The 225,830-nt window shown below is 72.5% G+C and carries 213 protein-coding genes, 6 tRNA genes, 4 pseudogenes and 1 riboswitch (2 of these 224 cut by a window edge); of the genes and pseudogenes, 113 read left to right on the top strand and 110 right to left on the bottom strand.

What is annotated here, in order from left to right; genetic code table 11:
- On the bottom strand, window positions 1-3,335 hold the 5' portion of the coding sequence (locus tag JQN84_RS32085) for a protein kinase (protein ID WP_204958577.1). It extends 241 nt beyond the left edge of the window; only the first 3,335 of its 3,576 coding nucleotides appear in the window; the start codon lies at window positions 3,333-3,335; the stop codon falls past the left edge of the window.
- A gap of 94 nt (window positions 3,336-3,429) precedes the next feature.
- Between JQN84_RS32085 and JQN84_RS12795 the strand changes: the two genes are divergently transcribed.
- A complete protein-coding gene (locus JQN84_RS12795; RefSeq protein WP_204958576.1) occupies window positions 3,430-4,116 on the top strand; it encodes a DUF7019 family protein in 687 nt (228 codons plus the stop codon).
- Window positions 4,117-4,130: 14 nt separating this feature from the next.
- A complete protein-coding gene (locus JQN84_RS12790) occupies window positions 4,131-5,444 on the top strand; it encodes a protein kinase domain-containing protein (RefSeq protein WP_204958575.1) in 1,314 nt (437 codons plus the stop codon).
- Window positions 5,445-5,493: 49 nt separating this feature from the next.
- On the opposite strand, the gene JQN84_RS12785 is transcribed toward JQN84_RS12790, so the two are convergent.
- Complete coding sequence (locus tag JQN84_RS12785) at window positions 5,494-6,054, bottom strand: carboxymuconolactone decarboxylase family protein (protein WP_204958574.1); 561 nt, start codon at window positions 6,052-6,054, stop codon at window positions 5,494-5,496.
- A gap of 198 nt (window positions 6,055-6,252) precedes the next feature.
- Between JQN84_RS12785 and JQN84_RS12780 the strand changes: the two genes are divergently transcribed.
- The 6 genes from JQN84_RS12780 (at window position 6,253) to JQN84_RS12755 (ending at window position 11,166) form a co-directional block, all read left to right on the top strand.
- Window positions 6,253-7,104, top strand: a complete 852-nt coding sequence (locus tag JQN84_RS12780; RefSeq protein ID WP_204958573.1) for a siderophore-interacting protein — start codon at window positions 6,253-6,255, stop codon at window positions 7,102-7,104.
- Between the two features lie 63 nt (window positions 7,105-7,167).
- Window positions 7,168-8,106, top strand: coding sequence for an ABC transporter substrate-binding protein (locus JQN84_RS12775; RefSeq protein ID WP_204958572.1), 939 nt, complete (start codon window positions 7,168-7,170; stop codon window positions 8,104-8,106).
- Complete coding sequence (locus JQN84_RS12770) at window positions 8,103-9,152, top strand: FecCD family ABC transporter permease (RefSeq protein WP_239485279.1); 1,050 nt, start codon at window positions 8,103-8,105, stop codon at window positions 9,150-9,152. Before JQN84_RS12775 ends, JQN84_RS12770 begins: the two co-directional genes overlap by 4 nt.
- Window positions 9,149-10,216, top strand: coding sequence for a FecCD family ABC transporter permease (locus tag JQN84_RS12765; protein ID WP_204958571.1), 1,068 nt, complete (start codon window positions 9,149-9,151; stop codon window positions 10,214-10,216). Before JQN84_RS12770 ends, JQN84_RS12765 begins: the two co-directional genes overlap by 4 nt.
- Entirely contained in the window at window positions 10,213-11,010 is a 798-nt protein-coding gene (locus tag JQN84_RS12760) for an ABC transporter ATP-binding protein (RefSeq protein ID WP_204958953.1), read from the top strand. Before JQN84_RS12765 ends, JQN84_RS12760 begins: the two co-directional genes overlap by 4 nt.
- 84 nt (window positions 11,011-11,094) lie before the next feature.
- Window positions 11,095-11,166 (top strand) — tRNA-Lys (locus JQN84_RS12755).
- A 65-nt stretch (window positions 11,167-11,231) separates the two neighbouring features.
- Here JQN84_RS12755 and JQN84_RS12750 read toward each other — a convergent pair.
- The 5 genes and pseudogenes from JQN84_RS12750 to JQN84_RS12735 form a co-directional block, all read right to left on the bottom strand.
- Window positions 11,232-11,747 carry a tyrosine-type recombinase/integrase gene (locus JQN84_RS12750; protein ID WP_239485278.1) on the bottom strand — a complete coding sequence of 172 codons (516 nt, stop codon included), beginning with the start codon at window positions 11,745-11,747 and terminating at the stop codon, window positions 11,232-11,234.
- A pseudogene (locus tag JQN84_RS32265) lies at window positions 11,725-12,018 on the bottom strand (hypothetical protein); the annotation flags it as partial. The gene JQN84_RS12750 and the pseudogene JQN84_RS32265, both read right to left, overlap by 23 nt.
- Window positions 12,008-12,274 (bottom strand): annotated as a pseudogene (locus JQN84_RS31360) (PIN domain-containing protein); the annotation flags it as partial. The pseudogenes JQN84_RS31360 and JQN84_RS32265, both read right to left, overlap by 11 nt.
- 35 nt (window positions 12,275-12,309) lie before the next feature.
- A complete protein-coding gene (locus tag JQN84_RS12740) occupies window positions 12,310-13,497 on the bottom strand; it encodes an NAD(P)/FAD-dependent oxidoreductase (protein WP_204958570.1) in 1,188 nt (395 codons plus the stop codon).
- A gap of 81 nt (window positions 13,498-13,578) precedes the next feature.
- Window positions 13,579-14,523 (bottom strand): RNA polymerase sigma-70 factor, encoded by a 945-nt coding sequence (locus JQN84_RS12735; RefSeq protein WP_204958569.1) that lies wholly within the window; start codon window positions 14,521-14,523, stop codon window positions 13,579-13,581.
- Between the two features lie 171 nt (window positions 14,524-14,694).
- Between JQN84_RS12735 and JQN84_RS12730 the strand changes: the two genes are divergently transcribed.
- Window positions 14,695-15,087, top strand: coding sequence for an SCO5389 family protein (locus tag JQN84_RS12730; RefSeq protein ID WP_088642005.1), 393 nt, complete (start codon window positions 14,695-14,697; stop codon window positions 15,085-15,087).
- Between the two features lie 67 nt (window positions 15,088-15,154).
- On the opposite strand, the gene JQN84_RS12725 is transcribed toward JQN84_RS12730, so the two are convergent.
- Complete coding sequence (locus JQN84_RS12725; protein WP_145917370.1) at window positions 15,155-15,547, bottom strand: Fur family transcriptional regulator; 393 nt, start codon at window positions 15,545-15,547, stop codon at window positions 15,155-15,157.
- Window positions 15,548-15,650: 103 nt separating this feature from the next.
- On the opposite strand from JQN84_RS12725, the gene JQN84_RS12720 reads away from it, so the two are divergent.
- The 3 genes from JQN84_RS12720 (at window position 15,651) to JQN84_RS12710 (ending at window position 18,021) form a co-directional block, all read left to right on the top strand.
- Window positions 15,651-16,070: a type 1 glutamine amidotransferase family protein gene (locus JQN84_RS12720; protein ID WP_204958568.1), complete on the top strand. Its 420-nt coding sequence runs from the start codon at window positions 15,651-15,653 to the stop codon at window positions 16,068-16,070.
- Window positions 16,071-16,099: 29 nt separating this feature from the next.
- Complete coding sequence (locus tag JQN84_RS12715) at window positions 16,100-16,573, top strand: RrF2 family transcriptional regulator (protein ID WP_204958567.1); 474 nt, start codon at window positions 16,100-16,102, stop codon at window positions 16,571-16,573.
- A 221-nt stretch (window positions 16,574-16,794) separates the two neighbouring features.
- Entirely contained in the window at window positions 16,795-18,021 is a 1,227-nt protein-coding gene (locus JQN84_RS12710; protein WP_204958566.1) for an MFS transporter, read from the top strand.
- Window positions 18,022-18,111: 90 nt separating this feature from the next.
- Here the strand turns inward: JQN84_RS12710 and JQN84_RS12705 are convergent, their stop codons facing one another.
- Window positions 18,112-18,894 (bottom strand): SAM-dependent methyltransferase, encoded by a 783-nt coding sequence (locus JQN84_RS12705; RefSeq protein WP_307821185.1) that lies wholly within the window; start codon window positions 18,892-18,894, stop codon window positions 18,112-18,114.
- A gap of 184 nt (window positions 18,895-19,078) precedes the next feature.
- Here JQN84_RS12705 and JQN84_RS12700 point away from each other — a divergent pair, with 184 nt between their 5' ends.
- On the top strand, window positions 19,079-19,564 hold the full coding sequence (locus JQN84_RS12700; RefSeq protein WP_204958564.1) for a DUF8243 domain-containing protein: 486 nt from the start codon (window positions 19,079-19,081) through the stop codon (window positions 19,562-19,564).
- Here the strand turns inward: JQN84_RS12700 and JQN84_RS12695 are convergent.
- Window positions 19,529-21,880 (bottom strand): glycoside hydrolase family 65 protein, encoded by a 2,352-nt coding sequence (locus JQN84_RS12695; RefSeq protein WP_204958563.1) that lies wholly within the window; start codon window positions 21,878-21,880, stop codon window positions 19,529-19,531. The two genes, JQN84_RS12700 and JQN84_RS12695, sit on opposite strands and share 36 nt — an antisense overlap.
- Window positions 21,881-22,048: 168 nt before the next feature.
- On the opposite strand from JQN84_RS12695, the gene JQN84_RS12690 reads away from it, so the two are divergent.
- Entirely contained in the window at window positions 22,049-22,672 is a 624-nt protein-coding gene (locus JQN84_RS12690) for a phosphatase PAP2 family protein (protein ID WP_204958562.1), read from the top strand.
- A 6-nt stretch (window positions 22,673-22,678) separates the two neighbouring features.
- Here the strand turns inward: JQN84_RS12690 and JQN84_RS12685 are convergent, their stop codons facing one another.
- A complete protein-coding gene (locus JQN84_RS12685; protein WP_307821183.1) occupies window positions 22,679-23,407 on the bottom strand; it encodes a prepilin peptidase in 729 nt (242 codons plus the stop codon).
- A 532-nt stretch (window positions 23,408-23,939) separates the two neighbouring features.
- On the opposite strand from JQN84_RS12685, the gene JQN84_RS12680 reads away from it, so the two are divergent.
- From JQN84_RS12680 to JQN84_RS12620, 13 genes are all read left to right on the top strand, one after another.
- Complete coding sequence (locus JQN84_RS12680) at window positions 23,940-24,500, top strand: hypothetical protein (protein WP_204958561.1); 561 nt, start codon at window positions 23,940-23,942, stop codon at window positions 24,498-24,500.
- Window positions 24,494-25,489, top strand: a complete 996-nt coding sequence (locus JQN84_RS12675; RefSeq protein WP_372445974.1) for a hypothetical protein — start codon at window positions 24,494-24,496, stop codon at window positions 25,487-25,489. The genes JQN84_RS12680 and JQN84_RS12675 overlap by 7 nt, the downstream gene beginning before the upstream one ends.
- A 55-nt stretch (window positions 25,490-25,544) precedes the next feature.
- A complete protein-coding gene (locus JQN84_RS12670) occupies window positions 25,545-26,195 on the top strand; it encodes an SAF domain-containing protein (protein WP_204958560.1) in 651 nt (216 codons plus the stop codon).
- A 2-nt stretch (window positions 26,196-26,197) separates the two neighbouring features.
- Window positions 26,198-27,001, top strand: coding sequence for a CpaE/TadZ family protein (locus JQN84_RS12665; protein WP_204958559.1), 804 nt, complete (start codon window positions 26,198-26,200; stop codon window positions 26,999-27,001).
- Entirely contained in the window at window positions 26,991-28,538 is a 1,548-nt protein-coding gene (locus tag JQN84_RS12660) for a TadA family conjugal transfer-associated ATPase (RefSeq protein WP_204958558.1), read from the top strand. Before JQN84_RS12665 ends, JQN84_RS12660 begins: the two co-directional genes overlap by 11 nt.
- Complete coding sequence (locus JQN84_RS12655; protein WP_204958557.1) at window positions 28,535-29,434, top strand: type II secretion system F family protein; 900 nt, start codon at window positions 28,535-28,537, stop codon at window positions 29,432-29,434. The genes JQN84_RS12660 and JQN84_RS12655 overlap by 4 nt, the downstream gene beginning before the upstream one ends.
- Complete coding sequence (locus JQN84_RS12650; RefSeq protein WP_204958556.1) at window positions 29,431-30,294, top strand: type II secretion system F family protein; 864 nt, start codon at window positions 29,431-29,433, stop codon at window positions 30,292-30,294. The genes JQN84_RS12655 and JQN84_RS12650 overlap by 4 nt, the downstream gene beginning before the upstream one ends.
- Window positions 30,295-30,320: 26 nt before the next feature.
- Window positions 30,321-30,512, top strand: a complete 192-nt coding sequence (locus JQN84_RS12645; RefSeq protein WP_204958555.1) for a hypothetical protein — start codon at window positions 30,321-30,323, stop codon at window positions 30,510-30,512.
- A 95-nt stretch (window positions 30,513-30,607) separates the two neighbouring features.
- The gene (locus tag JQN84_RS12640; protein WP_372445982.1) at window positions 30,608-31,030 is read left to right on the top strand and encodes a TadE family protein; all 423 of its coding nucleotides are present in this window, start codon (window positions 30,608-30,610) and stop codon (window positions 31,028-31,030) included.
- Window positions 31,031-31,185: 155 nt separating this feature from the next.
- Window positions 31,186-31,656 carry a TadE/TadG family type IV pilus assembly protein gene (locus JQN84_RS12635; protein WP_307821229.1) on the top strand — a complete coding sequence of 157 codons (471 nt, stop codon included), beginning with the start codon at window positions 31,186-31,188 and terminating at the stop codon, window positions 31,654-31,656.
- 53 nt (window positions 31,657-31,709) lie between these two features.
- The gene (locus tag JQN84_RS12630; RefSeq protein ID WP_239485392.1) at window positions 31,710-32,084 is read left to right on the top strand and encodes a hypothetical protein; all 375 of its coding nucleotides are present in this window, start codon (window positions 31,710-31,712) and stop codon (window positions 32,082-32,084) included.
- Window positions 32,085-32,160: 76 nt separating this feature from the next.
- The gene (locus JQN84_RS12625; protein ID WP_204958553.1) at window positions 32,161-33,456 is read left to right on the top strand and encodes a LysM peptidoglycan-binding domain-containing protein; all 1,296 of its coding nucleotides are present in this window, start codon (window positions 32,161-32,163) and stop codon (window positions 33,454-33,456) included.
- Window positions 33,457-34,008: 552 nt separating this feature from the next.
- On the top strand, window positions 34,009-37,044 hold the full coding sequence (locus tag JQN84_RS12620) for an NACHT domain-containing protein (RefSeq protein WP_204958552.1): 3,036 nt from the start codon (window positions 34,009-34,011) through the stop codon (window positions 37,042-37,044).
- A 234-nt stretch (window positions 37,045-37,278) separates the two neighbouring features.
- Here JQN84_RS12620 and JQN84_RS12615 read toward each other — a convergent pair whose 3' ends face one another.
- Window positions 37,279-38,118: a Rieske (2Fe-2S) protein gene (locus tag JQN84_RS12615; protein WP_239485277.1), complete on the bottom strand. Its 840-nt coding sequence runs from the start codon at window positions 38,116-38,118 to the stop codon at window positions 37,279-37,281.
- 272 nt (window positions 38,119-38,390) lie between these two features.
- On the opposite strand from JQN84_RS12615, the gene JQN84_RS12610 reads away from it, so the two are divergent.
- Window positions 38,391-39,146, top strand: coding sequence for a crotonase/enoyl-CoA hydratase family protein (locus JQN84_RS12610; protein WP_204958550.1), 756 nt, complete (start codon window positions 38,391-38,393; stop codon window positions 39,144-39,146).
- A 134-nt stretch (window positions 39,147-39,280) separates the two neighbouring features.
- On the opposite strand, the gene JQN84_RS12605 is transcribed toward JQN84_RS12610, so the two are convergent.
- The 3 genes from JQN84_RS12605 to JQN84_RS12595 all read right to left on the bottom strand — a co-directional run bounded on the left by JQN84_RS12605 (window position 39,281) and on the right by JQN84_RS12595 (window position 43,133).
- Window positions 39,281-40,765: a dihydrolipoyl dehydrogenase family protein gene (locus JQN84_RS12605; RefSeq protein ID WP_204958549.1), complete on the bottom strand. Its 1,485-nt coding sequence runs from the start codon at window positions 40,763-40,765 to the stop codon at window positions 39,281-39,283.
- A 137-nt stretch (window positions 40,766-40,902) separates the two neighbouring features.
- The gene (locus JQN84_RS12600; protein WP_204958548.1) at window positions 40,903-42,225 is read right to left on the bottom strand and encodes a cryptochrome/photolyase family protein; all 1,323 of its coding nucleotides are present in this window, start codon (window positions 42,223-42,225) and stop codon (window positions 40,903-40,905) included.
- Complete coding sequence (locus JQN84_RS12595) at window positions 42,222-43,133, bottom strand: phytoene/squalene synthase family protein (protein WP_204958547.1); 912 nt, start codon at window positions 43,131-43,133, stop codon at window positions 42,222-42,224. Before JQN84_RS12595 ends, JQN84_RS12600 begins: the two co-directional genes overlap by 4 nt.
- Window positions 43,134-43,197: 64 nt before the next feature.
- Here JQN84_RS12595 and JQN84_RS12590 point away from each other — a divergent pair, with 64 nt between their 5' ends.
- From JQN84_RS12590 to JQN84_RS12550, 9 genes are all read left to right on the top strand, one after another.
- Entirely contained in the window at window positions 43,198-44,352 is a 1,155-nt protein-coding gene (locus JQN84_RS12590) for a polyprenyl synthetase family protein (protein ID WP_204958546.1), read from the top strand.
- Between the two features lie 28 nt (window positions 44,353-44,380).
- Window positions 44,381-45,862, top strand: coding sequence for a phytoene desaturase family protein (gene crtI / locus JQN84_RS12585; protein ID WP_204958545.1), 1,482 nt, complete (start codon window positions 44,381-44,383; stop codon window positions 45,860-45,862).
- Window positions 45,863-45,866: 4 nt separating this feature from the next.
- Complete coding sequence (idi, locus tag JQN84_RS12580) at window positions 45,867-46,502, top strand: isopentenyl-diphosphate Delta-isomerase (RefSeq protein WP_204958544.1); 636 nt, start codon at window positions 45,867-45,869, stop codon at window positions 46,500-46,502.
- The gene (locus JQN84_RS12575) at window positions 46,492-47,445 is read left to right on the top strand and encodes a MerR family transcriptional regulator (protein ID WP_204958543.1); all 954 of its coding nucleotides are present in this window, start codon (window positions 46,492-46,494) and stop codon (window positions 47,443-47,445) included. Before idi ends, JQN84_RS12575 begins: the two co-directional genes overlap by 11 nt.
- Before the next feature lie 62 nt (window positions 47,446-47,507).
- Window positions 47,508-48,293 carry a polysaccharide deacetylase family protein gene (locus JQN84_RS12570; protein ID WP_204958542.1) on the top strand — a complete coding sequence of 262 codons (786 nt, stop codon included), beginning with the start codon at window positions 47,508-47,510 and terminating at the stop codon, window positions 48,291-48,293.
- 143 nt (window positions 48,294-48,436) lie between these two features.
- Window positions 48,437-48,509, top strand: a tRNA-Glu gene (locus JQN84_RS12565).
- 31 nt (window positions 48,510-48,540) lie between these two features.
- Window positions 48,541-48,617, top strand: a tRNA-Asp gene (locus JQN84_RS12560).
- A 102-nt stretch (window positions 48,618-48,719) separates the two neighbouring features.
- A tRNA-Phe gene (locus JQN84_RS12555) sits at window positions 48,720-48,793 on the top strand.
- 212 nt (window positions 48,794-49,005) lie between these two features.
- A complete protein-coding gene (locus tag JQN84_RS12550; RefSeq protein WP_204958541.1) occupies window positions 49,006-49,530 on the top strand; it encodes an SRPBCC family protein in 525 nt (174 codons plus the stop codon).
- Between the two features lie 52 nt (window positions 49,531-49,582).
- On the opposite strand, the gene JQN84_RS12545 is transcribed toward JQN84_RS12550, so the two are convergent.
- Window positions 49,583-50,299, bottom strand: coding sequence for a DUF2786 domain-containing protein (locus tag JQN84_RS12545; protein ID WP_204958540.1), 717 nt, complete (start codon window positions 50,297-50,299; stop codon window positions 49,583-49,585).
- A gap of 126 nt (window positions 50,300-50,425) precedes the next feature.
- Here JQN84_RS12545 and JQN84_RS12540 point away from each other — a divergent pair, with 126 nt between their 5' ends.
- A complete protein-coding gene (locus JQN84_RS12540) occupies window positions 50,426-50,839 on the top strand; it encodes a hypothetical protein (protein ID WP_204958539.1) in 414 nt (137 codons plus the stop codon).
- 51 nt (window positions 50,840-50,890) lie between these two features.
- Here the strand turns inward: JQN84_RS12540 and JQN84_RS12535 are convergent, their stop codons facing one another.
- Window positions 50,891-51,280: a hypothetical protein gene (locus tag JQN84_RS12535; protein WP_204958538.1), complete on the bottom strand. Its 390-nt coding sequence runs from the start codon at window positions 51,278-51,280 to the stop codon at window positions 50,891-50,893.
- Between the two features lie 183 nt (window positions 51,281-51,463).
- Between JQN84_RS12535 and JQN84_RS12530 the strand changes: the two genes are divergently transcribed.
- Window positions 51,464-52,816 (top strand): ABC transporter substrate-binding protein, encoded by a 1,353-nt coding sequence (locus tag JQN84_RS12530; RefSeq protein ID WP_204958537.1) that lies wholly within the window; start codon window positions 51,464-51,466, stop codon window positions 52,814-52,816.
- A gap of 45 nt (window positions 52,817-52,861) precedes the next feature.
- Here the strand turns inward: JQN84_RS12530 and JQN84_RS12525 are convergent, their stop codons facing one another.
- Window positions 52,862-53,605, bottom strand: coding sequence for an enoyl-CoA hydratase/isomerase family protein (locus JQN84_RS12525; RefSeq protein ID WP_204958536.1), 744 nt, complete (start codon window positions 53,603-53,605; stop codon window positions 52,862-52,864).
- Complete coding sequence (locus tag JQN84_RS12520; protein ID WP_204958947.1) at window positions 53,602-54,456, bottom strand: 3-hydroxyacyl-CoA dehydrogenase family protein; 855 nt, start codon at window positions 54,454-54,456, stop codon at window positions 53,602-53,604. The genes JQN84_RS12525 and JQN84_RS12520 overlap by 4 nt, the downstream gene beginning before the upstream one ends.
- 169 nt (window positions 54,457-54,625) lie before the next feature.
- Here JQN84_RS12520 and JQN84_RS12515 point away from each other — a divergent pair, with 169 nt between their 5' ends.
- Complete coding sequence (locus JQN84_RS12515; RefSeq protein WP_204958535.1) at window positions 54,626-54,928, top strand: hypothetical protein; 303 nt, start codon at window positions 54,626-54,628, stop codon at window positions 54,926-54,928.
- A gap of 32 nt (window positions 54,929-54,960) precedes the next feature.
- Here the strand turns inward: JQN84_RS12515 and JQN84_RS12510 are convergent, their stop codons facing one another.
- Complete coding sequence (locus JQN84_RS12510; protein ID WP_204958534.1) at window positions 54,961-55,743, bottom strand: class I SAM-dependent methyltransferase; 783 nt, start codon at window positions 55,741-55,743, stop codon at window positions 54,961-54,963.
- A gap of 43 nt (window positions 55,744-55,786) precedes the next feature.
- Here JQN84_RS12510 and JQN84_RS12505 point away from each other — a divergent pair, with 43 nt between their 5' ends.
- Window positions 55,787-56,176: a PPOX class F420-dependent oxidoreductase gene (locus JQN84_RS12505; protein ID WP_204958533.1), complete on the top strand. Its 390-nt coding sequence runs from the start codon at window positions 55,787-55,789 to the stop codon at window positions 56,174-56,176.
- 115 nt (window positions 56,177-56,291) lie between these two features.
- On the opposite strand, the gene JQN84_RS12500 is transcribed toward JQN84_RS12505, so the two are convergent.
- The gene (locus JQN84_RS12500) at window positions 56,292-56,501 is read right to left on the bottom strand and encodes a BldC family transcriptional regulator (protein ID WP_007073996.1); all 210 of its coding nucleotides are present in this window, start codon (window positions 56,499-56,501) and stop codon (window positions 56,292-56,294) included.
- A 251-nt stretch (window positions 56,502-56,752) separates the two neighbouring features.
- The gene (locus tag JQN84_RS12495; RefSeq protein ID WP_204958532.1) at window positions 56,753-57,592 is read right to left on the bottom strand and encodes a DUF8083 family protein; all 840 of its coding nucleotides are present in this window, start codon (window positions 57,590-57,592) and stop codon (window positions 56,753-56,755) included.
- 211 nt (window positions 57,593-57,803) lie between these two features.
- Between JQN84_RS12495 and JQN84_RS12490 the strand changes: the two genes are divergently transcribed.
- Window positions 57,804-58,886, top strand: a complete 1,083-nt coding sequence (locus JQN84_RS12490) for a Glu/Leu/Phe/Val family dehydrogenase (protein ID WP_204958531.1) — start codon at window positions 57,804-57,806, stop codon at window positions 58,884-58,886.
- Between the two features lie 340 nt (window positions 58,887-59,226).
- Complete coding sequence (locus tag JQN84_RS12485) at window positions 59,227-59,445, top strand: DUF3073 domain-containing protein (RefSeq protein WP_088641959.1); 219 nt, start codon at window positions 59,227-59,229, stop codon at window positions 59,443-59,445.
- Between the two features lie 180 nt (window positions 59,446-59,625).
- On the opposite strand, the gene amcA is transcribed toward JQN84_RS12485, so the two are convergent.
- The 5 genes from amcA to JQN84_RS12460 all read right to left on the bottom strand — a co-directional run bounded on the left by amcA (window position 59,626) and on the right by JQN84_RS12460 (window position 64,250).
- Window positions 59,626-59,859 carry a multiple cyclophane-containing RiPP AmcA gene (amcA, locus tag JQN84_RS12480; protein WP_204958530.1) on the bottom strand — a complete coding sequence of 78 codons (234 nt, stop codon included), beginning with the start codon at window positions 59,857-59,859 and terminating at the stop codon, window positions 59,626-59,628.
- Window positions 59,828-60,931 carry a cyclophane-forming radical SAM peptide maturase AmcB gene (gene amcB, locus JQN84_RS12475; protein ID WP_305070839.1) on the bottom strand — a complete coding sequence of 368 codons (1,104 nt, stop codon included), beginning with the start codon at window positions 60,929-60,931 and terminating at the stop codon, window positions 59,828-59,830. Before amcB ends, amcA begins: the two co-directional genes overlap by 32 nt.
- Window positions 60,932-61,060: 129 nt before the next feature.
- Entirely contained in the window at window positions 61,061-62,215 is a 1,155-nt protein-coding gene (gene purM / locus JQN84_RS12470) for a phosphoribosylformylglycinamidine cyclo-ligase (RefSeq protein WP_204958528.1), read from the bottom strand.
- 59 nt (window positions 62,216-62,274) lie between these two features.
- Window positions 62,275-63,810: an amidophosphoribosyltransferase gene (gene purF / locus JQN84_RS12465; protein ID WP_204958527.1), complete on the bottom strand. Its 1,536-nt coding sequence runs from the start codon at window positions 63,808-63,810 to the stop codon at window positions 62,275-62,277.
- 167 nt (window positions 63,811-63,977) lie between these two features.
- Window positions 63,978-64,250: a sterol carrier family protein gene (locus JQN84_RS12460; protein ID WP_239485382.1), complete on the bottom strand. Its 273-nt coding sequence runs from the start codon at window positions 64,248-64,250 to the stop codon at window positions 63,978-63,980.
- 231 nt (window positions 64,251-64,481) lie between these two features.
- Between JQN84_RS12460 and JQN84_RS12455 the strand changes: the two genes are divergently transcribed.
- Window positions 64,482-66,821 (top strand): carboxypeptidase-like regulatory domain-containing protein, encoded by a 2,340-nt coding sequence (locus tag JQN84_RS12455; protein ID WP_204958525.1) that lies wholly within the window; start codon window positions 64,482-64,484, stop codon window positions 66,819-66,821.
- 74 nt (window positions 66,822-66,895) lie between these two features.
- Here JQN84_RS12455 and JQN84_RS12450 read toward each other — a convergent pair whose 3' ends face one another.
- The 4 genes from JQN84_RS12450 to purS all read right to left on the bottom strand — a co-directional run bounded on the left by JQN84_RS12450 (window position 66,896) and on the right by purS (window position 71,480).
- Complete coding sequence (locus JQN84_RS12450) at window positions 66,896-67,651, bottom strand: 2-phosphosulfolactate phosphatase (protein ID WP_204958524.1); 756 nt, start codon at window positions 67,649-67,651, stop codon at window positions 66,896-66,898.
- 4 nt (window positions 67,652-67,655) lie between these two features.
- Window positions 67,656-70,469 carry a phosphoribosylformylglycinamidine synthase subunit PurL gene (gene purL / locus JQN84_RS12445; RefSeq protein ID WP_204958523.1) on the bottom strand — a complete coding sequence of 938 codons (2,814 nt, stop codon included), beginning with the start codon at window positions 70,467-70,469 and terminating at the stop codon, window positions 67,656-67,658.
- A gap of 70 nt (window positions 70,470-70,539) precedes the next feature.
- A complete protein-coding gene (gene purQ / locus JQN84_RS12440) occupies window positions 70,540-71,223 on the bottom strand; it encodes a phosphoribosylformylglycinamidine synthase subunit PurQ (RefSeq protein WP_088641952.1) in 684 nt (227 codons plus the stop codon).
- Window positions 71,220-71,480: a phosphoribosylformylglycinamidine synthase subunit PurS gene (gene purS, locus JQN84_RS12435; protein ID WP_088641951.1), complete on the bottom strand. Its 261-nt coding sequence runs from the start codon at window positions 71,478-71,480 to the stop codon at window positions 71,220-71,222. Before purS ends, purQ begins: the two co-directional genes overlap by 4 nt.
- Window positions 71,481-71,942: 462 nt before the next feature.
- On the opposite strand from purS, the gene JQN84_RS12430 reads away from it, so the two are divergent.
- Window positions 71,943-72,626: a S1 family peptidase gene (locus JQN84_RS12430; RefSeq protein WP_204958522.1), complete on the top strand. Its 684-nt coding sequence runs from the start codon at window positions 71,943-71,945 to the stop codon at window positions 72,624-72,626.
- A 24-nt stretch (window positions 72,627-72,650) separates the two neighbouring features.
- Window positions 72,651-73,216, top strand: a pseudogene (locus tag JQN84_RS12425) (YbjQ family protein).
- Window positions 73,217-73,686: 470 nt separating this feature from the next.
- Here the strand turns inward: JQN84_RS12425 and purB are convergent.
- The 4 genes from purB to JQN84_RS12405 all read right to left on the bottom strand — a co-directional run bounded on the left by purB (window position 73,687) and on the right by JQN84_RS12405 (window position 77,240).
- Window positions 73,687-75,111, bottom strand: a complete 1,425-nt coding sequence (gene purB / locus JQN84_RS12420) for an adenylosuccinate lyase (RefSeq protein WP_204958520.1) — start codon at window positions 75,109-75,111, stop codon at window positions 73,687-73,689.
- 111 nt (window positions 75,112-75,222) lie between these two features.
- Window positions 75,223-75,828: a hypothetical protein gene (locus JQN84_RS12415; protein ID WP_204958519.1), complete on the bottom strand. Its 606-nt coding sequence runs from the start codon at window positions 75,826-75,828 to the stop codon at window positions 75,223-75,225.
- Between the two features lie 166 nt (window positions 75,829-75,994).
- The gene (locus tag JQN84_RS12410) at window positions 75,995-76,708 is read right to left on the bottom strand and encodes a GntR family transcriptional regulator (RefSeq protein ID WP_204958518.1); all 714 of its coding nucleotides are present in this window, start codon (window positions 76,706-76,708) and stop codon (window positions 75,995-75,997) included.
- 19 nt (window positions 76,709-76,727) lie between these two features.
- Window positions 76,728-77,240 carry a GntR family transcriptional regulator gene (locus JQN84_RS12405; RefSeq protein WP_239485379.1) on the bottom strand — a complete coding sequence of 171 codons (513 nt, stop codon included), beginning with the start codon at window positions 77,238-77,240 and terminating at the stop codon, window positions 76,728-76,730.
- 178 nt (window positions 77,241-77,418) lie between these two features.
- On the opposite strand from JQN84_RS12405, the gene JQN84_RS32260 reads away from it, so the two are divergent.
- Both JQN84_RS32260 and JQN84_RS12400 read left to right on the top strand, forming a co-directional pair.
- Window positions 77,419-77,766 (top strand): hypothetical protein, encoded by a 348-nt coding sequence (locus tag JQN84_RS32260; RefSeq protein ID WP_307821179.1) that lies wholly within the window; start codon window positions 77,419-77,421, stop codon window positions 77,764-77,766.
- Window positions 77,763-78,227, top strand: coding sequence for a hypothetical protein (locus JQN84_RS12400; protein ID WP_204958516.1), 465 nt, complete (start codon window positions 77,763-77,765; stop codon window positions 78,225-78,227). The genes JQN84_RS32260 and JQN84_RS12400 overlap by 4 nt, the downstream gene beginning before the upstream one ends.
- A 27-nt stretch (window positions 78,228-78,254) precedes the next feature.
- Here the strand turns inward: JQN84_RS12400 and JQN84_RS12395 are convergent, their stop codons facing one another.
- Window positions 78,255-79,547, bottom strand: coding sequence for an acetyl-CoA C-acetyltransferase (locus JQN84_RS12395; protein WP_204958515.1), 1,293 nt, complete (start codon window positions 79,545-79,547; stop codon window positions 78,255-78,257).
- A gap of 56 nt (window positions 79,548-79,603) precedes the next feature.
- On the opposite strand from JQN84_RS12395, the gene JQN84_RS12390 reads away from it, so the two are divergent.
- From JQN84_RS12390 to JQN84_RS12360, 7 genes are all read left to right on the top strand, one after another.
- On the top strand, window positions 79,604-81,037 hold the full coding sequence (locus JQN84_RS12390; protein WP_204958514.1) for a 3-oxoacyl-ACP reductase: 1,434 nt from the start codon (window positions 79,604-79,606) through the stop codon (window positions 81,035-81,037).
- Between the two features lie 218 nt (window positions 81,038-81,255).
- The gene (locus JQN84_RS12385) at window positions 81,256-82,170 is read left to right on the top strand and encodes a MaoC/PaaZ C-terminal domain-containing protein (RefSeq protein ID WP_372445981.1); all 915 of its coding nucleotides are present in this window, start codon (window positions 81,256-81,258) and stop codon (window positions 82,168-82,170) included.
- 82 nt (window positions 82,171-82,252) lie between these two features.
- Window positions 82,253-83,005 (top strand): NUDIX hydrolase, encoded by a 753-nt coding sequence (locus JQN84_RS12380; protein WP_204958512.1) that lies wholly within the window; start codon window positions 82,253-82,255, stop codon window positions 83,003-83,005.
- Entirely contained in the window at window positions 83,002-84,045 is a 1,044-nt protein-coding gene (locus JQN84_RS12375) for a serine/threonine-protein kinase (RefSeq protein WP_204958511.1), read from the top strand. The genes JQN84_RS12380 and JQN84_RS12375 overlap by 4 nt, the downstream gene beginning before the upstream one ends.
- A 9-nt stretch (window positions 84,046-84,054) precedes the next feature.
- Window positions 84,055-85,014, top strand: coding sequence for a hypothetical protein (locus tag JQN84_RS12370; RefSeq protein WP_204958510.1), 960 nt, complete (start codon window positions 84,055-84,057; stop codon window positions 85,012-85,014).
- Window positions 85,011-86,324 (top strand): adenylosuccinate synthetase, encoded by a 1,314-nt coding sequence (locus tag JQN84_RS12365; RefSeq protein WP_307821176.1) that lies wholly within the window; start codon window positions 85,011-85,013, stop codon window positions 86,322-86,324. The genes JQN84_RS12370 and JQN84_RS12365 overlap by 4 nt, the downstream gene beginning before the upstream one ends.
- Window positions 86,325-86,372: 48 nt before the next feature.
- The gene (locus tag JQN84_RS12360; protein ID WP_204958509.1) at window positions 86,373-86,990 is read left to right on the top strand and encodes a DedA family protein; all 618 of its coding nucleotides are present in this window, start codon (window positions 86,373-86,375) and stop codon (window positions 86,988-86,990) included.
- Window positions 86,991-87,023: 33 nt separating this feature from the next.
- On the opposite strand, the gene JQN84_RS12355 is transcribed toward JQN84_RS12360, so the two are convergent.
- Window positions 87,024-87,662: a TetR/AcrR family transcriptional regulator gene (locus tag JQN84_RS12355; protein ID WP_204958508.1), complete on the bottom strand. Its 639-nt coding sequence runs from the start codon at window positions 87,660-87,662 to the stop codon at window positions 87,024-87,026.
- 78 nt (window positions 87,663-87,740) lie between these two features.
- On the opposite strand from JQN84_RS12355, the gene JQN84_RS12350 reads away from it, so the two are divergent.
- The 3 genes from JQN84_RS12350 to JQN84_RS12340 all read left to right on the top strand — a co-directional run bounded on the left by JQN84_RS12350 (window position 87,741) and on the right by JQN84_RS12340 (window position 91,126).
- On the top strand, window positions 87,741-88,193 hold the full coding sequence (locus JQN84_RS12350; RefSeq protein ID WP_204958507.1) for an SCP2 sterol-binding domain-containing protein: 453 nt from the start codon (window positions 87,741-87,743) through the stop codon (window positions 88,191-88,193).
- A 2-nt stretch (window positions 88,194-88,195) separates the two neighbouring features.
- Complete coding sequence (locus JQN84_RS12345; protein ID WP_204958506.1) at window positions 88,196-89,410, top strand: acyl-CoA dehydrogenase family protein; 1,215 nt, start codon at window positions 88,196-88,198, stop codon at window positions 89,408-89,410.
- A 150-nt stretch (window positions 89,411-89,560) separates the two neighbouring features.
- Window positions 89,561-91,126 (top strand): AMP-binding protein, encoded by a 1,566-nt coding sequence (locus JQN84_RS12340; protein WP_204958505.1) that lies wholly within the window; start codon window positions 89,561-89,563, stop codon window positions 91,124-91,126.
- Between the two features lie 109 nt (window positions 91,127-91,235).
- Here the strand turns inward: JQN84_RS12340 and purD are convergent, their stop codons facing one another.
- From purD to JQN84_RS12325, 3 genes are all read right to left on the bottom strand, one after another.
- The gene (purD, locus tag JQN84_RS12335; RefSeq protein ID WP_204958504.1) at window positions 91,236-92,486 is read right to left on the bottom strand and encodes a phosphoribosylamine--glycine ligase; all 1,251 of its coding nucleotides are present in this window, start codon (window positions 92,484-92,486) and stop codon (window positions 91,236-91,238) included.
- A gap of 395 nt (window positions 92,487-92,881) precedes the next feature.
- Window positions 92,882-93,808 (bottom strand): type IV toxin-antitoxin system AbiEi family antitoxin domain-containing protein, encoded by a 927-nt coding sequence (locus JQN84_RS12330; protein WP_204958503.1) that lies wholly within the window; start codon window positions 93,806-93,808, stop codon window positions 92,882-92,884.
- Window positions 93,809-94,021: 213 nt separating this feature from the next.
- Window positions 94,022-95,311: an adenylosuccinate synthase gene (locus tag JQN84_RS12325; RefSeq protein ID WP_204958502.1), complete on the bottom strand. Its 1,290-nt coding sequence runs from the start codon at window positions 95,309-95,311 to the stop codon at window positions 94,022-94,024.
- A gap of 123 nt (window positions 95,312-95,434) precedes the next feature.
- Here JQN84_RS12325 and JQN84_RS12320 point away from each other — a divergent pair, with 123 nt between their 5' ends.
- Both JQN84_RS12320 and JQN84_RS12315 read left to right on the top strand, forming a co-directional pair.
- The gene (locus JQN84_RS12320; protein WP_204958501.1) at window positions 95,435-96,448 is read left to right on the top strand and encodes a diacylglycerol kinase family protein; all 1,014 of its coding nucleotides are present in this window, start codon (window positions 95,435-95,437) and stop codon (window positions 96,446-96,448) included.
- A gap of 906 nt (window positions 96,449-97,354) precedes the next feature.
- Complete coding sequence (locus JQN84_RS12315) at window positions 97,355-99,076, top strand: chromosome partitioning protein (RefSeq protein WP_372445973.1); 1,722 nt, start codon at window positions 97,355-97,357, stop codon at window positions 99,074-99,076.
- An 84-nt stretch (window positions 99,077-99,160) separates the two neighbouring features.
- Here JQN84_RS12315 and JQN84_RS12310 read toward each other — a convergent pair whose 3' ends face one another.
- The gene (locus JQN84_RS12310; RefSeq protein ID WP_204958500.1) at window positions 99,161-99,589 is read right to left on the bottom strand and encodes a DUF3151 domain-containing protein; all 429 of its coding nucleotides are present in this window, start codon (window positions 99,587-99,589) and stop codon (window positions 99,161-99,163) included.
- Window positions 99,590-99,896: 307 nt separating this feature from the next.
- Between JQN84_RS12310 and JQN84_RS12305 the strand changes: the two genes are divergently transcribed.
- Window positions 99,897-101,102, top strand: a complete 1,206-nt coding sequence (locus JQN84_RS12305; protein ID WP_204958499.1) for an LOG family protein — start codon at window positions 99,897-99,899, stop codon at window positions 101,100-101,102.
- Window positions 101,103-101,183: 81 nt separating this feature from the next.
- On the opposite strand, the gene fbaA is transcribed toward JQN84_RS12305, so the two are convergent.
- Both fbaA and JQN84_RS12295 read right to left on the bottom strand, forming a co-directional pair.
- Window positions 101,184-102,206 carry a class II fructose-bisphosphate aldolase gene (fbaA, locus tag JQN84_RS12300; protein ID WP_204958498.1) on the bottom strand — a complete coding sequence of 341 codons (1,023 nt, stop codon included), beginning with the start codon at window positions 102,204-102,206 and terminating at the stop codon, window positions 101,184-101,186.
- A gap of 144 nt (window positions 102,207-102,350) precedes the next feature.
- The gene (locus tag JQN84_RS12295) at window positions 102,351-102,734 is read right to left on the bottom strand and encodes a phage holin family protein (RefSeq protein WP_204958497.1); all 384 of its coding nucleotides are present in this window, start codon (window positions 102,732-102,734) and stop codon (window positions 102,351-102,353) included.
- Between the two features lie 124 nt (window positions 102,735-102,858).
- Between JQN84_RS12295 and JQN84_RS12290 the strand changes: the two genes are divergently transcribed.
- The 7 genes from JQN84_RS12290 to JQN84_RS12260 all read left to right on the top strand — a co-directional run bounded on the left by JQN84_RS12290 (window position 102,859) and on the right by JQN84_RS12260 (window position 113,320).
- Entirely contained in the window at window positions 102,859-103,071 is a 213-nt protein-coding gene (locus JQN84_RS12290; protein ID WP_204928469.1) for a hypothetical protein, read from the top strand.
- Between the two features lie 103 nt (window positions 103,072-103,174).
- Window positions 103,175-104,725 (top strand): LPXTG cell wall anchor domain-containing protein, encoded by a 1,551-nt coding sequence (locus JQN84_RS12285; protein ID WP_204958496.1) that lies wholly within the window; start codon window positions 103,175-103,177, stop codon window positions 104,723-104,725.
- 160 nt (window positions 104,726-104,885) lie between these two features.
- Window positions 104,886-106,418 carry an LPXTG cell wall anchor domain-containing protein gene (locus JQN84_RS12280; protein ID WP_204958495.1) on the top strand — a complete coding sequence of 511 codons (1,533 nt, stop codon included), beginning with the start codon at window positions 104,886-104,888 and terminating at the stop codon, window positions 106,416-106,418.
- Window positions 106,419-106,523: 105 nt separating this feature from the next.
- The gene (locus tag JQN84_RS12275; protein ID WP_204958494.1) at window positions 106,524-108,026 is read left to right on the top strand and encodes a 3' terminal RNA ribose 2'-O-methyltransferase Hen1; all 1,503 of its coding nucleotides are present in this window, start codon (window positions 106,524-106,526) and stop codon (window positions 108,024-108,026) included.
- On the top strand, window positions 108,023-110,533 hold the full coding sequence (locus JQN84_RS12270; protein WP_204958493.1) for a polynucleotide kinase-phosphatase: 2,511 nt from the start codon (window positions 108,023-108,025) through the stop codon (window positions 110,531-110,533). Before JQN84_RS12275 ends, JQN84_RS12270 begins: the two co-directional genes overlap by 4 nt.
- Window positions 110,534-110,711: 178 nt before the next feature.
- Window positions 110,712-112,271, top strand: a complete 1,560-nt coding sequence (locus JQN84_RS12265) for an LPXTG cell wall anchor domain-containing protein (RefSeq protein ID WP_204958492.1) — start codon at window positions 110,712-110,714, stop codon at window positions 112,269-112,271.
- Window positions 112,272-112,390: 119 nt separating this feature from the next.
- On the top strand, window positions 112,391-113,320 hold the full coding sequence (locus JQN84_RS12260) for a DedA family protein (protein WP_372445972.1): 930 nt from the start codon (window positions 112,391-112,393) through the stop codon (window positions 113,318-113,320).
- A 179-nt stretch (window positions 113,321-113,499) separates the two neighbouring features.
- On the opposite strand, the gene JQN84_RS12255 is transcribed toward JQN84_RS12260, so the two are convergent.
- The 15 genes from JQN84_RS12255 to JQN84_RS12185 all read right to left on the bottom strand — a co-directional run bounded on the left by JQN84_RS12255 (window position 113,500) and on the right by JQN84_RS12185 (window position 126,598).
- Window positions 113,500-113,877 carry an ArsR/SmtB family transcription factor gene (locus tag JQN84_RS12255; RefSeq protein ID WP_007454255.1) on the bottom strand — a complete coding sequence of 126 codons (378 nt, stop codon included), beginning with the start codon at window positions 113,875-113,877 and terminating at the stop codon, window positions 113,500-113,502.
- Between the two features lie 57 nt (window positions 113,878-113,934).
- Window positions 113,935-114,474, bottom strand: coding sequence for an orotate phosphoribosyltransferase (pyrE, locus tag JQN84_RS12250; protein ID WP_088641922.1), 540 nt, complete (start codon window positions 114,472-114,474; stop codon window positions 113,935-113,937).
- 167 nt (window positions 114,475-114,641) lie between these two features.
- A complete protein-coding gene (locus JQN84_RS12245) occupies window positions 114,642-115,451 on the bottom strand; it encodes an SDR family NAD(P)-dependent oxidoreductase (RefSeq protein WP_204958491.1) in 810 nt (269 codons plus the stop codon).
- Entirely contained in the window at window positions 115,448-116,185 is a 738-nt protein-coding gene (locus tag JQN84_RS12240) for a hypothetical protein (RefSeq protein ID WP_239485271.1), read from the bottom strand. The genes JQN84_RS12245 and JQN84_RS12240 overlap by 4 nt, the downstream gene beginning before the upstream one ends.
- A gap of 73 nt (window positions 116,186-116,258) precedes the next feature.
- Window positions 116,259-117,101, bottom strand: coding sequence for a hypothetical protein (locus JQN84_RS12235; RefSeq protein ID WP_204958490.1), 843 nt, complete (start codon window positions 117,099-117,101; stop codon window positions 116,259-116,261).
- Window positions 117,102-117,207: 106 nt separating this feature from the next.
- Complete coding sequence (locus JQN84_RS12230; protein ID WP_204958943.1) at window positions 117,208-118,191, bottom strand: hypothetical protein; 984 nt, start codon at window positions 118,189-118,191, stop codon at window positions 117,208-117,210.
- Between the two features lie 35 nt (window positions 118,192-118,226).
- On the bottom strand, window positions 118,227-119,804 hold the full coding sequence (locus tag JQN84_RS12225) for a polyamine aminopropyltransferase (RefSeq protein ID WP_204958489.1): 1,578 nt from the start codon (window positions 119,802-119,804) through the stop codon (window positions 118,227-118,229).
- Window positions 119,801-120,553 (bottom strand): hypothetical protein, encoded by a 753-nt coding sequence (locus JQN84_RS12220; RefSeq protein WP_204958488.1) that lies wholly within the window; start codon window positions 120,551-120,553, stop codon window positions 119,801-119,803. Before JQN84_RS12220 ends, JQN84_RS12225 begins: the two co-directional genes overlap by 4 nt.
- Window positions 120,553-120,975 (bottom strand): DUF350 domain-containing protein, encoded by a 423-nt coding sequence (locus tag JQN84_RS12215; RefSeq protein WP_204958487.1) that lies wholly within the window; start codon window positions 120,973-120,975, stop codon window positions 120,553-120,555. Before JQN84_RS12215 ends, JQN84_RS12220 begins: the two co-directional genes overlap by 1 nt.
- Window positions 120,976-121,015: 40 nt before the next feature.
- The gene (locus JQN84_RS12210; RefSeq protein WP_204958486.1) at window positions 121,016-121,441 is read right to left on the bottom strand and encodes a DUF4247 domain-containing protein; all 426 of its coding nucleotides are present in this window, start codon (window positions 121,439-121,441) and stop codon (window positions 121,016-121,018) included.
- Window positions 121,438-122,019 carry a DUF2617 family protein gene (locus JQN84_RS12205; RefSeq protein WP_204958485.1) on the bottom strand — a complete coding sequence of 194 codons (582 nt, stop codon included), beginning with the start codon at window positions 122,017-122,019 and terminating at the stop codon, window positions 121,438-121,440. The genes JQN84_RS12210 and JQN84_RS12205 overlap by 4 nt, the downstream gene beginning before the upstream one ends.
- Window positions 122,020-122,021: 2 nt before the next feature.
- Entirely contained in the window at window positions 122,022-122,648 is a 627-nt protein-coding gene (locus JQN84_RS12200; protein ID WP_204958484.1) for a DUF4178 domain-containing protein, read from the bottom strand.
- Between the two features lie 96 nt (window positions 122,649-122,744).
- Window positions 122,745-123,149 (bottom strand): hypothetical protein, encoded by a 405-nt coding sequence (locus tag JQN84_RS12195; protein WP_204958483.1) that lies wholly within the window; start codon window positions 123,147-123,149, stop codon window positions 122,745-122,747.
- 451 nt (window positions 123,150-123,600) lie between these two features.
- Window positions 123,601-126,192 (bottom strand): ATP-dependent chaperone ClpB, encoded by a 2,592-nt coding sequence (gene clpB / locus JQN84_RS12190; protein WP_204958482.1) that lies wholly within the window; start codon window positions 126,190-126,192, stop codon window positions 123,601-123,603.
- A 124-nt stretch (window positions 126,193-126,316) separates the two neighbouring features.
- Window positions 126,317-126,598: a hypothetical protein gene (locus JQN84_RS12185; protein WP_204958481.1), complete on the bottom strand. Its 282-nt coding sequence runs from the start codon at window positions 126,596-126,598 to the stop codon at window positions 126,317-126,319.
- A 437-nt stretch (window positions 126,599-127,035) separates the two neighbouring features.
- Here JQN84_RS12185 and JQN84_RS12180 point away from each other — a divergent pair, with 437 nt between their 5' ends.
- From JQN84_RS12180 to JQN84_RS12165, 4 genes are all read left to right on the top strand, one after another.
- Complete coding sequence (locus JQN84_RS12180) at window positions 127,036-127,260, top strand: winged helix-turn-helix domain-containing protein (protein WP_204958480.1); 225 nt, start codon at window positions 127,036-127,038, stop codon at window positions 127,258-127,260.
- Window positions 127,261-127,398: 138 nt separating this feature from the next.
- Window positions 127,399-127,899 (top strand): cation:proton antiporter regulatory subunit, encoded by a 501-nt coding sequence (locus tag JQN84_RS12175; protein WP_088641912.1) that lies wholly within the window; start codon window positions 127,399-127,401, stop codon window positions 127,897-127,899.
- A 5-nt stretch (window positions 127,900-127,904) separates the two neighbouring features.
- The gene (locus JQN84_RS12170) at window positions 127,905-129,110 is read left to right on the top strand and encodes a cation:proton antiporter (protein ID WP_204958479.1); all 1,206 of its coding nucleotides are present in this window, start codon (window positions 127,905-127,907) and stop codon (window positions 129,108-129,110) included.
- A 175-nt stretch (window positions 129,111-129,285) separates the two neighbouring features.
- Window positions 129,286-129,717: a hypothetical protein gene (locus JQN84_RS12165; protein ID WP_204958476.1), complete on the top strand. Its 432-nt coding sequence runs from the start codon at window positions 129,286-129,288 to the stop codon at window positions 129,715-129,717.
- A gap of 85 nt (window positions 129,718-129,802) precedes the next feature.
- Here the strand turns inward: JQN84_RS12165 and JQN84_RS12160 are convergent, their stop codons facing one another.
- The 5 genes from JQN84_RS12160 to dnaK all read right to left on the bottom strand — a co-directional run bounded on the left by JQN84_RS12160 (window position 129,803) and on the right by dnaK (window position 134,596).
- A complete protein-coding gene (locus JQN84_RS12160) occupies window positions 129,803-130,060 on the bottom strand; it encodes a hypothetical protein (RefSeq protein ID WP_372445971.1) in 258 nt (85 codons plus the stop codon).
- A gap of 158 nt (window positions 130,061-130,218) precedes the next feature.
- Window positions 130,219-130,662: a heat shock protein transcriptional repressor HspR gene (locus tag JQN84_RS12155; protein WP_204958475.1), complete on the bottom strand. Its 444-nt coding sequence runs from the start codon at window positions 130,660-130,662 to the stop codon at window positions 130,219-130,221.
- Between the two features lie 28 nt (window positions 130,663-130,690).
- On the bottom strand, window positions 130,691-131,872 hold the full coding sequence (gene dnaJ, locus JQN84_RS12150; protein ID WP_204958474.1) for a molecular chaperone DnaJ: 1,182 nt from the start codon (window positions 131,870-131,872) through the stop codon (window positions 130,691-130,693).
- Window positions 131,873-131,953: 81 nt separating this feature from the next.
- Window positions 131,954-132,697, bottom strand: a complete 744-nt coding sequence (gene grpE / locus JQN84_RS12145; RefSeq protein WP_204958473.1) for a nucleotide exchange factor GrpE — start codon at window positions 132,695-132,697, stop codon at window positions 131,954-131,956.
- Between the two features lie 36 nt (window positions 132,698-132,733).
- Window positions 132,734-134,596, bottom strand: a complete 1,863-nt coding sequence (gene dnaK, locus JQN84_RS12140) for a molecular chaperone DnaK (RefSeq protein WP_204958472.1) — start codon at window positions 134,594-134,596, stop codon at window positions 132,734-132,736.
- 207 nt (window positions 134,597-134,803) lie between these two features.
- On the opposite strand from dnaK, the gene JQN84_RS12135 reads away from it, so the two are divergent.
- From JQN84_RS12135 to JQN84_RS12125, 3 genes are all read left to right on the top strand, one after another.
- Complete coding sequence (locus tag JQN84_RS12135) at window positions 134,804-136,657, top strand: GTPase domain-containing protein (protein WP_204958471.1); 1,854 nt, start codon at window positions 134,804-134,806, stop codon at window positions 136,655-136,657.
- Between the two features lie 17 nt (window positions 136,658-136,674).
- Window positions 136,675-138,336: a GTPase gene (locus tag JQN84_RS12130; RefSeq protein WP_204958941.1), complete on the top strand. Its 1,662-nt coding sequence runs from the start codon at window positions 136,675-136,677 to the stop codon at window positions 138,334-138,336.
- 109 nt (window positions 138,337-138,445) lie between these two features.
- Window positions 138,446-139,672 carry a hypothetical protein gene (locus tag JQN84_RS12125; protein ID WP_204958470.1) on the top strand — a complete coding sequence of 409 codons (1,227 nt, stop codon included), beginning with the start codon at window positions 138,446-138,448 and terminating at the stop codon, window positions 139,670-139,672.
- A 16-nt stretch (window positions 139,673-139,688) separates the two neighbouring features.
- On the opposite strand, the gene JQN84_RS12120 is transcribed toward JQN84_RS12125, so the two are convergent.
- Complete coding sequence (locus tag JQN84_RS12120; RefSeq protein ID WP_204958469.1) at window positions 139,689-140,600, bottom strand: diacylglycerol kinase catalytic domain-containing protein; 912 nt, start codon at window positions 140,598-140,600, stop codon at window positions 139,689-139,691.
- Window positions 140,597-141,748 (bottom strand): SPFH domain-containing protein, encoded by a 1,152-nt coding sequence (locus tag JQN84_RS12115; protein ID WP_204958468.1) that lies wholly within the window; start codon window positions 141,746-141,748, stop codon window positions 140,597-140,599. Before JQN84_RS12115 ends, JQN84_RS12120 begins: the two co-directional genes overlap by 4 nt.
- Window positions 141,749-141,823: 75 nt before the next feature.
- On the opposite strand from JQN84_RS12115, the gene JQN84_RS12110 reads away from it, so the two are divergent.
- Complete coding sequence (locus tag JQN84_RS12110) at window positions 141,824-142,510, top strand: NUDIX hydrolase (protein ID WP_204958467.1); 687 nt, start codon at window positions 141,824-141,826, stop codon at window positions 142,508-142,510.
- 33 nt (window positions 142,511-142,543) lie between these two features.
- Here the strand turns inward: JQN84_RS12110 and JQN84_RS12105 are convergent, their stop codons facing one another.
- The gene (locus tag JQN84_RS12105; RefSeq protein WP_088641900.1) at window positions 142,544-143,125 is read right to left on the bottom strand and encodes a phosphatase PAP2 family protein; all 582 of its coding nucleotides are present in this window, start codon (window positions 143,123-143,125) and stop codon (window positions 142,544-142,546) included.
- A gap of 182 nt (window positions 143,126-143,307) precedes the next feature.
- A complete protein-coding gene (locus JQN84_RS12100) occupies window positions 143,308-144,249 on the bottom strand; it encodes a hypothetical protein (protein ID WP_204958466.1) in 942 nt (313 codons plus the stop codon).
- Between the two features lie 510 nt (window positions 144,250-144,759).
- On the opposite strand from JQN84_RS12100, the gene pdhA reads away from it, so the two are divergent.
- The 6 genes from pdhA (at window position 144,760) to JQN84_RS12070 (ending at window position 152,275) form a co-directional block, all read left to right on the top strand.
- Window positions 144,760-145,935 carry a pyruvate dehydrogenase (acetyl-transferring) E1 component subunit alpha gene (gene pdhA, locus JQN84_RS12095; RefSeq protein ID WP_204958465.1) on the top strand — a complete coding sequence of 392 codons (1,176 nt, stop codon included), beginning with the start codon at window positions 144,760-144,762 and terminating at the stop codon, window positions 145,933-145,935.
- Entirely contained in the window at window positions 145,935-146,924 is a 990-nt protein-coding gene (locus JQN84_RS12090) for an alpha-ketoacid dehydrogenase subunit beta (RefSeq protein WP_204958464.1), read from the top strand. Before pdhA ends, JQN84_RS12090 begins: the two co-directional genes overlap by 1 nt.
- A 5-nt stretch (window positions 146,925-146,929) precedes the next feature.
- A complete protein-coding gene (locus JQN84_RS12085) occupies window positions 146,930-148,402 on the top strand; it encodes a dihydrolipoamide acetyltransferase family protein (RefSeq protein ID WP_204958940.1) in 1,473 nt (490 codons plus the stop codon).
- Window positions 148,403-148,620: 218 nt separating this feature from the next.
- On the top strand, window positions 148,621-148,758 hold the full coding sequence (locus JQN84_RS12080; RefSeq protein ID WP_168222356.1) for a hypothetical protein: 138 nt from the start codon (window positions 148,621-148,623) through the stop codon (window positions 148,756-148,758).
- Between the two features lie 342 nt (window positions 148,759-149,100).
- Window positions 149,101-151,950: a hypothetical protein gene (locus tag JQN84_RS12075; RefSeq protein ID WP_204958463.1), complete on the top strand. Its 2,850-nt coding sequence runs from the start codon at window positions 149,101-149,103 to the stop codon at window positions 151,948-151,950.
- 112 nt (window positions 151,951-152,062) lie between these two features.
- On the top strand, window positions 152,063-152,275 hold the full coding sequence (locus tag JQN84_RS12070) for a hypothetical protein (protein WP_204958462.1): 213 nt from the start codon (window positions 152,063-152,065) through the stop codon (window positions 152,273-152,275).
- Window positions 152,276-152,320: 45 nt separating this feature from the next.
- Here JQN84_RS12070 and JQN84_RS12065 read toward each other — a convergent pair whose 3' ends face one another.
- Complete coding sequence (locus JQN84_RS12065; RefSeq protein ID WP_204958461.1) at window positions 152,321-153,256, bottom strand: DUF2690 domain-containing protein; 936 nt, start codon at window positions 153,254-153,256, stop codon at window positions 152,321-152,323.
- A 368-nt stretch (window positions 153,257-153,624) separates the two neighbouring features.
- Here JQN84_RS12065 and JQN84_RS12060 point away from each other — a divergent pair, with 368 nt between their 5' ends.
- The 4 genes from JQN84_RS12060 (at window position 153,625) to JQN84_RS12045 (ending at window position 160,271) form a co-directional block, all read left to right on the top strand.
- Window positions 153,625-154,341, top strand: a complete 717-nt coding sequence (locus JQN84_RS12060; protein ID WP_204958460.1) for a hypothetical protein — start codon at window positions 153,625-153,627, stop codon at window positions 154,339-154,341.
- A gap of 51 nt (window positions 154,342-154,392) precedes the next feature.
- Complete coding sequence (locus JQN84_RS12055; RefSeq protein WP_204958459.1) at window positions 154,393-155,265, top strand: transglycosylase SLT domain-containing protein; 873 nt, start codon at window positions 154,393-154,395, stop codon at window positions 155,263-155,265.
- A 311-nt stretch (window positions 155,266-155,576) separates the two neighbouring features.
- A complete protein-coding gene (locus JQN84_RS12050; protein ID WP_088647753.1) occupies window positions 155,577-155,927 on the top strand; it encodes a nitroreductase/quinone reductase family protein in 351 nt (116 codons plus the stop codon).
- Window positions 155,928-155,987: 60 nt separating this feature from the next.
- On the top strand, window positions 155,988-160,271 hold the full coding sequence (locus tag JQN84_RS12045) for a HEAT repeat domain-containing protein (RefSeq protein ID WP_204958458.1): 4,284 nt from the start codon (window positions 155,988-155,990) through the stop codon (window positions 160,269-160,271).
- A 97-nt stretch (window positions 160,272-160,368) separates the two neighbouring features.
- Here JQN84_RS12045 and JQN84_RS12040 read toward each other — a convergent pair whose 3' ends face one another.
- Complete coding sequence (locus tag JQN84_RS12040; RefSeq protein ID WP_204958457.1) at window positions 160,369-161,313, bottom strand: NAD-dependent epimerase/dehydratase family protein; 945 nt, start codon at window positions 161,311-161,313, stop codon at window positions 160,369-160,371.
- A 1-nt stretch (window position 161,314) separates the two neighbouring features.
- Complete coding sequence (locus tag JQN84_RS12035) at window positions 161,315-162,811, bottom strand: helix-turn-helix domain-containing protein (protein ID WP_204958456.1); 1,497 nt, start codon at window positions 162,809-162,811, stop codon at window positions 161,315-161,317.
- Between the two features lie 511 nt (window positions 162,812-163,322).
- Here JQN84_RS12035 and JQN84_RS12030 point away from each other — a divergent pair.
- The 3 genes from JQN84_RS12030 to JQN84_RS12020 are packed head-to-tail and all read left to right on the top strand — an operon-like array spanning window position 163,323 to window position 165,757.
- A complete protein-coding gene (locus JQN84_RS12030; RefSeq protein WP_204958455.1) occupies window positions 163,323-163,628 on the top strand; it encodes a hypothetical protein in 306 nt (101 codons plus the stop codon).
- Window positions 163,625-163,879, top strand: a complete 255-nt coding sequence (locus JQN84_RS12025) for a flavin reductase (protein WP_204958454.1) — start codon at window positions 163,625-163,627, stop codon at window positions 163,877-163,879. Before JQN84_RS12030 ends, JQN84_RS12025 begins: the two co-directional genes overlap by 4 nt.
- A gap of 45 nt (window positions 163,880-163,924) precedes the next feature.
- A complete protein-coding gene (locus JQN84_RS12020; RefSeq protein ID WP_204958453.1) occupies window positions 163,925-165,757 on the top strand; it encodes an NHL domain-containing thioredoxin family protein in 1,833 nt (610 codons plus the stop codon).
- A gap of 10 nt (window positions 165,758-165,767) precedes the next feature.
- On the opposite strand, the gene JQN84_RS12015 is transcribed toward JQN84_RS12020, so the two are convergent.
- The 3 genes from JQN84_RS12015 to JQN84_RS12005 are packed head-to-tail and all read right to left on the bottom strand — an operon-like array spanning window position 165,768 to window position 167,984.
- Window positions 165,768-166,517: a LamB/YcsF family protein gene (locus JQN84_RS12015; RefSeq protein ID WP_204958452.1), complete on the bottom strand. Its 750-nt coding sequence runs from the start codon at window positions 166,515-166,517 to the stop codon at window positions 165,768-165,770.
- Window positions 166,501-167,376 (bottom strand): 5-oxoprolinase subunit C family protein, encoded by an 876-nt coding sequence (locus JQN84_RS12010; RefSeq protein WP_204958451.1) that lies wholly within the window; start codon window positions 167,374-167,376, stop codon window positions 166,501-166,503. Before JQN84_RS12010 ends, JQN84_RS12015 begins: the two co-directional genes overlap by 17 nt.
- Window positions 167,373-167,984, bottom strand: coding sequence for a 5-oxoprolinase subunit B family protein (locus tag JQN84_RS12005; protein WP_204958450.1), 612 nt, complete (start codon window positions 167,982-167,984; stop codon window positions 167,373-167,375). The genes JQN84_RS12010 and JQN84_RS12005 overlap by 4 nt, the downstream gene beginning before the upstream one ends.
- Window positions 167,985-168,091: 107 nt before the next feature.
- Between JQN84_RS12005 and trhA the strand changes: the two genes are divergently transcribed.
- Entirely contained in the window at window positions 168,092-168,769 is a 678-nt protein-coding gene (gene trhA, locus JQN84_RS12000; RefSeq protein WP_204958449.1) for a PAQR family membrane homeostasis protein TrhA, read from the top strand.
- A 76-nt stretch (window positions 168,770-168,845) separates the two neighbouring features.
- Here the strand turns inward: trhA and JQN84_RS11995 are convergent, their stop codons facing one another.
- A complete protein-coding gene (locus JQN84_RS11995; protein ID WP_204958448.1) occupies window positions 168,846-169,136 on the bottom strand; it encodes a DUF6458 family protein in 291 nt (96 codons plus the stop codon).
- Window positions 169,137-169,262: 126 nt separating this feature from the next.
- On the opposite strand from JQN84_RS11995, the gene JQN84_RS11990 reads away from it, so the two are divergent.
- Window positions 169,263-169,799, top strand: a complete 537-nt coding sequence (locus JQN84_RS11990; protein WP_204958447.1) for a SixA phosphatase family protein — start codon at window positions 169,263-169,265, stop codon at window positions 169,797-169,799.
- A 23-nt stretch (window positions 169,800-169,822) separates the two neighbouring features.
- Here the strand turns inward: JQN84_RS11990 and JQN84_RS11985 are convergent, their stop codons facing one another.
- The 4 genes from JQN84_RS11985 to JQN84_RS11970 form a co-directional block, all read right to left on the bottom strand.
- On the bottom strand, window positions 169,823-170,092 hold the full coding sequence (locus JQN84_RS11985) for a DUF6458 family protein (RefSeq protein WP_204958446.1): 270 nt from the start codon (window positions 170,090-170,092) through the stop codon (window positions 169,823-169,825).
- 197 nt (window positions 170,093-170,289) lie between these two features.
- Complete coding sequence (locus tag JQN84_RS11980; protein WP_204958445.1) at window positions 170,290-172,146, bottom strand: acyl-CoA dehydrogenase; 1,857 nt, start codon at window positions 172,144-172,146, stop codon at window positions 170,290-170,292.
- Between the two features lie 114 nt (window positions 172,147-172,260).
- Window positions 172,261-173,388 (bottom strand): PP2C family protein-serine/threonine phosphatase, encoded by a 1,128-nt coding sequence (locus tag JQN84_RS11975; RefSeq protein ID WP_204958444.1) that lies wholly within the window; start codon window positions 173,386-173,388, stop codon window positions 172,261-172,263.
- Between the two features lie 87 nt (window positions 173,389-173,475).
- Entirely contained in the window at window positions 173,476-174,126 is a 651-nt protein-coding gene (locus tag JQN84_RS11970) for a septal ring lytic transglycosylase RlpA family protein (protein ID WP_307821175.1), read from the bottom strand.
- A gap of 184 nt (window positions 174,127-174,310) precedes the next feature.
- On the opposite strand from JQN84_RS11970, the gene JQN84_RS11965 reads away from it, so the two are divergent.
- Together JQN84_RS11965 and JQN84_RS11960 are read left to right on the top strand one after the other, a co-directional pair.
- The gene (locus JQN84_RS11965; protein WP_204958939.1) at window positions 174,311-174,859 is read left to right on the top strand and encodes a phosphoribosyltransferase; all 549 of its coding nucleotides are present in this window, start codon (window positions 174,311-174,313) and stop codon (window positions 174,857-174,859) included.
- 65 nt (window positions 174,860-174,924) lie between these two features.
- Window positions 174,925-175,356 carry an ASCH domain-containing protein gene (locus JQN84_RS11960; RefSeq protein WP_204958442.1) on the top strand — a complete coding sequence of 144 codons (432 nt, stop codon included), beginning with the start codon at window positions 174,925-174,927 and terminating at the stop codon, window positions 175,354-175,356.
- Between the two features lie 23 nt (window positions 175,357-175,379).
- Here JQN84_RS11960 and JQN84_RS11955 read toward each other — a convergent pair whose 3' ends face one another.
- Window positions 175,380-176,261: an LLM class flavin-dependent oxidoreductase gene (locus JQN84_RS11955; protein WP_204958441.1), complete on the bottom strand. Its 882-nt coding sequence runs from the start codon at window positions 176,259-176,261 to the stop codon at window positions 175,380-175,382.
- A 156-nt stretch (window positions 176,262-176,417) separates the two neighbouring features.
- Here JQN84_RS11955 and JQN84_RS11950 point away from each other — a divergent pair, with 156 nt between their 5' ends.
- Window positions 176,418-176,939 (top strand): hypothetical protein, encoded by a 522-nt coding sequence (locus tag JQN84_RS11950; RefSeq protein ID WP_204958440.1) that lies wholly within the window; start codon window positions 176,418-176,420, stop codon window positions 176,937-176,939.
- Window positions 176,923-177,291 carry a hypothetical protein gene (locus JQN84_RS11945; RefSeq protein ID WP_204958439.1) on the top strand — a complete coding sequence of 123 codons (369 nt, stop codon included), beginning with the start codon at window positions 176,923-176,925 and terminating at the stop codon, window positions 177,289-177,291. Before JQN84_RS11950 ends, JQN84_RS11945 begins: the two co-directional genes overlap by 17 nt.
- A 58-nt stretch (window positions 177,292-177,349) precedes the next feature.
- Here the strand turns inward: JQN84_RS11945 and JQN84_RS11940 are convergent, their stop codons facing one another.
- Window positions 177,350-177,583, bottom strand: coding sequence for an e9imm peptide (locus JQN84_RS11940; RefSeq protein ID WP_307821174.1), 234 nt, complete (start codon window positions 177,581-177,583; stop codon window positions 177,350-177,352).
- 517 nt (window positions 177,584-178,100) lie between these two features.
- Window positions 178,101-178,174, bottom strand: a tRNA-Gly gene (locus JQN84_RS11935).
- A 233-nt stretch (window positions 178,175-178,407) separates the two neighbouring features.
- Here JQN84_RS11935 and JQN84_RS11930 point away from each other — a divergent pair.
- On the top strand, window positions 178,408-179,442 hold the full coding sequence (locus tag JQN84_RS11930) for a zinc metalloprotease (protein WP_204958438.1): 1,035 nt from the start codon (window positions 178,408-178,410) through the stop codon (window positions 179,440-179,442).
- Between the two features lie 72 nt (window positions 179,443-179,514).
- On the opposite strand, the gene JQN84_RS11925 is transcribed toward JQN84_RS11930, so the two are convergent.
- Window positions 179,515-180,069 (bottom strand): pyridoxamine 5'-phosphate oxidase family protein, encoded by a 555-nt coding sequence (locus JQN84_RS11925; protein WP_204958437.1) that lies wholly within the window; start codon window positions 180,067-180,069, stop codon window positions 179,515-179,517.
- A gap of 146 nt (window positions 180,070-180,215) precedes the next feature.
- On the opposite strand from JQN84_RS11925, the gene dcd reads away from it, so the two are divergent.
- Complete coding sequence (gene dcd / locus JQN84_RS11920; RefSeq protein ID WP_204958436.1) at window positions 180,216-180,794, top strand: dCTP deaminase; 579 nt, start codon at window positions 180,216-180,218, stop codon at window positions 180,792-180,794.
- A gap of 49 nt (window positions 180,795-180,843) precedes the next feature.
- On the opposite strand, the gene JQN84_RS32255 is transcribed toward dcd, so the two are convergent.
- The 4 genes from JQN84_RS32255 to JQN84_RS11900 all read right to left on the bottom strand — a co-directional run bounded on the left by JQN84_RS32255 (window position 180,844) and on the right by JQN84_RS11900 (window position 185,669).
- On the bottom strand, window positions 180,844-181,884 hold the full coding sequence (locus JQN84_RS32255; protein WP_204958435.1) for a C40 family peptidase: 1,041 nt from the start codon (window positions 181,882-181,884) through the stop codon (window positions 180,844-180,846).
- Between the two features lie 12 nt (window positions 181,885-181,896).
- Window positions 181,897-182,033, bottom strand: a riboswitch (cyclic di-AMP (ydaO/yuaA leader).
- Between the two features lie 155 nt (window positions 182,034-182,188).
- A complete protein-coding gene (locus tag JQN84_RS11910) occupies window positions 182,189-183,187 on the bottom strand; it encodes a C40 family peptidase (protein ID WP_204958434.1) in 999 nt (332 codons plus the stop codon).
- A 177-nt stretch (window positions 183,188-183,364) separates the two neighbouring features.
- Window positions 183,365-184,369, bottom strand: coding sequence for a hemolysin family protein (locus JQN84_RS11905; protein WP_204958433.1), 1,005 nt, complete (start codon window positions 184,367-184,369; stop codon window positions 183,365-183,367).
- Window positions 184,362-185,669 carry a hemolysin family protein gene (locus JQN84_RS11900; protein WP_239485356.1) on the bottom strand — a complete coding sequence of 436 codons (1,308 nt, stop codon included), beginning with the start codon at window positions 185,667-185,669 and terminating at the stop codon, window positions 184,362-184,364. The genes JQN84_RS11905 and JQN84_RS11900 overlap by 8 nt, the downstream gene beginning before the upstream one ends.
- 145 nt (window positions 185,670-185,814) lie before the next feature.
- Here JQN84_RS11900 and JQN84_RS11895 point away from each other — a divergent pair, with 145 nt between their 5' ends.
- On the top strand, window positions 185,815-186,495 hold the full coding sequence (locus JQN84_RS11895; protein ID WP_239485270.1) for a GOLPH3/VPS74 family protein: 681 nt from the start codon (window positions 185,815-185,817) through the stop codon (window positions 186,493-186,495).
- 71 nt (window positions 186,496-186,566) lie between these two features.
- Here JQN84_RS11895 and JQN84_RS11890 read toward each other — a convergent pair whose 3' ends face one another.
- Complete coding sequence (locus tag JQN84_RS11890; RefSeq protein ID WP_204958430.1) at window positions 186,567-188,783, bottom strand: (Fe-S)-binding protein; 2,217 nt, start codon at window positions 188,781-188,783, stop codon at window positions 186,567-186,569.
- A 288-nt stretch (window positions 188,784-189,071) separates the two neighbouring features.
- The gene (locus tag JQN84_RS11885; protein ID WP_204958429.1) at window positions 189,072-189,335 is read right to left on the bottom strand and encodes a cell division protein CrgA; all 264 of its coding nucleotides are present in this window, start codon (window positions 189,333-189,335) and stop codon (window positions 189,072-189,074) included.
- A 228-nt stretch (window positions 189,336-189,563) separates the two neighbouring features.
- Here JQN84_RS11885 and JQN84_RS11880 point away from each other — a divergent pair, with 228 nt between their 5' ends.
- The 4 genes and pseudogenes from JQN84_RS11880 (at window position 189,564) to JQN84_RS11865 (ending at window position 192,487) form a co-directional block, all read left to right on the top strand.
- Window positions 189,564-190,370 (top strand): DUF881 domain-containing protein, encoded by an 807-nt coding sequence (locus JQN84_RS11880; protein WP_204958428.1) that lies wholly within the window; start codon window positions 189,564-189,566, stop codon window positions 190,368-190,370.
- Between the two features lie 38 nt (window positions 190,371-190,408).
- Window positions 190,409-191,548, top strand: a pseudogene (locus tag JQN84_RS11875) (class E sortase); the annotation flags it as partial.
- 5 nt (window positions 191,549-191,553) lie between these two features.
- On the top strand, window positions 191,554-191,832 hold the full coding sequence (locus JQN84_RS11870) for a hypothetical protein (protein WP_204958426.1): 279 nt from the start codon (window positions 191,554-191,556) through the stop codon (window positions 191,830-191,832).
- A 4-nt stretch (window positions 191,833-191,836) separates the two neighbouring features.
- Window positions 191,837-192,487, top strand: a complete 651-nt coding sequence (locus JQN84_RS11865; RefSeq protein WP_204958425.1) for an aminodeoxychorismate/anthranilate synthase component II — start codon at window positions 191,837-191,839, stop codon at window positions 192,485-192,487.
- 161 nt (window positions 192,488-192,648) lie between these two features.
- On the opposite strand, the gene pknB is transcribed toward JQN84_RS11865, so the two are convergent.
- From pknB to JQN84_RS11830, 7 genes are read right to left on the bottom strand one after another with little or no spacing between them, the layout of a single operon-like run.
- Window positions 192,649-194,454: a Stk1 family PASTA domain-containing Ser/Thr kinase gene (pknB, locus tag JQN84_RS11860; protein WP_204958424.1), complete on the bottom strand. Its 1,806-nt coding sequence runs from the start codon at window positions 194,452-194,454 to the stop codon at window positions 192,649-192,651.
- Window positions 194,451-195,929, bottom strand: coding sequence for a serine/threonine-protein kinase (locus JQN84_RS11855; protein WP_204958937.1), 1,479 nt, complete (start codon window positions 195,927-195,929; stop codon window positions 194,451-194,453). The genes pknB and JQN84_RS11855 overlap by 4 nt, the downstream gene beginning before the upstream one ends.
- A gap of 1 nt (window position 195,930) precedes the next feature.
- Window positions 195,931-197,436 (bottom strand): peptidoglycan D,D-transpeptidase FtsI family protein, encoded by a 1,506-nt coding sequence (locus JQN84_RS11850; RefSeq protein WP_204958423.1) that lies wholly within the window; start codon window positions 197,434-197,436, stop codon window positions 195,931-195,933.
- Window positions 197,433-198,923, bottom strand: coding sequence for an FtsW/RodA/SpoVE family cell cycle protein (locus tag JQN84_RS11845; RefSeq protein WP_372445970.1), 1,491 nt, complete (start codon window positions 198,921-198,923; stop codon window positions 197,433-197,435). The genes JQN84_RS11850 and JQN84_RS11845 overlap by 4 nt, the downstream gene beginning before the upstream one ends.
- A gap of 29 nt (window positions 198,924-198,952) precedes the next feature.
- The gene (locus JQN84_RS11840; protein WP_204958422.1) at window positions 198,953-200,377 is read right to left on the bottom strand and encodes a PP2C family protein-serine/threonine phosphatase; all 1,425 of its coding nucleotides are present in this window, start codon (window positions 200,375-200,377) and stop codon (window positions 198,953-198,955) included.
- Entirely contained in the window at window positions 200,374-200,862 is a 489-nt protein-coding gene (locus JQN84_RS11835; RefSeq protein ID WP_204958421.1) for an FHA domain-containing protein FhaB/FipA, read from the bottom strand. Before JQN84_RS11835 ends, JQN84_RS11840 begins: the two co-directional genes overlap by 4 nt.
- A gap of 6 nt (window positions 200,863-200,868) precedes the next feature.
- A complete protein-coding gene (locus tag JQN84_RS11830; RefSeq protein ID WP_204958420.1) occupies window positions 200,869-201,663 on the bottom strand; it encodes an FHA domain-containing protein in 795 nt (264 codons plus the stop codon).
- Between the two features lie 228 nt (window positions 201,664-201,891).
- Between JQN84_RS11830 and JQN84_RS11825 the strand changes: the two genes are divergently transcribed.
- The 4 genes from JQN84_RS11825 (at window position 201,892) to JQN84_RS11810 (ending at window position 204,745) form a co-directional block, all read left to right on the top strand.
- Window positions 201,892-201,977, top strand: a tRNA-Leu gene (locus JQN84_RS11825).
- Window positions 201,978-202,041: 64 nt separating this feature from the next.
- Window positions 202,042-203,163 (top strand): NAD-dependent epimerase/dehydratase family protein, encoded by a 1,122-nt coding sequence (locus tag JQN84_RS11820; RefSeq protein WP_204958419.1) that lies wholly within the window; start codon window positions 202,042-202,044, stop codon window positions 203,161-203,163.
- Window positions 203,160-203,966 carry a WecB/TagA/CpsF family glycosyltransferase gene (locus JQN84_RS11815; protein WP_204958418.1) on the top strand — a complete coding sequence of 269 codons (807 nt, stop codon included), beginning with the start codon at window positions 203,160-203,162 and terminating at the stop codon, window positions 203,964-203,966. Before JQN84_RS11820 ends, JQN84_RS11815 begins: the two co-directional genes overlap by 4 nt.
- A gap of 158 nt (window positions 203,967-204,124) precedes the next feature.
- The gene (locus JQN84_RS11810; protein ID WP_204958417.1) at window positions 204,125-204,745 is read left to right on the top strand and encodes a hypothetical protein; all 621 of its coding nucleotides are present in this window, start codon (window positions 204,125-204,127) and stop codon (window positions 204,743-204,745) included.
- Here JQN84_RS11810 and JQN84_RS11805 read toward each other — a convergent pair.
- From JQN84_RS11805 to JQN84_RS11795, 3 genes are all read right to left on the bottom strand, one after another.
- Complete coding sequence (locus tag JQN84_RS11805) at window positions 204,713-205,105, bottom strand: hypothetical protein (RefSeq protein WP_204958416.1); 393 nt, start codon at window positions 205,103-205,105, stop codon at window positions 204,713-204,715. The two genes, JQN84_RS11810 and JQN84_RS11805, sit on opposite strands and share 33 nt — an antisense overlap.
- A 153-nt stretch (window positions 205,106-205,258) precedes the next feature.
- Window positions 205,259-205,480, bottom strand: coding sequence for a DUF397 domain-containing protein (locus JQN84_RS11800; protein WP_091253343.1), 222 nt, complete (start codon window positions 205,478-205,480; stop codon window positions 205,259-205,261).
- Window positions 205,450-206,331 (bottom strand): helix-turn-helix domain-containing protein, encoded by an 882-nt coding sequence (locus tag JQN84_RS11795; protein WP_204958415.1) that lies wholly within the window; start codon window positions 206,329-206,331, stop codon window positions 205,450-205,452. Before JQN84_RS11795 ends, JQN84_RS11800 begins: the two co-directional genes overlap by 31 nt.
- 638 nt (window positions 206,332-206,969) lie before the next feature.
- Between JQN84_RS11795 and JQN84_RS11790 the strand changes: the two genes are divergently transcribed.
- Together JQN84_RS11790 and JQN84_RS11785 are read left to right on the top strand one after the other, a co-directional pair.
- On the top strand, window positions 206,970-207,254 hold the full coding sequence (locus JQN84_RS11790) for a hypothetical protein (RefSeq protein WP_088645737.1): 285 nt from the start codon (window positions 206,970-206,972) through the stop codon (window positions 207,252-207,254).
- 102 nt (window positions 207,255-207,356) lie between these two features.
- On the top strand, window positions 207,357-207,872 hold the full coding sequence (locus tag JQN84_RS11785) for a hypothetical protein (protein ID WP_239485269.1): 516 nt from the start codon (window positions 207,357-207,359) through the stop codon (window positions 207,870-207,872).
- Window positions 207,873-207,900: 28 nt separating this feature from the next.
- Here JQN84_RS11785 and JQN84_RS11780 read toward each other — a convergent pair whose 3' ends face one another.
- The gene (locus JQN84_RS11780; RefSeq protein ID WP_204958414.1) at window positions 207,901-208,569 is read right to left on the bottom strand and encodes a PASTA domain-containing protein; all 669 of its coding nucleotides are present in this window, start codon (window positions 208,567-208,569) and stop codon (window positions 207,901-207,903) included.
- Window positions 208,570-208,713: 144 nt separating this feature from the next.
- Complete coding sequence (locus tag JQN84_RS11775; RefSeq protein ID WP_204958413.1) at window positions 208,714-209,397, bottom strand: PASTA domain-containing protein; 684 nt, start codon at window positions 209,395-209,397, stop codon at window positions 208,714-208,716.
- A 112-nt stretch (window positions 209,398-209,509) separates the two neighbouring features.
- On the opposite strand from JQN84_RS11775, the gene JQN84_RS11770 reads away from it, so the two are divergent.
- Window positions 209,510-210,880 carry a hypothetical protein gene (locus JQN84_RS11770; RefSeq protein ID WP_204958412.1) on the top strand — a complete coding sequence of 457 codons (1,371 nt, stop codon included), beginning with the start codon at window positions 209,510-209,512 and terminating at the stop codon, window positions 210,878-210,880.
- Window positions 210,881-210,902: 22 nt separating this feature from the next.
- Here JQN84_RS11770 and JQN84_RS11765 read toward each other — a convergent pair whose 3' ends face one another.
- Window positions 210,903-212,381, bottom strand: coding sequence for a glutamate-cysteine ligase family protein (locus tag JQN84_RS11765; protein ID WP_204958411.1), 1,479 nt, complete (start codon window positions 212,379-212,381; stop codon window positions 210,903-210,905).
- A gap of 232 nt (window positions 212,382-212,613) precedes the next feature.
- The gene (locus JQN84_RS11760) at window positions 212,614-213,192 is read right to left on the bottom strand and encodes a YceI family protein (protein WP_088645742.1); all 579 of its coding nucleotides are present in this window, start codon (window positions 213,190-213,192) and stop codon (window positions 212,614-212,616) included.
- A gap of 101 nt (window positions 213,193-213,293) precedes the next feature.
- Here JQN84_RS11760 and JQN84_RS11755 point away from each other — a divergent pair, with 101 nt between their 5' ends.
- The gene (locus tag JQN84_RS11755) at window positions 213,294-213,800 is read left to right on the top strand and encodes a MarR family winged helix-turn-helix transcriptional regulator (RefSeq protein ID WP_204958410.1); all 507 of its coding nucleotides are present in this window, start codon (window positions 213,294-213,296) and stop codon (window positions 213,798-213,800) included.
- Window positions 213,801-214,005: 205 nt separating this feature from the next.
- Here JQN84_RS11755 and JQN84_RS11750 read toward each other — a convergent pair whose 3' ends face one another.
- The 3 genes from JQN84_RS11750 to JQN84_RS11740 form a co-directional block, all read right to left on the bottom strand.
- Window positions 214,006-216,618, bottom strand: coding sequence for an ATP-binding protein (locus tag JQN84_RS11750; protein WP_204958409.1), 2,613 nt, complete (start codon window positions 216,616-216,618; stop codon window positions 214,006-214,008).
- A 124-nt stretch (window positions 216,619-216,742) separates the two neighbouring features.
- Window positions 216,743-217,891 carry an acyl-CoA dehydrogenase family protein gene (locus tag JQN84_RS11745; protein WP_204958408.1) on the bottom strand — a complete coding sequence of 383 codons (1,149 nt, stop codon included), beginning with the start codon at window positions 217,889-217,891 and terminating at the stop codon, window positions 216,743-216,745.
- 138 nt (window positions 217,892-218,029) lie between these two features.
- Window positions 218,030-219,562: an acyl-CoA carboxylase subunit beta gene (locus JQN84_RS11740; RefSeq protein WP_204958407.1), complete on the bottom strand. Its 1,533-nt coding sequence runs from the start codon at window positions 219,560-219,562 to the stop codon at window positions 218,030-218,032.
- Between the two features lie 208 nt (window positions 219,563-219,770).
- Here JQN84_RS11740 and JQN84_RS11735 point away from each other — a divergent pair, with 208 nt between their 5' ends.
- Window positions 219,771-220,340: a snapalysin family zinc-dependent metalloprotease gene (locus JQN84_RS11735; protein WP_204958406.1), complete on the top strand. Its 570-nt coding sequence runs from the start codon at window positions 219,771-219,773 to the stop codon at window positions 220,338-220,340.
- Window positions 220,341-220,428: 88 nt separating this feature from the next.
- Here the strand turns inward: JQN84_RS11735 and JQN84_RS11730 are convergent, their stop codons facing one another.
- Window positions 220,429-221,343, bottom strand: coding sequence for a hydroxymethylglutaryl-CoA lyase (locus JQN84_RS11730; protein WP_372445969.1), 915 nt, complete (start codon window positions 221,341-221,343; stop codon window positions 220,429-220,431).
- 169 nt (window positions 221,344-221,512) lie between these two features.
- Window positions 221,513-221,722 carry a hypothetical protein gene (locus JQN84_RS11725; RefSeq protein ID WP_204958405.1) on the bottom strand — a complete coding sequence of 70 codons (210 nt, stop codon included), beginning with the start codon at window positions 221,720-221,722 and terminating at the stop codon, window positions 221,513-221,515.
- Between the two features lie 397 nt (window positions 221,723-222,119).
- On the opposite strand from JQN84_RS11725, the gene JQN84_RS11720 reads away from it, so the two are divergent.
- Window positions 222,120-223,007, top strand: a complete 888-nt coding sequence (locus JQN84_RS11720) for a hypothetical protein (RefSeq protein ID WP_204958404.1) — start codon at window positions 222,120-222,122, stop codon at window positions 223,005-223,007.
- Window positions 223,008-223,098: 91 nt separating this feature from the next.
- Here the strand turns inward: JQN84_RS11720 and JQN84_RS11715 are convergent, their stop codons facing one another.
- A complete protein-coding gene (locus JQN84_RS11715; RefSeq protein ID WP_204958403.1) occupies window positions 223,099-224,436 on the bottom strand; it encodes an acetyl-CoA carboxylase biotin carboxylase subunit in 1,338 nt (445 codons plus the stop codon).
- A gap of 105 nt (window positions 224,437-224,541) precedes the next feature.
- On the bottom strand, window positions 224,542-225,156 hold the full coding sequence (locus tag JQN84_RS11710; protein WP_145917209.1) for a TetR/AcrR family transcriptional regulator: 615 nt from the start codon (window positions 225,154-225,156) through the stop codon (window positions 224,542-224,544).
- Window positions 225,157-225,331: 175 nt separating this feature from the next.
- Here JQN84_RS11710 and JQN84_RS11705 point away from each other — a divergent pair, with 175 nt between their 5' ends.
- Entirely contained in the window at window positions 225,332-225,754 is a 423-nt protein-coding gene (locus JQN84_RS11705) for a DUF7144 family membrane protein (RefSeq protein ID WP_204958402.1), read from the top strand.
- On the opposite strand, the gene JQN84_RS11700 is transcribed toward JQN84_RS11705, so the two are convergent.
- A protein-coding gene (locus JQN84_RS11700; protein ID WP_204958401.1) for an alpha/beta fold hydrolase crosses the window boundary here: on the bottom strand, window positions 225,726-225,830 show its end. The gene runs 1,527 nt beyond the window's last position; only the last 105 of its 1,632 coding nucleotides appear in the window; the start codon falls outside the window, past its right edge; its stop codon occupies window positions 225,726-225,728. The genes JQN84_RS11705 and JQN84_RS11700 overlap by 29 nt on opposite strands.

The raw sequence follows: 225,830 nt of genomic DNA, 5'->3' as shown, positions 1-225,830 counted from the left end.
TCGAGTGTGCACACCACCCGCCCGGTCGCCGCCTCCCACACCGACACCACCCGGGCGTACGACCCGTCGTACGCCCGGACGAGCCCGGTCCGTCCGTCCCGGCTGAGCGCCATGGCGTCGCCCCGGCTCGGTACGGCGTACCGCTGCCGCCCGGTGTGCACGTCCCACGCGGTCAGCTCCCCCGTCGAGTTGACCAGGAGCAGCCGGCTGTCCGGGGTGAACCGCACCGGCACCCGTCCGCCGAACCCGACGGGGACGGTGAGCACCGGCCTGCCGGTGCCCGTCCGCCACACCCGACACGTCGCGTCCTCGGCGCCGACCGAGGCGGCGTACCGGCCGTCGACGCTGAGTCGGACCGTCCACACCGGCCCCCGGTGTGCCACCATCGTGCGGATCAGATGGGACTGCTGCAGGTTCCACAGGCACAGGTTCCCCTCGGCGTCACCGACGACCGCGTACCGGCCCGCGCCGTCCATCGCGACCGCCCGCACCGCACCCTGGTCGCCGTGCAGTTCGGCCCGCCGTCGTCCGGTCGTCAGGTCCCACAGGTGGGCGGTCCCGACCCAGTCCGCGCTGACGGCGGACCGGGCATCGGTGGACAACACGATGGTGTGCGTGTTGCCCACCCGCTCCGCGAAGGTGTGCCGTTGCCTGCCGGTCCGCAGCTCCCACACCCGGAGCAGGCCGTCGGTGCCAGCTGTCACCGCCAGGTCGCCGTCGACGCTCAGCGCCGGGGGCAACCCGGCCACGAAGGTGAACTGTCCGCCGCGCAGTTCGTACCGTTGCCAGATGCCCAGGGGCGCGGTCCGCTCGCCCGCCGTCCGCCCCAACCGCTCCCACAGCTCCCGCAGCTGCGGGTGACGCTCGAACCCGACCAGCTCGCGGGCGGCCCGCACCTCCCCGGCCGCGTCGGCCGTCCGGCCCTGGCGGGCGAGCGCCTCCGCACCGGCGATCCGCTGCCGGACCTGCGCCTCGGCCGCCAGCACCGCTCCCGCCGCCAGGGGCCGCTCGTAGCTCCACGGGGCCCGCAGGTCGGGGCGGGGCAGCCGGTGGACGTGCAGCCCCCCGTACTCGTCACCGACGACGGCCAGCGCGCCGTCCCCGCTGACCGCCACGCAGGTGGGCGACACGAGACCGGCCAGTTCCGGGGGCAGCCCGTCGGTGCGCATGGCGACGGTACGCAGGCACCGGCCGGAAACCGTGTCCCAGACCCGGGCCGGTTGGTCGGGGGTGCCGAGCCCGACGGAGACCGCCCGCTCACCATCCCCGCTGAGCACGATCTCCGCGTGCCGGTTCAGGTTGTTCGGCACCGGCCCCCGCACCCGGTTGGGCCGGGTCTCCCACAGGTGCACCATCCGCGTCTGGTGCCCGATCAGCAGGGCGTACCGGCCGGACCCGCCCAACGCCACCTGGTTGACCCCGGTCATCCGCATGTCGGCGGCCTTGACCAGACGGTGCATCCAGCGCCCGGTGTCGACCTCCCAGACCACCACACTGCCGTCACCTGGCGCCGCCGACACCGCTACCGCGCCGTCCTCGCTCAGGCCCAGCACGGTGACCCTGGCGGGACTCTCCCGGATCTCCGGCAGGATCCGGCCCGCCGCGTCCAGGTTCTGGTAGGTGCTCGGCGGATGTTCCAGGGTGCGCCGCAGCCGCCCGTCAGCCGTGTCCCGGATCTCGATCCGGCCGTTGTCGTACCCGATGGCGGCCGTGCCCGCCGCGGTGAGCGCCACCGCGGTCACCGCGGCCCGCTGGTCGGCCGGCACCCGGACACACCCGGCCCGCGCCAGGTCCCAGCACTCGACCCGGTCCCCCTCGCGGACGACGAGCGCGGCCCGGCCGTCCCGGTCGACGGTCAGGGCCGTGACGGCGGCACCCGCCCCGTCCGCACCGAGTTCGCGGACCCCGGGCTGCCCGGTCGGCGACCACACCCGGAGGCTGCCGTCCGCGCCGCCGCTGACGATCACCCGACCGGCGTGGTCGACGGCGACGGCTGCCACTGTGCCGCGGTGGCCGGGCAACCGCCGCGATCCGGGTTCCGTGCCGCGCCGGGCCACGGCGGCGGCCACCTCGGCGACCTCGGGGCCGGTGGGCGCGGCGGCCAGCAACGGCCGGGCCGCCTCGTCGTCACCCCGTTCGGCGTGCACCAACCCCAGCAGGTGGTCGGCCCGCCAGTCCTCCCCCGCGATCTCCCGCGCGGCCTGCAACTCCCCGAGCACCTGTTCGTCGGTGATCCGGCCGTGCCGCCACCGGTACAGCGCCCAGTTGTAAACGGCGGCAGGATGGTGCGGGTCGACGTCGGCGGCGGACCGCCACAGGTGTTCCGACTCCGCCGGCCGGTCGAGGTCGAGCAGCGAGAGCGCCTGGTTGGAGAGGCTGCCGGCGAGCAGGCCCGCCGCCGACGGCGGCACCCGTGGATAGCGGACGCCGAGGACGTCGGCGTACGTTCCGACGAGAGCCGTGGCCAGGTCGGCGAGGCTGTGCGGGCGGGTCGACGGGTCGACGTCGAAGCACTCCCGGAGCAGGTCGACGACCCCCTGCGGCATCGGCTGCGCCGCCGGCCCGGTCTGCCCCGCGGCCAGGTAGTCGGCGAACGCCTCCCGCGCCGCCTGACCGTAGCGGCAGGGGCGGCGACCGGCGAACATCTCCCACACGCACAGCGCCCACGACCAGACGTCGGTGGCCCGGGTGAGGGTGACCCGCGCGCCGGCCGCCGCCTCGGCCTGCTCGGGCGAGCAGTAGGCGGGGGTCATGCCGCCGAAGCTCGCGCCCAGGCTGGCGTCCACCGCCGTGCCGGTGTCCCCGTCGGCGGCGGCGCGGGCGCCGGCCAGCCCGAAGTCGGTGACCTTCGCGGTCCAGTCGCGGTCGAGGCCGACCATGATGTTCGCGGGTTTGACGTCCTGGTGGATCAGGCCCTGCCGGTGGGCGTGGTCGATGCCCCACGCCGACTGCACCGCGAGGTCGAGGGCACGGGCGAGGAACCCGCCGTCGGGGGCGTCCGGTCCCTCGTGCAGCCGCCCGGCCCGGACCAGGTGGTCCAGTGACCCACCGGCGACCCACTCGGCGAACACGCAGGGCAGCCCGTCGACCCGGCGCACGTACGCGCAGCTGACCACGTGGGGGTGCAGGCCCAGCCCGACCCAGGTGCCCGCCTCGGCCTCGAACCGGGCACGGTGCGCCTCGGTGGACAGTCGCCCGGGGCGCGGCACCTTGACGGCGAGGTCGATGTCCCAGCCGGGGTGCCGGACCCGGTAGACCAGGCCCATGCCACCGGCGAGGGGCTCGTCGAGCACCTCGTAGAGATCCAGAATCCGGTCCCCGGGACGCCACGGCATGGTCTGAGCCTGGCACCCGCCGGCGTACGGGACAACTGCCGGTTGGTCGCGGAGGGTAACCTCGGGGGTCGGACCGCGTCGTCAGGGAGTGACCGTGAGTTTTCGTTACTACCTCTATGTCAGCGACGCCAAGGTGGACATGCTGCTGTCCCAGATCGACCCGGGTCACCAGCGCAGGCGGGCCGCCGAGTTCAGTGTGAACCTCACCGTCGTCGGGGTGAAACGCAGCGTCGAGAACCCCGGCACCGACCGGTTGGCCCGCCTGGAACGGGTCACCCGCTACCTGGACGAGCACGCCGACGTCGGTTCCGTTGACGAGCCGGGGCAGTTCTTCAGGGGGTTGCTGCCGATGCGGTGGGGAGTCGTCCCGACCACGGGCGAGCAGTCGCTGGTCTACTTCGGTGGCCGCACCGACGACACCGTCGTCGGGCTCGGCGGGTCGCCGTTCCACCTCGTCGGCGCGACCTCGACGGCCGAGTCCGCCGCCCGCGGGTTCGCGGGATCGTCCACGATGCCGGCGCTGCTCGCCGGGCTCGTCGACGAGGGGGCCGCACCGGTGCCTGACACCCCGCACGACACGGTGGACGGGCCGGACCCGGCCGAGGCGGCGGCGCTGGCCTCGGTGCACCAGGCCGGCAGCCGCCTGCGCGGGCCCACCCAGAACGTCGAGTTCCTCGCCAAACGGTTGCTCCACGGGCCCAGCCCGTACCCGGAACTCGACGGGCGGCCCGGCATGACCGTGCTGCTGGGCAGCCCGCTGTACGTGGCGCTGGTCGACTGACCGGGCAGCCGGGCGTGGGCACCGACGACGCAGCGGCCGGGCGACCCACCGGGTCGGAACCGGTTCCGCCGCCGGTCACGGTGACCGTCCGGGCCGGGTCAACCGTCGACACGTACGTCTTCCCCCGGCCCGTCTCGGTCGTGGTGGGGCGGGCCGCCGACTGCGGGATCCGGGTGGACGACGGGCAACGGCGGGTCTCCCGCCGGCACTGCCGGCTCGACGTCGACCCGCCGCACGTGTGGGTACGGGATCTCGGCAGTCGGCACGGCACCTGGCTCGACGGCCGACCCGTCGACGGTGCGCGGCTCCTGTCGGCCGGTGCCGAGGTGCGGATCGGGCTGGCGACGTTGACCGTCGACCCGCCCGACGACGGGTCGTGGGGGGCCGCCGGGCCGGACCAGGACCTGGCGCTGCCGGCGCTGGCGGCGGCCGCCGCGCACGGGGCCCCCGGCATGGAGGGGTTCACCGACCACCGGGTGCTGCGGGAGCTCGGACGCGGCGGTCACGGCGTCGTCTACCTGGCCCGACACGAGCCGTCCGGCCGGCTCGTCGCCCTGAAGACGCTGCTCGCCGACCGGGCGGTGGACCCCGCCGCGCGGGACGCCTTCCGCCGCGAGATCGCCTGCACCCGCGGGCTGCGGCACCCCAACATCGTCGCCCTGCACGGCTGCGGCGCGGCCGACTCCGCGTTCTTCTTCACCTGTGAGTACTGCCCGGGTGGCAGTGTCGCCGAGTTCGTGACCCGGCGTGGTGGCCGGCTCACCGTCGACGAGGCGCTGCCGATCACGCTCGACGCGCTGGACGCGCTGGCCTACGCCCACCGGGCGGAGCTCGCGGTCGTGCTGGCCGACGGCCGGACCCGGACCGCCCATGGGCTGGTGCACCGGGACGTCACCCCGCACAACCTCCTGCTCGGCACCGGGCCCGCAGGTGGGACCGTCACCAAGGTCGCCGACTTCGGGCTGGCGAAGGCGTTCGAGAAGGCGGGCCTGTCCGGGCACACCGGGACCGGTGCGACCGGCGGCAGCCTCGCCTTCCAGCCCCGCGCCCAACTGGTCGACTACCGGTACGCCCGCCCGGAGGTGGACCTCTGGGCGGTCGCCGCCTGTCTCTACTGGATGCTGACGGGGGCGACGCCCCGGGACTTCCCCGCCGGGGCCGACCCGGTCGCGGTGGTCCTGCGGACCCGGCCGGTGCCCGTCCGGCAGCGGACCGGGGCCGTTCCGGCGCGGCTGGCCGAGGTGATCGACGAGATGCTCGTCGACCAACCCCGGGTCACCGCGACGACGGCCACCGAACTCGCCGACGCGCTCCGGCAGGCCCGGTGACGGTCCCGCCGTGGCGGCACCCACCGACCTGCCGGGCCCGCCGGGCCGGTCACTCGTGGATGACCTCCTGTTGCAGCACGCCGAGGTAGCCGTGGGCGGCGATCCGCTGCGCGCGGTCGGTGTAGAAGTCCGGGTCGTCAGGCAGGACGGTGGCCAGCCCGTCGACGTAGCGGTTGAACATGCAGAACGCCGCCGCGATCAGCACGGTGTCGTGGATCTCCACGTCGGTGGCCCCTTCGGCCCGGGCGGCGGCCACCAGGTCTGCGGTGACCTCCCGGCCACCGCGCTGCACCGCGCCGGCCACGTCCAGCAACCTGCGCATCTTGGCCGACACCGGCGCGCTGTCGACGTCGTCGTGCACCTGCTCGACCAGGGGCATGCCCTCGGGGAGTTGCGCCGCCGCGTACGCCGCGTGAGCCGAGTAGCAGTACCGGCACTCGTTGAGGCCCGACACATAGGCGGCGATGAGTTCCCTTTCACCCCGGGTCAGGGTGCCCGGGCCACACAGCAGCGCCTCCACCAGGCCGTTCAGCGGCAACGCCGTCTCCGGCCGGAAGCGGAACAGACCGCGAATTCCGGGTTCATCGGTATTGAGCGTGATGTGGGGCATCTGAACTCCTTCGCCGACGCGGGGAAAGCCCGGATCTTTCGACCCGGCCGGCGTCAGATTGAGCCATCGCCATGGCCACCGTCAATGTTGTGCGGATTCTTGCCGATCGGATGGCCGAGTACCGGAAACGCCGCAGCCCCCCGGGGGGTGTGACGGGGCGGTGAGCTGCCCGGATCAGGCACGCTAGCCTCTGCCGGCATGTCAGCATTCGGCAACTCGCCCAACGTCCTGTTCGCGACGACGGTGACGGCGACCCGGCGGCTGTCGCCCGGGTTCGTCCGGGTGACGCTCGGCGACGAGCGGCTGCGGGAGATGGCCCCGCACCACCTCGACCAGCGCATCAAGATCATGCTGCCGGTCGACGGCGGCTATCCGGCCGAGCTGCGGGCGGGGCTGCCCGAGCAGACGTGGCGACGCGAGTGGCGGTCCATTCCCGGCGATGTGCGCCCGAGGCTGCGCAGCTACACCGCGTACCGGACCCGGCCGGCTGCGGGCGAGCTGGACCTGGACTTCTACCTGCACCGGCCGCACGGCCCGGCGAGCGGCTGGGCGGCGGCGGCCCGGCCGGGTGACCGGCTGCTCCTGTCGGGCCCGCACGTGGCGGCCGGCCAACCCGGGTACGGCGTGCAGTGGGAGCCGGGGCCGGCGACGCGGGTGCTGGTCGCGGCGGACGAGACGGCGTACCCGGCGGTGCGCGGCATCCTGTCCGGCCTCGGCCCGGGGGTACGGGCGACGGTCCTGCTGGAGGCCGGCGACGCGGCGGACGCCGGCACCCTCGACGACGTGACCGCCGGCCACCGGGTCGAGGTGCGGCTGCGGGGCGACGCCCGGGGCGGGACGACGCTGACCGGGCTGGTGGCCGACTGGCTGGCCGGCGACGGTCGTACGGCGGCGACGGCGGGAACGGACTTCTACGCCTGGGCAGCTACGGAGAGTAGCAATATTGCCGTGTTGCGCCGACTGTTCACCGAAGCGCACATCGATCCGGATCAGGTGCACACCCAGGGCTACTGGCACGACCGACCGGCCCGCGAAGAGATCGATGATTAGGTAATGCTAACCTAAAAATCGCCGTGATTAGTCACTGTCAGTAGCCAGACGGGAACCTGCACCATGCGTACGCCGACCCCTCGAACAATCCGCCGACGTCTCCTCGCCCTCACCGTCGCCTCAGCGGCGGTGCTCGCCGTGGCCGCCTGCGGCTCCGACGACTCCGACCCGGCGGGCAGCGTCGGCGACACCCGAACCGTCGAACACGCACGCGGCAAGACCACCGTGCCGGACAAGCCGACCCGCGTCGTCGTCCTCGAACCGGTCCAGCTCGACACCGCCGTCGCCCTGGAGCTCACCCCGGTCGGCGCGGCCGTGCTCAGCGAGGCCGCCGGCGTGCCCAAGTACCTCGGCGACAAGGCCGCCGGCATCAGCACCGTCGGCACCGTCCAGGAACCCAACGTGCAGAAGATCGCGGCCCTCAAACCCGACCTGATCATCGGCACCGAGTCCCGGCACTCCGCCCTCTACGACCAGCTCACCGACGTCGCGCCGACCGTGTTCATGGCGTCCCAGGCCGACCCGTGGCAGGACAACGTGAAGTTCACCGCCACCGCGCTCGGCGGCGCGGACTCCGCCGACAAGCTCCTCACCGGCTTCCGGCAGCGGTGCGCGGAGATCGCCGAGAAGTTCGGCACCGCCGGGAAGACCGCGCAGCTCATCCGCCCCCGCGACGGCGTCCTCACCCTCTACGGGCCCACCTCGTTCGCCGGCAGCGCCCTGGAGTGCGTCGGCTTCACCACCCCGAAGCGCGACTGGGAGAACTCCATCTCGGTCGACGTCTCCCCGGAACGGGTGCTGGAGGCCAAGGCCGACCACGTCTTCGTCACCACCGTCGACGTCAACGACCGCAGCACCATCCCCGCCTCGGTCACCGCCAACGCCGCCGCCTTCCCCCGCCTGCACCTCGTCGACCAGTCGTTCTGGATCACCGGGGTCGGCACGGTCGGTGGGCAGGCCGTCCTCGACGACCTCGAACGCATCCTCACCGCGTCGCGTTGACCGCCACCACACCCGCCCGCGCGGTACGGCCGGACACCGGCCGTACCGCGCGTCGTCGTACCACCCGGCGGTGGCTGGTGGGCGCGGTCGTCGTACTCGTGGGGTCGGTGGTGTTGTCGGTCTTCGTGGGCGCGAACCCGGTGCCGCCGGCGGACGTCTGGGCGGCGCTGCGGGGCGCGGGCAGCGACACCGCGCAGTACGTCGTCTGGGGGCAGCGCCTCCCGCGCACCCTCGCCGGGCTGCTGGTCGGTGCCGGCCTCGGCGTCGCCGGCGCGCTGATGCAGGCGTTCACCCGCAACGCGCTCGCCGAACCGGGCATCCTCGGCGTCAACGCCGGCGCCGCCGCGTTCGTCGCCGCCGGCATCGCCTTCTTCGGGATCACCTCGCCGGCCGGTTACATGTGGCTCGCCCTGCTCGGCGCGCTCCTGGTCGCCGTCGCCGTGTACGCCGTCGGCGGTGCCGCCGACCTGCGGGCCACCCCGACCCGGCTGCTGGTGACCGGGGTGGCGACCGGTGCCGTGCTGGCCGGCCTGACCACCGGGATCACCCTCACCCACCCGGACACCTTCGACCGGATGCGCGGCTGGAACGCCGGCAGCCTGCTCGAACGCGACACCGCAGTGGTGCTGCCGGTGCTCCCGCTGATCGTGGCCGGGCTGCTCGCCGCGCTCGTCGCCGCCCGCAGCCTCAACGCGCTGGCGCTCGGCCCCGACCTGGCCGCCGCCCAGGGCGTCAGCCTGGTCCGGACCCGGCTGCTCGTACTCGGCGCGGTGACCCTGCTCGCCGGCGGGGCCAGCGCCATCGCCGGCCCCATCTCGTTCGTCGGGCTCGTGGTGCCGCACCTGGTGCGCTGGGGCGTCGGCACCGACCAGCGCCGCATCCTCGCCGGGTCGCTGCTGGCCGGCGGGATGCTGGTGCTGCTGGCCGACGTGCTCGGCCGGATCGCCGTGCTGCCCAGCGAGATGCCCGTCGGCATCGTCACCGCGTTCGTCGGCGCGCCGATGCTGATCGCGCTGGCCCGACGCCGACGGGCGACCGCGCTGTGAACCGGCCGGTCCGCCGCACCGCCGGAGGTCGCCGGCTGCTGCTCGGCACCGACCACCGGCACGTGACCATCGGCGTACGCGAAGCCGCCGTCTGCGCCGCCGCCGCGCTCGTCGTCGCGGCGCTGGCGGTGGTCGGCCTCTGGCTGGGTGACTTCCCGCTGCGCCTCGACGAGGTGCTCGGCGTGCTCGGCGGCCGGATCGACGGGCTGACCCGCACCGTCGTGCTGGAGTGGCGGCTGCCCCGCATCGCCGCCGCCGTCACCTTCGGCGCGGCGCTCGGCGTCGCCGGGGCGATCTTCCAGACCATCACCCGCAACCCGCTGGCCAGCCCGGACATCATCGGCCTGGCCAACGGCTCGTTCACCGGCATGCTGATCGCCCTGCTGCTGCTCGGCGGCGGCTGGCACCTGCTGATGCTCGGTTCACTCGCCGGTGGCCTGCTCGCCGCGCTGGCGATCTACCTGCTCGCCTACCGGGACGGGCTCTCCGGGTTCCGGTTCATCGTCGTCGGGGTGGGCGTCTCCTCGATGCTCGCCGCCACCAACACCTGGCTGCTGCTCCGCGCCGACCTGGAGACGGCACTCTTCGCCGCCGCCTGGGGTGCCGGCTCGCTCAACGCGGCCACCGCCGACGTGGTCTGGCCGGCCGCCGCGATCATCCTGGTGCTGCTGGCGGTCACCCCACTGTGGGCGGCGGCCCTGGCCCAGCTCGAACTGGGCGACGACGTCGCCGCCGCCAGCGGAGTCGCGGTCGAGCGCAACCGCGCCGTCCTCGTGGTCATCGCGGTCGCCCTGGTCAGTGCGGTCACCACCGTGGCCGGCCCGATCTCCTTCGTCGCCCTGGCCGCACCGCAGATCGCCCGCCGGCTCGTCCGGGCCCCCGGCCTGCCGCTCGCCGCCACCGCCGGGGTCGGTGCGCTGCTGCTGCTCGGTGCCGACCTGATCGCCCAGCACGTGATCCCGCTGACCGTGCCGGTGGGGGTGGTCACGGTCACCCTCGGCGGCGCGTACCTGCTCTGGCTGCTCGTCCACGAGATCAGGAGGACCCGATGGTCGACCAGCTGACCGCGCGGCTGCGGGCCGAGAACGTCACCCTCCGGTACGACCAGCGCACCGTCAGCGCCGACCTGTCGTTCGCCGTGCCCGACGGCTCGTTCACCGTGCTCATCGGACCCAACGCGTGCGGCAAGTCGACGCTCCTGCGGGCGCTGTCCGGGCTGCTCCGCCCCGCCGGGGGCCGGGTCACGCTCGACGGATCGGACCTGGTCACCCTGCCGGCCAAGGAACGTGCCCGGCGGATCGCGCTGCTGCCGCAGACCATGACCGCGCCCGAGGGGATCACCGTCCGCGAACTGGTCGGCCGGGGCCGCTACGCCCACCAGCGGGTGCTACGCCGTTTCTCCCACGCCGACGAGGTGGCCGTCGAGTCGGCGCTCGACGCCACCGGCACCAACGACCTGGCCGACCGGCGGGTCGACGAACTCTCCGGCGGGCAACGCCAACGGGCGTGGATCGCCATGGTGCTCGCCCAGGAGACGCCCCTCGTCCTGCTCGACGAGCCCACCACCTACCTGGACGTGGCACACCAGATCGACGTGCTCAACGTGCTGCACCGCCTGGTCACCCGGGGACGCACCGTGGTGGCCGTGCTGCACGACCTCAACCACGCCGCCCGGTACGCCACCCACCTGGTGGCGATGCGCGACGGCCGGATCGTGGCCGAGGGACATCCGGCGTCGACGGTCGACGCCGGGCTCGTCGCCGAGGTGTTCGGGATGTCGAACCAGGTCGTCCCCGACCCGGTCACCGGAGCGCCCATGGTCGTACCGGCCGACACCCGGGAACCGGCTGCCGGGTGAGGTGGGCGACGGGAGCCCGGCCGTCAGGGCTGCCCGTAGGCGTACCCGACCCGGAGGGCGTGGTCGGGTAACCTGTGGGCGAACGGGCCGCTAGCTCAATGGCAGAGCTGAGGACTTTTAATCCTTAGGTTCAGGGTTCGAGTCCCTGGCGGCCCACTCTTCACCGCCTCCGAGCTGGGAACGCGCCAGACAAAGATCATCGGGCACAGCCAGGGCACAACTCAGCTCGAATGTTGGTCGCCGCGAGGTTCCCGCCGGGTGCTGTCTGCGTTCCGCAGGAGGCCACCGACGAGGCCGCGCGGACGGTCCTTCTTCGGCATCCAGTGGACGTAGGTTTCCAGCGTGATCCGCAGGTTGGCGTGTCGGAGCGCGTTCTGCACCTCCTGGGGCTCGACACCATTGCTCATCAGGGTGGTGGCGAAGAAGTGGCGCAGGGAGTGAAAGGTGCCCTCCTTCGGCCAGCCGGCGGCTTCGCGCCAGCCCGCCCACAGCTCCGACCAGTAGTTGTCGGTCAACAGCTTCCCCCGGGACGAGGTGAACAGGAAGGCGACCGAACGAGTCCGCCGCTCCCCCGCAGTGATGTCGGGAAGGATGAACTCGACGGGGCCGACGTCGCTGATATGGGCGGTCAGTTCCTCGGCGACGACCGCGTCCAGGTCGCCGGTGCCGGTGGAACCGCTCTTGGGTGTCGAGAGGTAGAAGCCGCCGAAGTCCCCATCGCCGCCACCGCCGGACAACGTCGCTCGCGTCGAGATCGGTCGCTTCCGCGATGTCCGTCAGGTCCGCGCCCGCCCGTAGAGCGGTGTGGATTGTCGAGGGTTGCCAGCGAGTCCACCAGGACACCATCGCAGCGGACAACGCCAGCTCCGCCAAGACGTCATCGAGTCCGTATGCCGGCGTCCGAGCGACGGCATGGGCATGAAGATCGAGAAGGCGTTGGAACGGGTTGATCTCTTCCGCATCGGCGAACCGCAACGGCGGGTCGGTCGGCCCGGGTTCATCGGGCACCGCCTGACGCCCGTGAGCTGGGCAAAGTCAGCGGTAGCGAATCACCGGCGATCGTGGCGGCGTGGTTCGCATGGTGGTACCTCCGGCCCACCGCATATTCGGTTGTCGCCTGTGCCACCAGTGTGCGGTCGAAGGGATCACGGTGATGCGATGGCAGTCGTCCGGCGGCGACGGCGTGGGCGTGGGGCACCGGTAGCTCCCGGAAGCCCATGTCTCTCACCCGCTCGGCAAGGTCGGGAGGTCCACCAAGTTTCCCGCCGGGAGCCGATTGCGGTGCGGTTGGCCCCCCGTTCAGGCGGGCCTCCGCCCGAGCGACGCTTCGCCGGGAACCACGTGGCGGCGACGGCTCGGCAACATCCAGGTCGGGTGCGACATGCTCCAGGCAGCGCCCCGACAGATCAGTTCCTTGACGCGTGCGGCCGGCCGGCCGGTGAGCGCCGACGGTTTGGGCTGGTCGTCCGGGGTCACCCATTGCACGACCGCGTCGCGGCGGCCGAGGCTGACGCACTGCGCGGCGTAGTGGACCGTGTTCGGGGGGACCCGGCGACCGGTCAGTCGCGCGGCGATGACGTCGGCCGCCAACTGGGCGGACGGAATCCCCGAAGCGCAGGACATCCGCAGTGGTGCGCCGTTGACGCCGGGTGCGGATGCGGCGTCACCCACGGCGTACACGTCGGGGTGGGAAACCGACCGCATGGTGTCGTCGACGACGATCTGCCCGGTCGCGGAGACCTCCAGGGTCGTGGCCGCGGCGATGGGGTGGACGCCGAATCCGGCGGTCCAGACGGTCACCCGGGCCGGGATCGTCCGGCCGCCGTCGGTGACGACGCCGGTCGGCTCGACGCCGACGACGTCGGTGTGCTCGTGCACGGTGATCCCGAGCCGGTCGACGACCGTACGCAGGTGGTTGCGGGCCTTGTCGCTCAGCCAGTCGCCGAGGCCGGCCCGGGTGGCGAGGGAGACCTCAAGATCCGGCCGGGCCTCGGCGATCTCGGTGACGGTTTCTATGCCGGTGAGACCACCACCGACGACCAGCACGGTGGCGCCCGCGGGGAGCTCACCGAGGCGGCCACGCAGTCGGAGCGCGGCTTGCCTGTCCGCGACGGAGTGGGCGTTCTCGGCGACCCCGGGAACTCCGTGGTCCGTGGCGGTGCTGCCGAGGGCGTACACGAGCTGGTCGTAGGCGATCTCGCCGGGACCGTCGGCCTCGACGAGGGCGACGGTCCCGCGTTCGGCGTCGACGGCCGTGACCTGTGCGATCCGCACCTGCACGCCGGTGCCGGCGAAGACGTCGGTCAGCCGGCGGGGCCTCAGGTGCTGGCCGGTCGCCAGCTGGTGCATGCGGACCCGCTCGACGAACTCGGCGTCCGCGTTGACCAGGGTTATCTGGGTGTCGGAGGGGTGCAGCCGCTTCGCCAGGCGTGCTGCGGCGTTGGCTCCGGCGTACCCGGCTCCGAGAACGACGATGCGGTGCTTCATGGTTCCGCTCCTGTCCGGTCGGTGTTGCTTCCTGAACCGGACGGCGGGGCGAAACCTGACAGCTGCCGTACGTGACCCCGGTCACCAGTCGCCGGTCAACGGCTCCCCGGGCCGGGCCAGGGCCCACTGACGGGTCGCCCGCTGGAGCTTCTCCGGGTTCACCTGGGCGTGGACCGCCGCGATGCCGTCGGTGGTCACGTCCAGCGACAGGATCCCGACGACCCGGTCGTCGACCACCATCACGAGCGCGGGCACGCCGTTGGCGAGCGCGGCGAACACGTCGGGGCGACCACCCACCAACTCCCACTTGGCATCGCCGGGCGTGAACAGCGTGCGCAGGAACCTCGCCACCCGCAGGCCACCGGTGATCGGCTGGCGCACCGCGAGGACCGTGCCGCCGCCGTCGCCGATGCTGACCGCGTCGTCGGTCAGCATCCGTACGAGCGAGTCGGTCCTGCCGCTGAGCGCGGCGGCCAGGAACTCCTCGACGACCTTGCGGGCCGCGTCCGCGTCGACCGCCACCCGGCGTCGGCCGTCGGCCACGTGCTGCTTCGCCCGCCGGTAGATCTGCTGACAGTTCGCCTCGGTGAGGTCGAGCACCTCGGCGATCTCGGCGTGCGGGTATCCGAACGCCTCGCGCAGGACGTAGACGACCCGTTCCCTGGCCGAAAGCCGCTCCAGCAGCGTGAGCATCGCGATCGACACCGACTCCCGCTGCTCGACGGTGTCGGACGGGCCGAGCATCCGGTCACCGGCGAAGACCGGCTCGGGCAGCCACTGACCCACGTAGGTCTCGCGCCGGGCCCGTGCCGAGGTGAGCCGGTTGAGGCAGATGTTGGTGAGCACCTTCGTCAGCCACGCCTGGGGCGTCTCGATCAACTGCCTGTCGGCGGACTGCCAGCGCAGGAACGTGTCCTGCACCGCGTCCTCGGCGTCGCTCGTCGACCCCAGCATGCGGTACGCGAGCGCCTCCAACCGGGCCCTGGCTTCCTCGAAAACCTCGACCTCGTGCTCCCCCACCGGCATGGCCCCCAGTCAACCATCTACACCCGAGGGCGCGGGAGGTGCGAGCCGGCAGCCGGCGGGGACCCGGCAGGTCGGCAGGGAGTGTCGCGGTTGACGCGGACGGGGTGTCGTGGTGTGCTCACCACGTTAGCGCTAACGACAATCATAATCGTTATCAGCTGAGGAGCACCCATGTCTCTCACCGTGCCATCCGCCCTGCTGGAAGCCGCCGAGGCGGGCCCCGTCGACGACCGGGACTTCGTCGCCTGCGTACGGGAATCGCTGCCGTACGCCTGGCAGACCGTGAGTCGGGTCGTCGCCGACCTGGAGTCGTCAGGCGCGGACCGGGCGGACAACGTCGTACCGCCGCCCGGTGACGCGGAGCGGGGGCAGCTGCTGCGCGCGATGGCCAGCGACGCCATCCGGGCCAGCCTGGAGCGCCACTTCGGGGTGAAGCTGGCGTTCCAGAACTGCCACCGGGTCGCCGCGTTCCGGCCGGCGGCTGTCGACTCGGAGCCCTACCGCCGGTTCGTCTCCACCCGGGGTCAGCTCCTGAACCAGTCGCCCGAGCTGCGCAACTGCTGACCCGTCGCCCGGGTGCGCCGGAGCGGGAAGAACCCTCCCGGTCCGGCGCACCCGGCGGCCCTGGTCGTCAGCGGGCGCACTCCGCGCAGGTGCCGAAGATCTCGAAGGTGTGCCCGACCTCGGTGAAACCGTGCTGGGCGGCGACCTGGTCGGCCCACCGCTCGACCGCCGGCCCGGCCACCTCGACGGTGCTGCCGCACCGGCGGCAGACCAGATGGTGGTGGTGGCGGCTCTGGCTGCACCGCCGGAACAACTGCTCGCCGCCGGGCAGCCGGGTGGAGTCGATCTCCTGGGCGTCGACGAGCAGCTGGAGGGTGCGGTAGACCGTGGTCAACCCGACCCGGGCCTTGCGGGCCAGCAGCATCTGGTGGAGCTGCTGCGCGGTGTGGAAACCGTCGACCTCGCGCAGCAACGCCAGCACCTCGCCGCGCTGACGCGTGTTCCGGGTCACGTTCGGCATCGCCTGGGTCACCGTACCGCCGTCTCCGCTCGTCGCCCCGGCCCCGCCCGGCGGCCGTCGCTGCTCCCCACCCCCACCGGTCCACGCGGAGGCCGTACCCATTATGCGCTGCGGATACGGGCACCCCACGACCCGTGCGGGCCCGGGCGGCGCGGACGGCGAGCAGTCCGCTGCGCATCTGTTCGGTGGCGGCGAAACCCATCCGGGGGTGCTACGGGCGCTGCGGCGACGCAACGAACGGGTCGGCCGGTTCTGGTTGGCCTCCGACCAGCCCGGCCCCGGGGCGTCGTACCCGGGCGGCGACGTCGATCCGGTGCTCGACGGCCGGCGGGTGCTGGTGGTGGACGCCGAGGACAGCTTCGCCGTCATGCTCGGCCAGCAACTGCGTTCGCTGGGGCTGGACGTGACGGTACGCCGGCACGACGAGCCGTTCACCGTCGACGCGTACGACCTGGTGGTGTCGGGACCCGGCCGGGGTGACCCGCGCGACGGGGCCGATCCGCGGGTACGGCTGCGAAGCTAACCAGGACGTGTAATATCCTGGTTATGCGGATGAGCGAGCAGGTCGAGTGGGGGCTGCACTGCTGCCTCACCCTCGCCTGGATCGGCGGCGAACACCCGATGCCCGCCGTCCGGCTCGCCGAGTGGTTCGAGCTGCCCCCGGCCTACCTCACCAAGTGCCTCCAGGCCCTCACCAGGGCCGGCATCCTCCAGTCGGTGCCCGGCGCGCGCGGCGGGTTCCGGCTGGCCCGCCAACCGGCGGACGTGACCGTGATGGACGTGACGGTGGCGATCGAAGGCGCCGACAACCCGTTCCGGTGCACCGAGATCCGCCAACGCGGCGCGGGGGTCGACCCCTCCGCGCCGGAGTTCCGCACCCCGTGCGCCATCAGCACCGTCATGCACCGCGCCGACCTGGCCTGGCGACGCGAGCTGGCCGGCCACACCCTGGCCGACCTGCTCGCCTCGGCACCGGCGGAGGCGGCTGAACGCACCCGCCGCCGCTACGCGCTGCTGCGCGGCTGACGCCCCGCCCACCCCCTCCGCGGCCGCCGACCGACCGTCGGCCCACGCACCCGCCGGCCACCGGTCCACCCGCGACCGGCCGGAGGCCACCCGCGCCCGCACCACCGGCCGCCGGACCGGACCGACCCCCCGCCGCCCGCACCCGGTGGTCGTCCACACCCGAATCCGTGCCCGGCGTACCCCGCCGCGCCGCCGCATGCCGTCCCGCATCTGGAGACCTCATGTCCCACCTGCACACCCGTACCGGCCCGGGGCCCGACACCGCCGCTGGGCCCGGCCGGGGCCTGCGCTTCACCCTGATCCTCGCGGCCGGCACCTTCGCCGTCGGCACCGACGCGTTCGTGGTCGCCGGGCTGCTGCCCGACATGGCCGCCGCGCTGCGGGTCTCCACCGCCGCCGCCGGGCAGTCGGTGACGGTCTTCGCCATCTCGTACGCGGTCCTCGCCCCGGTGCTGTCCACCCTGACCGCCCGGCTGCCGCGCCGGACCCTGCTCGTCGCCGCGCTGCTGGTGCTCGCCGCCGGCAACCTGGTCTCGGCCGCCGCCGACACGCTGCCGGTGCTGATCGTCGGGCGGATCGTCGCCGCCGCAGGTGCCGCCGCGTACACCCCGAACGCGGGTGCGGCAGGCGCCTCCCTGGTCCCACCGGCGCTCCGTGGGCGGGCCCTGGCCGTGGTGATCGGCGGGCTCACCGTCGCCACCGCGCTGGGCGTCCCGCTGGGCGGGCTGACCGGCCGGTGGCTCGGCTGGCGGGCCGCGCTCGTCGCGGTGGCCATGCTGGCGCTCGCCGTCGCGGTGGCCGTACGGCTGGCGATGCCCGCGCTGCCCGGTGCCGCGGCGGTGCCGCTGCGCGCCCGGTTGACCGCGCTGCGCCGGCCGGCCGTGCTCGCCGTGCTGCCGCTCACCGTGATCGGCATGGCCGCCTGCTACACGGTGTACGCCTTCGCGGTGCCCACCCTCGGCACGCTCGGCGTGAGCGCGTACCAGGTCAACCTGATGCTGCTGCTCTACGGGGCGGGCGCGGTCGTCGGCAACGTCGCTTCCGGCTACGCCACCGACCGGTGGGGCCCGGTGCCGGTGCTGGTCGTCGGGTACGCCGCGATGGTCGTCTCGTTGGGCACGCTCGGCGCGCTCAGCACCGTCGGGTCCGCGCCGATCCTCCTGGTCGGACTGCTGGTCGCTGCGTGGGGCGCGGCGAGTTGGTGCCAGACCCCGGCGCAGCAGCACCGGTTGATCGCCGCCGCGCCGCAGCAGGCCCCGCTGGTGGTGTCGCTGAACTCGTCGGCCATCTATCTCGGCATCGGCCTGGGCACCACCGCCGGCGGGGCGGCCCTCGCCTCCGGCGTGCCCACCATGTACGCCCTCGGCGCGGCCGGGGCGGTGCTGGCCCTGCTGGTGCTCCACCTCGGACGGCGGATCACCGGGCGCACCCCGGCGGTGCCGTCGTGACCTGCTGCCCACCCCACCCTGACCACCACCGGAGGGCCGGGTGGGGCGGCAGCCCGGCCCGGCCGGGCGTCGGGCGGGGCGGCCCGGCGGTCAGCGGCGCAGGCCCATCCCGGCGTAGCCGTGGGAGATCCGCTCCCGGGGTTCCCCGTCGGGCCGCCACTCGGCCACCCGGACCAGCCCCGGGTCGACGAGGTCGTAACCGTCGAAGAAGCGCAGCACGTCGGCGTGCGGACGGGGCACCAGCGGGGCGCTGCTGCGTTGGTAGACCGCCCGCCCCTGCTGGGTGGGCAGCGGCGGGGCACCGTCGGTGGTGAGATGGGAGACGACCAGCGGGCTACCGGGGACGGTCGCGTCCCGCAGCCGGGCGACCGAGGCCCACGGCTGCTCGGCGTCGGTGACGAAGTGCAGCACCGCCACCAGCAGCACGGCCACCGGGCGGTCGAAGTCGATCGCCGCCCGCACGTCGGGGTGGGCCAGCAGCTCGCCCGGCCGGCGCAGGTCGCCATGGACGACGGTGGTCCGCCCGTCGGCCGGCAGCAACCGCCGGGCGTGGGTGACCGCGACGTCGTCGTAGTCGACGTAGACCACCGTCGAGTCGGGGGCGACCTGACGGACGATCTCGTGCACGTTGCCCTGGGTGGGCAGCCCGGCACCGATGTCGAGGAACTGGCGTACGCCCAGCTCGGCGGCGTGCCGGACGGCCCGGCGCAGGAAGTGCCGGTTGGCCTGGGCGGCGATCCCGGTGTCCGGGAAGATCCGCAGGATCTGCTCGGCGGCGGCCCGGTCGGCGGCGAAGTTGTGGCACCCGCCGAGGTAGTAGTCGTACATCCGGGCCACGTTCGGCCCCTGCTCGGCGTCGGTCGGCGCGGTCACCGGCCTCTCCCTCCACTCGGTTCGTCGCTGCGGGGCGTCCCGCCGCCGGGCGACGGGCACCCGCGCCCCGATTTCTAGCACCCGGGGCGACGACATGTTGACCCCCCGTGTCGGCGAGCCGGCAGCACGCGGGGGCCACCTGCCGGTATGACGGTGACACCGACTGTCGGCGAGGAGGCACCCGATGAACCCTGCCCGGGAGACCGTGGAGGTGGACCCGGCCCTGTTCCGGGCCGTGTACGACTCACCCGCCTCGCTGCCGGGGCGGCACCGCTGGACCACCCCGGAACACGACGTACGCCGGCTGGAGAAGCTGCTCGGCATGCCGGCACAGAGCATCGGTGCACCACTGTGGGTCAGCGGCGACCAGCCGGACTGCCCCAAGTGCGGACGCCGGACCACCTGGCTGGACATCGTCGCCTCGGCCCTCAAGGGGGTGCACGACCCGCTGATGATCGCCACGGTGATCCTCGGCGAGCGCCGCTACGTCAACACCGAGATTCCCGACGCGATCGCCGGGGTGCACTGCCTCGACTGCCACACCCCGGTCACCGGCCTGCGCAGCTTCAAGTGCCACAACTGGGCGTACGCCTTCGAGGAGCTGGCGGTGGTGCGGGAGCGGATGCGTAGCGGGTCAGGCCCGGCGGGCGGGCCGCCGCCCGTGCGGTGACGGCGGTTCCGGCCCCGGGTCGGGCACCTGCGGCAGGGGCCGGGTGACCGCCGCCGCGCCGGTGACCGTGACCGGCTCCCCGGCGTGCCGCAGCGCGACGGTCGTCTCCGGGTCGGCGTCGGGCAGCTCGTAGCGGGCCCCGTCGCGGGTCAGCGTGACCCGCAGCCGCTGCCCGTGCCAGCGCAGGTGGAACGCGAGCCGGTCGATCCGGGCCGGCAGCCGGGGGTCGAACGACAGCTCGCCGGTGTCGTCGCGCAGCCCGCCGAAGCCCTCCACCACCGCCGTCCACGTCCCGGCCAGGGCCGCCAGATGCAGCCCGTCGCTCGTCTTGTCGCCGAGGTCGGCGAGGTCGTGCAGGGCCGCCTCGGCGAACAGGTCGTACGCCAGTTCCAGGTGCCCCAGTTCGGCGGCGAGCACCGCCTGGGAGCCGGCGGACAGCGACGAGTCGCGGACGGTGCGGGCCTGGTAGTAGGCGAAGTTGCGGGCCTTGTCCTCGGCGGTGAACTCCCCCGGGCAGCGTTGCATGGCCAGCACCAGGTCGGCCTGCTTGACCACCTGCCGCCGGTACAGCTCCAGGTAGGGGTAGTGCAGCAGCAGCGGGTAGTCGTCGTCGGTCATCGCCGCGAAGTCCCACTCGGGTTGCTCGGTGAAGCCGGCCGCCTGCTGGTGCACCCCGCGCTTGCGGTCGTAGGGCAGGTGCACGGCGTCGGCGGCGGCCCGCCAGCCGGCGATCTCCGCCGGGTCGACGCCGAGCACAGCGGCCCGCTCCGGGTGCCCCTCGGCGGCGTCGGCGGCGCCCCGCAGGTTACGTCGGACCATCAGGTTGGTGAAGACGTTGTCGTCGACCAGGGCGGCGTACTCGTCGGGGCCGGTGATGCCGGTGACGTGGAACGCGCCGTCGTCGGACCAGTGGCCGTAGCCGGCCCACAGCCGGGCCGTCTCGACCAGTAGTTCCAGCCCGGTGTCGGCGAGGAACTCCTGGTCGCCGGTGACCGTGACGTAGCGCAGCACCGCGTCGGCGATGTCGGCGTTGACGTGCAGGGCGGCGGTGCCGGCGGGCCAGTAGCCGGAGCACTCCCGGCCGCCGATGGTGCGCCAGGGGAAGGTGGCCCCGGTGAGCCGCAGCTCGGCGGCCCGTTCCCGGGCCTGCGGCAGGTGGGCGTGCCGCCAGCGCAGCGCGCCCCGGGCCACCCCGGGCAGCAGGTACGTCAGCACCGGCAGCACGTAGCTCTCGGTGTCCCACAGCACGTGCCCGTCGTAGCCGTTGCCGGTGAGTCCCTTCGCCGCGATGGTCCGGTCGCCGTCGACCCGGCCGGCCTGGAGCAGGTGGAACACCGAGAACCGGACGGCCTGCTGGAGTTCCGGGTCGCCGTCGATCTCCACGTCGGCGGTGCGCCACCGCTCGTCGAGGGTGGCCCGCTGGTCGGCCAGCAGCGCGTCGAACCCGTGCCGGCGGGCGGCGTCGGCCTCGGCGGTGACCAGGTCGGCCAGCTCGTCGGGGGTGCCGTCGTCGACCGGGGCGCACTCGTACGCGGCGTACTTGGTCAGTCGGAGCCGCTGCCCGGGGGCGAGCCGCCCTTCGACGGTCGTGCGCAGCCGGTCCGGGGTGTGGTCGTCGCCGTCGGTGAACCCGGCCGGCACGTCCGTGTCGTGGGTGACCGCGACGGCGACCCGTTGGGCGCTGCGGTCGGTGCGGTGCACCAGCACGCCCCGGTGGCCGTCGGGGCGGTGCAGTTCGGCGTCGAGCGGGTCGGGCACGATCGAGGCCGCCCGGGGATCGTCGGCGCGTTCGGGCACCCGCTCGTTGGCGAGCACGTCCGAGCAGACCCGGATCTCGACCGGCCGGTCGTCGAGCGGTTCGACCTCGTAGCGGACGGCGGCGACGGCGTGCCGGGTCAGGGAGACCAGCCGGGTGCTGCGGACGCGTACCCCGTGCCCGGCCGGTGAGATCCACTCGGTGCACCGGCGTACCACGCCGGCCCGCAGGTCGAGGGTGCGCTCGTGGGCGCGGACGGTGCCGGTGCGCAGGTCGAGGGGCTCGCCGGCCACCCAGAGCCGGATCAGGGCGGCGTTGGGCGCGCTGATCACGGTGTCGCTCTCCTGCGGGAAGGCGTACCCGTCCTCGGGGTAGCTCTGTCGCCGCCGTTCGTGGAACCCGTTGAGGTAGCTGCCCGGCATGCCGTAGGGCTGGCCCTCGTCGAGCGTGCCCCGCCAGCCCACCCAGCCGTTGGACAGGGCGAACACCGACTCGGTCTCGCCGAGCCGGTCCAGGTCGGTGGCGGTCCGCCGGAGCTGCCAGGTCTCGTCCGTCTGCACGGCGGGGAGGTACCCGGCGGCGGTGGGCGGCCAATCGCGGGGACCGCTGTGAACTCGCTGTGACGGGGGCGGGGACCCGCCGCGGTGTCACGCACCATGTGACCGGTCAACCCGGTTCCTACACCTCGATGCGACTAAAAGAGGTATGACACTTTGGTGAGGTGAGTGATGAGTCAGACGATTACCACAGACATTCCCGATATCAGCAAGGAGTGGTACCGCGACGTCGTCGACGTGGCCGATGCCGCCCCGGCCCCGGTGCAGTGGTTCGCGGTGCACTTCACCGAGGCGGTGATCCTGCTGCTCGGCCTGCTGCTGGTGGCCCTCGCCGTGCCCCGGCTGCGCCGTGCCGACCCGTGGAGCCGGGCACTCGCCCTGGTCGCGCCGGCCACCGTCGTCCTGGCGTACGGGTGCAGCGAACTGCTCAAGTCGCTGCTCGACGAGGAGCGCCCCTGCCGGGGGGCGGTCACCATCCTGGCCGCACCCTGCCCGCCGCCAGGCGACTGGTCCTTCCCGAGCAACCACGCGACGATCGCCGGGGCGCTGGCCACCGCAGTGCTGCTGCTGTCCCCCCGGTGGGGTCTGTTGGCCGCCCCGCTGGCGCTGCTCGCCGCGTTCTCCCGGGTCTTCGTGGGCGTGCACTACCCGCACGACGTCCTCGCCGGCCTGCTGCTCGGCCTGGCGGTGACCCTGCTGGTCACCCTCCCCGCGGCCCGGTACCTCGCCGGGATGCTGCGCCGGCACTCCGACCCGGTCAACCGGCAGGTCGACCGGGGTCAGCGGGTCGGCTGAGCCGGGTCAGCCGACCAGCAGGAGCGTAAGACAGGTGCCGGCGACCAGGAACGGCCCGAACGGCAGGTGACTCGACCACCCGACCCGGCGACTGGCCAGCAGCACCACCCCGACCAGCGCCGACAACAGGAAGGTCAGCACCAGCCCGGTGACCAGCACCCCCCACCCCTGCCAGCCGAGCAACGCCCCCATCCCGAGCGCGAGTTTGGCGTCGCCGAGGCCGAAGCCCCGCCGGCCGAGCAGCAGCGTGGTGGTGGCGAAGGCCAGGCCCAGCACCACCCCGGCGGTCACCGCCCGCAGCCACGCCCCGGCACCCGCCCCGGTCACGGCCGCCACCCCGAGCAACGCCCAGGTGCCGACGGCGGCGGGCCAGGTGAGCCGGTCCGGCAGCCGGTGCACCGCCAGATCCACCAGCACGAGCGGGACCGCCCAGCCGAGCCACCAGGCCAGCGCGACCCGTTCGGCCACCGGGCCGTCGACCAGCGCCAGCACCGCCACGGCCACCACCAGCAGCGCCTCGACCGCGAACGGCGCGGCACCGATCCGGCCCGCGCAGGCCGGGCAGCGGGCCGTCGGCCCGAGCGCCGGCAGCGGCCGGTCCAGCCCGACCGGCGCGCCGCAACCGTCGCACCCGGCCCGGTCGGCCACCCCCGGGGGTACGGCGTACCTGGCGACCGCGAGCCGCAGCACCGGGGCAACCGTCAGCACCCCGGCCAGCCTTCGGACGACAGACACGGAGCGTGACGTCCGGACGGGGGCGACGTAACGGTCCGATATCAGGTCGGTGTCCGTAGTGGAGAACTGAGCGTCCCCCACCCCGCCGGGCGTCTGCGGGGCATCGACAGTGACCTTCCCGGAACGGATCGGACCAGCCCGCTCCACCCGTCCCATATCCTCCGGCGACGCTGGCGGTTCGCCGGCCGGGCCGACCCGATCGGCGGGCACCGCCCCACGATCGGCGGGCACCTGTGACACCGGCCGGACACCCTGGACATCGCCCACCTTCGGTCACTCCTGCCCGTCACGGTGAGTGCTCGGATGAATTGCCTCTGTTGCATCGGCGCACGTCAGCCTATGCTCCCCCCTTGGGTACGACGCAACCCCGCGCAGCCGCGTCGGACGCCACACCCACCCGTTCACGCAAGATCCACACAGGTAAATGCCGCAGCACCCGGAACTGTCCGATCGACAACATCCCGGAGTACCGCCGCAGGCCCGGAAGCCGCCACGATCGTCGCCACCGGGCGCTACCGAGGAGGGCACGGCAATGCGTACAGGGCGATCCCGCCACTGGACCAGCTGCCTGGTCGTCGCCATGGTGGCCGCCCTCGCCGGCTGCGCCGACCCGCCGGAGACGACCTCCGCCCCCGCCCCCCGACCGGCCAGCGACGACCGCCGGCCCACCGAGGCGGAGCAGGCGGCCGAGCGGGCCGCGCTGGCCGCGTACGCCGGATATCTGGAAGCCTCCCGGGAGGCGAGCCGGGACAGCGACCCCCGCCATCCCAAGCTGACCCGGTTCCTGGGCGACCCGCTGCTCACCCGGGTCCGGGTGGCGATCGACGACGCCCGCCGGCACGGCGCGGTCCGCACCGGGACGTTGACGTCGGAGCCCTCCGTCACCTCGGTCAGCCTTGACAGCGACCCGCCGACCGTGGAGATCCAGGACTGCCTGGACGCCACCGGCTACCGGCTGGTCTACCGCAAGGACAAACGGGTGGTGCCCGGCTCGGCCGGCACCCGGCACCTGGCCACCGCCACCGCGACCCGCTACCCGGACGGCCGCTGGCTGATCAACTCCGGTGCCGCCCACGAGGACCAGCCATGTTGACCCGGGAAGGAACGCCCGTGCCGACCCATTCCGCCACCGTTTCCCGGACCGGCCCCGAGCCCGCCGCCCACCGTCCACTGCGACCCGTCGGTGGAGTGCCCCGCCGGGTACTCACCGGTCTGCTGCTGGCCGTGCTGGTGGCCGTGGCCGCGCCACCCGCCCCGGTGCAGGCCGCCGGCCCGGGGGTGGAGTGCCCGCCGGGCCAGAACGACTGCAGCGTCTGGGACGACGACCCGGGCACCCCCGGCGACCCGGGCGGTGGCACCGGGCCGGGCAGCCCGAACAGCCCCGGCGCGGCCCCGAAGTGCCAGTGGAACGGCAAGCCGCTGCCCTGCTACAACCCGAACCTCGGCTGGTTCGACAACTCCAGCGGCTGCTACTACAAGGTCGCCGAGCCGCAGGAGGAGGCCCCCGAGGGTCAGGTGTGGTACGTCCGGACCTGCAACGGGGGTGACCTGGGCGCGCAGTCGATGGTGCTGCTGGACGGGCCGCCGCCCGGCTTCGGCACCCCGCCCGACCCGGAGGAGTTGGCCCGTCGGGCGCTCGCCTCGATCAGCCTGCTGCCGCCCCGCGCGTCGGTCGCCCCCCGGCGCAGCCTCGGCCCCGGCCTGGTCGGCCTGCCGGTCTGGATGTGGGCCAGCAGCGGCGAGAACTACTTCGGCCCGCTGCGCGCCTCGGCCAGCGACCGGGGTCTGACCGTGGAGATCACCGCGCGGGTCCAACGGATCGTGTGGGACATGGGCAACGGCAGGAAGATCACCTGTAGGGGCCCCGGCACGCCGTACAAGGCGACCGGTCCGAACGCCGGCAAGAAGTCGCCGACCTGCGGCTACGACGGCTACCCCAAGGTCGGCAACTACCGGGTCAGCGCCACCACGTTCTGGAACGTGCACTGGGTCGGCGGCGGCCGCAGCGGCGACATCGCGCAGACCCGCACCAGCGGCGTCGTCGACATTCAGATCAAGGAACTTCAGGTGGTGACCCGATGAGCGCCCGTGCCGAGCTGATCTTGCGAGACCCTCAGTCGCGAACGGAGACGTACCAGTGAGTCTGGCCACCCGCGATGGCGCCCCGGTGGACGCGCCGATCGCCCCGCCCAAGGTGGTCCGGCAGCGCCGTACCCGGCCCGGCCTGCTCGGGCTCGCCGTGCTGCTGATCGCGTTGGGCGGCCTCGGCGCGGCCTTCGCGGTCACCTCGGTACGGGCCACCGGCAGCTACCTGGCGATCGCCCGCCCGGTCGAGGTGGGCCGCATCCTGACCGCCGACGACCTGGTCAGCGTGCAGGTCTCCGGGGGTGCCGGGCTGTCCCCGGTGCCGGCGAAGAAGCGCGACGAGGTGGTCGGCAAGCGGGCCGCCGTGTCGTTGGTCCCCGGCTCGCTGCTCACCATGGCGCAGCTCACCGACGCCCCGCTGCTCGGCCAGGGGCAGCAGCAGATCGCGCTCGGCCTGGAGCCGAGCAGGGTGCCGGCCCGCAAGCTGCACCCCGGTGACAAGGTGCTGCTGGTCAGCACCCCGGACGAGGACTCCGACAGCTCGCCGTCGTCCACCCGGTTCACCGCCACGGTGATCGACACCCTCACCCCGGAGAACGACGACGTGGTGATCTACCTGGCGCTCGCGGTCCGGGACGTCCCGGCGGTGGTGGTGCTGGCCGCGCAGGAGCGGATCGCCGTCGTGCTGACCGAGGCGGCCTGACCATGGCCATCATCGCGCTGGTCTCGGCGAAGGGGTCGCCCGGCGTCACCACCACGGCGCTGGCCTGCACCCTGAGCTGGCACCGGCGGCTGGTGCTCGCCGAGTGCGACCCGGCCGGCGGCTCGGTGCTCGCCGGGTACCTGGGCGGCCAGCTCGACGGGCCGCGCGGCATCGGCGAGCTGGCCGTGGGTGAGCTGCGCGACGGCAGCCTGGAGTCGACGTTCTGGTCGCAACTGGTCGACCTGGACGCGCCGCGGCGGGAACGGCTGCTGCTACCCGGGGTGGTGGACCCGGCGCAGGCCGGCAGCGTAGCCCCGCTGTGGCAACGGTTCGCCGACTTCTTCCGCACCCTGGAGAAGGGCCGCCCCGGCTACGACGTGATCGTCGACTGTGGACGTCTCCAGGTCTTCGGGCCGCCCTGGCCGCTGCTGCGCGCCGCCGACGTGGTGCTGCTGGTGACCCGGGCGCAGCTACCCGGGCTCTCCGGCACCCGGTCGATGATCCGGGCCATCGAACGGGACTTCACCCACCACCGGGTGCCCCCGGGCACGCTGCGGCTGGTGGTCGTCGGCGACGGGCACGGCAAGGCCGAGATCGGCAAGGCGTTGGGGGTACCGGTGATCGCCCGGTTGCCGGAGGACCCGCGTACCGCGCAGGCGCTCAGCTTCGGCGGCACCGTCCGCGCCGGACGGCCGCTGATGCGCGCGGCGGCCGGGTTGGAGGCCCCGGTACGGGAACTGCTGGAGCAACGGCGGGCCCGGTTGGCCTGGCCGACCCCGGCACAGGGGGTGCCGGATGCGGTTTGAGCCGGTCTCCCACGACCCACGAACCCCGCCGCCCGGGGTCACCTCCACGATGCCGCCGCTGGCCCCGGTGAACGGCCGGCACCACACCCCCGCGCCACCGCCGGCCGCCGCCCCGCCGACGCCCGCGCCGGTCGTGCCACCCCGGCCGAAGGTGGACTTCGCGGTGGTCCGCGAGCTGCGCCGGGAGCTGAGCGAACGGCTCACCCAGTGGCAGCGCGGCCGGGAGTTCGACGCCGACGCCGAGGAGGTCGAGCGGGCCCGGCTCGCCGTCGCCGTGGTCTCCGGCTACGCCGACGCGGTACGCCGGGCCGGCACCCCGCTCAGCGCCGACGAGGAACGCACCCTGCTCGACCAGGTGACCGCCGAACTGGTCGGGCTGGGCCGGCTACAGACCCTGCTGGTCGACGACACCATCGAGGAGGTGCACATCCTCGGCTGTGACCAGGTGCGCATCACCCGGCACGGCGGTGGGGTCGACTGGGGTGAGCCGATCGCCGACAGCGACGACGAGCTGGTGGAGATCCTCCAGGCGGCGGCCCGCCGGGCCGGGGCCACCGAGCGGTCACTGTCCACCTCGAAGCCGACGCTGGACCTGCAACTGCCCGACGGCAGCCGGTTGGCGGCGGTGTTCCTGGTCAGCCACCGCCCGTACGCGGTGATCCGTAAGCACAACACGCTCGACGTCAGCCTCGACGACCTGGCCGGCAGCCGCCCCGACCTGGACGAGATGATCGACCCGCTGCTGCGCGACTTCCTCCGGGCGTCCATGCGGGCCGGGTTGAACATCATGGTCGCCGGGCTGGCCGGGGCCGGCAAGACCACGGTCATCCGGGCGTTGATGGACGAGATCCCGCCCGACGAGCCGTACGTGCTGCTGGAGGAGAGCCGGGAGTTGCTGCCGGCCCGGCGCGGCGACAAGCACCGGGCGGTGATGAGCTTCGAGGCCCGGGAGGGGCACGGCGAACGCGGCCTGGACGGTCGGCCCGCCGGCGAGGTGAGCATCGCCGACCTGATCCCGCTGTCGCTGCGGATGGGCGTGCTGCGGATCATCGTCGGTGAGGTCCGGTCCCGGGAGATCGTGCCGATGCTCCAGGCGATGACCACCAGCCGTGGGTCGATGTGCACCATCCACGCCCGTACCCCGGCCGGGGTCAGCGAACGGATCATCGAGCTGGCCCTGGCCCACGGCCGGGAGATGACCGTCGACCAGGCCCGCCGGATGGCCGGCAACGCCCTCGACCTGATCGTCTACGTCACCGTCGAGGACGAGACCGCGATCGGCGGACGCAAGCACCGGTTCGTCTCCCACGTGGAGGAGGTGATCGGCGTCGGCGACGCCAACCGGATCACCACCACCACCGTCTTCGGGCCCGGCCCCGACGGTCGGGCCATCCCCCGCCACCTGCCGGAACGGGTCCGTGGGCAACTGCTGCGGGTCGGCTACGACGCCCGGCTGCTGTCCCGTTTCATCGAGGCCGGCGCGGGCGCGTGGCGTCGGCCCCGGCACAGCCGCCTCGCCCCGGCGGTACGCCGATGAGCACCATCGAACTACTCGCGGTGGTCTCCGGCGCGGCCTGCGTCGGCGGGATCGTGCTGGCCGTGGTGGCGCTGTTCGGCACCACCAAACCGACCCGACCGGCCCGGAGCTCGACCACCGGGCTGCGCCGGCTCTGGCTCGGCTCCGGCACCAACCGGCGGGACCAGCGGGCGCACCAGATGACCCTGGGCGCGGCGGCGGTGGCGGGGGCGCTGGCGTTCCTGCTTACCGGGCTGCCGGTGGTGGGGCTGATCGTGGCGGTGGCGGTGCCGGGCGTGCCCTGGCTGTTCGCGGTGGGTCGGGCCGAGGAGCGGGCGATCACCCGGATCGAGGCGGTAGGCGAGTGGACCCGCCGGCTCAAGGACGTCTCCAACACCGGACAGGGCCTCCAGCAGGCGATCGTCACCACCATCGCCACCGTCCCGGAGGAGATCCAGGAGGAGGTACGGCTGCTCGCCGCCCGCCTCCAGGCCGGCTGGACGGCCCGGTCCGCCCTGCTGGCGTTCGCCGACGAGATCGGCGACCCGGTCTGCGACCAGGTGGTCGCCGCGCTGATCCTGCACCTGACCGACCGGGGCGAGCGCCTCGGCGACGTGCTCGGCTCCATCGCGTCGGCCGCCTCCGCCGAGGTGGCCACCCGGCGCGAGGTGGAGGCCAAACGCACCCAGCCCCGGTTCGCGGTCCGCTTCCTCACCGGGATGACCCTGGCCGTGCTGGCGTACGGACTGGTCAACACCGAGTACGTCAGGCCGTACGGGACGTTCTTCGGTCAGGTGCTGATGGCGGTGCTCGCCGCAGCGTTCATCGCCCTGCTGGCCTGGGTACGCGCGATGAGCCAGCCCCCGCCGCCGCCCCGGTTCCTGCCCAGGCCCGACCCGGCGGAGGTGGTCGCGTGACGCTCAACTGGCAGCTCACCATCGCGGTGCTGGGCGGGGCGGCCATCGGGCTCGGCCTGTTCCTGCTGGTCCGGGAGGCGCTGCCGGCCTCCCCGGCGCTCGGCCCGGCGCTGCGCCGGCTGCACCAGCCAGCGGGCACCGCCGTCGCCGCCGGGCGGGGGCCGGACTGGTTGGGGGGCTTCTCCCGCTGGCTACGCCCGCCGCACCGCCAGCTCGCCCTGCTCGACCAGACCCCCGAGCAGTACACCATGTCGATCCTGCTCTCCGCCCTGGTCGGGTTGGCCACCCCGACGGTGGCGGGGGCGCTGCTCTTCCTGGCCGGGGTGGGCATGCCGGTGGTCGTACCGGTGCTGGGCAGTCTGGGGTTGGCGCTGTTCTGCGCGCTGCTCGCGCACCGGTCGGTGCTGGCCAAGGCGGACACCGCCCGGGAGGAGTTCCGCGCCGCGGTCTGCACCTACCTGGACCTGGTGGCGTTGCAGCTGTCGGCGGCACACGGCCCGGTGCAGTCGCTGGAACGCGCGGCGGCGGTCTGCGACGGCTGGGTCTTCGCCCGCATCCGGGAGTCGTTGCGGATCGCCCAGATGCAGATGCACTCGCCCTGGGACGAGTTGCAGGAGCTGGCCGAGAAGATCGGCATTCCGGAGCTGGGCGACGTCGGGGCGATCATGCGGTCCTCCGGCAGCGAGGGCGCCCAGGTGCACGAGACGCTGCGCAGCCGCGCCGAGTCGCTCCGGGACCAGATCCGCACCGACAACCTGGCCCGCGCCGAGGGCGTCACCAGCCGGCTGGACATTCCCGGCTCGCTGCTCGTCTTCGTACTGCTGGCCTTCGTCCTCTATCCGTTCATCGCCCGCCTCTGATCAAACCCTCCCCAAGGAGTCCCGCCATGCACCTCGTCACCTTCCTCTACGTGGCCACCGTGGCCCGCCTGGCCGAGCTACGCCGCGAGGCGGATCGGGGCGACAGCCCCGTCCCGACCGCCGTGATCATCGCCGGTCTGGTGGTGGCCGGGGCCGCCGTCACCGGCATCGTGTTGACCAAGGCCACCAACTGGATGAACAGCATCGCGAACCCGTGACCCGCATCCCCCTGGCCATCTCGCGCCGGGACCGGACGGCCCCCACCGCCCGGTCCCGGCGCGCACCCCGGCGTGCACCCGACGCCGGGCGTGCCGTGCCGGCCCGGCTGCGTGCCGCCGGCCGGGCCGCCCACCACCGGCTCACCGCCGGGGGTACGGACCGGGGGGCCAACCCCGTGGAGCTGGCCGTGGTGATGCCGGCGGTGCTGGTGCTGCTCTTCGGCTCCGTCCAGATCGCCGCCTGGTTCGTGGCCCGGTCGACGGCGATGCACGCCGCCCAGAGCGGGGTGAACGCGCAGCGGGTCCTGGAGGCGCCGGCCGGGGCGGGTGAGGCCCGCGCCAAACACTTCCTGGGTGCCGCCGGGGACTGGCTGGTCGGCGCGAAGACCACCTGCGCCACCACCGCGACCGAGGTGACCTGCACGGTCACCGGGAAGTCTCTGAGCGTCATCCCGGCCGTCCGGTTCGACGTCCGGCAGACCGCCCACGGCACCGTCGAACGGTGGACCACCCCGTGACCGCCCACCCGCCCCGGCGCACCTGGCGCGACGTGCTGACCCGACCCGCCCGACGGCGGGTCCGGGGCGACCGGGCCGTCGTCCCCGCCCCGCGACCCGGCTACCCCGACGGGATGGTCGGGCGGCCCGCCGGGCGTCACCGGGACGACGTGTCGGTGGACCGGGCGGCGGGGCGTACCCGGGGATCGGTGTCGGTGGAGGTGGCGGTGCTGGCCCCGGCCTTCCTGGCGCTGCTGATGCTGGCCGGGGTGGCCGGCCGGGTCGCGGTGGCCGACGAGGCGGTGGAGGCGGCGGCGCACGACGCCGCGCGGGCCGCCTCGATCGCCCGCGACGCCGGCACGGCGGAGAGCGCCGCCCGGTCGGCCGCCCGCCGTCAGCTCGACTGGCGGGGCCTCAACTGCGCCAGCGCACCCCAGGTCACGGTCTGGGGTTCCACCCGCAACTCCGACCACACGTCGCTGAGCACGGCGTTCCGGCAGCAACTCGGCGAACCGGTGAGCATCTGGGTCCGGGTGAGCTGCACGGTCTCCTTCGCCGGGATGCGCTTCCCCGGCCTGCCGATGGGCGACAAGCGGGTCGAGGCCACCTTCGGCTCCCCACTGGACCGTTACCGGAGCCGGCAGTGACCGCCCGCCCCACCGGTGACGAGGGCCGGATCAGCCTGTTCCTGGCCGTCACCATGATCGGCGTGCTGGCGATCATCGGTGTCGCGTACGACGGCGCGGGCCAACTGCGTACCCTGCAACGCGCCGACGACCTGGCCGCCGAGGCGGCCCGCAGCGGCGGCCAGGTGATCGACCGGGCCGCCGCCATCGAAGGCCGGCCCAAGGTGATCGACGAGCCGGGTGCCCGCGCGGCCGTCGCGCAATACCTGCGGGGCAACTCCGACGTGACCGGCCAGCAGGTCAGCTTCCCGGTGGTCGCCGGCGAGAAGCAGATCAGGGTACGCGTCACCGTCGTCTACCGCCGGCACCTGCTCGGTCTGATCGGCATGGACCGCACCGTCACCGTCGCCGGCGAGGCGACCGCCCGCACCCTCACCGACCGACCATGAACCCGCTGGCCCGGCGGACCCGTCGGCCCACGCACCCGGTGCCCCCGCACCGGCAGACCGTAGGAAGGAGGGCAGCATGACCACACCGCGTGGCTCCACCGCCCGACGTACCGGCCAGTTGCTCACCGGCTTCGGATCACTGGTGGTCCTGATGGCGTTGCTGGTCGGCGCACCGGTGGCGCTGCTCGCCTTCGCCGGCAACCCGCTGCCCGACCACCTGCCCACCCTCACCGAGGTCGGCACCGTACTGACCAGCCGGGACGACGGGCAGCTCTTCATCCGGGCGCTCGCGCTGGTCGGCTGGTTCGGCTGGGCGACGTTCACCTTCTCGGTACTGGTGGAGATCGGTGCCCAGCTGACCCGCCGGCAGACGCCCCGGCTGCCCGGTATGCGCCGGCAGCAGCGGGCGGCGGCGGCCCTGCTGGGCTCGGTCGCGCTGATCATCGCGGCCAGCCCGGCGGCGAGCGCGGCGGTGACCCTGACCCAGCCGATGCCGGCCGCCGCCGGCACCGGGGTGGCGACGACGCTGGACACCTCCCGTACCGGCCTGGGCGCCGCCCCCAGCGCCGGCATCGGTGGCGCCGTCCTCGGTGCCGTCCCCGGTACCGGTCTCGGTCCCGTCCCCGGTGCCGAGAAGCCGGCCGCGAAGCCGGTGTACCGGGTGGCCCGGGGCGACTACCTGGGTGAGGTCGCCGAACGTTACCTGGACGACTTCGACCGCTACCCCGAGGTGGCCCGGCTCAACGACCTGCGCGACGCCGACCGGATCCGGCCGGGTCAGCTCATCAAGCTCCCCACCGAGGCCGACGACACGGGTGCCCGTCGGCACGCCAGCGGCCACCTGGTCCCGAACACGCCCCGCAAGCCGTCCCCGCGCCCGCCCGCCACCACCCCCGGTGGCCAGGCCGACCCGCAGCACCAGGGTGCGCCTTCCACCCCGGGCAAGCCGACCGGGCCCGCCGCCTCGAAGCCGACCGGTCCGGCCACCCCGAAGCCGGGGAAGATCGGGCCGGCCACCCCACGGACGGCCACCCCGCAGACCGCCCAGCCCCCGGCCGAACGGCCGGTCGGCGTGCCACCGGCGATGGCCGCCGGGGCGTCCCGGGCCACCCCGGCCGACGCGATCAACAGGCCGCTGGCCGTGTCGGCGGTACTGGCCGTGGCGAGCATCGTCGGCGCGCAGATCGGTGCGGTGCTCGGCCTGCGTCGCCGCCCCGTCCGGGTGACCGCCGGCCGCACCTCGGCCGCCCGGATCGCCGCCGCCCGGATGTCCACCAGCCGCACCACCACCGGTCGTACCCCGGGCCGTTCGATGGGCAGCCGTGCCTCCGCCGCCCGAGACCTGGTAACCGGCCGCCACCGCCGCGACTGACCCGATTCCCCTCCGCACCCCCACTCGCCCCACCCCGGGCCGCCCCGACCAGCTCGCCCCGGCGAGCGCCGACCCGACCAGTTCGCCCCGGCGATCAAGAGGTTTGCGTCAAGTGATCAAGAGGTTTGCGTCAAGTTGGAGATCAACTTTGACGCAAACCTCTTGATCAACCGTCAAATTGCGGGGGCGGGCGGTTTAAGGCGGGAGCGGGTGGGTCGGGGAAGGTGGCCTGGAGGGTGCCGACGATCGCCGTTGGCAAACGGCCAGCAGCTAGCTGCGACGGGAACAACGCTGCCAGCACAGCCCGCTCAGGCGCTCGCGAGATCACCTCGCGCCTAGAGAATGCTTAACGGGCGAAATCATGATCGAAAATACAGCGCCTAGCCCTTTTCCCGACACGGCTCGGGCCGTGCGGACCGTTGCGACCATGGTCGCTCAGTAGGTAAGTTCTTTATTCCGCCTCCCGCTAAACCCAACTGGTTCGGCCAGAGCGCCGGGTCGACCGAAGAGCATCCGTAGTCTTCGCCAACTTCCCTTGGAGCGTGCAGCGGCATGCAGTCGTGCATCGAGCGGTACCGCGTCGTCGAAGCGCATTACCATCGAGAACAGCCCAGCCTCCACGAAGATCTCGCCCTGCTCGACTTTCAGCTTCGGTTCGTGACGCTATGCGCGGCCAGCCTCCTGCGTGGCGCAGACCCGGAGCAAGTCAACCTCAGCCGCGCGCCCGGATTTGGCACCTGGATTGCCTTTCTCCGTCGCACCGCGTCCTTACTTGGTACCGAGATCCGCTCAGGGGGCAGAGGAAAAGCCGAACGCAAGATCTTCGATCTAGTGTCACAAGTACTCCAGGTGCAACAGAGTTACAAGGACCCATCCACAGCCTTTCATACACTGGAAAGGCTGCGCAACCACTTGAGTCACGGCGGACCAGTGCCGGTCGGAATTCATGCTGACGAACTCCTCATGCAAACTCAAGCGGCAACCAAATCCACTTCTGCCGCAATATACAGCTTCCTTTCCGACGCAGCCGAGTCGACACAAAGCGGCGAACACTCCTACACGGAACTGAATTTCGTATGGCCCGACGTCAAACTAACCTTATGGCCATTCATATGCGTGGACGCTTCCGGAAATTGGTGCTTCTACGCGCAGTACACGGGCGGGGTTCCAGTCTTCATTCGACCGGGCCCCCACCCGGTCCGATTGGACCTAAGGGACGAGCACCTCATCTTGGCGCTATCGACCTCACTGTCTACCGTGCGCGAAGACCGGACAGTCTCGAATTTCATTTCAGAACTACGGGAAGACTTATCCGGATTCCGGGACCGCGACTTCGAGCCTCATCATCACTTCGACACCAATGGTAGCGTGACCTTCATCTGGCTCCGAGAGGTAGCCGACAGCAACGAAGAGAGAATTGACAGCTTCCGTATTGAAGTCGACGGACAACGCCAATGGCGTTCTGCGGACGGAACCTGGCAGCCCTACTCCTACTTCTTACGCGAGCTTGCGAATTGGCCAATGGTCGCCAGGCGGATTCGGCAGCAGCTCGAAGAATTTGAGGCACGGCTTTCAACGGAGGAAGCAACGACGCTGGGCTGGTCACAAGAAATCGAGACTTCCATCGAGCCTGAAATCCGCCTAGCAGATCTGCACGGAACACAACAGCCGGAGCGACTGAACTTCGAACAGCTACGGCAGCGCCTTGACGACGGAATCAAGACGGTCTCCGGGCAGACGCATATCTATTTCATGACGGGAGAGGCAGGCATTGGCAAAACACGCACCCTCGTCAAGGCAGCACTAGAACGTGCTCGCCAGGTCGAAGACGACTCTGGGCCAATCGACCATCTCCCCTTGTTCCTCTACGTCCGCTCCACGGGGCAGGTACTCGACAGCCTGCAGACGGTTGTGCAGGCTGCAGTTGCGGCGACAAAAAATCTTACAGAAGCCACCGTGCGCACACTGAGTCGCAATGGGTTGATGGTGCTTCTGATCGATGGTTTCGATGAGTTGCTTGGCGGCGTCGGCTACCAGGATGCCCTGGGTTCCCTGAGGTGGTGGATCGAGAGCCTTAGGGGACGTGGGGCAATTGTTGTATCCGCGCGGTCCTCGTACTATCTGAATCAGTATCGATCTAGCCTGAGACAAAACTCGGGGATTTCCGACCTAGCGGTGGCGCATCACGTCGCTGAACTGCAAAGGTGGAGCACCGGGCAGGTCCTGGATTACCTGCAGTCTCACGGACTCAGTCCGCGTGACCTACTCGGGCTGGGCGAAAACGACAAGAAGCTCCTGCGCCTGCCCTTCTTTGCCCGCGTGTTCGTTGAAGACCGACGAATTTCTCGGGCCGGCGCTCTATCCAGGCCACTTCCCGAGCGGCTTTTGGAGCAGTATCTGATTCGGGAGGAAGCTAAGCTTTTGGGTCCGGCGGGTGCCCGAGACGCGCTCCTTAGCCGCGACGAGCTAAGGCAAATGTTCGAGAACCTTGCCGACCTGATGGCGGAGCAACACGAGCGCGAGGTAACGATAGAAGAGCTCCGCTATGCAACCCAGATCGCCATCAATAACGATGACCTAGAGAGCCGCCGAGGCTTGACGAATCGCCTTTCCGTCTTGTGCGGATTGGCCGTATCGACCAATTCAGATATGAAGGAGCGCCGCTTCGCCTTCCAACATGAGCTGTTCTACGATGAGTTCCTCGCAGGAGCAATCCTGCGTCAGCTAACCGACGGCGGAGTTGAGACCGTCTACCAGACACTGAGCAAAGCCCAGTGGCGTGCCGCCACAGTAGCCAGTGTTGTCCGAACGGCGCAGTCTGAGATACGAGATTTGCTGCGTTCGGCGGGCGGCCGGTCAGCGCAGCTATCAACAGATCGAGTGACCGCTTTTAGGTCAAATATCGGATCTTTGTGGGCAGAACTTGCCCGCGAATCCGGCCGGCTGGACAACGAGATCATAGAAGAGGCAGTGTTCGACACACTGGACCTTCGCGGTGTCTCATGCGAATCCACAAAGCTCGTGCGGTGCCACTTCGGCATCCTGAGTCTGCCGCCCGCCGGTCCGTGGCGTCTGGCAATTCAGGACACGACCATCGATACCCTAAAAGTTCAGGGAACTGGCGAGGTGCTGGCCTCACTATCAGGTATCAACCCTGAACACGTCTCACAAATCCTAACGGCCGAGACATTTGCGGAGGCACCACGAGATGTCGTGGCAGCACTTCACCGGCTGGGTGTTGCACTACCCGTGCAGCAAGAAGAACAGCAAGACAGTCAACTCGTCGAAGCAGTCCGCTTCTTTCTGCGAAAAATGGAGGACCGCGTCGATTCGATCGTTATAACCGATGCCACCCTGCAGCACAACACCGACAAGGAGCGCTGGAGTCGCATATTTGGCACCGGCGCGTGGGCTGACTTCGTGAGGGCGATGAAGCAGGCCGAAGTCGTTGAGCTTGAATCGTTACAGGCAGGTGGGCCCTCCAAGTCTCGCTTGCGCTTCCTTCGACCGCCTGCTCTCCTGCTGGATAGTGACAACGAAGACGATCGCGTCCGCGAGTTTTGGCGGCTCGTTAGGCGTGCCGGCTAGAATGGACCACATCGTGTATTTGCCATTGTTGGTTTGAAGTATGCCGCGCTACCCAGGGCCGGCTGGCCCGGGGCGGACGTCAGCACCACATCGCCCGGCAGAGCTTCGCCGGGTCCTTCGCTCAGCCGTCCGGCGTGATCCGCTACCACCACTCGCCCCGGTCATCGACAGAGCCCGCACGAACACTTCAGGGTTTCCATCCCCCGCTACGAGCTTTCACACCTGGGCAGACGGCTAGGGGAGGCGGGTTTGGAGGGTGCCGTCGACCACGCGGGTGGGGAGGATCTGCTGGTCGGTGGCGGAGGGGCCGTGGACGACCTCGCCGCCGTTGAGCCGGAACGCCGAGCCGTGCCAGGGGCAGACCACACAGGCGTGCCCGTCGATCTCCTGCACCTCGCCCTCGCCGAGCGGGCCGCTCTGGTGCGGGCAGCGCTCCAGCATGACGGTGACCTCGTCGCCGTGCCGGTAGAGGATCACCGAGACGTCGTCCACCTCACGGGTCACGAGCTTGCGCTGCGGCAGCCCGGCCAGGTCGGCCACCGGCCGCCACCCGTCGCCCATCCGGTGCAGCTCGGAGACGCTCTGGCTGACCTGCGCCCCCTGCTTGTACGCCAGGTGCCCGCCGAGGTACGCCCCGGCGCTCGCCGCGCCCAGCCCCAGGTAGGCCAGGGCCCGCCCGACGCCGTGCCGGCCGGTCAACCGGGCCGCGAGGGAGCCGGCGTAGAGGGTCAGGCCGACGGTGTTGGCGGCGGCGTGCACCAGCCCCACCCGACGCTGGTCCCGGGAGAGTTCCGCCCAGTCGTTGAGCCCGGCCACGGCGGCGGGAACCGCGCTCACGGTGCCCAGCGCGACCAGGGTGGTGGCCGCCCGACGTTGGCCGGGGAGCAGGTCGACCACTGCGGCGCTGATCCAGGCCCCGACCGGCACCTGCACCATCGCCGGGTGCAGCGGATGGCCCAGGAAGACGCCGTGCAGCAGGTCGCGTACCCGCTGCGGGCGCAGGGTCGCCTGGACGGCACGCTGCAACCGGTCGCCGGTACGGTCCAGCGCGGTGGCCTGTTCGAGTTTCGTCATCAACGCTCGCACCCCGTCCGACTTCCCGCCTGACCGGGTCGCAAACCGGGCGACCGGCACCAATCCGGGTTCCCGCCCCGATCGACTCGACAGCGCCCAGGCGACACCATCGACCCCGCAACATCCCGCCTCCGGCGTCGCGCATCCGTCGTTTCGGCCACGAAGATCCACTCAACGGAGTCTCGACAGCGGCATCAGCGCCCCGGGACACCGCAACATCGCCCCACCAGCGCCACGACCCACGGGCGCGGCGCGTGCGGGATGCTGGAGGGATGGCGGTGCATGTTGTCCGGGACGGGGCGGTGACCACGGTGATCCTCGACCGGGCGGCGTCCCGCAACGCCGTCGACGGGCCGACCGCGCGGGCGCTCGCCGACGCGTTCCGCGCGTTCGAGGCCGACCCGGACGCCCGGGTCGCGGTGCTCTGGGGCGCGGGCGGCACGTTCTGCTCGGGCGCCGACCTCAAGGCCATCGGCACGCCGAGCGGCAACCGGGTCGAGCCCGACGGCGACGGCCCGATGGGTCCGACCCGGATGGCACTGTCCAAGCCGGTCATCGCGGCGATCTCCGGGTACGCGGTGGCCGGCGGCCTGGAACTGGCGCTCTGGTGCGATCTGCGGGTCGCCGAGTCGGACGCGGTGCTCGGGGTGTTCTGCCGACGCTGGGGGGTGCCGCTGATCGATGGCGGCACCGTACGGCTGCCCCGGCTGATCGGCCGGAGCCGGGCGATGGACCTGATCCTCACCGGCCGTCCGGTGCCCGCCGACGAGGCGTACGCGATGGGGTTGGTGAACCGGGTGGTCGCGCCGGGTGAGGCACGGACGGTGGCCGAACGGCTGGCCGCCGAGATCGCCGGGCATCCGCAGACCTGCCTGCGCAACGACCGGGCGTCGGTGCTGGCCGGGGAGGGCCGGCCCGAACCGGAGGCGCTCGCCATCGAGCTCGCCTACGGGATGGACTCGCTCGCGTCCGACGCGCCGGCCGGCGCGGCCCGCTTCGCCGCCGGTGCCGGCCGCCACGGCGAGTGAGTCGGCCCGCCCCCGGCCACCGCGCGATCAGGGGCCACGCAGCGGTCCCGGCCGGGCGTACCGCCGGGCGGGGGCACCGGATGCGGGCGGGCCGGCCGGCGCGGCGGTGAGCCGGGCCGGCCGGTGCGCCGGGTTCAGCTCAGATCGTCCAGGGCGCTCTGGATGGCCCGGTGGAACGTCGGGTACGCGTAGATCATGTGCCGGAGCTGGCTGACCGGTACGGCCGCGTGCACCGCCACCACCAGCGCCGAGAGCACCTCGCCGCCGGCGGGGCCGACCGAGGTCGCCCCGATCAGCACCCCCTGGTCGGCGTCGGCGATCACCTTGATGAAGCCGCCCGGCTCGCTCTTGTGGATCCAGCCCCGGGTGGACGACGACAGCTCGGTGAACCCGACCTGCACGTTGATGCCCCGCTCGCGGGCCTGCCGCTCGGTGAGCCCGACCGCGCCCACCTCGGGGTCGGTGAAGGTGACCCGGGGCAGTGCCCGGTAGTCGGCGCGGGGCACGGTGCCGGCTGCGCCGCTCGGGCCGGCCGCGCCCATCGAACCCCCGACGGCGCTGGCCGCGCCCATGGCGCCACCGACCACGCTGGCGGTGCCGCTGGCGTCGGGGCCGGCCTCGGCCCGCCGGACCCCGTCGAGCACGTCGGCGACCACGATCGACGCCTGGTACATGGCGATGTGGGTGAACGCGCCCTCGCCCGTCACGTCGCCGACCGCCCAGATCCCGTCGGTGACGTGCATCCGGTCGTCAACCGGCAGGTAACGCTGCCCGGCGTCGATCCCGACGGTGTCCAGCCCCAGTTCGTCCAGGTGGGCCCGGCGGCCGGTGACCACCAGCAGTTTCTCGGCGCTGAACGACCGGTCACCGGCGTGCACGGTGAACGTGTCGCCGTCGTGCTCGACCCGGTCGGCCCGGACTTCGGTGGCGATCTCCACCCCGTCGGCGCGCAGCGCGGCGGCGGCCACCTCGGACGATTCCGGTTCCTCCAGGGCGAGGATCCGACCGGACGCCTCCAACACCGTCACCGCGACCCCGAACCGGGCGAAGACCTGCGCCAGTTCCGCCCCGATCGCCCCACCGCCGAGGACCAGCAGGCTCGCCGGCAGTTCCGCCACCTCGATCGCCTGGTGGTTCGTCCAGTACGGCGTGCCGGCCAGCCCGTCGATCGGCGCGATCGACGGGCGGGTGCCGGTGCCGAGGACGATGCCGTGCCGGGCCTGGAACACCTGGTCGCCGACCCGGACCCGGCCGGGGCCGTCAAGTCGGCCACTGCCGCGCAGGAACCGGCCGCCCTTGCCGGTGAACCGGTCCACCGCGGCCCGGTCGTTCCAGGTGTCGGTGGCCTCCTCCCGGATGCGCTTCGCCACCGGGGCCCAGTCGGCGCGGACCTGCGCCGACCCGGCCAGCCCGTCAACCCGGCGGGCCTCGGCCAGGGCGTTCGCCGCCCGGATCATCATCTTGCTGGGGACGCAGCCCCAGTACGGGCACTCCCCGCCGACCAGGTCCCGTTCGACGCCGACGACGCTGAGGCCGGCCTCGGCGAGTCGCCCGGCCACCTCCTCGCCGCCCACGCCGAGCCCGACCACGACCACGTCCACCAGTTCCGGCTCTGCCATCCCGCCAGCATTCCGCACCGCCCCGCCCCCGGCCACCGGTCCACCCCGGAATTCCCGCCCCGGTGCGCCGACCGCCCCGGGCCGGCGCAGCCGACGACGGCCGGCGGGACCGGACCGGGCAGCGGGGCCGGCCCGGATCAGCGCAGCCAGACCGGGTCGGCGCCGGGCACCTCCAGCGGCGGCGGGTAGTCGATGGTGCGGCGTACCTCGGGGGGCAGCCGCCACGGCTGGTGCACGGCCTTGCCGGCGACCGTCGCCAGCTCCGGCACCCAGCGGCGCACGTACCCGCCGTCGGGGTCGTAGCGTTCGGCCTGGCGGACGGGGTTCAGGCCCCGGTAGGGGCGGCTGTCGTTGCCGGTGCCGGCCACCCACTGCCAGTTGCCTGAGTTGTCGGGCACGTCGCCGTCGAGCAGCCAGCGGGAGAAGACCGCGAGGCCGGGCCGCCAGTCGAGGCCGAGCACCTTGGTCAGGTAGCCGGCGGTGATCAGCCGGGCCCGGTTGTGCATCCAGCCCTCGGCGTGCAGTTGGCGCATCCCGGCGTCGACGATCGGCATGCCGGTGCGGCCGTCGGCCCAGGCGTCCAGCGCCGCCGCGTCGTACCGCCACTGCTCGGTGGCCCCGCGCCGGTACGCCTTGACCGCGATCTCCGGGAAGGCGGCGGTGACCTGGTGGTAGAAGTCCCGCCAGCAGAGCTGCCTGACGAACGGGTGCCCCCGGTCGTCGGCCCGGTTCGCCACCGTCAGCGGGGACAGACAGCCGAACCGCAGGTACGGGCTGAGTCGGGAGGTCTCGTCGGCGGCCAGGTCGTCGTGGATGTCGTCGTACCGGGGAAGGGTGGGTAACCACCTGGTGAGCCGGCGTCGCCCGACGGACTCGCCGCCGACCACGGCGTCCGGCGACTCGCCCTTCGGTGCCGCCGGGAGCCGACCGACGGCGATCCCGTCCGGCAGCGTGACCCGCCGGGGCGCGGCCAGCTCCTCCCGCCACCGCGCCCCCGACCAGACCCGGTGGTACGGGGTGAACACCCGGTAGTGGTCGCCGCCGCCGGGCCGCAGCTCCCCCGGTTCGACGACGGTGACGCCGGGGAACAACCGCAGGAACAGCCGGTGCCTGTCGCATTCGGCGCGCAGCCGGCGTTCCCGACGGCGGGCGTAGCGGCTGACGTCGGCGGAGAGGCCGATCCCTTCGGCGTCGACCTCGCGGGCGAGCCGGATCGTCTCGGCCACCGGGTCGCCCCGGCGGATCACCAGGTCGCCGCCGAGCCCGCGCAGGGTGTCCCGCAGTTCGGCGAGGCACTGGTGCAGGAACCGGTTGCGGTTGGGCGAGTGGCCGGCCAGGGCCGGATCGAGGACGTACAGCGGCACCACCCGGTCGAAGGCGGCGCAGGCCGTCGCCAGTGCCGGGTGGTCGTGCACCCGCAGGTCGCGGGTGAACAGCACGACCGCCGTACGGCCGCTCACGACACCGCCGGGCCGGGCACCACGACCGGGGTGCCGTTACGGGTGAGCAGCGCCTTCGCGGCCACCGCCAGCCGTCGCCGCTGGGGCACCACGGCCCGCTGGACGAATACGTCGTAGTCCTGGGCGGCGACCTCGTCGAGGATGCCGCCGTAGAGGGCGTAGGCGGTGCGCATGCACGCCTGGGAGGCGGGGGCGAGCAGGGTGATGCCCGGTGCGGCGGCGGCGTAGTGGGCCTGGGCGCGGGTGACCTCGTACTCGACGAGGTCGCGGATCCGGTCGGTGCTGCGGCCGGCGGCCCGCGCGGCGAGCAGGTCCTCGCGGGTGACGTTGAACTTGGCCAGGTCCTCGTCGGGCAGGTAGGTGCGGCCCCGGTCGAGGTCCTCGGCGACGTCCCGGATGAAGTTGGTGAGCTGGAAGGCGAACCCGAGCTGCCGGGCCGGTTCCCGGGCGGCGGCCGGGTCGGAGCTGCCGAGGATGGGCAGCATCATGGTCCCGATGACCGCGGCCGACCCTTCCATGTAGTCGAGCAGGTCGTCGTAGGTCGGGTACGACATGACGGTCAGGTCCATCGCCATGCTGCGCAGGAACGACGCGAAGTCGGCGCGGTCCAGGTCGAACACGGCGATGGTGTGCAGCACCGCCGGCAGCAGCGGGTCGTCGACCGGTTCGCCGTGCAGGCCGGCGACGAAACGGGCACCCCAGGCGTCCAGCCGGGCGGCGCGTTCGGCGGGCGGCAGGTCCTCGGTGCGGTCGACGATCTCGTCGGCGTAGCGGGTGAATCCGTACAGGGCGTGCACGTGCCGCCGTTTCCAAGCGGGCAGCAGCCGGGTGGCGAGATAGTAGGTGCGGCCGTGGTGTCGGTGCAGCTCCTGGGAGCGGGCATAGGCAGCGGTGAGATCGGTGTCCACCGGGCCTCCTCGGATTCGACGCAGCAATCGACGCAACTCGTAACCCTAGGGTACGCTCCCCCACATGGCCAACGACGCAGTTGCGGGTAATGCGCTCCGCGTCGCACCGGCACAGCCGGAAGCGACGGACGATCCGGTCCGCGGCGTACTGGCCGCTTACGCCCGCGACCTGGTCAACAGCGTCGACGACACGCTGTCGGCGTTCCTCGCCCGTGAGGTCGATGCGCTGACGGAGATCGACGCAGCGATGGGCGGTTTCGCCGCGACGGCACGTGACTGCGTGCTGGCCGGCGGCAAGCGGGTCCGCCCGACCTTCGCCTACTGGGGCTGGCGGGGGGTGGTGGGCAGTGACGAGCCGCTGCCCGCCGTGCTGCCCGCGCTCGCCGCACTGGAACTCCTGCACACCTTCGCTCTGGTGCACGACGACGTGATGGACGCCTCCGACACCCGGCGCGGCCTGCCCACCGCGCACCGGGCCGCCGCCGAGCGGCACGTCACCGCCGGCCACACCGGCGACCCGCACCGGTTCGGCGAGTCGGTCGCCGTCCTCATCGGCGATCTCTGCCTGGTCTGGGCCGACCGGCTGCTCGCCCACGCCACCGTGCCGCCGTCCCGGCTCATGGAGGTGCGGCGCTGCTACGACCAGATGCGGGTCGAGACCATCGCCGGGCAGTACCTCGACGTGCTCGGCGAGAACGACGCGGCGAACTGGTCGGTGGACCGGGCGCTGCGGGTGGCCCGCTACAAGACGGCCAGCTACACCGTGCAGCGTCCGCTGCTGTTCGGCGCCTGCCTGGCCGGCACCGACGCCGACACGCCGCTGATCGCCGCGTACACCCGCTACGGGCTGGCGGTCGGCGAGGCGTTCCAGCTCCGCGACGACCTGCTCGGCGTCTACGGCGACCCGGCGGCCACCGGCAAACCGGCCGGCGACGACCTGCGTACCGGCAAGCCGACCACGCTGCTGATGCTCGCCCGGCAACTCGCCACCGGCAGCCAGCGGCGGGCGTTGGAGCGGGCCGGCGGCGTCACCGGCGGTCGGGAGCTGGCCCGGCTGGCCGAACTCGTCGCCGACACCGGGGCGGTCGCCCGGGTGGAACTGATGATCTCCGACCGGGTCGCCGACGCGCTGGCCGCGCTGGAGACCGCGTCGATCGACGAGACCGCGCGCACCGCGCTGACCGGTCTCGCCACCGCCGCCACCACGCGGCGGGCATGATGGGCAACTTCGTGAAGGAGGTGGTCGCGTGCGGACCGTGACGGGACGTACGGACCGGGTGGTGGTCGTGGGCGCGGGCCTGGGTGGGCTGGCGTGCGCGCTGCACCTGGCCGGCAGCGGCCGGCAGGTGACCGTGCTGGAACGCGAACCGGTGCCGGGCGGCCGGGCCGGGCGGCTCAGCGTCGACGGGTACGAGTTCGACACCGGCCCCACCGTGCTCACCATGCCCGACCTGATCGCCGAGGCGCTCGGCGCGGTCGGCGAGGAACTGCACGACTGGCTCGACCTGACCCCGCTGGACCCCGCCTACCGGGCCTACTACCCGGACGGTTCCACCCTGGACGTGATCACCGACACCGCCCGGATGGCGGCCGAGATCTCCCGGGTCTGCGGACCCCGCGAGGCCGACGGCTACCTGCGGTTCGTCGACTACGCCCGCAACCTGTGGAACTGGGAGCGGGCCGACTTCATCGACCGCAACCTGGACGCCCCGACCGACCTGCTCACCGGCAACCTGCTGAAGTTGCTGGCGAACGGGGCGTTCCGCCGCCTCCAGACCAAGATCAACCAGTTCTTCTCCGATCCCCGCACCCAGCGGATCTTCTCCTTCCAGGCGATGTACGCCGGGCTCGCGCCGCACGACGCGCTGGCCATCTACAGCGTCATCGCGTACCTCGACTCGGTGGCCGGGGTCTATTTCCCGCGCGGCGGCATCCACGCCGTCGCCAGGGGGATGGCCGGCGCGGCCGAGAAGCACGGCGTCCAGATCCGCTACGACACCACTGTCGCCCGGGTGGAGACCGCCAACGGCCGCGCCACCGGCGTGGTCACCGCCGACGGCGAACTGGTCCCGGCCGACGTGGTGGTGCTCAACCCGGACCTGCCGGTCGCCTACCGCGACCTGCTGCCCGGGGGTCGGCAGCGGAAGCTGACCTACTCGCCATCCTGCGTCGTCCTGCACGTCGGATCGACCCAGGGGTATGGGAAGATCGCTCATCACAACATCCATTTCGGACGGTCGTGGAAGGGCACCTTCGACGAGGTGATCGGGCGCGGCGAGCTGATGACCGACCCCTCGCTGCTGGTCACCAACCCGAGCCGGACCGACCCGTCGGTCGCCCCGGCCGGCCGGCACACCTACTACGTGCTGGCCCCGGTGCCCAACCTCGACCGGGCCCCGTTCGACTGGCGGGGTGACCTGAGCCGGCGCTACGCCGACCAGCTCGTCACCACCCTGGAGGAACGCGGGTACGTCGGGTTCGGCGCCGGCATCGAGGTGTTGCGTACGATCACCCCCGCCGAGTGGGAGGAGCAGGGAATGGCCGCCGGTACGCCGTTCGCCGCCGCGCACAGCCTCTTCCAGACCGGGCCGTTCCGCCCGTCCAACCTGCACCGCGGCCTGCCCAACGTGGTCTTCACCGGTTCCGGCACCCAGCCGGGCGTGGGCGTGCCGATGGTGCTGATCTCCGGCAAGCTGGCCGCCAACCGCATCACCGGCGCGGGTCGGTGACCAGGTGAAATCCCGGGAGGGCCACCTCGTCGAGTTGGTCGACGACACCGGTCAGGTGCTCGGTGAGGCCACCGTCGCCGCCGCCCACCAGGCGCCCGGCCAGCTGCACCGGGCCTTCTCGGTGCTGCTGGTCGACCCGGACGGCCGGGTGCTCCTGCAACGACGGGCCGAGGTGAAGACCCGGTTCCCGCTGCGCTGGGCCAACTCCTGCTGCGGGCACCCGCTGCCGGGCGAGTCCCTGGCCGAGGCGGCCAACCGCCGGCTCGCCGAGGAACTGGGCACCGGGCCGGTGTCGCTGACCGGGGTCGGTGTCTACCTCTACTACGCCGAGGACCCGGCCACCGGTCGGGTCGAGTTCGAGTACGACCACGTGCTCCGGGCCGACGTGCCCGTCGACCTGCCTCTCGCACCCGATCCGGACGAGGTGGCCGAGCTGCGCTGGGCTGACCCGACCCGGTTGCTGGCCGAGATCGACGCCGATCCGCGCGCGTACGCCCCCTGGCTCGGCGGGGTGGTGAGCCGGCTGCTCCACCCGGCTCCGGCCGGCCCCGACGCCCCCGCAGGCGGCCCCCGTGCCGCCTCCGCCACCCCGTCCGGCCACCGGGTGGACCACGCGTCGGAGCGGTCGGGTGGCCGATGAGCCGCTGAGCGCAGGGGCCGTGGCACGCCGCCTGGGTGTGGCGGTCACCACGCTGCGCACCTGGCACCAGCGCTACGGCCTCGGCCCCAGCCAGCACGTCCCGGGCCACCACCGGCGCTACACTCCTGCCGACCTGGCCCGCCTGGAGATCATGCGCAAGCTCACCGCCGAGGGGGTAACCCCGGCGGAGGCGGCCCGCTGGGCGAAACAGGGGCCGGTCGTCCCCGGCCCCGGGGTCACCTCCCGGCTACGGGCCGGCAACGGCCGGGACGGCGGCGGGCAGACCATCCCGGTCGGCCGGGCCGGACCGGCGGCCCGGGGACTGGCCCGCGCCGCCATGCGGCTGGACGCGGAAGTGATCAGCGACACGATCTCGCACGCCCTGGCCGCCGACGGGGTCGTCGCCACCTGGGAGGGGTTGCTCCGGCCGGTGCTGGCCGGCATCGGGGAACGGCACGTCGCCACCGCCGGCCTGATCGACGTGGAGCACCTGGTGTCCCGGTGCGTCTCCGAGGCGTTCGCGGCGGTCGCCCGGTCCGGCCGGGCCACCGGACCGGCCCGCATCCTGCTCTCCTGCGCCGACGAGGAGCAGCACACCCTGCCGCTGGAGGCGCTCGCCGCAGCGCTGGCCGAGGCGGGGGTGGCCTACCGGATGCTCGGTGCCCGGGTGCCGGCGGCGGCACTCGTCGAGGCGGTCAACCGGACCGGGCCGGCGGCGGTGGTGGTCTGGTCGCACACCCGGCCGACCGCCGATCCGGCGCAGTTGTCCGCACTGCTCGCGGTGCCCCGCCGGCCGCTGCTGGTGCTCGCCGCCGGGCCGGGCTGGCGGGCCGACACGCTGCCCGCCGGGGTGGTCCGCCCGGTCGACCTGGCCGAGGCGGTTTCGCTCGCGCTGGCCGTACGGGACTCGCTGGACCAGTCGACGGGGGCCGACCGGGCCTGACATATTTCGCTTTCGTGAACTACCGTCGGGGCCGTCCGCGTACCCCATCCCCCGGAGTGACGATGCGTTCACGCCCCGTTCTGGCGGTCGCCCTCGGCCTGCTCCTGCTGGTCGCCGGCTGCGGCGACCAGCACCGGAACGTCCGGCCGGCAGCGGCGCCCGCCCCGACCACCACCGCACCGGAGCCGGCCCACACCCCGTCCCCGAAGCCGTCGCCCACCAAGCCGAAGCCCCGGCTCCGGCCGAAGCCCAAGACGCTCCCCGCCGGGCTGCGCAAGGCGACCGGGGTACGCGCGGTGGCGTTGACCTTCGACGACGGCCCCGACCCGACCTGGACGCCCCGGGTGCTCAACCAGCTGCGGGCGAACAAGGTGAAGGCGACGTTCTGCGTGGTCGGCACCCAGGTGCGCAAGCACCCGGAGCTGGTGGCCCGGATCGTCCGGGAGGGGCACCAGCTCTGCAACCACAGCTGGCACCACGACGTCGACCTGGGCCGCCGGCCGGTCGCCGACATCCGGGCCGACCTGGTGCGCACCAACCAGGCCATCACCAAGGCGGTCCCGGGCGCGAAGGTGCCGTTCTACCGCCAGCCGGGTGGCCGGTGGACGCCGGAGGTGGTGCAGGTCGCCAAGGAACTCGGCATGCGGTCGCTGCACTGGACCGTCGACCCCCAGGACTGGGCGAAGCCCACGTCCGGGGTGATCTCCGGGCGGATCAGGAGTGCCTCCCGCCCCGGTGCGGTGGTGCTGATGCACGACGGCGGGGGCGACCGGAGCCGCACCCTGGGTGCCGTGCCGCAGGTCATCGGCGACCTCAAGCGCCGTTTCGGCATCGCTCCACCTCGCTGACCTGCTGCTTTGCCGGGCCGCACCCCGGCGGGCATACCGGTTTGGTCGACCGCCGGGGCATGGCATATGCTTCTCATGCCTCCGGCGGGGCCGGATGGGAGCAAGTCCGCTTGAAGTTGCGAGTGTGCAATGATGGCGGGGCCGCCCTCATCGTCTAGCGGCCCAGGACGCCGCCCTTTCAAGGCGGTAGCACGGGTTCGAATCCCGTTGGGGGCACGGTCCGGCTCAGCCGGAGGCAACAGAGCAAGGTCCTGTGGAGCAGTTGGAGTGCTCGCCGCCCTGTCAAGGCGGAGGTCGCGGGTTCAAGTCCCGTCAGGACCGCCAGCGCCGACGCCGCGTGTACCAGTGCGCGGCGTTCTGCGTATCGGGGCGAGGCACCCTGTCGGCGGATAACCCGCCCTCCGGGTACCATGTCCCGAAGCACCAGGCCAGGTAGCTCAGTTGGTACGAGCGTCCGACTGAAAATCGGAAGGTCGGCGGTTCGACCCCGCCCCTGGCCACATAGCCTTTCGCCGGGCTACAGAAAACGGTGACCTGCGGAAACGCGGTCACCGTTTTCGTGTATCCGGCCCTGCCCCGGCATCGACCACCGCAGCAGGCGACCCACCCCGGAAGATCCAGCACCCTCGTTGGGTCGCTGGCTGCCCACTGACCGAAAAGAGCCGGTAAGGGGCGCTGCAGAGCGCACCCCCAGCCGGTATGGTCCGGGCCTATGGGGCAGGAGAACGTGAATCCGGAAGGCGTCCGTCAGGACGTCGACCGGTACTCGCTGCGCTCCACGCTCCTCGTCCCCGCCCCCGCCGAGCGGGCGTTCGCGGTCTTCACCGGCTCGTTGGCCGACTGGTGGGTCCGTGAGTACACCTGGTCGGGGCCGGCGGCCCTGGCCGAGCTGGGGATGGAACCCCGGGCCGGCGGCATGCTCTACGAGATCGGCCCGTACGGCTTCCGGGGCGACTGGGGACGGGTGCTCACCTGGGACCCGCCGCGGCGGCTCGTCTTCACCTGGCAGCTCGGCCCCGACCGGGTGCCGGTGCCCGATCCGGCGCGGGCCAGCGAGGTGGAGGTGCTGTTCCTGCCGGACGAGTCGGGGCGGACCCGCATCGAGCTGGAGCACCGCCACTTCGACAGGCACGGTGAGGCCGCCGAGGGCTACCGCGCGGCGTTGACCGCCGGCTGGCACGAGTTGCTCGGCCGCTACCTGGACACCCTCACCCGGGCCGTCCCCGACCCGCGCTGAGCGACGCCACGCGGCCGAGGTCCGCCGGCCCGACCCGGGAGAACCAGGCCGGTCAGCGGGGCGGGCCACCGAGGGGTGTCCGACCGGTCGGGCGGCCGACCGGATCGGGACCGCCGAGGTCGGCCCGGTGGCCGGCCGCCGCGCCCGCGCCGAACCCGGAGCCGGCGAGCCGGCGGGTCGGCGCGGTCCGTAGCCGGGGATAGACCTCGGCGACCCGGCGGGCCACCCGGTCCGAGCGGTCGGCCAGCACCAGCGCGACCGAGGGCGTGCCGCGTTCGGCCGCCGCACCCGCCTCGGCGGCCCGGAGCCGTTCGGCGACCACCCGGGCGAAGCCGGCCAGCCAGGAGCGGCGGAACGCGGCCGGGTGTTCGCCGGAGGGGACCACGGTGCCGGCGAGCCCGTGCGCGGCCTGCACCAGCAACGAGGTGAAGAGCAGGTCGACCCGTTCCAGGTCGCTGGCGAAGCCGAACAGGTGCAGCACGAACCCGCTGCCGTCGGGTCGGCGTACGCAGCGGCAGCGCAGCGGGTCGGCCACCGCGGCGAGCAGCCCGGCCTTGTCCCTGGCGTACGGGGCGACGACGTCGACCACCCGGTCGCCGACCGGGTCGGTGGTCGGGTCGCGGGCGGCCAGCAGGGCCCGGTCGACGCCGTACCGGGCGATCAACTCGGTGGCCTTGGCGGTGAACGCGGCCGACTCGGCGGCGGTGCAGGCCGGGTCCTCGGCCTGGGCCAGGAGCTTGCGCACCTTGCTGAGCATCGCCTCGGACATGCGTCACTGGTACCACAGAAGGTTCACCGGTCTGTCACAGCGGGATCGGAGATCGACAGATATCATCGCCACTCACCGCGCCCTGTCCACGACACAGGGTCCGTCCTCTTCCCTGGAGGCACCACCATGGCATCCCGGACCGCCCGCCTGACAGCGATCGTCGCCACCCTGCCCCTGCTCTGGTACGGCGCACCCGCGCACGCCGCGCCGGAGACGAACCTCTTCGCGTCGGCCGCCACCTGCTACGGCGGGGCGGTCCGCTCATACTTCCAGGTCGGCGGGTGGGGTGGAGACGCCGGGCCCTACAAGGCGAGCACCAGGTGCCAGGACGTCAACGTCAAGAACAGCAGCGAGTTCGGCACCGAGGCGTGCGTGGTCTTCATCGACAAGACCAGCAAGTGCAACTACCTCACCTACCTGCCGGCGAAGTCGGACTGGATCACCGTCGCCACCAACGTGCGCGACGGCGCGAACTTCAAGGTCCGCTTCTCCAACCTGCGCTACGAGTACGAGCCGCTGGTGGCGTACCACGCGTACTGAACCCTGCCGTCGGCCCTGCCGCCGTGGGGACGGGCGGTGGGGCCGGGCGGGTCAGCCGGCCCGGCTGCGCAGCGTCGCCACCGCCGAGCCGGCGAGGGTGAGCAGGCAGTCCGGCAGTTGCCCGTCGGCGACCGCCGCCCCGAACAGCGCCTCGCCGGTGTCGGCGTCGTGGTTGGCGTACGCGCTGACGAACCGGGCCACCCAGCGGGTGTCGTACCCTGCCTCGTCGATGCCGGGGAAGTCCAACGCGCAGCTGCCGGGCGGCGGCGGGTCACCGACCATCGTCGCGGCCAGGGTCCAGGCGACCGTGTACGCCCCGGCGAGCCCCGACCGGTCCACCACGGCGTCGAATGTGCCGACCACGGCTTCGCCGTCCCCGTTCAGCGCCGAATGGAGTACGGCGGTAGCGTCGGCGAGCGTCTGATCCGGTACGTCGGTCACCTGCGGCACAGTAGGACGCCAGGTCAAGCGGGCGGACCCCGGAAACGGTGACCACCTGCCGGCACAGCGTAACGGAGCGTGCGTTGCACTGTCGGGCCGGCGACGGGGGCCGCCTCCCTGCTCCCACGGCCCCTGCCGGCACGCTATGGTGCGCACCGGACCTGCGCCGGAGGAAGGACCACCATGCTCGTAACCCGCGGCCCGCGCGCGGCCATCCTGGCGGCCTGTGCGTCGTTGCTGCTCGCCGTCAGCGCGTGTGGAACGACCGACAAGCCCGAGGAGGCGGCCACTCCGCAGGTGCGTCTGTACGGCACCGACGGCAACATGCAGAACTCCTTCGCCGCCGAGTTGAAGGACCGGGCCGACCTCGTCGACGGCATGAAGGGCACCACCCCGCTCACGCCGCTCAGCGACGACTTCAAGCAGCGGCTCCGTACCGTCGACTCGAAGCTGACCGACTACCTCTATGCGGCGGAGTCGTACGACGCGGTCATGATCAGCGCGCTGGCCGCCCAGCTCGCCGGCAGCACCGATCCGGCCGACATCGCCAAGCAGATCGTCGGGGTGACCACCAACGGCCAGCGCTGCACCGACGCGGCGAGCTGCCTGGCCCTGGCCCGGGACGGTCAGGACATCGAATACCGTGGCCCGTCGCTGAACCGGGCCGGCTTCACCGATCTCGGGGAGCCGGCCACCGCCAGCTACGCCACCCTGCACTTCGACAACCAGAAGATCAACGACGCGAAGACCGAGTTCGTCGGTGCCGGGGACGAGTCCGGGGTCAGCACCAAGGCCGCACCGAAGGCGAAGAAGCAGCGGGGCGGGGGCAACGACCGCAGCGACGGCTCCCCGCTGATCATCGGCGGCCTGCTGCCCAAGACCGGCGACCTGGCCCTGGCCTATCCGCCGCTGGCCGCCGGCGTGGCGCTGGCGATCAAGGAGATCAACGCCGCGGGTGGGGTGCTCGGTGATCCGGTGACCTGGTTCGACGGTGATGACGGCACCAACCCGGCCGTGGCCAAGGCCACCGTGGCCTCGCACGTCAAGAACAAGGTGCAGGTCATCATCGGGGCCGCCGCGTCCGGGATCTCCGCCGCCGTGTTGCCTGACGTGGTGGCGGCCGGCAAGATCCTCTTCTCGCCATCCAACACCGACGCGGGGTTGAGCCAGGCCGACGACAAGGGCCTCTACTTCCGGACCGCGCCGCCGGACAGCCTCCAGGGCCGGGCGCTGGCCGACGTGATCCTCCGCGACGGCCCGCACAAGATCGTGGTGGTCGCCCGTAAGGACTCCTACGGCGAGGGCCTCCAGGAGACCGTCCGCGCCGAGCTGGAGCGGGCCGGCTTCGGCAACGACCGGGTGAAGCTGCTCACCTACGAGCCGCCGGCCGACGCCAAGGCCCCGCCCGTCGACTTCGGCAGCCTGGCCGGCGAGATCAAGAACTACCAGCCGGAGGCGGTCCTGGTCATCGGCTTCGGTGAGTCCGCCGGGCTGATCAAGGCGCTGGCCGACGCGGGCGTGCCGATCCGCCACTGACACCGGCGGGGGCGGCACCGGTCCGGTGCCGCCCCCGCTCCCGGCTCACCGGGGCCGGCGACGCTCCAGGAACTCGGTCATCCGGCGGTGCTTCTCCTCGTCCTCGAAGAGCACCGCCTGGCTGACCAGGTCGAGCTGCGGGTGGGCACCGGGCGGGGCGTCCACCGCGAGCTTGGTCAGCCGCAGCGCCAGCGCGGAACCCTTCGCCATCTCGTCGAGCAGCCCGTGTGCCGTGGGCAGCAGCTCGGCCGGCTCGGCCACCACCCGGTTGACCAGGCCGATCCGCAGCGCCTCGTCGGCGTCCACCCGGCGGCCGGTGAAGAGCAGTTCCTTGGCCCGGCCCTCACCGACCAGGGCCGGCAACCGGTGGGTCGCCCCCGCGCCGGCCAGGATGCCCAGCCGCACCTCCGGCTGGCCGAAGACCGCCCGTGCCGTGCACACCCGCAGGTCGCAGGCGTACGCCAGTTCCGCGCCGCCGCCCAGCGCGGGGCCGTCCACCGCCGCCACGCTCGGCATCGGCAGCGCCCGCAGCCGGGCGAAGGCGGCCGAGTTGATCGCGGCGAGCGCGTCCAGCCGGCCCCGCTCGCGGAGTTGACCGATGTCGGCCCCGCCGGCGAAGAGCCCGTCGGTGCCGCCGGTGAGCAGCAGCAGCCGGGGCCGGGCCTCCAGCGCGGCGCAGACGTCGTGCAGCGCGCCGATCAGGTCGGCGTCGATGGCGTTGCGTTTCTCCGGCCGGTCCAGCGTCACCACCACCCGGTCGGGCAGCTCCTGCACCCGTAGCCCGCTCACTGCCGGCGACCGTCCTTCCACACGTAGAAGCCCTGGCCGGACTTCTTGCCGAGTTTTCCGGCGGCGACCATCTCGACCAGCAGCGGGGGCGGGGCGAACCGGTCACCGTAGGCGGCCTGGAGGGTACGGGCGATGTCCAGCCGCACGTCGAGCCCGACGAGGTCGGTCAGCTCCAACGGGCCGACCGGGTGCCGGTAGCCGAGCACCATCGCCTTGTCCACGTCGGCCGGTGCGGCCACCCCGTCGGCGACCATCCGGATCGCCTCCAGGCCGAGGGTCACCCCGAGCCGGGAGGTGGCGAAGCCGGGCAGGTCGCGTACGACGACGGGGTCCTTGCCCAGCCGACCGGCGAGCGCGACCGCCGCCGCGGTGGTCTCCGGCGCGGTGGCCGCGCCGACCACCACCTCCAGCAGGGTCATCGCCCAGACCGGGTTGAAGAAGTGCAATCCGAGGAAGGACTCCGGCCGGGCCAGCCCCTGCGCCAGCTCACCGATGGGGATGCTGGAGGTGTTGCTGCCCAGCAGCGCCGGGCGCAGCCGTTCGGCCTCGGCGAGCACCGACCGCTTCAGGTCGGGCCGCTCGGGCACCGCCTCGACGATCACCTCCGGTGCCGGGGCGACCTCGGCGAGCGCGCCGCGCAGGGTGATCCGGGCCCGCTGCGCGGCAGCCTCGTCGGCAGCGAGCTTCCCGCGCTGCACCGCCCGTTCACACAGCTCGTCGAGGCGGACGGCGGCGGCCTCGGCCCGCCCCCGGTCCACCTCGACCAGTTCGACCGGGTAGCCCGCGCCGGCCGCCACGTAGGCGATGCCGAGCCCCATCGTGCCGGCCCCGACGACGACAAGACGACTCATGGACGCTCCCTCACTGCGTACGGCGGCGTGCGGGGTCTCCGGCACGCCCTGCCGCTCGCTCCGCTGGCTCATGGGTGCGACCCTATGCAGCACCGTTCCCGGCGGCATGCGTGGGGGACCGCCGCACCGGGTACTGACGGCCCAACGTCAAGGGAAGGAACCAGTCGACATGAGCCAGGCACCGGAGACCGTGGACAGCGGCACCACCGACGGCACGGCGGTCGTGGAGACGCGCGGCGACGAGCGCGTCGACCTGCTCCGCGCCGACACCAACAACGACGGCAAGACCGACGTGTGGGTGGTGGACACCGACGGCGACGGCCGGGCGGACCTGTTCCAGTTCGACACCGACGGCGACGGCAAGGTCGACATCACCATGGTCGACCTCGACGAGGACGGCACCCCGGACGAGGTGGTCGACGGCGACGGTGGCCTCCCCCCGGAGCAGCTCCCGCCGACCGTCCAGGTCTGACCGGAGGGCGGGGGGCCCGACCGGGCCCCCGCTCACCTGCCACGCAACCGAAGGGTGGCCAGGTAGTACGGGGCGTCGCGGTCGTCCACGTCGGTCAGCTGCCACGGGGTGCCCCGGACCAGCTCGGCCAGTTCCTCGGCGGAGCACACCAGGTAGTCGAACCACTCGGTGCCCAGTTCGCGGTAGCGCAGCCGCAGCCGCAGTTGCCCGCCGAGTCGACCCCGCCGCCGGTTCCGCTCGTGGTAGCCGGTGTGCACCGGATCCGTGGTGCCGTACGGGTCGGTGCCGTGTGCGATGACCTGCGCGCCGGGCCGGGCCAGGGCGGCCAGCGCGGCGAGGAACGCCGGGGCCCGCTCCCGCCCCTCGAACAGCCCCAGGTTGTTGCCGAGCAGCAGGAACGTGTCGTAGCGCCGGCCGTCGGCGACGTGCTCGTCGACGGTGCCGAGGACGAGGTCCCGGACCCCCCGGTGCCGGCTGACCCGCAGCGCCCCCGGTGAGGTGTCCAGCCCGGTCACCGGGATGCCGCGCTCCTGGAGCAGCAGCGCGATCCGCCCGCCGCCCACCCCGACGTCCAGGGTGGCACCCCGGGTCCGGTCCACGGCCCGGTGGTCGTACGGCTGCCAGTGTTCCGGCCCGTCCAGGTAGTGCGCGGCGGGGGCCCCGTTGACCAGTCCGTCGTCCCGTTCGATGATCTCGATGACCGGTCGGGGCAGCCGCCCGCCGACCAGCGGCCGGGGGCCGATCCCGGTGTGCACCGCGTACGCGTCGCGCAGCAGTTCGCCGAACACGTCGCCGAGTCGAGGTTCTCCGCTCACGACCTGCACGCTATCCGGGTCCGGCCGCCGTATCCTGGGCGGCGTGACCGACCTGGACCGCCTGGCGGCGGAGAAGTACGTCCTGCTGACGACGTTCCGCAAGGACGGCCGTGCGGTGTCCACCCCGGTCTGGGCGGTCCGCGACGACGACACGCTGGCGGTCTGGACGGTCGCCGACTCGGGCAAGGTCAAGCGGATCAGGCGGGACGGCACGGTGACGGTGGCCCCGTGCGACGTGCGCGGCCGTCCGCTGGGTGAGGCGGTGCCGGGTCACGCGGTGCTCTGCGGCCCGCAGGAGAGCGGCCGGGTACGCGACCTGCTCAAGCGCAAGTACCGGCTGCTGGGGCGGTTGACCCTGCTCGGCAGCCGGCTGCGCCGGGGCGAGGCGGGCACCGTCGGCATCCGGATCAGCCTGACCGCTCCGCCCGGGTGACCGGGTGCCGGCCGCGCCGGTGGCACTGCCCGGGGGTGGAGAACGACTCAGGGGCGGTGGTACGTCGCTGCTGCGACGTCCGCCCGCCCCTGAGGTCCGTAACGTTCTGACCGGGTCAGTCCCCCTGGCGCTGCTGGGGGATCTGGCCCTGTAGCAACGCCCGCACCTCCGACTCACGGTACCGACGGTGTCCGCCCAGGGTTCGGATCGCGCTGAGCTTCCCCGCCTTGGCCCACCGGGTCACCGTCTTCGGGTCGACACGGAACATCGACGCCACCTCGGCCGGCGTGAGTAGCGGCTCTGGTTCGTGCGTTCGCGATGCCATCGGTCACTCCTCCACATGGATAGACATCGGCCGGGGTCCCGCCGGCCGACGCGTCTCCCATGGTCCGGCTAGTCCCCGATGTCCGACATGGGCCGAACGGCCGAAGGTCCCTAGACGGACGGATGAACCATGCCCGATTTATCTGACTTTTACACGGCAGAAAGTACCTTATTCGGACTCATGATCACGGTTCGTGATGCGTCAACTACGAGTATGACTCATAATTGACAGGAGGAATGGGCGATATCTGGTTAATTGCACCGCTCCAGCAGCTGGATCGCGCGCCACCTGGCCACCAACCGGTCGTACGCCGCCGACGCCTCGTCGGTCTCGCCCCGGGAGAGCCCGGCCAGGCCGCCTGCCACCAACTCCGGCGAATCGTCAGCGGCGAGCGTCTCGTCGGAGAGCAACTGCACCAGGCCGCCGTAGTCCAACTCGACCACCGAGCGGGGATGGAACTCCTCCAGCCAGCGGGCGGCCTCCTCGACCGCCTCGGTGATCGGCGCGGCCCCGACCGACTTCTTGAGCACCGACAGCGCCCGCGAGGCCCGCCGCCGGGCCTTGGAGATCTCCGTGCGGTAGCGCAGCGTCCGCCGCTCCGGCCGGGTGACCAGCTCCCGCTCGCCCGCCTCGACGAGCACGAACCACCGCAGCGGCACGCCCCAGGTCGCGATCTGCTCGTGCAGCCGGGGCACCCCGTGCTCCAGCACCCGGGCGCCGCTGCGCCAGTCCTCCACCACCGTCTTGGCCTGCCCGGCCAGAATCGGTGGGACGAACGCGTCGGCGATCACCGACGGCACCCCCTCCCGGGCGCTCAGGGCCGCCTCGGCCACCCGGACCCGCAGGTTCCACGGGCAGACCAGCAGCGCGTCGTCGACCTCCAGCACGTACGCCTCGTCAGGCAGGTCGGGCAGCCGGGTCCAGCCCGCGCCGAGGGCCGCGATGACCGCGGTCCGTTGCCGGCCCGGCCCCTCCAACGGGGCCACCGCCCGCCCCTCCCGAACGTAGCGTCGCCAGTACGACTGACGGTCCCGGTCGAAGGCGGTCAGCGGCTCGTACACGCGCAGGTAAGAAGCGAAGAGCGACGGCACCGCGCGATCCTTTCACGAAACCCGGTACCGGTGCCGCTGCCGTCGTGCGCGACCGGAACACCCGGCGGGCGGCTCCCGGCCGGCCCGGTGGCGCACGACGTGGACGACGGCCCGGTTCCCGACCGATATTAGGCTGACCAGCGCCGGCAGCATCCCCGCCGGCGACCGGGTCCACGCCCCACAAGGGCGTACACCGACACAGGAGCGAGCCATGGGCGTATTCGTGAGCACCGACGACCCCGGACCGGCCGGCCACGAGCAGGTCGTCTTCTGTCAGGACAGGCAGAGCGGCCTCAAGGCGATCATCGGCATCTACTCGACCGCGCTGGGGCCCGCGCTCGGCGGCACCCGGTTCTACCCGTACGCCAGCGAGGAGGCGGCGCTGGCCGACGTGCTGGACCTGTCGCGCGGGATGGCGTACAAGAACGCGCTGGCGGGGCTGGACCTGGGCGGTGGCAAGGCGGTCATCTGGGGCGATCCGAACCAGGTCAAGAGCGAGGCGCTGCTGCGCGCGTACGGACGGTTCGTGCAGTCCCTGGCCGGGCGCTACTACACCGCCTGTGACGTGGGCACCTACGTGGCCGACATGGACGTGATCGCGCGGGAGACCCGGTACGTCACCGGGCGCAGCGTGGAGCACGGCGGGGCGGGGGACTCCTCGGTCCTCACCGCCTGGGGCGTCTTCCAGGGGATGCGGGCCGCCGCCGAGCACGTCTGGGGCACCCCGAGCCTGCGCGGACGCCGGGTCGGGGTGGCCGGGCTGGGCAAGGTCGGCAGGCACCTGACCGGGCACCTGGTCGACGACGGGGCCGAGGTGGTGGCGACCGACGTCGACCCGCGGGCGCTGGAGTGGGCGCGGACCAACCACCCCGGGGTCGCCCTGGTCGCCGACGCCTCCGCGCTGGTCGCCGCCGACATCGACGTGTACGCCCCGTGCGCGCTCGGCGGCGCCCTGAACGACGACACCGTGCCGGCCCTGCGGGCCCGGGTGGTCGCCGGCGCGGCCAACAACCAGCTCGCCCATCCCGGCATCGAGAAGCTCCTCGCCGACCGGGGCATCCTCTATGCCCCCGACTACGTGGTCAACGCCGGTGGGGTCATCCAGGTCGCGGACGAGATCGAGGGCTTCAACTTCGACCGGGCCAAGCTGCGGGCCACCCGGATCTTCGACACCACCCGGCAGATCCTCCGGCTGGCCGACGACGAGGGGGTGCCGCCGGCGGTGGCCGCCGACCGGCTGGCCGAGCGCCGGATGGCCGACGTGGGTCGGCTGCGCGCCATCCACCTGGGCTGAGCCCACGTCCCGGGCGCGGTGACGGTCCGCGCCCGGGACGCGACCACCCGTACCGGCCCGGTTTCCGTGCGGCTGTCGGCCCCGGCGGGTGGACCACGCGCTAGCATGGCGTTTCGCGGCTTTTGGGGCTGCTTGACCGGCGTCATGGGCGGTTCGCCACTGACCCCTTACCGGGTACACTCGGTGACGGGTGGGTGACTGCGACGCGCAGGGCCGGCAGACGGTAACCCGAGGTGCCGAACGGTGGCATCCCCATGTACCGTAAGAGCCACGAGAGATGCCTGACGTCATCGGGGCCCGCCTTCGGGCTGCCCCGCATTCTGTGCGAGGGGGTCGAGCCATGGGGCGCGGCCGTGCTAAGGCCAAGCAGACGAAGGTGGCGCGGGAGTTGAAGTACCACTCCCCGAACACCGACCTCACCGCCTTGCAGCGCGAACTGGCGGGTGCTGGTGGGAAGTCTGAGCAGCACTTCGACGACGACTACAAAGAGTATGTCGACGACGACGATGAGGATCATGCGGACGACGACCCGGACCCCTGGGCTCCTCCGACCCGCTGACCTCCGGTCACACTGAGCACGCGGCAACTTTCCGCGTGCTCACGCATGTGCCCGACCAGAGCAGCGTCACCACCGACGATCAGGGACCCGCCACCCCCGGAACACGCTCCGGCAGGTAGGCGCGGTCCCTGATCGGGGTGGCCGGGGCCCGCCGCCGTACGACGAGGCCGTCACCACCGCTCAGCGCGGCCGGTTGTTCCAGTTGTAGAAGGTCGGGATGTTCTCGAAGTGGTTCCAGGCGCAGACCGCGCCGGCACCCTCCGGGTCCGACACCTCCGCCCGGTGGCGACGCGCGGCCTCGGCCTCGTGGAGCAGGGCGGAGAGCCCCGAAGCGGCCTCCCGCACCCGGTCGGCGACCTGGTCCGGGCCGACCCCGACCCGCTCAGCCGGCTGGTGACTCGTGGTCTCGGGCATGCTCCAACACTCCCTCCAATAGGCGGATCTTGCTGTTGCGGCAGTGCTCGGTCTCCGTACCGTCGAACCGCCCCTGCTCGAAGTAGCGGTTGGCCGCGTGGCCACCGCCGCAGAAGCCGAAGTACGGGCAGGACGACCGGCACGCCTCGACGCCGGTGAGGAACTCACCCACCCAGCCCGTTCCCGCCGCCCCGGCCAGGATCTCGGCCAGCGGGGTGGCCAGCACGTTACCGCTGCTGAAGTCGCCGTACCGGGCGTCGGTGAAGCCGGCCAGCTCGGGGGAGAGCACGGTCACCGAGCCGTCGTACCCGATCGTCGGGATCGGGTCGAGCTGCCGGGGCAGCAGGTCGCCCTCCGCACCGGCCAGCACCGCCGCCGCGTACCGCAGCGACCACTCGACCTCCCGCAGGTGCACCCTCGGTGCCCGCCGCCAGGCCGCCACCAGCTCCGCCCAGAACGCGGTCACCGTCGCCGCGTCGTGCGCGTTGCTGCGGGTGTTGACCCCCTCGGTCTCCTCGATGTTCAGCCCGAGCACGTCACAACCCAGGTCGAGGAAGTAGTCGTACAGCTCGGTGGCGAGCCCCGGCGTCGGCCGGCTCACCACCGCCAGCGCCGAGAACGGCAGGCCGTACCGGCGCAGCGCCGCGACCCCCCGGACGATCCGGTCGTACGCCGGCCGGCCGGCCCGGGTCACCCGGTCGCCGTTGCGGGCGACCGGACCGTCCACGCTCACGCTCACCCGCACCCCGTGCGCGGCGAAGAACGCGCACCAGGCGTCGTCGATCAGGGTGGCGTTGGTCTGCACGTGGTGCTCCACCCCGGCGGGGAACGCGGCGATCAGCGCCGCCAGGTGCTCCCGGCCGGCGGCGAGCGGCTCACCACCGTGCCAGACCACCGAGAACCGCCCCCGCGCCAGCCACGGGGTCACCGCGGCGGCGACCGCCTCGGCCACCGCGAGCGGCATCCGCCGGTCGGCCGACCGGTGCGGCAGATAGCAGTACGCGCAGTCGAGGTTGCACAGCGTCGTCGGCTGCATCACCACGTACGACGGGATCGCCGCGATCCCCTGCATGCCCGTCGCGGACCGGCACCGAGCAGCCATCGACCCTCCTCCCCCATGCCCGAAGTGTCCTTCAGGCTAGGCGGCGACGGCCGCTCGGGTGAACCCCCGACCAGGCGTCCGGCCGAGCAGCCCCGCCGGTCAGCCCCGGGTGTGCTGGCCGATCATCTGCACGTTGCCGGTGCCCTCGATGATCTCGCCGGCCTGCCAGGCGTCCACACCCCGGCCGGCCAGGGTGGCCAGCGCGCGGTCGGCGTCCTCGGCGGAGACGATGGCGAACATGCCGACGCCCATGTTGAACGTCGACTCCATCTCCGGGTCGTCGATCCGACCCTTGGACTGGATCAGGTCGAAGATCGGCTGCGGCTTCCAGGTGGCCCGGTTGACCACCGCGTCGACGTGCTCGGGCAGCACCCGGACCAGGTTGCCGGGGATGCCGCCGCCGGTGACGTGGGCGATCGAGCGCACCTCCGCCTCGGTGATCAGCTTCAGGCAGTCCTGCGCGTAGATCTTGGTCGGGGTGAGCAGCTCCTCGCCGAGGGTGCGCTGCCGGCCGAAGTCGTCGATCACCACGTCCAGCCGCATCCGGCCGGCCCCGAGCAGCACGTGCCGGACCAGGGAGTAGCCGTTGGAGTGCAGGCCGGACGAGCGCATCGCGATCACCACGTCGCCCACCTCGACCCGGTCCGGGCTGAGGATCTCGCTCTCCTCGACCACGCCGACCCCGGTCGCGGAGACGTCGTACTCGTCGGGACGCAGCACACCCGGGTGCTCGGCGGTCTCGCCGCCGAGCAGCGCGCAGCCGGCGTACCGGCAGCCGTCGGCGATGCCGGCACCGATCTCGGCGACCCGGTCCGGCACGACCTCGCCGGTGGCGATGTAGTCGAGCAGGAACAGCGGCTCGGCCCCGCACGCCACCAGGTCGTCGACGACCATCGCGACCAGGTCGATGCCGATCGTGTCGTGGATGTCGAGCTGCTGGGCGATGACCAGCTTGGTGCCCACCCCGTCGGTGGAGGACGCCAGAATCGGGTTCTTGTACTTCTTGGTGTCCAGCCGGAACAGGCCGGCGAAGCCGCCCAGGTCACCCATGACCTCCGGCCGCCGGGTCTCCTTCACCTTCGACTTGAGCAGCTCGACCGCCCGGTCACCCGCCTCGATCGACACCCCGGCGTCGGCGTACGAGACCGAGCGTTTGCGGGTGGTGCGGCCGGTCCCCGCCGTCCAGGGCTGGCGGTCGCCACCGGCACCGCTCGGGCTGCTTCCTGCGCCGCTGCGCTCGGACACGTAGGTCACGGTTCTCCCCTTTGTGGTTCTCGGTGCCGCGCCGACGGTGGCCGGGCGACCCCGGTGTACTACGGGCGGTGGGCGGTCGCGCCGCCCGGAGTGGCGACGAGCGGTGTGTGGTGCTCCGGAGCGTCAGGGGCGTCGGCGACCCGCCGGCCCACCCCTTCGAGCACGTGCTTGCCGATCAGGTTCCCGGCCGGCAGGTCGATCGGGTACTCCCCGTCGAAGCAGGCCCGGCAGAGCCTGCTCCTGGGCTGTTCGGTCGCGGCGATGAGACCGGGGAGCGAGACGTAGCCGAGGGTGTCGGCGCCGATCGAGCGTCGGATGCCCTCGTTGTCCAGCCCGTTGGCCAGCAGTTCGGCCCGGGTGGCGAAGTCGATGCCGTAGAAGCACGGCCAGTTCACCGGCGGGGAGGAGATCCGGACGTGGACCTCCAGCGCGCCCGCCTCGCGGAGCATCCGGACGATCGCCCGCTGGGTGTTGCCGCGCACGATCGAGTCGTCGACCACGACCAGCCGCTTGCCCCGCACGTTCTCCCGAAGCGGGTTGAGCTTGAGTCGTACGCCGAGCTGGCGCAGGGTCTGCGACGGCTGGATGAAGGTCCGCCCCACGTACGGGTTCTTCATCAGGCCGGCGCCGTAGGTGATGCCGGACGCCTCGGCGTACCCGATGGCGGCCGGCGTGCCCGATTCGGGCACCGGGATCACCAGGTCGGCCTCGACCGGGTGCTCCTTGGCGAGTTGCCGGCCGATCTGCACCCGCGCGGCGTGCACGTTGCGGCCGGCGATGGTGGCGTCCGGGCGGGCGATGTAGACGTACTCGAAGAGGCAGCCCTTGGGCTCCGGCGCGGCGAACCGGCTGGACCGCAGGCCCTCCTCGTCGATCGCGATCAGCTCGCCCGGCTCGACCTCCCGGACCACGCTCGCGCCGACGATGTCCAGCGCGGCGGTCTCGCTGGCCACCACCCAGCCGCGTTCCAGCCGGCCGAGCACCAGCGGGCGGACGCCGTGCGGGTCGCGGGCGGCGTAGAGGGTCGACTCGTCCATGAAGACGAAGCTGAACGCGCCGCGTAGCTGCGGCAGCACCTCCAGCGCGGCGGCCTCCACCGACAGGTCGGGGCGGCTGGCCAGCAGCATGGTCACCAGGGAGGTGTCGTTGGTGGCCCCGTCGTCGAGCAGGCCGCGCTCGGCGACCTCCTTCTGCAACTCGGCGGTGTTGACCAGGTTGCCGTTGTGCGCCAGGGCGATCGTGGTGCCGGAGGTCGTCGACCGGATGGTCGGCTGGGCATTTTCCCAGGTCGAGCCGCCGGTGGTGGAGTAACGCGCGTGCCCGATCGCCAGGTGGCCGCGCAGGCTCTTCAGGGTCGGCTCGTCGAACACCTGGGCCACCAGGCCCAGGTCCTTGTAGACCACCACACCCGAGCCGTCGCTCACCGCGATGCCGGCGGCCTCCTGGCCCCGGTGCTGGAGTGCGTAGAGACCGAAATAAGTGAGATTGGCGACCTCTTCACCCGGGGCCCAGACGCCGAAGACGCCACACGCGTCCTGGGGGCCGGGTCGCTGGGGGTCAAGGTCGTGGCTCAGCCGGCCATCGCCTCGGGGCACTGCCGCTCCCTCATGCTGGTCTGGACTGGCCTGGCGGAGCCGGGGGCTGCTCCGCGCCTTTCGGCCCTGGACCACTGTCGTCGCCTGACAGTGTACGCGAACACGAGTCGATACAGAAAGTCACGATCCACCTCCACCCCGTCACCTCATCCGGCGGAACGGCGCAGCTAGAGCGGCAGATGGTCGGAGAGATCCGCCCGGTTTCCGCTCACCTGTATGCGACCGTCCGTGACCGCCTGCCCCCACGACAGCCGTCCGGTTGCCAGCGCCAGCCAGGTGTCCGCCGCCATCTCCACCACGTTGGGCGGGGTGCCCCGGGTGTGTCGGGGCCCAGGAACGCATTGAACTGCACCGTAAGGTGGGACACGCACCTCCACCGATCGGCCGGGGGCACGCTCCGCGAGGGCGGTCAGAAGGGTACGGACCGCCTCGCGGTACATCTGACGTTCGGGCGTACGCCCCTCATCGAGCGCCGTCAGCGCCGCCAGCACCACGGCGGACTTAATGTGCGGAGAGGACACGACGGGACGATACGACCCGAGGTCGAAGTGGGTGACGCTGGCCCCTGGGTCGCGCCGATCCGGTCAGACAAGGCATAGTTGCCGACGGCGTATTCGTACCGTGATGATCCCCGGCCCCCGCCGGGGAAGTCAGACCGGAAGGCGGTGGACGTGTCAACACACCGACGTGCCTGGACGCAGCGGGCCGGTGTGGTCGTAGCGCTGGTGGCCGGCGCCCTGCTCACCGTCCCCGCCACACCCGCCCTGGCAGCCAGCGCCTCCGTCCAGCCCGGGTCGGTGACCGTCAACGCCGGCAGTGACACCACGGTGACCGTTCAGGTCACTCCCGGTGACGGTGACCAGAACGCACAGATCAGTCTGACCGGCCTGCCCTCCGGCGTGAGCTGTTCTGGGTGCGGCCAGCTCAACTTCAACGGCGGCCAGTCAAAGTCCCAGCTGCTGACCCTGCGCGCCAACGACAACGCCGGCGACGCCAGCACCACGGTCACCGTCCAGGTCCGCCCCGACGAGTCCGACCCGGCGACCGCCACCTTCCAGCTCAGCGTCAAGGGCAAGGCCGCGCCGCAGACCACCCCGCCGCAGGACAAGCCGACTGTGAAGTCGATCTCCGGCAAGGTGGTCGTGGCGGCCACCGGCGACGCGGTGCCCAACGCGGTGGTGGGCCTGGAGGACTCGACAGGCAAGCAGTTCAACACCACCAGCGACGGCAGCGGCAACTTCCGGATCACCGGGTCGAGCGCCAACCCGATCGCGCCCGGCTCGATGGTGCTCGGGGCCAGCAAGGACGGCGTCGTCGCCACCAAGCCGATCAGCGCGGGGGCCGGGCAGAGCCTGAGCAACCAGCGGATCAGCCTGGCGTTGAAGGTCGAGGTGAGCCCGAGCGCCACCCCGTCGACCACCGTCGAGGCGACCCCCTCGGAGGAGACGACCGAGGAGACCACCGAGGAGTCCACCGAACCGACAGGTGGGCAGCAGCAGGCCGCGTCGCAGGACGACGACAGCGGATTCGGCTCCTTCCTGATCATCCTGCTCGGCGGTCTGCTGGTGGCGGCCGGCGTCGGCACCATCGTGCTGCTCTGGATCCGCCGCAAGAACGCCGACGACGACGGCAACGGACCGGTCGGTGCCGCTGCGGCGGGCGACGTCCCCGGCCCCCGGAGCCCACGCGGCACCGACGACCAGACCCGGGTGGTCAACCGGGTCGGCGGCGGCCCCGACCCGACGATGGTCGGCAGTTCCGCGCTCAGCGACGCGCCGACGATGTTGCAGCGGCCGGTCGTCGACGACGTCCCGCCGGACCCGTACGGTGCGCCACCGCAGCCCTACGGCGCACCGCAGGACAACTGGGCCGGTGCCGGCGGCTACGGCGACGAGCCCGGCGGCTACGGCGGCCAGCCGGGCGGCTACGGTGCCGCACCCGCCTCCGGTGGCGGCTACGGTGCGGCCGGCGCGGCGGGTGCCGCCGCAGGCGCGTACGGCGCGGCGAACCCCCCGGCCGGTGGCTACGGCAACGCGCCGTCCTCCGGGAGTGGCTACGGTGCCGCCCCCGCCTCGGGCGGTGGCTTCGACAACGCCCCCGCCTCCGGGGGTGGCTACGGCAACGCGCCCGCGTCGGGCGGCGGTTACGGCAACGCGCCCGCCTCCGGGGGTGGCTACGGCAACGCCCCCGCCTCCGGCGGCGGTTACGGCGGTCGGGACTACGGGGCGACGGCCGGTGCCGGCTACCCGGCGCAGGAGCAGGCCGGCGGCTACGGCGGCGACCAGCGTTACGACGAGCCCACCGGCCGGTACACCGGCGACAGCACCGCGTACGCGCCGGCTGCCGACCCGTACCCGACGAGCACCTACCAGCCGGAGCCCGACGCGTACGGCCAGCCGGGCGCGGGTGGTGGCTACGGCCAATCCGAGCAGGGCGGCTACGGGCGGGGTGCCGAACCGACAGGTGGTTACCCCGGCGGCGGCTACGGTCAGCAGGCCGGTTACGACGCCGGCCCGGCCCAGGGTTACGGCGGCGGCCAGCGCGGCGGCTACGACCAGCCGACCGGTGCCCACCAGGGCGGCCAGCACGGCGGCTACGACCAGCCGACCGGGTACGACCAGCCGACGGGCGCCCACCAGGGTGGCTACGACCAGCGCGGCGGCGGGTACGACCAGCGCGGCGGCGCCCACCAGGGCGGGTACGACCAGCAGGGCGGCTACGACCAGCGCGGCGGGGGCTACGACCAGCAGCCCGGCTACGGCTCCCCGCAGGGCGGCGGCTACGGCCAGGCCGGCGGCTACGGTGCCGAGCAGCAGCAGGGCGGCTACGGCCAGGAACCCCCGCAGCAGCGCGGCGGCGGGTACGACCAGCAGGGCTACGACCAGCAGCAGGCCGGCTACTACGGCGAGCAGGGCCAGCCGGGTCGTGACCAGCCGCCGTCAGGTCGGGCCCGGCCGGACGGCCCGCCCCCGGAGCGGGGCGGACGCCGCCTCGACTGGCTGGACGACTGACCCACAGGCGACAACGACGACGGTGGGCCGCCCCGATCCGTGTCGGGGCGGCCCACCGTCGTTTCCGGTCGGGGTCAGCCGGCCGAGAAGACACCCTGGCGGAGCACCGGCACCACGGTCGAGACGTCCCGCTGGACGGCCGCCTCGACGTCCCCGGCGAAGCCGCTCTCGATCAGCTCCCGGCCGGAGACGCAGCCACGTACCGCCGCCGGCACGTCCGGGGTGCTGGCCAGGGCGGCGAGCGTCATCGCCGCCTCCACGGACAGCCCACCGGGCACCCCGGAGACGGCGTCCAGCACACTGGCCGCGCCCAGCAGGTCCTCCACCGAGGGGCGCAGGGTGCCGTCCGGCCAGCGTTCACCGGCGGCGATCACCCCGACCGGGGCGTCCGTCGTGCCGTACCCCTGGTGGTGCAGCCACCGTCCGACGGCGCGGGCGTTGCGCAGGCAGGCCGCGACCACCGGTCGGCCGGTGGCGCTGGCGGCGGCGCTGATCGCGGAGCCGTTCGGCGACGGCAGCACCAGGTCGGCGACGGCGGGCGCGCTGCCCAGGGCCGCCGGGGACAGCGACCACGGGTGCGCGGTGGTGGTCTGCCGACGGCCCACCGCCGCCACCGCACCGACCCGCAGCGCGTAGTCGGCCGCCTGCTCGCCCCAGGGGAACGGGTGGACCCGCACCCCCCGGGCGACCGCGACCTCGACGGCGGTGGTGAACGACAGGACGTCCACCACCACCAGTACGGCACAGACCCGGCCGAGTTCCGCCGCCCCGGTCAGCCCCCAGTCGAAGCGGGCACCCGACCCGGGTTGGACGTGGACGGCCGAGGCCACCGCCTCAGCGCTGATCGGGCGTCGGGCGCTGCCCGTCGCCGGCCTCGGAGGTCGCCGCGTCGGCCTGCGGGGCGGACCCGGTCACCGGCCCGGCGGGAGCGTCCGACGTCGGCGCGGTGCCCGCCGGGGCATCCGGTGCCGACACGGAGCCCGCGACGTCGTCCGACGAGGCGGCGTCGTCCGCCGGGGCGTCCGACACCGGGTCGGTCGACGTCGGCCCGCCCGACACCGGGGCGTCGGTCGTCGGAGCGGCCACCACCTCGGCGGCCGGGTCGTCCGCGTCCGCCGGCTGCTGCCGCTGCGGCACGTCCACCGGCTGCGTGGCGGTGGCCGGCGCGATCGTGGTGGTGCCCGTGCGGACCGCCTCGACCTGCACCTGGGCCGCCTCCGGGCCACCGAAGAGCCGGGGCAGGGTCGCGGTGTGCGCCGCCCGCAGCTCGTCCAGGCCGATCCGGAACTGGCCGTGCACGTCCAGGACACCGCTCGCCGGGTCGGTCACGCCGATCTGCTCCCACGGCACGCCCCGCTCGTCGCAGAGGGCCGTGAACGCCTTCTCGTGCCCCCGGGGCACGGTCACCAGCGCCCGACCGGCCGACTCGCTGAACAGGAAGACGAACGGCAGCGAACCGTCGGCGAACCGCTCCGGCACGCCGATCCGGACCCCGACACCCCGGCGCAGGCTCGACTCGACCAGGCTCTGCGCCAGGCCGCCGTCGGACAGGTCGTGCGCGGAGCTGAGGTGACCCACCCGGGCCGCCTCGGCCATCAGCTCGGCGAGCTGGCGCTCCCGGCCCAGGTCGATCTGCGGCGGCATGCCGCCGAGGTGCTCGTGCGTCACCCAGGCCCACTCCGAGCCGGACAGCTCCACGTGCGTGTCGCCGAGCAGGTAGACCTGGTCGTGGTCGCCGTTGGCCCGGGGTACGAAGCCCATCGGCACCCGGTCGGCCACGTTGTCCAGCACACCCAGCACGCCGACCACCGGGGTCGGGTGGATCGCGGCGGCACCCGTCTGGTTGTAGAAGCTGACGTTGCCGCCGGTCACCGGGATGCCCAGCTCCAGGCAGCCGTCCGCCAGGCCACGGACGGCCTCGGCGAACTGCCACATCACGCCCGGGTCCTCAGGCGAACCGAAGTTGAGGCAGTTGGTCACGGCGATCGGCTTCGCGCCGGTCACCGCCACGTTCCGGTACGCCTCGGCGAGCGCCAGCTTGGTCCCCTGGTAGGGGTCGAGGCGGGCGTACCGGCCGTTGCCGTCGACCGAGAGGGCGACCCCGAGGCCGGTGCTCTCGTCGATCCGGATCACGCCGGAGTCCTCCGGCTGGGCCAGCACGGTGTTGCCCAGCACGTACCTGTCGTACTGCTCGGTGACCCAGGTCTTGTCGGCCAGGTTCGGCGAGGCGATCATGCGCAGCAGGGTCTCCCGCAGCGCGTCGGGGTTGCTCGGCCGGGGCAGCGTCTCGGCCCGGTCGGCCTGGAGCAGGATCAGGTCGGCCGGCTCCCGCATCGGGCGGGCGTAGACCGGGCCGTCGTCGACCAGCGAGCCCGGCGGCACGTCGACCACCACGTGGTCGTTCCAGGTGACCAGCAGCCGGCCCGGCCGGCCGTCGGGCGCGGGCGGGGTGACCTCGCCGATCGCGGTGGCGAGCACGCCCCACTTGTCGGCGGTCTTGAGCACCGCCTCCAGCTTGTCCGGGGTGACCACCAGCAGCATCCGCTCCTGGGACTCGCTGGCCAGGATCTCGTGCGGCTCCATCGACGGCTCGCGCAGCGGGACCCGCTCCAACCAGACCCGCATGCCGGTGCCGGCGGACGCGGCGGTCTCGGTGAGCGCGCAGGTCAGGCCCGCGCCGCCGAGGTCCTGGATGCCGACGACCAGCTCGGCGTCGTACAGCTCCAGGCACGCCTCGATCAGCAGCTTCTCGATGAACGGGTCACCGACCTGCACCGACGGGCGGCGCTGCTCACTGCCCTCGTCGAAGGTGGCGCTGGCCAGCACCGACACGCCGCCGATGCCGTCGCGACCGGTCTTCGCGCCGAGCAGCACCACGACGTTGCCGGGGCCGGCGGCGTCCTTCTTCTGCAACCGGTCGACCGGCAGCACGCCGAGGCAGAGCGCGTTGAGCAGCGGGTTGCCCTGGTAGCAGGGGTCGAAGACCAGCTCACCGCCGATGTTGGGCAGGCCGAGGCAGTTGCCGTAGCCGCCGACGCCGGCGACCACGCCGGGCAAAACCCGGGCGGTGTCCGGGTGGTCGGCCGCGCCGAACCGCAGCGGGTCCATCACCGCGACCGGGCGGGCACCCATCGCGAGGATGTCCCGGACGATGCCACCGACACCGGTCGCCGCGCCCTGGTAGGGCTCGACGAAGCTCGGGTGGTTGTGCGACTCGACCTTGAAGGTGACGGCCAGCGTGTCGGAGACCCGGACGACGCCCGCGTTCTCCCCGATGCCGGCGAGCAGCCGGTCGCTGGGCGGGGCCTTCTCGCCGAACTGGCGCAGGTGCACCTTGCTCGACTTGTAGGAGCAGTGCTCGCTCCACATGATCGAGTACATGGCCAACTCGGCCTGGGTGGGGCGGCGGCCGAGGATGTGCCGGATCCGGTCGTACTCGTCGTCGCGCAGGCCCAGCTCGGCGTACGGCTGGAGCTCGTCGCCGGTACCGGCGGCCCGCTGCACGGTGTCCACGCCGTCGGCCCAGTCGGTGGCCGGCGTCGGACCGCTGTGCCGGCCGGCGTCGGCCGGCGGCGCGACGGCCGCGTGCGGTTCCGCCGGGGCGACGCCCGCGGCTGCCCGAACGGCCGGGTCCTGGTGGGTGGTCATGACCTCTCCTCGCTGCGCTCGTACCCGCCGGTGGGGCGGTGGAGCCGACCGATGTTGCCGCCGCGCACCGTCACGCCGGCGTCCCCACCAGGTGCTTGAGCACCGAGGTGAAGAAGCCGAGGCCGTCCAGGGAGGGGCCGGTGAGCGCCTCGACCGCGTGCTCCGGGTGGGGCATGATGCCGACCACGTTGCCGGCGGCGTTGGTGATCGCGGCGATGTCCCGCTGCGAGCCGTTGGGGTTGCCGCCGACGTAGCGGGCGACGATCCGCCCCTCGGCCTCCAGCGCGTCGAGGGTGGCGGTATCGGCCACGTAGCAGCCCTCGCCGTTCTTGACCGGGATGAGGATCTCCTGGCCGGGCTGGAAGGTGTTCGTCCAGGCGGTGCCGACCGACTCGATGCGCAGGACCTGGTCGCGGTTACGGAAGTGCAGGTGCTGGTTGCGGGTGAGCGCGCCGGGCAGCAGGTGGGCCTCGCAGAGGATCTGGAAGCCGTTGCAGATGCCGAGCACCGGCAGGCCGCCCCGGGCGGCGTCGACCAGGGTCTCCATCACCGGGGCGAACCGGGCGATGGCCCCGCAGCGCAGGTAGTCGCCGTAGGAGAAACCACCGGGGAGGACGACGGCGTCCACCCCGTGCAGCTCGGGGTCGCCGTGCCAGAGCCGGACCGGCTCCGCGCCGGCGATCCGCACGGCGCGGGCGGCGTCCCCGTCGTCCAGCGAGCCGGGGAAGGTCACCACTCCGACGCGGGCGGTCACGAGTTCGCGTCCGCGGTCTCGTCGGCCTCGACCCGGACCGTGAAGTCCTCGATGACGGGGTTGGCGAGCAGCTTGTCGGCGATCTCCCGGGCCCGGTCCAGGTCCGGTTCGCCGGTGAACTCGATCTCGATCCGCCTGCCGATGCGGACGGAGGCGACGTCACCGACGCCGAGCCGCGGCAGCGCGTTTGCGACGGCCTGACCCTGAGGATCGAGGATCTCGGGCTTGAGCATGACGTCGACGACGACGCGAGGCACTGGGCACTCCTGACTGTGTACGCAGTTGGGTGCCGGCCCACTACGGGCGAGCGCAGCCAGCGTACCTGGCAGATTCCGGTCCGGACGCACCGGCCGGGCGCAGTTCAGGCAGTGATCGACATTACCGCCCGCGGGGACGTGTGGTCGAGATCCGTTCGTTGCCGCTCTGATACGGGATTGTTGCCGATCGTCGCCGCGTCGCTCCGACACACCCTACCTGAGCAGGCAATACGCGGCTCAACGCCAGATTTGCGACCGGTATCCGACAAACAGGGACGAGCACATCCCGGGTCATTCCTGTCACATTGGTCGATCTCGATGACAGTCTTGTGAAGCCGCTCACCGCCCCCTAGCCTCAATCGCCAGATATCGATGCCTGGTCGACGTCAACGAGGGGCCACCCCCGCCCCGACGCCCGACCCCGCCCGGCGACCCCGGGCCCGACCCGAAGGAGTCCCCCCGATGCGTCTCCGCTCCACGCTCGCGGTGCTCACCACCGCCCTCGCCGGCGTCCTCGTCGCCGCCTCCGGGGCCACCGCCGCCCCGGCCGGCCCGCAGCCGATCATCGGCGGCAGCACCGTCTCCTCCGCCCCCTGGGCCGCCGCGGTCTTCAGCAACGGGTCGTTCACCTGCTCCGGCAGCGTCATCTCCGCCCAGTGGGTGCTCACCGCCCGGCACTGCGTCAGCGGCACCATGTCCGTCCGGGTCGGCAGCGTCTACTACGCCTCCGGCGGCACCACCCGCACCGTCAGCGCCTCCTACACCCGCAACGACCTCGCCCTGCTCCGGCTGTCCAGCACCGTCACCAACACCCCGGTCAGCCTGGCCAGCAGCAACCCGCCCGTCGGCTCCACCAACACCATCTACGGCTGGGGCATGACCTGCTACAGCGGCTGCGGGGCGTCCAGCCAGCTCAAGACCGCCTCGGTGCAGGTGACCAGCACCAACGCCACCGACGCGTACGGCGGCCAGGCGATCCGCAGCACCCGGATCAACGGCAACGCCTGGCGCGGCGACTCCGGCGGCCCGCAGTTCTACAACGGCCGGCAGGTCGGCGTCGCCTCCACCGCCGACGGGTCGAGCATCCAGAACTACGGCAGCGTCGCGTACAACCGGGCCTGGATCACCTCCACGGCCGGTGTCTGACGGTTACCACCCCGGGCGGTGCGGATGGCCGGTCGCGTGCCGGCCGTCCGCGCCGACTCGTTTTGCAGCATCCGACCAGGTGCCCACGGCACGCTTCGACACCGCACGGCTACTGACAGCATCGAACCGTGCTGGTCGTGACGACGGATCAACTGCCCGGCTACGAGATCCGCCAGATCCTCGGCGAAGTGGTGTCGTCGATGGCGCGGACCCGGAACCCGTACCGCGAGGGGGTCAAGAACCTGCGCGGCGGCGCGTACGACCCGATGGCCCCGGACAACCTCACCCGCTGGCGTACCGACTCGGTGGCCCGGCTCGGCGAGGAGGCCCTGCGCATCGGTGCGAACGCCGTGGTGGGGATGCGCTTCGACAGCCGGGACTGCGGCGAGATGTGGATGGAGATCTGCGCCTACGGCACGGCGGTGATCGTGGTGCCCAAGGTCCCCGACGTCATGCCGCACGACCAGCCCCTGGTCGCCGCCGAGACCGCCCACGACCCCGGGTTCGCCGAGGCCCCCGGCGGCATCGCCGAACCGGCGAGCGCCCCCAACCTCTCCTCCGCCGCCGAAACCCCCACCCGAGACTCCTGACCCACCCGCTCCGGGTCCCCCGATCCCCCGGTCCCCCGCCCCGCCCGCCCCGGCCCGGCCCCGGTGATCAAGAGGTTTACGCCAATTCGATCTTCAATGCTGACGCAAACTTCTTGATCACCGGCCAGAGCCGACGGCCGCCCAGGCTGGAGTGACGTGATCAAGAGGTTTGGGGCAGGTTCAGCGCTGGCAGTGACGTAAACCTCTTGATCACCGGTGATAACACCCGCCCCGCCGGGCTTGGGGGCGTGATCAAGAGGTTTACGCCAATTCGATCTCCAGCGGTGACGTAAAGCTCTTGATCACCGGGGAGAGGCGACAACCGCCCGGGGCTTGGGGGCGTGATCAAGAGGTTTGGGGCTGGTTGGGCTTGGGTGGTGACGTAAAGCTCTTGATCACGGGAGAGGTCGGATGGGGGAGGGAGTGGCGGGAGGGGGGAGGGCGGGAGGGGGGAGGGCGGAAGGGAGGGGTTAGAGGATGGGGGGTGGGGAGTAGGTGGCGGCTTCGGGGTGGGCGGTGACGACCGTGGTGATGCGTCGGGTGATCGCGTCCACCTGGGCCTGGGCGGCACCGGTGAAGGTGGCGGGATCGGCGACCAGGGTGTCGATCTCGCTGCGGGTGAGGCCGAGGCGGGAGTCGGCGGCCAGCCTGTCGAACAGGTCGTTGTCGGGGGCGCCCTTCTCCCGCATCGCGAGCGCCACGGCGACCGCGTGCTCCTTGATCACCTCGTGGGCGACCTCCCGGCCGACGCCCCGGCGTACCGCAGCGACCAGGATTTTGGTGGTGGCCAGGAAGGGCAGGAAGCGCTCCAGCTCGCGGCTGATCACCGCCGGGTACGCCCCGAACTCGTCGAGCACGGTGAGGAAGGTCTGGAACAGCCCGTCGGCGGCGAAGAAGGCGTCCGGCAGGGCCACCCGGCGGACCACCGAGCAGGAGACGTCCCCCTCGTTCCACTGGTCGCCGGCCAGCTCGCCGACCATCGACAGGTAACCGCGGATGATCACCGCGAAGCCGTTCACCCGCTCCGACGACCGGGTGTTCATCTTGTGCGGCATCGCGCTGGAGCCGACCTGGCCCGGCTTGAAGCCCTCGGTCGCCAGCTCCTGACCGACCATCAGCCGGATCGTGGTGGCCAGCGACGACGGCGCGGCGGCCACCTGCGCGAGCGCGGAGAGCACGTCGAAGTCCAGCGAACGCGGGTAGACCTGCCCGACGCTGTCCAGCACCCGGGCGAAACCGAGGTGACCGGCGACCCGACGCTCCAGCTCGGCGACCTTCTCCGCGTCCCCGTCGAAGAGGTCGAGCTGGTCGGCGGCGGTGCCGACCGGGCCCTTGATGCCGCGCAGCGGGTAGCGGCCGATCAGGTCTTCCAGCCGCTCGTACGCGATGAGCAGTTCCTCGGCCGCCGAGGCGAAGCGCTTGCCCAGCGTGGTGGCCTGCGCGGCGACGTTGTGCGACCGGCCGGTCAGCACCAGGCCGGAGTGCTCGTGGGCGAGCCAGGCCAGCCGGGCCAGCGCGGCGACCACCCGGTCCCGGATCAGCTCCAGCGAGGCGCGCACCTGGAGCTGCTCGACGTTCTCGGTGAGGTCGCGTGAGGTCATCCCCTTGTGCACGTGCTCGTGCCCGGCGAGCGCGCTGAACTCCTCGATCCGGGCCTTCACGTCGTGCCGGGTGACCCGCTCCCGCTCGGCGATCGACGCCAGGTCGACCTGGTCGACCACCCGCTCGTACGCCTCGACCACGCCGTCGGGGACCGCCACGCCGAGGTCCCGCTGGGCGCGGAGCACGGCGAGCCAGAGCCGCCGTTCCATCCGGACCTTCTCCTCCGGGGACCAGAGGGCGACCAGTTCGGGTGAGGCGTACCGGTGGGCGAGCACGTTCGGGATCGTCGTCACGTACCTCATTCTCGCCTACCCGACGACCGTCGACCTGGGCGGGCCGACCAGGGGCGGAGCAGGCCCGCCCGGCGGGGGTCGGCCGGACCGCTCGGGCCACGGAGTTCGGCGTCAGACCTTCGGGATGTCGTGCACCGGGGCGGTGACCACGATCGTCTTCGTCTGCTTGCCGTGCGCGTTGCGCGCCGTCAACGTGTACGTGTGCCGCTGGACGTCACCGTCGCCACCCGAGCACGGGAAGGTGAGCTCCTCACTGCCGGTCGACGGGTAGTCGTCGCGGTAGACGCCGGGGCCGTCGACCGACAGGGCCACCGAGGTCGCGTTGCCGACCTGCCACTCCATCCGCACTCCGCTGCCGGGGATCGGGTTGACGGTGGTGCCGGCCGGACAGCTCGGCTTGCGGGTGACCCGGAAGGAGCTGATGGTGGGGCCGTTCGCCTTCGTACCGGATTTGTCCCCGCCGCTGTCCCCGCCACCGCCGGCCGTGGGGCTGCCGGTGGGGTCGGCCTCCTGGATCCCCACGCCCGGGGCCCCGCCGTCGGTGACCGTGCCGGTGTCGCCGGAGCCGGTCCTCGCGTGGCCGGACCCCGCCGGACCGCCAGCCGTCCCGACCCCCGGGGGTCCCTCGACGCGCGGCGTGGTGGCGGCGCAACCGCCGGCCGCGAGCACGCCGGCAAGGGCAACGGCAGCGGTACGCAGCAGGGCACGACCAGGCATGACACTCCTCCACGGGGCACCGCCACCGGGACGTCCGGGCCGGCTGACACCACCGTAGGAAGCCCCGGCAACACCGCCCTGAGCTGCGCGAGCGCCGAGTGTCCGACCACAGTGGTCAGCAGACGCACGGGCCCTGCGCACGTACCCCGGCGAGTATCGAGGACCGTCAGATACGGAACCCGTAACGAAGCTCGTGCAGATGACTTCCCTTGATCAGCACCGACGCCTCGACGGGCTGTGTGGTCGCGGTACGGACCACCCGCAGTTGGCGCAACACAGGTACGTACGGCGGCAGCGCCAGCCTCTCCACTTCCTCGGAGGTCGGCATGCGGGCCGACACGTGATCGACCACCTCGTACTCCGGATGGCCGAGGTCCGCCAGGACCCGGGCGGCTCCACCGCTGATCTTGCGGCGTTCGGCGAGTTCGGTGCCCCGCGCGATCGAGGCCGGATAGTACGACCAGCACAACTCCGTCGGCTCCCCGCCGTGCAGCATCAGCCGCTGTCGGAGCACCACCGTGTCGTCGCTGCCCAGCGCCAGTAGCCGCACCACCTCCGGGGAGGGCTCCACCTCCTCGACGGCGAGCAGACGGTAGTTGATCCCGCTCGGCCGCGGCACCAGGTACGCCGAAGCCTCCATGACAAGAGGCTGGCGGTCACGTACGTAGACGCCTCTGCCCATCTCACTGCGCACCGATCCCTCCGCCTTCAATGCGGCAAGCGCCCGTTGGACAGTTGCCGTGGCAGCGGCATACCGCGTCGTCAAGGTGGGGATCGACGGCAGTTGAGAGCCGGCAGGAAGATCGCCAGACATGATGCGGGCCCGAAGGTCGGCCGCGATCTGTTCATGCCGAGGACGGCCGTCGCCTTCGCTGGCCATGTGCCGCTCCCTCGATCCGCTATTCGACGATCAGTTCGTACCGTAGGCGCCGGCCCTGCGGCACCATCGTCATGACGCTCAACTCGACAGGCACGCCCTCGGCGGTGCTGAGTAGCCGGGTCAGCCCGAGCACCCACTCTCCGGCCGCCAGCCCGAGGGCGCTCCGCTGGGATTCGGTGGGCTGCCGGGTGTAGACGTCCTCTGTGACCCGCCCGGGACGATAGCCCAGCTCGGCGAGCAGGCTGACCGCTCCTCCCCGAATTTTGCGGGGCTCGCTCAAGGCAGTGCCACGAGCGATCGAGGCCGGGTAGTAAGAGTCGGTCAACTCGACGGGTTGCCCGTCGAACATCATGAGCCGCCGTCGAACGATGACCGGCGTGTCGGCATCCACCAGCAGCGCTTCCGCCACTTCAGCCGCTGGCGGCATCTCCGCCACCTCCAGCAGTTTCTGGGTGCCGAGCCCGCCCTGCTGCGCCGCCTCGGCAGCCCACGCGTCCCCACCTTCGCGCGATCGAGGCGTCACGTAGGGCATCGAGACACTGATCCACTCGGGGTGACTCACCTTCGGCTCCTCTGCACCAGCACTGGCCAAGGGTAGTTCAGCAGAAACGATCCACCCACCCATCCTTGTTGCCTTATTGGATAGGCAGTAAGGTTGTCGACGCCAGTGAAGCTGCCCTGCGTGCATCCGCGAACGACAGGAGTGGAAGTTGGGCGTCTATCGGTCGACGAACAGCCACGTGTGGCACCGAGACGAGGCGGCGGCGGTTGCCGCACACCACATCCTCGACAGCCACGTGCCCGATCCGGACGAACACCTCTGCCTGGTCTGCCTGGTACCAGGGCCGTGTCAACCGGCGAATGCGGCGGCGAACCGTCTGGTCGAGCTGGGGCGGCCGGTGCTGTCGCCCGATCAGCCTCGTCGGCGAGCCGGCTGGCGGGGCTGGTTCGGGCCACCGCGACAGGGCACGCCCCGGCAGGCACCACTACTGACCTTCGCCTGGGTGCTCCGCCTGTGCGCAGCCGCCAATGGGCCGCACTGCTCGGTGTCATCATGACCGCCCGGCCGGTGGTCCCGTTCGGGATCGGCGACGTGGTGACGGTGGCCGAGCAGCACTACTGCTACGGGCTCGGCACCCTGACCCTACGGATCGTGGAGGTGGGCCGCCGGGAAGAACACAGCGACGGCCTGTGGATCCGACTGCGTGGCGTCGAACTACGTCATCCGTCCGGGGCACGGCAGCGGCGGGTGCTCGCCCGCCTGGGGGCGATCCGGATCCTGCCGGTGCCCGCACTGGGTGCTCACGTACCGGCCCGTCCCAGCTGGCAGTGCACCGGATGCGGCGAGCCCTGGCCCTGCCGGGTCCGGCGCGACCGGCTACTCGGCGAGTACGCGGACGATCGCGCCGCCCTCGGCGTCTACCTCGGCCTGCAACTGGTCGAGGCGTTGACGGACCTGAGCCGGCAGCCGGCGGGCGACCTGCACACCCGATTCCTCGGCTGGCTGCGAACGAGGTGAGCCGGTACGGCAGCGGGCAGCGCCCACTCAGCGTTCCAGGATGGCGGTGACGCCCTGCCCGCCGGCCGCGCAGATCGAGATCAACCCCCGGCCGCTGCCCTTCTCGGCGAGCAGCTTCGCCAGGGTCGCCACGATCCGGCCACCCGTGGCGGCGAACGGGTGCCCGGCGGCCAGCGACGAGCCGGTGACGTTGAGCCGGTCCCGGTCGATCGCGCCCAGCGGGACGTCCCGCCCCAGCCGGTCCTTGCCGAACTCCGGCGACTCCCAGGCCGCCAGGGTGGCCAGCACCTGCGACGCGAACGCCTCGTGGATCTCGTAGAAGTCGAAGTCCTGGAGGGTCAACCCGGCCCGGTCCAGCATCCGGGGCACCGCGTAGGCGGGGGCCATCAGCAGCCCCTCGTCGCCGTGCACGAAGTCGACCGCCGCCGTCTCCGACCAGGAGAACCAGGCCAGTACGGGCAGCTGGTGCTCGCGCGCCCACTGCTCGGAGGCGAGCAGCACGGTGGACGCGCCGTCGGTCAGCGGGGAGGAGTTGCCGGCGGTCATGGTGGCCTGCTCGGCGTCCGGGCCCCGGGTGCCGAAGACCGGCCGCAGCGCGCCGAGCTTGTCCAGGCTGGTGTCGGGGCGGAGGTTCTGGTCCCGGGTCAGCCCCAGGTAGGGCGTCATCAGGTCGTCGAAGAACCCCCGCTCGTACGCGGCGGCGAGGCGCTGGTGCGAGCGCAGCGCCAGCTCGTCCTGGGCCTGCCTGTCGATCTGCCAGCGCAGCGCCGTACGGGCGGCGTGCTCACCCATCGACAGTCCGGTACGGGGCTCGGCGTTGCGCGGCAACTCGGGTCGGAACGGCTGGTGCGGACGGAGCTTGGCGGCGATCTTCAACCGCTCGCCGAGGGTCCGGGCGCTGTTGAGCTTCAGCAGGGTGCGGCGCATGTCCTCGTTGATCGCCAGCGGCGCGTCGGAGGTGGTGTCGACGCCACCGGCGATGCCCACGTCGAGCTGCCCGAGGGCGATCTTGTTGGCGACCAGGATCGCCGCTTCCAGGCCGGTGCCGCAGGCCTGCTGGATGTCGTACGCGGGGGTGTGCGGGTCGAGCTTCGAGCCGAGCACCACCTCCCGGGTCAGGTTGAAGTCCTTCGCGTGCTTGAGCACCGCCCCGGCCACCACCTCGCCGACCCGCTGCCCGGCCAGCCCGAACCGGGCGACCAGCCCGTCCAGCGCCGCGCCGAGCAGGTCGGCGTTGGATGCGCTGGCGTAGCGGGAGTTGGACCGGGCGAAGGGGATGCGGTTGCCGCCGATGACCGCGACCCGCCGGATGCTCTGCACGATCCCGCCTCCGTTTCAGGACTTGCCCACAACCTACTGACCAGTAGGCTACGCCCATGACCGACAGGTACGCGAGCTTCGTCCAATCGGGGGCCGGCCGCGCGCTGGTCAAGCGCCTCGGGCTGCCCGACCCGCCGCGACTGCGCCGGCACACCCCCGGCGACCCGTTGCTGCCCGGCCCGGTCCTGCTCGGTGCGGCCACCGGCGGACGGCTCACCGAGCCGGTCACCGCCATCCTCACCGCCGCCGGGGTCGACGTGCGCACCGGCACCGGCACCACGCCACCCACCGCCGGGCACGACGACGCCGCAGCCGACGGACCCGCCGGCCGGAACGAGCGGGCGGGGAACGGCGGCGCACCGGCCGGCCGGTTCGGCGCGCTGGTCTACGACGCCACCGGCATCACCGACTCCACCGGCCTGCGTCAGCTCTACGACTTCTTCCACCCGCAGGCCCGCTCGGTGCTGCCCAGCGGTCGGGTGATCGTGCTGGGCACCCCGCCGGCCGGGTGCGGCTCGCCCCGGGAGGCCACCGCCCAGCGGGCCCTGGAGGGGTTGACCCGCAGCATCGGCAAGGAGTTCGGTCGCGGCGTCACCGCCCAACTGGTGTACGTCACCCCGGAGGGGGACGCCGGCACCCCGACCAGCCTGGAGGCGACCCTGCGGTTCCTGCTGTCCGGCCGTTCCGCGTACGTCTCGGGGCAGGTGGTCCGGGTCGGCACCGGGCCGGCCGCCGTCCCGGCGGACTGGGACCGGCCGCTGGCCGGGCAGGTGGTGCTGGTCACCGGCGCGGCCCGGGGCATCGGCGCGGCGGTGGCCCGGGTGCTGGCCCGCGACGGCGCGCAGGTCGTCGCGCTGGACGTCCCGGCGGCCGGCGACGCCCTCGCGGCGGTCGCCAACGAGATCGGCGGCACCGCCGTACAGCTCGACCTGACCGGCGCGGACGCCCCCACCCGGCTCGCCGACCACCTGGCCGACCGGCACGGCCGGGTCGACGTGGTGGTGCACAACGCCGGCATCACCCGGGACCGGACGCTGGGTCGGATGGACGCCGACCGGTGGGACGCGGTGCTCGACGTCAACCTCTCCAGCCAGGAACGGATCAACGACGTGCTGCTGGAGCGGGGGCTGATCCCCGGGGGCGGACGGCTGGTCGCCGTCTCGTCGATCGCCGGGATCGCCGGTAACCGGGGGCAGACCAACTACGCGACCAGCAAGGCCGGGGTGATCGGCTTGGTCGACGCGCTCGCCCCGGCGCTGGCCGGGCGGGGAATCAGCGTCAACGCGGTCGCCCCCGGGTTCATCGAGACCCGGCTGACCGCCCGCATTCCGCTGGTGATCCGGGAGGCGGGCCGCCGGATGAACAGCCTCGCGCAGGGCGGCCTGCCGGTGGACGTCGCCGAGACGATCGGCTGGTTGGCCTGGCCGGCCTCGGCGGCGGTCAGCGGTAACGTGGTCCGGGTTTGCGGCCAGAGTCTGCTGGGGGCGTGATGGCACGGCGCAGGAACCGACCCGGGGACCCCGACGACGGCGAACTGTCGGTCAACGACCTGATCGACGGGCCGACCGAGGTCATCTCACCGGCCGCGCTGGCCGCCGCCCGCGCCGCCGGCCCGGACCGCAGCGTCGACGAGACCCATGACCTGTCGGCGTACGCCACCGGAGGGCCGGGGGCGTCCGAGGATCCGCCGTCAGCCGCCACCACCGACCTGTCGGCGTACGCCACCGGAGGGCCGGCGGGCCCGACCGGCGGGGACCCGGCGGCGCGGACCGGGCGGGCCCGGGTGGAGTTGCCCGGTCTGCCCAGGCCCGGCGTGCTCTACCGGCGGGCGTTGCGCGACGCGCTGCCCGGCATCGGCCGGTCCCGCCGGCCGGACGCCGCACCCCCGGTCGAGCTGGCCGTCGCCGGCGTCGCCGTCGATCGGGCCCACCTGGCCGAGTACGACCGGGTGTGTGGTTTCCGGTTGGCCGACACGCTGCCGGCGACCTACCCGCACGTGCTGGGGTTCCCACTGGCGCTGCGGTTGATGACCCTGCCGGAGTTCCCGTTCCCGCTGGCCGGGGTGGTGCACGTGGGCAACCGGATCACCGTGCGCCGGCCGGTTCCGGCCGACGTGCCGTGGGACTTCGTCGCGTACGCCGAGAATCTGCGGCCGCACGCCCGGGGTCGGCAGGTCGACGTCGTCCTGGTCGGCTCGGTCGGCGGTGCGGAGGTGTGGCGCGGGGTGTCGACGTACCTGGGTCGGGAGCGCGGGGCCGGAGGCGTCGGGCGGGATCCGGGTGAGCGGCCCGCACCGCCGGCCGCCACCGCGCACTGGCGGCTCACCCCCCGGGTGGGTACGGACTACGCCCGGGTCTCCGGGGACCACAACCCGATCCACACCTCCCGGTGGGGGGCGCGACTGTTCGGGTTCCCCCGGCCGATCGCGCACGGCATGTGGAGCAAGGCCCGTTGTCTGGCCGCGGTGGAGAGCCGACTGCCGGAGGCGTACACGGTGGAGGTGGCGTTCAAGCTGCCGGTGCCGTTGCCCTCGACGGTGGCGTTCAGCGCCGTCCCGGGCTGGGACTTCGCCCTGCACGATGCCCGGACCGGCCGCCCGCACCTGGTGGGCACCGTCCGCTGAACGACGCACGGCGGTTGCCCACCGCCGCTTCGTGAGCTAGGTTGTTCTCAGATCGAGTAATTCTCAACCTGAGAGGGACGCTGTGAACGAGCAGGAATTCCTCGCCGGATACGACCCCAGCGCCTACCCCGCGACCGCGATCACCGTGGACGTGGTGGCGCTGACCATCCGCGAGGGCGCGCTGCACCTGCTGCTGATCCGGCGTGGCCAGCCCCCCTTCCAGGGGCACTGGGCGCTGCCCGGCGGGTTCGTCCAGCCCGACGAGGACCTCGCCACCGGGGCCCGCCGCGAGCTCGCCGAGGAGACCGGCCTCGGCGGCGACCGGCTGCGCCGCGTCCACCTGGAACAGCTCGCCAGCTACGGCGCGCCGGAGCGGGACCCCCGGATGCGGATCGTCTCCGTCGCCCACCTCGCCTTCGCCCCCGACCTGCCCGACCCGGTCGCCGACAGCGACGCCGACGAGGCCGGCTGGCTGCCGGTCACCGCCCTGCCCAGCCGGCAGCTCGCCTTCGACCACGCCCGGATCGTCGACGACGGGCTGGAACGGGCCCGCTCCAAGCTGGAGTACACCCCGCTGGCCACCCGCTTCCTCGGCCCCGAGTTCACCATCGCCGAGCTGCGCGGCGTCTACGAGACGGTCTGGGGCCACCCGCTGCACGCCGGCAACTTCCACCGCAAGGTGCTCTCCGTCCCCGGCTTCGTCGAGAGCACCGGCGTCAACACCGAACGCGGCGGTGCCCGGGGCGGTCCGCGCGCCCGGCTCTACCGGGCCGGCGACGCCCGGCTGCTGCACCCGGCGCTGCTGCGCCCCGCCCGGGAGGAGACCATCAGGTGAGGACCGACGAGGCGATCCGACTGGTCGCCGCAGCCCGCACCGACGCCGACCTGTTCGGCGTCGACACCCCGGCCCGGCGCTACCGCGAGCTGGTCGCGGCCCTGCACCCCGACCGGCTGGGCACGCTCGACCATCGGGTACGCGCCGCCGCCACCGACGCGTTCGTCCAGGTCACCACCCGCTGGCAGGCCACCCGGACCCCCGCCCCCGGCGACCCGACGACCACCGCCGGTCGGCCGGCACCGGACGGCGGCACCGACCCCGCCACCGTCGTGCTCGGCGGGTACCGGCTCGGGGCGCTCGCCCACGCCGGTGACCTCGCCGACCTCTACGACGTCGGGGCGGACCGGCTGCTCAAGCTGCCCCGCGACCCGGCCGACAACGACCTGATGGCCCGCGAGGCGTACGCGCTGCGGCAGATCGAGGACCGGGGCGACCCGCGCCACCTGCCGTACGTGCCCCGGCTGGTGGACAGCTTCCGGCACCGCGACGCCGTCAGCGGGGCGGAACGTCGGATCAGCGTGCTCGCCGCCGTACCCGGGCTGCACGACCTCGACGCGGTACGCCGGGCGTACCCCGACGGGTTGGACGCCCGGGACGCGGCCTGGATGTGGCGGCGGCTGCTGGTCGCCCTCGGCCTGGCCCACCGGGCCGGCGTGGTGCACGGCGCGGTGCTCCCCCGGCACGTGCTGATCGAGCCGGACGCGCACGGCGTGGTGCTCGTCGACTGGTGCTTCTCCGCCGTCGACGGCGGCACCGTGCCGGCGCTGGTCCCCGGCCACGAGGACTGGTACCCGCCGGAGGTCACCGCGCGGCGACCCGCCGGCCCCGGCACCGACCTGGCGATGGCCGCGACGTGCATGAGCTGGCTGATGGGCGACCGTGCCCCCCGTGAACTGCGCGCCTTCGCCGACGGCTGCCGCCGCCCGGCGCTGGCCGCCCGACCCGACGACGCCTGGCGACTGCTCGGCGAACTCGACGAGGTGCTCGACCGGCTCTACGGGCCGCGCACCTTCCGACCGTTCACCCTCAACCCCTAGGAGGCTGCCATGGGCAGCGGAATCTGGTCCACCGACGTGTACGACGCCGCCGACCGCTACCGGAAGAAGAAGGGCAAGAGCGCGTTCTCCTACAGCGACAGCGGGGCGCGGACCGTGCACCCGGCGCTCGACCCGCGCGGCGCGGTCCGGGAGAGCCGGGACTCGGCCGAGCACCCGCAGTCGACACCCATCGCGGTGCTGTTCGACGTGACCGGCTCGATGGGACACGTGCCCCGCACCCTCCAGGCCAAGCTGCCGCAGCTGCTCGGGCTGCTGCTGCGCCAGGGCTACGCCCGCGACCCGCAGGTGCTGTTCGGCGCGATCGGCGACGCCACCTGCGACCGGGTGCCGTTGCAGGTGGGGCAGTTCGAGTCGGACAACCGGATGGACGACGACCTCGGCCGGATCGTGCTGGAGGGCGGCGGCGGCGGTCAGATGACCGAGTCGTACGAGCTGGCGATGTACTTCATGGCCCGGCACACGGTCACCGACAGCTGGGAGAAGCGCGGGCGGCGCGGCTACCTGTTCATCATCGGCGACGAGCTGGCGTACCCCAGGGTGAACCGGCGGGAGGTGAGCCGGCTGATCGGCGACGACCTCGGCGAGGACGTGCCGCTGCGGCAGATCGTCGACGAGGTGACCCGCCGCTGGGACACCTACTACCTGCTCCCCGCCGGCAGCCACTACGCCGGTAACGCCACGGTGCTCGACTTCTGGCGGGACCTGCTCGGGCAGCGCGCCGTCGTGCTCGACGACCTGGACGCGGTCTGCGAGACCATCGCGCTCACCGTCGGCCTCGGCGAGCAGGCCATCGACCTGGACGAGGGGCTGCGCGACCTGGACCGGGCCGGTTCCACCGCCGGCCGTACCGTGTCCAAGGCGCTGGCCCCGCTGGGCGGCGGCCGGCGGGCCGAGGTCTCCACGCTGCCGGCCACGTCGGGCCGCACCGGTGGGGTGACCCGGCTGTGACCGCCCTCCCCGACCCCGGACAGGCCGGCCGGCACGTGATCGTGGTCGATCTCGGTTACGGCGACGCCGGCAAGGGCACCGTCGTGGACTGGCTCTGCGCGACCCGCCACGTGCACACCGTGGTGCGGTTCAACGGGGGTGCGCAGGCCGCCCACAACGTGCTGCTGCCCGACGGCAGGCACCACACGTTCGCCCAGTTCGGGGCGGGGACGTTCCGTCCGGGGGTGCGTACCCACCTGGCCCGGCAGCAGGTGGTGGACCCGCTGGCGCTGGCCGCCGAGGCCGACCACCTGGCCGCGGTCGGGGTGCCCGACGCCCTCGACCGGCTGACCGTCGACGGGGAGGCGCTGCTGGCCACGCCGTACCACCGGGCCGCGAACCGGCTCCGGGAGATAGCCCGGGGGGCCGCCCGGCACGGCTCCTGCGGGCTGGGGGTGGGCGAGTCCGTCCGGTACGGGCTCGCCCACCCCGACGAGGCCCCCCGGGTGGCCGACTGCCGGGACCGGGAGCTGCTGCGCCGCCGGCTCACCGCGCTGCGGGACCGGTTGACCGCCGAACTCGGCCCGCTGGACGCCCCACCGGTGGCGGACTGCCTGCCGGCGTTCACCGGCTTCGCCGACCGGGTGGCGATCGTCGACCGGTCGTACCTGGCCGGGGTGTTGCGGGCGGGGACCTGCGTCTTCGAGGGGGCGCAGGGGGTGCTGCTGGACGAGTGGCACGGCTTCCACCCGTACACCACGTGGAGCACCACCACCTTCGCCAACGCCGAGACGCTGCTCGCCGAGGCGGGGGCGGCCGGGTCGGCGTACCGGCTGGGGGTGGTGCGGACGGTGACCACCCGGCACGGGCCCGGCCCGCTGGTCACCGAGGACCGGACCCTGCCGCTGACCGACCCGCGCAACCCGACCAACCCGTGGCAGGGCCGGTTCCGGTTCGGTCACTTCGACGCCGTCGCCCACCGGTACGCCCTGGACGTGGCCGGCGGGGTGGACGGCCTCGCCCTCACCCACCTCGACCTGACCCGCCCCGACCCGGCCCGCCCGGCGCTGAAGCTGTGCCGCCGCTACGAGGGCGTCGACCGGTTGCGTCCCGGCCCACCCGGTGACCTGGACCGGCAGGCGGCCCTCACCGCCCGCCTGCTGACCACCCGGCCGGTGTACGACGCCCCGCCGACCGACTGGCCGGCGGCGGTGTCCGAGGCGCTGGCCGCCCCGGTGGTGCTCACCTCGCACGGCCCCACCGCCGCCGACAAGCGGGAGCACCGCCGGTCGGCCGCCGGTCCGCTGCCGGTTCCCCGGCGGGTGGCCTGATCCGGCGACTGGGCCCCCCGCCGGGGGCCCAGCGTCGAGCATGAGGGCATGCAGTCGGTGCTCGACCTGCTCCACCACACCGTCACCTCGCCCTGGGTGTACCTGGTGATCTTCGTGGTGACCGCGGTCGACGCGTTCTTCCCGGCGGTGCCGGGCGAAACCGTCCTGATCACCGCCGGGGTGTTCGCGGCCAGCGGCCACCCGAACCTGGTGGCCGTGATCGCGGTGGCGGCCCTCGGCGCGCTCGCCGGCGACCACGTGTCGTACGGCATCGGCCGGGGCGGCGGCGCGGAGCGGCTGGCCCGGCTGCCCGACGGCAGCCGCCGCCGCAGCGGCTCGGACTGGGCCCGGCGGGCGGTGGACCGGCGGGGCGGCTCGATCCTCACCACCTCCCGCTTCGTGCCCGGCGGCCGGACCGCCGTCACCCTGACCATGGGTGCCGTCCGGTATCCGCTCCTGCGCTTCCTGGTGTTCGACGCGGTCGCCGCCACCGTCTGGAGCCTGTACTGCGGGCTGCTCGGCTACTTCGGTGGGCTGGCCTTCGAACGCGATCCGCTCCGGGGGCTGCTCGTCGGCGTCGGGCTCTCGCTGGCCGTCACCGGGGTGTTGGAGCTGGTCCGCTGGTGGCGTCTGCGGGCCCGTCGCCGCGCCGCCGCCCACCGCTGACCCCTCGGAGCCGGGACCGGCGGGCGGGGGCGGTCAGTCCGCCGGGGGTCGCCAGGTGACGCCGTCGAGGAGCTGGGCCGCGCCGAGCCAGGCGACGTTCATCATCCGGGTGGCGGTCTTCTCCGGCTCGGCCTCCGGGTGGTCGGCGAGCCAGTCGGCCAGCGACTCGCTCGCGCCGACCAGGGCGTACGCGACGACCTCCAGTTCGGTGCCGGCGACCTCCCGGCCCCGGGCGCGCAGCGCGTGGTCGAGCATCCCGGCGACGACGTCGACGAGCCGGGCGCGCATCGCGGCCAGCTCGGCGGCGAACGGTTGGGAGCCCCGGGCCTGCCGGTAGAGCACGGCCCAGCCGTCGCGGTGCGCCCCGACGAAGCCGAAGAAGGCCCGCAGGCCGCGCCAGAGCCGCTGGTCGGGTGGGAGGTCGGGGGCGGCGGCCCCGGCGATGGCCAGCATCATCCGGGCGGTCTCCCGGTGCAGGCAGGCGACGAAGAGTTCCTCCTTGGTGCCGAGGTAGGCGTAGACCATCGGCTTGGAGATGCCCGCGTCCTCGGCGATCTCGTCCATGCTGGCGGCGTGGAAGCCGCGTCGGGAGAAGACCTTGACGGCCGCGTCGAGCATCTGCTGCTCGCGTACGGCCCGGGGGAGGCGCTTGAAGCTCGGCGTGCTGGACACCCTTGCGAGCATACCTACTCGTGCGTAGGGTTACGCGGGAGTAACCAGAACCGGCCCGTCCCGAGAGGTGCAACTTCCATGACTGACTTCGACCCGGCCAACTTCGCCAACTACGGCCCGAAGGAGTTCGCCCAGCTGGTCAAGTCCACCCCGGATGACAAGATCGCCGAGGTGATGTCCGGAGACCTGCGCGGCAAGGTGCTCAGCGAGGTCTTCGGTCGGATGCCGCAGATCTTCCGCGCCGACCGCGCCGGGGCCACCAGCGCGGTCATCCACTGGAACATCACCGGCCGGCCCGACGGTGGCAGCGACACCTACGAGATCGTCATCGAGAACGGCACCTGCACCGTCTCGGAGACCCCCACCCGCGACCCGAAGCTCGCCCTCACCATGGGCCCGGTCGAGTTCCTGAGGATCGTCTCCGGCGGGGCCAACCCGGTGATGATGTTCATGACCGGCAAGCTCAAGGCCAAGGGCGACCTGGGCCTGGCCGCCAACATCGCCAACCTGTTCGACATCCCCAAGGCCTGACGATGGCCGAGTTCTCGCTCGACCTGAACGAGGAACAGCGGGACCTGCGGGACTGGGTGCACGGCTTCGCCGCCGAGGTCGTGCGCCCGGCCGCCGCCGAGTGGGACGCCCGGGAGGAGACCCCCTGGCCGGTCATCCAGGAGGCGGCGAAGATCGGCCTGTACGGCTTCGAGTTCCTCGCCACCTGCTGGGCCGACCCCACCGGGCTGTCCCTGCCGATCGCCAGTGAGGAACTCTTCTGGGGCGACGCCGGCATCGGGCTGAGCATCTTCGGCAGCTCCCTCGCCGTCGCCGCCATCTACGGCACCGGCACCCCCGACCAGATGGTCGAATGGGTGCCGCAGTGCTTCGGCACGGCCGACGAACCCGCAGTCGCCGCGTTCTGCACCACCGAACCGGAAGCCGGCTCCGACGTCGCGGCCATGCGCAGCAGAGCCGTCTACGACGAGGCCACCGACGAGTGGGTGCTGCGCGGGCAGAAGGCGTACGCCACCAACGGCGGGATCGCCGGCGTGCACGTGGTCACCGCCTCCGTCGACCCCGAACTGGGCTCCCGTGGGCAGGCCGCGTTCGTCGTACCGCCGGGGACGGCCGGGCTGCACGCGACCCGCAAGCTGAAGAAACTCGGACTGCGCGCCTCGCACACCGCCGACGTCTTCCTCGACGACGTCCGGGTGCCCGGACGCTGCCTGCTCGGCGGCAAGGACGCGCTGGACGAGCGGCTGGCCCGCGCCCGGTCCGGGCAACGGGCCAGCGGCCAGGCCGCGATGCGCACCTTCGAGCTGTCCCGGCCGACCGTCGGCGCACAGGCGCTCGGCGTCGCCCGCGCCGCCTACGAGTACGCCCTCGACTACGCCAAGGACCGGGTCCAGTTCGGCCGGCCGATCATCGAAAACCAGGCCGTCGCGTTCGCCCTGGCCGACATGAAGATGGAGATCGACGCCGCCCGGCTGCTGGTCTGGCGGGCCGCCTGGATGGGCCGCAACAACCGGCCGTTCACCGCCGGCGAGGGCTCGATGTCCAAGCTCAAGGCGGGCGAGGTGGCCGTCGCGGTGACCGACCGCGCCGTGCAGCTCCTCGGCGGGGCCGGCTTCCTGCGCGACCACCCGGTCGAACGCTGGTACCGGGACGCCAAGATCTACACCATCTTCGAGGGCACCTCCGAGATCCAACGGCTGGTCATCTCCCGCGCCATCTCCGGCGTCCAGATCCGCTGACCGTCGCCACCGGTCGACCGCCCGGTCACCGCCCGTCCATCACGGGCGACGTCGACTGGGCGGACGGTCGGCGACAGCGCATGATCGGAAAGGAATCCCTGGTGAGGGCCCCGGCTGGGCCCCACGTCGTACCCCGAAGGAGGTCGTCGGATGGACCTGCCGTTCATCGTGGCCACACTGACCAGGCGGGGACTGCTCACCCCCGGACGCCCCGTCCGGGTCGCCTCGCAACTCGCCGCGCTGCGCCGGTGGGGCTGGGGCATGGCCGGCGAACTGCGGCAGGCCGCCGCCCGGGACCCGGGTCGCATCGCCGTCGTCGACGAACACGGCCACGAACTCACCTACCGGCAACTGCTCGACCGGGCCGAGCGGCTCGCCCGTTCGATGCGCAGCGTGCTCGGCGTACAGGCCGGGGACCGGATCGGGCTGCTGTGCCGCAACCACCACGGGCTCATCGAGGGCATCGTCGCCGCCACCCTGATCGGCGCCGACGCGGTGCTGGTCAACGCCGGACTGTCCACCGCGCAGCTCGCCACCGTCGCCGAGGAGCAACGGCTGCGGGTGCTGGTGCACGACACCGAGTTCGCCGAGCGGGTCCTCGGCGTCCCCGCCGAGGTGCAGCGGGTCGACGAACCCGGCCTCGACGCCCTGATCGCCGCCGCGCTCCCCGCCGACCGGCTCACCCCGCCCGCCCACGACGGCCGGACCATCGTGCTGACCTCCGGCACCACCGGCACACCCAAGGGTGCCCGCCGGCCCGTCCCGAACGGTTTCGGCCCGCTGGTGTCCATCATCGACCGCATCCCGCTGCACACCCACGACACCGTGCTGATCGCCGCCCCGATCTTCCACACCTGGGGGTACGCGGCCCTCCAGGTCGCCTTCGCGCTGCGCGCCACGATCGTGCTGCACCGCCGGTTCGACCCGGCCGCCACGCTGGACGCGCTCGTGACCCACCGGTGTCAGGCGCTGTTCGCCGTACCGGTGATGGTGCAGCGCCTGCTCGACGTGCCGCCGCCGGAGCCCCGACCACCGCTGAAGGTGGTCGCGGTCAGCGGCTCGGCGCTGCCCGGCGGCCTCACCACCCGGTTCATGGACACCTACGGCGACATCCTCTACAACCTGTACGGCTCGACGGAGGTCTCCTGGGCCGCCATCGCCGGACCCGCCGAGCTGCGCCAGGCCCCCACCACCGCCGGTCGCCCCCCGCACGGCACCCGCCTGGAGATCGTCGACGACGACGGGAAGCCGGTGCCGGCCGGGCGGGTCGGCCGGATCCTCGTCGGCAACGAGATGCTGTTCGAGGGCTACACCTCGGGGGCCCGCCGGGAGACCCACGACGGGCTGCTCGACACCGGTGACCTCGGCCGGATCAACGCCGACGGGCTGCTCTTCGTCGACGGCCGGGCCGACGACATGATCGTCTCGGGTGGGGAGAACGTGTTCCCGTCCGAGCTGGAGGACCTGCTCGCCCGGCTGCCGCAGGTCCGCGAGGCCGCCGTGCTCGGCGTGCCCGACCCACAGTACGGGCAACGGCTCGCCGCGTTCCTCGCCCTGCACCCCGGCGAGACCCTCGACCCCGAGGCGGTACGCGAGTACGTCCGGCGCTACCTGGCCCGGTTCTCCGTACCCAGGGATGTGATCTTCGTGAAGTACCTGCCGCGCAACGCCACAGGCAAGGTGCTCACCCGCGAACTCCGCCGCTACTACGGCTGACCTGTGCCTGACCGTGTCGGGCGACGGTCCGCGGTGGGCCGACCACTGCGCCGGGAACGATCCGCCGCGCTCAGCGTCGGTGGCTCCCCGGCCATTACACCGGCGGCGGTCAGTCCGGAACGGTGATCCGGCCGTCGATCGCGGTGGCGGCGATGTCGTTGCGGTGGTGCGAACCGGCCAGCTCGATGCCGCGTACCAGGGCGTAGGCGGCGTCGCGGGCGGCGGTGAGGTCCGGGCCGGTGGCCGTACCGCAGAGGACCCGGCCGCCGGCGGAGAGCAACGCGCCGTCGGCGGCCCGGCGGGCGGTGCCGGAGTGGATGACACCCGGGTGGTCGGCGCCGGTGATCACGTCACCGGTACGCGGAGTGGCCGGGTAGCCCTCGGCGGCGACCACGACGGTCACCGCCGCGCCGTCGCGCCAGCGCAGCGGCGGGTGCGCGGCCAGCGTGCCGGTCGCGGCGGCGTGCAGCAGCCCGGCCAACGGGGTCTCCAGCAGCGCCAGCACCACCTGGGTCTCCGGGTCGCCGAAGCGGGCATTGAACTCGATCACCCGGGGGCCGGCGGCGGTGAGCGCCAGCCCGACGTAGAGCAACCCGGAGAACGGGGTGCCCCGGCGGCGCATCTCGACCAGCGTCGGGTGGACCACGTCGGCCAGCACCTCGTCGACCAGGCCCGGCGGCGCCCACGGCAGCGGCGCGTACGCCCCCATGCCGCCGGTGTTCGGGCCGCTGTCGCCGTCGCCGGCCCGCTTGAAGTCCTGCGCCGGCAGCAGCGGCAGGGCCGCCTCACCGTCGGTCACCACGAACAGGGACACCTCGGGGCCGGACAGGTACTCCTCGATCACCACCCGGCCGCACTCCTGCGCGTGCCGCAGCGCGACGTCCCGGTCGTCGGTGACCACCACACCCTTGCCGGCGGCCAGCCCGTCGTTCTTCACCACGTACGGCGTGCCGAACTCGTCCAACGCCCGCCCGACACTGTCGGCATCGGTGCAGGTGTACGCGCGGGCGGTCGGCACCCCGGCCGCCGTCATGACCTCCTTGGCGAAGGTCTTGGAGCCCTCCAGCCGGGCCGCCGCGGCCGACGGGCCGAAGACGGGGACGCCCTTGGCGCGTACCGCGTCGGCGACCCCGGCGACCAGCGGCGCCTCCGGCCCGATCACCACCAGGTCGGCACCGACCTCCACGGCCAGGCCGGCGACCCCGGCCGGATCGACCGGATCGACCTGCCGCAGCTCCGCCACACCCGCAATCCCCGGGTTACCGGGCGCCGCGAACAGGACCTCGACAGCCGGATCCTCGACCAACCCCAGCGCGAGCGCATGCTCCCGCCCGCCACCACCCAGAAGAAGTACGCGCACGGCGACGAATCCTACCCACCACCCCGCCCCCGCCCCCGCGCCGTCCCGCCCCGCCCCGTCCTGCCCCGCCCCGCCCCGCCTCGCCCTGCCCCGCCCTGCCCCGCTGATCAAGAGGTTTGCGTCACGTTGAAGATCGACTTTGACGCAAACCTCTTGATCAGCTGACGCAAACCTCTTGATCACCGTCCGAGGGGTCAGGGGTCAGGGGTCAGGGGTCAGGGGTGAGGCGAGGTGGAGGCGGGTTGAGCTGGGGCGGGGCGGCATGCCGGGGCAGGCCGGGCCGGGCTATGCCGAGACGGGGCAGAGCGGGATGGGATGGGGCAATGCCGAGACGGAGCGGTGCCGGGACGGGGCGGTGCCGAGACGGAGCGGTGCCGGGACGGGGCGGGGCGGGCCTAGGGGCGGGAGCGGCCGAAGGCCATCGCCTGACGGACGGTGTGCGGGATGTAGTCCGGGCGCAGGGCGTCGGACCAGGTGAACCGGAGCACCCGCCAACCCGCGTTGACCAGGCGATTCTGCCGGCGTCGGTCGGCGAACAACGCCTCCGGGGTGCCGTGTGGGCCGACCCCGTCGGCCTCGGCGATCAACCGTGCCGCCCGCCACCCGAGGTCACCGATGCCGAGCAGGTGACCGTCCCCGTCCCGGACCTCCTGTTGGAGCACGTCGGGCGGGACACCGCCGTCGACGCAGCGCAACCGCGACCAGGTCTCCAGCGGTGACTGGGCGCGACCGTCAACTTCGGCGAGGTGGCTGCGGGCCGCGGGGGCACCCCGGCGACCTCGGACGAGCGACGGCACGGTGGCCAGGTCTTCCGGGGTGACGAGCCCTCGGTTCAACGCCGAGTCGAGCACGGACACCGCCGGGTACCGGTCGAGCCGGAGAATCATGTCCGTCACGGTGCGCAACGGTGAGGTCGTGGGGATGCCGGCCACGTCGACGAGGTCACCCGGGGCGACGGTGAACTGGTGGACGACGAGCGTGGGGTCGGTGTGCCGTTGCGGCCGGGGCTGGTCCACCGGCACCGACACGTGGACGGCGGGTCGGCGCGGCCCGGCGATGTCGTGCAGCGCGAGGGCGCTGTCGAGGACGGCGAAGGCTCCGGTGCCGAGGCTCGTCACCGCCGCCCGGATGCGGGCCCGCCAGGCGACCGGGTCCGGTTGTTGCCCGGTGGGGGCGTAGCAGCCACGGGACAGTCGCGTCCACCGCCCGGAGCGGCAGAGTTGCCGGACATGGTCCCGGGTCAGCCCGGCCGCGAGGGCCTGCGTCATGGTGACCATGCCGTCCTGCCCGAGGGCGATCCGACGGAGAATGTCGAGCGGCATCACCCCACCACCCTCACGCCCCACCCACTCCCACTTCCACCCCTGTGGATAACCCTGTGGACAAACCTCGGGTTTCCACAGCTGATCAAGAGGTTTGCGTCACCGGAAGGCGAATCCGTGACGCAAACCTCTTGATCACCGGGGCACAGCGGGACCGGGCACAGCGGGACCGCGCGCAGCGCAGCGCGGGGCAGCGCGGGGAAGCGGGGACTGTCAGGGGAGGAGGGGGTGGCGGACGACGTTCTCCTCGCGGCCGGGGCCCACACCGACCACGCTGACCCGGGTACCGGTGATCTCCTCGATGCGGGCGATGTAGCGGCGGGCGTTCTCCGGCAGCTCGTCCTCGGTACGGGCCTTGCTGATGTCCTCCCACCAACCGTCGTGCTCTTCGTAGATCGGGGTGGCGTGGTGGAAGTCGGTCTGCGTCATCGGCATGTCGTCGAAACGCTCACCGTTGATCTCGTACCCGATGCAGAGCGGGACCTTGGGCAGGCCGGTGAGCACGTCCAGCTTGGTGATGACCAGGTCGGTGACGCCGTTGAGCCGGCAGGCGTACCGGGCCACCACGGCGTCGAACCAGCCGCAGCGGCGTTCCCGGCCGGTGGTGGTGCCGTACTCGTGGCCGACCTTGCGCAGGTGCTGGCCGTTGTCGTCGAACAGCTCGGTCGGGAACGGGCCCGACCCGACCCGGGTGGTGTACGCCTTGCTCACCGCGATCACCTTGTTGATCGCGGTGGGCGGGATACCGGCACCCACGCACGCCCCACCGGCCGTCGGGTTCGACGAGGTCACGAAGGGGTACGTGCCGTGGTCCATGTCGAGCATGGTGGCCTGGGCGCCCTCCAGCAGCACCGTCTCGCCCCGGTCCAGGGCGTCCCAGAGCATCACCCGGGTCTCGGCGATGTACGGCCGCAGCCGCTCCGCGTACCGCAGGTACTCCTCGACGGTCTCCTCGACGTCGATCGCCTTGCGGTTGTAGACCTTGAACAGCAGCTGGTTCTTCTCGCGCAGCGCGAGTTCCAGCTTCTTACGCAGGATGCCCGGGTCGAGCAGGTCCTGGAGCCGGATGCCCATCCGGGCGACCTTGTCGCCGTACGCCGGGCCGATGCCGCGCCCGGTGGTGCCGATCCGGGCCGAGCCGAGGTAGCGCTCCACCACCCGGTCCAGCGCCCGGTGGTGCGGCATGATCAGGTGCGCGTCGCCGGAGATCCGCAGCCGGGACACGTCCACCCCGCGCTCGGCGAGCCCGTCGATCTCGGCGAGCAGCACCTTCGGGTCGACCACCACCCCGTTGCCGATGACGATCATCGCGCTCGGGGAGAGCGCGCCTGACGGCATCAGGTGCAGCGCGTACTTCTGCCCGTCCGGCGTGATCACCGTGTGGCCGGCGTTGTTGCCGCCGGAGTAGCGCACGACGTAGTCGACCCGCTCACCCAGCAGGTCGGTAACCTTGCCCTTGCCCTCGTCGCCCCACTGAGCACCGATGAGCACGATCGCTGGCATCTTGTCCGCCTCCAGAAGGCTCGGGTGCCAGGTGGCGACCGGTTGGCGAGCCCGGGGTGTCAGGCTAACAAGTAGAAACGGCGTGGCCGGCAGGGGTTCACGTCGCAAGGCAGGAGGCCCGGAGTGTACGACGTGGTGCTGCTCACCCTCGGCTCCGAGCGGGACGCTCCCGGCGGGGGCTGCGGCAGCGGCGACGCCTGCTGCGGCGGTGCTCCGGAGGCCACCGGGAAACCGGCCGCGCCGCCGGACGGACAGCGCTGCGAGACGCCGCGCGTACCGGTGCTGGCCTGCGCGGACGCGCTGACCGCGCGGGGTGCCCGGGTGGAGACCGTCGTCGCCCGCTCCGACGCCGAGGTCGACGAGGTGCTGGTCCGGCTGGACGCCCCGGCCCGCCCCGACGGCCTCGCCTGGCCCGATCCGGACAGCAAGACCAGGCTGGTCGTCGCCGTCGCCAGCGACGCCCAGTTGCGCGCCGTCGTGCGTCGGCTCGTCCGCCGGTACGCCCCACCGCCGAGCCGTCGCCCCGTCGAGTTGGCCGGCAACCGTACGGTGCCCGACCTACCGCCGATCGGCGTACTCCCGCTCGATCCGGCCCGGGGTGGCCCGCACCGGGACCTGGCCGCGCAGCTCGGCCTGCCCCGGGACCCGGCGGCGGTGGCCGCGGCCGTGCTCGACGGCGGGGTACGCCGGCTCGACCTGCTGCGTAACGACGGTGGTTCGGTGACCCTGGACGGGGCGCTGCTCGGTGCCACCGACGAGGCGGGCCGGCCGCTGCACTGGCGGGGCCGGGTCGAGGTGGACGACGCGGTGCTCTCCGACGGTGCGGACCCGATCCTGGCCTGCGCGATCGGCAACGCCGGCGGTTACGCCACCCTCGACTCGCTGCCGCTGCTCACCGCCGGCGACCCGGCCGACGGTCGGGTGGAGGTCGCGGTGGCCGTTCCCGTGCCGACCCGCCCGACGTTGGGTAGGAAGAAGAAGATCCGGTACGAGGTCCGACGGGCCCGGGGCCGGGCGGTGGCGGTGATCCCCCGGGACGAGCGGGTGCCCTTCCTCGACGACGGCGTCGAGGGTGAGCTGAGCCGCAAGCGGTCCTGGTGGACCGAGCCCGGGGCCTGGGCGGTCTTCACCGGCTGACCGCTCCCCGCATCCGTCACCCGGCGTAACGGGAACGGGACGGCCTATCCTCGGCGGGAGGAGTGGGGAGGATCCGTGGTGGACGACAACACCGGCCGGGCCGGACAGCCAGGCCAACAGCCGGGGCCGGAGCGGGACGTCGAACCTCTCTGGCCGCCCGACCCCCCGGTGCCGCACTGGGCCGCCGAGCCCACACCTGTCTACCCGCCGACGGCGTACCCGTCGCTCGCGGCGGAGGTCGCGCCGCTGCCGACCGACGGCGGCTGGGCCCCGACGGGTGACGGCTGGGTGCCCGACCTGCCCGAGCCGACCCTCCCGACCGGTCTCCCTCCGAGGGACGACGGTTTCCCGGAGTACAACGGCTCCCCCGGTTACGACCCCCTGCCCGGCTATCCCGCTGCCGGGGACGCCGTCCCGGCGGATCGTGGCGGTACGCGTCGGCCGCCAGCACCGGCCGGTGGAGCAGGTCCGGGCCGGACCGGACGGGTGGATCTCGACCTGCCCTTCACGTTGGACCCGTCGCTCGCCGGTCCACCGGCCTCCGTCGAACCGCCGACCCCTGTCGCTCCACCGACCTATGTCGCACCGCCGGCCGGGACCGGTCACGGGGCCGGACCGTCCACGTCGGCTGCTGCGACGCCCCCGCCGAACAGCCCGTCCCACCCCGCCCCACCGTCCCCGCCGCGCAACGGGAGCGTCGTGGCGCACGGAGACGACCCGACCGAGTTGAATCTCGGAAAGTTCGGGCCCTCCGGGGGGCCGAAATCCTCCACGTTCCAGGAGGTCGGCCCGGCAGTCGTGGCGGCGGTGCCGGCACAGTCCACGGGGCGGGGCGATTCACCCTGGGCGTTGCCGCCCCAGCGGCTCTCGACCGTAACCGACGAGCCCGACCGGGCCACCGGTCCGATGCACGGGGTCTCCCACCCACAGGCAGCCGCACCCGGACCCGGCGGGCCGGAGCACCCGCCCAGCGGGTCAGGGCACGTGCCCGACGGGCAGCAGGTGCCTGTGGACCGCGCCACCGTCGGCCCGCAGCCGCCCCCGCAGCATCCGACCGCAGCCGACGGGGCTCCCCACCCGGCCCCTGCCGGACCGCCACCGTTCCCGCCCGCCGTCACCGACCCCGCTGTCACCGGAGAGTTCCGGCCCGCCACCGGGGACAGCGGCCCGGACCGGCCGGACCCCACTCCGAGCTGGACCGAGTCGCGGGAAGCCGGCCCGCCACCGCCCGAACAGCCGACGCCCCAGCTCTCACGGTCCGAACCGCCGGATCCGCCGGAGCCCGGGCTGTCGCTGCCCCAGCCGTGGAACCCTGACCTGCCGCTGCCCGAGCAACAGGTGCACGGGTACCGGGCACCGGGGCTGCAACCCGGGCCGGACCAGCCGTCCCCCGAACCCCAGCCGGTCGTGGGGCAGCAGGTTGGACCACACCAGACGCCCGGGCAGCAGACCGGACCACACCAGACGCCGGAACAGCACGCCGTAGCGCACCAGACGCCGGGGCAGTCGGTTCCGGGGCCGCAGCCGGCGGCGGAGCAGCCCGTACCGGGGCAGCAGGTGACCGGCGGGTGGTATCGGCCGTCCTGGCCGGAGCCGTCGACCTCCGGCGGGACGCTCCCGGCGGTTCCGTCCGCGCCGGCCTATCCCGACCCGCTCTCCCCGGCCGGCTACCCCGAGATGGGGTGGTCGCCGGAGAGCGGGATCGCGCCGACCGCCGAGGACTTCGCCCGTCGTCGGCAGATCCGGCCGGCCGAGCCGATCGCCACGATGGGCGTCCGGGCCATGGTCAACAGGATCGGCCTGGTGAAGCTCCCACCGGGACAGCACGAGCAGGAGGTGAAGCGGGACATCGAGATGGTGCGCCGCAACTTCGGCGGGCTGCGCCAGGTGACAGTGGTCAATCCCAAGGGTGGGGCCGGCAAGACGGTGGCCATCCTGCTGCTCGCGATGACCTTCGGGCAGAAGCGTGGGGGTTACGTGCTGGCCTGGGACAACAACGAGACCCAGGGCACCCTCGGGATGCGGGCGCAGCAGGACTTCCACTCCCGTACGGTGCGCGACATGCTGCGGGACCTGGGGCAGTTCCAGGGCCCGCACGGCCGGATCGGCGACCTGTCGCAGTACGTCCGCTCGCAGGGCGAGGGGATGTTCGACGTGCTCGCCTCGGACGAGTCGGCCACCGGGGGCGAGATGCTGACGGCGGCGGCGTTCGCCGAGATCCGCGAGGTGGTGAGCCGGTTCTACAAGTTAATCTTCGTGGACACCGGGAACAACGTCCGGGCGCAGAACTGGCAGGCCGCGATGGACGCCACCGACCAGTTGGTGGTCACCATGTCGGCCCGTAACGACTCGGCGGAGACGGCCGCCCGGATGCTCGACCACCTGGAGCAGAGCGGCCGGCACCGGCTGGTCCGGCAGGCCGTCACGGTGGTGTCGATGCCCCCGTCGCGCAAGGAGATCGACCTGCCCGCCATCCAGGAGCACTTCGCCGCCCGGACGAGGGCGGTGCTGCTCGCGCCGTACGAGCGGCTGATCGACACCGGCGAGCCGATCCGGTACGGCGGGCTCTCCTCGGCCACCCGGGACGCCTGGCTGAAGATCGCAGCGGCGGTCGCCGAAGGGCTCTGACCGGCGCAGGAAACGGCGACGCGGGAAACGGCGACGCCGGCCCACCCGTACGAACTGTCGGGCGGGCCGGCGTCGACCGGCCGGTCAGGCGCTGGCGAGGGCGTCCCCGGCCGCCGGGTCGCAGTCGCGCAGGAACTGGGCGCAGCGGGCGGCCTCGTCCGCCTCGCCGATCTCCCCGGCCGCCCGGGACAGCACATAGAGGCAGCGCAGGAAGCCCCGGTTCGGGGTGTGCGACCAGGGGACCGGGCCGTGCCCCTTCCAGCCGTTGCGCCGCAGCTGGTCCAGGCCACGGTGGTAGCCGGTGCGGGCGTACGCGTACGCCGCGACCACCTGGCCATCGTCCAGGGCCCGGGTGGCCAGCGCCGCCCAGGCCGCGCTGTGGGTCGGGAAGCGGGCCGCGACCTCGGCGTACGCCTCGTCGGTGCCCTGTTCTGCGGCGGCGGCCAGCGCGGCGTCCGCGTCGTCGTGCGCGGGCAGGAGGGTGGCCGGAGGCTCAGGCAACAGGTTCTGCATCGCCCCATTCAACCCGCTTCGCCCTGCGGGGCGCGAGGGGGTCGGGTGGGTACGCTGGCTGAACGGTGGAGGTCTACGTCACGTCGGGACCCTACCGGGTGAACCGTCGGCCCCGTCGGGTGAACCCTCGGCCGACCGTACCGGCCCTGCGGCCCATGCCACCCGAAGATATTTTCCACTACAACTATTGGTCCGGAGCCTCCCCAGGACCCGGTTACGCAGGAGCCCGGCGGCCTCGGTCGCCGGGCTCCTGTCGTCGGTACCCCTGCCCCGGCGCGCGGTGGCGGGGTGGGGGCAGGATGGCGGGGTGCCCACCCCACCTCCCGCGGACGTCATCGCGCCGCACGACACCAGTCATGACGAGATCGAGACCCGTGCCGAGTTCGACAGGCACCTCGCCGCCGACAGCCTCGCCGGGCTGACCGTGCAGGGGCTCCGCCTCGACCTCGACCCCGTCCCCGACCTGACCGCCACCGACGTGGCCGGCACCCTCTTCGTCGGCTGCCGGTTCGCCGGCCGGGAGGTCGGCGCGGACCTGGTCCGGCGCGGCGCGAACGTGGTGCCGCCCTTCTCCGGCCTGCCGTACCCGACCCAGCCGGCCCATCTCTACACCCCGACCGACCTGGCCGAGGGGTTCGCCGATGCCGGATTCGCCGGGATGTACGACACCCGGGTCTACGACCACTTCCGCACCCACGGTGGCGCGCTGCCGGACGTGAAGGAGGCACTCGGCCAGCGGCTGCACGACCACGGGGTGGACAACGCCCTGGCCGACGCCACCCGGACCTGGCTCGCCACCCACGGGCCACAGTCGGTGGTGGGGGTGATGGGCGGGCACGCGGTGCCGCGCGGCAGTGTGCCGTACCGGATGGCGGCGGTGCTGGGCTGGGAGCTGGCGCGGGCCGACCGGCTGGTGGTGACCGGCGGCGGTCCCGGGGTGATGGAGGCGGCCAACCTGGGCGCGTTCCTGTCCGCCTGGCCGGTGCAGGAGCTGAACACGGCGATCGACCTGCTGGCGGTGGCCCCCGACTTCACCGACCACGACCGGTACACGGCCGCCGCGCTGACCGTGCGGGACCGCTACACGGCGACCGTGCCGCAGCAGCGCGGCCCCGGGCTGGACTGGGCCCGTTCCGGTGGGCTGGCCATCCCCACCTGGCTGTACGGGCACGAACCGGCGAACCTGTTCGCCGGGCGGATCGCCAAGTACTTCTCCAACGCCATCCGGGAGGACACCATCCTGCGGCTGGCCCGGGGTGGGATCGTCTTCGCGCCCGGCCGGGCCGGCACCGTGCAGGAGGTGTTCCAGGCGGCGACGAAGACGTACTACGGCACGGACGGGGCGAGCGGGGCGTACGTCTTCCTCGACCGGGCGTACTGGACCCGGGAGTTGCCGATCGAGTCGCTGCTGCGGCCGTTGTTCGCCGGGTCGCCGGCCGGTGACCTGTCCGGCAGCATCCACCTCACCGACGACGTACGGGAGGCCGTCCGGGTGCTCACCGCGACCGCCTGACGTGCGGCCCGGCCGGCCGGGCTCCGACGGCGACGGCCGGCCCCCGGGTGGGGAGCCGGCCGTCGACGGGGTACGTCAGGGTCACTTCATCCGGGTACCGGTGGAGCGCAGGTGCTCGCACGCCTCGACGACCCGGGCGGCGAGACCGGCCTCGGCCAGCTTGCCCCAGGCACGCGGGTCGTACTGCTTCTTGTTGCCGACCTCGCCGTCGATCTTGAGGACGCCGTCGTAGTTGCGGAGCATGTGGTCCGCGACGGGCCGGGTGAAGGCGTACTGGGTGTCGGTGTCGATGTTCATCTTCACCACGCCGTAGTCGAGCGCCTCCCGGATCTCCTCCAGCAGCGAGCCGGACCCGCCGTGGAAGACCAGGCTGAGCGGCTTGTCCTTGCCGTACTTGGCACCGACCGCCTCCTGGATCTGGTTGAGGATCTCCGGCTTGAGCTTGACGTTGCCCGGCTTGTAGACGCCGTGCACGTTGCCGAAGGTCAGCGCCGCCATGTAGCGGCCCTTCTCGCCCAGGCCGAGCGCCTCGACCATGGCCAGGCCGTCCTCGACGGTGGTGTAGAGCTTGTCGTTGATGGCGTTCTCGACACCGTCCTCCTCGCCACCGACGACGCCGACCTCGATCTCCAGGACGATCTTGCCCTTGGCGGCCTCGTCGAGCAGCTGCGCGGCGATCTGCAGGTTCTCCGCCACCGGCACGGCCGAGCCGTCCCACATGTGCGACTGGAACAGCGGCTCCTGGCCGCCCTTGACCCGCTCCTGGGAGATGGCCATCAGCGGCCGGACGAAGCCGTCCAGCTTGTCCTTCGGGCAGTGGTCGGTGTGCAGCGCGATGTTGACCGGGTACTTCTTGGCCACCTCGTGCGCGTACGCGGCGAACGCCACCGCACCGGTCACCATGTCCTTGACGGACGGCCCGGACAGGTACTCGGCACCACCGGTGGAGACCTGGATGATGCCGTCGCTCTCCGCGTCGGCGAAGCCCTTCAGCGCCGCGTTCAGGGTCTGCGACGAGGTCACGTTGATCGCGGGGTACGCGTACCGGCCGGCCTTGGCCCGGTCCAGCATCTCCGCGTAAGCCTCGGGGGAAGCGATGGGCATGTGAAACGCTCCTTACTTACCGCTCTCGGCCGCGCTGGCCGCTGTCTTCCATGGGTGCGCCGGACCGCGCTGTCCACCGTCGGCAGTATCCCGTAGGAGGCGACGGCGGACACAACCGCCCCGGTGACCGTCCACCCGTCGGCCTCACCGACGCTCCCACCGGTCCGGTACGGCGACGCTGATCAACCAGGTGACCACGGCCATCACGATGGCCCCCCAGAAGGCGGCCCAGAAACCGTCCACCCGGAACGGCAGGTCGACCGCCCGCGCGAGCCGATCGGTCAGCATGAACAGCAGGGCGTTCACCACCAGCGCGAACAACCCGAGGGTGAGCAGGTAGAACACGCAGCCGACCACCTTGATCACCGGTTTGAGGACCGCGTTGACCACACCGAAGATCAACGCCACCAGCAGCAGGGTGAGAGCGGTGTTCGCGCCGTTGCGCCCGGTGACGTCGACCCCGGGCACGACCAGCGTGGTGACCCACAGCGCGATCGCCGTGATCACCAGTCGGATCAGGAAGCCCACCGATCCATCCTGACACCGGCGGTCGTCCCGGGAGGGGCGTTCCCACGTTCCCGCGCCCACCGGGCGACCCGCGCCACCAGCCCGTACGGTGGGGTGGACAGGCCGCCGCAACCAGGGAGGGACGATGGGTCAGCCCGACGAGGACTTCACCCCGAGCGACCACCTCGACCCGCAGGAACGCGACCTGGAGGCCGAGCCGGCCGACGCGGTCGAGCAGGCCGCCGTGATCGGCCCGGACGAGACCGACGCCGAGCCGCACCGGGGCCTGGAGGTCGCCGACTGGGACGCCATGGAGCAGGCCCGGGTGGTCACCGCCGACGAGGACGACTACCGCTGACGGTGCGGTCCGAGCGACCACGTCCCGGCGTGGCGGGGCAATGCGGAGCGCGGCAAGCGTGAGAGGCTGACCACTTTCCGTCACCCGCCGGGAGGTAGTCCTCATGCTTAGGCACCACCTGCGGCGCTGGTTCGGCATATTTGTCGCCGTCGGCGTGTTCGTCGGCACGGCCGCCACACCCGCCGTGGCCGCTGGCGCGGTCGTCTCCACCGCCGCCACACCGACCGCAGCCGGAGAGGTGAAGATCGAATCGCGGGACCTGCTGATCGCCCCCGGGCACAGCACCTCGGGCCAGGTCCGCATCGACATCACGTACCTCGCCGAGGGCCAGCCTTTCCACCTCGACCTGGACCTGTCCGAGCTGGACAGGATCGGCCGCCTCACCACATCGGGCGATGGCTGGAGTTGTGCCCAACCCGACGAGCACCTCAGCTGCACCGCCAAAAGAGGCAAGGCGGCCAGGTCGAACGAGTTTCCTACCCTGTTCTTCCAGATCGACGCCCGGTCCGACGCACCACTGGACACCCGGGTCGCCCTTCGCTTCGACGTGACGTCGCCCGCGGCCAACGGCACCCGGACCACCACGGTGACCGTCGTCGAGGGAGTCGACCTGCAGACCGCACCGAAGGCAGAACTGAGCGTCGAGCCCGGCGACCTGCTCGGCGTCACCAGTACCGTCCGCAACGCCGGCCCCGGACCCGAACGCGGTGTCGTGCTCACCATGAATCCGGACTGGCTGTTGACGTACCGCGACAACTTCCGAAACTGCCGGTGGACGGAGGGCGCCCCGCTCGTCTGCCACTTCGACACGGAACTCGAACCGGGCGTCACCTACCGTCTCTCGGATCCGCTGCCGTTCAGGGTGAACAGAATTGCCCGCAGCGGCCTGGTCCTGACCAACCGGCTCCAGTGGTGGACCAGCGACGACTGGGCGCTGGTCGAGAAGGACCCGACCGCACCGAAACCGCCCGACACTCCCGGCACCGGCATCGAGCTGCGCCTGGTCGCCCAACCGCCCGCAGCGCGGACCGATCCCGCTGTCCGGAACAGCTGGACCGACGTCCAGGTGACCATCACCGGCGACCGGACGGCGGACGCCGCCGCCGTGGGCGACGAGGCCCGGGTGCGGGTCGGTGACCGGGTGAAGATGACGATCGGCTTCCACAACCTGGGGCCGACGACTGTGGAGACGTGGCGGGAATCTCCTCTGGTGCAGGTCGACATCCCGGACGGCCTGACGGTGGTCGACATCGTCTGGAATTGCTACCCGGCCACCGACGGGAAGTGGAACGGTGGCGACACAGGCGAGCCCGGTGCCCGGTCCTACGGGTGCGGTGGCGCCGGAGACTTCGCCGGTCCCGGGGAAACCCTCTCGTACGAATTGACGCTGCGCGTCGAACGGCTGCCACGGCGGACCGCCGGGGCGGTGACCATCGCCCTCGACGGTGATACCAATCCTCGCAACGACCGGGCGGAGATCGTGTTCCTGCGGGCCGCCGACGGTAGCGGCGGCGGAGATCCGGACGACGGCGGCTCGCTGCCGATCACCGGAAACGTCGTCTCCTCTACCGTCGCCCTGGGTGGGCTGCTGCTCGCCGCCGGCCTCGGCGGCTACCTGCTGGCCCGCCGTCGCAGGACCCGCTTCGTCGCCTGACTTCTACCCAACGTCCGACACGGCCCGGCCGTCAGCACAGCCGGGTCACCCGGTCTGGCTGTGTCACTGGGTCACCCGACCGTCAGCGCAGCGGCCTCCGTCATCGAAATCCCACGCTCCGAAGACCGCCCCTGGACATCCTTACGGAAGGAATCGGCTCATGTTCTACCAATCCGGCCGACGCTGGCTCGCCGGCCTGGGGGTCGCGGGCGCGCTCGTGGCCGCCGCCCCGCCCTCCGCCCACGCGTCCGCTTCAGTGGACATCTACGCATCGGATGTCCTGGTTGCTCCGGGTCGTACGACGTACCACACGATCGAGGTAGGTGGTCCGCGTGAGGAAGATCCACTGAAGACGACCCTCGACATCGACTTCTCGCAGGTCGACGCCATCGCCTCCATCAAGTTCGCTGCCTCGGACTGGAAGTGCGTACCGGTCGGCAAGGGGTTGCACTGCGAGCACATGTTCGACGGGCAGAACGTGCCGGACCTGAGCCTGGACTACCGACTCACCGCCAAGGCAAACGTGAAGCCCGGCACGAAGGCGACGTTGACGCTGAGGGCCAGCAACGGCAGCCGGACCGGCAGCGCCGACGTGACGGTCACCGTGGCCAAGGGCGTGGACCTACGGTCCGAGCCGAAGGTTGAGCTGGACATCGTCCCGGGTGCCACCGCTGGCCTGCCCGCCGACGTGGTCCGCAACGCCGGTGACAACACCGCGCACGGGGCGGTGCTCCGCCTCCAGACCGATCACCTGAGCCCGGACGTCGGCAGCTTCAGCAACTGCGACTACCTCGCAAACCGCATCACCATCTGCACCTTCGACACCGACCTGGAGCCGGGCCGAAGCTACCGGCTCTCCACGAAGCTTCCGATCAAGCTGGACGAGAGCGCCCGGTCCGGCAGCAGGATCGAGAGCTATGTCGACTGGTGGACCAGGGACGACTGGGCGATCGTCACCGACGACCCCCGCTCCCCGCTCCCGCCTGGCAAGCCGGGCACCGGTGAAGAGCTGAAGCTGGTAGAGGTGCGAACGGCCCGACAGGCGTCCGTTCCGCAGACCGACGTGGACCAGCAGAACAACTCCACCGTCGTCAGCCTGATCATCGGTGGCGACAACACCGCCGACGTGACCGCCGACGGGGCCACCGTCACCGCCAAGGTGGGCGACAAGGTCGAGGTATGGGTCGGCTGGACCAACCTGGGTCCGGCAACGGTGGACGTCTCGTGGCTTCCCGAACCGTTCTTGAGGGTGGAAATCCCCAAGGGCACCAAGGCGGTCAAGGTGTCCGAGGGATGCGCACCATACGACAAGGGCGACGAGGACTCGTGGAACCCGTGGGAGAACGGCGGTAAGCCGGGAGCTGCCCGTTACGGCTGCATCGCCGCCGGTAACCCGGAGGCGGGGGTGAGTCATTCGTACCCCTTCACCCTGCGGATCGACAAGCTGAACGGGCAGACCTCGGGCAAGGTCGTCACCGATATGGAAGGTGACTCGAACGCCGCCAACAACCAGGCCAAGCTCGTCGTCAAGGCCCGTGCCGCCGGGCCGGGTGGAAGTGGCGGCGGTGACGGTGGCAGCCTGCCGATCACTGGCCAGTCCGTCACCCTGATCGCCGGTGTCGGCGGTCTGCTGGTCGCGGCGGGCTTCGCCGGCTTCGTGGTGGCCCGTCGCCGGACCCGCTTCACGGCCTGATGCCCGCTACCGGTCACCGGTGCTCCGCCGATCCCCGTGGTCGGCGGAGCACCGGTGGTGGGAAACCGGGCGACGTTGTATCGAGCCCCCTGGAAACATCACCTCGTGCTGTTGACCCTGACGACCACCCACCGGCCGGCGACCGACCTCGGATATCTGCTGGTCAAGCATCCCGACCGGATGCACGAGTTCGACCTGCCGGCAGGAACCGCCCACGTCTTCTACCCGGAGGCGACGGATCAGCGGTGCACCGCCGCCCTGCTGGTCGAGGTCGATCCGCAGCGGCTCGGGGTGGGTCGGGGACGGCGGGGCAGGCAGACGACCACCACGGAAAGCTTCACCCTTGGGCAGTACGTCAACGACCGCGGCTATGCCGCGTCCAGCCTGCTCTCCTCCGCGTTGTCCACCGCGTTCCGCTCGGCGCTGCGCGGATCGTCCAAGGACCGGCCGGAGCTGGCCGGGACGGCGATCCCGCTGACGGTTCGGGTGCCGGTGCTGCGGTGCCGGGGTGGGGCGGCGTTGGCCGTAGGAATGTTCGCCCCGCTCGGCTGGACGGTCACGGCGACTCCGCTGCCGCTGGACGAGCGGCACCCCGAATGGGGTGACAGCCGCTACGTGGACCTCATGATCACTGGCACGGTCCGCCTCGCCGACGCCCTCAACCACCTGTATGTACTGCTGCCGGTGCTCGACGACGCCAAGCACTACTGGGTCGCCCCGGACGAGATCGACAAGTTACTCCGGGCCGGGGCCGGCTGGCTCGCCGACCACCCGGAGCGGGCGTTAATCACCCGCCGCTACCTGGCGCACCACCGAGCCCTGGCCGGCGAGGCGTTGTCCCGGCTGGCGCAACTGCGGCTCTCCGACGTACCCGCGCCGGACGACAGTATCGACGAGGACAGCACGCCGGCGGAGGGCAGCGAATCGCACGCCGACCCCCGGCGGGCGTCGCTGGCGGTACGGCGGCGCGAGGCGGTGCTGACCGCGCTGGCGGCCAGCGGGGCGACCCGGGTGGTGGACCTGGGTTGCGGCGGCGGCGCGCTGCTCACCGCGCTGCTCGCCGACCGGCGCTACACCGAGGTGGTGGGCGTGGACGTCGCCACCCAGGCGTTGACTGTGGCCGCCCGTCGGCTGCGGCTGGACCGGCTGCCCCAGCGGCAGCAGGACCGGGTCCGGCTGTGGCAGTCGGCGTTGACCTACCGGGACGACCGGTTGCGTGGCTTCGACGCGGCAGTGCTGATGGAGGTCGTCGAGCACCTGGACCCGGCCCGGCTGCCCGCGTTGGAGGATGCCGTGCTGGGTCACGCCCGGCCGGGCACGGTCGTGGTGACCACCCCGAACGCGGAGTACAACGTGCGCTACGAGGGGCTGTCGGCGGGCGGGTTCCGGCACCCCGACCACCGGTTCGAGTGGACCCGCGCCGAGTTCGCCGAGTGGGTCGACCGGATCGCCACCGCCTTCGGCTACACCGCCACCATCAGCGGAGTCGGCGACGACGACCCCGAGGTGGGCTGTCCCACCCAACTGGCCGTCCTCACCGCCGTCGACAAGGCAGCCGCCGCAGCTACGCCGAGCACGGCCGTGAACGCGAAGGAGGCAGGCCGATGACCACCGTCGACATTCCCGAACTCGCCCTGGTGGCGCTGGTCGGCGTCTCCGGGTCGGGCAAGTCCACCTTCGCCGCGCGGCACTTCGCGCCGAGTCAGGTGCTCGCCTCGGACGCGTTCCGGGCGATGGTCGCCGACGACGAGAACGACCAGTCCGCCTCCGCCGACGCGTTCGGGGCGCTGCACCACGTGGCGGGGGTCCGGCTGCGGCGGGGCCGGCTCACCGTGGTCGACGCGACGAACCTCCAGCCGCACGCCCGCGCCGGGCTGGTCAGGGTGGCCCGGGAGCACGACGTGCTCCCGGTGGCGATCGTGCTGGACGTGCCGGAGGCGTTGGCCTGGGAACGGACCCTGTCCCGCGCCGACCGCACACACGGCCGGCAGGTGCTGGCCCGGATGCAGCGGGACCTGCGCCGGTCGTACGGGCAGTTGGCCCGGGAGGGGTTCCGCAAGGTGCACGTGTTGCGCGGGGTCGAGGAGATCGACGCCGCGCGGATCCGGCTGGAGAAGCTGTTCAACGACCGGCGGGAGCTGACCGGGCCGTTCGACATCGTCGGTGACGTGCACGGGTGCCGGGCGGAGCTGGAGGAGCTGCTGGGGCGGCTGGGTTTCGTGCTGCACCGCGACGACGCGGGTCGCCCGGTGGACGCGGTGCACCCGGCCGGCCGTACCGCGGTCTTCGTGGGTGACCTGGTGGACCGCGGCCCGGACTCCCCCGGCGTGCTGCGCCTGGTGATGGGCATGGTGGCGGCCGGGCACGCGATCTGCGTGCCGGGCAACCACGAGCACAAGCTGCTGCGCAAGCTGCGTGGCCAGGACGTCAAGCTCACCCACGGCCTGGCCGAGACGATGGCACAGCTCGGCGCGGAGGACCCGGCGTTCGTGGCCGGGGTGACGACCTTCATCGACGGCCTGGTCAGCCACTTCGTGCTGGACGGCGGCCGACTGGTGGTGGCGCACGCCGGTCTGAAGGAGGCCTACCACGGCCGCGCGTCGGGCCGGGTCCGTTCGTTCGCGCTCTGGGGCGAGACCACCGGCGAAACCGACGAGTACGGCCTGCCGGTGCGCTACCCGTGGGCGCGCGACTACCGGGGTGCGGCGACGGTCGTGTACGGGCACACCCCGACGCCGGTGCCGGAGTGGATCAACAACACGATCTGCGTCGACACCGGTTGCGTCTTCGGCGGGAAGCTCACCGCGCTGCGCTACCCCGAGCGGGAGCTGGTCGCGGTCGACGCCCGGCGGGAGTGGTACGCCCCGGCGCGACCGCTGTTCGCCCCGACCCGCCCGGACACGGTGCTCGACCTGGCCGATGTGACCGGGCGGCGGCACCTGGAGCACGCCTACGGGACGCTGACCGTGCCGGCGGAGAACGCCGCCGCCGCGCTGGAGGTGATGAGCCGGTTCGCGGTGGACCCGGGTCGGCTGGTCTGGTTGCCGCCGACCATGGCACCCTGCTCGACGTCGACCGTGCCGGGGTTCCTGGAGCACCCGACGCAGGCGTTCGCGGACTACCGGTCGGCCGGCGTGCAGCGGGTGGTGTGCCAGGAGAAGCACATGGGTTCCCGGGCGGTGGTGCTGGTCGAGCGGGAACCCGGCCGGTTCGGCGGTGGGGTGGTGCACACCCGGACCGGTCGGCCGTTCTTCGGCCCGCCGCTGGACGGGGAGCTGCTGGACCGGGTCCGGGCGGCGGTCGGCGCGGCCGGGCTGTGGGAGGAGTTGGGCACCGACCGGCTGCTGCTGGACTGTGAGCTGCTGCCCTGGTCGGCGAAGGCGGACGGGTTGATCCGCGAGCAGTACGCCGGGGTCGGGGCGGCCGGGCGGGCGGCGCTGCCGGCGGCTCTCGCCGCGCTGGACTCGGCGGCGGCCCGGGGGCTGCCGGTGGCCGCGCTGCGGGAGCGGATGGCGGCCCGGCAGGCGGAGGTCGACGGCTACTCGGCGGCCTACCGGGCGTACGTGGCCCCCACCGAAGGGCTGCGCGGGGTGACCCTGGCGCCGTTCGCGGTGCTGGCCGGGGCAACGGTGACCTTCACCGACCGGGACCACGGCTGGCACCTGGCGTTGGCCGACCGGCTCTGCGCCGCCGATCCGGAGTTCTTCACCCCGACCCGACGACAGGTGGTGGAGCTGTCCGACGAGGCGGCGGTGGCGGCGGCCACCGAGTGGTGGTCGGCGCTGACCGGGGCCGGCGGCGAGGGGATGGTGGTCAAGCCGTACGACGGCCCGGCGGCCCGCTCGGCCCGGGGCTCGCTGCTCCAGCCGGGGGTCAAGTGCCGGGGCCGGGAGTACCTGCGGATCATCTACGGTCCCGGCTACACCGACCCGGCCCAGCTCGCCGCGCTGCGTCGCCGCTCGCTGGGCCGCAAGCGAGGGCTGGCGCTGCGTGAACACGCGCTCGGCCTGGCCGCCCTGGACGGGTACGCCGCCGACGTCCCGCTGTGGCGGCGGCACGAGCTGGTCTTCGCGATCCTCGCCTGCGAGTCCGAGCCGGTCGACCCCCGGCTCTGACCCTCCCCGGGGTGGGGCGGTCCACGGCGGCCCGGGTGGGTGGGGTGGGCCGTCCGGGGGGATTCGTCGGCTGTTCGGCCCATTCTGTCGCCACCCGTCGGCGCGGGGCACTCGGACGGGGACGAACTCCCTAGGCTGCGACGACCGTCGTAGCACCTCCTCAGGACAGGATCCGCTGATGCGCAAGCACGCGACGCGTCGTTGGCTGGCCGGACTTGCGGTGGTGGGCGCGTGTGTCGCCGCCTCCGCCACTCCCGCCCCGGCCGCCCCCGCGAACCCCGGGGCCTCCCCCGGCCAGGTGGTGACGGCCGGGTTCACCACGTCCGCCAACAACGTCACCCTGGCTCCGGGTGGGCCCGGTAGGACGGTGGTGCTCCGGGTGCCGGGCGAGAAACTCCAGGACAGCTACACCATCACCGTCGACTACGGCGCGGTCGACGCCTTCGTCGAGGTGAGCGGTTCCGCCGCCTCGGCCTGCACCCGTACCGGCACCGTGCTGACCTGCCTGGCCTACCAGGAGGACGCACCGGACCTGCTCTCGTTGTCGGTACGCCCGCGCGCGGGTGCAACGGTGGGTCGACAGGGCCTGCTCCGGTTCACCGTCACCACCGGCAGGTCGGGTACGAGCACCACCACGTCGACGGTCCTCGTCGGCGAGGGGGTCGACCTGGTGGCGGGTCCCGCGGTGACGCTGACCGGCGGCCCCGGTGCCACGGTGCCGGTGGGCCTGTCGGTCGCCAACCGGGGGCAGGAGACCGTGCGGGGCGTGGTGCTCCTCGTCTCGGCCGCGTACGGGCTCACCCCGTCGAAGCGCTACCGGAACTGCCGATACGGCAGCAAGGGTGGGTTGGTGCACTTCACGCCGAACCTGTTCGCCTGCACCTTCGACGACGAGATCGCGCCGGGCCGGGCGTTCCGGGTCGACGGCGGCTTCGGTGTCACCGTGCCCCGGGACGTCTCGGCACCGAACGTCCAGCCCGGCACCGCCACCTGGTTCACCCCGCAGGACTGGGCGGACGCGCAGCCCAGCTACACGCTCGACCAGCAGGGCACCGGCGGTGTGCTGCGGCTGGAGCAGGTCGGCACCCGACTGCCCGGCGGCACGTCCCGGGCGGCGCAGACCGACGTCAGGCCGAACGACAACGAAACGCCCGTCGAGTTGACCGTCACCGGCAACCAGCGGGCCGACCTGGCGGCCGACGAGGTACGCATCACCGCCAAGGTGGGCGAGACCGTGCCGGTCACGATCGGTTACACCAACCGGGGGCCGGCCTCGTCGTCCAACGGCGGCCGCGACTTCTACACGATCGTCGAGATGACCGTGCCGAAGGGTGTCACCGCCGTCAAGGTGCCCAAGAACTGCCTCGACGCCGACATCCAGGACGAGGAGGGCGGCCGGCCGGGTGCCCGCGCCTACCTCTGCTACCAGTACGACGTCATCCACAAGGGCGGGAGGGTCGCCCTGCCGTTCTCGTTCCGCATCGATCGGGCAGGCCCCCTGACGGGCACGGTCCAGCTGAGAAGCGGCCCGGTGGGCACGAAGGACCTCGACCCGAGCAACGACACCGCGAAGATCCTGGTGAATCACGCCTCGGGCGGTCAGGGCGGCGACGACGGCTCGTTGCCGATCACCGGTTCCCCGTCCGGCCTGGTGGCCACCGTCGGCGGCCTGCTCCTGGCGGCCGGGATCGGCAGCTACCTGGCGGCCCGCCGCCGCCGGTCGCACTTCGTGGCCTGATCGGGCCCGCCCGGCCGGGCGCTTCATGGCCCGGCCGGGCGGGCCCGGTGGGGTGAGTTGCCGGTCGGAGGGACGCGTGCCGCGACCGTGCGTTCGTGGGCTCGGTATGGTGTGTGGCCGTGGACACAGGTGAGAAGACGCGGGTGGTCGCGGAGACGGTCGCGCTGAACCCGCTCGACCCCAAGGATCTGCTCCAGACCTTCGGGCTGGTCGGCGTGTGGGTGATCCTCTTCGCCGAGACCGGCCTGCTGGTGGGGTTCTTCTTCCCCGGCGACTCGTTGCTGTTCCTGGCCGGGGTGGCCGCGTCGCCGGTGGCCGACGCGATCTTCGGCAGCGGCACCCGGCTCTCCCTGGCCGGGCTGCTGATCGGCGGTCCGCTCTGCGCGATCGCCGGTGCCCAGCTCGGGCACTGGCTCGGCGCCCGGTACGGCCGCAAGATGTTCGAGCGCCCCAACTCCCGGCTCTTCAAGAAGGAGTACGTGGAGAAGGCGGAGTTCTACTTCCAGAAGTTCGGCCCGGCCAAGGCCGTGGTGCTGGCCCGGTTCATCCCGATCGTGCGGACGTTCCTCAACCCGGTGGCGGGCGCGCTCGGCATGCCGGCGAAGCAGTTCCTCCTCTGGAACGTCGTCGGCGCGGTCCTCTGGGTGGACGGCATCCTGCTGATCGGCTACCTGCTCGCCGACCAGATCTACAGCGCCATCGGCGACAAGATCGACAGGTACATCCTGCCGGTGGTCGCACTGATCATCCTGATCTCGGTGCTGCCGATCTTCTTCGAGTTCCTCCGCGACCGTAAGGCACGTCGGCGCGGTGAGGCCGTCGCCGTGATCGCCGCCGCGAGCGCGGTCGGGGCGGTCGAGGCCGTCCGGGACGCCGTCGAGCACCACCACCACGACCAGCCCCCGCAGCCGCACCCCGGGCAGCCCGCAGGCGGCGCGCAGCCGTACGGCGGGCAGCCCGGCCCCGACCAGCGGTTCCCCCCGCAGACGTACGGGCAGCGCCCGCCGTCGGACGGCGGGCGGTACCCGGAACACGGGCAGGGCCACTGACCGGCGGACGACCAACGGCCGGCCCTCGGGGAGAGGACCGGCCGTTGCGTACGCGTACGCCACCGCGGGCACGGTGGTGGATCAGCAAACTGACCGGTGACGGGCAGCCGTCACCACCCGATGACGCCACCCCTGGTCCGTCATCGGACGTCGCCCCTGGACGGGACGAACGGGTTCAGTCAGCGGGCCTTCTTGGTGGCCCGCTTGCGCGGCGGCGTGAGCAGGTCGGCGATCGTGGCGATCGCCGACGGCACCAGCCGGTAGTAGGCCCACACACCACGCTTCTCCCGCTCCAGCAAGCCGGCCTCGGTGAGGATGCGGAGGTGGTGGCTGACCGTCGGCTGCGAGAGGCCGAGCGGCGCGGTGAGGTCACACACGCACGCTTCGCCCTCGGGCGCCGACTGGATCAGGCTGAGCAGCCGCAGCCGGGCGGGGTCGGCGAGGGCCTTGAGGACCCCCGCCAGCCGCTCGGCGTCGGCACGTTCGATCGGCTCGCCGGCAAGCGGCGAGATCTGAGGCATGGTCATTTCAGCCAACGCAGTTCCCACGTATTCCATCCTTCCACCAGCAGCATCGATCCGCCTGCATATCAGCAGATCCGAATCGGCAAATTTTTACGCCACAAGGCCGAGGTCAGCCAACGTATAGGCCGCCCGATACGGCAGTCCGGCGGCACGTACCACGTCGCTGGCACCACGGTCGACGATCACCGCCACGCCCACGACCTCCGCCCCGGCCTCGCGTAGAGCTTCGACGGCCGTCAACACGCTGCCGCCCGTCGTCGAGGTGTCCTCCACCGCCAGTACCCGCCGGCCGGCCACCTCAGGACCCTCGATCCGCCGTTGGAGACCGTGCGCCTTGCCGGCCTTGCGGACGACGAAGGCGTCCAGGGGTCGATCGGTCTCTGCGGCGGCGTGCAACATCGAGATGCCGATCGGATCGGCACCCAGGGTCAACCCACCGACCGCGTCGTAATTCCAGTCGGCGGTCAGCTCCCGCATCACCCGACCGACCAGGGGAGCGGCCCGGTGATGGAGAGTCACGCGACGCAGATCGACGTACCACTCCGCCTCCCGCCCCGAGGAGAGCACGACCCGGCCATGGACCACAGCCAGGTCAGTGATGAATTTACGCAGGTCGTCGTGGTCCCCCATGGCGATAGAGGGTACTGCTCAAGTCTGTGGGTCGTGTGTGCGGCCCACCCGGAGCGGCCATCCGGGTGCTCGATGACTGGCGATGGACGGCTACGCTGCGCGACCACACCGGTAGGGTTTCGCTGCCACGCCAGGCCACCGGCGGGTCGACCGGCACCGCCTGTCGGTCACTGCCCGGCCGGGTCGGCCTGCCCGCGCCGGTCCCGGAAGGCACCGCGCAGCAGCCGACGCGGCACGTGCCGCAAGCTCGCCACGGCCAGCTTGTACTTCCAGTCGGGCACGCTCACGGTTTTGCCTTTTCGCAGGTCACGCAGGGCCTCGGCAACCACGTCGTCGGCTTCGAGCCAGATCCACCGCGGCATTCCTGACATGTCGATGCCGGTACGTTCGTGGTAGCCGGTACGGGTGTAGCCGGGGCAGAGCGCCATCACGTGCACCCCGGCTGAGCGGGCCGTCTGCCCGATCGATTCACTGAAGCTGGTCACCCATGCCTTGCTGGCCGGATAGGTGGAGCCGGGCATCACCGGGCCGAAGCCAGCGACCGAAGAGACATTTATCACTGTCCCATTACCGCGCCTCGTCATGGGCCCGAGGGCCGCATGGGTGAGGCGCAGCACCGCGTGCACGTTCAACCGGAGCAACCGTGTCTCGTCGGCGACGGTGGATCGCATAAACGGCTGGTTCAGGCTCAGTCCGGCATTGTTGACCAGCAAATCCACCGGGTCACCGGTGGCCAGTCGCCGTTCCACCAGCGCGCAACCGTCGTCGGTGGACAGGTCGGCGGAGACGACCTCCGTCCGGTTGCCGTACCGGCCGGTCAGCTCGGCGGCGGCGGCGTCGAGCCGGGCGGTGTCCCGGGCCACCAGGACCAGGTCCCAGCCCTCGGCGGCGAGTTGCCTGGCGAACGCCGCGCCGATCCCTGCGGTGGCACCCGTGATCAACGCGCACCGGCCGGACCGGGATCGGTCGACTGTCACGGTTGCTCCTCGGTGGGACGTCGGATCACGTCGGGCCCGGACGCGGACCCGGGCTCAGGCTGGGGCGGTACCGGTGTGGCGGCGGCGGGGCCGGGCTTCGGCGCGGACACCGGGGACTGGTAGGGCGCGGCGGTGAACGAGGAGGGCCCGTATCCGGGTCGCACCGGCCACCTGCCGGTGAACCAACTGTTCGCCGGCCGCAGGGCCAGCAGCACGGCCACCACGAGGTAGCCGAGGCCCTGGGCCACCGAGACGCCCGCGTTCACCGGCACCCACCACGAGGGATAGGCGTCGTCCAGGGTGGCGAAGAGGTCGGCCACCCCCTGGTCACCGCTGCCCAGCCGTAGGGGCCTGACCCGCTGGCCGACCAGCACGGCCAGGGCGCACCCTCCGGCGAGCAGGCCCAGCCCGCAGACCACCCAGACGCCGACCCGGGCCCCCCGACGCCTGGCGAGCAGCCCACCGGCGAGGCCGACCAGCAGCAGCGCCACCAGCACCGTCACCACCGCCGAGCCGATCGTGCTGAGCCGCAGCAGCCGGACCACCCCGTCGACGTCGCCCGGGTCGGCTGCGGTACCGGCGGCGGCGCCCCGGAACCTGTCGACCGTGCCGCCCAGGGCGAGCAGGCTGGTGACGGCGTAGACCCCGGCGGCGAGCGCCATCAGCCCGAGCAGCGCCGCCGCCACGGTGACGACCGGCGGGCGGCGGTCCGGCACCTGATCCGGGTACGACACGACGATTCCCTCCGGTAGGCGTCGGTGTGCAACCTACTCGGAGGGAATCGTCGGTGTCGCTGTTACGCGCCCGTCAGCTGCCGGCGGGACGCTGCGGGTCGTCCGGGCCGCTGCCTCCGGTGGGCCGGTCGGGCTCGCCGCCCGACGGCGGCGACCAGGACGGGCCGTCGGACGACTGCGGCTGGTCCGGCACGCCGGGGGCGGCCGGCGACGGGCCGGGCTGGCCCGGGGTCGACGACGGGCCGGGGGCACCGGGTTGCAGGTAGTCCGGGGTGGCCGGGTAGCCGGGGGTGGGCGGGTAGCCGGGCGCGGCCGGGTAGGTGGCACCCGGAATTGGCGGCTCCCAGCCTGCCTTGGGCTTGCGGAAGAACTCGTTGGACTGCGGCAGGGCGAGCAGGATCAGCGCCGCCAGCAGGGCGAGCAGGCTGACCACCCCGAGCAGGGTGCTGACCGGGTTGTACCAGGACGGCAGCACGGCGTTCATGCTGCGTTCCAGTTCCTCGGCGCTCGGCGCGTCCCCGGAGGTGGAGCCGGTGGAGCCGCTGAACCCGGCGGCACCGTTGATCAGCCCGCCGCCGACGCAGCAGACCATGATGCCGCCGACCACCCAGGTGGCGATCCGGCTGCCGTTCTTGCCCCGGTTGTTGAAGATCGCCAGGACGACGAGGGCGAGCGCGATCAGCAGCAGGACGGCGGACGCGCCGACGGCGAAGACCACGACGGCGGTGCCGAGGCCCTCGACCTCGCTCGCGGTCCCCTCGAAGGCGTCCTCGAACGCCTGACGCAGCTTCCCGCTGATCGCGAGGGTCAGGATCAGCCCGATCAGTTGGAGCACCGCGAAGAACATCAGCAGGTAGCTGGAGAGCGTCACCAGACCCGGACGGGTCCGGGCGGGCGTGCTGTGGGAATCGACCATGATTCTCCTTCCTAGATCACCGCACCACGGTAACGTCCGCAGTCCCGTCGCACCGGGTACGACGGAGCCGTACCCGCTGGTCGAACCGCCGAATCACCGGCCGCGGTCACGACTGGCGGACCAGTCGGCGGTGTTCGGCGGTCACCACGGCGAGCAGGAGCAGGTCCACCGCGAGCCCGGTCACCGCGTCGAACTGGTTGACCGTGAAGTTGAAGATCTGCCCGAACAGCAGGTCGACCAGGAGCGCCAGCTTGAACAGCCGGAACGCGGCCCGCCGGTCGTTGCGGAGCAGGAACGCGGCGCGGATGCTCAGCACCCCGGCGACCACCGCCGAGGCGGACACCCCGAGCACCGCCCCCCACTCACCGAGCTGGTCCAACTCGCCGGTCACCCCCTCGGTGGTCACCACCACCACCGTCGCCACCGGCTCGACGACCAGGTAGGCCACCACCAGCAGGACCACCCAGCGCTGAGCGGTCAGCCGGACCAACGCGTCGCGCAGCCGGGCCACCCAGGGCTGCCAGAACCGTCGCGGCGGTGGCTCCCGGCGCGGCACCACGTCCAGCAGCGCGGACACCCCCGACTCGACCTCCGGCCCGGCACCCCGGACCAGCCGCAGGGTGGCCGCCCGCTGCCGGTCGGTGAGCCCCCGGCCGACCCCGCCGACGATCACGTCCAACGCGTTGGCCACCCGTTCGCCGGGGGTCGGGCGCAGCCGTTCGCGCAACGCCTGGGTGATCACCACCAGCAGGGCGAAGACCGCGTAGATGATGCCGGCGGCGGGCCGGTAGAAGTAGTCGGTGCCGGCGGTGACGAACTTGCCCACCTCGTCGATGAAGAGCCCGAAGCCGATCCCGGCGAGTACCGCCCCGGTCATCCGGGCAGCCCCGCCGAGGAACACCAGCGCCACACCCAGCCCGACGGTCATCAGCAGCCCACCCCAGAGCACGTGCGCGATGTGCAGGCCGCCGCCGCCGAGCTGCGGGTAGCCGGTGGCGTGCAGGAACGCCCGGGTGACCAGCACCGTCGCCACCCCGGACAGCACGAACGCCTGGAGGTACGCGGCAGCGTCCACCGCGCGCGGTGGCAGCCGGCGGCGCAGCGACGGTGACATCGCCTCCGAGGCTAGTAGCCGCGCCACTCGCTGCGGGCGTAGTCGAGCACCCTGGGCCGCAACAGGGTGGAGGCGGGCACGTCGAGGCGGCCCCGGTCGGCGGGGAAGGCCGCCGCCGACCGCAGCACCGCCGGGTCGAGGAAACGCAGCCGGGGCGCGTCGGCCGGCAACTCCAGCGGCGGCGGGGTCCCGCCCGGGGCGGCGAGCACGAAGCCCCAGTCACCGAACGAGGGCACGTCGACGTGGTACGGCACGGTGGCGAAGCCGGCCTCCCGTACCGACGCCTCGATCGACCAGTACGACCGGGGCGCGAAGTACGGCGACCCGGACTGCACCACCAGCCGGGCCCCCTCGGCGAGCACCGAACGGATCAACGCGTAGAACTCGACGGTGTAGAGCTTGGCGGTGGCCGTCTCGTCCGGGTCGGGCAGGTCGGCGACGACCACGTCGAAGCGTTCGCCGGCGGTCCGCAACCAGCCGAAGGCGTCGGTGTTGAGCACCCGGACCCGGGGGTCGTCGAGGGAGCCGCCGTTGAGCGCGCGCAGCTGCGGCTCGGAGCGGGCCAGCGCCACCACCGCCGGGTCGAGGTCGACCACGGTCACCCGGCGCACGTCCGGATAACGCAGGATCTCGCGGACGGCGAGACCGTCGCCGGCACCGAGGACCAGCACCTCACCGCGCGGGCCGCGCATCGCCGGGTGCACCAGCGCCTCGTGGTAGCGGTACTCGTCGATCGAGCTGAACTGGAGGTCGCCGTTGAGGAACAGCCGCAGATCGGTGTCGGGGTGGCCGATCTCGCGTACCGACCTGGTCAGCACGATCTCCTGGTAGCGGGAGCGTTCGGCGTGCACCACCGGGTCCCGGTAGAGCTGCTGGCGGCTGGTCACCTCGAAGTCGGCGGCGGTGACCCAGGCGTACCCCAGGCAGAGGGCGACCACGACGGAGCCGACGCCCAGCACGAGCCGGGCCCGGCGGCTCAGCTCGGCGCGGAACACCGTGCAGACCAGGGCCAGGCCGGCCACCGCGTTCACCGCGCCGACCACCAGCGCGCCCTTGAGCTGGCCGAAGACGGGGATCAGCAGGAACGGGAAGGCCAGCCCGCCGAGCAGCGCCCCGACGTAGTCGGCGGCGAACAGGTCGGCGACCGCGCTGCCGGCCGCCTGCTCGCGGATACGTTGCAGCATCACCATCAGCAGCGGGATCTCCGCGCCGATCAGCAGACCCAGCACGAACGCGGTGCCGACCAGCGCCGGGCCGTACAGGTCGAGCCAGGCGAACGCGGCGTAGAGGCCGAGCACCGACAGGCCACCGAGCAGGGCCAGGGTCAACTCGATCACCGCGAACGCGGCGGCGGCCCGGGGCTGCAACGGTTTGGCGACCAGCGCGCCGACCCCCATCGCGAAGACCATCACGCCGAGCACGATCGACGCCTGCCCGACCGTGTCACCGATCAGGTAGCTGCCGAGCGCGACCAGGGCCAGTTCGTACACCAGGCCGCAGGCGGCGCAGACGAAGACCGCGAGCAGCACCGACGCGCGGGCCCACCGCCAGCGCGGCCCGACCGCCGGGGTGTCGTCGACAGTGGTCACCGTGTCCCCCGGGGACGCCCGGCCGACGCCGCCGCCCGCTGCCGGCCACGCTGGACGAACCCGACGATGATCAGCAGCACGGCGACCAGCAGCAGGCCGGCGGCGGCCAGCACCGTACCCCAGCGGTCCCGCCAGAAGTCGCTGCCGGTGTCCGGCAGCGGGGCCACCGCCGCGCCGGGGTCGGCGGTCGGGGTGGCCGCCGGTGGTGCCGCACCCGTCTCGGCGACCAGCAGCGGCAACGCCACGGCGGCGCGGCAGATCGCCCAGCCCGGGTCGTCCACGAACACGTCCTCGTGCAGGCCGAACCGGGTCAGGCCGGTATCGACGGCGTAGAGGTCGGCGCGGGAGAAGTCGCCCGAGCCGGAGACGGTGACCGTCGCCCAGTCGTTGCTCTCACTGCTCTCCGCGGTGTACATGACCCGGGCCCGGACCTCCACCCACCGGGGGCAGCGGGCGTCCTCGGTCACCGGCACCCCGTCGCCGAGGTTGGAGCCGACGCTCACCTCCGCGCCGGACGACCTCTCCAGCCGCCAGCCGTAGCAGATGCCCTGGCTGTCGGCCGCCTGCACGAGCAGCGGCACGGTGTCGGCGCGCTCGTCGGCCGCCGGGGCGGGCACGGTGGTGCCCCCGGAGTCCCGGTTGAAGATGCTGCTGCCCACGCAGACCACCACGACCAGGCCGAGGACGATCCAGACGACCCAGGCGCCCGCGTTCTGTTTCGGCTTCGCCGGCTGCTTCGCCGTGGTCATCAGCTGATGGCGGCGGCGATGATCGCGCCGGTGGCGAGGTGCACCACCGCCGACACCCAGACCGCCGGATGCGGCTGCGGGTCGACCAGCAGCGTGCCCAACTTGCCCGGGGTCAGCGCGTCGAGCAGCACGAACGCCAGGGCCATGATGACCAGACCGACGATCCCGTACGCGGCGGCACCGACCAGGCCGAGCAGGAAGTCGTCCTCGCTCGCGGCGATGGCGGCCACCACGATGGTGCCGACGCCGGCCAGGTTCGAGGCGAGCAGCAGCGCGGCGTTACGGTTGCGTTCGGTCCAGATCAGCTCGTGGAGCTTGCCCGGGGTGGCCACGTCGACCAGCACGTAGCCGACGGCCATCAGGACGACGCCGACCACCCCGTAGGCGAGGGTGACCAGCAGATCGGTGACCAGGTTCTGCACAGCGTGCTCCAGGGGTTCGTTCGGTCGGGGTCGGTACGCGTCACTTGCCGGAGCCGGGGCCGCCGCCGCGTACCGTGCTGCCCCGCCCCCAGCCCCAGTGGTTGCCCACCGTCGAGTGGTAACGCGGGTACGCTGTGCGCATCCGTTCCAGCAGGATCACCGAGCCGGCGGCGATCGGCAGGATCACCAGCGAGTCGTCGTCGTAGCGCAGGTAGACGCCGCTACCGTCGACGTACTGGTCGGCCGGCTTCCAGGCGCCGGTGACGTCGTCCGCCACCTGGCTCGGGGTCCGGTTCGAGGTGTACGCGATGGCGTCCCGCCCGATGTCCCGGCTCGCCGCCCGGGTGTAGCGGTCCTCGATGTAGCCCCGGGGCGAGAAGTTGCCGTAGAAGATCGCGAAGGCGGCGACCAACGCGCCGACGACCGCGAAGGCCACCCCCACCACGAACCAGCGCCGGTACGTCACTGTGTCTCCTTAGCTCGCGGCTGCGGGGCTCGCGGAAGGGCCACCGCCGTCTCGGTCAGGACCAGTTCGTTGGTCTGCGGGTACGCGTGCCAGGTGCGCCAGCGCACCGACCCGCCCGGCGCGTCGGGGCGGACGGCCAGCGCGGTGACCGCGTCCGGGTCCCCGGGAAAGACCCCCACCAGGGCGTACGGGTCGTCGGCCAGGTCGGCGCGGAGCGCGGCGATCCGGGTGTGCAGCTCCCCCTCGGCGGGGCGCAGCACGGTGGCGGTGAACCGGTAGCCGCCCGCCTCGTCGTGCAGGTCACCGGGTAGGTGCGGGGGCCGGCCGGGCAGGCAGGCAACCGTCTCGACCAGCCCGCCAGCCCCGCCGGACCGGTCGGGGGCGGGCGCGTCGGCACCGGCGGCCGGGACGGTGAGGACGACCTGGTGGGACGCACCGAGCAGGCGTAGCCGCAGCCGGACGCCACCGGGCAGGGTCAGGTCACGGACGTGCAGGGCGGGACGTTCCGGTCCGCCGAGCGCCAGGCTCAGGTCGGCGGCGCAGGTGTCGACGTACGGGGTGTTCAGGCTGACCAGCACGATCAGGACCCCACCGGGCCGGACTGCGGATACACCATCACGTCCGTACGGTGCAGCCGCTCGCCCCGGCCCACCTCCCAGCCGGCATCCCCGTACGCCTCGAAGGAGAGCCGCTCACCGCCCTGCCCCCGGTAGTCCTGGTAGCGGACGGTGCCGTACGGGTCGAGGCCGGTGCTGCCGGTGGCCGAGTAGCGGGCCTGGCCGGACTCCTCCCAGGAGTAGCGGCGGCCGGCGAAGTCGAGGGTGGGTGCGCCGGGGGTGACCGTCGCGGCCGGCTCGGCCGTCCAGAGCACCAGTTCCAGGTCCGGGTCCTCCTCGACGGAGAGCCAGCGCTTGTCGCCCTCGACGGTGTCCAGCAGGTGTTCGGCCCAGCTCCAGCCGCCCTCGACCAGGTGCACCGAGCCGCGGACCGCGTAAGAAACGCCACGGATCTCGACGATGTCGCCGGGCTTGAGCTTGCGGGGGTCACCGCGCAGGGCGTCGGAGTCGGTGTCACGGAACGGGTCCTTTACCGGCGTCGGCCGGGCCGGTTTGCGGCTCCGACTGAAAGCCACCGCCGCCACCACGATCCCGGCGACCCCGATCAGACATCCCAACGCCGCCACGACGTACGCGACTGAACCATTCACCCCGACCACCTCCCCAAGTGCGTCGGCGGAGACGGTAACAACCCCGCGCACCCCACGCACCTGGGGAAACTCAGCGAATTCTGAGTGAGTGGTCAGCTACCGAGCGTCGTCGTCGGTGCGGTTGCCGGCCAGCCGGTCGGCCGCGTACCCACGCAGCGTGGTGGTGCCCATCGTGCAGCCGGCGAACGTGGTGAACTCGGCGTCGTCGTCGACCAGCGCCGTCCAGGCCGCCCGGGCCGCCGCCGGGTCGACCTGCTCCAGCAGCGTCGCCGCGTACGCCCGGCCGGCCGGCGACCCGTGCCGCAGCAGCCAGTCGACCTGCTCGCGGGCCTGCCGGGGGCGCTGCGCGAACGCCTCCCCGACCCGCCGGTACGCCTCGGTCGCCGGCAGCAGCGTGCCGGCGAACCCCACCCCGCCGAAGGCGACGGTGTCCGCCCCGGCGAGTTCCCGCACGGCGGCGTCCAGCTCCGGATCGCCACTCTTCTTCCGCATCCCGAACATGCCCCTCTCCTTTCCCCGCCCCGCCCCTAACCACCCACCGCACCCCCACTCAACCCCCGCCAACCGCCCCACCGACCGCCCCGGTGACGGCCCCGCCGACTGCCCCGGTGATCAAGAGGTTTGCGTCACCGGGAGCGCTCTCCGATGACGTAAACCTCTTGATCACGGGGCGGGGAGGGCCCGCGCGGGGTCGATCAAGAAGTTTGCGTCACGGGAGTGCTATCCGGTGACGCCAACCTCTTGATCACCGGGCGCGGGAGGGCCAGCGGGGGTCGATCAAGAGGTTGGCGGACGGGGAAAGCGCTCTCGTGACGTAAACCTCTTGATCACCGGGGCGGTCGCCCCGGGACCGTCGGCGGGGCCGTCGCCCGGGGTCGTCGCCCGGGGCGGTCGGCGGGGCGGCGGGGGACGGGCCGATCCCCGCCGGGGTGGCGGGGTCGGCCCTTCGGGGTCAGGAGGCGGTTACGGTGAGGGCGTTCTTGTCGTCGGACAGGTCGACCCGGACCGTGTCGCCGTCCCGGACCGCGCCGCCCAGCAGGGCCTTGGCGAGTTGGTCGCCGATGGCCGACTGGACCAGCCGGCGCAGCGGCCGGGCACCGTAGATCGGGTCGTATCCGTGCTCGGCGAGCCAGGTCCGGGCGGTTTCGCTGACGTCCAGCGCCAACCGGCGGTCGCCGAGCCGGCGACGTAGCCGGTCGAGCTGGATGTCGACGATCGACCGCAGGTCGTCCCCGCGCAGCGCGGCGAAGACCACGATGTCGTCGAGCCGGTTGAGGAACTCCGGCTTGAAGTGCGAGCGGACCACCGCGAGCACCCCCTCGCGGCGCTGCTCGTCGGCGAGCGTCAGATCGCTGATCACCGACGACCCCAGGTTGGAGGTCAGGATCAGGATCGCGTTGCGGAAGTCGACGGTACGGCCCTGGCCGTCGGTGAGCCGGCCGTCGTCGAGCACCTGGAGCAGGATGTCGAAGACGTCCGGGTGGGCCTTCTCCACCTCGTCGAGCAGGATCACCGAGTAGGGGCGGCGGCGCACCGCCTCGGTGAGCTGACCGCCCTCCTCGTAGCCGACGTAGCCGGGCGGGGCACCGACCAGGCGGGCGACGGAGTGCTTCTCGCCGTACTCGCTCATGTCGATGCGGACCATGGCCCGCTCGTCGTCGAAGAGGAACTCGGCGAGCGCCTTGGCCAGCTCGGTCTTGCCGACGCCGGTGGGGCCGAGGAACAGGAAGCTGCCGGTGGGGCGGTCCGGGTCGGCGACGCCGGCCCGCGCCCGGCGTACCGCGTCGGAGACGGCACCGACGGCCTCGGCCTGGCCGACGACCCGGCCGCCCAGCGACTCCTCCATCCGCAGCAGCTTGGCGGTCTCGCCCTCCAGCAGCCGGCCGGCCGGGATGCCCGTCCAGGAGGCGACGACGGCGGCGATGTCGTCCGCGCCGACCTCCTCCTTGAGCATCGCGCCGTCGGCCTGGAGCCGGGCCAGTTCCTCCTCCGCCGTCGCCAGGTCGGCCTTCAGCGCCGGGATCCGGCCGTAGCGCAGCTCGGCGGCGCGTTCCAGCTCGCCGTCGCGTTCGGCCCGCTCGGCCTCGCCGCCGAGCCGTTCCAGCTCCTCCTTGGCGGTGGAGAGCTTGGCGATGTGGCTCTTCTCGGTCTGCCAGCGCTCGGACAGCGCGGTGAGCTGCTCGCGCTTGTCGGCCAACTCCTTGCGCAGCCGCTCCAGCCGCTCGGCGGAGGCGGCGTCGGGCTCCTTGGCCAGCGCCATCTCCTCGATCTCCAGCCGGCGTACCGCCCGCTCAATCTCGTCCACCTCGACCGGCCGGGAGTCGATCTCCATCCGGAGCCGGGACGCGGACTCGTCGACCAGGTCGATCGCCTTGTCCGGCAGGAACCGGTCGGTGATGTACCGGTCGGACAGCGATGCGGCGGCGACCAGGGCGGCGTCGGTGATCCGGACGCCGTGGTGCACCTCGTAGCGTTCCTTGAGGCCGCGCAGGATGCCGATGGTGTCCTCGATGGTCGGCTCGCCGACCAGCACCGGCTGGAAGCGACGCTCCAGCGCCGGGTCCTTCTCGATGTGCTCGCGGTACTCGTCGAGCGTCGTCGCGCCGACCATCCGCAGCTCACCGCGCGCCAGCATCGGCTTGAGCATGTTGCCGGCGTCCATCGAGCCTTCGCCCTTGCCCGCGCCGACCACGGTGTGCAGCTCGTCGAGGAAGGTGATGACCTGGCCGTTCGAGTTCTTGATCTCCTCCAGGACGGACTTGAGCCGCTCCTCGAACTGGCCCCGGTACTGCGCCCCGGCGACCATCGCACCGAGGTCGAGCGAGACCAGCTTCTTGTCCCGCAGCGACTCGGGCACGTCGCCGGCCACGATCCGCTGGGCCAGGCCCTCGACGATCGCGGTCTTGCCGACGCCGGGCTCGCCGATCAGCACCGGGTTGTTCTTGGTACGCCGGGAGAGCACCTGGATCACCCGACGGATCTCCGAATCCCGGCCGATCACCGGGTCGATCTTGCCGTCCCGGGCGCTGGCGGTGAGGTCGACGCCGTACTTGGCCAGCGCCTGGTAGGTCTGCTCCGGGTCGGCGGTGGTGACCCGCCGGTCGCCGCCGCGCACCGTCGGGAACGCGGCGACCAGGTTCTCCTCGGTGGCCCCGGCGGTCTTCAGCGCGTTGGACACCGCGCCGCCCACCCGGGCCAGGCCGGCGAGCAGGTGCTCGGTGGAGGTGTACTCGTCGCCGAGCGGCCGGGCGATCTGCTCGGCGGCGCCGATGGCGTTGACGAACTCGCGGGCCAGGGTGGGCTCGGCAATGCTGGAACCCCGGGCGGCGGGCAGCGCGTCGACCGAGCGCTGCGCGACCCGGCGCAGTTCGGCGGGGTCGGCACCCACGGCGCGCAGCAGGCCGGCGGCGGTGGAGCCGTCGGTGTCGAGCAGGGCCAGCAGCAGGTGCCAGGGTTCCACGGTGGCGTGACCACGCTGGTTGGCCAGCGCGACCGCACCGGTGATGGTTTCGCGGCTCTTGGTGGTGAGTCGTTCCGTGTTCATGGGCTCCCCCGGGATCGGCGTGTCCACTAGTAAGAGACACCATCAGAGTTGAGCCTATTCCACTCAACTCTGCCAACGTGGCGTGGGTCACACTCCTGACCGGTCGGGGTGGGCTGAGGTGGGATCAGCGGGGCAGGCGGGTGGCGTTCGGTGGCCGGCGGGGCAGGCGGGAGGTGCACGGGGTTTCATGGTCGGCCCGGAGCACACACCGGCGACCGGTCCCCAGCCGGTTGTCGCAGAAGATGCGGTGGCGTACCCCCTGATCGTCCTCGGCGGAGACGGTGGTCTCGCCGGGGTCGACATGAGCGAGGAAGACCAGCGAGCGGGCCGCCGTCCGGGCCAGCACCTTGGCCCGCGCCAGATCGGTGGCGACGACCGGCAGGTGTACGACGTACCGCCCGGTCACGCCTCCCCACCCGCCCGACCCGGCTCAATGTCGCTCCAATGGCGGTGTTGCGATGGCTCGGACACCGCAATATCGCCCCAACTGAGTTGACCAAGGTCGAGGTTCGGTGGTGGGTGCGGTGACTCGTACCCCATGGACGCTCCCTTGCTGGACAGTCTTGACAGTTCGGTGTCGCGGTACTGGAAAGGCAGCCCGGCCGGGCTGCCCGCCCTGCCGTCGCAGCCCACCCCGGCGGTACGACGACAGGGCCGACGACGCGGTCGGGACGGGCCACGGGGGATGCCCGCCCCGACCGTTCGAGCGCCCCGAGTGCCATCCGGGGGCGTTCACCACGAACCTACAATCGGTACCAGTTGTAGGTCAACGATCCACCCACGATTGCTTGAGGTTGGAGGTCTGGGCGTGATCAGATAGGCGTGCCATCCGGGGAGTGACGCATGCCCAAGCAGCAGTACCAGGTGCTCGCAGACGAGCTGAAGAACAAGATCGATTCGGGAGAGTGGCCGCCCGGCACCAAGTTGCCGAGCAGGTCGCAGTTGTGCAGGGAATACGGCGTGTCGGACACCGTGGTCGGCAAGGCCATGATGATCCTGCGCGCCACCGGCCTGACCGAAACCCTGGAAGGGGTCGGAGTCTTCGTCGCCGCACCCGCTGAGGCCTGACCCTGAACGGGCCGCCCGGCCCCGCAGGGTTACCGACCGGCGAGCCGGCGACCACAGCCGGTGCCGGCCGTAAAGCGCTCACCAGCAGCACAGACGTCCAGCAGGCCCAGCTTGGGCGCAGGGTATAGCCTCTCGTCCGTGCGAGTACGTGTCGAACAGACCGCCCTTCCGGGAATCGGCGTCCGTCATGACCTGATGACGGAGTCCGGCCGCCGGCTCGGTGTGGTCTCCCACCGCAATGGCCGCCGCGACCTGGTCCTCTACGACCCGGACGACCCCGACTCCTGTCAGCACGACATCCCGCTGACCGACGACGAGGCCGAGGCGCTTGCCGACATCCTCGGCGCGTCGCTGATGCTGGGTCAGCTCTCCGGTCTGCGCGAGCAGGCGGCCGGGCTGCTCACCGAGCAGATCGCCATCCCGGCGGGGTCGAAGTACGTCAACAAGCGGCTCGGTGACACCAAGGCACGCACCCGGACCAGCGCCTCGATCGTGGCGGTGCTGCGGCAGGGCGAGGTCAACGTCTCGCCCGATCCCACCTTCCGCTTCGCGGCCGGTGACGTGGTGGTCGTGGTCGGCACCCGGCAGGGTCTCGACGGGGTGACCGCCATTCTCGCCGACAGTGACCCGGACGGCTGAGGCGGATGCACGAAACCACAACTCTACTGGTCGAGGTCGGCGCTCTCCTGCTGCTGCTCGGGCTGCTCGGTCGGCTCAGCCGCCGGTTCGGTGTCTCCCCCATCCCGCTCTACCTGCTCGCCGGCCTCGCGTTCGGCCACGGCGGTCTGCTGCCGCTGGCCGCGAGCGAGGAGTTCTTCGCCGTCGGCGCCGAGATCGGCGTCATCCTGCTGCTGGTCATGCTCGGCCTGGAATACAGCGCCAACGAGCTGGTCGGCAACCTGCGCTCGGCAGCCCCGGCCGGCCTGATCGACGCGGTCCTCAACGCTCTTCCCGGGTTCGGCTTCGCGCTGCTGCTCGGTTGGGGCTGGGTGGCGGCCGTGGTGCTCGGCGGCATCACCTGGATCTCGTCCTCCGGGGTGATCGCCAAGGTGCTCGGCGACCTCGGCCGGGTCGGTAACCGGGAAACCCCGGTCATCCTCTCCGTGCTGGTCATCGAGGATCTCGCGATGGCGCTCTACCTGCCGCTGGTGACCGCGCTGCTGGCCGGCGTGGGCCTGGTCAAGGGTGGCATGGCGCTGGGCATCGCGGTGCTCACCGTGGTGGTCGTGCTGGTCGTCGCCATCCGCTTCGGTCACCTGATCTCCGCCGCCCTGTCGGCGAAGGACCCGGAGGCGCTGCTGCTCGGCGTGCTCGGCCTGACCCTGCTGGTGGCCGGGATCGCCGCCCGGCTCCAGGTCTCCGCCGCCGTCGGGGCGTTCCTGGTCGGCATCGCCCTGTCCGGGCCGGTGGCGCACCACGCCACCGAACTGCTCTCCCCGCTGCGGGACCTGTTCGCCGCCGTCTTCTTCGTCTTCTTCGGCCTGGTCACCGACCCCCGGGACATGCCGCCGGTGCTGCTGCCCGCGTTGCTGCTGGCCGTGGTCACCATGGGGACGAAGCTGGTCACCGGCTACCTGGCGGCCCGGCGGGCCGGGATCGCCGAGCCCGGCCGGTGGCGGGCCGGTTTCGCCCTGATGCCCCGTGGTGAGTTCTCCATCGTCATCGCCGGTCTGGCGGTCGCCGCCGGCACCGTCGAACCCAAGCTGGCCGCGCTCGCCACGGCGTACGTGCTGATCACCGTGGTCACCGGCCCGATGCTCGCCCGGCTGCCCGACATGCCCTGGTTCAAGCAGCGGGTCCGGCGGCGGATCGCCGCCCGCCAGGCCCGGCCGGTGCCGGCCACGGACTGAGTTTCGCCTGGCCAGGTCGACCGCGCGGGTCGGCCTGGCCAGGGCGTCCGTTGCCGAATTGCTTCCCGGCAGGTCTTCCGCCGGCCGGGGGCGGCGGCTAGCGTTGCGCCCCAGCAGGCCAGGGGCTCGTGGGCGGACGGAGGCATCCCGCGGGCGTGAGCGGGAAGGTTGCCGGGTGAGCGCGCACGGTCCGACGTTCCGCGGCTTCGCCAACCCTGTCGACCCGTCACCGGCGGAGTTGCGGGCCTGGGCGTACCAGCCCGACTCGGTGCCGTTGACCTCACTGCCCCAGGACTGGGACCTGCTGGTGGCGGGTGACCACCTGGTGCTCACCCTCTTCGAGCTGGCCCGGGACCCGGCCTGCCCGGCCCGCCGGTTCGCCCTGCACTGCCTCTACATCTACGCCGCCGACGGAATCCGGACGAAGTTCCGCGCCCACCCCCGGCGTCGGTTCCGCAAGCTGGTCGAGCAGGCCGAACGCGACGGCGACGAGTTGGTACGCAACTGGGCGCACAACAGCCGGATGCTGCTGGCCCGGGAGGAACTCTTCACCTACCACGACTGGTGCGAGGGCGGCCTGGTCCGGGACAACCGCCGCCTCGGCTGACGTCGCGGTCCGCCGGGCCCGACCCGCCCGTACGGCGAACGGGCCGGGACCCCCCGTGGGTCCCGGCCCGCACGTCGGCGGATCGTCAGTGTTGCGATCCGCCCTGGTCACGGCGTTTCGGCCCGGCCTTTTCCCGGTCCTTGCCGGGGGCGGGCCGGTCATCGAACCTGCCGTTCTTCACCGTGTCGGAGAACTTGCCCTGGGTGACCCGGTCGAACTTCTCCCGTACGTTCTCGGCCACCCGGTTGAGCCGTTCCTCCGCCTGCCGGGCCACCTTCTTCGCCGATTCCGCCACGATTCCCCCGCCGTCGGAGTCCGGATTGACCTGGTTGGGACTGATCACAGGCTAGCCGGAACGACAACCCCGCCGCCGGAAAACCCCGACCCTTGACCGGCGATCACCGCCGACCGTGAGGGAAACTCCTGCCCGGATGGCCAGGCGGGGCGGGGCGGGCCGGGCAGGCCGGGCCCGCCCCGAGCGACGGGACGGAACGGAAGGGATCAGCGGCCGGGGGCACGGCGGGGACGCCAGACCACCAGCGCCGTCGAGGTGCGGTTCGTAGGCACCAGGTCGCCCCGGGAGAACCCGCTGGCCAGCGTCTCCAGCTCGGCGATCCGCCGGTACGCGGCATCCAGTTCCGCCTCCAGCCGGGCCACCCGCTGCTGGGCCTGCTCCACCAGGCGTTCCAACCCGATGATCCGCTTCACCCCGGCCAGGTTGACGCCCTCGTCCTGGCTGAGCCGCTGCACCTCGCGCAGCAGGACGACGTCCCGCACGCTGTAGCGGCGACCGCCACCGGCCGCCCGACCGGCCTGCACCAGGCCGAGCCGGTCGTACTGGCGCAGCGTCTGCGGGTGCATCCCCGCCATCCGTGCCGCAACCGAGATCATCAGCACCTTGGCCTCGTAGGCAGGGTCACCCGAACCGACGAACCCGTCCGACATCCCACTCACCTCCGCACCCGTCCACCGGTCAACCGACCCGACGCACCCGCGCGTCGAGATGTTCCCGGGCCGCCGGCGGCGTCGCCCCGGCGAACGACTCCAGCGCCACCCGGGCCTCGTCCGACACCGTCGCCGGCACCACCACGTCCAGCGTGACCAGCAGGTCGCCGGCCCGCCCGTCCCGTCGTACGACACCCTTGCCCCGGGCCCGCAGCACCCGCCCGGACGGGGTGCCCGGCGGGACGCGCAGGGTCACCGCGCCGTCCAGCGTGGGTACCCGCAGGTCGGTGCCGAGCACCGCCTCGGCGAAGGTGATCGGCACGGCCAGCGTCAGGTCGTCACCGGTACGCCCGAACAGGTCGTCGGGGCGGACCTTCACCTGCACGAACAGGTCGCCCGCCGGCCCGCCGCGCTGCCCCGGCTCGCCCCGCCCGGCCAGTCTGATCCGCTGGCCGTCGGCCACCCCGGCGGGGAACCGGACGTTGAGCGTGCGGGCCTTGGTGACCCCGCCGGTGCCCTGGCACTCGGGGCACTTCTCCTCGACGACCGTCCCGACACCCTGGCAGTTGCGGCACGGCTCGGAGAAGCTGAACGAGCCCTGGTCCCGGGTGGTCACCCCGGCACCGTGGCAGACCGGGCAGGCGGTCGGCTGGGTGCCCGGCTTCGCGCCGTTGCCGTGGCAGGTGTCGCAGACCCCCGGCGCGCGCAACGTCAACGGCAGGGTGACACCCCGGACGGCGTCGCCGAAGTCGAGGGCAACCTCGGTCTCCACGTCCCGGCCCCGGGCCGGACCACGCGCCCGGGTCGGGCCGGCACCACCGCCACCGCCGGAGAAGATCGAACTGAACAGGTCGGTGAAGCCGCCGCCACCGAACCGGTTGTCCCCGCCACCGCCGCCGAACAGGTCGGAGACGTCGAACGGGGCCCCGCCGGGCTGACCCGGGCCGCGCGCGCCCCGCCGGAACGCGCCCGAGCCGAACAGCGAGCGCATCTCGTCGTACTCGCGGCGTTTGGCGTCGTCGCCGAGCACCGCGTACGCCTCGGAGACGCCCTTGAACCGTTCCTCGGCCCTGGGGTCACCGGGGTTGTGGTCCGGGTGCGACTCCCGGGCCAGTTTCCGGTACGACTTCTTGATCTCGTCCGAGGAGGCGGACTTCTCCACGCCCAACGTGGCGTAGAAGTCCTTCTCGATCCAGTCCTTGGAACTCACCGGTCCACCCCCTTCCGTGAGATGTGGCCCGGTCGCCCCGTCCACCGTTGCGGGCGGGCGGGGCGACCGGATGGCCGTGCACTATTCCGGGTCGGCGACCGCGACCATGGCCGGCCGCAGCAGCCGCTCACCGAGCAGGTAGCCCCGACGCATCACCTGCACGCAGGTGGGCTCGTCGACGTCCGGTGAGGTCTGGTGCGCGACCGCCTCGTGCCGGGTCGGATCGAACGGGTCGCCCTTCTCACCGAAGGGCGTCAGGCCGAACTTGCCCAGCGCCGTGGTGAGCTGCTCGGCCACCGTGCCGAACGGCCCGACCAGGTCACCGTGTTCCCGGGCCCGGTCCAGGTCGTCCAGGATGGGCAGCAGCGCGGCGAGCACCGAGCCGGTCGCCTGCTCCTGGACCACGCCCCGGTCCCGGTCCACCCGCTTGCGGTAGTTGGCGTACTCCGCCGACACCCGTTGCAGGTCCCGGGTCCGCTCGTCCAGCTCGGCCCGGAGGGCTTCCAACTCGGCGCCGAGCGGGGAGCCCGTGGCGCTGCCGTCGACCGGCTGCGCGGGGGCGTCCACCACCGGCGGACCGGTCGGTGCCGGGCCGTCGAGGGCGGTGGCCTCCGCCTCGATCTCGTCGACCACCACCTCGGACTCCTCGACCAGCCCCTCGGCCGGGACGTCGGCCCCGGCGTCGGCGGCGGCGGGCGTCTCCTCGGTCCTGCCGAGCTTGCGGTTGTCCCGGATGACGACCCGCGGCCCGTCGTCGGTGGGCGCGGAGCCACCCGGCGTCGACCCGGAGGTGCCCGGGTCGGCGGCTCGTGGCTTCTCCGTCATACGACTACCTCGTTCCCTGTGCGGTGGCGTGGACCGTCACTTCTTGTCCTCGTCCACGATCTCCGCGTCGACCACGTCGTCCGGGCCGCCCGCCTTCGGTGCACCGGCGGCACCGGCGGCACCGGCACCCGCACCGGCCGCGCCCGGCTGCTCAGCCTGCTCGGCCTGCTGCGCGTAGAGCAGCGAACCAGCCTGCTGGGAGACCTGGGCGAGCTTCTCGTGGGCCGCCTTGATCTTGTCGATGTCCTGGCCGCCGAGCGCGCCACGCAGCTCACCCAGGGCCTCGTTCAGCTGCTCCCGGTTCTCCGTGGGCAGCTTGTCGCCGCTCTCGGCGAGGAACTTCTCGGTCTGCCACTGGAGCGCCTCGGCCACGTTGCGGGCCTCGGCCTCCTCCCGGCGACGCTTGTCGTCGTCGGCGTGCTCCTCGGCGTCGCGGCGCATCCGCTCGATGTCGTCCTTCGGCAGCGAGGAGCCGCCGGTGATCGTCATCTTCTGTTCCTTGCCGGTGCCCAGGTCCTTGGCGTGCACGTTGACGATGCCGTTGGCGTCGATGTCGAAGGTGACCTCGACCTGCGGCACGCCGCGCGGCGCCGGCGGGAGGCCGGTCAGCTCGAAGGTGCCGAGCTTCTTGTTGTACGCCGCGATCTCCCGCTCGCCCTGGAACACCTGGATCAGCACCGACGGCTGGTTGTCGTCGGCCGTGGTGAAGACCTCGGAGCGCTTGGTCGGGATGGTGGTGTTGCGCTCGATGAGCTTGGTGAAGATGCCGCCCTTGGTCTCGATGCCCAGGCTCAGCGGGGTCACGTCGAGCAGCAGGACGTCCTTGACCTCGCCCTTGAGCACACCGGCCTGCAGGGCCGCGCCGACGGCGACGACCTCGTCCGGGTTGACGCCCTTGTTCGGGTCGCGGCCGGTGAGCTGCTTGACCAGGTCGGTCACGGCCGGCATCCGGGTGGAGCCGCCGACCAGGATCACGTGGTCGACGTCGGCGACCTTGATGCCGGCGTCCTTCACGGCCTGCTCGAACGGGCCCTTGCAGCGGTCCAGCAGGTCCTGCGTCATCCGCTGGAACTCGGCGCGGCTGAGCGTCACGTCCAGGTGCAGCGGGCCGGCCGAACCGGCGGTGATGTACGGCAGGTTGATGTTGGTGGTGGTGGCCGCCGACAGCTCGATCTTGGCCTTCTCGGCCGCCTCGCGGAGCCGCTGGAGCGCCATCTTGTCCTGGCCCAGGTCGATGCCGTGCTCGCCCCGGAACGTCTTCACCAGGTGGTCGATGATGCGCTGGTCCCAGTCGTCGCCGCCGAGCTGGTTGTCACCGCTGGTCGACTTGACCTCGACGACGCCCTCGGCCAGCTCCAGCAGGGATACGTCGAAGGTGCCGCCACCGAGGTCGAAGACCAGGACGGTCTGCTCCTTGGAGCCCTTGTCCAGCCCGTACGCCAGGGCCGCCGCGGTCGGCTCGTTGACGATCCGCAGCACGTTGAAGCCGGCGATCTCGCCGGCCTCCTTGGTGGCCTGGCGCTGGCCGTCGTTGAAGTAGGCGGGCACGGTGATCACCGCGTCGGTGATCTGCTCACCCAGGTAGGCCTCGGCGTCCCGCTTGAGCTTCATCAGCGTGCGCGCCGAGATCTCCTGCGGGGTGTACTTCTTGCCGTCGATGTCGACGGTCCAGTTGGTGCCGATCTCCCGCTTGACCGAGCGGATGGTCCGGTCCGGGTTGGTCACCGCCTGGCGCTTGGCGACCTCACCGACGAGCACCTCGCCGTTGCGGGCGAACGCGACGATCGACGGGGTCGTCCGCGAGCCCTCAGCGTTGGCGATGACGGTGGGCTCACCGCCCTCCAGAACGCTGACGCAGGAGTTCGTCGTGCCGAGGTCGATACCGACCGCACGTGCCATCTTCGCTTCCTCGCTTCGTAACGGGTGGGCAGGTCAGAGGGCCTGCCCGGTGGGCCGCCCGCAGCGACCGCACCACAAGTTGAGTGAACTTGACTCAATAGTGCCACGCGATCGCCAAAGCGCAAGTCGAGTTGAGCCGACCCGACGCAACCTGACCGTTACTACCCTCCGGTTGTCTCTGTTGCATCGGTCGGGCACGCTTTAGCGGTGACGACGCACGGCGATCCCGCCACCCGGTCCGGCGCGCCCACCGTCGCCGCCCGCACCGGGTCGTCGGAGACCGACGAGACGCCGCCCGGCCCCACCGGGGACGGCCTGCCCGCCGCCCTCACCGGCCTGCGGGCCGCGATCGGCGCGGCCCGGTTCCCGCTGGCGCTGCCCTCGGCCGAGCCGGCACGGCACACCGGCCGGGCGCTGACCGACCAGCTCGACGACTACCTGCTGCCCCGGCTGGCCCGGCTCGACGCCCCGCTGCTCGTGGTCGTCGGCGGCTCCACCGGCGCGGGCAAGTCCACACTGGTCAACAGCCTGGTCCAGGCCCGGGTGAGCGCCGCCGGGGTGCTGCGCCCCACCACCCGTTCCCCGGTGCTGGTCTGCAACCCCGCCGACGCCGCCTGGTTCCGTCAGGGCGACCTGCTGCCCGGCCTGACCCGCACCAACGAGCCCAGCGAGGACCCGGGCACCCTGCACCTGGTCACCGCCCCCGCGCTCGCACCGGGGCTGGCCTTCCTCGACGCCCCCGACATCGACTCGGTGGTCGACGCCAACCGCGCCCTCGCCGGCCAGTTGCTCGCCGCCGCCGACCTCTGGCTCTTCGTCACCACCGCCGCCCGGTACGCCGACGCCGTCCCGTGGGAGCTGCTGCGCTCCGCCCGCTCCCGGGGGGCCTCGATCGCCATGGTGCTCGACCGGGTGCCCCCCGAGGCCGCCGACGAGATCGCCGCCCACCTGTCCGAGATGCTCGCCGCCCAGGAACTGGGCGCGGCGCCGCTGTTCGTCCTGCCCGAGACCTGGGTCGACGGCCAGGGCCTGCTGCCCGACCGGGTGACCGCGCCGCTGGGTGGCTGGTTCGCCCGGCTCGCCGCCGACGCCGAGGCCCGCGCCGCCGTGGTCCGGCAGACCCTGGACGGCGCGCTCGCCTCGCTGCACCCCACGGTCGAGGCCCTCGCCGACGCCGCCGACGAGCAGGTGGCCGCCGCTGACGCGCTGGACGACCGGGTCCGGGCCGCCTACCAGGGCGCGCACCGCACCGTGAGCGAGGGGCTGAAGGACGGCCGGCTGCTGCGCGGCGAGGTGCTCGCCCGCTGGCAGGAGTTCGTCGGCACCGGGGAGTTCTTCCGGACGCTGGAGGCACGGATCGGCCGGCTGCGCGACCGGCTCGTCGCCGCAGTCACCGGCCGGCCCGCCACGCCCGCCACCGACCTGCGCAACGCCATCGAGTCGCAACTGGTCACCCTGCTACGCGGGGTCGCCGCCGAGGCGGCGGAGCACACGTACACCGCCTGGAAGGCGCACCCGGCCGGGGCCGCACTGCTCGAACCGCCGCTGGCGCACGCCGCGACCGACCTGCCCGAACGGGCCGAACGGCTGGTCCGGGACTGGCAGCGGGCCGTGCTGGAGCTGGTCCGCGACGAGGGCGGCGACAGGCGGTTCGTGGCCCGTACGGCCGCGTACGCGGTCAACGCCACCGGGCTGGCCGTGATGATCGCCGTCTTCGCCTCCACCGCGTTCATCCCCACCGGTCTGGAGGTGGCCACCGGGGCGGGCACCACCGTCGCCGCGCAGGCCGTGCTCCAGGCGATCTTCGGCGACCAGGCGGTGCGTACCCTCGCCGCGAAGGCCCGCGGCGACCTGCTGGAGCGGGTCCGCGCGCTGCTCGACGAGGAGGCGGCCCGCTACCTGGCCCGCACCGACGCCGCCCGGCCCGGCCCGGAGGCCGCCGCCGGCCTGCGCCGGGCCGCCGCCCGGGTCGAGGTGGCCCGGCACCGCAGCGGGCTCGCCGACCAGGCCGGCCCGGCGCTACCGACCCCGACCCCGACCCCCGAGGACGGCATCCGGTGACCAACATCGTCGGCCGGATGCGCGAGGCGCTCCGGGGTGACCAGCGTGTCGACGCCGACGCCCTGGTGGCCCGGCTCGACGCGGTGCGCCGCTTCCTCGACGCGGTCGACGGCGAGGTGCCCGACACCCGGCTGGTCGGCGCGCACACCCTGGTCGAGCGGGCCGGCACCCGGTTGTCGCTGTCCCGGGACCACACCGTGGTCGCGCTGGCCGGGGCCACCGGCAGCGGCAAGTCCAGCCTGTTCAACGCCCTGGCCCAGTTGGAGCTCTCCCCGGTCGGGGTGCGCCGGCCCACCACCGGCGTCGCGCACGCCTGCGTGTGGGGGCCACTGGACGGCGGCACCCGGCTGCTCGACTGGGTCGGCGTCCTGCCCCGGCACCGGTTCGTCCGGGAGAGCGCGCTCGACGGCGACGACGAGTCCGCCCTGCACGGGTTGATCCTGCTCGACCTGCCCGACTTCGACTCGGTGCAGCGGTCCCACCGGCTGGAGGTGGACCGCCTGCTCGGCCTGGTCGACCTGGTGGTCTGGGTGGTCGACCCGCAGAAGTACGCCGACCGGGTGATCCACACCAGCTACCTGCGCGAGTTCCACAGGCACCGGGACGTGACGGTGGTGGTGCTCAACCAGGCCGACCGGCTGCCCCCGGCCGAGCTGCCCCGGGTGCTGGCCGACCTGCGTCGGCTGCTCGACGTCGACGGGCTCGACGGGGTGCCGCTGCTGGCCACCACGGCGGTCGAGCCGAACGGGATGACCGGGCTGCGGGAGGCGTTGGAACGGGCCGTGTCGGACCGGCAGGCCGCGCTGCGCCGGCTCTGGGGTGACGCCGACACGGTGACGGCCGCGCTGGGGGAACTGGTCGCCGTCGAGGCCCCCGGGCACACCCCGGACGCGGCGACGATCCGCACCCTGGACCGGGCGCTGGCCGACGCGGCCGGGGTGCCCACCGTGACGGGCGCGGTCGAGGGGGCGTACCGGCAGCGGGCCGGTGCCGCGACGGGCTGGCCGCTGGTCCGCGGCTGGCGGCGGCTGCGCCCCGACCCGCTGCGCCGGCTGCACCTGCCCGGTCCGGCGGCCGACCCGCAGCAGCCGGTGCCGGCCCCGCTCGCGGCGACCTCGGTGCCCGAACCGACGGCCGCCCAGCAGTCCGCCCTCGGGCTGGCCATCCGCGCGGTCGGCGACCGTTCCGGCGATGGCCTGCCCGCCCCCTGGCCGGCCGCGGTGACCGCCGCCGCCCGGTCCCGCCTGGCCGACCTGCCGGACGCGCTGGACGCGGCGGTCGCCGGCACCGACCTGGGCATGGAACGCCGGCCGCTGTGGTGGCGGCTGGTGGGCGGCGTCCAGTGGCTGGTCACCCTCGCCGCCGTGGTCGGGCTGGGTTGGCTGGTGCTCGGGTACGCGCTACGCGCCCTCGGGCTGCCGGCGCTGGACTACCCCCGGGTGGGCGAGACGCCACTGCCCACCGTGCTGCTGCTCGGCGGGTTGCTCGCCGGTCTGCTGGTGGCGGCGGTGACCGGGCCGGTGATCCGGTGGGCGGCCCGGCGGGCCCGCCAACGGGCCGAGGGGCGGCTCACCGAGGAGGTCGCCCGGGTCGGCGCGGAGTACGTCCTCACCCCCGTGCGGGACCTCGTCGACAGGTACGCCCTGGCCCGCCGTGCCTGGCAGGACGCCGCCGGCTGAATCCCGGCGGGGAAGGCCCGGCGTCCATCGACGGACGCCCGGGCCCCGGCCGGTGAACGTGGACGTCGGCACGGGTGTCCGGGGCGGCGCGGCGGCGTAGGGTCGTGCCATGGCCACGCCACAGACCCCCTACGACGCGGTGCTGTCCGCCGCCCGCGACGTGACCAGGCTGGACTGCGCGCTCGACGCCGAGATGCTCGGCACGGCGCTGCTGGGCAGCGTCTACGCGATCGCCGAGACCGACCGGGAAACGGCGGTCCGGGAATTCGTCTCCGGTTTCCTCGCCGCCACCTCCCGCCGCCGCACGGCCGCCGCCACCACCATCCGGCAGGTCTTCGCCGCGCTGGTCCCGACCGCCGAGGGCGCGGCGAAGGTCCGCCCCGGCGCGCAGGCGCCGGCCTGGGCCGGCCAGCTCGGCCGGGTCCACCTCACCGGCACCTGGTCCTACGGCGACGTGTACGGCGACCAGACCTCCTACCTGGCCACCTTCGCCTACGACGACGAGTCGGGTGGCCCGGAGCACGCCCTGGTCGCGCTGGTCGACCACAACATCGGCATCACCAAGGACGTCTTCGTCGGCGGACCGGCCGAACGCATCCTCGCGCAGGTTCGGCAGATGTGCGCCGACGACGACCTGACCTGGTTCCGGGAGGAGGACCCGGCCCGGATGCGCGGTGAGGTGGGCCGTCACCTGGAGATCACCGACGACCTCGGCGACCTGCCGGCCGAGGGTTCACTCGCCACCGACCGGGCGCTGGTCGGGGCGCGGTTGGCGGTGTTGCCGCAGGCGGGCGTCGACACCACCGGCTGGCCCGCCGAACCGCTCTCCAGCGACGAACGTACCGAGCTGGTCCGGGCCTTCCTCGCCGCCCCCGAGGCGGCCCGGTACGGCCTGAACACCCTCGACGGCGACGCCGAGCTGGCCTCGCTGCACTTCTGCCTCGGCCTGCTCTTCGACCACGCGGCGAGTTTCCCGGACGCCGACCCGCTGCGCTGGAGCCCGGCGGTGGCCGGGCTGTTCCTGCTCGACTGGGTGCACCGGCGGGCGGTGCTGGACATGGACGACGCGGCGCTGCTGCCCCGGGTGCTGCGCGCCTGGACGGCGTTCGCGGCCCGGCGACGCGGGCTGCCCGAGCGGGCCGTCACCCAGACCGACGAGGCGATCGAGGAACTGGTGCCGGAGTTCGCCAGGCTCTATTCGACTGGTGAGCGGCGCAGCCCGGCGACGGCGGCGGTGGCCCAGTTGATGGCCGACGGCGTCGACCCGGACGACCCGGTCGCGTTGGACGCCTGGATCGAGGCCAACCGGCAGCGCCTCGGCGACGACACCCCCTGACCGGCCGGACCGCCGGTCAGGGCTCGACCAGGGCCAGCCGGCCCGGGGCGACGTCGAGGCGGATGCGCTGGCCCCAGCGCAACGTCAACCGGTCGGTCTCCAGGCCGTCGGCGAAGGCCACCAGGCCGTCGGACTCGGCGGTCAGCTCCAGCGTGCCGGTGCCGTCGAGGCGGCCGGCGACCAGGTCGGCCCCGGTGACCGGGGACGGCCACGCCTCCCGGACGAACCAGCACAGCGCCGGCTCCTGCGGAGCGGGGAGCACGACGGCGGCCGGTCGGCCCCGGGCGATCGAGGCGCACCAGCCGGTGGCCCCGGTGCCGGTGCCGACGACCACCCCGGAGGACGACTGCCGTTCCCGGCGGGGTCGGCCGTCGGAGGTCACGTCGAGCAGGTAGCGGGCCGACTGGTGGGAGGGGTGCCCGACGTACACCTCGTTGAGGCCGACCAGTTCCTGACCGTCGTCGAGGGTGGCCCGGACCATGGCCCGGTGCCGCAGCGGCGCGGTTCCGGCCACCACCGCCGGCAGCAGGGCGGCCACCTGGTCGCCGGTGCACCGGACCAGCACCCCGGCGTTGCGGCCCGGCTCCGGGTCGACGCCGAGGACGGGTTGCCCGTCGAGGTACTTCGCCACGTTGGCGACCAGTCCGTCCGGCCCGACGGCGACGACGATGTCCTCCGGCCCGAACAGGAACCGGGGCAGGTCGTCCCGGTTCACCGTGCCGCGTCGCCAGTCGGCGGGGACGGCGGCCCCGACGGCGGTCAGCGCCGCCTGGAGTGCCTCGTGCCGGTCCACCACCTCGGCCAGGTCCCGCCCCCGGGCGCGCAGGTACCACTGGGCCGCCGCCCGGGTGCCGTGCCGGGCGAGCAGTTCGTCCAGCTCGCTGGGGCGGCGGACGACCACCACCCGGGGGGCCAGGGTGGCGCTCACCGGTCGACCGCCCCGGTCGGGCCGGTGAGCGTCCCGGTCGGGCCGGTGAGCGTTCCGGTCGGGCCGGTGAGCCGGCCGAGCAGGTCGGCGAGCAGGTCAGGGGTGACCGTGAGCTGGCCGATCGGGGGGAGCTGACCGGCGAGTTCCCGGACGGTGAGGGCCTGCAGGACGGCCGGCGGCAGTTCGGCGTACGTGGCCAGCTTCGCCGCCTCCGCCTCCGCCTCGGCGGCGCCGACGGCGCGTACCGTCTCGGCCTTGGCCAGGGCGAGCGTCCGTTCCTTGTCGGCGGCACCGGCGGCGAGCAGGCGTTCCTTCTCCGCCTCGGCGGTGGCGAGCACCCGGGCCCGCTCGGCGGCGGCGGTGTTGGCGACCTGTTCCCGTTCCGCCTTGCCGTGGGCACCGGCCAGCTCGGCGGCGGCGTCGAGTTCGGCCCGGCGGCGGGCGTTCGCCCCGTGCTGCTCGACGAGTTGCTGCTCCCGACGGGCCAGTTCGATCTTGTTCTGGAGTTCGTTCTCGGCGATGCCGCGTTCCTGCTCGACGGCCTGGGCCCGGCGCGCGTACGTGGCCCGGTCGGCCTGCACCTGCACGGCCTCCCGGGTGGGGGTCTGCAGGGCGCGTTCCAGTTCCGGTTCGGGCCGGACGGCGACGACCCGGGCGCTGACCACGGCGACGCCGATGTCGGCGAGCCGGGGCTCGGTGCCGAGCGCGGCGGAGACCGCCTCCCGTACGGGCGCCACGGTGGTCAGCGCCTCGGCCAGCGGCACCCGGGCGAGCAGGTCGAGGGCGGGTTGCTGGGCCAGCTCGGCCAGCAGCGTGGCCACCTGGTCGAGGGGGCGGGAGCGGGCCCGGCCGGTGCGCGGGTCGACCGAGAAGTCGAGCCGGGCGGCGGCGAGCGCCGGGTCGGCCACCCGGTAGGTCACGGTGGCCTGGACGGTGATGTCGGCGAAGTCACCGGTACGGGCGTGGAAGAGCAGCGGCAGTTCCCGGTCGTCCACCGGCACCTCGCTCAGCACGGCGGTCAGCGGCCGGTACCAGAACGACTGGCCGGTCCCCTCCCGCCGGACCCGGCCGGCGACGTGCAGCCGTACCCAGTTGGTAGGTGTCCCGCGCAGGTGGCGCAGGAAGAGTCGTCGCGTCACGTCGGCCATGGCTTCACCCTCCCCTTTTTCGTCGCTACGACGATAACCGCTCTGCTAAGTTATCGTCAAGGTGGTGATAAAACGATGACCGACTACCCGCCCTTCGCCGTGACGGTGGACCTGGTGGTGCTCACCGTGCGCGCCGACGCGTTGCACCTGCTGCTCGTCCGCCGGGGCGTCCCGCCGGACCGGGACCGGTGGGCACTGCCGGGCGGCTTCGTCCACGTCGACGAGGACCTGCCCGACGCCGCCGCCCGGGAGCTGACCGAGGAGACCGGACTACCGGAGCCGGTCGGCCACCTGGAACAGCTCGGCACGTACGGCCGACCCGGCCGCGACCCGCGCGGACGGGTGGTCACCGTGGCCTGGCTGGCGCTGCTGCCCGACCTGCCCACCCCGGTGGCCGGCTCGGACGCCGCCTCGGCCGAGTGGGTGCCGGTCACCCGGATCACCCCCGGTCAGCTCGCCTTCGACCACGACCTGATCGTCGCCGACGGCCTGGAACGGGCCCGCGCGAAACTGGAGTACACCCCGCTGGCCAGCGCCTTCTGCCCGCCCGAGTTCACCGTGGCCCAACTGAGGGCGGTCTACGAGACGGTCTGGGGAACCCGGCTGGACCCGCGCAACTTCCACCGCAAGGTCACCGGCACCCCCGGCTTCGTCAGCCCCGTCGGCCGGGCCACCGAGGGCGAACGGGGGCGACCCGCCCAACTGTTCCGCCGGGGGCCGGCGACCCGGCTCCACCCGCCCATGCTCCGTCCCGAGCCCTGACGACCCCCGCACACCGGCCGGGCCGACAGCGGCTCAGGACAGCGCCGCGAAGACCAGCCCGGCCACCAGGGCACCCACCAGCCCGCCGGCCACGACCTGCGCGACGGTGTGGTCGCGCAGCCGGACCCGGGACCAGCCGACCAGGCCGAGCAGCGGAACGGCCGGCAGCAGCCGGGGGCCGAAGGTGAGCACCAGCACCACCAGCGTGCCGGCGGCCACCGCCGAGTGGATCGACATCTTCCACCAGTGGCTGACCGACACCGCCACCACCAGACCGACCACCCCGGTGGCGACCAGCGCCAGCACCGGGCGCGGCGCACCGAGCGCCGCGAGCAGGGCCAGCCCGGCGGCGGCCGACACCAGGCCGAACAGCAGCGGCACCCGGCGCTGCTCACGCCGACCGATGTGGTGGTCGGTGAACCGGCCCCGCCGCACCCCGCTGAGGACGTACGCGAACGGGATGACGGCGGCGAAGACCGTGGCCAGCAGCCCCCAGGCCAGCCCTCGTACGCCACCCGCGCCGTGCCAGCCGATCACCACGGTCAGCCCGGTGACCAGCACGGCCGGCGCGGTCACCTCGGTCACCCACCGGGCCACCCGGGTAGCCGCCCCCACCGGCCCGACGGGAACCGGATCGCCGGAGGACGGGACGTCGCGGGCCGGGGAGGGTCCGGGGTCGCCCGCCGGCCGGTCCCCGCCCTCGTCGCGCGTACTCAGCGTTCCGCCCCCGCATGTCGTGCCGACCGGTCCGTCGCGCCGGGGGGTGGCCGGCCGTCGGCGTCCGCACCGTGGGCGGTTCAGCCGGCGTCGTTCGTCACCGTACCGTCCGGGTCGGTGCCGTCGTGGCTGGTCGGCGCGGGTACCGCGGGCGTCTGCGGCGTGGGGGCCGGGGTGGCCGGCGGGCGGGCGGCCGGGGTCGACGCACCCACGGGTGGCGCTCCGACGCGCGGCACGCGGCGCACCTCGTCCGGCGGCCGGACGGGACGGGGGGCGCGGGTCGGGACGGCCGTCACGGTGGGCCGGGGGCGCGGGGTGGGGACCACGGTGACCGTGACGGTGGGGCACGGTCCGACCGTGGGCCCCGGCGTCGGGTCGGGTTCCAGGGTCGACGTCGGGCCGGGGGTCGGCTCGGGCGTGGGTACCGGCGTGGGGGTGTCGGAGGGGGCCGAGGTCGGCGACGGGTCCGGTGGCGGTTCGGAGAAGGTGGCCGTCGGCTCGACGCTCGGTTCGGCGCTCGGGCTCGGTTCGGCGCTCGGCGAGGGGGTGGGAGCGGGGTGGACCGGGGTGGCCGGCGCGTGCGTCCGGGGGACGGGACGGGGGGTCGCGGCGGGGGCCGCCGGGGGCGGCGCGGGACGGCGGGTGACGCCGGTGCCGTCGTCACCCGGGGTGGGGGCCGGCGTGGGTGGCGGGGGCGCGCTGGTCGGGACGGTCGGCGGCAGGGCCGGCTGGCCGGTGGCGGGCACCGGGACGACGACCGGCCCGACCGACGGGGTGGGCAGGAACGGGGTGCCGCCGTCCGGCAGCGCGGTGCTGCCCACGGTGGCGGAGCCGGCGCTGATCGCGGCGAGGACCGGCATGGAGGCGGCCCCGGCGAGCAGGGCGACGGTGAACAGGTAGCCCCGGTGCGGCCCGCCCAGGCCCGGGGCCCGGTGGACGCCGATCATCCGCCGGTAGCTGCCGCCGCCGGCCCGGTGCCGCCCGAGGAGGGGGACCGGAGGACCGTCACCTGGCTGGGACACCGCACACTCCCTCGTCGACCTGGACGTGTTCGCCGGTGGGCAGCACGGATCAGAACGGACATTATTCGCCAAACGCCCACCGATACCGGTCAGCTTGACCCAGTGACGCCCAGTTCACCAGGCACCACAGCGTGTCGACACACAAAAAGTCCGTCACCCGACCGGCACACCGCGACCGCTTGACCGGGCGACGACAAAAAAGTCCACGGGTCACCAAGCGGACATGTCGCCACCAGCGGGAGGGCCATACTGTGGGGCCGCTCACCTCCTCTGCAATCATTCAGGCACGACGGCAACGCAGCCGCCCTCCGCGTACCCGTGGCAGGCGTGGCTGGTGGCCGACGCTCCCGAACCGGGTTCGACCCATGGATCCGGCTCAGGTCGTGCGGCAACCCCCACCGGGGCTAGGCACGACCGCCAGGAACCAGTCCGGCAACAGCCGGGCCGGCGCACGTTGTGCGCGGACGGGTGACCCCCCGGCTCGGGCACAGACACGACAGGGAGAGACGGATGGCAAAGGGCGACCCTGCGGTCTCCAGCCGCGGCCGGCGAGCCGCACCCCGGTCCCGGCGGGCCACGACCGGCGAGCCGGAACTCGTACAGCTGCTCACCCCGGCCGGCGAGCGGATCGAGAGCGCGACCGGCCCGGACGGCACCGAGTACCGCGTCGACTTCACCGACGAGGAGTACCGCGGCCTCTACCGCGACCTGGTGCTGGTCCGCAAGCTCGACGCCGAGGCGACCGCGTTGCAGCGGCAGGGCGAGCTGGGCCTGTGGGCCTCGCTGCTCGGCCAGGAGGCGGCCCAGGTCGGCTCCGGGCGGGCGCTGCGCAGCCAGGACATGGCCTTCCCGACCTACCGGGAGCACGGCGTCCTCTACTGCCGGGGCATCGACCCGATCATGCCGCTCGGCCTGTTCCGCGGCGTCGACCAGGGCGGCTGGGACCCGAACGAGTTCAAGTTCAACATGTACACGATCGTCATCGGGGCGCAGACCCTGCACGCGACCGGGTACGCGATGGGCGTCCACATGGACGGCAGGACCGGCACCGAGGACGGCGAGGCGGTGATCGCCTACTTCGGCGACGGCGCGACCAGCCAGGGCGACGTCAACGAGGCGTTCGTCTGGGCCAGCGTCTTCAACGCCCCCCTGGTCTTCTTCTGCCAGAACAACCAGTACGCCATCTCCGAGCCGCTGGAACGCCAGACCCGGGTCCCGCTCTACCGGCGGGCCGGCGGTTTCGGCTTCCCCGGCGTCCGGGTCGACGGCAACGACGTGCTCGCCTCGTACGCGGTGACCCGGCACGCGCTGGACAACGCCCGGCTCGGCCAGGGGCCCAGCCTGATCGAGGCGTACACCTACCGGATGGGCGCGCACACCACCTCCGACGACCCGACCCGTTACCGGATCGCCAGCGAGGTCGAGGCCTGGCAGGCCAAGGACCCGATCGCCCGGATGAAGGCGTTCCTCGACAGGCAGCAGATCGCCGACGCCGACTTCTTCGCCGAGGTCGACGAGCAGGCCCGCACCGAGGCCGTGCACCTGCGCGAACGGGTGCTGAACATGCCCGACCCGCAGCCGGTCAGCATGTTCGACCACGTCTACCCGCACGGCTCGCCCGAGTTGGACGCCCAGCGGGACCAGTTCAGCAGGTACTCGGAGTCGTTCGAGGGGAGCGCGCACTGATGGCCACGGAGACGCTCACCCTCGGCAAGGCCCTCAACACCGGCCTGCGCCGGGCCCTGGAGAACGACCCGAAGGTCGTCATCATGGGCGAGGACGTCGGCAAGCTCGGCGGCGTCTTCCGGATCACCGACGGGTTGCAGAAGGACTTCGGCGACCAGCGGGTGATCGACACCCCGCTGGCCGAGTCCGGCATCATCGGCACCGCCGTCGGCCTGGCCATCCGGGGTTTCCGGCCGATCTGCGAGATCCAGTTCGACGGCTTCGTCTACCCGGCGTACGACCAGATCGTGTCGCAGGTGGCCAAGATGCACTACCGCTCGCAGGGCAAGGTCACCATCCCGATGGTGATCCGGATCCCCTACGGCGGCGGCATCGGTGCGGTGGAGCACCACTCCGAGTCGCCGGAGGCGTACTTCGCGCACACCGCCGGGCTGAAGGTGGTGACCTGCGCCAACCCGCAGGACGCGTACGTGATGATCCAGCAGGCCATCGCCTCGGACGACCCGATCGTCTTCCTGGAGCCCAAGCGCCGCTACTGGGAGAAGGGTCCGGTCGACCTGGACGCCCCGCTGTCCGGGGCGTACCCGTTGCACGCCGCCCGGGTGGTGCGGCCGGGCACCGATGCGACAGTGTTGGCGTACGGCCCGATGGTGCGCACCGCGCTGGACGCGGCGACCGCCGCCGCCGAGGACGGCCGGGAGCTGGAGGTCGTCGACCTGCGTACGCTCTCCCCGCTGGACCTGACCGCCGTCTACGAGTCGGTGCGGCGCACCGGCCGGTGCGTGGTCGTCCACGAAGCCCCGGGCAACCTGGGGCTGGGCTCGGAGATCGCAGCGCGGATCACCGAGGAGTGCTTCTACTCCCTGGAGTCCCCGGTGCTGCGGGTCACCGGCTTCGACACCCCCTACCCGGCCAGCCGGGTGGAGGAGGAGTACCTGCCCGACCTCGACCGGGTGCTCGACGCCGTCGACCGCACCTTCGGCTGGTGAGCGCGATGTCCCGGATCAAGGAGTTCAACCTGCCCGACCTGGGCGAGGGCCTGACCGAGGGCGAGATCCTCGCCTGGCTGGTCAAGGTGGGTGACGTCATCGAGCTGAACCAGCCGATCGTCGAGGTGGAGACAGCCAAGGCGGCCGTGGAGATCCCGGCGAAGTGGGCCGGTGAGGTGCGCTCGATCTTCCACCCGGAGGGCAGCACCGTCGAGGTCGGCACCCCGATCATCGCGATCGACACCGACCCCGGCGCCGGCCCGGTGCCGGAGTCGACGACCTCCGCCGCCGGCTCGGACCTGCCCACCCCCTCGCCCGCCTCCCTGGCCGCAGTCCAGATAGCCCCGCCCGAGGGCATGGTCGAACCCGGCCTGATCGGCGGCGTAACCCCGAGCGGCCGCACCGCCGTCCTCGTCGGCTACGGCCCCCGCACCACCCCCGCCAAACGCCGCCCCCGCCGCCCCCCCGCCCCCGCCCCCGCCCCCGCTCCCGCTCCCGCCGATCATGGAGTTGTGGTGGGGGGCAAAAGCGCCCCTGTAGCCACAAATCCGGCACCACGAGTCCATGATCGACCGAGCACGGGTGGTCCGGTGCTGGCGAAGCCGCCGGTACGCAAGCTCGCCAAGGATCTCGGGGTCGATCTGGGTGCGCTGGTGGGGTCGGGGCCGCTGGGGTCGATCACCCGGGAGGACGTCCAGCGGGCGGTGGTGGCGAGCACCGTGGTGGCCGAGCCGCTGACGGTGACCTCGCCGGCCACCTCGGCCGCGAGCTTCGGCGCGGACCGCGAGCAGCGCATCCCGGTCAAGGGGGTCCGCAAGCTCACCGCCGAGAACATGTCCCGTTCGGCGTTCACCGCCCCGCACGTCACGGAGTTCCTGACCGTGGACGTGACCCGGACGATGAAGGCGCTGGACCGGCTGCGCGAACGGCGGGACTGGCGCGACGTGCGGGTCTCGCCGTTGCTGCTGGTCGCCAAGGCGGTGCTGTTGGCGGTCCGGCGGCACCCGATGGTCAACTCGACCTGGGCCGGCGACGAGATCGTCGTCAAGGAGTACGTCAACCTGGGCATCGCGGCGGCCACCGAGCGGGGCCTGATCGTGCCGAACATCAAGGACGCGGGCCGGCTCACGCTGCGTGAGCTGGCGGATGCGCTGACCGGTCTGGTGCAGACGGCCAAGGCGGGGAAGACCTCCCCGGCGGACATGTCCGGCGGCACCCTGACGATCACCAACGTCGGGGTGTTCGGAGTGGACACCGGCACCCCGATCCTGCCGCCCGGCGAGTCGGCGATCCTGGCCTTCGGCGCGGTCCGTGAGCTGCCGTGGGTCCACAAGGGCAAGGTCAGGCCGCGTCAGGTGACCACCCTGGGGCTCTCCTTCGACCACCGGATCATCGACGGCGAGCTGGGGTCGAAGTTCCTGCGGGACATCGGGGACTTCCTCGCCGACCCGGAGGCGGCGTTGCTCGCCTGGACCTGACCTGTGACGTCCGGCGACGGCCGGTGTGCCCTGGGTGAACGCCCGGCACACCGGCCGTTGCCGTTGGGGGAAGAAAGAGTGGCTCAGATCGCTCTTTGACCTACGATCCTTAGGCCCGTGTTGCAGCTCACCTAATAATCGATGGCGATCGCCGCCCGATGGGTGTTGAATGGAGTCATCAAGGGGCTGACAACCGAATAGCCGGAGGAGAGACCACCATGAGCATGATCGAGCGAATCCGCACCCGTCGTGACGCCAACCGTCGGGCCCGTGCCATCGAGCACGCGCTGCGCTCCGCCAACTCGCCGGCGGTCCGCGAGGAGATCCTCGCGATCGCCCAGCGTCACATGAGCTGACCCGGCACCTACTTTCCTCTCCCTCCTCCAGATCGATGACCCGCCCGGGCCCCGGGCGGGTCATCGGCGTTCCGAACCCGTTGAGACCGGGATTCCACCTCGCCACGACGCCCGGTACGGTGGTTCCGGTCGCCACCCGCCGACCCGGACACCGATCGCGCCCAAGGGAAGCTGATCGACACCGTCCGATGACGCGGAGTGACGGCCGGTGCTGCATGGGGGCCGCGCGCGCGTACCGGATACCGTGCGGGGAGACCGCACGGCCGAACCGCCGGGCACCGGCGACACGGCCGACCGGACGGACGGCATCGGCGGCCGACATGTGATGGAGGAGGCGCACCCATGACGTCCGAGGGCCAGCACCGTCCCGGCCAGGAGCCGGGCGAGGCGCCGCCGGGCTCCGGTGGACCGGCGCCGTACGGCGACCGGCAACCGCAGCAGGATCCGGGGTACGGCGTCCCCGCCACCCCCGACCTCGGCTGGGCCCCACCACCCCCCACCGGCCGGGCCAACCCGCCCGGTCCGTCCTGGTCGGCACCCGATCAGCCGGCGGCCTGGGGCGGCGCACAGGTTCCGCAGCAGTCCGAGCCGACCGAGGCGTGGAACCCGCCGCCCGGCGCGGCACCGTCCACCGAGGCGTGGAACCCGCCGGCCGGCCCGCCGCAGCCCGCCTGGGCCGGGCAGCCCGAGCAGCCGGCCTGGGCCACCGCGCCGGCCGCCGGGAAGCCCGACGCCGCGCCGCAGCCCGGCTGGACGCCGTCGCGCGAGCCCGGCTGGCCGCAGGCCGAGCAACCCGCACCCGCCTGGGCGCAACCCGAGGCCGGTGCCCGGGGTGCCGCCCGCGTCCCGCAGCCTGACAACCCGGCCGGCGGCGGTTGGTCCCCGCCGGCCGACCCCGCGCCGACCTCCCCCGCCGGTTGGTCCGGTCAGGACCCGCCGGCCCGGGAAACCGCGCCGGGCGCCAACGGCTGGGGCACCGCCCCCACTCCACAGCAGCAGGACGAGCCGACCCGTTCCGCCGGCTGGCCGGCCGACGACCGGGCCGGGGCGGATCCGGCCCGGGGTGGCTGGCCGGCCAACCCCCAGGACGCCCCGGGCACCTCCGGCGGATGGGCGGCCGGGCAGCCCCGCGCCGACGAGGCGCCCCGCCCCGCCGGCCGCGCCTCGGTGCCCGTACCGGCCCCGGCGGAGCCCACGAACCAGACGGCGGCGTGGCCGCAGCCGGAGGCCGGCCGCCCCGGCGCACCCGTGTCGCCGGCCCCCACCCCGGGAGCCGAGGGCTGGTCCACCGAGGACGATCCGGCCCGCTCGGGTGGCTGGGCCGCCAACCGCCCCGGCCCGGACGATTCCGGCCGGTCCGCCGACCGGCCGAACGGCGCGCCGGGCGACCGGCAGCCACAGTGGGGGGCACCGGACGAGCCTGCCACCGCCCGCTGGGAGGGTCAGCGCGAGCAGGCCACCCCGGACGGCTGGCCGGGCGGCGCGCCCGCCCGGGCCGACCAGTCGCGTCAGGACGACCCGGCGTCGGGTCAGGAGTGGCCGGCACCGGCCGCGCAGCGGGGTGCGGCCTCCGTACCGGTGCCGGAGCGCCCGGAGTCCGGGGCCGGCTGGGCGGCACCGGAGCAGCCCGCGCGCTCGTCCGCACCGGACGGTCCGCCCGCCTGGGCCGGTAACGACCACCAGCAGCCGCCGTGGGCCGGTGCCGAACGCCCGGTCGTGCCGGAGGGCGAGCCGTGGGCACCCGAGCAGGCGTGGGGTCGCGCCGAACCCGCCGGTCAGCCGGCCGAGGGCGGCTGGGAGCCCCGGCGTGGCGACGACCAGCCGATCTACCAGCCGGGGCCGGCTCCCGGCATCTCCCCGGCCAACATGGTCCCGCTCCCGCCGCAGGAGCAGCGCGTTCCGGGGGCCAGCCTGGCCGCTGCGCCGCCGGCCGACTACGTCCCGCCGGCCCCGTTCGGTGGCCCCGGCGAGCAGCAGCCGCACGGCCGGGAGGCGGCCGGTTGGGGCGCGCCGGAGCAGCCGCAGTTGCCGGCCGGGCCGGCACTGCCCGCGCCTCGGCTCTCGCCCGAGTCCGAGGGTGCCGGCCGCGCACCGGTACCGACGGCCGATGCCGGGGAGCCGGGTGCGGTCGGCCGCGCCTCGGCCAGCGCGTCGGTGCCGACGGCCAGCCGGGTCGCCCCCCCGAGCGACCAGGGGGCACATCCGGGTGGCCCGGTCGTCCCGCAACCCCGGGTGTACGGCCGACCGGCCCGTCCGGAGCCGCCGGAGGAGGCCGACGAGCCCGACGCCCGCCGGCCCGAGCACCACGACGCCCGGTTCGCCGACCAGGACCGTGCCCGGTTCGACGGCCCCGAGCAGCCCCGCTTCGACGAGCCGGAGCGGCAACGCTTCGACGACCAGGACCGGACCCGGTTCGACGGTCCCCGGTTCGACGAGCCGGAGCGGCAACACGGCTTCGGCGGTGACGCACCGTCGTCCGCCCCGCCGGCCGCGCCCCCCGCGTTCGGCGGCGGCATCCCCGCCTTCGCCGACCCGGCGGGCAGCAACCGGCCGATGAACGGCACCCGTCCGCACGGGCCGACGGACCGGCCGGCCGAGCCGTTCGGTGCCGGCCCGACCAGCGGCGCGCCGGCCGGTGCGGCACCGGTGCCGGGGTACGGCCACCCGGCGCACGACCCGGCCCACGGTGGGTACGCCTCACCGTTCCCGCCCGCCGGTCAGCAGTACGGGCCGGGCGGTCAGCAGTTCGGGCCGGGTGGCCAGCCGTCCGGTTCCACCGGTTGGCCGGGTGAGCCGGAGCAGGAGCAGGGGCGGTTCGAGGCGTTCAAGCCGGAGGCTGAGCCGGAGCAGAAGGCCGAGCAGCCCACCCCGAAGGTACGCAACGGGCGGGTGTTGGCGCTGGTGCTGATCGTGGCGGTGCTGATCCTGGCCGTCCCGCTGGGCCTGCTGATGCTCCTCGGCAAGATTGGCTCGGACGATGCCGAGCCGGCCTCCTTCAACCCGGCCGTCGGTTCCTGCGTCAAGCAGTCCGGCACCGGCGCGAGCGCGGCGAGCTGCGACGAGCAGGGTGCCTTCACTGTCGTCTCCAAGGTGGACGCCAAGGAGAAGTGCACCGACCCGACCCAGCCGCATGTGGTGTTGCAGGGCGGCGGGGTGGACCGGGTGCTCTGCCTGAAGCCGGCCGGCCAGTAACGACGTACCGACGGCGGGGGCCCGGGTGGACCGGGTCCCCGCCGTCGGTGTTTCGGGCCGTACGGACTGGGCAGTCTATGGGGACATTGACGTAGCCCGAGGAGGTCACCCCATGGCAGGCAACGAGAACGAGGTCAACCGCAGCGCCCGCAGCGGCCGTTTCGTCACGGAGGGCACCACCGAGCGGGACCCCCGGCACACGACCACTGAGCAGGTGGGCGGCGGCGGGGACCAGGAGGTCCACCGCAGCGCGAGCACCGGCCGTTTCGTCACCGGGACCACCGCCGAGCTGCACCCGTCGACGACCGAGACCCAGCACGTCTGACCGACCTGCCGACCACTGCCCTCCGCACCGGCGCGGGGGGCAGTGTCATGTCCGGGCCCCGAGCTGCACGCAGGGGGTACGCGCGCTGGCCAGGACGCTGCTGTTGTCGGCCGCGGTGATGTCGACGGTGACCGACACGCAGCCCTTCGTGGTCCGCAGCACGTTGCCGAACACGCTGTACACCTGACTTTTGATCATGAACGGATAGTCGAACCGGCTGGATGCGCCGTCGGCGGGGCGGGTGGCCGCCAGCCGGATGGTCGCCCCGGTCGGCACCCGCTCGGTGGAGACGAACAGTGGCCAGGCCGCCTGGCAGCGCGGGGAGTAGCGCAGGGTCAGGTTGCCGTAGGAGGGCTGCGTCGGGTCGGGGTCGGGCACCGGGACGGTTTCCGCGCTGACCGCGTCGACCTGGCAGCGTTCCTCCTGCGGGTCCGCCCCGTCGGCGGCCGGCGTGCCGGCGGTGGGTGCGGCGGCGTCGGGTGCCGGGCCGGAGGCGTCGACCGCCCGGTCCGCCGGACGGTTCGTCCGGGTTTCCCGGTCGGCGATCATCGGTACGACCGAGCCGGCGACGAGCACGGTGAGCCCGGCTGCGGCGACCAGTGCCCAGCGGGGCACCGGTGGGCGTCGGGCCGGTGACCGCAGGACCTCCGCTGTGGACCGTTGCGGTGGTTCGGCTGCCGGTCCGCCGGGGGCCGGTCCGCTGGCCTGGTCCGGTGCGGCCTCCCGGTGCCACCGGTCCCGCCAGGCCGCCTCGTCGCCGCCGCAGGCCCGGACGAAGGCCAGGGTCAGCTCCAGCGACGGCAGGCGGGTGCCGGAGAGCACCCCCGCCAGCGCGGTGTGTGAGTAGTGGGCGGTCGCCGACATCCTGCGCAGCGACGGTTGCCCGGCATCGCGCCGGAGCCGGGCGAGATCAGCGATGAATTCGTGGTGCCGGGCATCGCCGGCAACCTGCTCGCCGACTCGTCCGCTTCGACCCGTCATGGACCCTCCCCCTGCGTGTAAACCCTGGTGTCAACGCACGTCAAGCCAGTGCTTTACAGGCGGGTGCCACGACAGGATCGACCCCGGAGCAGCCACCCGCCGGATAGGTGCCGGTGAATATGATCTCACGGCGAGTGTCGGGCCTGACACGCATCCGTTCGGCTCGAAATCGACATTCGCCCCGGGGATACCGCATCGCACGGACCACCGTCCGACGGGTACGCCGCACCACTTCCGGTGCGGCGCCGACCTCTCGACAGGAGAACCGCGTGTACCAGCCGAACGGCTCGAACCCCCCGGGCCGCACACCCCGCCGAGCACTGCCGAGGTTCGTCATACGGGTCCTCGCCGCCTGCGGCGTCACGGCGATGGTCCTGGTGGGCACGGCCGCACCGTCGTTCGCCGGCATCTCCGGCTACAGCGTCGCCGGCACGGGCGGCGCCGGCCTGATGGTGCGCACCAGCCCCTACGACGCCAACGCCGGCTCGGTGGCGCTCCTTGCCGACGGCACCGGGTTCGTCGCCGAGTGCGCCGTACGCGGGCGCAACATCTCCGGCAACTCCGTCTGGCACCGGATCAGCTCCCCGGCCAGCGGCTGGATCAGCGACTACTACACCAACACGCCGGGGTTCAACCAGTACCTGCCCAACGAGCCGGAGTGCTCCACCACCCCGCCGCCCACCGGCACCCGCGAGGACCGGGCGATGGCCTGGGCCCGGTCGGTCATCGGCCAGGCGTACACCAACGGGGACCTGGGTGACTCCAACCACCAGTGGGACGGTTGGTGCGACAACTTCGTCGGGCACGCCTACGGCCGGGCCGCCAGCGGTTACGCCTCGGCGATCGTGCACTACAACGCGCTGCTGTCGCGCGGCATGATCCGCACCACGGGCACCCCGCCGGCCGGTGCGCTGGTCTTCTACGCCGCCGCGTCGATCAACGGCTACTACGGCCACGTGATGCTCTCCGAGGGCAACGGCAACTACATCACCTCGGCGGCCACCGTCCGCCGCGTCTCGCAGACCTGGCCGGGTGCGCCGTACCTCGGCTGGTCCTACGCCGACCCGGAGTGGACCGGGCGCTGACGCCCCCACCCTGCCCGGCTCCCCTCCCGGTCGTCCGTTGAAAGGATCCTGATGCGTCTCCCCCTTCCCACCCGCGCGGCCCGGCGTGCCCTGCGCCTGGCCCTCGGCCTGACGCTGGTCGCCGCCGTCGGCGTCGGTGTCATGCCCACCCCCGCCACCGCAGCACCCGCCACCACCGGCCCGGCCGCCCACGCCGCGTCGGCCCCCCGCCCGGCCGACCAGGCCAGGCCGGCCAGTGTCGGTGGCCCCGCCATCGGCGCGAAGGCGAACCGGGTCGGCGTCAACGCGGTCGGTATCGACCTGTGCGCCCAGGTGGCGTACGCCGCCGGCTTCCGCAACAACCCGCTGGTCACCGCCGTGGCCGTGGCGATGGCCGAGTCCTCCTGCAACCCGTCGGCGGTCGGCAGCAACGGCCCCACCGCCGGTTGCTCGAACGGTTCGCTGGACCGGGGGCTGTGGCAGATCAACAACTGCTACCACCCCACCGTCACCGACAGTTGCGCCTACAACGCCCAGTGCAACGCCAACGCCGCCTACAGCATCTCCAGCGGCGGCAGCAACTGGCAGCCCTGGTCGACGTACAACAACGGGGCGTACGCCGCGTACCTGTCTGCCGCGCAGGCGGCGGTGGCCCGCCTGGGTGGCACCGGCGACCCGCCGGCGGTGACGGGCACGATCCTGGCCAACCCGTCGCTCAACATCCGCACCGGGCCGGGCACCACCTACGGCATCGCCGGCTCCGTCGCCTACGGCACCACCGTGCGGATCGCCTGCTACACCTTCGGCGAGTACGTCAGTGGCGGCTACTGGCCGTCGTCCACCTGGGACCGGATCACCAACCCGGCGACGGGCGTGACCGGCTACGTGGCCGACACCTGGGTCAACACCACCTACGACGTGAAGACGATGGTCGGTCGCTGCTGACCGTCCCGTCCGGGGCCGCGCGGGCGGGGTTCGTACCCTGCCCGCGCGGCTCACCCGTGACCGCTCTCTTGCCCTTCCCGCTGGCGCAGCCGCCGCACCCGCCGGGCGTGGCGGCGGCGACCCATGCCTCACCTGGAGACCGGTATTCCTGACAGGCATAGATATGACTGACAGGCATACCGGTGTACGCCGGTATCACTCCCCCCCGGTTCCTGCGGCGGCCGGCAATCGCGGCCCGCACTCACGTTCGGCGGGACCGGGCAGTGTTACGGTCGGCGTGAAGCTTTCATGTCGACCGATGGAGGGCCCGAATGGGTCGCGGATCGTTTCCTTCGGGACTGGCGCGGTCGTTCAACGCGCGGATCATGGCGCTGCGGTCGTCGCCACGCTGGGGGCGGTTCCTCCGGCGGCACCTGGCCGTGGTCACCTACACCGGTCGCCGTTCCGGGCGGACGTTCAGCACGCCTGTCGCCTACCGGCAGACCGGCGACGCGGTGGTCATCCAGGTCGCGATGCCCGACGCCAAGCAGTGGTGGCGGAACTTCCTGGGCGAGGGCGGCCCGATCTCGCTGAACCTCGACGGGGTCGACCGGGCCGGGCACGCGGTGGCCCGCCGCGACGACCGAGGCCGGGTCACCGTCACCGTCGACCTGACCCCCTGACCAGGAGCCGGTCGGCTATACGACTATCCCTTGTGGTCGGTCCGCCTACACTTGCCGGCCATGGACCCTGTCGCGCTGGCCACGGCGCTGGCGAAGCCGATCCTGGCGCAGGTCGGGGCCGCCGCCGCCAAGGGCGTCAAGGCCCGCGTGTGGGGGGACCCGGAACACAAGGCCCTGGAGCGCGCGTTGCGCCGCGCCCTCACCGAGCTGAACCGGTCGTACGGCGACCGGCTGGCCGAGTTCGACATCAACGACGGCTTCTGGGTGCACGAGGGCGCTCCCGAGCTGGCGAAGGCACTCGTCCCCGGTGTGCCGCCCTCGCCGGTGCGGCTGGCGGAACGGGCCGTCGACTCGCTCGGCCGGGCCGAATCCGACGACGAACGGTACGACCGGGTCGGCCTGCTGCGGCCCGCGTTCAAGGCTCTGCTCGACGGGCTGGACGCCGAGGTGCGCCGCGAGGCGACCCTCCAGGGGATGCTCGGCCGCTCCGATGCCGCGTCGACCGCCCAGGCGACCACCCGCATCGCCGAGCACCTGGGCGCGGTCGACGCCACCGACGACGACCGGGTCGCCTACCTGCGCTGGCTGATCGACCAGCACCGCTACCTGCGTACCGTGGGGGTGGTCCGGAACACCACCGTGCAGCTTCCGTTGGGCGAGGTGTTCGTCGGGTTGCAGGCGCAGCGGGACCGCAATCCCGGTGATCGGGCGCGGGCGTGGTTCGAGCGCGAGCGGGAGCGGCTGGCCGCCCTGGTGGCCGAGGGAACGCTGGACCACACCGGTTTCGAGGCAGCCCTCGACCGGTTGCAGACGGAGTACGGCCACCGGTTCGCCGCCGAGACCGACCAGCCGGCCAGGCAGCCGGTGCTCGACGCGGCCCGCGACGCCGCCCAGTTGCTGGTCCTGGGCGATCCCGGGACAGGCAAGACCACCCTGCTGCGTTACCTGGCCCTGACCCACGCCCGAGCGCTCATCAGCGGCGAGCAGGTCCAGGGCCGGGACGCGCTGTTCCCGATCTATCTCCGCATCGGCGAGTACGCCCGCCAGGGGTTCCCGGAGGTGGGCATCGGTGAATTCCTGCCCGGCCAGCTCCGCCGCGCGGAGTGCACCCTGCCGGGTCTGCCCGACCTGCTGCGCCGCCAGCTCGACGCCGGCCGCTGCCTGGTGCTGTTGGACGGCCTGGACGAGATCGCCTCGGCCGAGCTGCGCCGGGGCGTGGTCACGGCGGTGACCAACTTCGTGACCGCCCACGCGCGGCAGGGCAACCGGTTCGTGGTGACCAGCCGGATCGCCGGCTACCAGGCCGCCCCGCTGCCGGAGCCGTTCCGCGCGGTGCAGCTCCAGGACATGGACGACCCGACGATCAGCCGGTTCCTCGACGTCTACTGCCGCGAGGTCGAGCGCGCCGAAACCCCGGGCCGGTCCGCCGAGGCGACCCGGCTGGCCGGCGCACGCGAGGCCACCGCGATCGAACAGGCCCTCACCACCAACGCCGGGGTACGCCGGCTGGCCGCCAACCCCCTGCTGTTGACCGCGCTGGTGCTGGTGCACCGGGCCAGCGGCCGGCTCCCGCACCGCCGGGTCGAGGCGTATGTGGAGGTGTGCAACGCGCTCGGGCGCACCTGGCGCAGCGCCCAGGGGGTCGCCGAGGCCGACCTGCCCGACGAGCGAATCCTGACCCGGTGGCTGACCGAACTGGGCTGGTGGATGCACGAGCACCGCCCGGAGGGCGCGGCCACCCGTGCAGAGCTACTTGAAGTGCTCGGTCCGTTGTGGGCGGCGCACCAGGGTGTCGGGTGGGATCCGCGCGTGCTGGAGGCCGCCGACCCGCTGCGCACCGACGCCGGGCTGGGGGTGCTCGACTTCGTCGACAAGGCCGACACCCACACCGGCCTGCTGGTCGAGCGGGCTCCCGGCCGCTACGGCTTCGCCCACCTGACCTTCGAGGAGTACTACGCCGGCCGGGCGCTGGCGTTCCGTGGCTCGGCCACCGACCGGATCAGCGAGATCCGCCGCCGGCTGCACGACCCCCGCTACGAGGAGCCGATCCTGCTCGCGCTCGGCCTGATCGGCACCGACTACGTCGAACAGATCGACGACGTGGTGACGAAGGCGATCTACCCGGCCGAGGGCAACCCGAGCCCGTACGAGGAACTACTGGGCCGGGACTTTCTCTTCATGCTCCGAGTCCTGGCCGACGATACGCCGCTGAAGACCTCGACCATCGACGCGGTGGTGAATAGGGCGGTCGACGAGTGGCTGGACAGGAAGCACAGCCGGTGTCGTTTCGTCGCATATCGTGAGTCTTTACGTGACCGACTGGCCGCCCTGGGTGGCACCAAGGCTGGAGGGCGATTTCAAGCCGCCCTGGATAGCCGGGCTGCCATGCTGCCCCACGATATCGTCTTACCCTGGTGTGAACTGACCTCCATCACTGCCCGGTCCGGCTCACTACCGACCGCCACAATTACCGCCTTAGCCACCATCGCCACTGACAGCTTCGATCCCACGACGCAGATCGAAGCGGGTCTAGCTCTGGCAAAATGTGGACACCTGACCGGATCGGCCGTCGTTTCACTAGCAGGAATAGCCACTAACGATCACCGCCCAGACGTGCGAAAAGAGGCGATATCAGCACTGGCAGAAATCGAACCACTTACCGAAGCAATCGCTGCCACACTAATCAAGATCGCCGTCAAAGACACCGATCCAGACGTCCGAATGCAAGCGATGTCAGCACTGACAGAAAATGCGCCCATTGGAACAATTAGCAACACGTTGACTACTGTCGCCACCAACGACCCTCACCCGGACGTGCGGACAAAGGCGATATCAGCACTGGCAGAAACCGAACCACTTACCGAAGCAATCGCTGCCACACTAATCAAGATCGCCGTCAAAGACACCGACAGATTCGTGCGGACAACGACAGTCTCGGCATTACTGGAATCCAACTCGCCAACGAAACCAATCATTACCACCTTAACCACCATCGCTACCTCCGATCGCGATTCATACGTGCGGAAGCATGCAGTCGCAGCATTATCTACCAGCGGATTCGCCGAAGAAGTTACCGCACCGTTGCTCATGATGGCGAGCAGTGATCCCGATCCAGACGCCCGAGTGCAAGCAATATTAGCACTGACCGAAACTGCACTCACCGAACCAATAACGAACACGCTGATCGACATCGCCACCAACGACATTGATAGATTCGTACGGGAAGAGGCAATCTCAGCGCTGACAAAGGGTACAGCACTTAGCGAAGAGGTCGTCCGAGCGCTGATTACGATCGCCGTCAACGATCCCGAGCCAGACCTACGAATCCATGCAGGGATGGAACTAGCAGAAGCTGGCGAAATGACCAGCGAGGTCGTCACCGAACTAATCAACATCGCCACCAAAAATCCTGACCGATTCATGCGAATACAGGCAATTACCGTACTAACGGAAGGTGGCACTCTCACCGAGCGAATCATCGCCACACTGACCGTTGTAGCCAACACCGATCCCGACCCAGACGTACGGACACAGGGGATTTTGGCGTTGGCAGAAGGCGGAGGGGTAACCGATGATGTAGTCACTACCTTCTGCGCTATCGCCACAAATGATCCCGATCCGTACCTACGCGCACAGGCGATCTCAGCATTGGTCACCGGAAGGGTACTCGACGGTCCGGTGATCACCATGCTTACCGATATCGCCATCAGCGATCCTGATCGATTCGTTCTCGTCCAAGCAGGCTCCGCGCTCGCAGACTTTGGCGCAGTCACTGCAACGGTGGCCGCCACATTGGCTAAAATCGCCACCGACGATCCTGATCCTTACTTACGCGGACGTGCGGCTTCAGCGCTGGCCACAGGCGGCGATTTAAATGGAACGACAATCGCAATACTGGTTGCCATTGCCACCACGGACTCCGATCCAAATGTTCGGAGGCATGCGGTCTCGGCGCTGGAGGAAGCGGGGGCGCTGACCGAACCAGTCACAGACACCCTGATTAACATCGCCACCACCAGCAATTCCTGGACAGCACGGTCAGAAGCCGTAAGAGCGCTACGTCGCGCCCTACCCACCCAGGAACTACGGCGACATTTGATTTCGCTCTTCAAAAGTGAAGGTTACGAGGTGCGGCGAGAGGCAGGACTAATACTTTCCTTCCTCTCCCAACAGCATCCAGATCTGGTGCCGGAAATACGGATCGAGCTGGCCAAAGCCTGCAACGATCCAGCGCTGAGCAAGGCTCACGGAAATCGATCTCGAACTGGGCAGGACTACGCATACGAGGCGCTACGCGCACAGATGGATCTAGATCTCTATCAACCAACTGAACCTAAGTTATAAAAGCTATCGCAATGCGCGGAAGCCTTAAGGGTAAGGCAAGGTCGCGGCAAGGCGGAATGATGCAAGAATTCCAGCTCCGGCATTCCACCCAAATAGGTCAGCCGAGGCGCTGCCAGGCCACCCAACTGTCCGTGATCATCTGGGTCAGATCGGAGCGGATCGGCTGCCAGCCCAGCAGCGAACGCGCCCGACTGATCTCCCCCACCAGATGCGACGGCTCCGGCTTCGGGGGCAACTGCCGCACCATCACCGACCGACCGGTTACCTGTTCGGCGGCGGCGATCACCTCGGCCATGCTCGTCCCGACGCCGGAGGCAAGGTTGACCGCATGATGGGTGCCGGGTGTGCAGGCGGCGAGGGCGAGCCGGATGCCGGCAGCGACGTCCGCGACGTGCACGAAGTCGCGGACGGCCGAGCCGTCGCCGTTGAGGCTGACCTGGTCGAGTTGACCGGTCATCGCACGGAAGACGTTGGGGATGATCCGGGCCGGGTCGGTGTCGGTGACCCCGTCGACCGCCCCGGCGACGTTGAACGGACGAACGGTCACCGCGCCGAGCGCACCGGTCGCGGCGTACCCGGCCACCATCTGCTCCGCTGCGACCTTCGACGCGCCGTACGGGCTCTCCGGGTGCACGTCCAGGTCTTCCGACAGCGTGCCGCTGCGCTGTGACCCGTACACGATGTTGGTGGAGGCGAGCACGAACGACGCCGGGGCCGCCCGGTCGCGTACCGAATCCAACGCCATCAGCAGGTGGAGCGTGCCGGTGGCGTTGACGTCGAAGTAGGTCAGCGGGTCGGCCAGCGAGTCGCGTCCGCTGGTGAGCGCGGCCAAGTGCACGACACCGTCGTACGACCCGGTCCGGACGACCGCCGCGATCTGGGCGCGGTCGCGGAGGTCGCCGGTCACCAGGTCGGCACCCGGTGCCGACTTGCGGTCGGTACGCCCCCGGCTCAACACAGCCACCCGGTGGCCGGCGGCGAGCAGGTCGAGGGTGACGGCGTGCCCCAGGAAACCCAGCCCACCAGTTACCAGAACGTGCACGTCAGCCCCTGTCCAGGATCGTCCGGCGATGCTCCCAGGCGAGCTCGATACAGCCGGCGGCAGCCGGCGCGAGCTGCCCGCCGCTGGTGATCTCGTCGATGGTGTGGCGAGTAAACGGAAGCGCCGATGTCGGCTTGAGCCGGCCGGTCGTGACGATCGTGACCTCAGCGTTGAAGGTGACCATGTCGGCAAAGAGCCGGTCATACGTCGGACCGTCGAACACCGCGACGGTCAGGATCTCCCCCCACAGGGTGAGGGCGTCCAATGCCACGCCCAGGCAGAAGACCCGGACACCACCGGCCTGGTACGCCTCGACGAGTGACGCCAACGGCTCGGCGTGATAGTTGGCCGGTGCACCCTCGCCACCGTGCTCGGCGTTGCCGAGGAACTCTTCGCTGTACTCCCGGACGATGTTGCGCCACAGGTCGAAATCGTCGGCCTGCGCCGCCGGCAGGACGCTCGACGGTTGGAAGACCCCGGCGGGCATGATGTGCAGGGTTCCACCCGCCATCGCCACCTTGCCCGCCGCCCGATGGTGCAGCACGAAGGTCACCCCGTCGGGGTCGACCCGCAACGTCAGCGTGTCGACGGACGACGGCACCACCGGCCAGCGACCCGACGCGAACGGGTCACCCGCCAGCCGACGGAACGCCAGATTGCGCCATGACGCGGGCAGGATCCCGCTGCCGTCGCCGGTGATGTGGGAGGCAGCCATCTCGTGGGCCAGAGCCTCGGAGACATCGACTCCACCGAAGTAGGTCCCCTCAGTGAAGGTCAACGCGCGGTCCGCGCGGAGCCAGTCGACCCCGGTGAGATGCCAGGCCAGCCGGTTCTCGAAGAGCTGCGGCTGCTCGACGTCGCGGAGCGCGAGACTGTAACGCTGGTGTCTGCGATCAGGTGCAATCAGCGGGCGAACGGCCGCCGCCGCGTCCTCGGTGCCCGTTACCAGCGGCGGCGACGAGGCAGGCGAGAATGCGATTCCGAACTCGCTCACCTCGACCGGTGCAGACGGCAACCAGCCCGGTGCCGTGATCAGGCCCGTGTCACCAAGCCGGTACTCGCTGCCGTACAGCCGGGCAGCCTCTCGTGCCAACGGCACCCGATGGCCGTTCAACTTCCGTCGGACGGCTCGCCATTCGTCCTGGTTGGCCGCGACCTGAGGATGCACTGTCACATCCGACCCCTGATGAATGACCAAGCCTCCCGAGTCCACCCCGGCGGATATTGCCTGATCAGGAGTGATGCGCTGACGCGTCAACCCGAGCGTTTGCACCGACACGCCGAAGTGTTCGGCGAGGAGTTGCCGGTACAGCGCGGACGGGTACGTGATACCCCGCTCCCACCTGCTGACCTGGTTGGCAGTGATAGCCAATTTCTTTCCACGTAGCAAGCCCAGCCGGTTGAGTGCGTCGGCCACGTCCTGCTGGGTCTGCCCGCCCGCGTCACGAAGGTTGTAGAGGGCGAGGTTCGGTGTCGCGTCCCTGGCACGAGCCGGCATGTCCCTCCTCAGCGGTGTCGTCGACTGCAGCAACGCCTAGTCGATGCCTGGTGGCTACGAGTCACTGCCGATTGGCGACCGTTCGATCGCGTCACCAGGAATGGTCTGCTTGATCTGTGGTCGTGATCGATCGACCAGGTCACCACCAGCACACTTTCGCCGCCGAGAGTAGCGGATTACACACCGCAGTGTCACCGACCCGGCCGCCGACAGGGGTCGGGATCAGGAGACCGACTTCATGTCGCCGATATAGCGGTTTCCGGCCGCACCGATACCGCTATATCGGCGGCATGGCGAGCCAACACCGATGGGTAGGAGGTCCCGTGAAGAAGGACGACAAGCCGAAGCCCCAACCCCAACCGACCCCGCCGCCCGCACCACCACCGCCCGCGCCGCCGATCGTCCCCGGCCCGATCGGGCCGTTCATCCCGCCCTACCGGGGACCGGGCCGCATGACGAACGTCGTCTTGGCGGGTCGCTGGACGGGAAGCCGGAACCGGGGGCCGGGGCGATGAGGGAACCGAGACTGAGGGGCGGCGACCTGGTCCACCTGACCCGCGAGGTCAGCCCGCAGTTCGTCAGGCCGATCACGGTGCGGGTGATCCGCGAGCTGACCGACCGCCACACGTACGACGGCTGGACCTGGATCGAGGCGTACGAGCTGGGGCCGGACGGCCTGGCCCGACGACGGCGCGAGCTGTACGTCCGCCGCGCCGGGGTGCGTTGGCTTCCCTCCCCGCCTCCGGCAGCGGCCCGGCCGCCCGCCCCACGGGCAGCGACCAGGTCGGCAGCTCGCGGCTCGGCGGTGCCGGCGTGACGCCGCTCGACGGGCTCGCCCATCGGCCGCTGCGCCCGATCTGGCTGTGCCGCCTCGACGCGAACCCGTGGCCGTGCGGGGAGGCGAAACTCGCCCTGCTCACCGTGTTCGCCGACGACCGGCCGGCTCTGCTGGCCCTGCTGTCGACGCTGCAACGGGAGGCGGAGGATCACCTCACCCAGCTCGACAGCGGCCGGTCGAACAATCTCACCGACCGTTTCCTGTCCTGGGCACAGCCACCCGACCACTGAGCCCTTCGTGCGACTCGTCGGCAGGCGGTGCGGCACGATGGGGGCATGAGCGCACGGGTACGGGCACCAGAGTTGCGTGGTCGGGGCTGGTTGAACACCGGTGGGCGGGAGCTGAGGCTCGCCGACCTGCGGGGAAAGATCGCCCTGCTCGACTTCTGGACCTTCTGCTGCATCAACTGCCTGCACGTGCTCGACGAGTTGCGCCCGCTGGAGGAGAAGTACGCCGACGTGCTGGTCGTCGTCGGGGTGCACTCGCCGAAGTTCGAGCACGAGAAGGACCCGGCCGCGTTGGCCGCCGCCGTCGAGCGGTACGGCGTGCACCACCCGGTGCTCGACGACCCCGAGCTGGACATGTGGCAGCAGTACGCGGCGAAGGCGTGGCCCACCCTGGCGGTGGTCGACCCGGAGGGTTACGTGGTCGCCACGATGGCCGGCGAGGGTCACGCCGAGGGGCTGATCCGGCTGGTCGACGACCTGATCGCCACCCACGAGGCCAAGGGCACCCTGCACCGGGGCGACGGGCCGTACGTGCCGCCGACGCCACCCGAGACGACGCTGCGCTTCCCCGGCAAGGCCGTGCTGCTCGACGGCGGCAACCTGCTGGTCTCCGACTCGGCCCGGCACAGCCTGGTCGAGCTGGCCCCGGACGGCGAGACGCTGATCCGGCGGATCGGTTCCGGTGAGCGGGATCGGGTAGACGGGCCGGCCGCCTCGGCGGGGTTCGCCGAGCCGCAGGGGCTCTGTCTGCTGCCCCCGCACGTGGCCGAGGTCGCCGGCTACGACCTGCTGGTCGCCGACACCGTCAACCACCTGCTGCGCGGCGTACGCCTGGAGACCGGCGAGGTGACCACGGTGGCCGGCACCGGCCGGCAGTGGCGCTCCACTGTCGACGACCACGCCCACGACGCGCGCTCCGTCGACCTCTCCTCCCCCTGGGACCTGGCCTGGTACGACGACACGGTCATCGTGGCGATGGCCGGCATCCACCAGCTCTGGTGGTTCGACCCGGTCAAGCGGACCGCCGGCATGTGGGCGGGCACCACGGTCGAGGCGCTGCGCGACGGTCCACTGACCGAGGCGTGGCTGGCCCAGCCGTCCGGCCTGTCCGTCTCGGCCGACGGCGCGCGGCTGTGGGTGGCCGACAGTGAGACCAGCGCCATCCGGTACGTGCAGAACGGCGTGCTCGGCACCGCCGTCGGGCAGGGGCTGTTCGACTTCGGGCACGTGGACGGGCCGGCCGACCGGGCGTTGCTCCAGCATCCGTTGGGGGTGTGCGCGCTGCCCGACGGCTCGGTGCTGATCGCCGACACCTACAACGGCGCGGTCCGCCGCTTCGACCCGGCGACCGGCCTGGTCGCCACGGTGGCCGACGGGCTGGCCGAGCCGAGTGACCTGGTGCTCACCGCCGACGGCGGGGTGCTGGTGGTGGAGTCGGCGGCGCACCGGTTGACCCGGCTCGCCCCGGGCGCGTTGACCGCTGCCGGGGCGGACACGGTGGACGGTCCCCGGCACCGGCTGGAGCGTAAACCCACCGACGTCGCGGCCGGCGAGGTGACCCTGGAGGTGATCTTCACGCCGGCGCCGGGGCAGAAGCTGGATGAGACGTACGGGCCGTCGACCCGGCTGGTCGTCTCGGCCTCACCGCCGGAGCTGCTCATTGAGGGGGCGGGCACCGGCACCGAGCTGTCCCGCCGGCTGGTGGTCGACCCGGCCGTGCCGCAGGGGGTGCTCCAGGTGACCGCGCAGGCCGCCACCTGCGACGCCGACGTCGAGCACGCCGCCTGCCACCTGACCCGCCAGGACTGGGGCGTCCCGGTACGGGTCGTCGACGACGGCGCGACCCGCGTCCCGTTGGTGCTGCGCGGCCTGGACACCTGAACGGGGACGGTCAGGCGAACGGGGTCGGGGTGACCCCGGCGTCGATCAACGCGGCCCGCACCAGGGCGGCCGAGGCGACCGCGCCGGGGCTGTCCCCGTGCAGGCAGATCGAGGCGACCGGGCAGGGCACCACGGTCCCGTCGACCGCCACCACGGTGTGCTCGGTGGCCATCCGGACCGCCCGCAGCGCCACCTCCTCCGGGTCGGTGACCAGCGCGCCAGGCGCGGTACGCGGCACCAGCGCCCCGGTGGGCAGGTAGCCCCGGTCGGCGAAGCCCTCGGCGACCACCCGCAGTCCCGCGCCGACGGCGAGCTGGGCGAGGGTGGAGCCGGGGGCGCACAGGATCGGCAGCTCGTGGTCGTACCCGGTGACGGCGGCGACCACGGCGGCGGCCTGCACCTCGTCGGTGGCCGCCGCGTGGTAGAGCGCGCCGTGCGGCTTGAGGTAGCGCACCCGGGTCCGGTACGGCCGGCAGAACGCGTCGAGCGCCCCGATCTGGTAGGTGACGTCGTCGCGCAGCTCGTCGAAGCTGTACGCGATGTGCCGGCGGCCGAAGCCGGCCAGGTCCCGGTAGCCGACCTGCGCGCCGACGGTGACACCGCGTTCGGCGGCGGCGGCGCAGACCCGGCGCATGGTCGACGGGTCGCCGCCGTGGAAGCCGCACGCCACGTTGGCGGAGGTGACCAGGTCGAGCAGCGCCTCGTCGTCGCCGAGCCGCCAGATGCCGAATCCCTCGCCGAGGTCAGCGTTGAGGTCCATGGAACCTCACCGTAGTCCCCGGCCGGGCCTGCGCGAGCCCGGTCACGTCGTCCACCACGCCGATCACCGGGTAGCCGCCGGTGGTCGGATGGTCGGCCAGGAAGATCAACGGTTGACCGTCGGCGGGCACCTGCACCGCCCCGAGCACCACGCCCTCGCTGGGCAGTTCCCCGGCCACCGCGCGGGGCAGCGCCGCGCCGACCAGTCGCGTGCCGACCCGGTCACTGACCGGGCTCACCGCGTACGCCGTGCCGAGCAGCAGCGCCATCGCCCCGGCGGTGAACCAGTCGGCACGCGGGCCGGGACGCAGGGTCAACCACAGCTCCGCCGGCACCGGCCGGCCGACGGTGAAGTCCACCGGTGCGGGCGGCCCGGCCGGTCGGCCGAGCGGGAGCAGGTCGCCGTCGCGGACCGGGGGCGGGCCGAGGCCGGCGAGGGTGTCGGTGGACCGGCTGCCGAGCACGGGCGGGACGGCGATCCCGCCGTCGACCGCCAGCCAGTTGCGCAGCCCGTTCCGGGGCGTGCCGATCTGCAGCACCGCGCCCGCCGGCACCGCCAGCGGCCGGCCCACGTCACCGGGCCGACCGTCGACCCGGACGTCGACGTCGGCCCCGGTCACCGCCACCGTGCCGGCCCGGGTCAGCCGCAGCTCACCACCGCCGAGGGTCAGCTCCAGACCGGCGGCGTCCGCCTGGTTGCCGACCAGCCGGTTCGCCAGCGCCAGCGCCGCCGGATCCAACGCCCCCGACCGGGGTACGCCGAGATGCGCCCACCCGGGCCGCCCCAGGTCCTGCACGGTGGTACGCGGTCCCGCCCGCCGCACCTCGATCGCGCCTGCGGTTTTCTGCGGTGCGGTCATCCGGTCACCAGCCGGACCCGGGTGCCGGGGGTGAGGGTGGCCGGCGGATCGGCGGACACGTCGAACAGGGTCAGCGTGGTCCGCCCCACCAGCAGCCAGCCGCCCGGCGACGCGGTCGGGTAGATCCCCGCGTACGGCCCGGCCAGGGCCACCGAGCCGGCCGGCACCCGGGGGCGCGGGGTGGGCAGTCGGGGCACCGCGTACTGCGGGGGCAGCCCGGTCAGGTAGGCGAAGCCGGGGGCGAACCCGCAGAACGCCACCCGGAACTCGGTGTCCGCCAGGCGGCGCACCACCTGGGGCACGGTCAGCTTCCAGTGCTCGGCGACCCGGGGGAGGTCGTCCCCGTCGTACACGGTGGGCACCTCGACCAGGCGGGCGGCGGCCGTGGTGGTGGCCGGGCCGGGGGTCCAGCGGGTGATCCGGGCGGCTGTCGACTCCGGGTCGGGCACCCCGTCGAGCAGGACGGTGCCGGCGGCCGGGACGATCTCGGCGGCGCTCAGCTCGCCGGCTTCCCGGCGTCGCCACAGCTCGGCCCGCCACTGCTCCACCTGGGCGGGATCGTCGCAGTCGAGCAGGAGGGCGTGCCGGCCCACGGGTCGGATCCGCATTCCGCCATACTCTCCGATCGATGGGCCGTCCAGGGCAGGTGGACCCGATCCGGGTCGTGACGGGTCGCACTACCTAGAAGTAACCTACGGTGCCGTAACCTGTTTGCGTGACCACCTCCGCACCGCTTCGACTCAAGCCTGTCGACATCGGTAAGCCCCGGATGCGCGGCTGGCTGCACACCTACGCGTTCTTCGTCGCGCTCGTCTGCGGCATCGTGCTCAGTGCGATCGCGGCCACCCGACCCGGCTGGACACCCCTGGTCAGCTGCCTGATCTACAGCGTCACAGTCTGCGGGCTGTTCGGCACCAGCGCCCTCTACCACCGCCGGGTGTGGTCGGAGCGCGGCTACCAGATCATGCGCCGGATGGACCACTCGATGATCTTCGTGTTCATCGCCGGGACGTACACCCCGCTCTGTGTCCTGCTGCTCGACCGGCGTACGGCCGTCCTGATGCTCGCCCTGGTCTGGGGTGGGGCGTTGGCCGGCGTCGCCGTCAAGCTGATCTGGCCGCACGCCCCACGCTGGGTCTCCGCGCCGCTCTACCTGGCCCTCGGCTGGGTGTCGGTGGCGATCCTCCCGCAGATCCTGCGCCAGGGCGGGGTCACCGTGCTGGTGCTGCTCGCCGCCGGCGGCGCGGTCTACAGCATCGGCGCGGTCTTCTACGCGCTGCGCCGGCCGAACCCGTGGCCCACCGTCTTCGGCCACCACGAGTTCTTCCACGCCTGCACCCTGATCGCCGCCCTCTGTCACCACATCGCGATCTACTTCGCCCTCTTCGCCTGACAGCGGAGAGGAACCACAGACAGTTCGGGGGCCCCGCGCCGTTGCGGGGCCCCCGAGATCGTGGGGTGCGGGACGGTCAGACCGGGTAACCCGAGCCGCGCGTCTCGCGGTACTCCTCGCGTACCACCTGGCCGCCCTGCACCGGCGCGACCCGGTCGGCGACGACCTGGTCCTGCCGCACCGCGGTGGTGACGACGGCCCGGCGGCGGCCGTTCCAGAAGTAGAGGGTGGTCAGCAGCCCGACGACACCGGCGAGCATCAGCACCCAGCCGACCACGTCGAGGTTGAGCCATCCCAGATTGGCGTCGACGGCGAACGCGAAGATCGCGCCCACCGCGATGAGGAAGATGCTGGCACCGATGCCCATGACGTCGCCTCCTTGGCTGTCAGCTGGCGTTACCCACCCGGCCACGGCCATCGAGGGCATCGATGAGCGAGTGGCATCCATCGACTTACCCAGGCAGCACCCGCGCCAATCAGGCAAGCTGGTGCAATGACGGACGGCGAGGCCGCGACACGGACCCTGGTGCTGCTCCGGCACGCCAAGGCCGAACAGCCCACCACCGGCCCGGACGTGGAGCGCAGGCTGACCGCCCGGGGGCACGCGGACGCCGCCGCCGCCGGTGCGTGGCTCGCCCGGCAGGGTCTGCTCCCCGACGTGGTGATCTGTTCGGCGGCCCGCCGGACCAGGCAGACCTGGCACGACGTGGCGCTGGGCATGACCGGGTCCCCGCCGGAGGGTGGCCCGGCGGGGACGGCTCCGGTGGTGCGGTACGCCGCCGCCGCGTACGAGGCGCACCCGGACGACCTGCTCGACCTGGTGCGGACGGTCGAACCGGAGGCGGGCACGGTGCTGCTCGTCGCACACAATCCGGGCGTCTCGCTGCTGTCGGCGCTACTCGACCCGCAACGGGCCGACCGGGAGGGGCTGCGCACCACCGACCTGGTGGTGCACCGGGTGGCGACGCCGTGGGCGGAGCTGACCCCCGGCGACGCCCCGATCACCGCCCGGCACACCGCCCGCGGCTGACCGCCACCGGGACGGCCGCGCGGTCAGGACGGAGGTGCGGTGGGCGGCGGCGGGTCGGGCGGCGGCGGCATCATCGCGGTCGGGTGGGAGAGCCGGTTCTCCTCCACGATGAGCGTGCGGGCCCGCTTGCGCCGGTCCTGCCAGAACCACAGCGTGGTGAGCAGTATGGCCAGCCCGGCCAGGATGAACACCCAGCCGACTGCGCGCAGGTCGATCCACCAGACGTTGGCCCGGATCGCGAACGTCATGATCGCGCCGAGCGCGATGAGAAAGATGGCGCTACCAATACCCATGTGCGCTGCACTCCCCCGTGCGGTGGCCGTTGGGCGTGCCCTGACGACGTGGTCCGCGCGGCTTACCCGCCCAGCCCCCCGCCTACCGGGATGGGGGCGGGCAATCCGGGGGGCGGTCAGCGCAGAAAGGCCGATGTTGCGGTATCCGGACGATCGGATACCGCAACATCGGCCCATGCTGAATCAGCTCGGCGGGATCAGAACGCCTCCTCCGGGAGGTCCATGATGTCCAGGTCGGCGCCCTCGATGATCCTCCGGTCGGCGCCGATGCGGGGCAGCACCTCACGGGCGAAGAACCGGGCGGCGGCCACCTTGCCGGTGTAGAACGCCCGGTCGGTGGCGGAAACCTCACCGGCCAGCGCCTTGAGGGCCACGTCGGCCTGCTTCTGGAGCAGCCAGCCGACCACCAGGTCGCCCAGGGCGAGCAGGAAGCGGCGGCTGCTCAGACCGACCTTGTAGAGGCTGCGCGCGTCGCCGCCCTGGGCCTCGCCGAGCCAGCCGGTCAGCACGCCGATGATGTTCTGGATCTCGCCGAGCGCCCGGCCGAGCGCCAGCCGCTCCTCCTTGAGCTGCCCGTTGCCGGCCTCGCTGGTGATGAACTCCTGGATCTCACCGGCGACGGCGGTCAGCGCCCGGCCGTTGTCCCGGACGATCTTGCGGAAGATCAGGTCGAGGCTCTGGATCGCGGTGGTGCCCTCGTACAGAGTGTCGATCTTGGCGTCCCGGACGTACTGCTCCAGGGGGTAGTCCTGGAGGAAGCCCGAGCCGCCGTAGGTCTGGAGCGACTCGTGGCCGAGCAGCTCGTACGCCCGCTCCGAGCCGACGCCCTTGACCAGCGGCAGGAGCAGGTCGTTGACCCGCTTGGCCAGCTTGGTCGCCTTCTCGTCGCCGGCCGCCTCGGCGACGGCGACCCGGTCCTGCCAGCCGGCGGTGTAGCAGACCAGCGCGCGCAGGCCCTCGGCGTACGACTTCTGCATCAGCAGCGAACGGCGCACGTCCGGGTGGTGGGTGATGGTGACCCGGGGGGCGGTCTTGTCGGCCTGCTGGATCAGATCGGCCCCCTGCACCCGGTTCTTCGCGTACTCCAGGGCGTTGAGGTAGCCGGTGGACAGGGTGGCGATCGCCTTGGTGCCGACCATCATCCGGGCGTACTCGATGATCATGAACATCTGCCGGATGCCGTCGTGCCTGTCGCCCAGCAGCCAGCCCTTGGCCGGTACGCCGTGCTCGCCGAAGGTCAGCTCGCAGGTGTTGGAGACCTTGATGCCCATCTTGTGCTCGACGTTGGTGGCGTAGACGCCGTTGCGCTCGCCCAGCTCACCGGTCTCGGCGTCGAAGTGGAACTTCGGCACGACGAACAGCGACAGCCCCTTGGTGCCGGGCCCACCGACGCCCTCCACACCGACCGGGCGGGCCAGCACGTAGTGCACGATGTTCTCGCTCAGGTCGTGCTCACCGGAGGTGATGAAGCGCTTCACGCCCTCGATGTGCCAGGAGCCGTCCGGCTGCGGGATCGCGCGGGCGCGGCCGGTCCCGACGTCCGAGCCGGCGTCCGGCTCGGTCAGCACCATCGTGGAGGCCCACTGCTTGTCGATGAAGAGCTTGGCCCACTTCTGCTGCTCCTCGGTGCCCTCGACGTGCAGCACGTGGGCGAAGGACGGACCGGAGGCGTACATCCAGACCGGGGCGTTGGCGCCGAGGACGAGCTCGGCGAGCGACCACCAGAGGGCGCGCGGGGCGCTGCTGCCGCCGAGGGCCTCGGGGAGGTCCAGCCGCCAGAACTCGGAGTCCATGAACGCCTGGTACGACTTCTTGAACGACTCCGGCAGCGGCGCGGTGTGCGTGGCGGGGTCGAAGACCGGCGGGTTGCGGTCGCTGTCGGTGTAGCTGGCCGCGAGATCCTCACGGGCCATTCGGTCGACCTCGGAGAGGAAGCTGCGGGCGGTGTCGACGTCCAGGTCCGTGTACGGCGCCTGGCCGAACGTCTGGTCCGCCCCGAAGACCTCGAACAGATTGAACTCAAGGTCCCGAAGGTTGCTCTTGTAGTGGGTCATGTTCGCGGCCCCGCTTCCGGACAGGTGTTACCGATCAGTAACCCACACTGTATTACTCACGGGTAGGCAGCGACAACCCGGTCGCGGAAGTGACGGCGATTACACACCCGGCGCTCAGCTCTCGGCCGCGCCGACCTCCCACGAGGGCACCGCCACCGTGACCCCGCTGCGCGGGCCGGTGTACTCCATCAGGACCAGGGCGATGTCGTCGTCGAGCCGGCCGTGCACCCACTCGACCAGCGCGGTCTCCAGCGAGGCCAGGCCGTCGCCGACCGTGCCGTGGCCGAGCAGCCGCCAGGCCCGGTCGGCGGTCGGGAAGAACTCGCCGTCGCGCCGCGCCTCGCCGAGACCGTCGGTGAACAACAGCAGCCGGTCCCCCGGCTCCAGCCGCTCGACGCGGGGCCGGACCACCGGCATGAACCCCAACGGCGGGGCGGGGGCGGGCGGTTCCAGCGGGATCACCGCACCCCGGCGCAGCAGCAGCGGGGCCGGATGGCCGCAGTTGACGATGGTCAGCGTGCCGCCGCGTTCCTCGACCACGGCGGCGGTGACGAAGTCCTCGTCCCCCACGTTGCGGGCCACCGCCCGGTCCAGGTCGGCCACCACCGCCCGCAGGTCGGGCCGCTCGTACGCCACGTGCCGGTAGGAGCCGAGCACGATGCTGGCGAGCCGGACCGCGTCCAGCCCCTTGCCCCGCACGTCCCCGATGATCATGCGCACGCCGTACGGGGTGTCGATCGCCTCGTACAGGTCGCCGCCGATCTCGGCGGTGGCCGTGGGGGAGATGTACCGCGCCGCCACCGCCAGGGTGCCCACCTGCGGGCCGAGCGGACGCAGCACGGCCTGCTGGGCCACCGAGGCCAACCTGGACAACTCGCCGATCCGCTCCACCTGCCCCTGCCGGACCGCCGCCACGCTCGCCGCCACCACCGTGGCGACGGCGATCCCGACCAGAGACACCGCCGTGGGTAGTTCCATCGCCGGATCGGCCACCGCGAAACCGACCCCGACCAGCAGCGCGAGGAAACCCACCCCGGCCACCGCACGCCAGGAGGCGAAGCCGGCGGCCAGGATCGGTGCCACCGTCATCAGCGCGACGTAGTGCACCGCACGGCCGTCGGCCGACTCGATCGCCGAGACGAGCGCGAGCAGCCCGACAGCCGCGCCGACGCCGGCGCGGGACCCGGGACTCAGTGGGCCTCGGCCCAACTGGAAGGCATGTTTACGTACGTGGGACAGCATGCCTGATGGAACCGGGCCGGAGAATGAACCTAGCCCCACGATTGAGGGTGTTCTACCCGGCCGTCCCGCCGACGCCACCGTTCGCCGTCAGCCCAGCACCTCGTACCTGACGGTCAGTTCCCCCAGGTCGACCGAGGCGATCGCGGCGAAGGCGGCCCGGGACAGGTCGATGCAACGCCCGTCGATGAACGGGCCACGGTCGTTGATCCGTACGGTGACGGACTTGCCGTTGGCCGGGTTGGTCACCCGGACCTTCGTGTTGAACGGCAGGGTCTTGTGGGCGGCGGTCAACGCGCCCGGGTCGAAGTTCTCCCCGTTGGCGGTCAACTGACCCTCGTCGTAGAAGGACGCGCCACAGGAGCCGCTGTCGACGACGTTGCTCTTCGCGGCCGCCTTCTTGGTGGTGGCGGACGGCTTGGGCGCGGCCGTGCGCGGCTTGCTCCGGGAGGCGGCCTGGGTCCGGGTCGGCTTCGGGCTGGCCGTGACGGTGGGCGACGGGCTGGCGCTCGGGGAGGCGGTGGCGCTCGGGGTCGGGGTCGGGGTCGGGGTCGGCGCGTCGGTGGTGGCGACGGCACCGGGGGCGACCGTGTCCACGATCACGGGGGCCGGCGCGTCGTCGGCGGTCAGCTGCACCGCGCCGACGGTGCCGCCGACGGCGAGCGCGACGCCGAGCGCGGCGGTGGCGGCGATGCCGGCGGGCGAGGAGAAGATCCGGGTACGGGTATGCCTGCCAACCACCGGCTCGGTCCTTTCGTATGCCTGCATAACGGCTCGGACCGTAACGAGAGAAGCACTTCCGAAGTCAACGTGATCATGGTGGTATGCCCGGAATTACAGTGATACGTGTGACCGATCAGCCGAGGAGCGCTGGGCCGCACGGGCCAGAATGCCACCGATGGCATTCACCGCCGAGGATGTGGACATGACCGCGACACTGCGTGACCGCCTGGCCGAGCTGTTCGCCTGGGTCGATCCAGGCCCCGGCAGCAGCCACCTGGTCAGCGACGTCTCGGCCTGGTGGCGGGACCCGCAGGTGCTGGCCGGACTCGGTCCGGCCCTGGTCACGCCGTTCCGCACCGACCGGCCCACCGTCGTCGTCGCCCCCGCGGTGACCGGGCTGATGCTCGGGCCGCTCGCCGCGACCGCCCTGGGCGTCGGCTTCGTCCCGGCCCACAAGCCGGGCGACGGACGCCTCCCCGCCGGCCCGCTGACCTGGGCGCAGAGCCCACCCGACTTCCGGGGCCGGCAGGTCGACCTCGCGGTACGCGACGACCGGCTCGGCGCGCACGACCGGGTACTCATGGTCGACGACTGGGTCGCCACCGGCGCCCAGGTGCGGGCCGTCCGGGACCTGTGCGCCGCCCGGGGCGCGCACTGGGTCGGCGTCGCCGCCGTGGTCGTCGACCTGCCCGAACCGGTCGCCGCCGAACTGGGCGTACGCGGGCTGCTCACCCCCGCCGACCTGCCCTGACCACGGCCCGGTCAGTGGCCGGCACCCGGGCGACAGGAGATCGACGCGGCGGTAGCCTCGGCCGCATGTGGCCACGGATCGGCGGACTCCGCACGCTCGCCCTCGGCACCCCCGGCGAGGTGCGCACCACGCTCAACACGCTGGTGCTGGCCGGGGTGAAGACGGCCACCGCCGGCCTGCTCACCGAGTACGCCGACGAGAACGAGGAGTTGGAGCACGTCGGCGAACGGCTGGCCCTGGTCGACGACCGGGACGCCCTCGTCGGGGTGGTCGAGGTAACCGGGATCGAGATCGTCCCCTTCGCCGAGGTCTCCTGGGACTTCGCCCGCTCCGAGGGGGAGGGCGACCGGTCCATCGAGGACTGGCGGGCCGGGCACGCCGGGTACTGGGCGCGGGTCGGCACCCCGGTCACCGACGACACCGCGATCGTCTGTATCCGGTTCCGGCTGGTCTCGGCCGGCGACGGCGGGACGCCCACCGGCGACCTCGGCACCTGAACCGCCCCGGGAGGGGCCGCCCGTCAGGGCGTACGCAGCTCCGGCAGCAGCCGGGTCGCGACGTCGACCAGCACCGCCTCGTCGCCGGCGTACCAACTGTCGGCCCGGGGCCAGTGGGTGATCACGTCGGTGAAGCCGAGCGCCGCCGCCCGCGCCACCTGCTCGGCGAAAAAGTCGGCGCTGCGCAGCGAGAAGACCGGTGCCGAGTCCAGCGAGAGGTAGCGGGGCAGGCTGGCCGGGTCCCGGCCGACCTCGTCGAGGGTACGGTCCATCCAGGCGCAGAGCGTCGCCACCCCGTCCCACCAGGCCGTCAGCTCCTCCTCACCGGTGCCGGTGGTGACCCAGCCCTGACCGAACCGGGCGGCCAGCCGCATCGACCGGGGCCCGTTGGCGGCCATCACGAACGGCACCCGGGGCTGCTGCACGCAGCCCGGGTTGTTCCGGGCGTCCACCGCGCTGAACCAGTCGCCCCGCCAGGTGGTGCCGTCCTCCCGCAGGATCAGGTCCAGCAGCTCGGTGAACTCGCCGAACCGGTCCACCCTCGGCCGGGGCGGCAGCGTCTCCCCGCCGAGCACCGCCGAGTCGAAGCCGATGCCGCCGACGCCGAGGCCCAGCAGCAGCCGCCCGCCGGAGATGTCGTCGAGGGTGGTGACCTGTCGGGCGAACGCGGCCGGATGCCGGAAGTTGGGCGAGGCGACCAGGGTGCCCAGCCGGACCCGTTCGGTCACCATCGCGGCGGCGGTCAGCGTCGACATCGAATCGAACCAGGGACCGTCGACCAGATCCCGCCACCCCAGGTGGTCGTACGTCCAGGCGTGGTCGAAGCCCCACGCGTCCACCTGCTGCCAGCGCCGACGCGCCTGTGGCCAGCGCTGGTCGGGAAGGATCACGATGCCAATCCGCATGATCGCCAGCGTAGGCAACAGGCCCGCCTCCGAGAGGGCCGAGGGTGGCACCTCATTCGCGCCGCGCCGCCGATTGTCGATCATCTGCCAGTACGGAGTGCTGTGCCGCATCTGCGCCCACAGTAGGGTGGGCCACACCGAAAGGATGGTGCTGCCGTGAACGTGCTTGACCTTATAGGTCACGTTGCCGACATATCGGCAGTGCCAATCGCGATCATCGGCTTCGGGGTCACCTACAATCAGGTAAAGAAGACGCGCAAGGCTGCGGAAGCCGCCGAAAGCGCCGCCCGAAATTCGCAAAAGGCCATCGGAAGAAGCAGTCTTTTGGGCCTGATCCCTCAGTTGCAGCGAGTCGAAGAGGAACTGGACCGCGCGATCAGAAGCGGCTCGGAGCCCGTCGTCGCCTCCTCGCTTCAATCCTGGCGCTGGCAGGCGGGCCAGGTACGCGGCCTCCTACAGGTTGGCAAATTGGCAAGACGTGAGCTGCTGGTCGACATCCAGGATTCCGTGTCGGCCGCGTCCCAGGCCCAGATTGAGCTGAGTGGGTCAGGTGGTGACCTGAACTTGGCCGCGGCGACAAAGGACGTGCGGGACGCGATAGCCAAGGTAACGAACGAGCTGGGCGCAATTGCGACCGTGCAGGGCATCCAAGCTGGAGGCGTTGACGATGCAAGGTGATTTTACGATTGGCCGCCTGCTCCACTTGGTTAGACTGCTGAACACAAGAACCGACCGCGGGTCCATCGAATGGAAACCCACCCCACGCATGAACCCGTTCGGCTCCAAGGCGTTCCGAACTTCCACCCCCTCCTCCTCCCTGACCCTCTCCTTCAACGGTCGTCGACACAACATCCGGATCATGGACGAGAATGGAAGTATCGTCGCAGAGTATTCAACCGGGAGCGACTCGCCCGAATCTCATGAGCTGGATTCTGAACTCGAACGGCTCTACGATCTGGTTCACGTCGAGACGTCGCGGGTGAACGAATCGATCGAACGGGTGATTCGCGAACTCGAAGGCGGGCTCTAGCACAGGGACCGCATATGCGCAGCGGTGGGCACTGGGCGTACCTCCGCGCTCCCGTGGGTCAGCGACGTCGGAGCCGGTCGTCGGGCTCCGGCCACGGGGTGGCCGGCATCTCGACCGGCCGGCGCGCCGACGCGCGGTCGACGACCTCAGTGGCCGTCAACTCGGGGACGGTGGTGAAGATCAGATCGGAGACGTCCGGACAGGCCAGATCACGGCCGAGCCTCTCCAGCCAGTCGTGCAGTTCGACGTCGTCGGCGTAGTCGAGCCGCATGATCCGATCGACGAGGGCCACGGCCTCGTCCCGGGGTCAGCTTCGCCGGCACGGTAACCTCCTCGGCGCAGGGGGGAAGGCACCCGCATGAGCCTCGACGCAAAAGTGCCGACGTTTCCACCTCGGCCTGTCGCCCGGGTCATCCTGGGCAGGGTAGTCCTGGCGCGTCCTTTCGAGCTGATGTCGTCAACGAATCAGGCAGCAGGCGACGGACGGCGGGATAGGCAGCAGGCGACGGACGGCGCGCTGTGCTGACGTCCGACACCGCTGCGGTCATCGGTGTGAATCGTTCACGTCATCAGGTCTAAAGGGCGCGCACGGGCATATGTCCCCGCCATGCTCACCCGTGGGGCGTCAGGCCGCCGGGATCCCGGTGACCGGCGGGCAGTGGGGCGGCGAGCGGTGGTTCGGACGGGGTGGGCCCGGCGCGCCACCCTCGCCGTCGCGGGCACCAGAGGCGGGCCCGCGCGCCATCACGGTCCGGATGAGACACCGAAGGCCCTGACTCGGATTCGCATCCTGGTCAGGGCCTTCGTGGTGGAGCGGGTGACGGGAATCGAACCCGCACTGTCAGCTTGGGAAGCTGATGTTCTGCCATTGAACTACACCCGCAAGCGGGACCACTGTACCTGAGGTGACCGCGCCCGCGCACCCGGGCACCCCGCACACCACCGATCACCTTGCGTAGGCAACCAGCCACCACCTGCTGAAACAAAACGGTCAGATGTTTCACAGAAGCAGCTTGGGGACGTTCTCAAACGTGTCGATCAGTTGTAACGTCACCCCCACGTTCACGACCTCGGCGCGACATACCCCCTGCCGCGCCGCCAGAAAGAGGTGGGCCCATGGGACTGCGTCCCAACCTGCTGACCCGGCGTGCCGCCGGTGTCGCGTCGACGACCTTCGCGCTGCTGTTGAGCACCGCTGCGGTGGGCGTCGTACCTGCGGCTTCCGCGTACTCCGCAGCCCCCGACAACACGTCCTGCGCGGAGCCGGCCGACGCCCACGCGGACGTCCACTCCGACGCCCGCGTCCGTGGCGGCAGCAAGGCTGCCCACAAGCGGCACGACCCCAACGAGCTGACCGCCAAGCAGGTCCAGGAGCGGGAGGCGGAGTTCGCCGCCGCCCTGCGCAACAGCGCCCTACAGTCGAAGTCCAGCTACCGCAGCGGCTCGACCGAGGGCACGACGGTGGCGCTGGCCCCGATCAGCATCCCGGTCGTCGTGCACGTCATCCAGCGGGACAGCACCCGGGCCGGGGGCAACATCCCCGACTCGATGATCAACTCGCAGATCAGCGTGCTCAACCAGGCGTACAGCGGTGCGACCGGTGGGGCCGCCACGGGTTTCACCTTCCAGCTCCAGAAGATCAACCGGGTCACCAACGCGTCGTGGTACCCGATCGTGCAGGGTTCCTCGGCCGAGCGGGCGATGAAGACCTCGCTGCGCACCGGCGGCAAGAACACCCTCAACATGTACCTGGGTGAGCTGAGCGACGACCTGCTCGGCTGGGCCACCTTCCCCAAGCGCACCCTGGACGTCATGGACGGCGTCGTGGTGCTCGGCGAATCGCTGCCGAACGGCACCGCCACCAACTACAACCTGGGCGACACCGGCACCCACGAGGTCGGCCACTGGCTGAACCTCTACCACACCTTCCAGGGTGGCTGCTCGGGCTCGGGCGACGGCGTCTCGGACACCCCGGCCGAGCGCGAGCCGGCCTACCAGTGCCCGACCGGCCGGGACACCTGCACCGCGACCGGCAAGGACCCGATCACCAACTTCATGGACTACACCTACGACTCGTGCATGTACCAGTTCACCGCTGGGCAGGCGAGCCGCATGGTGAACGCCTGGACCGCGTACCGCGCGTCGGCCTGACCGGCGGCGCCGCACAGCGTCAGGTGCCGGCCCCGTCCCCTGGGGACGGGGCCGGCACCGTCGTTTCCGGGGTCAGGCGGCGGTGCGGCGGGTGTCGAACCCGTGCCGACCGCGCCGGGACGGGCGCTGGTCGGGCAGGCCGGCGACACCGTGCCGACCGGGCACCGGGTCGAGCCAGACCTGCACGGCGGGACGCCCGGCGTCACCGCTGAACGGGCCACCGTGCTCACGGCGGGTGAGCATGGCGACGTCGACACTGAACTCGAAGAGCCGCCAGTCGACCTGGGGCGCGGCCCGGCCGATCTCGGCCACCAGCGCCACCCGGGCCGGGTCGGTCACCGGCTCGGCGCGACCGGCGACGTACGCCTCGTCGTCGCTGTCCTCAGGCGGAAACGAGTGGAGCGCGTAGCGGCCGTCGCGTTCGAGGTCACGCCGCTTGGGCGAGTCGACGACGAAGCAGAACAGCCCGCCGTCGGTGACCAGCGGGCAGACCGGGTGCACCCGGGGACCGCCGTCGGCGCGGACGGTGGCCAGGTAGCCGAAACCCGACCCGTACTGCTGCAGGAGAAGGCGGATCCCGTCGGCGAGTCGGGGCTCGTCGGCGGCGAATGCGGACCAGGATGCCATGTCGTCATCCTATCGAACAGGCGTTCGAAAATCAGTCCGACACGCAGGTCGAACGGCCCGACGTACGCCTCGGAGCCGGCGACGACGCCGGCCGGTGGGGCGGCCCGGTGGGCGGGTCCGGCCGGGGCGCTGGATATGGTGTCCCGATGCTGCTCTCCGACCGGGACCTCGTCTCCGAGATCAAGGCGGGCGCGCTGGCGCTGGAGCCGTTCGAGCCGAGTCTGGTGCAGCCGTCCAGCATCGACGTGCGCCTCGACAAGCTGTTCCGGGTGTTCAACAACCACCTCTACACCCACATCGACCCGTCGGTGCAGCAGGACGACCTGACGTCGATGGTCGAGGTGCCGGCGGGCGAGCCGTTCGTGCTGCATCCGGGCGAGTTCGTGCTCGCCTCCACGCTTGAGGTCATCTCCCTCGGCGACCAGCTCGCCGGCCGGTTGGAGGGCAAGTCGAGCCTGGGCCGGCTGGGGCTGCTCACCCACTCGACCGCCGGTTTCATCGACCCGGGCTTCTCCGGCCACGTCACGCTGGAGCTGTCGAACGTGGCCAACCTACCGATCACCCTCTGGCCGGGCATGAAGATCGGCCAGCTCTGCATCTTCCGGCTCTCCTCGCCGGCCGAGCACCCCTACGGCTCCGCGGTGTACGGGTCGCGCTACCAGGGCCAGCGGGGGCCGACCCCCAGCCGTTCCTGGCAGAACTGGCGCACCTGGACCATCGGCTGACGCGGCGTGCCGTGTCGGGGCCCCGGGTCCGGGGCCCCGACACGGTGGCTCAGCCGGGTCGGCCGTAGCTGTTGACCGGCCCGTCGTCGACCCGCTTCATCGTGATCGGTTTGCCCGCCTGGGAGGCGTGCACGACCCAGCCGTCCCCGACGTACATTCCGACGTGGTGCAGGTCGGAGTAGTAGAAGACCAGGTCGCCGGGGCGCAGGTCGGCCCGGCTCACCCGGTCGGTGACCTGGCGCTGCTGCCGGGCGTTGTGCGGCAACGACACCCCGGCCTTCGCCCAGGCCGCCATGGTCAGCCCGGAACAGTCGTAGTTGTTCGGTCCGGCCGCGCCCCACACGTACAACTTGCCGATCTGGGCGCAGGCGAACTTGACCGCCGTACCGGCCGGACCACCTGGGTAGCCTGCGGGGCACGGCGCCGGGCGCAGCGGCCCGCCGCCGCCGTTGCCGTAGACCTTGAGCCGCAACTTCTGCAACCTGTCGATCTCGGTGTTGATCTGCTTCTTGCGGGCCGCGAGCTGCGCTTCGGTACGGGTGAGCTGGGCGACCATCTCGTCCAGCGGCGCCTTGGTCGCGGCGAGTTCGTCGCGCAGTTCGGCGACGGCCCGCACCTCGCGCTGCTGGCGGCTGGCGAACCGGTCCAGCAGCCCCAGCTGTTCGACCACCTGGCTCGGGTTGCGGCTGCCGAGCAGGGCGTTGACGGTGGACATGTTCTCGCCCTTGTACGCCTGCACGGCGAGGCCGCTGACCTGGTTCATCGCCTGGTCGACACGGCGTTGCAGGGGGGCGATGCGCTTGCCGAGCGCGTCGGCCTGCCGGCGCTTGGCGGCGAGGTCGATGCGGGTGGCGTTGTGCTGTTCGATGAGCGGTTCGAGCTTGTTCCAGTCCTGGTCGATCTGCCGTTCGATCTCGGCGACCGAGGGGTCGGCGTGCGCCGCCGTAGGGCCACCGGTCAGTACGACCGCTGCGGCGGCCAGGGTGGCGAGGGTGGTGGTGAAGCGGGACCAGCGTGGGCGCGGCACCGTCGTGTTCCGGGCGACCTGGGTCGTCCGGTGCGACGGCGGCCGCGGGGCATGGTGTGCCACCGGGCTCCGGGCTCCTTCTTCCTCGACCGCCTACCGGGTTAGCTGACGGGTTCGGGCGGGAAGGGAGCGCCCTACCGCGGCGGTCGCGGATTCACCCCGGCGTACCTGGGTCCCCGGCTCGCCCGGAGGCGACTCGGCGGTGCCGGCCGACGCCACCCCGGGTGGGGCGGACCTGGTGCCGACCGACGATTGACCAGAGTAGAGATGGTCGTTATCGATCCGCAACCCGCCGGGCCGGCACACTCGGTGACCGGAAAACACGCAACCCCCGGCCCATCGGGCCGGGGGTTGACGTCTGCGCTGGTCAGGGGCGGCGGAAGCCGGCCACCGGCATGTAGTTGATGCTGGTCACCTGGACCGGCTTACCGGTCCGGGGCGCGTGCACCATCATGTCGTTGCCCAGGTAGAGCCCGACGTGGTGCAGGTCGCTGAAGAAGAAGACCAGATCGCCGGGGCGGGCCTCGGAGCGCGGGATGGCCTTGCCCTCGTTCCACTGCGCACCGGTGAAGTGGGTCAGCGAGATACCTGCCGCCTTGTACGCGAACTGGGTGAGCCCGGAGCAGTCGAACGAGTTCGGCCCGGTGGCGCCCCAGACGTACGGGTCACCGACCTGCGCGCAGGCGGTCGCGATCGCGGTCCGGGCGGCGGAGCTGACCACACCGTTGATCGTGGGGCAGCCGTTCACCTTCACCGTGGTCTTCGGCATCGCCGCCTGCAGCCGCTTGATCTCGGCATTGATCTGCTTCTTCTTGGCCGCGAGTTCCTTCTCCTGCTTCACCTCGGCGGCGATCAGCGTGTCGAGCTTCTGCTTCTCGGCGTCGTACTTGCGGCGGACCACGAGCACGGCCTCGACCTCCCGGCGCTGCTCGGCGGCGAGCCGGTCCAGGATGGTCAGCTGCGTGGCGAGGGTGCCCGGCTTGGTGGTGGTGAGCAGCGCGCTCAGCTCCTGCGAGGGGCCAGACTTGTAGTAGCGGGAGGCGAGGTCACCGACCCGGCCCAGGGCGAGTTCGCTCTGCAGCGCCAGCGGCTCGATCTTCTTCTGGAGGTCGGCCGCCTTCTTGCGGTTGACCTTCAGCTGCTCCTGGACTTTGTGGTGGCTCTCGATGGTCGGTTCGATCTGCTCCCACTGCTTGTCGAGGGCCGCCTCGATCTCCTCGGGCGACGGCGCGGCGTGGGCCGGCACGGCGAACATCCCGGCACCGACGGCGACCGCCGCGACCAGGGTGAGCAGGCGGCGGGCGATCCGCCGGAGGGCTGCCGGCCGTACGGGCGGCTGGCCCTGGGCGTGACGGTGAGGGGGCATGGTTGCCACCGGCGTCGACTCCTTTGCAACCGACCGCCGGGCGCCTCGCTAAGGGGAAGAAGGAGGCAGACGTCCCACAGCGGCCGGTGCAACATTAGGGGCAGTCGCGGTGGGGAATCAAGGCGGGTGGGCAATCCATCACATCAGTGCAATCGCTTGCACACAAAGGGTGTCCACTCAATTTCCAACGATGGCAGTCAATACGTCGTCGAGCGTGACCACCCCCAGCGGGCGGCGACCGTCGCTCACCAGCACCATGTGCCGCCGCTCGCGCCGCATCGCCAGCAGCAGATCGGCCAACGTACGGTCCGGCGGGACCACCGCCAGCGGCCGGTAGACCTCGGCCGGCACCGGCGCGCGACGGGCCACCCCGGCGTACCCGAGGACGTCCTTGACGTGTACGAACCCCAGCACCCGGCGGGTGGAACGCTGCACCACCGGGAACCGGGACCGGCCGGTGCTCGTCGCCAACACCTCCAGCGACGCCGGTGAGACGTCCTCGGCCACCGTGGTCACCGTGGACCACGGTTGCAGCGCGTCGGCCGCCGTCCGGTCGTGCAACGCCAGCGCCCCGGTGATCCGGGCGTGTTCCCCGGCGTCGAGCAACCCCTCGGTGCGGGCCTGGGCGACCAGCCCGGCCAACTCCTCGGCGGTGAAGACCGTCTTGACCGCGTCGGCCGCCTCCACCGCCCACAGCCGCAGCACCTGCCGCGCCGCCCACTTCATCGCCAGCAGCAACGGCTTGGTGGCCAGGCAGAACGCCAGCATCGCCGGCCCCAGCCAGAGCGCCGACGGCTCCGGCCCGGCCAGGGTGATGTTCTTGGGCACCATCTCGCCGACCACGGTGTGCAGGAACACCACCACGCCCAGCGCGATCAGGAAGGAGACCGGGTGCACCGCGCCCGCCGGCAGCAGCACCGCGTGGAACACCGGCTCCAGCAGGTGGGCCAGGGCCGGCTCGGCGATCGCGCCCAACCCGAGCGAACAGACCGTGATGCCCAACTGCGCCCCGGCGATCATCAGCGGGATCTGGTTCATCGCCGACAACGCCCACCGGGCCCGCTTCGAGGTGGCGGCCAACGGCTCCACCACCGTACGACGCGACGCGATCAGGGCGAACTCGCTGCCCACGAAGAACGCGTTGCCGAGCAGCAGCACCACCGCCACCAGCAGCTCAGTCATCGGCGTGCGGCTCCTCGGGGCGGACCACCCGGACCTGTTCGATCCGGTGCCGCTCCACCTCGACGACGGTGAACGCGTAGCCGTCCGCCCGGGTCGTCTCGCCCGGCAGCGGAATGTGCCCCAACCGGGCCATCAGGAAGCCCGCCAGCGTCTCGTACGGGCCCTCGGGCAGCCGGAAGCCGGTCTGCTCGAACAACTCGTCCCCACGCAGCACCCCGTCCACCAGGACCGTCCGTTCCCCGCCCGGCACGGTCAGCCCGGTGTCGTGGACGTCGTCCACGGTGGCCGGGTCGAACTCGTCGGCGATCTCCCCGACCAGCTCCTCGACCAGGTCCTCGACGGTCACCACCCCGTCGGTGCCCCCGTACTCGTCGACGACGATGGCCAGGTCGGACCCGGCGGCCTTCAATGCCGCCAGCACCCCGTCGAGGTCCAGGCTCTCCGGGACGTACACCGGCTCGCGGGCGACCGAGGCGACGGTGGTGCGGGCCCGCGCGGCCAGCGGCACGCCGAGCGCGTCCGGCACGGCCGCGACCCCGGTGACCAGGTCGAGGGTCTCCTCGAAGACGGGGAACCGGGTGCGGCCGGTACGCCGGGACAGGTCCAGCAGCTCGGCGACGGTGGCGGTGGCCCGCAGCGCGATCACGTCCACCCGGGGGGTCATCGCCTCGGCGGCCCGTTTGTCGCCGAAGCGGATGGTCCGGCGCAGCAGCATCGCGGTGTCCGGCGGCAGCGCGCCCGCGCGGGCCGAGATGGCCGCGAGCAGCCCGAGCTCCTCCGGGGAGCGGGCGCTGGCCAGTTCCTCCTGCGGTTCCACGCCGAGCTGGCGGACCAGCCGGTTCGCCGAGTCGTTCAGCCCGCGGATCAGCCAGCCGAAGGCCCGGGAGAAGGCCCGCATCGGGCCGGCGGTGGCCAACGCCGCCGGCATCGGCCGGGCCAGCGCCAGGTTCTTCGGCACCAGCTCACCGAAGAGCATCGAGAGCAGGGTGGCCAGCGCCAGGGCGAGCAGCGGGCCGAACCGGTCCGTCCCGCCCAACGGGGCCAGCAGCGGGGCGAACAGCCGGGACAGGGCGGGTTCGGCCAGGTAGCCGGTGAGCAACGCGGTGAGGGTGATGCCGAGCTGCGCCCCGGAGAGCTGGAAGGACAGCTCGCGCAGCGCCCGGCGGACGGTGGCGGCGGTGGCGTCGCCGGCCTCGGCCCGTCTGTCGATCTCCGCCCGGTCGACGGTGACCAGGGCGAACTCGGCCGCGACGAAGAACGCGTTGCCGGCGGTCAGCAGCACGAAGCCGGCCAGGGGCAGCAGCGTGCCGAGCAGCAGTGAGTCGATGGACGTAATTGTTTCAGATCCTCCCCCGGCGGTCACCGGGGCGTGGCAGACGGTCACCGGCATCACCGCCGGGTCCGCCCACGGGCGGGGTTCGCGGCACGGAGTTAGCGTGGACGGCATGGCACCGCTGACCCTCGCTGACGAACTGGTTCTGCTCGCCTACGACGACACCGGCGTGAACCGGCTCGGCCGGCCGCACCTCGACTATGGGCTGTCCGGTGCGGTACTGCTCGAACTGGCTCTCGCCGGTCGGGTCGAGGTGGCCGACGACCGGCTGGTGGTGACCGACCCGACGCCGGTCGGCCGTCCGCTGCTCGATGACGCCCTCGCGCAGGTGGCCGCCGACGGCAGGCGTCGCCGGCCCAAGGACTGGATCAGCCGGCTGGCCAAGGGGCTGCCCGACCGGGTGCTGTCGGGCCTGGTCGACGCCGGGGTGCTGCGCCGGGAGTCCGACCGGGTGCTGCTGGTCTTCCCGCGTACCCGTTACCCGTCGCCGACCGGCGCGGAGCCGGTGGCGGAGACGGCGGCCCGGCAGCGGATGGTCGACGCGCTGCTCGCCGACGGCCCGGTGGAGGCCCGGACGGCCGCGCTGCTCGGCCTGACCCGCGCGGTGGGGCTGGACCGCAAGCTCTTCCGGGAGCTGCCGAAGGAACGGCTCAAGGCCCGCGCCACGGAAATCGCCGACGGGGACTGGGCGTCCGCGGCGACCAAGAAGGCGATCGAGGAGACCCAGGCCGCGATCATGATCGCGACCACGGTCACCACCACGGCCGCCATCATCACCACCACGTCGTCCTGAGGGCCGCTGCGGCGGCGGCACCGGGTGGGGTGCCACCGCCGTCGTGCGTCCGCCCCGGCGGCGGTACGGCCTCAGCCGGCGGTCGGCGCGGTCTGCTTCTCGCCGGGCGCGGTGTCCGGCCTGACCGAGCGCAGCAGCACGCTGGCCACGTCGACCACCTCGACCTGTTCGCCGGCGCCCTTGCCGTTGACCCCGTCGTTGAGCATCGTCGAGCAGAACGGGCAGCCGACGGCGACGGTCCGCGCCCCGGTGGACATGGCCTCCTCGACCCGGTCCACGTTGATCCGCTTGCCGATCTTCTCCTCCATCCACATCCGGGCGCCGCCGGCACCGCAGCAGAAGGAGCGCTCGCTGTTGCGCGGCATCTCGATCAGGTCGGAGCCGGCCCCGCCGCCACCGTTGAGGGCGCTGCCGAGCACCTCCCGGGGGGCGGCGAAGACCCGGTTGTGCCGGCCCAGGTAGCAGGGGTCGTGGTAGGTGACGCCGCCGTCGACCGGCTGCACCGGGGTGAGCCGGCCGGTGCTGACCAGGTGGGCCAGGAGCTGGGTGTGGTGGACCACCTCGAACTCGCCGCCGAGCTGGCCGTACTCGTTGCCGAGGGTGTTGAAGCAGTGCGGGCAGGTGGCGACGATCTTGCGCTTGGCCTGCTCCCGGCCCTCGAACGCCTCGTTGAGGGTCTCGACGTTCTGCTGGGCGAGCATCTGGAAGACGAACTCGTTGCCGATCCGCCGGGCCGGGTCACCGGAGCAGGTCTCGCCCTCGCCGAGGATGGCGAAGGAGACGCCCGCCTCGTTCAGCAGGGTGGCCACCGCCCGGGTGGTCTTCTTGGCCCGGTCCTCGAACGCGCCGGCGCAGCCGACCCAGAACAGGTACTCGAAGTCGTCGACCTCGCCGACCCGGGGCACCTCGAAGCCCAACCCCTTGGTCCAGTCCTCGCGGGTGTTCTGCGGGGCACCCCACGGGTTGCCCTTGTTCTCCAGGTTGCGCAGCATCACGCCGGCCTCGGACGGGAAGCTCGACTCGATCAGGACCTGGTAGCGCCGCATGTCGACGATGTGGTCGACGTGCTCGATGTCGACCGGGCACTGCTCGACGCAGGCCCCGCAGGTGGTGCAGGACCACAGCACGTCCGGGTCGATGACGCCACCGGCCTCGGCGTCGCCGATCAGCGGCTTCTCGGCCTCGGCGAGGGTGAGCACGTCGAGGTGGGCGAGCTGCGCCGCGGTGGCCTTCTCCTCGCCGGTGAGGTCCTTGCCGCCGCCGGCCAGCAGGTAGGGCGCCTTGGCGTACGCGTGGTCGCGGAGGCTGAGCACGAGCAGCTTGGGCGACAGCGGCTTGCCGGTGTTCCAGGCCGGGCACTGCGACTGGCACCGCCCGCACTCGGTGCAGGTGCTGAAGTCGAGCAGGCCCTTCCAGGTGAACTGCTCGACCTGGGCGACGCCGAACTGGTCCTTCTCGGGGTCGGCCTCCTCGAAGTCGAGCGGCTTGCCCTGGCTGGTCATCGGGCGCAGCGGGCCGAGCCCGGAGCCGGCGGGCCGGGCCGGCTCGCGCTTGAAGAAGATGTTGAAGAACGCCAGGAAGCGGTGCCAGGCGACGCCCATCGTCACGTTCAACGCGATGACGATCAGCCAGGTCATCGAGATGGCGATCTTGATGAGGGCGGCCACGCTGACCCCGGCCGGCCAGGCGGGCAGCAGCGCGCCGACGGCGTGGCTGACCGGGGTGGCCCAGACCGGGTACTCGAAGTGGTCGGTGGCGACCTTGAAGCCGCGGATCACGAACCCCATGATCAGCACGGCGAGGACGACCGCCTCGACGAAGTAGCCCTGCCACATGGTGGAGCCGGTGAACCGGGAACGCCCGCCCGGACGGGTCGGCCGGTTGCGGACCCGGATCGCGATCAGCACTACGATGCCGATCGTGCCGAGCACCGCGATCACCTCGGTGACCAGGCCGTAGACGGCGAGGCCGCCGATCAGCGGCAGGCCGCCGGTCGGCGAGACGACCTCGAAGTACGCCTCCAGCACGAGCAGCGACAGCACGATGAAGCCGACCATCACGAACCAGTGCGCGGCCCCCACCACACCCCACCGGAGCATCCGGGTGTGGCCGGCCGTCTCGACCAGCATCGTCTTCGCCCGGGTGCCCTTGTCGGCGAACCGTTCCGGCGCGGGTTGCCCCAGCCGGATGACGGCCACCATCCTCAGCACCGCGCGCACCGCGAGCCACACCGCCACGGCGGTGATGGCGGCGGCGAGGACCGTGGTGACGATCTGGACGCTACCCATCGAGTTGGCCTCCCGGTCTGCTGCCTGTCGAGCGGCTCGGCGACCGGGGGCCGGCTCAGGGGGTGGCCGGCGTGCTGCCGCCGCACCCCCGACCGGACCGGTCGATGACCTCGCTCCGCTCGGTCATGCAGTGCAGCCTACGCGAAAGTTACCCGACGGTAACGTGAATCTTCTCGCACCAGGCCACGCCGCCCTGCGGACACCATAGGGCTCCCGACGCCGAAGCGCCGGGCTGGGGCCGTCCGGGGTGACCTGGGACGTGTCGCGGGACGCGGCGGAGCGCCGCGCTCAACGCCAGCGGGAGAGCAGGACCAGCGAGCCCACCATCGCGCCGAAACCGACCGCGAGGTTCCAGTAGCCCCACGAGGCGACCGGGTACTCCTGCTCGGAGAGGTAGTAGACCACCAGCCAGCCGATGCCGCCGACGATCAGCGCGACAGCGGTCGCCGGCAGCCACACCGGGCTAGGCTTGCGCGTCGCCGCCGTCGTCGTCGGACGGACGTCCGTCGGCGGGGTGTACACCTTCTTCTTACGGACCTGAGACTTGGGCACGACGCTCTCCAGAGGGGTGACGACCTCGTCCGGCCTGACAACCGGGCGCGGGGGCGACGGTCCATGGCCAATAATGTTCGACAGCTAGCGTAGTCCGGAAGGCCGCTCCAGGCCATGAATGGGGTCGATCCGGTGCCCACGGTGACCGGATTCGGGCGGGTCGACGCGATGCCGGTGACCGTCCCGGGTCGTGACGGGCGTCACCACACGACGGGAGAGGAACGCTCGGTGGAGTACACATCCGGTGCCGCGTCCTGGCAGAAGGCCATGCGCCGGGCGGTCGCCGCCTTCCTGCCACGACGCCCCCGGCAGCGCCGGCCGGGCTGGTCGGTGGGCGTGCCGCTGATCGCCGCCGCGGCCGGGCTGCTCTTCACCACCACGGCGACCACCGCCGGCGGCACCGCCCTGCGCGAGGACCGCCGACCCCAGCTGACCCAGCTCATCGAGGACCGCCGGGAGCAGGTGGCCGAAAGCGAGCTGCGGGCCGCCCGGCTGCGCGCCGACGTCGAGGGCGAGACGGCAACCCTGGCCGACACCGACGAACCGATCAAGGAACAGCGCGACCGCGCCCAGGCGATCCAGCAGGCGGCCGGGTTCACCCCGCTCGCCGGGCCCGGGGTGACCGTCGAACTGAACGACGCCCCGAGGCGCAGTGACGGCACGTTACCCAAGGGCGCCACCAACGACGACCTGGTCGTCCACCAGGGTGACGTGCAGGCGGTGGTCAACGCGCTCTGGGCCGGAGGTGCGGAGGCCATGTCCATCATGAACGTCCGCGTGCTCTCCACCAGCGCGGTACGCTGCGTCGGTAACACCCTGCTGTTGCACGGCCGGGTGTACTCGCCACCATTCAAGATCGTAGCAATCGGCGATCCCGCTGCCCTCCAGCAGGCCCTCGCCGGCTCTCAGGGAGTCGGGTTGTTCAAGCAGGCGGTCGACCACTACCAGCTCGGTTACTCCGAGCGCGTCGGCTCTGTCGGCGTGCCCGCGTTCGAGGACTCGACGGCGCTGCGATCGGCGACGGTGCCGCGATGACCCGGCAGGGCGGGGACCCGCGCCGCGGCGACCAGCACGACGGGCCGACCGCCTTCCTCCCCCCGGTCGACCGGTCCACGCCGCCCGCCCCCGCCCGCCCGCAAGCCGGCGGCCCGCAGACCGCCCGTCCGCATACCGCCGACCCGCGAACCGCCCGTCCGCAGGCCGCCGGCCCCTGGCCCGCACCGGTGCTGCCCAACCGCCAGCCGCCGCCCGCCTGGCCGGGCCGCCCCACCCCACCCGCGCCCACCGGCCGGCAGCCGGACCGCACGGTCGACCCGGCGGCGACGGCGCTGCTCCCGGTGCTGCCGGCCCGGCCGACCAGCCCGGCGCTCGACTCCACCGCGCTGATGGGGGCGGTGCCACCGGCCCCCGAACCCGACGGGTCAGGCGACCCCGTCCCGCCCCCACCCCCGCCCCGCCGCGGTGAACGGGTGGTGCAGCTACGCCCGGAACAGACCGGGGAGGGCTACAAGAGCGTCTACTCGGAGCTGACCCGGCCCACCTTCGCCTCCCGGCTGCGAACCGGCGTCCGGGTCAGCGGCGAATTGCTGATCACCTTCGGCCTGGTGGTGCTCCTCTTCGCCGGCTACGAGATCTGGGGCAAGTCGGCCCTGGTCGACGCCCATCAGAGCAAGCTCAACAAGCAGCTCGCCCAGGCGTGGGGCCCGACCGGCGACCCCACAGTCAGCCCCACCGGCCCGGCCAAGGCGGTCGCCCCGGCCGAGGGCCAGCCGATCGCCGGGCTCTACATCCCCAGCCTCGACAAGAACTGGGTGGTCGTCGAGGGCGTCACCCAGGAGGACATCCGCTACGCCCCGGGCCACTACCCGAAGAGCGCGCTCCCCGGCGAGGTGGGCAACTTCTCCGTCGCCGGGCACCGCAACCGGGCCACCTTCTGGCGGCTGGACGAGCTGAAGACCGGCGACGCGATCCTCCTGGAGGGCAAGCAGGACTGGTACGTCTACAAGGTGTACCAGTCCCAGATCGTCCGCCCCGACCAGGTCGAGGTGGTCGCCCCGGTGCCCGGCAAGCCGAACGTGAAACCCACCCGCAAACTGCTCACCCTCACCACCTGCAACCCGAAGTTCGACAACTACCAGCGGCTGATCGTCCACGCCGAACTCGACCGTACGCAGCCCAAGTCGCAGGGGCCCCCGCCGGAGCTCGAGGGCTGACGGCGATGTACTCCTGGATCTGGCGCAAGCTGCCCTTCGGGCTGCCCGGCAAGCTGCTCGGCTCGGTGCTGATCGCCACCGCGACGGTGGCGCTGCTCTGGTACGTGGTGTTCCCCTGGGCCGAGCCGCTGCTGCCCTTCGACGACGTGCAGGTCACCCAGGACTCCGGCAATCCGGGCGGCGACTCCGCCGTCGACCCGGACGCGCCGGCCGGTGACGGGCACGACCTGCCGTACGACACCGACCAGAACAACACCCCACCCGCCCCCTCCCCAAGCCGGTGAGCCCATGCGTGTCCTCGTGATCGACAACTACGACTCCTTCGTGTTCAACCTCGTGCAGTACCTGGGGCAGCTCGGCGTGGAGTGCGAGGTCCGGCGCAACGACGAGATCGACGTCGCCGAGGTCGGCCGGGTCGGCGCGGCGGGCATCCTGCTCTCGCCAGGGCCGGGCAGCCCGGACCGCGCCGGCATCTGCCTCGACGTCATCCACCGGTACGCCGGCGAGCTGCCGATCTTCGGCGTCTGCCTGGGCCACCAGGCGATCGGGGAGGCGTTCGGCGGCACCGTCACCCGGGCGCCCGAGCTGCTGCACGGCAAGACCTCCGAGGTTCGACACCACTCGGTCGGGGTGCTGGCCGGCCTGCCCGACCCGTTCACCGCCACCCGCTACCACTCGCTTGCGGTGCTACCCGAGACGCTGCCCGACGAGCTGGAGATCACCGGCTGGACGGCCTCCGGTGTGGTGATGGCGATGCGGCACCGGACGCTGCCCATCGAGGGGGTGCAGTTCCACCCGGAGTCGGTGCTCACCGAGGGCGGCCACCTGATGCTGGCCAACTGGGTCGCCGCCTGCGGCCACCCGGAGGCGCTGGAACGCGCCCCGGAGCTGGCCGCCGAGGTCGACGCCCGCCGCCGGGCCGCCTTCGCCACCCTCTGACGGGTCGCCGCGCCGGCTCCCGTCGTGTCCGCCGCGTCCCGTCGGCAGATCCGTGACCGCCGTCCCCGACGGATGTCCGTCCCGACCCGCGCCCGCCGTGGCTCCCGGAAGAGGCGGGCCCGGCCCCTACGGACCGGGCCCGGCACGACGGGCGATACGGGTCAGTCGTCGTTGCTGCGGAACGGTGGGGTGGGTAGCGGGAACCCGCCCCCCGTGCCGTCACCGGGCGGCGTGGTGGTCGGCGCCGGCGTGGTCGGCGTCGGCGGCGTCGGCGACTCGGTCACCTCCGGCACGCTCACCACGATGGTGACCGTACTTCCCTTGGCCTTCTTGGTGCCGGCCTTCGGGTTCTGGCTCTGCACCTTGCCGGCCTCGTCGGCCGGAACCTCCGAACCGAGTTCCGGGTTGACCTTGAAACCGGCGTTCTCCAGGGTCCGGGTGGCCTCCGTCTGGCTGAGGTCCTTGACGTCCGGCACCTCACGGACGTTGCCCCGGGAGACGGTGAGGGTCACCTCGGTGCCCTCCGGCACCTTCTCGCCCTCGGGCGGGGCGACGTCGAGGACGATGTCCTCGCTCTCCTCGCTGTCCTTCGTCACCACCTTGACCCTGAACTTCTCGTCCTTGAGCCGGGTCTCGGCGCTCTCGACCTTGCTGCCCTTGAGGCCGTTGGGGATGCTGACCTCGGGCTTGCCGCCGCAGAGGCTCACCGTCACCTGGCCGTTCTCCTCCAGCGCGGTGCCGGCCGGCGGGTCCTGCCTGACCACCGTGCCCACCTTGCAGGTGCTGTCGAAGACCTGGTCGCCGGTCGCCGGCACCAGGCCGGAATTGCGGATCTCGGCGAACGCCACGTCCTGCGTCTTGCCCGCCAGGTTGGGCACCGGGCTCTTCTTCGGCTCCTGGCCGTTCATCAGCAGCGCCGCGACCAGGGCGATCACCGCCAGTACGCCGACCGCCGCGAACGCCGCGATCACCCAGGCCGAACTCTTGCGCCGCTGCGGATCGCCGACCCGGGCCGGAATCTGCCGGGTCTGCTGGCCGACCACCTGGGTCGGGTAGCCGCTCGCCGCCGCGGCCATCGGGGTCGTCTCGTCCTGGCTCAGGACGGGGGTGGCCATCACCGGCCGGCCGGCGGCGGCGCGGAGCAGGTCGGCCCGCATCTCACCGGCGCTCTGGTAGCGGTTGAGCGGGTTCTTCGACAGTGCCTTGAGCACGATCGCGTCGATCGCCGGGGTGACGTCCGGGTTGATGTCGCTCGGCGTCGGCGGGGCCTCCCGCACGTGCTGGTACGCCACGCTGACCGGACTGTCGCCGACGAACGGCGGGTGGCCGCAGACCAGCTCGAACAGCACGCAGCCGGCGGCGTACACGTCGGAGCGGGCGTCGACGGCCTCACCGCGCGCCTGCTCGGGGGAGAGGTACTGGGCCGTGCCGATCACCGCGCTGGTCTGCGTCATCGTGGTGGCACCGCTGGCCAGCGCGCGGGCGATGCCGAAGTCCATCACCTTGACCTGGCCGGTCTGGGTGAGCATCACGTTGCCGGGCTTGATGTCGCGGTGGATGATCCCGTGCCGGTGGCTGAACTCCAGGGCCGCGCACATGTCGGCGCAGATCTCCAGCGCCCGGCGCGGCTGGAGCCGCCCCTCGACGCCGAGGACCTCCTTGAGGGTCCGCCCGTTCACGAACTCCATCACGATGAACGGGAGGGTCTCCCCGGTCGGGGCGGTCTCCTCACCGGTGTCGTAGACGGCGACGATCGCCGGGTGGTTCAGCGAGGCGGCGTTCTGCGCCTCCCGACGAAACCGCATCTGGAAGGTGGCGTCCCGGGCCAGGTCCGTCCGGAGCATCTTGATCGCGACGTCCCGACCGAGCCGGAGGTCCCGACCGCGGTGCACCTCGGCCATGCCGCCGTAACCGAGCAGCTCGCCGACCTGGTACCTGCCACCGAGCAGGCGGGCCTGGGCTGTCATCGCGTTCGTCGTCCTTCGCTCGTCGTCGTCTCGCCGGCATCCGGTCCGAGCCGTACCACCCGACGGTACGACGTCCCGGCCGGATCGTCGCGTCCGAGGGCACTCAGCGCGCCGGACGTCGTGCCCGACGTACCGGGGTCGCCGGTGCTCGTCCGCTGCCGCGCCGCGTAGGCGAGCACACCGGAGCAGACCAGCACCAGCACCGCCAGCAGAATCGCCAGGGTCACCATGCCGGACCGGGAACGGGCAGGTGGGGCGGGGGGTGGCAGGGGCTGTCGGGCGTACACGGGCCGGTCGGCGCGCAGCTGGGCGGGCGGCACCGAGGCCGCCCCCCGGAGCTGCTGCGGATAGGGCCGGGTCATCGGGGTGGCCTGGACCGGCGGACGCTGCGGGGTCACCGGCGGCTGCGGGTGCCGGGCCGCGACCGGCGGCCGGGCCTGCCCACCCATCGGCGGCCGGGCCTGCCCACCGACCGGGGGCCGCGCCTGCCCGCTCACCGCCGGCCGGTGCGGGTGCGCCGGCACGCCGGGCTGCTGCCGGGGTACGCCCGGCACCTGGGCGCGGGCCATCGGGCCGGCCGGGGAGGCCGGTGCCCCGGAGACCGGGCCACCGGAGACCGGGCCGGGATGCCCACCGTTACCGGCGCGGGCCTGCTGGGAGAGGGCCTGCTTGGCCTGCCGGGCGACGGAGGCCAGGGCGGCGGCGCTCGGCCAGCGGTGGCCCGGCTCCTTGGCCATTGCCCGCTCCACGATCGCCTTGACCTGCGGCGGAATGTCGCCGGGCAGCGGCCGGGGAGTGTCCCGCACGTGCTTCATCGCGATTTCGAGCGGGTTGTCCCCCTCGAAGGGCCGCCGGCCGGCGAGGCACTGGTAGGCCACCACACCGAGCGCGTACACGTCGGAGGCGGGCGTGGCGGTGGCGCCGGTGGCCTGCTCGGGGGAGATGTACGAGGCGGTGCCGAGCACCGACCCGGCGGCGGTGAGCTGGCCGACCAGCTCGGACCGGGCGATGCCGAAGTCGGTGAGCACCAGCGTGCCGTTCGGCCGGACGAGCAGGTTGCCCGGCTTGACGTCGCGGTGCACGATGCCCTTCTCGTGGGCGGCGTGCAGCGCGTCGGCGGCCTGGGCGAGCAGGGCCATCGTCCGGGCCGGGGTGAGCCGGCCGACCCGGCTGAGCGTCGCCGACAGGGCGTCACCCTCGACGTACTCCATGACCAGGAAGGCGATCTGCTGGTCGCTGCCGAAGTCGTACACGTCGACCACGCCGGGGTGGTTGATGGTGGCCATGGTGCGCGCCTCGCCGCGGAAGCGTTCGGCGAAGCCGGGCTCGTCGAGCAGCGCCGGGAGCAGGCTCTTCACCGCCACCGTACGGCCCAGCACCTGGTCGGTGCCGCGCCAGACGTCGCCCATGCCGCCGCTGGCGATCCGCTCGTCGAGACGGTAGCGGTTGCCGAGCTGCACCCCGGGGCTGAGCATGTCAGCGGCCCCCCGCATCGGCGATGGCCGCCTGCATGATCTTGCCACCGATCCGGGCGGCCTCGGCGCTGCCGCCGCTGCCGGCCTGCTCCAGCTCCACGCAGACCGCGGAGACGGCGTTGCCGTTCTTGTCCAGGGCGAAGCCGATGAACCAGCCGTGGTCGGGCCGGTCCGGGGCGGACTGGGCGGTGCCGGTCTTGCCGCCGACGGTGTAGCCCTCGATGGCCGCCGAACTGCCGGTGCCGTTCCTCACCACGCTGACCATCATGTCCCGCAGGTCGTCGGCGACCTGGCCGCTGACCGGCTGGCGCAGTTCCCGGGGCTGGGCGTTGTAGTAGCTGGTGGTGCGGTCCGGCCCGAGCAGCTGCTTGACCAGGTAGGGACGCATCTGCCGGCCCTTGTTGGCGACCGAGCCGGCGATCAGCGCCCCCTGCAACGGGGTCATCCGCACGTTGTTCTGGCCGATCGAGGACTGGGCCAGCGCGGCCGGGTCGGTGCCGCCGTCGGGGTTCTGCATGTCGCCGGTGCGGCTGGCCGCCACCGGCAGGCCCCCCTCGCCGAGCTGCCCGACGGTGAGGTCGTCCTGCTCGAAGCCGAACTGGCGGGCCTTCTCCTTCACCGTGTCCGCGCCGAGCCGGACGCCGAGCTGGGCGAAGCCGGTGTTGCACGACTCGGTGACCGCGTCGATCAGGGTGACCTGCGCCTCCGGGCAGATCGACGCGGCGGCGTTGCGGATCGGCGTGCCCGAGGTCGGCGGGGTCCAGCTCGCCCCGGCCGGGATCTCGGTGTCCTTGCCGACCCCGTTCTCCAGCGCGGCGGCGGCGATCACGATCTTGAAGGTGGAGCCGGGCGGCAGGACCTCCGACAGCGCCCGGTTCTTCAGCGGGCCGTCCGGGTCCTGCTCGTACTTGTTGTAGGCCGCCGAGGCCACGTTGGTGTCGTGGTCGGCCAGCGGGTTCGGGTCGAAGCCGGGCATCGAGACGAGCGCCTGAATCGCACCGGTACGCGGGTCGATGGCGATCGCCGCGCCCTTCTTGACCCCGTTGCGGTTGTTACGCAACTGCTCGTAGGCGGTGTCCTGGGCGCGCTTGGAGATGCTCAGCAGCACGTTGCCGCCACCGCTCTCGTCGCCGGTGAACATGTCCTTGATCCGGTTGCCGAGCAGGGCGTCGCTGGTGCCGGCGAGGAAGTCGTTCTCCAGCCGTTCGATGCCGGTGTCGCCCAGGTTGACCGGCTTGTAGCCGAGCACGTGCGCGTACTTCGACCCGCCGGGGTAGGTGCGCTGGAACTTCAGCTTGCCGCCGGTCTCCTTGCTGGTGGCCACGGCGGTACCGCCGGCCTCGATGTTGCCCCGCCGACGCTCGTACTCGGCCACCTGGACCCGGCCGTTGTAGTCACTGTTGCGGTACTCGTCCGCCTTGTACGCCTGGATCCAGTTCAGGTTGGCGAAGAGCAGCCCGAACAGGACCATGACGACGACGCCGACGCGGCGCAGGGGCGCGTTCACGGGCGGATCACCTCCGTGGGAGCACCGTGCAGCTGTTCCGGCGGCCCGCCACCGGGCCGGCCCGCCGGGCCGCCGCCCTGGGCCACCGGCCGCCGGGCGGCGTCGGAGATGCGCAGCAGCACCGCGATGAGCAGCCAGTTCGCCATCAGCGACGAGCCACCGGCGGACAGGAACGGGGTGGTCTGACCGGTCAGCGGGATGAGCTTGCTGATCCCGCCGACGATCACGAAGACCTGCAGGCCCAGGGTGAAGGCGAGCCCACCGGCGACCAGCTTGCCGAACGAGTCCCGCACCGCCAGCCCGGCCCGCAGCCCCCGCTCGACGATGAGCAGGTAGACCACCAGCAGGGCGGTCAACCCGAACAGGCCGATCTCCTCACCGATGCCGGCGAAGATGAAGTCGTTCTGCACCTCGGGGATCTCCAGCGGCTCCCCGGCGCCCGGCCCGGAGCCGAACAGGCCACCGCTGCCCAGGCCGAGCAGCCCCTGCACCAACTGGTAACCCCGGTCGTACGGCTCGGCGAACGGGTCGAGCCAGATTTCGGCACGGGTGTAGAAGTTGGCGAACGGCCCACCCACCGTGCCGCCGAGCACGTACGCGAGGTAGGCGCCGCCGAAGAAGAGGACCAGACCGATCAGCAGCCAACTGACCCGTTCGGTGGCGATGTAGAGGGTCACCACGAACATGCCGAAGTAGAGCAGCGAGGTGCCGAGGTCCTTCTCGAAGACCAGGACCAGCAGACTGATCATCCACACCCCGAGCACCGGGCCGAGATCCCGCCCGCGCGGGAAGTCGATGCCGAGGATGCGGCGGCTGGCCAGTGAGAGCACCTCACGCTTGCGGACCAGGTAGTAGGCGAAGAAGACCAGCAGCGCCAGCTTGGCGAACTCACCGGGCTGGATGCTGAACCCGCCCACCCTGATCCACAGCTTCGCGCCGTTGATCTCGGAGAACCGGCCGGGCAACACCGCCGGGATCATCACCAGCACGATGCCGGCCAACCCCAGGGTGTACGCGTACCGGGAGACCGCCCGGTGGTCGCGCATCAGCACCAGCAGGCCGGCGGCCAGGATCACCGCCGCCAGCGTCCAGGCCAACTGCCGCCCGCCGGTGCCGGCGAAGATGGCGAGCGTCTCGCGCTCGGCCGGGGCGGCCTTGCCGAGGTCGAGCCGGCGCAGGAAGCCCACCCCGATGCCGTTGAGCAGGGCGACCGCCGGGAGCAGGGCCGGATCGGCGAACGGCGCCCGCCACCTGATCACCAGGTGCATCCCGAGGAAGACCAGCCCGAGCGCGGCGGCAGGCATCCAGAAGTCGCGGGTGACGGTGTCGAGCAGGTTCGCCTCGACGATCGCCCCGTACGCGGCCACCAGCACCATCGCCAGCACCAGCAGGGACAGTTCGGCGTTACGCCGGGACCGCGACAAACGTACGCCGGGCCGCTCGCCCGTCGTGGCGGGCGAGACTACCGGGTGGGCCGCTGCGGTCAAGGAGGTGTCCCTCGGATCTCAGCCGACGGTCACTCGGGCGACCGGCAGCCCGCCGGGTCTCCGGCCGGCGGAACCGCGTCGGAGGCCGAGGCGTCGGGTGTGGTGGGCGGCGTGGGAGTGCCGTTGGCACCCGGGACCCCGGTCACGTCAGGGCTGGGTGAGCCCGGGACGACCGGCGTCGACGGGTTCGCCGGCACAGGTGAGCCGGTGACCAGCGACGGCACCGGCGGGCAGACCGGCTTCAGGTTCGGGTTGGTCGGGGTGTCGCTGGTCAGCTCGGCCAGCCGGCGCAGCGCGTCCGGTCGGCTCTTGGCCTGGATGCCCTGCTTGACCTGCTCCTGGGCGGCCGGGGTGAGGTCGTCGAGCTTGGCCTGGCTGGTCGAGTGCACGCTGGACAGGTCGAGGCCGACCACCTGGCCGGGGACCCCGCGGAAGACCGCGAGCTGCCCGCTGTCGGTCGCTCCGACGTAGTACTGCCGCTGGGTGTAGCTCCACCCGGCGAAGAGGCCGCCACCGAGGATGACCAGCAGGGCCGCCAGCATCGCCGCGGTGCGCAGCGGCCGGCGCGGGCGCTCCGGGTCGTCGTCCCGGTTGGCCGCCGGCTCCTCCGGCGCGGGCGGACGCGGCGCGGACAGCGCCGACGCACGGGCGGCCGGGGTCGAGTCGTCGGCGGCGGTGGCCATGCCCCGGTCCCGGGCCGCGGCCCCGCCGACGATCGGGCTCGCCTCGACGATGTCCTGGTCGGTGGCGTCCGCGATGATCACGGTGATGTTGTCCGGGCCGCCGCCGCGCAGGGCGAGCTGCACCAGCCGCTCGACGCACTGCTGCGGGTCGGTGTACTCCCGGAGGCTGTCGCCGATGGTCTCCGCGCTGACCACACCGGAGAGGCCGTCGCTACAGATCAGGTAGCGGTCCCCGGGCAGCACCTGCCGGACGCTGTATTCCGGGTCGATGTCCCGGCCGTCGAGGGCGCGGGTGAGCAGCGAGCGCTGGGGGTGGCTGCTCGCCTCCTCCGCGCTGATCCGCCCCTCGTCGACGAGCATCTGGACGTAGGTGTCGTCCTTGGTGATCTGGGAGAACTCGCCGTTGCGCAGGAGGTAGGCCCGCGAGTCGCCGATGTGGACCATGCCGAGCTTGCTGCCCGAGAAGAGGGTCGCGGTGAGCGTGGTGCCCATCCCCTCCAGCTGCGGGTTGGCGTCCACGGTGTCGCGGAGCTGCTGGTTGGCGGTGCCCACGGCCGATCGCAGCGCGTCGACGAGCGCGTCCCCCGGGACGTCCTCGTCGAGCGGCGCCATGGCACCGATGACGATGTTGCTGGCGACGTCACCGGCGGCCATGCCGCCCATGCCGTCGGCGACGGCGAGGAGCCGCGGCCCGGCGTAGACGGAGTCCTGGTTTCCGTCTCGGATCAGACCGCGGTCGCTGTGGGCCGCATAGCGCAGGGTCAGAGTCATGGCCGTAATTCGAGAGAGGTGCGGCCGATACGGATCGGCACGCTGAGGGGGACGGGGGTCGGTCCGGTGACCTTAGCGCGATCGAGGTACGTGCCGTTAGTCGAACCGAGATCCTCGACGAACCACTGCCCGTCCCGGGGCACCAGCCGGGCGTGCCGGGCGGATGCGTAGTCGTCGGTGATGACGAGGGTGGAGTCCTCGGCCCGGCCGATGGTGATCTGCGCTTCGCCGAGGGTGATCCGGGTGCCGGCGAGCTGGCCGGCGGTGACCACCAACTGGTGGGCCGCCCGCCCCCGCTTCACCTTCGCCGGCTTCGCCGGCGGCTGCTGGGTGGCGGCCCCGACCGTGCGCGGCGCGGCCACCAGCCGCCCCGACCGGGCACCCGCGAAGAGATCCCGACGGATGACACCGACCACCGTGAACACGAAGATCCACAGCAGGATGAGGAACCCGAACCGGGCGACGGTGATGACGAGTTCCGGCAAGGCGGGTCAGCCGTCCACGCGGAAGGTCAGCGTCGTGGTGCCGAGCTGGATCATGTCGCCCGGGTTCAGGGCGACCGCCGAGACCCGCTGGCCGTTGACCATGGTGCCGTTGGTCGACCCGAGGTCGGTCAGCACGACCTGGCCGCCGTCGAAGTCCAGCCGGGCGTGTCGCCTGGAGATCCCGACGTCGGGCAGGCGCAGGTTGGCCTGGTCGCCCCGGCCGATCACGGTCGAGCCCATCTGCAACGGATAGGTACGGCCGTCGCCGGAGACCAGCCGGACGTTGCGCGCACCGCCGCCGTGGCCGGGCGGTGGGCCGTAGCCGCCCCCCTGGTCGTACGACGGGTAGGCCGGCGGGCCGGGGTCGTAGCCGCCGGGGGAGGAGACCGGAGCGACCTCACCACCGGTGTAGACCTCGGCGGTGACCCGGAACATGCCGGTGTCCAGCCCGTCGCCGCGCTCGACCTCGACGATCACGTCGCCGTAGACCGTCCACGCCTGCTCGCCGATGAACTCCGCCTGCGACTGGGCCAGCTCCTGGGCCAACGCAGCGGCGTACGGTGCCAACCGGCTGTGGTCGTACGGGGAGAGATCGATCACGTAGCGGTTGGGCACCAGGGTGCGGCCACCAGCGAGGATGGCCTTGTGCGCCTCGGCCTCCCGCTGCATGGCGTTGAGGATCTCCACGGGGTGGACCACCCCTTTGAAGACCTTGGCGAAGGCCCCTTCGACCAGGCCTTCCAGACGCTTCTCGAAGCGTTGCAGCACGCTCACCGGCTCCTCCTCGGGTCCCGAGGACATGATGGTATCTGGACGGCGCGCGTGCAGCTCGCGCGCCGCTCGGCCACCGCGCGGCGGCCCGTTCGGAGCGGCCCCCACGCCCGTGCTACTCTTTCGTCCGCCACGAAGGGTGACCGCTCGCAGGAACGGTAACCGGTCGAGGCGAGACCGCAGGACCGGGTAGCATGTTGCCGGCCCGCCGGAGACGGCGAAGTCGACATGTGACACCGCGTTCGACGGTTGTGCCACGGGGATGTGGCGGAATGGCAGACGCGCACGGTTCAGGTCCGTGTGTCCGAAAGGACGTGGGGGTTCAACTCCCCCCATCCCCACCACCAGATGAGGGCTCCGCAGCTGCGGGGCCCTCACTTCGTATCGGGGCGTAGCGGACCTCAGGCTATGCTCCGATGGTTTTTTCCAGCCTCCTACCTTGACCAGGAGTGTCGTGTGAGTGTCGCGTTGGTGACCGGGTCGGGCGGTCTGATCGGTTCCGAGGCGGTCCGGCACTTCGCCGGGCTCGGCCTGGACGTGGTCGGCATCGACAACGACATGCGGCAGGAGTTCTTCGGCGCCGAGGCCTCGACCGCGTGGAACGTCCGGCGGCTGACCGACGAGCTGGGGTCGGCGTACGCGCACCACAGCATCGACATCCGCGACCGGGACAGCCTCGGCAAGCTCTTCGCCCGGTACGGCCGGGACATCGCCGTGGTGATCCACACCGCCGCCCAGCCCTCGCACGACTGGGCGGTGCGGGACCCGTTCACCGACTTCGACGTCAACGCCGGCGGCACCCTCAACATCCTGCAGAACGTGCGCGAGCACTGCATCGACGCGCCGGTGATCCACTGCTCGACCAACAAGGTCTATGGCGACCGCCCCAACAGCCTGCCGCTGGTGGAGCAGGAGACCCGGTGGGAGATCGAGCCGGGGCACCCGTACGAGCAGGGCATCCGCGAGGACATGTCGATCGACGCCTGCCTGCACTCGGTCTTCGGGGCCTCCAAGGTCGCCGCCGACGTGATGGTCCAGGAGTACGGCCGCTACTTCGACATGCGGACGGCCTGCTTCCGGGGCGGCACGCTGACCGGGCCGGCACACTCGGCGACCGAGCTGCACGGCTTCCTCGGGTACGTGATGCGGGCCAACATGGAACACCGCACCTACAAGATCTTCGGCTACCAGGGCAAGCAGGTCCGGGACGCGATCCACAGCTCGGACGTGGTGTCGGCGTTCGAGGCGTTCTTCCGGGAGCCCCGCTCGGCGGCGGTCTACAACCTGGGCGGCGGCCGGCACTCCAACACCTCCAACCGGGAGGCGTTCGCCCTGGCCGAGCAGATCACCGGCCAGGAGATGATCACCGAGTACGTCGACGCGAACCGGATCGGCGACCACAAGTGGTGGATCGGCTCGAACGAGGCGTTCCAGGCCGACTACCCGGGCTGGAAGCAGGTCTACGACGTACCCATGATCATGCGGGAGATCTACCAGGCCAACGTCGACAAGTGGGTGCCGGGAGCATGACCGCCCAGGGCAAGCGCAACGTCCTCGGCGTCCTGGTCGACGCCACCGACTACGCCTCGGCCACCGAACAGGTCGTCGCGGCGGCCCGGGACCGCCGGCCGCTGGCGCTGACCGCGCTGGCCGTGCACGGGGTGATGACCGGGGTGCTCGACCCGGCGCACAACGCCCGGCTCAACTCCTTCGACGTGGTCACCCCGGACGGCCAGCCGGTGCGCTGGGCGCTCAACCTGCTGCACCACGCCGGCCTGGCCGACCGGGTCTACGGCCCGACGCTGACCCTGCACGTGCTGCGCCGCTTCGCCGACGAGGGCCTTCCGGTCTACCTGTACGGCTCGACCGAGGAGACGCTGGCGAAGCTGCTCCCGGCGTTGGAGCGGATGTTCCCGGCGCTGAAGATCGCCGGGGTGGAGCCGTCGAAGTTCCGTGCGGTGCAGCCCGGCGAGGACGTCGAGATCGCCGACCGGATCCGGGCCAGCGGCGCCCGGCTCGTCCTGGTCGGTCTGGGCTGCCCCCGCCAGGAGGTCTTCACGTACGCGATGCGGCCCCTGCTGGACATGCCGCTGATGGCCGTCGGCGCGGCCTTCGACTACCACGCCGGCCTGCTCCGGCAGCCGCCGCCGTGGATGCAACGGGCCGGGCTGGAGTGGTTCTGGCGGCTCGGGTTGGAGCCGAAGCGGCTCTGGCGGCGGTACGTCATCCTCAACCCGGCCTACCTGACCCGTCTCGCCGGCCAGAAGACCGGCCTGTGGAAGGCCCGGCCGCCGGCTCCGGCCACCGAACGGCCGGCGACCTTCGCGGTCTGATCCGTCCACTGCGGACGACCGGCCGGGACGACGAACCGGCCGGTCCGGTGCCGTTGGGCCGACCGGTCGGGGCACGGCCACCCCTACGGGATGCTCCGGGGTGGGAACAGGGGCCTGTCCCGGATTCGCCGCCCTCCGTTGTGGGCAAGGCTGTATCCATGGATGGGCATCTCGTCGTGCTGCTGTCGATCGCCGCCGTCTGGCTCGCCGCCGGCGTCGTCGCGGACGGACTACCCCGGCTGGACCGGGCCCGCGCCCTGCGCCGGCGTACCGGATGGCTGCTCGCCCTCTCGGTCGCCGGGCTGACCCTGACCGCGACGGTGTTGGCCGCCGGCACGATCAGCGGCGGGGACACCCCGGTCGACCGGGCCGCCGGGCAGCTTCCGCTGGTGGCGGTGCCGGCACTCGCGGTGGCCGCCTGCACGGTGCGCCGGGTCCGCCGGCTGCGGGCCGGGGCCGGCGCGTTCACCGCCGCGCCGGAGACCCCCGCGCCGTACGGCCTGCGGGCCGCCGCCGGACACCCACTGATCGGGCTGCCGTTGCAGGTGACCGCGTTGGCCGCCGTGCCGGGCCTGTTGCGGGCCGGCGGGCTCGACCTGAGCGCCGGCAACGGGGTGACCGGGGTGGCGCTCACCGTCGGCGGGTTGGCCGTCCTCGCCATCGGGGTCCGCCACGGCCTGCGGCACAACCGGCTCGCCGAGCGGACCCTGCCGGGTGCCCGCCCCGCGCTGGCCGGGCTGCCCGCCTCATCGGCTGCGGCCGGCTCCCTGCACGTATAGCAGTTCCAGGATCGCCCGGGTCGCCTCGAACCACCGGTCCAGCCAGCCGGGCGGCGGGACGCTGCCCTTCGGCGGCAGCTCCAGCAGCAGTCCGCGCAGCAGCGGGTGGTCGATCATCGATTCGGGTGCCTCGGTGAGCCGGGCGTCCCGGGCGGGCGACGGCTCGGCGAGCAGGTTCGGGTCGATCGACATCGGCGGCCCGACCTGTTCGGGCGCGGTGACACCGTCATGATCGAAGTCGATGTCGCCGGCACCCACCTCGGTGAGCATCGTGTCGCGGCGGACACTGCGGTACTTGCCGCCGAAGCGCTCGGCCCGGCCCGGGCCGTGGGTGAGGTTGTCTGAGCCGATCGTCGTCATCTGCGTATCGCCTGCCTCGCTCGGTTGCCGCCGTCTGCGGCGGATCGTCGACCAGCGCCGTACCGAGGGTTCAACGACCCGGGGCGCGAGTGGCGACGGGCCGGCCGGGGAGTGTCCCCCGACCGGCCCGCGGTCAACGCCACGCTGCGTTGGTCAGTGTTGGCCGAACGCGCCGTTCCGAGCGTCGGCGACGAAGGCGTTCCATTCCCCGGGGGCGAATACGAGGGCGGGACCTGTCTTGTCCTTCGAGTCCCGTACCCCGACCGCCCCGATCACGTAAGCCACCTCGACGCAGTTGTCACAGTTCGGCCCACTTTTTGAGCTCTTGAACCAGGTTGCCTGCGTCAGGTCCTCGGGGAACCTCTTGGTCGCCATTTCCACAACGGCTCCTCTGCCAGTTCTGCGATGTGTGCTATGGACTCCTCGGGCTGCCTGGCTGCTGCTCGAATGTGATCGAAGATGAAGCTGTACTTCTGTAGCTCGTCGCTCTTCTCCAGGAAGAGCCCACCCGTGGCGTTCTCCGCGTACACGACATCCGGATCAACCGATTCGGGAAAGCTGAGAATGGTGAACGTCCCGTCCATGCCGGCGTGCGCCCCCACCTCGAAGGGCAGGACCTGCAACGTCACGTTCGGCAGTTCGGCCACCTCCACCAGCCGCCGGAGCTGGTTACGCATCACCGCGTCACCGCCCACCGGCCGACTCAACACCGCCTCATCGAGCACCACCCAAAGATCGACCGGATCGTCCTGGGTCAACAACGACTGACGGCCCAGTCGGACACGCACCCGTTGCCGCACCTGGTCGGCGGTGAAGTCCGGACGGGCCGCCTGGATCATCGCGCTGGCGTACTCCTCGGTCTCCAACAGACCGGGCACGACCTGCTGTTCGTACGCCCGGATGTGGCCGGCCGCCGCCTCCAGGCCGACGTACGCGCCGACGAGCACGGTGCTGTAGGGGTGCCACCACCCCTTCTGCCGCGCCTCGCGGGCGATCTGCACCAGTTCCTCGCTCTCCGCGCCGACCACCCCGTAGATGCGGAGCATGTCCCGCACGTCGCGGGGCGTCGCGGAGGTGTGCCCGGTCTCGATCCGCGAGATCTTGGAGGCGGAGCACTCCAACTGCTCGGCGACGACCTCAATGGTGATGCCGGCCCCGTCGCGCAGGCGGCGCAGCTCGGCCCCGAGCCGACGACGCCGGATGGTGGGACTCCGCCGTTCGCTCATCGCATCGCCCCAGGTGCCGATGACGGGGGAAGCTGCTGCCTCGCGCTCACCCGGTTACCTCCGGTCGATCGCGCCTACGTCCACACCCGCCGGAGGCGCGATCGACGGGCGGCGGGCGATCGTTCGCGGCAAGGGGTGGAACCGGTCGTCGGCCGGCCGCGTCGGGCGGAACCGCGTCCAGTGTGCCGCTCCGGAGTCGGCGTGATCAAGCGCCCGGTTCACGTGTCGCCCTCACGTATCGGCAAAAGTCGACGTGCAACTTGCATCCCGCATCACACTGATGCACTCTGTCCGTATGGTTCGAGTCACTCACCGTTTTCGGTCGATTTCCCGGTGTGATCAACGCCCTGGGCTCGCCCGGCCGGGTGGGTGCCCCGGGCCGCAGGATTCCACGAGACCTGCCCCGGGTTGATGACCCCGCCGCTGCACGCCCGAAGGCTGCGGCGGCGGGAGCGGTAACACCCGTGAGCAGCCGGGTGATGGCCGGGTGGCGCGATCCACCACCAGCGGGTACGCCCCCGGCCAGCACCACATCGAGCACCGGCCCGCGAGGCACAACCCCGTCGCCGGACCCGCAACCGTTCCCGTTCCGCACCGGCCGGCCACGCGACGCCGGCCATATCCTCCCAGGAGCCCATGTGCTTCCCCGCTCCGGTGACGTTCTGCACGTGACCCGCGCCGCCAGTGTGCAGTTCCTCAGGCCGATCACCTTCCGGGTGATCCGGGTGCTCGACTGGCCGACGTACGACGGCTGGCTCTGGCTCGACGGCTACCAGCTCAACGCCGCGGGCGACGCGGTCAGCCGCCGCTCGATCTTCGTCCAGCGGGCCGGGCTGACCCAGCTGCGGGCCGCAGCCGTACCGCGTCAGCACACCGCACGGTCACGCCGGCCGGTCAACCGCGCGCCGATCGCGGTGGGCTGACTCCCCGAATACCCGGCCGGAGGGCGTACCGCCGCCATAGAATCGGTACGCCCACCCCGGCGAACGTCTCCACCCCGCGCGTATCCGGCCCCTGAACCTGGGATGGCCATGGTCTATCTGCCCGCCGCGCGGCGGCACCACAGGTCCCGCCTCGGACCGGCCTTCGGGCTACTGGTCCTGATCGGCGTGGTCCTCACCCTCGTGGTGGTGACCCGTTACCCGGCCGAGTCGGCCACCCGGCTCGCCGAGCCGGTGCCGGCCCCCGAGATCACCGTGGCCGGGCCGGCCGACGCCGAGGCCGGCGACGACGGTACCCGGCCCGGCCTGCCGCCCCCCGTCGGGAGCAGGCCCGACACCCCACCCCCCGACACCTCATCCGGGGACGACCTGCCCGCCGACGGCGACGAAGCGGCCGACCCGGGCGGGGACGCGGCGGCCGACCGGGGGACCGCACAGTCCGGCGTCGGCGGCGGCGGTGCGTCCCCGCTCGCCGAGCCCCGACACCCGTCGGACGACCCGCAGACCGTCGTCCAGTCGCTGTTCTACTCCGGCCTGCTCGGGCTGGCCATCTCGCTGGCCGGGCTGGGCCTGGTGGGGACCAGACGCCGGATGTGGTGAGCCGGGCCGACGCGGGGCCCCGGCTCCGTCACCCGGTGGGGGTGGTGGTCGGGGTGGCGGTGCCGGTCGGCGACGTCGCCGGCTCGGCGGCCACCACCAGCGTCACCTCGTCACCCGCCGACACCTGCTGACCGGCCTCCGGATCGGTGGACAGGACGGTGCCGGGTGGCCGGTCCGACTCCCGCGTCTGCACCCGGGCGGACAACCCGAGCCGCCCCAGCAGGGCCTCCGCCGTCTCCTGGGAGAGGCCGACCAGCGGCGGCACCGCGATCTTCGCCGCTTCGGTCGACGGCGCGGTGGTCGGTGGGGTCGTCGGTGGCCCGGTAGTCGGTGCGCTGGTGGGCGGTGCGGTGGTCGGGGCGGCACCCGTCGTCGGCACTGCCGTCGGTGGCGGGGTCGGTGTCCCGTCCGAGGGCGTCTCCACCGCCCGCAGGGCCAGCCAGATCCCCACCCCGACGAGCCCGAACAGGACGAGCCCGAGCACCCCCAGGAGGATCGGCGTCCACCAGCGTCGGCCGCGCTGCTCCTCGGCGTACCACTCGGTCGGCTCCCGGGGACCGGCCGCCCGTGGCGGCGGCACCCCGGCCCGGCCGGACCAGACAGGCGTACCGGCCGGCTCGGGCCGGGTCGTCGCGTCGGCCGGGGGCAGCGGGCGGGTCGCGTCGTCGGCGGGCGGGTCCTGGCGGTCGTCGCTCATCGCACGTCCTCTCACCACCTGGCGGACGGCGGGCGCTCGACCCACGTGCGCGGCCCCGGGCCGGCCGGGCGGTCGTGGCCCTCGGCCCACCACGGTAACGGTCGGGGCCGGCATCCACCGGGACCGGCGCGGCGACCCGCCCGGTCAGAGCGTCGGCGTCGCCCCGAGGGTCGGCGTCGGCGTCTGTCGGTCACCGCAGGAGATGGCCACCTGGTCGTTCCAGTGCGCGGTCGCGTCGGCCGCCGGCAGCTGGGCGGTGACCTCACCCCGGTTGCCGGTGGGGTACCGGGGGAACAGGCCCACCTCGCCCAGTTCGTCGGCGGCGTCGTCGCAGTCCTCGCCGATCAGGTCCGGCACCTCGACCTCGGGGGCCGGCCCGCTGACCTCGACCCGCACGGTGGTGCCCGCCTTCACCGACGTGTCCTGGGCGGGCACGGTACGGGTCACCGTCCGGCCCGACCCGGTGCCGAACACCAGCCGCCAGCCGAGCTTCCGGTCGTGCAGCGTATCCCGCGCCTTCTCGAAGTCGAGCCCCACCAGCCGGGGCACGGTCAGCCCGCCACCGGTGGCGGCGGGTGGCGGCGGTGCGCCGGTCCGCGCGGCGGTCGGCCGGGCGGTGGTCGGTTCGTCGACCGGGGTGGACGGCCCACCGGCATCCGCTGCCCCGGGGGTGCCGGTCTCCTGGGCGTCGGGTTCGGCAAGCGCCCACCCGACGGTGCCCCCGACGGTGGCCAGCAGGACCGTCGCCAGGGTGCCGCCGAGCAGCAACCTGGCCCGGCCCGGCCGGTCCCGTCGCACACTGTCCTGTTCGGTGTAGTCGTCGTCCATGCCGCTCCCGCCTCGTCCCCGAAACGGTACCGGCCGCTGCCCAGTGGTCACCGGCCGTGCTCCGATGCTCGTCCGACTCGCCGCCCCGACCGGGGAACGCTACAGTCCCGGCATGGCGGGACGGGGCTGGGGAGGATCGGTGCTCACCGCGCTGGGCGTCGCCGCCGGTGTGGGCGCCGCGCAGCTGGGCTTCGGCTACGGCCTGGGCATCATCAACTGGGCGCCGGTCGACGTCGGGGCCACCGAACCGTCCTGGTTCGCCAGCCTCGCCTGGGCTACCTGGATCGCCGCCGTCTCCACCGTCGCCGGGGCGGTCTGCGCCCAGCGGCTGCACGAGCGGGGCGGGGACGTCGCCGCCGGCAGTGCGCTGCACCGGGTCACCCTCGCGGTGGCGGGCGCGGTCGGCGCGCTGATCACCGTGCTGCTGGTCGCGGTGCCGTCGCGGGCCGCCTCGGTACCGGAGACCTTCTCACCGCAGACCGTCGCGGCCGGGTACGCCGGGGTGGGTGTGCTGGTGGGCCTGGTGGCGGCCGTCTGGGCGCTGCACTCGCGGGCCGCCGCGACGAACGTGATCGCCACCGTCGGCTGGCTCTGGCTGCTGGCCGTGGTCTCCGTCGTCGACGGGGTGCTCGCCGGCCGGGGGCTGACCAGCGCCCAGCTCGGCATCTGGCAGATCGCCCAAGACAGCCCCCGGTTCTGGTGGCGGGACCACCTCTACTGGCCGGGCGCGCTGCTGACCCTGGGCTCGGCCCTGCTGATCGGCGCGTCGGCCGCCCGACGGGCCGCCCGAACGCCCGAGCTGCGGCTCGGTGCGGTGGTCTCCGGGGCCGCCGGGCCGCTGCTCGTCGCGGTGGCCTACTTCCTCGCCGTGCCCCGACTGGCCACGATCTCCCCGGCCCAGGTCTCGGCCCACCTCGTCGCGCCCTACGCGGTCGTCGTCGGCGCGGCCGGGTCGGTGCTGGTGGCCTCGCTCGCCCAGCGGGCCGAACGACGGGCCGCCGCCCGGACGACGCCGTCGGTGCCCCGTCCGCGTACCGGCGGACCGGACGACCTGCCGGCCGGCACCGACCCGGTCGCGCCCTCCGAACCGGACACCCGGCCCGACCTCCCGGCCGCCGTGGTGGAACCGTCGACCGGCACCGTGGTCGACGCCACCCCCGACCGGCAGCCGACCTCCGTCACCGGCACGACCGGTCCGGCCGACCCGGGTGGTGACGCCGTGCCGACGCCGGCCGCCGGGGACGGTTCCCCCACGCCCGTGCCGGACGCCGGGGGCGGTTCCGCCGCGCCGGCGGTCGGTCGGGCCCGGCCGGTCCGTCGGGGCCGGAGCGCCCCGGCCACCGGTGCGCCATCCGCCGGCCCCGGGGCGGACCAGGACGCCGGAGCGCCGGGCGACGCCCAGCCGGGCGACGGGCCGGCGGGGGTACGCCCGACGGATCCGCCCGCCGTGCCCAGGCCCCGCCCCGGTCGCCGCACCCCCTGACCGTCGACCGCCCGCCGGTGGTTCAGTCCACCGGCCAGGTGTGCACCGGTTCGTTGCTGCGCTGGAGTTCGGCGTACCGGTTGGCCATGTGGCGCAGCGCCGCGTCCCGGTCCAGGTTGCGGTGCCGCTGCGCGGCCCACACCGTCTCGGTCTGCCAGACCGCGCCGTTGCGGCCGGTACGGCAGCGCTGTTCGATGATGCCGAGCAGGCGGTCCCGTTCGGCCGGGGCGACACCGAACCGGTCCAGCCCGGTGGCCGCCTTCGGCAGGAGGGTGTCGAGGACCAGCCTGGTGACCGGCACCTCGCCGAGCCGGGGCCAGTGCAGCACCGCGTCGAGGCCCCGGCGGGCGGCGGCGTGGAAGTTCTCCTCGGCGGAGCTGAAGGTGAGTTGGCTCCAGATCGGCCGGTCGGACTCGGCCAGCCCGCGCGCCAGCCCGAAGTAGAAGGCGGCGTTGGCCAGCATGTCGACCACGGTCGGGCCGGCCGGCAGCACCCGGTTCTCCACCCGCAGGTGCGGACGGCCGTTCATGATGTCGTACACCGGGCGGTTCCAGCGGTAGACGGTGCCGTTGTGCAGTCGCAGCTCGGACAGTTGCGGGACACCACCGGAGTGCAGCACCTCGACCGGGTCCTCGTCGGCGCAGATCGGCAGCAGCGGCGGGAAGTACCTGACGTTCTCCTCGAACAGGTCGAAGATCGAGGTGATCCAGCGTTCCCCGAACCACACCCGGGGGCGTACCCCCTGGGCCTTCAACTCGTCCGGGCGGGTGTCGGTGGCCTGCTGGAACAGGGCAATCCGGGTTTCGGCCCAGAGTTGCCGGCCGTAGAGGAACGGCGAGTTCGCGCCGACGGCGACCTGGACGCCGGCGATGGCCTGGGAGGCGTTCCAGTAGTCGGCGAAGCTGTCCGGGGCGACCTGGAGGTGGAACTGGAGGCTGGTGCAGGCGGCCTCGGGGACGATCGAGTCGGTGTGCGTACGGAGTTGCTCCACCCCCCGGATGTCCAGCTCGATGTCCTCGCCCCGGGCACCGACGATCTGGTCGTTGAGCACCCGGTAGCGCTCGTTGGTGGAGAGGTTGTCGGCCACCAGGTGCTGCTCGGTCAGGGTGGGCAGGATGCCGACCATGACGATCCGGGCGTCCGACTTGGCCGCCCGCTCGTCGGCCCGGTCCAGGCTGCTGCGCAGGTCGGTCTCGTAGTTGGCGAACCCGGCCCCCTCGATCAACCGGGGCGTCGCGTTCAGTTCCAGGTTGAACTGCCCCAGCTCGGTCTGGAAGAGCGGGTCGGCGATCGCGGCGAGGATCTCGTCGTTGCGCATCGCCGGCTCGGCGTCCGGGTCCATCAGGTTGAGTTCGATCTCCAGGCCGGTCATCGGCCGGTCGGCGTCGAAGCCGAAGTCGTCGAGCATCAACGCGAAGACGTCCAGGCAGCGCCGCACCTTCTGCCGGTAGCGGACCCGGTCCTCCCGGGAGAACGCGCCCTGCTCGACGTCCCTACCCATGTTTCCTCCAGGCGTGAGACGCGCGGGACGGTCACCGTCCCGGCGCGCAGTGTGAACCACCATAGGAGCGCCCACGCGCCGGGGCCAGTGCCCACCGGGTATGCGCTGTCCCGCTTTTCTACCCAGCGGCCGTCCACCAGCACCGGATGCCGCCGTCGCCGGACAGTGACAATCCGCACGCGGACACGGGGAAGCCCCCGCTCGCGGTGAGCGGGGGCTTCCCGTGCCGGGCTCAGGCCTGCCGGATGGCCTCGCCCTCGATCTCGATCTTGATTTTCTTGCCGACCAGCACGCCACCGGTCTCCAGGGCGACGTTCCAGGTCAGGCCGAAGTCCTCACGGTCGATCTCGGTGCTGGCGGTGAAGCCGAACACGTCGGTGCCGAACGGGGTGCGGCCGACGCCCTCGAACTCGACCTCCAGCTCGACCTGGCGGGTGACGCCCTTGATGGTCAGGTCACCGAGCAGGACGAACTCGTTGCCGTCGTGGGACTTCACGGCGGTGCTGCGGTATTCCAGCGTCGGGAACTGCTCGACGTCGAGGAACTCGGGGCTGCGCAGGTGGCCGTCCCGGTCGGCCTGGGCGGTGTTGATGCTGGCCGCCTGGATGGTGGCGGTGACCGAGGACTGCAGCGGGTCCTCGGCGACGGTGATGGTGGCGGTGGCGTCGGCGAACTCGCCGCGTACCTTGCTGACCATCATGTGCCGGGCGACGAAGCCCACCCGCTTGTGCGCGGCGTCCAGCAGGTAGGTGCCGGCGGCGGGGATGGTGAGGCCGTCCCAGTCGCGGGTAACCGACTCGGTGCTGGTCATGTAACTGCCCTCCGGGGAAGATTGTTTAGTAGCCCAACGACTGCCTGAGCAACTATAACCGCAGCAATATTCCCCGTGTCAAGCACTGCTAGGATGGCCAGGTGGACGAGACTGTGTTCGACGACCCCCGGATCACCGCCGTCGGCCTGCTGGTCGAGGCGCACGCCGGGCTGACCGCCCGGTTCACCGCACAGTACGAGGAGCACGGCGTCTCCGCGGTCGAGTTCGAGGTGCTGATGCGCCTGGCCCGCTCCCCCGGCAACCAACTACGGATGACCGACCTGGCCGCACAGACCTCCCTGTCCACCAGCGGCGTCACCCGGGTGGTGGACCGGATGGAACGCGACGGGCTGCTCCGCCGCCGCGCCTGCCCCTCCGACCGGCGCAGCTCGTACGCGGTGGTCACCCCGGCCGGCATGCAGCGGCTGGACGAGACCCTGCCCGGCCACCTCCAGATCATCGAGCAGTGGTTCACCGGCCAACTCGAACCCGCCACCCTCGCCGCCATGCTGGACGGCCTGCGCCGGGTACGCGACGCCGTCCACCCGGGGGCGACCGCCGGCAGCACCGACCAGGCACCGACCGACGAGCCGCCGGCATCCTGCTGACCGTCCGTCACCAGGATGCCGGCGGACCGGCAGAAAAAGCGGCAGAACCCGTCCGACCCACCGGTCGCAGAGCCGCCGATCGCCGCAAAACGGACGGCCCGGCTGGCTAGCCTTCATCCCGCGGGGGAGCACCGGGGGGTGCCGGCGCGAGCGATCGAGCGAGGGGTTTGACCAGGGGGCTCGCTCGCTCGCGCCACCCCCGCGTCTAGCCCAGCAGGCGTTCCTCGTCCGGCAGCAACCGGATGCCGCCGCGCCGGCACGCCTGCGCCAGCCGCTCCCGCACCTCGGCCGAGCCGGTGCTCACGGCCAGCCCGACCAGGGCTTCGACCATGTCCCGCCGGTCCTGACCCGCCGCACCGGCAGCCTCCGCCACCGCGAACCACTCCGCCGCCAGCTCCCGGTCCCCCCGGTGCCGGGCCATGGTGCCCTCGATCAGCGCGCACACCGACTCCTCCGCCCGGACCGGCCCGCCACCGCCGGGCCGGCTCCCGGCCGCGCCCGGCTCCGACCGGGACCCGGGCGGCGTCGGACGACCGTCGCAGCGCAGCTCGGCCAGGATCTCGGCGGCCTCGTCGAGCCGGCCCGAGCGGGCCAACGCCAGCCCCACGGTGCCGAGCACCCGCCGCCGGTGCCCCGGATCACCCACCCCGGCCAGCGCGGCGACCACCCGCCGGCCCTGGTCCACCGCGTCACCGAGACGCCCCTCCAACCGGGCCACCTCGGCCAGGTCGGCACGGGCCAGCAGACGCAGCCGGGGCTCCCCGCACTGGGCGGCCAGCCGGTCCACCGCGGCCAGCCGACGCCGGGCCGCCGACAGGTCGGCGAGACGGATCTCGTGCCAGGCCAGATGGTGCTGGGCGACCGCCATGTCCCGGGTCCGGCCGTGCCGGGTGGCCAGGGTCAGCACCGCGTGCGCCTGCTCGGCCGCCTCGTCGTAGCCACCGGTCGCGACCAGCAGGGTGCCGAGGATGGTCCGCGCCGCCAACTCCCCGGCCACGTCGGCCTGCCCGGCGAGCACCGCGAGCGCGGCCCGGGCGGCGGGCAGTTCCTGCGCCGCCGCGCCGTGCTCGGCGGCCAGCCGGGCCACCCCGAGCAGCGCCCAGGCCCGCAGCACCGGATCGGCGTCGGCGGTACGGGGGTCGGCCAGCAGCCGGCACAGCCACTGCCGGCCGCTGACGTCCCGCCCCCGCATCCGCCACCAGCGGGTCAGGCAGGCGGCCAGCCGCAGCGCGGTGACCGGATCGTCCCCGGCGGCGTGTGCCAGTGCCGCGCCGATGTCGCCTGTCGCCTCGTCGAGCTGACGGACGGCCGCCGGCTGTCGCGCCCCGACCAGGTCCGGCGCGGTACGGGTCACCAGCCTGGTGATCACCACGGCGTGCCGGCGACGGACGGCGGTCAGCTCGCCCCGGCCGGCGGCCTGCTCGACGGCGTACTCGCGGACCGCGTCGAGCAGCCGGAACCGCAGCGGCCCGGCACCCCGGACGCTGAGCAGGCCCAACTCGACCAGCCGGTCGAGCAGCGGCACCGGGTCGACCACCACCGACGGGTCCGGGTCGTCGGCGAGCAGTTCCTCGGCCAGCTCCACCGACCACCGGTTGGCGAACACCGAGAGCCGGCGCAACGCCGCCTGCTCCCACCCGTCGAGCAGCCGGTAGCTGGTGGCGACCGCCTCGCGCAGGGTCACCGCGACCGTGGACCGGGCCGGGTCGTCGGTACGCCCCGGCGGCGCGGCCTCCCAGCCCCGTCCGCCGAGATCCGGGCCGGCCAGGTCGAGCACCCGGTCGCCGTACCGGTCGAGCAGTTCGGGCAGGTCGAGGATGCGGCCCCGGGCCGCCATCAGCTCGATCGCCAGCGGCAGGCCGTCGAGCCGGCGGACCAGCGCGGTGAGGGCGGGCAGCTCGTCCGGGCCGGGCGGTTCCGGGCGGACCCGGGTCAGCCGAGCGGTGAACAGGGCCGCCGCCGGCCACCGGCCCAGCTCGGCCGGGTCGACCACCCCGGCGGGGGGCACCTCCAGCGGCGCCACCGGGCGGACGAGTTCGCCGGGGATGCCGACCGGGTGTCGACCGGTCGCCACCACCCGCAGGGTGGGCACCGCCGCGACGAGCAGGTGCACCACCTCGGCCACCGGGTCCGGGGCCCGTTCGACCGCGTCCACCAGCAGCAGCGCCGGGCGGCCCCGCAGCCGGGCGGCCAGTTCGGCGAGCCGGGCCGCGCCGAGCACCGCGCAGGCCGCGGCGAGCACGTCGTTGGCGTCGGAGCCGGTGCCGACCAGCACGCCGGCCACCCCGCCCGGGTGGGCGTCGGCCACCGCGTGCGCCACGGCCAGGGCGAGCGCGGTCTTGCCCACCCCGGCCAGGCCGACCAGGCTCAGCACCGGCGGCCAGCCGTCACCGATCAGCAGGCCGGTCAGCTCGGCGAGTTCCCGTTCCCGGCCGATCAGCTCGACCGCCGGGGGCAGCGCCATCGGCGTACCCGGGAGGTCGGGGTCGCGGGGGACGGTGCCGACGCCGGGCGTGCGGTCCGGCAGCCCGGCGACGCCCGGGGCGACCGGGGTGGTCGCGGCCTGGCCGCGGGCGCTGGCGAGGAAGGCGGCGCGGGCCGCGCCGGTCAGGCCGAACGCCCCGGCGATCAGCTCGGCGGTGGTGCGGTGCGGCCGGTGGGCCCGGCCGCGTTCCAGGTCGCGGACCGTCCGCACGCCGACCCCGGCCCGCTGGGCCAGGTCGGTCTGGGTGAGACCGGCGGCCAGGCGGTGGGCCCGCACCAGCTCCCCGATCGGGGTACGACCACCCGCGGGCGAGTGATCATGATCCGGGGTCATGGGCAGGAAGGGTACGGACGGGATACGACGTCGGGCAGCCCTTCGTCGGCCTACTGACGAAGGGCTGCGGATACCCGACAGAGCACCGTTCCCGGCCGGCGGCGGACCCGTCGCGCGGGTATGGTCACAGCCCCAGGTCGCGGGCGATGATCATGCGCTGCACCTCGGAGGTGCCCTCGCCGATCTCCAGGATCTTGGAGTCCCGCCAGAACCGGGCCACCGGGTACTCGTTCATGAATCCGTAGCCGCCGTGGATCTGGGTGGCCTCCCGGGCGTTGTCCACGGCGATGGTGCTGGCGTGCAGTTTGGCGATCGCCGCCTGCCGCTTGAACGGCTCACCGGCGAGCATCCGGGCGGCGGCGTCGTGGTAGGCCAGCCGGGCGGTGTGCGCCTTCGACTCCATGTCGGCGATCTTGAACTGGATGGCCTGGTAGTTGCCGATCGGCTGACCGAACGCCTGGCGCTCCTTCGCGTACTTCACCGACTCGTCGACGCAGCCCTGGGCGAGGCCGACGGCCAGCGCGGCGATGGCGATCCGCCCCTCGTCGAGGATGCGCAGGAACTGGGCGAAGCCCCGACCGCGCTCGCCGAGCAGGTTCCCGGCCGGCACCCGGCAGTCGTCGAAGGTCAGCTCGTGGGTGTCCGAGGCGTTCCACCCCACCTTCGAGTACCCGGGCGCGACGGTGAAGCCGGGTGTCCCCGACGGCACGATGATGGTGGAGAGTTCCTTCGAGCCGTCCGGGTTGGTGCCGGTGACCGCGGTGACGGTGACCAACGCGGTGATGTCGGTGCCCGAGTTGGTGATGAACGCCTTCGACCCGTTGATCACCCACTCGTCGCCGTCCAGGACGGCCCGGGTCCGGGTGCCACCCGCGTCCGAGCCGGTGCCCGGCTCGGTCAGCCCGAACCCGGCGAGAGCCTCGCCGCTGAGCAGCTTCGGCAGCCAGCGGGCCTGCTGCTCGGCGGTGCCGAACCGGTAGATCGGCATCGCGCCGAGGGAGACCGCCGCCTCCAGGGTGATCGCCACGCTGGAGTCGACCCGGGCCAGTTCCTCCAGCGCCAGGCAGAGCGCGAAGTAGTCGCCGCCCATGCCGCCGTGCTCCTCGGGGAAGGGCAGGCCGAACAGCCCCATCTTGCCCATCTGCCGGACGATCTCGTACGGGAAGGTGTGCCGCTCGTAGTGCTCGGCGATCACCGGGGCGACCGTCTCGCGGGCGAAGTCCCGCACGCTCTCCCGCAGCGCCTCGTGCTCCTCGCTGAGCCGGAAGTCCATCGGTTCCTCCTGGTACGGGTGCCGCCCCCGGGCGCTCGTGACGCCGGGAACGGCGGATCGGGTGGGCGACCGGTCGGACCCGGTCGACGGTGGTGGCGGCGGCTCGACCGGGCGGGCCGGTAGGGGTCTGGCGGTCGGTCAGACCGGGGTGACCCCGTGCCGGCGGCGGGAGAAGTGCCGGTCCTTGCTGCGGGCGGCGGCGAACCGGCGGACCAGTTCGGCGCGCAGCTCGTGCGGTTCGACGATCGTGTCGATGACCAGTTCGCTGGCGAGCCGCACCACGTCGATGTCCCGCTCGTACTCGGCCCGTTTGGCGGCGACGAAGGCGGCCCGTTCGGTCTCGTCGGCGATCGCCGCGATCTTGTTGGCGTAGACGGCGTTGACGGCGGCCTCGGCCCCCATCACCGCGATCTTCGCGGTGGGCAGGGCGATCGTCGCGTCCGGCGCGAAACCGGGGCCGGCCATCGCGTAGAGACCCGCGCCGTACGCCTTGCGGACCACCACACAGATCTTGGGTACGGTCGCCTCGGAGATCGCGGTGATCATCTTGGCCCCGTGCCGGATGATGCCCTGCTTCTCCACCGCGCTGCCGACCATGAACCCGGGCACGTCGCTCAGGAACAGCAGCGGCACGTTGAACGCGTCGCAGAGCTGCACGAACCGGGTCGCCTTGTCGGCCGAGTCGACGAAGAGCACCCCGCCCTTGAACATCGAGTTGTTGCCGACCACGCCGACGACCTCACCGTCGAGCCGACCGAAGCCGACGGTCAGCTCCCTGGCCCAGAGCGCCTGGATCTCGAAGAACGAACCCTCGTCGAGCAGGCCCCTGACGTACCGGCGCATGTCGAACGCCTGCCGCTCGCTGGCCGGCACCAGCGCGGCCAGGTCGGCCTTGGCGGGCGCGGCGACGGCCGGGGCGGCCGGCGGCTGCTGTTGCCAGTTCGACGGCAGGTACGACAGGTAGGTCTTCACCACGTCGAGTGCGTCGGCCTCGGTCCTGCACAGGAAGTGCCCGACACCGGACTCGGCGCAGTGCACCCGGGCCCCGCCCATCGCCTCCAGGGTGGTCTTCTCCCCGGTGACCATCTCGACCATCCGGTCGGAGCCGAGGTACATGCTGGCGTTGCCCTCGACCATGGCCACCACGTCGCAGAACGCCGGAATGTACGCCCCGCCGGCGGCGCTCGGCCCGAACAGCGCGCAGACCTGTGGGATCGCCCCGGAGGCGCGGACCTGGTTCCAGAAGATCTTGCCGGCGCCCCGGGGGCCGGGGAAGAGGTCGACCTGGTCGGTGATCCGGGCGCCGGCCGAGTCGACCAGGTAGACCATCGGCACGCCTGTCGAGTAGGCCCGCTCGATGATCCGGATGATCTTCTCGACGGTGCGCGCGCCCCAGCTGCCGGCCTTGACCGTGGAGTCGTTGGCCATCAGGCAGACCGGCCGGCCGTCGATGGTGGCGGTGCCGGTGACCACGCCGTCGGCGGGCAGCCCCTCGGCCAGGGCGTTGGCGTAGAGGCCGTCCTCGACGAAGGAGCCCTCGTCGACCAGGAGCGCGACCCGTTCCCGGGCGAACAGCTTGCCCTTGCCGGCGTTGGCCGCATGGTATTTGTCGGCACCGCCGGAGCGGGCCCGCTTGCGTAGCTGCTCCAGTGCCTCACCGTCGAGCGTCACGCCGACCCCCTCGCCCCGCGCCTCGTGGGCGCGCCCGACCGCCATGCCGCCGTGGGCGTCGTGGTGGACGCGCCGACCAGCCTGAACGATCGTTAGGCTAGCGCATCCGGGCCCCGCCCGACCACCCGACCGACTTCCCCCCTGGATATTGATACTCAACTATCGATATGGCTACGCTCCAGACACCCCCTCCGGATTGGAGTGAGTCATGAACTCACGCGTCAAGCGCCTCGCCGTCGCCGCCCTGGCGACCGCGACGGCGACCCTCGGCATCACGGTCGCCAACCCCGCGCCCGCCTCCGCCGCGATGACCATCTGCTACAACACCAGCCAGGCGCCCAGCTACGCGAGCGTCGCCAACCAGGCCGCGTCGATCTGGAACAACGCCACCACCAACCTGACGCTCACCGCGAACTGCGGCACCAACCTGCGGATCTACCAGATCACCGGCGGCGGCTCGTACGCCCAGCGCACCAGCCTCGGCAACGGCCGGGTCTACATCGACACCCAGCAGGCCGCCCAGTACAGCCCGCTGCGGATCATGACCCACGAGATCGGGCACATCCTCGGCCTGCCCGACAACTACAACGGCAACTGCGCGATCCTGATGTCCGGCGGCAGCGCCGGCACCAGCTGCACCAACCCGTACCCGAGCACCACCGAGGCGAACCGGGTGAGCAGCCTGTTCGCCGGCACCCTCAGCGCCAACGACCGCCGCAGCGGCACCGGCAGCCAGGTCTTCAAGGACAGCTGGCCGGGTCTGCTCACCGTGGGCTGACCCGCGAGGCGATCCGACGGAGGGGCCGGCACCACGCCGGCCCCTCCCCGCGTCTCTCCGGTCTCCCAGCCGCGCGGTCGGCCGCCCCTCAGCGGGCGGTCAACCGGGTACGCGGGCCGGCCCGCAGCACCCCCGACGGCAGCCGCTTGCCGAGCAGTTCCTCGGCCAACTCGGCGACCCCGACCAGGGCGTCCAGGTCGATGCCGGTGTCGATGCCCATGTCGTGCAGCATGTGCACCGCCTCCTCGGTGGCCAGGTTCCCGCTCGCCCCCGGCGCGTACGGGCAGCCACCCAGGCCGCCGACGCTGGCGTCGAACTCGGTGACCCCCAGTTCCAGGGCGGTCAGCAGGTTCGCCAACGCCGTTCCCCTGGTGTTGTGGAAGTGCAGCAGCACCGGCACGTCGGGCTCCCGGTCGCGGACGGCGGTGACCAGCTCGCGGACCCGTCGGGGCGTACCCATGCCGGTGGTGTCGCCGAACGCGACCCGGTCCGCGCCGTCGCGGACCACCCGCTCGACGATCCCGGCGACCCGCCCCGGGTCGACGTCCCCCTCGTACGGGCAGCCGAAGCTGGTCGCCACGATCACCTCGGCCCGCGCGCCCGCGCCGTGCAGCAGGTCGATCAGCGCGGCGATGTCGTCGAGCGACTCGGCGGTGGAGCGGTTGACGTTACGCCGGTTGTGCGTGTCGCTGGCCGAGACCACCACCTCGATCTCGGTGAAACCGGCGGCCAGGGCCCGCTCGGCACCACGGGTGTTGGGCACCAGCGCCGAATAGCGGACCCCCTCGACCTTCCCGGCCCGCCGCCACACCTCGTCGGCGTCGGCCATCTGCGGGATCGCCTTCGGGTGCACGAACGACACCGCCTCGATCCGGCGCACGCCGGTGCCGGAGAGGGCGTCGAGCAGCCGCACCTTGGCCCCGGTGGGGATCGGCTCCTCGTTCTGGAGCCCGTCGCGCGGCCCGACCTCGCGGATCGACACCGCCGCTGGCATCTGACTCATGGTCACCTCGCTGTGACATCTGGTCGCCGGGGGTGTCCCGCGTCGCCGCCCCTCGTGGGGGCGACGGCCGGCGACGCCGGACGACAGGTGGTCCCTCCAGGGAACCACCACGCCGGCCGCCGCCGCCACGCCACCCCCGGACCGCCCGGGTGCCGGCCGCCCCGGGAGATCACCGGGCCGGCGGTCCCTCCACCAGCTCGGCGGCGCTACGCAGCACCGCCGCGACCGCGCCCGCCCAGGCCACCGCGTCCTCCCGGCCCAGGACCAGCGCCATCGCCACCGCACCCTCCGCGAACAGCGACATCGACCGCAGGTACCGGCCCACCCGACGACGGTCGGGGCGCGGGCACGCGCCGTCGGTCAGTCTTCCGCTTCCCATGTTCTCCGCCCCCACGCCGCATGACAGGCGATGGCCTCTCCACCGCCCCGGTGGCGCGACCGGTTCCCGCCGCGCGGGCGTCGACCGACCGCCGACGAACGCGCGGCGACCGATCCGGTCGCATGACGGGCCCAACGACCGGCCGGGCCGCGCCGCACGCCGTTCTGGCCGGGCAGCACCGGGACGGGCGGCCAAAGTGGACCGTCCACCGACTGCTGCCGGACACCGGCACCGCACCGGGCCCGGGACCGTCCAACCCGGACGGCACCCGGCCCTACCCGGACAACGACCCGGCCAGAAACTGACCACGGAAACAGGCCGAAACGCTCACGATTTGCGGATGGAGGGTACGAATACCTTCCCGGGTCAGGCAGCTCTCCGCACGAAAGGTCCGCCCATGTCCTCCCACACCAGCACGCCGTCCCCGGACCGGGGACGGCACCAGCGGCACTGGCTCGTCCCACGCGAGCACCTGGCCGCCGGCTACGCGGCCCGGTACGGGTCGCCGGCGGTGTCCGAGTACGCGCTGGCGGTCCGCGACCTCATCGAGCGGTCTCCGGAGTTCGGGACTGTCGACACCTGGAGCAGGCTGGCCGAACGGATCTGCCGCAACCGGCCGGGCCGGGACCGGGACACCTGGCGCAAGCGGCTGTCCCGGCACTTCACCACCGAGACCAAGGGACCGCCGTGGCAGACCGTGGTGCTGGTGGTCGAGTGCACCGTCGCGGCAGCCGACCGGGCGGCCACCCTGAGCCGGTTCGAGCGGCTCTACGAGGCGGCCCGGGGCGAGCCGCCGACGGACCGCCGACCGGCCGCCGACCGGGCCCACCCCGACGGCTGCGGACCGCCGGGGACCGCCACCGACGGGGCGGCCCGTGCCGAGGGTGACGCCGGGCTGGTCATCGCCCAGCTCCGCGCGGAGAACGCCGTGCTGCGCCGTACGGTGGCCGCGCGGGAAGCCGAGAACGAACTGCTCCGCGCCACCCTCGACGCCGTGCACCGGACGGTCCCGAAGGGCCACCCCCACCGGCTCCCCGACGGGGGCAGCCACCCGGCGGACCCGTCCGGACGGGAGGCGGCCCTGCTCGACGGGCTGGCCCGCAAGGACCGCAACCCGGGGCACTTCCCCGCCGGCCCGACCCCGACCAACGACGCCCCGGCCGGTCGGCACCGCCCACCCCGGATCGACACGGTGTCGCTGCCGCCCCGCCTCGACGTCGTCGGCCCGCCACCGCACCGGCCGATGCCTCGGCCGTACCCGCCGGGCGGGACGCGGCGGGCCTGATCCCCCGGGCCCGCTCCAGGCGGACCCGGGGGATCAGGCCGGCCCGACCACGGGATCCGGGTCGGCGGACCCGTGGTCGGCCACGCCGGGGTCAGCGCATCCGGCCGACGATGCCGGTGTCGTAGTCGCCGGAGACGAACTCCTCGTTGTCCAGCAGCTCGGCGAAGAAGGGCAGGTTGTTCTTCGGGCCGGCGACCGCGAAGCCGGCCACCGCCGTCCGGGCCCGTTCGATCGCCTCGGCCCGGTCCGCCCCGGTGACGACGAGCTTGGCCAGCAGACTGTCGTAGAACGGGGTCACCGTGTTGCCGGCGACGTAGCCGGAGTCGACGCGTACCCCCTCGCCGGTCGGCTCCACCCAGGTGCCGATGACGCCGGGGCCGGGCAGGAACCGCTTCGGGTCCTCCGCGTTGATCCGCAGCTCGATCGCGTGCCCGCGCGGGGTCAGCGCGTCCGGGTCGAAGGTCGGTGGCAGGCCGGCCGCCACCCGCAGCTGCTCCTCGACCAGGTCGACGCCGTAGACCAGCTCGGTCACCGGGTGCTCCACCTGGAGCCGGGTGTTCATCTCCAGGAAGAAGAACTCCTGCGTGGCCGGGTCGAGCAGGCACTCCACGGTGCCCGCGTTGCGGTAGCCGACCGCCTCGCCGGCCCGTACGGCGGCGGCCAGGAACCGCGCCCGCAGTTCCGGGGAGACCGCCGGGGAGGGGGACTCCTCGACCAGCTTCTGGTTGCGCCGCTGCACCGAGCACTCCCGCTCGCCGAGCGCCACCACCCGGCCGTCGGCCAGGCCGAGGATCTGCACCTCGACGTGGCGTACCCGGGGGAAGTAGCGCTCGATGAGCACCGAGCCGTCGCCGAACATCCGCTCGGCGAACGCGCGGACCTTGTCGTACTCGGTGCGCAGCGCGGCCTCGTCGGCGGCCACCGCCATGCCCATCCCGCCGCCACCGGCGGCGGCCTTGACCATCACCGGGTAGCCGATCCCCGTGGCGGCGGCGACCGCCGCGTCGAGGTCGGTGGCCGGCTCGGTGGTGCCGGGCGCGACCGGTACCCCGGCCGCCGCCATCAGGTTCCGCGCGTTGATCTTGTCGCCCATCGCGGTGATCGCGTCCGCGCCGGGCCCGACCCAGACCAGCCCACGGGCCTGCACCGTACGGGCGAAGTCGGCGTTCTCCGACAGGAAGCCGTAACCGGGGTGGATCGCCTGCGCGCCGGTGGACTCGGCGGCGGCCAGGATCGCCTCGACGTTGCGGTAGCTCTGGGCGGGGTTCGCCGGTCCCACGCACACCGCCTCGTCGGCCTCGACCACGAACGGCAGGTCGGCGTCGGCCTCCGAGTGCACCGCGACCGCCCGGACACCGAGCCGTTTCGCGGTACGGATGATCCGGCGGGCGATCTCGCCCCGGTTGGCGACCAACAGCGACTCGATCATGTTTCCTCCAGCGTCCAGGGTGGGGACGGTTGCTCGACGTCCAGGGGTGCGGACGGATGCCAGGAAACCACGGTCGGGCCGTCGGCCACGAGTCGGGCGGGAGGGTCAGGAGTCGGTCTCGGCGAGCAGGGCGGCCAGCGCGGCGGCCCGCAGCAGCGCCGCCCGACGCCGCCGGTCGACCTCGCCGCCGAGGAACGGGGTCGAGTTCATCAGGCCGAACGCGGCGTGCGCCAGCACCCGTGCCTCGCCGTCGGGCAGCCCCGGGTGCAGCGCGGTCAGCACGGTCACCCACTCCTCGACGTACAGCCGTTGGAGCTTGCGGATGCGGCGGCGCGGCTCGTCCGGGAGGCGGTCCAGCTCGTGCAGGTGCAGGGCGATCACGGCCGGGTTCGCCAGCGCGAAGTCGACGTGGAAGTCGATCAGGGACTCCAGCGCGCCACGCGGGTCGCCGGGACGGCTGGCCGCCCGGTCCCGGCCACCGTCGAGCAGCCCCTCGCTGACCGGGATCAGCGCGGCGGCGAGCATCGCCTCCTTGCCGGCGAAGTGGTGGTAGAGGGCGGGGCCGGTCACCCCGGCGGCCGCACCGATGTCGTCCATGGAGACCCCGTGGTAGCCGCGGGCGGCGAAGAGCCCGACAGCGATCTCCAGGATCTCGTCGCGCCTCGACCGGCGCCGGCCCGCGCTGCCTGCGCTGCCCCTAGCCTGCTGCCCCACAGTCACCCGGCAAGCGTAGACCTCGGGCCGGACACCGGGGCCCCTCGGTTACCCGCGGGTTCACCAGGCGGACAGTGGCCGCGTGCGGGGGTGCCGCCGGCAGCCGTCCGGCCGGGTGCCGCCGGTGATCGCCGGACGGCACGCCCCACCGGCCCTAGCCTGGGAAGGGAGGGAGGGTGGGATGACGGCACGACGGCCGGACCGGTCGCTGCTGCTCGCCGGTGGCCTACTGGTCGGCGCGGGCATCTTCGACGTGCTGTCCGGGTTCGGCGACGTCGACAGCGGCGACGTCTACGTCTCGCTGCACGCCGACGGGCTGGTCTTCTACGACCTCACCAACTGGGCCTGGCTGCACGTGGCGAGCGGGGTGCTGCTGGTGGCGACCGGCCTGGTCGTCACCTTCGGTCGCCGCGGGTGGGTGACGGCCGCCCTGGTGGTCGGGGCAGCCGTCGTCGTCGTACACGTGCTGTTCGCGCCGTACCACCCGATCGAGGCGTTGATCGTGGTGGGACTGACCCTCGCCGCCGTCCGGCTGGTCGTCCGGCACCGGCGCGGCGACCGGGACGGCACCCGGGTCAGGACGGCTGGCAGACCTTCCCGGTGAAGGACGGGTCCGGCTGGCGGGCGTCGTTCCAGGCCGGGTTGACCCGGATCGCCAGCGGCGGTGCCTGCCAACCCGC

Origin of the sequence: Micromonospora humidisoli, from assembly GCF_016900955.1 — a bacterium.
GTDB lineage: Bacteria > Actinomycetota > Actinomycetes > Mycobacteriales > Micromonosporaceae > Micromonospora > Micromonospora wenchangensis.
The sequence above is the reverse complement of the archived record's forward strand: the minus strand, read 5'-3'. Positions and strand labels throughout refer to the sequence as shown.

Excerpts from the sequence above, each read along its gene's own strand:
- JQN84_RS12125 (WP_204958470.1), top strand. The coding sequence starts at position 138,446 with ATGGCCACGCCACAGACCCCCTACGACGCGGTGCTGTCCGCCGCCCGC.
- JQN84_RS11990 (WP_204958447.1), top strand. The coding sequence starts at position 169,263 with ATGACGGACGGCGAGGCCGCGACACGGACCCTGGTGCTGCTCCGGCAC.
- JQN84_RS12605 (WP_204958549.1), bottom strand. The coding sequence starts at position 40,765 with ATGGCAGAGCCGGAACTGGTGGACGTGGTCGTGGTCGGGCTCGGCGTG.
- JQN84_RS12340 (WP_204958505.1), top strand. The coding sequence starts at position 89,561 with ATGGACCTGCCGTTCATCGTGGCCACACTGACCAGGCGGGGACTGCTC.
- JQN84_RS12785 (WP_204958574.1), bottom strand. The coding sequence starts at position 6,054 with ATGCCCCACATCACGCTCAATACCGATGAACCCGGAATTCGCGGTCTG.
- JQN84_RS12415 (WP_204958519.1), bottom strand. The coding sequence starts at position 75,828 with ATGCCTGGTCGTGCCCTGCTGCGTACCGCTGCCGTTGCCCTTGCCGGC.
- JQN84_RS11770 (WP_204958412.1), top strand. The coding sequence starts at position 209,510 with ATGGCGGGACGGGGCTGGGGAGGATCGGTGCTCACCGCGCTGGGCGTC.
- JQN84_RS12485 (WP_088641959.1), top strand. The coding sequence starts at position 59,227 with ATGGGGCGCGGCCGTGCTAAGGCCAAGCAGACGAAGGTGGCGCGGGAG.
- JQN84_RS11805 (WP_204958416.1), bottom strand. The coding sequence starts at position 205,105 with ATGACGACGATCGGCTCAGACAACCTCACCCACGGCCCGGGCCGGGCC.
- JQN84_RS12735 (WP_204958569.1), bottom strand. The coding sequence starts at position 14,523 with ATGCCGGTGGGGGAGCACGAGGTCGAGGTTTTCGAGGAAGCCAGGGCC.
- JQN84_RS12405 (WP_239485379.1), bottom strand. The coding sequence starts at position 77,240 with ATGCCCTACGTGACGCCTCGATCGCGCGAAGGTGGGGACGCGTGGGCT.
- JQN84_RS11975 (WP_204958444.1), bottom strand. The coding sequence starts at position 173,388 with ATGCTGTCCCACGTACGTAAACATGCCTTCCAGTTGGGCCGAGGCCCA.
- JQN84_RS12090 (WP_204958464.1), top strand. The coding sequence starts at position 145,935 with ATGGCCACGGAGACGCTCACCCTCGGCAAGGCCCTCAACACCGGCCTG.
- clpB (WP_204958482.1), bottom strand. The coding sequence starts at position 126,192 with ATGAACACGGAACGACTCACCACCAAGAGCCGCGAAACCATCACCGGT.
- JQN84_RS11905 (WP_204958433.1), bottom strand. The coding sequence starts at position 184,369 with ATGACTGAGCTGCTGGTGGCGGTGGTGCTGCTGCTCGGCAACGCGTTC.
- JQN84_RS12325 (WP_204958502.1), bottom strand. The coding sequence starts at position 95,311 with ATGCCAGCGATCGTGCTCATCGGTGCTCAGTGGGGCGACGAGGGCAAG.
- JQN84_RS11810 (WP_204958417.1), top strand. The coding sequence starts at position 204,125 with ATGGATGGGCATCTCGTCGTGCTGCTGTCGATCGCCGCCGTCTGGCTC.
- JQN84_RS12345 (WP_204958506.1), top strand. The coding sequence starts at position 88,196 with ATGGCCGAGTTCTCGCTCGACCTGAACGAGGAACAGCGGGACCTGCGG.
- fbaA (WP_204958498.1), bottom strand. The coding sequence starts at position 102,206 with ATGCCCATCGCTTCCCCCGAGGCTTACGCGGAGATGCTGGACCGGGCC.
- JQN84_RS11930 (WP_204958438.1), top strand. The coding sequence starts at position 178,408 with ATGGGACTGCGTCCCAACCTGCTGACCCGGCGTGCCGCCGGTGTCGCG.
- JQN84_RS12680 (WP_204958561.1), top strand. The coding sequence starts at position 23,940 with ATGCGTACAGGGCGATCCCGCCACTGGACCAGCTGCCTGGTCGTCGCC.
- JQN84_RS12540 (WP_204958539.1), top strand. The coding sequence starts at position 50,426 with ATGGCATCCCGGACCGCCCGCCTGACAGCGATCGTCGCCACCCTGCCC.
- JQN84_RS12490 (WP_204958531.1), top strand. The coding sequence starts at position 57,804 with ATGGGCGTATTCGTGAGCACCGACGACCCCGGACCGGCCGGCCACGAG.
- JQN84_RS12065 (WP_204958461.1), bottom strand. The coding sequence starts at position 153,256 with ATGACGGGTCGAAGCGGACGAGTCGGCGAGCAGGTTGCCGGCGATGCC.
- JQN84_RS12045 (WP_204958458.1), top strand. The coding sequence starts at position 155,988 with ATGGACCCTGTCGCGCTGGCCACGGCGCTGGCGAAGCCGATCCTGGCG.
- JQN84_RS11830 (WP_204958420.1), bottom strand. The coding sequence starts at position 201,663 with ATGTCCTCGGGACCCGAGGAGGAGCCGGTGAGCGTGCTGCAACGCTTC.
- JQN84_RS12060 (WP_204958460.1), top strand. The coding sequence starts at position 153,625 with ATGGTCCTGGTGGGCACGGCCGCACCGTCGTTCGCCGGCATCTCCGGC.
- JQN84_RS12615 (WP_239485277.1), bottom strand. The coding sequence starts at position 38,118 with ATGACGAAACTCGAACAGGCCACCGCGCTGGACCGTACCGGCGACCGG.
- pknB (WP_204958424.1), bottom strand. The coding sequence starts at position 194,454 with ATGACAGCCCAGGCCCGCCTGCTCGGTGGCAGGTACCAGGTCGGCGAG.
- JQN84_RS12085 (WP_204958940.1), top strand. The coding sequence starts at position 146,930 with ATGTCCCGGATCAAGGAGTTCAACCTGCCCGACCTGGGCGAGGGCCTG.
- JQN84_RS12010 (WP_204958451.1), bottom strand. The coding sequence starts at position 167,376 with ATGACCGCACCGCAGAAAACCGCAGGCGCGATCGAGGTGCGGCGGGCG.
- JQN84_RS12545 (WP_204958540.1), bottom strand. The coding sequence starts at position 50,299 with ATGTCCGAGGCGATGCTCAGCAAGGTGCGCAAGCTCCTGGCCCAGGCC.
- JQN84_RS11820 (WP_204958419.1), top strand. The coding sequence starts at position 202,042 with ATGCTCCGATGGTTTTTTCCAGCCTCCTACCTTGACCAGGAGTGTCGT.
- JQN84_RS11985 (WP_204958446.1), bottom strand. The coding sequence starts at position 170,092 with ATGGGTATTGGTAGCGCCATCTTTCTCATCGCGCTCGGCGCGATCATG.
- JQN84_RS12055 (WP_204958459.1), top strand. The coding sequence starts at position 154,393 with ATGCGTCTCCCCCTTCCCACCCGCGCGGCCCGGCGTGCCCTGCGCCTG.
- JQN84_RS12255 (WP_007454255.1), bottom strand. The coding sequence starts at position 113,877 with ATGGAATACGTGGGAACTGCGTTGGCTGAAATGACCATGCCTCAGATC.
- JQN84_RS11865 (WP_204958425.1), top strand. The coding sequence starts at position 191,837 with ATGCGTGTCCTCGTGATCGACAACTACGACTCCTTCGTGTTCAACCTC.
- JQN84_RS12235 (WP_204958490.1), bottom strand. The coding sequence starts at position 117,101 with ATGGTCGATTCCCACAGCACGCCCGCCCGGACCCGTCCGGGTCTGGTG.
- JQN84_RS12080 (WP_168222356.1), top strand. The coding sequence starts at position 148,621 with ATGAGCATGATCGAGCGAATCCGCACCCGTCGTGACGCCAACCGTCGG.
- JQN84_RS12270 (WP_204958493.1), top strand. The coding sequence starts at position 108,023 with ATGACCACCGTCGACATTCCCGAACTCGCCCTGGTGGCGCTGGTCGGC.
- JQN84_RS11870 (WP_204958426.1), top strand. The coding sequence starts at position 191,554 with ATGTACTCCTGGATCTGGCGCAAGCTGCCCTTCGGGCTGCCCGGCAAG.
- JQN84_RS12070 (WP_204958462.1), top strand. The coding sequence starts at position 152,063 with ATGGCAGGCAACGAGAACGAGGTCAACCGCAGCGCCCGCAGCGGCCGT.
- JQN84_RS12220 (WP_204958488.1), bottom strand. The coding sequence starts at position 120,553 with ATGACCACGGCGAAGCAGCCGGCGAAGCCGAAACAGAACGCGGGCGCC.
- JQN84_RS11815 (WP_204958418.1), top strand. The coding sequence starts at position 203,160 with ATGACCGCCCAGGGCAAGCGCAACGTCCTCGGCGTCCTGGTCGACGCC.
- JQN84_RS12660 (WP_204958558.1), top strand. The coding sequence starts at position 26,991 with ATGCGGTTTGAGCCGGTCTCCCACGACCCACGAACCCCGCCGCCCGGG.
- JQN84_RS11720 (WP_204958404.1), top strand. The coding sequence starts at position 222,120 with ATGTCCTCCCACACCAGCACGCCGTCCCCGGACCGGGGACGGCACCAG.
- JQN84_RS12020 (WP_204958453.1), top strand. The coding sequence starts at position 163,925 with ATGAGCGCACGGGTACGGGCACCAGAGTTGCGTGGTCGGGGCTGGTTG.
- JQN84_RS12315 (WP_372445973.1), top strand. The coding sequence starts at position 97,355 with ATGCACGGGGTCTCCCACCCACAGGCAGCCGCACCCGGACCCGGCGGG.
- JQN84_RS11925 (WP_204958437.1), bottom strand. The coding sequence starts at position 180,069 with ATGGCATCCTGGTCCGCATTCGCCGCCGACGAGCCCCGACTCGCCGAC.
- JQN84_RS12005 (WP_204958450.1), bottom strand. The coding sequence starts at position 167,984 with ATGCGGATCCGACCCGTGGGCCGGCACGCCCTCCTGCTCGACTGCGAC.
- JQN84_RS12645 (WP_204958555.1), top strand. The coding sequence starts at position 30,321 with ATGCACCTCGTCACCTTCCTCTACGTGGCCACCGTGGCCCGCCTGGCC.
- JQN84_RS12115 (WP_204958468.1), bottom strand. The coding sequence starts at position 141,748 with ATGGCCGACGTGACGCGACGACTCTTCCTGCGCCACCTGCGCGGGACA.
- amcB (WP_305070839.1), bottom strand. The coding sequence starts at position 60,931 with ATGCAGGGGATCGCGGCGATCCCGTCGTACGTGGTGATGCAGCCGACG.
- JQN84_RS11760 (WP_088645742.1), bottom strand. The coding sequence starts at position 213,192 with ATGACCAGCACCGAGTCGGTTACCCGCGACTGGGACGGCCTCACCATC.
- JQN84_RS11980 (WP_204958445.1), bottom strand. The coding sequence starts at position 172,146 with ATGACCCACTACAAGAGCAACCTTCGGGACCTTGAGTTCAATCTGTTC.
- JQN84_RS11780 (WP_204958414.1), bottom strand. The coding sequence starts at position 208,569 with ATGAGCGACGACCGCCAGGACCCGCCCGCCGACGACGCGACCCGCCCG.
- JQN84_RS12110 (WP_204958467.1), top strand. The coding sequence starts at position 141,824 with ATGACCGACTACCCGCCCTTCGCCGTGACGGTGGACCTGGTGGTGCTC.
- JQN84_RS11960 (WP_204958442.1), top strand. The coding sequence starts at position 174,925 with ATGTGGCCACGGATCGGCGGACTCCGCACGCTCGCCCTCGGCACCCCC.
- JQN84_RS11965 (WP_204958939.1), top strand. The coding sequence starts at position 174,311 with ATGACCGCGACACTGCGTGACCGCCTGGCCGAGCTGTTCGCCTGGGTC.
- JQN84_RS12550 (WP_204958541.1), top strand. The coding sequence starts at position 49,006 with ATGGGGCAGGAGAACGTGAATCCGGAAGGCGTCCGTCAGGACGTCGAC.
- JQN84_RS12690 (WP_204958562.1), top strand. The coding sequence starts at position 22,049 with ATGAGTCAGACGATTACCACAGACATTCCCGATATCAGCAAGGAGTGG.
- JQN84_RS12285 (WP_204958496.1), top strand. The coding sequence starts at position 103,175 with ATGCTTAGGCACCACCTGCGGCGCTGGTTCGGCATATTTGTCGCCGTC.
- JQN84_RS11750 (WP_204958409.1), bottom strand. The coding sequence starts at position 216,618 with ATGACCCCGGATCATGATCACTCGCCCGCGGGTGGTCGTACCCCGATC.
- JQN84_RS11725 (WP_204958405.1), bottom strand. The coding sequence starts at position 221,722 with ATGGGAAGCGGAAGACTGACCGACGGCGCGTGCCCGCGCCCCGACCGT.
- JQN84_RS12715 (WP_204958567.1), top strand. The coding sequence starts at position 16,100 with ATGAGCGAGCAGGTCGAGTGGGGGCTGCACTGCTGCCTCACCCTCGCC.
- JQN84_RS11705 (WP_204958402.1), top strand. The coding sequence starts at position 225,332 with ATGACGGCACGACGGCCGGACCGGTCGCTGCTGCTCGCCGGTGGCCTA.
- JQN84_RS12390 (WP_204958514.1), top strand. The coding sequence starts at position 79,604 with ATGACCGACAGGTACGCGAGCTTCGTCCAATCGGGGGCCGGCCGCGCG.
- JQN84_RS11910 (WP_204958434.1), bottom strand. The coding sequence starts at position 183,187 with ATGCCCCCTCACCGTCACGCCCAGGGCCAGCCGCCCGTACGGCCGGCA.
- JQN84_RS12330 (WP_204958503.1), bottom strand. The coding sequence starts at position 93,808 with ATGCCGCTCGACATTCTCCGTCGGATCGCCCTCGGGCAGGACGGCATG.
- JQN84_RS12035 (WP_204958456.1), bottom strand. The coding sequence starts at position 162,811 with ATGCCGGCTCGTGCCAGGGACGCGACACCGAACCTCGCCCTCTACAAC.
- JQN84_RS11745 (WP_204958408.1), bottom strand. The coding sequence starts at position 217,891 with ATGGACTTCCGGCTCAGCGAGGAGCACGAGGCGCTGCGGGAGAGCGTG.
- amcA (WP_204958530.1), bottom strand. The coding sequence starts at position 59,859 with ATGCCCGAGACCACGAGTCACCAGCCGGCTGAGCGGGTCGGGGTCGGC.
- JQN84_RS12400 (WP_204958516.1), top strand. The coding sequence starts at position 77,763 with ATGACCGCCCGGCCGGTGGTCCCGTTCGGGATCGGCGACGTGGTGACG.
- JQN84_RS12675 (WP_372445974.1), top strand. The coding sequence starts at position 24,494 with ATGTTGACCCGGGAAGGAACGCCCGTGCCGACCCATTCCGCCACCGTT.
- JQN84_RS12030 (WP_204958455.1), top strand. The coding sequence starts at position 163,323 with ATGAGGGAACCGAGACTGAGGGGCGGCGACCTGGTCCACCTGACCCGC.
- JQN84_RS12410 (WP_204958518.1), bottom strand. The coding sequence starts at position 76,708 with ATGGCCAGCGAAGGCGACGGCCGTCCTCGGCATGAACAGATCGCGGCC.
- JQN84_RS12530 (WP_204958537.1), top strand. The coding sequence starts at position 51,464 with ATGCTCGTAACCCGCGGCCCGCGCGCGGCCATCCTGGCGGCCTGTGCG.
- JQN84_RS11890 (WP_204958430.1), bottom strand. The coding sequence starts at position 188,783 with ATGGGTAGCGTCCAGATCGTCACCACGGTCCTCGCCGCCGCCATCACC.
- JQN84_RS11735 (WP_204958406.1), top strand. The coding sequence starts at position 219,771 with ATGAACTCACGCGTCAAGCGCCTCGCCGTCGCCGCCCTGGCGACCGCG.
- JQN84_RS12720 (WP_204958568.1), top strand. The coding sequence starts at position 15,651 with ATGCGCTGCGGATACGGGCACCCCACGACCCGTGCGGGCCCGGGCGGC.
- JQN84_RS11715 (WP_204958403.1), bottom strand. The coding sequence starts at position 224,436 with ATGATCGAGTCGCTGTTGGTCGCCAACCGGGGCGAGATCGCCCGCCGG.
- JQN84_RS12350 (WP_204958507.1), top strand. The coding sequence starts at position 87,741 with ATGACTGACTTCGACCCGGCCAACTTCGCCAACTACGGCCCGAAGGAG.
- JQN84_RS12015 (WP_204958452.1), bottom strand. The coding sequence starts at position 166,517 with ATGGACCTCAACGCTGACCTCGGCGAGGGATTCGGCATCTGGCGGCTC.
- JQN84_RS12195 (WP_204958483.1), bottom strand. The coding sequence starts at position 123,149 with ATGTTCGGGATGCGGAAGAAGAGTGGCGATCCGGAGCTGGACGCCGCC.
- JQN84_RS12515 (WP_204958535.1), top strand. The coding sequence starts at position 54,626 with ATGAGCCAGGCACCGGAGACCGTGGACAGCGGCACCACCGACGGCACG.
- JQN84_RS12610 (WP_204958550.1), top strand. The coding sequence starts at position 38,391 with ATGGCGGTGCATGTTGTCCGGGACGGGGCGGTGACCACGGTGATCCTC.
- JQN84_RS12360 (WP_204958509.1), top strand. The coding sequence starts at position 86,373 with ATGCAGTCGGTGCTCGACCTGCTCCACCACACCGTCACCTCGCCCTGG.
- JQN84_RS12075 (WP_204958463.1), top strand. The coding sequence starts at position 149,101 with ATGACGTCCGAGGGCCAGCACCGTCCCGGCCAGGAGCCGGGCGAGGCG.
- JQN84_RS12170 (WP_204958479.1), top strand. The coding sequence starts at position 127,905 with ATGCACGAAACCACAACTCTACTGGTCGAGGTCGGCGCTCTCCTGCTG.
- JQN84_RS11765 (WP_204958411.1), bottom strand. The coding sequence starts at position 212,381 with ATGGGTAGGGACGTCGAGCAGGGCGCGTTCTCCCGGGAGGACCGGGTC.
- JQN84_RS12775 (WP_204958572.1), top strand. The coding sequence starts at position 7,168 with ATGCGTACGCCGACCCCTCGAACAATCCGCCGACGTCTCCTCGCCCTC.
- JQN84_RS12590 (WP_204958546.1), top strand. The coding sequence starts at position 43,198 with ATGGCCAACGACGCAGTTGCGGGTAATGCGCTCCGCGTCGCACCGGCA.
- grpE (WP_204958473.1), bottom strand. The coding sequence starts at position 132,697 with ATGACGGAGAAGCCACGAGCCGCCGACCCGGGCACCTCCGGGTCGACG.
- JQN84_RS12655 (WP_204958557.1), top strand. The coding sequence starts at position 28,535 with ATGAGCACCATCGAACTACTCGCGGTGGTCTCCGGCGCGGCCTGCGTC.
- JQN84_RS12430 (WP_204958522.1), top strand. The coding sequence starts at position 71,943 with ATGCGTCTCCGCTCCACGCTCGCGGTGCTCACCACCGCCCTCGCCGGC.
- JQN84_RS12050 (WP_088647753.1), top strand. The coding sequence starts at position 155,577 with ATGGGTCGCGGATCGTTTCCTTCGGGACTGGCGCGGTCGTTCAACGCG.
- JQN84_RS12620 (WP_204958552.1), top strand. The coding sequence starts at position 34,009 with ATGCAGTCGTGCATCGAGCGGTACCGCGTCGTCGAAGCGCATTACCAT.
- JQN84_RS11895 (WP_239485270.1), top strand. The coding sequence starts at position 185,815 with ATGGCACCGCTGACCCTCGCTGACGAACTGGTTCTGCTCGCCTACGAC.
- JQN84_RS12665 (WP_204958559.1), top strand. The coding sequence starts at position 26,198 with ATGGCCATCATCGCGCTGGTCTCGGCGAAGGGGTCGCCCGGCGTCACC.
- JQN84_RS11955 (WP_204958441.1), bottom strand. The coding sequence starts at position 176,261 with ATGCGGATTGGCATCGTGATCCTTCCCGACCAGCGCTGGCCACAGGCG.
- JQN84_RS12155 (WP_204958475.1), bottom strand. The coding sequence starts at position 130,662 with ATGTCGGACGGGTTCGTCGGTTCGGGTGACCCTGCCTACGAGGCCAAG.
- JQN84_RS11730 (WP_372445969.1), bottom strand. The coding sequence starts at position 221,343 with ATGAGTCAGATGCCAGCGGCGGTGTCGATCCGCGAGGTCGGGCCGCGC.
- JQN84_RS12290 (WP_204928469.1), top strand. The coding sequence starts at position 102,859 with ATGGGTCAGCCCGACGAGGACTTCACCCCGAGCGACCACCTCGACCCG.
- JQN84_RS12740 (WP_204958570.1), bottom strand. The coding sequence starts at position 13,497 with ATGAAGCACCGCATCGTCGTTCTCGGAGCCGGGTACGCCGGAGCCAAC.
- JQN84_RS11995 (WP_204958448.1), bottom strand. The coding sequence starts at position 169,136 with ATGGGCATCGGTGCCAGCATCTTCCTCATCGCGGTGGGCGCGATCTTC.
- JQN84_RS12265 (WP_204958492.1), top strand. The coding sequence starts at position 110,712 with ATGCGCAAGCACGCGACGCGTCGTTGGCTGGCCGGACTTGCGGTGGTG.
- purL (WP_204958523.1), bottom strand. The coding sequence starts at position 70,469 with ATGACCACCCACCAGGACCCGGCCGTTCGGGCAGCCGCGGGCGTCGCC.
- JQN84_RS12520 (WP_204958947.1), bottom strand. The coding sequence starts at position 54,456 with ATGAGTCGTCTTGTCGTCGTCGGGGCCGGCACGATGGGGCTCGGCATC.
- JQN84_RS12310 (WP_204958500.1), bottom strand. The coding sequence starts at position 99,589 with ATGCAGAACCTGTTGCCTGAGCCTCCGGCCACCCTCCTGCCCGCGCAC.
- pyrE (WP_088641922.1), bottom strand. The coding sequence starts at position 114,474 with ATGGGGGACCACGACGACCTGCGTAAATTCATCACTGACCTGGCTGTG.
- JQN84_RS11855 (WP_204958937.1), bottom strand. The coding sequence starts at position 195,929 with ATGCTCAGCCCCGGGGTGCAGCTCGGCAACCGCTACCGTCTCGACGAG.
- JQN84_RS12730 (WP_088642005.1), top strand. The coding sequence starts at position 14,695 with ATGTCTCTCACCGTGCCATCCGCCCTGCTGGAAGCCGCCGAGGCGGGC.
- JQN84_RS12370 (WP_204958510.1), top strand. The coding sequence starts at position 84,055 with ATGGGCAGCGGAATCTGGTCCACCGACGTGTACGACGCCGCCGACCGC.
- dnaK (WP_204958472.1), bottom strand. The coding sequence starts at position 134,596 with ATGGCACGTGCGGTCGGTATCGACCTCGGCACGACGAACTCCTGCGTC.
- dcd (WP_204958436.1), top strand. The coding sequence starts at position 180,216 with ATGCTGCTCTCCGACCGGGACCTCGTCTCCGAGATCAAGGCGGGCGCG.
- JQN84_RS11800 (WP_091253343.1), bottom strand. The coding sequence starts at position 205,480 with ATGGCGACCAAGAGGTTCCCCGAGGACCTGACGCAGGCAACCTGGTTC.
- JQN84_RS12570 (WP_204958542.1), top strand. The coding sequence starts at position 47,508 with ATGCGTTCACGCCCCGTTCTGGCGGTCGCCCTCGGCCTGCTCCTGCTG.
- JQN84_RS11795 (WP_204958415.1), bottom strand. The coding sequence starts at position 206,331 with ATGAGCGAACGGCGGAGTCCCACCATCCGGCGTCGTCGGCTCGGGGCC.
- JQN84_RS12280 (WP_204958495.1), top strand. The coding sequence starts at position 104,886 with ATGTTCTACCAATCCGGCCGACGCTGGCTCGCCGGCCTGGGGGTCGCG.
- JQN84_RS12180 (WP_204958480.1), top strand. The coding sequence starts at position 127,036 with ATGCCCAAGCAGCAGTACCAGGTGCTCGCAGACGAGCTGAAGAACAAG.
- JQN84_RS11840 (WP_204958422.1), bottom strand. The coding sequence starts at position 200,377 with ATGACTCTGACCCTGCGCTATGCGGCCCACAGCGACCGCGGTCTGATC.
- JQN84_RS12130 (WP_204958941.1), top strand. The coding sequence starts at position 136,675 with ATGCGCGAGGCGCTCCGGGGTGACCAGCGTGTCGACGCCGACGCCCTG.
- JQN84_RS11775 (WP_204958413.1), bottom strand. The coding sequence starts at position 209,397 with ATGGACGACGACTACACCGAACAGGACAGTGTGCGACGGGACCGGCCG.
- JQN84_RS12460 (WP_239485382.1), bottom strand. The coding sequence starts at position 64,250 with ATGTACCGCGAGGCGGTCCGTACCCTTCTGACCGCCCTCGCGGAGCGT.
- JQN84_RS12710 (WP_204958566.1), top strand. The coding sequence starts at position 16,795 with ATGTCCCACCTGCACACCCGTACCGGCCCGGGGCCCGACACCGCCGCT.
- JQN84_RS12625 (WP_204958553.1), top strand. The coding sequence starts at position 32,161 with ATGACCACACCGCGTGGCTCCACCGCCCGACGTACCGGCCAGTTGCTC.
- JQN84_RS12700 (WP_204958564.1), top strand. The coding sequence starts at position 19,079 with ATGAACCCTGCCCGGGAGACCGTGGAGGTGGACCCGGCCCTGTTCCGG.
- JQN84_RS12500 (WP_007073996.1), bottom strand. The coding sequence starts at position 56,501 with ATGGCATCGCGAACGCACGAACCAGAGCCGCTACTCACGCCGGCCGAG.
- JQN84_RS12780 (WP_204958573.1), top strand. The coding sequence starts at position 6,253 with ATGTCAGCATTCGGCAACTCGCCCAACGTCCTGTTCGCGACGACGGTG.
- JQN84_RS12630 (WP_239485392.1), top strand. The coding sequence starts at position 31,710 with ATGATCGGCGTGCTGGCGATCATCGGTGTCGCGTACGACGGCGCGGGC.
- pdhA (WP_204958465.1), top strand. The coding sequence starts at position 144,760 with ATGGCAAAGGGCGACCCTGCGGTCTCCAGCCGCGGCCGGCGAGCCGCA.
- JQN84_RS11785 (WP_239485269.1), top strand. The coding sequence starts at position 207,357 with ATGGCCATGGTCTATCTGCCCGCCGCGCGGCGGCACCACAGGTCCCGC.
- JQN84_RS12725 (WP_145917370.1), bottom strand. The coding sequence starts at position 15,547 with ATGCCGAACGTGACCCGGAACACGCGTCAGCGCGGCGAGGTGCTGGCG.